Raw genomic sequence first — 230,686 nt, 5'->3', positions numbered from 1 at the left:
TGCTACATTGTGCTGTTGATCTGACATTATTCTTCACTCCTTCTCGTTTTCAATCAAAACTTTATTCCGTGCTTACTTCTATTATCGGAAGGAAATGTGAAATGTGGAATGAAAAAAGAGGAGCAGATCCACAGCACTTGCTTTTTTCTCTTGAATCATCTATGATCAATTACAGATATAAAAGGTCTATAATAGATAGAAAGGAGTTTCCTCATGAAATATTCTAAAGCGACCAACTATGCGCTGCATACGATGGTGTTTTTAACTCTTGCGCCAAAGGGTAAAGCGATTGGCGTTGAGCCTCTTGCTAAGATGCAAGACCTTTCACCAACCTATTTATCCAAAATTTTAACAAAGCTTGTGAAGGCGGGATTGATTGAATCAACACCTGGTGCAAAGGGAGGATACACCGTTATCAAACGAAAGGAAGATATTTCATTTTTAGATGTCATTCAGGCTGTAGAAGGACAAACGAATTTATTTCGCTGCTCTTTAGAGCATGACTCCTTCATGCCTCATGATGGCTGTTTGATTGAGCAAGTCATGCAGGATGTGGAAACAAAAATGCAGGAGACGTTAAGTCAAAAACGGTTAATTGATATTGCGAACCAAATTGAACAGCCAGAAAAAAATCCATTTTTCAAGATGTGATTTTTTTGAACTAATTATAGATATTAAGAGTCTTTAAAGTCTTGAATAAAAAGGAGAGATTGATATGTTATTAGATTGTGCGATTATCGGAGGCGGGCCAGCCGGATTAAATGCAGCACTTGTTGTGGGCCGGGGCAGAAAGCAGGTCATTGTATTTGATGACGAGCTGCCAAGAAATCGAGTGACTCAGGAATCACATGGATTTATTACAAACGATGGAATGACACCGTTTGAGATTAGACAAGCCGGAGAGGCAGATCTTCAAAAATACCCTAATATCCAAATCAAACGAAGTAGAATTAATGATATACAAAAGAGAGAGGAATTCTTTACGTTACTGACACACAAAGGGGATACATTCGAAGCGAAAAAAATCATCTTGGCAACTGGACTTCAGGATATATTGCCAGAGATCGAAGGAATTCATGATGTGTACGGAAAAACGTTGTTTAGCTGCCCTTTCTGTGATGGATGGGAATTAAAGGACAAAGCACTTGCCCTCATTGCAGAGAATCAGCGAGCCTTGCATATGGCTAAGCTTCTATCCAATTGGACAAAGGATTTGATCGTGTTTACGAATAGGCACGTGTTGGCTGAAGAGGACAAGTCACTTCTGACGGCGCATTCTATTCAAGTCATTGATGTGCCTATTGTATCGATTGATCATGACAATGGTCAGCTGCGCTCTCTCCAGCTTGCAAATGGGGAGACGGTGAAAAGGGAAGGCGGTTTTGTCGCAAGCGAATTCAAGCAGTCAGCACCATTTGCCGAAAAGCTTGGCTGTCAAATGACGAAGAATGCGGGGATTGAAACAGATATTCTTGGACGTACAACCGTCAGTGGTGTCTTTGCATGTGGTGATAATTTAGGCGGTCCTGCCCAGTTAGTTCTTGCAGCAGCAGCTGGAAGCCAGGCAGGAATGGGCGTCATTCATGAACTTGTGCAAGAAAAGTTTCAAGAAAAAACATCTCTATGAAAAGAGATGTTCAGCGGAGAGCGGTTTTCTGTTTTGCTAAGACGTGAGCTGTCCATTCAAAAAGTGCATAGATCACAAAGAAGATCAGGATCCAGCTGCTGGCATCGACCCATACATTGGTGATATGAATGATGTTCGACTGATCCAGTCCAGTCTGTATCCACATCGTGATCAATGCGGTGAGGAACACCTGTAAAAACCATTTTTTCAATTGGTCACACCTCCATCTCTTTCTATCATATAAGAAATGACAGTTAATTTCCAATTGTTTTCCTGTATGTTTCAACGGTAAAATAAGAAATAAAATCAATGGAAGGAATTGAGATGAGCGATCAAACGAATAGATTTTTAAAAAGTCATTTTCCTGACCTTCTCCTCACCCCGCCTCTTTTTTATGGGTGGCCTTTTGGTCTTCGCTTTGAAGTGGCAGATTGGTCATTAGGAAAAGAATCGGTTGTATTAGAAAAAGCGGGAGATCGTGCTTTTGAGATTGTAAAATATGCTTTTGATCCAGAAGACGAAATGCTGCTTGTAACGGATGTGTATACAGAACATGAACATGAATTAACGAAGCGTAAGCTCCTGGTTTATCAAAAATATGTGCATCGGCAAGTAAGGAATCGATTGCGACACGAGCTTTTGACTTATGTACGTCCAGAAATAGAAGATTCACTGACATTAGAGAGATTTACACTCAAATGCCAGCTGCAAGACATTCGATTGCGTCCGCTTCTCCATGCGATGTGCCAGGAGGACTTCTATGCACCGAATCAAATCTTGAAGGGAAAACTGGGTTATGAAATTTACCTAATGAATCTCTCAAAAAAAATGATTTTTCACTTATATGATGATCGAGGCTGTGATCTCATTGCGGCAGATGCTGAGCGTCTACGTCCAGTCTATGAAGGCTTGCAGCACTGGCTATTAGACTATGATCGTCCTAAGATGGACCGGCTGTTTGCAGCCAAATAAAAAAACCGCACTTTCGACAAGTGCGGCTTCTTTTTATGCTTCTACTTTATTGAAAAACTGTGGCAAATATTCTTTGTGTGCTTCTAGCATTTCATCTAGGATGCTTTTTGCAACAGCATCTGATGGGACAAGCGGGTTGATGGTCATTGCGACAAGGGCTGTGTTGTAATCGCCTGTCACGGCTGCTTCAGCAGCTACACGCTCAAAGGATTTAATTTGAGAAATGAGTCCTTTGACAGCGACCGGCATTTCACCAACAGCGATTGGTTTAGGACCGTCTTTTGTGATAACGCAGTTGAGTTCAACGGCAGAATCATTTGGAATGTCACTGATGGCGCCATTGTTAATTGTGTTCACAGGCTGAATGTCATGCTTGTCGTTATAAATGGATGCAATTAAGTTACAAGCTGCATCACTGTAGTAGGCACCGCCTCGTTTTTCAAGCTGTGGCGGCTTGATGTCTAGATCAGGGTCTTTGTAAAGCTCGAACAGATCATTTTCTAATGCGCGAACGACTTCTGCACGAGTTCCTTCGTTTGCTGCTGCTTTCTTTTCCTCAGCCAGCATATCACTTGTTTTGTAGTAGTAACGGTGATACGGACAAGGAATGACGCCAAGCCCTTTTAAGAAATCAGCATCCCACGGAATCGCTTGAATGTTGTTCATTGACATGCTGGAGTTTGGATCGGCCATGTCTTCGATGACTTGGTCCATGATGCTTTTGCCGTCTAAGAATACATTGAGTCCAAAGACCATATGGTTTAATCCAGCAAAGCTGACTTCTACTCTGCTTGCGTCTACATCAAGTCCTTTGGCGATTCCCATGCGAATGCCGATTGGGACGTTGCATAAGCCAACGACTTTTCGATGGTTTGAATAACGAAGAACGGCTTCAGTGACCATACCAGCTGGATTTGTGAAATTCACCAGCCATGCATCCGGGCAAAGCTCTTCAATATCTTTGACAATATCAAGAATGACAGGAATGGTGCGAAGTCCTTTGAATAGACCTCCTGGACCATTTGTTTCTTGACCAATGACATCATATTTTAAAGGAATGCGTTCATCCTTCATACGTGCTTCAAGAAGTCCGACACGGAATTGTGTTGTGACAAAATCAGCATCTACAAGCGCTTTTCTGCGATCTAATGTTAAATGAACCTCGATTGGAAGTCCTGCTTTTTTGACCATGCGTTTTGCAAGATTTCCGACGATCTCAAGCTTTTCTTTTCCCGCTTCAATATCAACGAGCCAAAGCTCGCTAATCGGAAATTCATCGTACCGTTTAATAAATCCTTCTACAAGCTCTGGTGTATAGCTTGATCCTCCGCCAATTGTGACAACCTTTAATCCTTTTGCCATGCTCTGCACCTCCGAATAATGTAACGCGCAATGTTATAATAGAGAAAAGTCTTTTTTGTTTTGTTCATCTATAGCTTATCGTGAGAGCATCTCATGCGTAAATGACTTCAGCGTCTTTAGGCAAGGGTGCCCTATTTAGAGATTTGTTACATAAAAGAAACACATTGTGACATGTTGTTGGAGAAAGGGGAAGTCAGATGTTTTCAAGTGAGGTCATTTCCAGCTTTAATGAACTAGAAAGCGCTTTATATCGATATATCATGGAAAACAGTGAAAAGGTCGTGTACATGAGAATTCGAGATCTGGCAGATGCTGCTCATATTTCCACCTCTTCTGTCCTTCGCTTTTGCCGAAAAGTAAATTGTGAAGGCTTTTCAGAGTTTAAAGTGAAGCTCAAAATGTATTTAGAATCAGAGCAGACACCTTCTTTAAAAAGCACACAGCACTTTCTATATGAATTTATTGAAAGAACATTAAAGGGAGACTTTGAGGGGAAAATTAAGGAGGCAGCGAAGCTCATTGCTGAGGCAAAAAATGTGCTGTTTATCGGGACTGGCAGTTCTGGTATTTTGGCGCAGTATGGGGCAAGGTACTTTTCAAGTCTTGAGAAATTTTCATTTTACATCAATGATCCGTTTTTCCCGATGAATATGCAGTATTTAGACAATAGTGTCACCATTGTGCTGTCTGTATCAGGGGAAAACAGTATTACGATTGATCATATTTCAAAGTTAAAAAGGGAAGGCAGCACAATCATTAGTATTACGAATAACCAGCACTGCACGATTTCGCGCATTTCAGATTTAAATATTGCCTACTACGTCACAGATGAGCGGGTACACAGAGCCAATATCACCACACAGACGCCAGTTGTGTATATTTTAGAAGCAATGGCCCGTGACATGTTCGCGATGTTAAAAGAAAAGTAAAAGAGCTGCTGCATCAATCAGCTGCTCTCTTTTTTCTGCTTCATAAAAGAAAGGATGGCAATGCCGGAACAGACGAGCACAAACAGACCGCCTAGCAAATACACAGACCTCGCCCCATATGCATCCGCAATCAATCCAACAAAGAATATAGATAAACCGACAGATACAGAAGAAAGGACGTAATGAGCCGAGTACACCTTTGATAAATCTTGGACAGGTGTTTCCGTTTGAAGAATGGTTTGCTGCGAAACATCACGAATTTGATAAGCAGGCCCCATCAAAATACAAAGCAGCAAAGCAAGCCACGGCAGGCTGTTCAGTGAATAGACAATAGTCAGCACTGCATAAATGAATGACCCAGCTGCCATAAAGAGAAGAAGCTGCTTTTGAATAAATTGACTCATCCATGCAGCTAAGAGCCCGCCTAGAATGGTGCCGATATAATAAGCGGCATTGATAAAGCCCCACCATTCCTCACCTTGCTTTAAATCATGTGTGACAAAGGCAAGCGTAATCGCGCCGATCCACACAGCACCCGCAATATTTTCACAAACATCCATAAACGTCAGGGTACGTACCGTTTGATTTGTCCAAATGATCGTCCAGCCATCTTTAAAGCTGTTCATCTTATTTGCTTTTCGAACCGTCTCTTCTTGTTTTAGAAGAGGAAATACAGGGATGAAAAATAGATAAGACAACACAATCATGACACAAGTAACCCACATTAAAGAAAATGGCCCGATCCATAGGACGAGCATTCCAGTGAACGAATAGCCGGCAACTTGAACTGTTTGATGAAATATGGACGCTGTACTGTTTGCTTTCACAAGCTGATTTGCTGGCACCAGCATTGGCATGATCGCCTGCAATAAAGGACTGATCAACCCGCTTGTGATGGAAATCAATATGAGTGCACTAAACAGCCAGACCATATGCTGCTGTAGGAATTGAAATTGAACTGTAAACACGATGAGCATCCCAAGACGTAAAAGCGGTACCCATTTCAACAGCCGACCAGCTTGAAAGTGATCGGTTAAAACAGGAGAGAAGAGCCCAGCCAATAGCTGGCATATCGTTCTGATCAGCGGAAAGCCAGCCGCATAGGCAACAGATTGTGTATCTTGATAAATGACAAACGTGATCGTCATCACAAATAAAATATCACTCAGCATGAGAAGGCTTTTACTGCTTGTATAATACCAAAATTTGTTTCCCATATTAAACCGGCTCCTTTTCAAAAACAAGTTTAGTATAGCATGGTGATGAAGGGTTCATAGGCTTTCCATTGAAAAATACATCTTAAGGATGAGAAGATTGTGATAAGCTAAATGAAGGACATTGTAAGGAAAGGGGTTCAATCACTTGAGAAAATTACCAGCACATGACTTTCTGGACAAACATGGCATCCCATATGAGATCAAAACATTTTCTGCCGAAACAGAAAAAGGAGCAGCAAATGTAGCGGCAGCCCTTGGTTTTCGCGAGAGACAAATGATCAAAACATTGATCTTTGAAACAGGAGAAGGGGAGCAGCTGCTTGTGATGGTTGGCGCTGACCAGCATATTAAGTCAGGGAAACTAAAGAAAGCGGCCGGCTCTCGTAATATTAAAATGGCTTCACCGGAGAAGGTTCTTGAAGTGACGGGCTATCGAATTGGTTCGATTCCGCCGTTTTGCTGGCAGCCAGAAGGATTCCGAACGATCATTGAAGCTTCGTTGTTAGAGGAAGAGATATTAGGGGTTGGAGCAGGAGAATGGGGAAATGAAATCCTCATCACACCAGAACAATTAGTGAAGGCTTCAAAAGCTGTACCGTTTGACATCGTGCAGCCAGCCGAATAAAAAAAAGTGCCTGTTTCAGAAGCAGGCACTTTTTTAATTGGCAGCAGGCGTGGTAAATGGACCGATACCTTTCATTTGCAGGAAGGCATCAACGGTTCTATTTTCTTCAAGATCATTCGCCCGCTTACACACAACAACTGGTCTGACGATCTCAATGCCTTCAATGTACACGCGCCCAATTTCTTTCCGCTTGAGACTGCCTTGAACCGCATCACGGGGAACAAGCGTGATACCATATCCAGCTTTGATCATTTGTATCGCTTCATGAACACCGCTGAACTGCAAGTCCACGGTCGGTTTTTTGATTCCTTTTGAGGTAAAAAGAGAGAAGAGCTTATCTCTTGTGGAACTGCCTTCTTCACGCATCAAAAAAGGCTCCTGGCTCAGCCGCTCTAGCGGGACGGTTTTTCCGTTCAATGGATGGTCTGCCGGCACAATAAAATCATAGCTTAAATTCGTTAAATGAGAGGTGAGAATCTCCTCATGGTGCAAATCCTCGATCACAGCGATGGCCACATCTGATTCATATTGAAGCAGGCTCTCTAAAACCTGAGCGGAGTTTCCACTTTTTAATTCAATTTCCGTTTCTGATGAAGATGTCTTAAAAGCAGCGAGCCAATCTGGCAGTAAAAAGTTGAGTGGTACATAGGTAGAAGCGATGCGGAGCCGCCCCTTTTTTCCGTTTTGTAAAAGTGTAATCTGATATTCTACTTCCTTTTCAGCCTCGAACACTTGCCGGGCATAAGGGTATAGAATTTTCCCCATTTCCGTAAGTGTAATACCTCTGCCATTTCGTTTAAAAAGACGGAACCCGATCTCACTTTCAATGCTTCTAAGCTGAGCCGTCACAGCTGGCTGTGTCAAAGATAGCACGTCTGCTGTTTGTGTAACACTTTTTGTCTCTGCGACCTTTGCAAAAATTCGAAGGGCATGTAAATTCAACTTTGCACCACCTATCAATTAATTTGATGGTTCAATCAAAAACATTCATTAGATTTATTATAAGGCATCCCTTATTGTAAAGATAGCGAAGGGGGAAGGGAAAATGGATCATCGTCAAAAGCAAGTGGTGTCAATATCGCTTATCACAGCATTTGCACTGATTGGGGATTCAATGCTTTATATTGTTCTTCCGATCTATTGGAAAGAGATTGGTTTATCATCTATTTGGGAGGTTGGGCTGCTGCTGTCCATCAACCGATTCATCCGCATCCCGCTAACACCTGTCGTTTGGTGGCTCTATCGGTTTGTCCCAATGAAAACCGGTGTATTGATCGCTATATTGATTGCATCAGTAACCACGATGCTATATGGTGTGAGCGGTTTTTGGCTGCTGCTGATTTGCCGCTGCGCTTGGGGGCTGGCATGGACGTTATTGCGTATGAGTGGAATGAGGTTAATTGCTGAGATGGACGAAGGCTCACAGGGGCATTATACGGGGATTTATAATGGGCTTTACCGGCTTGGTAGTTTATTTGGCATGTTATTTGGCGGAATATTTGCCAGCCTGATCGGCTTCCAGTCCATGACACTTGTTTTTGGTTTACTCACATTACTAGGGGTCATTTTTTATGTCTCTTTGGATGAGATTGAAAAGGGAGAAGAGGGGCAGGTGTATCAAGTCATCAAACAGAGGTGGCTTGCACGAGATGTTGTAAAAGTATTAATGACAGGTATGCTGATCGCACTTGTGATACAAGGGTTATTCGCATCAACACTCAGTCATGTCATTGAAGCAAGGATTGGTGTTGGTGAATTTGCTCTGTTCGGATTTGTCATCGGAGCTTCGGCTTTAAGTGGCATCATTCAAGCGCTCAGATGGGGGTGGGAACCATTTGTAGCACCGAAAACGGGCAGATGGTTTGATGGCCTTGTGATGAAGGAACGAACGCTTTGCTGGATGTTTCTTTCATTTGGAGGTCTCAGTCTTCTGGCGGTCATGCTGAAGGTCAGCGGCTGGTTTCTTGTGATGCTGCTTTTAATCCAGCTGCTGTCAACAGTCTTAACGACATTAACGGATACGCTTGCCTTTCAAAAAGCCTCTGCTCAAACCGATAAAAACCGCTTCCTCGCAAGCTATTCCTTTGTTCAAGATATGGGAGCAGCTTTAGGACCCTTGTTCGGATATACGATGATTCAGTTTTTTGGATCAAGCAGCGTCTTTTGGCTGATGCTCATCATAAGCTTATTGCTTGTCAGCATGTGGGCAAGAGGCAGGGAGCTGCATGTTTCTTCTGATCCAGCATAATAAATTCAGGTCTTATACAAAAAAACTGCCTCTTGCGCTGAATGCAAGAGGCAGTCATGGTTTCTTATTCTACATCTGAATCATAGGCTTTTTGCGTCAGCTGGCTGACCACCTCTTTTAACCCATTTGGTTTATGAAACTCAACAGGTGTGCTTCCTTTTTCGAAGACGATTTGATCTGCTTCAACGAGCACGACATACCGATTGTTGAGCTTTGCAATATGGATCGAGTGGCCAAAGTCTGCTAGAAGACCTTTGATTTCCGTCTCGCCTAGACGCATTTTCATTGTGATATCAGGAGTTTGTTCAACAATATGAGAGGCTGCTTGTGTAACCTGCTCTGTATCGAGTGTTTCTCTAATTTCTCGTTTTTCACTCGCTTCCCATATTTCAAGATCCTCTTCAAACTGCTTTAATTCTTCACTTTCATCCTGTAATGTTTCAAAAACCTGTTCCTGTACCATATTCATGACCTGTGATTTCATGATTTCAGGCATAGATTCACCGTATTCGACGAACTTCAAAAAGTCCTCAAAATAACGAGCGTGTGAGGATTGGTGAATTTTCACTTCCGCTTCCTCAGTCATGCCCTCTTCTGGCATAAACGGGTATTGAATTGATTTCATGTTTTTTGTCGTAATGGCCATTTCGACTTTTCTGATCAAGGTAGATGTATCAGCAATTGAAGCCACTTTCTGTTCGAAATCGCATTTCATAATAAAGACAAAGGATTCGTCGAAATACTTTTTAGGAACGGCAGAAGCCACTAAAAAAACGCCGCCTCTGACAGCACTTGTATCTAAATATGTGCGAACAAACTGTTCACTGCATTCATTAAACAATTCTTTTGTATCTGCAAATCTCGTTTGATGAAATAGGTTGTAGTTTGGGTTTGAATCGAGCTCATGACCGGGTTCTACAATAAATCGGCCAATTTTGGTCGGTACTTGTTCAGATTTAGGGTGTCTGTCCACTTTTCGTTTGACGATTTTTTTCAGTTCACCGTCTAAAAAGTCCTTCAGCTCACTCTGTTCAAATTCCTCTTGATCTAGTGTTTGATAATGTTTAAACCGTTTATTTGCTTGTTCATCTTTGCCTTCGATTTCCACGACAAAGAATGATAGAAAACGTATCGTAAAATCCATTGATTGGTCACCACTTTTTCTTCTTCGGATATGTTGAGTATAGAAAAAGGAGTGAAAATCGTCAACGAATGGAGAAATATCGTGTCATTATTTCCCGAGAAATGTTTATTGAAAAACCCTTGATAATAATTATCATTCTTGATAGAATGATAAAAGAAAAGAAGGAACCTGCCAGTTCCTTCATCTCAGAGAAAAATAGATTATTTTGTTTCAAATGTTTCGCAATCAGTTTCAGTATTGCGAGTCACTTCAGTCATCGTGTTTTTACCAATTTTAATGGTAGAAGCGGTACAGCTGTTTTCAGCCCAAAAACGGCAAGAGTTCACTTCACAAAGAACGTTTTGTGCCATGGGAATTCACCTCCGTGATTCATATTGAGAATGAAACAAGCTGCCACTTGAATTCATTCAATCTAGTAGTCTCTTTGTAGAAAGAGGCTGTTTGTGCTGGTTATGCACATGTTTATCATACCATCTACCCTGAAAATATACAATTTAAACTTTGTAAGAGCGAGAATATGAATCTCGCTCTTTTTTATTTGTAAAAATAGTTAAATGCTAGGTGGCACACTCTCTTATTTCGACATATGAATAGAGTAGATTCAAAACCTGATGTCGGACAAAGTATGAGGGTACATGTACTGATTTTCCGCATAAAGATAGGGTTTTTAATCAAAAATCTTCATAGAGAGATGAGGGGAGAAGATGAAAGCAGTCATTCTCTGCGGAGGAAAGGGAACGAGAATGAGTGAGGTCACACAAGCGCTTCCTAAACCACTTGCTATGATCGGAGATCGGCCTATTCTATGGCATATTATGAAAATCTATCAGTATTACGGTGTAGACGAATTTATCCTATTGCTTGGTTATAAAGGAGAGAAGATCAAAGAGTACTTTCTGAACTACGACTGGCAGCACCACAGCATGCAGCTCGATATGGCAACAGGAGAAATGAAGCTTTTAGGGAAATCGGAGAACTGGAAAATCACCTTTTTAGATACAGGTGAAGATACGATGACAGGCGGACGTTTAAAGCAGGCACAGGATTACATCGGTGATGAGACCTTTATGATGACGTATGGTGATGGACTGGCCAATATCAATATGTTTCATTTGCTGAAACGTCATCAGGATCTTGGTGCAGCTGCGACTGTCACAGGCATTGAAAAGAAGTCCCAGTACGGGACACTGAAGGTGTATAACGGGATGGCACAATCCTTCTCTGAGAAGACAGACAGTATCGGGATGATCAATGGAGGATTTTTTGTGTTGTCTCCAAAGGTATTTGATTATTTGACAGACGATGACCAATGCGTGTTTGAAGCGGAGCCTCTTCAAAACCTAGCGGATGATGGAGAGCTTGCCGTTTATGAGCATCACGGATTTTGGACAGCAATTGATACGTATAAAAACCTGAAGGAAATCAACGACATGTGGACAGATGGAAAACAACCATGGAAGGTTTGGTGACAGCATGAGCGGATTTTGGAATGGAAAGAACGTATTTGTAACTGGATGTACAGGGCTGTTAGGGAGCTATCTCGTCAAGGAATTGATTGATCAAGGGGCAAATGTGACTGGACTTGTGCGTGATCAGGTGCCTCGATCGAATTTATATCAAGGCAGTCAATTTGAAAAAATGAATGTGGTGCAAGGCGCATTAGAGGATATGCAGACAATTGAACGTGCGTTAGGAGAATATGAAATTGACACCGTCTTCCATTTGGCTGCCCAAGCCATTGTGGGAGTCGCAAATAGACATCCTGTTTCTACATTTGAAGCGAATATTTTAGGGACATGGAATGTACTGGAGGCGTGCAGAAGACAGCCGCTGATCAAACGAGTGATCGTGGCATCAAGTGACAAAGCATACGGTGATCAGGAGCAGCTTCCTTATGATGAAGACATGCCGCTTAACGGGAAGCATCCGTATGATGTATCAAAAAGCTGTGCAGATTTAATTTCTCATACGTACTACAACACATATGGTCTTCCGGTTTGTATTACACGCTGCGGTAATTTATACGGAGGCGGAGATTTGAATTTTAACAGAATCATTCCGCAAACCATTCAGCTTGTGTTAGAAGGAAAGGCGCCGGAAATTAGAAGTGACGGGACATTTATTCGTGATTACTTCTACATTGAAGATGCAGTGAAGGCTTATTTGCTGCTAGCTGAGAAGATGGAGGAAAAAGGGCTGGCGGGAGAAGCCTTTAACTTTAGTAACGAAATTCAGCTGACAGTGCTTGACCTTGTGGATAAGATTTTAAAGGCAATGGGAAGTGAGCTGAAGCCTCGTATTTTGAACCAAGGAACACATGAGATTAAGCATCAATATTTGTCGGCAGAGAAAGCGAGAAAGCTGCTTGATTGGAAGCCTGACTACTCCATTGATGAAGGTTTAGAGAAGACGATTGAATGGTACCGCGAATTCTTTCAAAAATAGAGGTGTAAAAAGATGAACAGCATATATTGTACGGTTCTTTCAAGTGGAAGACTTTATCAAGCCATTGCGTTTTTCTTATCGTTGAAGCAAGTAGAAGATGATGCTGTCATCAAGACGTTATGTATGGATGATGCTGCATTTGATTTGCTTCATCAAATGAATTTCCCGCATGTGGATCTTGTTCATGTACGGGAGCTCGAGACACCAGAGCTGCTAGAGAAAAAAGAGGAACGGGATGCATCGGAATATTGCTGGACCTTAAAGCCGATTTGGATTGAGTGGTTATTTGAACAGGAGCAGGCAGAGAGCGTCACTTATCTTGATGCGGATTTATTCTTTTATGAGAGCCCTCAGGTTATTTTTCAACATCAGCCGAATGCCTCTGTTTTAATCTCAAGAGGGGATATTGTCATTCCAAGCTTTGATGCTGAGGAAGTGAAGATGCTTCAGAAGCTTTTAGGACGCTATAACTCAGGCTTTCTACATTTTAAAGGAGATGAAGCCGGACGAAAATGCCTCAGCTGGTGGAAAGAAGAATGCTTAAAAGAATGTAAAAATGCACCGGGAGAAGGCAAGTTTGGCGATCAAGGATATCTGGATCATATGCCGAGGCTGTTTGACAATGTAGAAGATATTGAGACAAAAGGCGTGAATATTGGTCATTGGAACTATGGGCAGCATTCTTATCGGGAGGAGAATGGACGTATTCTCCTGGAGGATGGGCATCCGCTCATTTGCTATCATTTCAGCGGCTTTCGGATTGTGAGCAAGGATGAGATGCAGCAAATTCATGAAAAAGGACGAAATGACCTGCCGTTTTTCCAAGAAGCCTATCGGGAAGTGCTTCGCCATGTGATTGAATCTGTGGAGCAGGTCGATCCGCTGTTTAACGGCTATGCCAAACGGGAGGAGGATGACGCATGAACGAAAAGCCAAAGGTAAGCGTCATTATTCCAAGCTATAATGCCAAAGAGCGTTTAGAAGGAAGCCTTTTTTCCTTAACACTTCAGAAAACAGATATTCCGTTTGAGGTCATTGTTGCCGATAATGGCTCAACAGATGGCACGATGGAAATGCTCGAGAACATTGAGGTGAACTTTCCGTTTAAAAAGGTGCGTATTCCTGTCAATCAAGGGATTGCAAAGGGGCGTAATCATGCCATTCGCGAGGCGGAGGGAGATCTGCTCATTTTTCATGACAGTGATATGCTGGCAGAACCGAGATTTATTGAAAAGCATGCAGAGGCCCATGCTGACAGAGAGGATCTCGTTATTTGCGGTGTGTGCTGGAAGCGGATTTATCGCTATTTTTACACAGCATTTGATAAAGATCATATGAAGCGATTGAAAAAGCAAGGGCTGTATAAGCGGAAAATGGAGGACAAAACGCCTCTTTTATCAATGGAAGAAGTCGAAAATGGTGCATTTCTTGAGAAAAGTTTCGATTTGCAGTCTGAGTTTATAGATATCCTGAAAGACATTTTAAATACGTACCACCATGATTTAGGTTCTTATGAGCTGCCATGGCGATTTTTTATTACAAATAACTCCTCTGTCAAACGCAAGCATGTCATGGCACTAGGGATGTTTGATGAAAATATCGTTCGGTACGGATTTGAGGATTATGATTTAGGGATTCGATTGAATCAGCTTGGTCTCTCCTTTGAATTGAGAGAGGATATCATGAGTGTGCATCAAGAGCACCCCAGTAATTTAACGTCGTTTGATGACATCAAATACAACATTTTGTATATGTGTGAGAAGTACAACAATATTGATTCCATTGATGTCCACTTGGCTTTCTCTGGTCCGTTTTCTCACACTGTGACAAATGATATTGTGAAAGAAGTTCGGAAGCTGCGTGAGAATTCAGCATTTGATGACCTGTTATCTTATTTTTTAGAACTGATTCATTTGATCACAGAGCGGAATGTAGGCATCAAACGGGATAAAAAAGATATGCTGACAGCCAAGCATGTTCCTTTGAAAAAGCTGGCAGAAGCGGCGCAGCTTGCGCGGCAGGAGTATGGCTGCACGGTACTTGTAGAAGCCATTCAAGGGCTGACGAAAGAGCTGTTACGCGTTGATTTGTTCCAAGTGGATGTGTTGTAAATGGCGTCTTATCACTTTACAACCATTGTGTCGAATACTCATGTCTTTAAGCTTTTGGCGCTGATTCATTCGCTTGAACAAAACGCTCATGCATTCAAGCTGTCAGTTTTATGTGCAGACCCTTTGGCTTATAAGGTGTTAAGGGAGTTCCCTCATCCGCATGTTCAATATGAACAGCTTGAAGACATTGAAGATGACACGCTTCGAAAGGCAAAAGAAGATCGTACGTTTCATGAGTATTGCTGGACGTTAAAGCCTGCTTTTCTACTCAACATTCTTGAGTCCTCAGATGCGGATTATCTTGCCCATCTGGATACAGATTTGTATTTTTATCATGATCCAGAAGCGGTTTTTGCAGAGAATCCAAGCGCTCATTTATTTTTAACGGATCATATGAATTCCAAGCGGTTCTATCATTTTTACGAGTTGTCTGGCCGCTTTAATACTGGGTTTGTAGGCTGCCGTAACACAGATGTTGCCAAACAGGCAGTCACGCAATGGAAAGAAAACTGTCTTGCACATTGTACAGTAGAAATGGATACAGAAAAAAAGACGTACGGAGATCAGCGGTATGTGGAAAGATGGGTTGATGATTTTGAAGGGGTTCATATCGTTGCATCTAAAGGAGCCAATGCGGCGATTTGGAACATTGAAAACTACAAGCTTTCAGTTGTAAAAGGGGATATGTATCTCGACGAATGTCCACTTTTGTTCTATCATTTTTCTGCTTTTACGATCATTGACGAGAATACCTTTAACCTTAATTGGTATTACTATATGAAAGAACAGAAGCTTGTGGATCATTTGTATATTCCGTATGCCGACTTGGTTCATCAAAAGATTAAACAGGTGCAAAAGGTATTTCCAGAATTTAAGCAAGGGTTTATTGCAAAGAAGCATGTTCCTGACACGCATTTTTATGAGAGATGAAAAAACCGCTCATTATTGAGCGGTTTTCTTTTTATGATTCATTCCATTTGGAGATGGTTTGATCGCTAGGAAGTAAGAAGGCTAGGATGCCTAATATCGGTAGAAAGGCAACACCGACCATGGTAGGCGTTAAGCCGAAGGCATCAATGAATGAGCCAAGGGCAACCGATCCGATTGCACCCATACCAAACGCAAGCCCAACAGTTAAACCAGACATTGTGCCAATTTTCCCGGGAAATAGTTCTTGGGCATAAACCACCGTGACAGAGAAGCTTGATGTCAAAATGAGCCCAATTAGTCCGAGTAAAACATAGGCAAAAACGGGTCCGGCAAATGGCAGCAGCAGGGCAAGCGGGAAGGATGCCAATAAGGAAACTAAAATCACGTTTTTCTTGCCAAAGCGGTCTGCAAGCGGCCCGCCTAAAAAAGTTCCAATTGCACCTAGAATGAGAAATAAGAAAATATAAGTCTGTGATTCTTTAATCGTCAAACCGTATTGTTCAATCGCATAAAACGCATAGAAATTCGAAATGGCATTCCCATACCAAGAGCGGGCAAAGATGAGAAAGACGATAATGCCGAGTGCAATGAGTGCTGATTTACGATGAATATCAGATCTAGCAGCTCTTGCAGGTGTTTTTTTCGCTTGGGCCCGAATGGTTTGAAGTCTTCCGGCGTACCACTTTGAAATATAAAGAAGGAAACCGACTGCTATCATTCCAACAATCGTAAACCAAGCCACGCCTGTCTGACCGAGCGGGACGAGCATTAATGCAGCGATAAGCGGAGCAAAGGCTTGACCTGTATTCCCGCCTACTTGATAAATGGACTGTGCAAGTCCCCGTCTTGGACCAGCTGCCATGTTGGCAACACGGGAGCCCTCTGGATGGAAGATCGCAGAGCCAAGTCCGATAAAGACAACGCAAAGCAGAATGGTGGCAAAAGATGGAGCAAACGCGAGTCCGAATATCCCGACAGCACTTGAAAATAAAGCAATCGGAAGTGCATAAGGCATCGGCCGTTTATCTGTGTACCAACCAATAGCAGGCTGCATCACAGAGGAGACCATATTTAATGTAAAGGCAATCAGCCCTAATTGTGTAAAGGTCAGCCCCATTGAGCGTTCCAAAATAGGGAACATCGCAGGAATAACGGCTTGAAGTGTGTCGTTCAGCATATGACAAATACCAATAATCAATAGGATGGGATAAACCGTTGAGCCGGTAACAGAATGTTGAGGTTTATCCTTTGTACGAGCAGCAATGGCCAATGAGACTTCCTCCTTTCATGTATCTGTTTTCTGATTTTTGCATTCTTCTCATTTTATTCATAAGGTGAACTATAAAACAATAGCAAATTGTCATGATTTAGAAAAAAAGAGACACAAGCGCTTGATTGAGCTTGTGTCTCTAAAGAGTTATTTGTAAAAAGAAGCAATCACCGGCTTCATTTTTTGAACGACGAGTCCACTACCGCCGCGGTTTTTCACACCTTCGATCATGCCGACGAGGACGTAATCTTCTTTTTTAGGATTAAACGCAAGTAAAAATCCATTTTCAGTGCCGTCTGTTGCACCTTGTTTGCTCTTTAATTCTGCCGTTCCCGTTTTAGCGGCAATATCCGCTCCTTCGATTTGTAAGGAGTGGGCTGTTCCGTTTGGACTGGTCACGACCTTAGTCAACGCGTCTTTCACTGTGTTTGCCGAGCCTTCTTTGATGATTTGTTTTGGTGATGCTGTTTTTTCATCTTGAATCACTCGAGGGTAGACAAGCTTGCCTCCAGTGGCAAATGGAGAATAGGCATGTACTTGTTCAATCGGTGACATGAGTAATTCGCCTTGGCCATACGCCGAGTCAGCCAGTAAGATATCCGATGTAATGCCATCGTTTGATACTTGTGCAGGCTTCATCGTAAATGGCATGTGTAAGTCTTCGCCAAATCCAAATGCTTTTACTTTTTTCTCGTAGGTGTCTTTGCCGATTTCGAGTGCTTCCTGTCCAAAATAAATATTGTCTGAGTATACAAGGGCATCGACCATATTTACTTTTTCTTTATCGTGAACCCGTGTGATGCGATAATTTCCCCAAGATTGATCCTTTTGCCATTTTAGTCCATGAATGGTACGCACTTTGTCAGGCTTTGTGACACCTGTTTCCAGCCCAATGGCGGCTGTAATGGTTTTGAATGTGGACCCTGGCGCATACCGGCTCGCATATCGAGCTTGGAATGGAAGGTCTGGGTTTTCACTGTATGCCTGATATTGCTTAGGTGTAATCCCGTTTGTCATGAGATTGACATCATAGGAAGGGGCGCTGACAAGCGCTAATAGATCGCCTGATGATGGATTCATGATCGTGACTGCCCCTTTTTCACCTTTCAGCTGATCATAGGCTTTTTTCTGTAAAGAAGCATCAATCGTCAGCTTCACTGTTTTTCCATCTTTTCGAGCTGATTTTTGCAATGTTTCTTCAATGCCTGTTTCATCATGGACGATGAGAATGCTTCCGCCATCTTGTCCGCGTAAGCTTTTGTCAAATGTAAATTCAAGGCCGGTTTTGCCGATGATTTGATCCGCCTTTAATGCTGGATTTCTTTTGATATCATCCGCATTTGCTTTTCCGACATACCCGGTGAGATGAGCGGCGGCTTTGTTATATGGATAGTAGCGCATTTCCTTTGATTGATAGGTGACGCCATTTACGTCCTTTGGAATCGGCTTTTGTTTTAACATCGATTTGAGCGGGACAAACGTGTCGTCTGTGACCCATGCTTGTTTCAACTGATTGTTGATTAGTTCTTCCTCTATATCAAAAGCTTTGCTGATCTTTTTGATATTGCGTTCTTTTTCTTCTCCTGTTCCGAGTTTTCCTGGGATGACGCCAAGTGCGTTTCCACCAGTTGTTTCTGCCAGTGTACGCCCTTTTCGGTCAACAATGTTTCCGCGGACAGCAGGGTCAGCTTTGACCTTGATGGTATCTCCTTTTTCCATTTGCGGGAAGATGAGATTCGGCTTCCAGTCCACTTTCCACTGGTCGTCCTCTTCGGAAAGAACGCCCTTGTAAGACAGCTTATGCAGCTTGCCAAGAGACGTTTTCATCGTTACATCATAGGAAAATTGATATCCATTTCCTTTGTCCTGTTTTTCAACGTTGAGCTTTGAAATGTTCAGGTCATAAGCACCAATACCGTTGAAAATATTGTCGTATTTTTCGGCTAGTTGTTTTTTTGAAAAGTCATTGGCTTTCAAAGATGCACTTGTCACCTCATCTGCCAGCTTCGTAAAGTCTTTCTTCTTCATATGTTCCGTAAAGTTTTGAGCGACTTTTAAAGCCTCTTTTTCTTTTGAGAAAAGAGTATCTTTTAAGAAAAAGAACGCAGCAGCAACTACGATGATGCTAAGAAGAGGGATGATGACTTTTTTCTGTTTCCAAAATGATTTTTTTTGATCCGTATACAATGAAAACACCTCAATTTTTGATTAGATCCTCTATATTTTACAGTGATTGGTCGTGATTTGTATAGTTTCTCCTATGAAAATAGACCAAGGGATCATGTCATGGTTTGGGAAATGGCAGTAAAACAAGCTGGTCATAATGAAAGATATCTTCATTTTTTCTTATGATTTAAAGGATTTCTTAAGAGATCATCGAATGTGGAAAATTAGAAAAAATATGACAAGCGCTTTTAATAGGGGGAATTGTTATCGTTTATAAAAAAGTGAATTTGATTGGACTTGTTCTTGGACCCACATTCTTTTTGCTCGCTTTTTTTCTCATACCTGAAGATGAATTGACCTATGCTGCGAGGGTAGTCTTGGGCATTACGGCTTGGACGGCCACATGGTGGGTGACTGAAGCACTTCCCATTCCTGCTACATCTTTATTGCCCATCATCCTGCTGCCGACACTTGGCGGGCTTTCTATGGAACAGGCATCAAGGTCTTATGGAGATCCGATCGTCTTTATGTACATGGGAGGATTTATGATCGCAATTGCCATTGAAAAATGGAACTTACATAGAAGAATGGCCTTACACATTTTAAGGGTGATTGGCACAAGAAGTGACCGCATTGTATTAGGTGTCATGATCGCGACTGCTTTTTTATCTATGTGGATTTCGAATGCAGCGACAGCCCTAATGATGCTGCCAGTAGCACTTGCAGTGATTAAAGAGGTCAAGACAAATGAAATCTTATCTGGTCCATCTCTGGATCGATTCAGTAAAAGCATCTTATTGTCGGTTGCGTATTCAGCGTCAATAGGAGGATTGGCGACACTTGTCGGGTCTGTGCCAAATGCGGTGTTTGCTGCGATGTCAAAAAAACTGCTAGATCGGGAAATTATGTTTTTTGAATGGTTTATGTTTGGTTTTCCTGTTGCGCTGATTCTGCTGATTCTCTTATTTTTGTATTTGACGAGGGTACAGTTCAAGGTAGAACACACAGGTGAAATGAGTGCATCGTTCATTCAAAAGGGATTAGAGGATTTAGGAAAAATGAAACAAGAGGAAAAATGGGTATTTGTTGTTTTTCTCATGACGGCGTTTTTGTGGATCTTTAAGCTCTTTTTGTTTGGAGGGATGACCGTATCTGATACGTCTATCGCCATTTTCGGTGCCATGCTGTTATTTCTCATTCCAGCAACGAATGGAGAGAGAATATTAGAATGGCAGGATATGAAACAACTGCCGTGGGGACTTTTGCTTTTGTTTGGAGGAGGGCTTTCGCTCGCTACGGGCTTTGCAGAAACCAATCTAACAGGATGGATCGGAGAAAATTTACAGCATTTAAACGGGCTTTCGTATATCATGCTGTTGATTATTTTAACGGGAGCGATTCTGTTTATGACTGAAATTATGTCAAATACGGCTGTTGCCAATATGATTATTCCGATAACGGTAGGGCTTGGCCTTGCGATTGGAATCGAGCCGTATGGGTTAATGGCCGCTGCTGCTTTGGCTTCCTCTTGCGCGTTTATGCTGCCGATTTCCACACCGCCAAACGCCGCTGTATTTAGTGCGGATGTGCTGAAAATATCTGATATGGTCAGGGCGGGTTTTTGGTTAAATATCATCAGTATTGTGGTGATTGTTCTTGCGGTCTATTTATGGCTGCCGATTGTGCTGAAAAGCTGAGCGCCTTAAGAAGATGAAGGCTTTGACCGAATTGAGACAACCGGTGTTTTTGTTTTTTGGGGCTTCGGTGGTTGTGTGGATTTTTGGATGCATGTGTCTTTTGGCGTGTAATAGGTTGCCCCAATATTGAGCCTGCCTTGGAGCTGGTCAATAGAAAGCTCCCCAAATTCTAAATGGTAATCAATTTTGTCCACGTGCAGGGATTCGATATGGATATGTGTATCCTCTGAGACAGGAGCAGCTGGTGCAGACATTTTTTGCTCAAGAGCGGCGAGTCTTTTTTCTAGTTCAACAACAGATGGGGATGGACTGGATTCAGTTTTTTTAAAGAGTGATTGAATGAGATGTTTCAAGTAGACCACAACCTTTTCTTCCGCCTTGCTCTAGTCTATGGAAAAGCTGACCGGTATATACTTATAGAGATGACAAGAAAGGGGAGAAGCATATGCTGCCTACTCAGATTCACATTGCCCATATGAAAACGAACTCGATTGGAACAGGAGTATCTATGACGTTTGGCTCGACGTTTGTTCGCAATCATTGCAGTACGATCAAAAGAAACAATGGATTTGGGGAACAGAATGCTGATGGCGTGATCACGATCCTGCCAATTGAAACAATTGATGATCGTGATCAAATAGACGCAGTGAGTATCAATATTCGTCATCTATGATGATAGCAGTCGCTTTTCCTTCATCCTTTTGCAGGCGGATGTAAAGTACCCCGTCTTTAAAGGCAGCATTCATTTGACCAAGAATCATTTCTGGAAGGCGGATTTTCTTTTCAAACGGACCATACTTCCCTTGCTTTTGGCGAAAGTCCTGCTCGTTAAAAAAGGAAAAACGCTGTCCTTTCACAACCAAATATTCACCATATGATAACACCTGAACATCTTCCTTTCGGTAGCCAGGCAAGTAAATTAAGTATTGAATTTCTGTAGGGGTTTCCACCATGTCGATTGGTGGAAACGACGCATCTGATCCCCGCTGATCCTGCTGTGTGAATGTAAATGGAGATGGACCGTTTGCCATAAAGGGGGATCTTTGCTCATCGTCGAAGATCATTTTCCAAAAATCATCTCCATGCATTTGCTGGGCAATATCCATCCACTGCTTCATTTTTTCGAAGTCCATGTGAAGACCTCCCGTTAACATACTTGATGGGTGCTTGCATATACCTATAAAAAGGAGGTTTATCTGTGGTTCAACCAACTCCGTATATCAATATTAATATTTTCATGTTAAAAATTAATTCCTTTGAAAATGCGTCGGCGGTGAATGTCGGACAAAATTTGTTAGCAGAGTGGCAAAACTCAGATAAAAAAAATCAGGGTTACGGACAGAATTTTGGAGATGCCAGCGGTTTTGTCGGTACAAAAAGCCATGTAGATGATCGAGATCAAGTGGACTCACCTGCCTCTTTTTCACCAGCAGCTAAACCCATTCAAAGGAAGTGACGTGTGATGTTATTCTCACCTTCAGTCGTCAATGTCGGTGCTTTTAAAATCAATGCAATGGATCGGGGTGCATCACTGACGCTAGGACCTTATCAGCAGATTGATTATTTTCTCTCGATGAAATTGAATCAAGGTTTTGGTGAGGACAATGGAGATTGTTCACCGCTTGTCATTCCGATTTCAAGCGTGTTAGATCCAGATATGGTGGACTCAAATTCAGTCAAAAACAGCGTGGTTTAAGAAAAAAAGAGACCGGGAAATCCCCGAGTCTCTTTTCTAATTTGTTTCATTCAGATGGCTTTTTCGTCTTGCATAGGCGAAATAAACAACAACACCGATGGCGATCCAGATGAGGAAGGCTCTCCATGTCTCCCATTTCAGTGTGGCAGCCAATGTCATACAAATGATCGCACTGATAATCGGAAGCACAGGCACGAACGGTACTTTAAATGCTGCTTTAAGATTCGGATGTTTTTTCCGTAAAATGATGACCGCAATGGAAATCACCGTGAAGGCTGCCAGTGTACCGATGCTGACTAAATTCGCGAGCGTCGATAAATTCACAAAACCTACGATACACGCTGCGACTGCACCTGTCAGCCAAGTGTTGGCAACGGGCGTTTGCGATTTTGGATGAACCTTTGAGAAAATATTTGGCATAAGCCCATCGCGGCTCATCGCAAAAGTTAAGCGAACCTGTGCATATACCAAGGCAATGAGAACCGTTGTAATCCCAATAATAGCACCGGCTGATATGATACCCGCCACACTATTTAGGCCAACCACTTGAAGAGCAAATGCGACAGGATCACTGACATTCAGCTTCGTATAGTGAACCATGCCTGTTAAGACAAAGGAAACCCCGATGTATAAAATGGTACAAACACCGAGCGCTCCGATAATCCCAACCGGCATCGCCTTTTGCGGATTTTTGACCTCTTCAGATGCATTGGCGATCGCATCAAATCCGAGGTAAGCAAAAAAGACGGTTGCCGCGCCTGCAATCACGCCGTTAAAGCCCATTGGCATAAACGGTGTCCAGTTTTCAGGTTTGACGTAAGCAAAGCCTGAAATGATAAAGAGTAGGACGATGGCAATTTTGATCAGCACAATGATGTTATTCAGCTTTGTACTTTCTTTGACGCCTCTTGAGACGATAAAGGTGATGAGCAAAATAATGAGTGCGCCTGGAAGGTTAAAGACGGCCCCATCAGCGGCTCCAGGTGCAGCTGATAAAGCCTTCGGTATGTGAAGACCGAATCCGCTGAGCAGTGATTGAAAATAGGACGACCATCCACTTGCCACAGCAGAGAGCGCAATGACATATTCAAGCATGAGATCCCAGCCCATTAAGAAGGCCAGAAATTCCCCAAGTGTTGCGTAGGAATACGTATAGACGCTTCCTGACACAGGAATGGATGAGGAGAATTCAGCATAGCAAAAAGCAGCAAGGGCGCATGCGATCGCAGCCAAAATAAAAGATATAATAATCGCAGGTCCTGCATCATTTGCCGCAGCAACCCCCGTAATGACAAAGATTCCAGTCCCGACCACACAGCCAATGCCAAGCAAGATTAAATCAAACGTATTCAACGAACGGCTCAGCCGCTTCGTTTGACTTTCAAGCATGAGCTGGTCGAGAGATTTTTTTCGAAATAAAGAACTCATGTTGACCTCCTAATGGATAAATCTTTTCGTAAGACGAATGTTAGTATATGCGCAAATGACAATTTAGTCAATTGGTTGAAAAACGCTTTAAATCACTAAAGTGTTAAACGTCACAAGCGAATAAGCAATAAAAAGAGACATCCGCCGGGAAATCCAAGGCGGATGTGGTGTCAGACAATCTATGTCTGTTCAGCAAATATTTTTTCATTGTACAGCACACTTGGATGAGTTGGATGATGGGCGGAAGAGGCACGGTGATGTATTTTGGCTTGTTCCAGGTTGCCGAGCTGATAATAACAGTAGCAAAGCTGAAGGTGAGGATACCACGTTTTATACTGTGTAAGTGTGAAGGCTGTTTCATTTTCAGGAGCCTTCAGCGCCTGCTCATACCAAAAGATGGCTGCCTGATGTTTATTTTGTATTTTTAAATGATCCCCGATCCGGCAGCAAAATTCTGGCCGGGGCTGATCATATAAGAAGGAACGTAATAATGAGGATAAGGCCGCTTCCTCATAGCCTTCCGCATAATAGCAATCCGCTAAATATTGGCATGTGCGAATTTCATCCTCAATCCAGCACTGTTTTGTGTTTAAAAATTCATGATAAAAACGAATCGCTTTGACATGCTGCCCGTTGTCTCTTAATTCATTGGCAAAATAAAAGAGATCACGGGGCGTCATATCCTCTCCTTTTGCCAGCATGTCTTCATAAATTCGCAAATTGCGTCCAGGCTCACCAGCAGTTGTTTTTTTGCGTTTTTGATGTGTGACGGCGATATCTGCTGGAAGGATGTTTCCATACACTTGAAGAAACTCATGAACGGCCCCGTACCACTGAAAGTTCAAGGAACGCTTCACAAGGCGATTTCTTCTATATTTGAAATTGACTTGACCGTTTTCATCGAATCCCACATGATAAAACATCGAAACGGCATCCACCGAGGGATCAAGTGTCTGCTTGAGCTGAAGCAGTTTTTGGCGGTCTTCTTCAAGCAGAACATCGTCAGCATCGAGCCATAAAATATACTCTTTCGCGGCATGTGAGAAAGCAAAGTTACGTGCTTTTGCAAAATGCTGGACCCATTCAAAATCCAGCACTTTTGCTGAAAAGGTATGAGCGATTTCCTTCGTTTGATCTGTTGATCCCGTATCAACGATGATCATCTCATCGACAATGTCTTGAACAGACGAAAGGCAGTCCGCCAGCACCTCCTCTTCATTTTTCACAATCATACATAAGCTAATGGTTATCATCTTTAGATCACCTCTTCATAGTGTATCGAGCATCAAAAGGAAACATTCTTTTCAGCAGCGGGTTTTTTAAAACTAGTTTTCTGCTACTGGCTGATTTAAAATAAAGGAAGAATCTATGTAAGGGCTGATAAAATGAGTTTATTGAATGTTGAAGGATTATATAAAACCTATGGCGAGAAAACGCTGTTTGATCATATTTCTTTTCATATAGAACCAAAGGAACGCATCGGATTGATTGGACCAAATGGAACAGGGAAGTCAACGCTTTTAAAGGTCATCGCAGGACTTGAATCATTTGAAGAGGGTGACATCACGAAAGCGGGGACACTTGATATTGAATTTCTCGAGCAAGATCCTGAAATGAGCGGGAATGAAACGATTCTTGACTACATTTTTTCTGGAACGGCACCAATAATTCAAACGATGAAGGCGTATGAACAGGCACTCGCCGATTTAGAGCATGATCCGCAAAATGAGGCAAAACAAGAGGCGCTGATGCGCATGCAAAATCGAATGGATCAGGAAGATGCATGGGATGCGAACCTTTCAGCCAAAACGATTTTGACAAAGCTTGGCGTGAAAGATGTAAGCCGCTCTGTCCATGCATTATCAGGCGGACAGAAAAAACGTGTTGCCATTGCTAAAAATTTAATTCAGCCTGCTGGTTTGCTGATTTTAGATGAACCAACCAACCACCTTGATAATGCAACCATTGAATGGCTTGAAGGATACTTAAGCCAATATAGCGGTGCTGTCATCCTCGTGACGCACGATCGTTATTTCTTAAACCGGGTGGCCAATCGGATTTATGAGTTAAATCAAGGACAGCTTTATACGTATAAAGGAAATTATGAAGTCTTTTTAGAAAAAAGAGCAGAGCGGGAAGCAGAAGCTCAGGTGAAAGAAACGAAGCGTCAAAACTTGCTTAGACGAGAGCTTGCATGGCTCAGGCGAGGAGCAAAAGCAAGAACGACAAAGCAGAAAGCACGTATCGGCAGAGTCGAAGAGCTGAAGGATCAAAAAGGACCTGATACGAAGGGCGAGCTTGATTTTGCCATCGGCTCACACCGCTTGGGAAAACAAGTGATAGAGGCAGAAGACTTATCGATTTCATTTGCTGGCCAGACCCTTGTGGATCGGTTTACAGATTTAGTCGTGCCGGGCGATCGTATCGGATTTATCGGGCCGAATGGAGTCGGTAAAACCACTCTGCTGAACTGTCTAGCAGGTAAGATTGAACCGACTTCAGGACAATTGACCATTGGACAAACTGTTCGTATTGGTTACTACACGCAGGATCACAAGGAAATGAATGATGAGCTGACCATCATTGAGTACATCAAGGAAACAGCTGAGATCGTCAAGACGTCTGATGGCGCCATTGTAACAGCAGAGCAGATGCTGGAGCGCTTCCTTTTCCCAAGATCGATGCAGCGGACGTATATTCGAAAGCTGTCAGGGGGAGAACGCCGCAGATTGTATTTATTGAAGGTCTTAATGGAAGAGCCGAATGTTCTCTTTTTAGATGAGCCGACGAACGACCTTGATACAGAAACCCTCAGTATTTTAGAGGATTATTTAGAGCAGTTCCCTGGCGTCGTCATCACAGTGTCCCATGATCGTTATTTCTTAGACCGAGTGGTTCACCGCCTGCTTGTCTTTGAAGGAAATGGGCGAATCTCACACTTCCAAGGTGCTTACAGCGATTATATGGAACAGGAAAAAGAGCAGAAACGGACAGAGACAAAGCCTGCTGAAAAACAAGTAGAAGCTGCGCCTAAAAAGAGAAAAAAACTTTCTTATAAAGACCAGCTTGAATGGGACGGGATTGAAGACCGGATACAAGCATTAGAGGAAAAACATCAGCAGCTCGAAGCCAGCATTGCAGAGGCAGGCAGTGATTTTGGGAAAATTCAAGAGCTGATGGACGAACAAAAAGCCGTTGCGGAAGAACTAGAACAAGCAATGGACCGCTGGACAGAACTATCTCTTATGATTGAGGAAATGAATGAATAAAGGTGTGGAAATAAAAACCTGTAGAGCAATCTACAGGTTTTTTTGATAGAAGCATTTAGCATACGCATCATGCTGATGAATGGATTCTTCATTGCGACACTCGACTTGAAAGCCTTTAATCCATGGCTGTTCATATAATTCGATGGCAATTAATCTTGTGATATCTTCTACAAAGCGCGGATTTTCATAAGCCTCTTCTGTCACTTTTTTTTCATCAGGTCTTTTGAGTACGGGATAAAGCGGTGCGCTCGCATTAGACTCAATGATATGTAAAAGAACGGCCTTGATGTCGTCAGGGAGCGATGCTTGTTCAAACAACTCTACAAGAATGGAAACAGACCCGCGCTGATTATGGGCACCATATTCACTGATTTCCTTGGAACAAGGACATAATGTCGTGACCTGTGCATCACAGCCCACATGACAGGTCCATCCGTCCTTCTCATGAAAATGGACGTCATATTTGACAGTTGCATGCAACAAGCCTGATTGCTCGGTGACTGGACTCTGTTTTTCCATGTACCATGGAAAGGCAACTTGAACGGAAGCAGAGGATTGATCCATTTTCCGGGCGAGCGCAGCCGTCAATTCTTTTAGGGTATTCACATCAAGCGGCTTGTTGCTTTCATAAAAAGAGTGTAGCTGTTCAGTGAGACGGCTCATATGAATACCTTTTTGGTGAGCTGGCAGGGATGTACTCAGTGAAAATTCAGCAGTGGTTGTTTGGCGCTGTGGTGCTGTTTTAGATACGATATGTATGGGATAGAACATGTGGCAGATCCCGACTTGTTCAAGATGAAAATAAAAGTCCTGCTCTGTTTTTTGAATGTCCGTCATGTCCTCTTTTTGCCAAGGCTTTGTGCCAAGACTTGGCGGTACAGATCCGAATAGCTGGTGCCGTTCTTCTTTAGGTGGAAATGAGCGCATATGGTACCTCCTATAAATCGTAATTATTACTATTTATTCTGCGATAAGATGTGGAATAAATCAAGTGTTAAAACTTTGACGTTTACGTTAAGGTTATAAAGGTGTATAATAAAACATGAATTGATGAGCAGGAGGCACTGGCGATGGAATGGATGAAAATTGATCAAGTGGCGAAAAGAAGCGGACTGACAAAACGGACGATTCGTTTCTATGAAGAGATTGGTTTATTATCAGCACCAAAGCGGACAGAGGGCGGAGTCAGACTTTATTCAGAGGACGACATGGAAGAGCTAGAGAAAGTGATGCAGGCAAAAGAGGTACTCGGCTTTTCTTTACAGGAGCTTCAATCGTTTATGGAAATCGGAAAGCAGCTAGAGCTGAATAAAGAAGGCTACTTGCTGTCGCTTGATCCGAAGGAACGATTAGAGAAGTTGTTAGATATTGAGGCGCAGCTGACTGTGCAGCATCAATTGATAACAAAAAAGCTTGATACGATTCAATCTTTTAAAAAGGATCTTGAAGCGATGAAAGAAAGAGCGGCTCATGCAATTGAGCAATTACAAAAATAAACACCTCTGCGTGTTTATTTTATTTTGTCAACATTTGAAGGAAAGGTTCTGATGGAATGAGGGAAGAAGAAGTGTTGAAACAGCGTACAAGTCTGCTTAGGCAGCCAAAAGCCGTTTGGGCTGTTGCCTTTGCGTGTGTGATTTCGTTTATGGGAATAGGACTCGTCGACCCGATCTTGCCAGCCATTGCATCGCAATTACACGCATCTCCAAGCCAGGTCTCTCTTTTATTTACAAGCTACTTACTTGTGACCGGCTTTGTGATGTTCTTTACCGGCTTTATTTCTAGTCGGATTGGTGCGAAATGGACGTTATTAGTTGGACTCATTTTTATTATTGTTTTTTCTGCTTTAGGTGGTACTTCTTCAACGATTAATGAATTAATTGGCTTTAGAGGCGGATGGGGCATTGGGAATGCTTTATTTATTTCAACTGCACTCTCTGTCATTGTTGGTGTATCTGTTGGAGGAAGTGCGAAGGCCATTATTTTATACGAGGCAGCACTAGGTCTTGGGATATCGGTTGGACCGCTGCTTGGCGGTGAGCTTGGCACAATTTCTTGGCGCGGGCCTTTCTTTGGCGTTGCCGTGTTAATGCTTATTGCTCTTTTAGCGATTACCTTTATGCTTCCACCTATGCAAAAGCCGCAGAAAAAAGTGAAATTATTTGAGGCTGTCGGAGCGTTAAAATATAAAGGACTATTAACGATGGCATCTGCCGCTTTCTTATACAATTTTGGTTTCTTTGTGCTTTTAGCGTATTCACCATTTGTGCTCCATCTTGATGAGCATGGACTTGGTTATGTCTTTTTTGGTTGGGGGCTATTTTTGGCTGTGACCTCCGTCTTCTCAGCGCCGGTCATTCATCGCAAACTTGGGACATTGACCTCGCTTGTCGTTCTGTTTGCTTCGTTTGCTGTGATTTTATTCGGTATTGGGGTATGGACGTCTCATGCTGTGGTCGTGATCTGCGGAATTGTCATTGCTGGGGGAATTCTCGGTATGATCAATACAGTGCTCACGACAGCTGTGATGGGGTCAGCACCGGTTGAACGTTCAATTGCTTCATCCTCTTACAGTGCTGTACGGTTTATTGGGGGGGCGATTGCTCCTTGGATTGCCGGAGTTCTCGCTGAATCCTATACAGCAAGTACACCTTATTATGTCGGGGCTGCTGTGGTTCTCTTAGGCATGATCATCCTGCTCCTTGGACGTAAGCATTTGGTGAATATCCAAGCAGGTCATTAATTAGAAAAAGCCTTATATCTCTAGTAGATATAAGGCTTTTTTGTCGTTATAATACTTTGGTCGTCCAAGATTCGCAATTCCAAGTTTCGGTTGCCACATCTTGATAAAATTCAGGTTCGTGAGAAATCAATAAGACGCTGCCTTTATATTCTTTTAAGGCGCGTTTTAGTTCTTCTTTTGCATCGACATCTAAGTGGTTTGTTGGCTCATCGAGAACAAGTAAGTTGGTTTCTTCGTTGATCAGCTTGCAAAGACGGACCTTTGCTTTTTCTCCTCCGCTTAAAACAGACACACGGCTTTCAATATGTTTTGTCGTTAATCCGCATTTTGCAAGAGCGGCTCTTACTTCATATTGCGTGTAAGAAGGGAAGGTGCTCCATACTTCTTCAATACAAGTATTGCTGTTTTGCTCTTTTACTTCTTGCTCAAAGTAGCCAATATGCAAGAATTCTCCACGTTCCACCTCACCAGAAATAGGTGTGATTTCCCCAAGTAGACTTCGGAGCAGCGTCGTTTTTCCGATACCGTTAGCACCGTACAACGCAATTTTTTGCCCGCGTTCCATTTTTAAATTCAATGGGCGGGAGAGTGGTTCATCATAACCGATGACTAAATCTTTCGTTTCAAAAATCAGTTTCCCAGACGTACGTGCCGGTTTAAAGTGAAATTCTGGTTTTGGTTTTTCTGCTGCCAGTTCAATCATATCCATCTTATCCAATTTCTTTTGACGGGACATCGCCATATTTCTTGTGCTGACACGTGCTTTGTTTCTGGCGACAAAATCCTTTAGTTCAGCCACTTCCTGCTGCTGTCTTTTATAGGCTGCTTCGAGCTGCTGCTTTTTGACTTCGTACACTTGTTTAAATTGGTCGTAGTCGCCAACATAACGCGTGAGCTCTTGATTTTCAACATGATAAATCAAGTTGATGACACTGTTTAAAAACGGAATATCATGTGAAATGAGGATAAACGCATTTTCATATTCCTGTAAATAACGCTTAAGCCACTCAATATGCTGCTCATCCAAATAGTTGGTCGGCTCATCGAGAAGGAGAATTTCTGGCTTCTCTAACAGCAATTTCGCTAGCAGCACCTTCGTACGCTGACCGCCGCTGAGCTCCGTCACATCACGGTCCAGTCCGAGATCCGTTAAGCCAAGACCTCTTGCAATCTCCTCGACCTTAGAATCAATGATATAGAAATCATTGTTTGTCAGTGCATCCTGAATGACGCCCACTTCCTCTAACAGCTTTTCAAGCTCATCAGGATCGGCTTCACCCATTTTGCCATAAATATCATTCATCGCGGCTTCCATTGAAAATAAATAATGGAATGCATCCTGAAGGACTTCACGGATCGTCCTTCCCTTTTCTAGCACGGTATGCTGATCAAGATAGCCGACACGGACATTTTTCGCCCATTCGACTTTTCCTGCATCTGGCTCCAGCTTGCCAGTAATAATATTCATAAACGTTGACTTTCCTTCACCGTTGGCGCCGATTAAGCCGACATGCTCGCCTTTTAATAAACGGAAGGACACTTCGTGGAAAATGGCTCTGTCGCCAAAGCCATGACTTAAATCTTTAACAGATAATATCATTTTTTACACCTCAAATAGATTCAAAACGGCTAGTGCCTCTCATGATTATATCGAACTGTCCGGCTCGATAAAAGCATCAAAAGAAAAATTGCGTTTCAAAGCTGATTTTGAGATACTAAAGGATAGATTGAATGAGGATAAAGGAGATCGACATGACGGAAAATTGGGCATTTTTGAAAGAAGCAAAGCCATTTATTCGAGAGAACTTTCAAGCGGCTGGCTTCGAAAAACCAACAGCTATACAAGAAAAAACAGCAGAGTGGATTACGGAGAAGCGTGATGTGATCGCAGAATCGCCAACTGGAACGGGGAAGACACTTGCGTATGTTCTGCCGCTTTTAAATAAAATAGATGTCAATATCAAGCATCCGCAAGTCTTAATCTTGGCACCTTCAAGAGAGCTTGTGATGCAAATCTTTGATGTCGTGCAAGAGTTCAAAGAAGGGTCAGACATCAAAGCGGTCTCCTTGATTGGTGGAGCGAACATCAAGAAGCAGCAAGAAAAACTAAAGAAACATCCGAACATCGTTGTGGCGACACCGGGCCGAGTACAAGAATTAATCAAAATCAAGAAACTGAAAATGCATGAAGTCAAAACGATTGTATTAGACGAAGCAGATCAGCTTCTTGTGCCAGAGCATATGAAAACGATCCAAGGGATCATTAAGTCCACATTAAAAGAAAGACAAATCCTTTGTTTTTCTGCAACGTTGAAAGAAGAAACCGTTCAGCTGATCAAAGAAATGACATCTGAACCAGAAGTATTGAAAATTGCTAGAAGCGAGGAAGAAGCGCAGAAAGTGGGTCACTATTATCTGTTATGTGATCAGCGTGACAAAGTGAAACTGCTGCAAAAGCTATCACGGCTTGAGGACATGCAGGCGCTCGTTTTTGTGCGTGACATTACGAACTTAAGCATTTATGCAGAGAAATTAGCGTACCATCATGTCGACCTTGGTGTCCTTCATAGTGAAGCAAAAAAAGCTGAACGTGCTGTGATCTTGAAATCATTTGAACAGCGTGAATTCCCGCTCCTCCTTGCAACAGATATTGCAGCAAGAGGTATTGATATTGATGATCTGCCATACGTCATTCATGCAGATATGCCAAATGAAGAGGGCTATATCCACCGTTCAGGCAGAACCGGACGCGCTGGAAAAGAAGGCGCAGTCATCAGTCTCGTTACACCTCAAGAGCAATCAATGCTGAAAAAAATGGCGAAAAAGCTGAATCTTTCGCTTGAAGAAATTGTCTATAAGCAAGGCCAGCTGCAGCTTGCGCCCAAGCAGGCATAAGAAAAGGACCCTTCCACATGGAGGGTCCTTTTTTGTTATGAAATTTTGACAAGCTGTTTTCCGACATTTTCCCCTTTGAATAGTCCAAGGAATGCGTCAGGAATGTTGTCAAAGCCTTCTATGATTGTTTCTTTATATGTGAGTTTGTCTTCTTTTACCCATTGTGCGAGATCCTTCGCTGCCTCTCCAAAACGATCTGAATAGTTGGCAACGATGAAGCCTTGCATCAATGCGCTTGTTTTGATGAGTTTTGTTTGAACACGCGGTCCGATGTCCTCGCTTGCACTAATATTATAAGAAGAAATGGCACCGCACACTGGAATGCGTGCAAAACGGTTCAAATGATTCATCACCGCATCTGAAATTTCGCCGCCTACATTGTCAAAGTACACATCAACACCGTTAGGACAGGCTTTTGCAATCGCATCATCTAAATCATTTGTTGTTTTATAATTAATCGTTTCATCAAAGCCCAATTCTTTTAAATAAGCGAGTTTATCATCAGATCCGGCAATACCCACGACGTGAGCGCCTTTGATCTTAGCGATTTGTCCCACAACGGAACCAACGGCACCTGCGGCTCCAGAAATGACAACCGTCTCGCCTTCTTTTGGCTGGCCAATCGCAAGCAAGCCGAAATAAGCGGTCTGCCCTGGCATGCCCAAAATGCCTAAATAATAGGACAATGGCGCAATGGACGGATCAATTTTAGTCAGAGATTCAGCTTTGGCAGTGGAATATTCTTGCCAGCCAAGGAATCCAAGGACAAAATCACCCTTTTCAAATTGAGGCGATTTCGATTCAACGACTTCTCCGACGACACCGCCCTGAATCACTTCATTTAACTTGAACGGAGGTGTATAGGATTTTGTATCCTGCATTCGTCCTCTCATATAAGGATCTACAGAAACATATTTCGTATGAATCAAGACCTCTCCATCTTGCGGTACAGGTATATCTACTGTTTCAAAATGAAAAACATCTTTTGTAGGTAATCCTTTTGGACGTTTAGCTAATTGAATTTGCTTTTGTTGACTCATGTCAAATCCTCCCTTTCACTTGCAGCCTAGATTTACATTAACATGATGCTTCTTTTCGTTCAAAACATACGGTCTTTTCAAAACACACACAAAAAAGCAGCCGCCATCTCATCGAAGGGGACTACTTTTTCTGAAAAGATACAGAGAGGAGCGGCGGGAGACAGCCAAACAGCTGATACACATCCGCATCACGTTCTTTTAACAAATATTCGTTTGCATTTTGCATGGAGGCTTTCATCATATCGCGCGTCACAAAAGGAAAAAGGATATTCAAATATGAGGACAACAGGTCTTGTGGATCTTGATCAATTGACTCGATATCTCCAATGTTAATAATGATGGAAAAGAGATAATCAATGGAGATGCGAAAGTGCTGTTCGGCAAACAATGTAAGCGGCTTTGTATTCGCTTCTTCAGGATTCCACTTTTGAAAAAGCTGTTTCACCAAATCACTGACAACCCAAGCATTAAACTGCTGCTCCGCTGAAAAGTAATACATCAGCTCTCCCTCATTTCTAGCCTCCAGTATAAGAATTGTACAACAAATCAACAGGAATGAACACGATATTTCAGAAAATTTAGTCATTTTCACAGGCTTTTTGTCAAAAATAAGTCGATAGGCATGGTATGTTCATTAAGCAAATTGGATGTGCTCTTGTAAGGTTTAATGTCAAAAGTGACGGGTAAAAGATTCGTAAGACGTTAAAGGAGGAATATAAAATGAAACCTGTTGTAAGAGAGTATTCAAATGATGAAACACTTCAAAGAGATGTAGAGCAATTAAAATCACTCGGTGTTGCAAGAGAGGACATTTATGTTCTGTCCCATGACGATGATCGAACAGAGCGTATTGCAAATAATGCAGATGCCAATACGATAGGCTCAAGAGAAGTTGGACTCAAACATGCGGTTGGGAACATCTTTAGTAAAAAGGGAGATGAGCTCCGCAATAAAATTCATGAAATTGGTTTCACCAAAGAAGAAGCTGAGACATTTGAAGAACATTTAGACGAAGGGAAAGTCCTTCTCTTTGTCACAGATCATGAAAAAGTGAAAAACTGGGCATAAACGCCAACTGAAAAAGCCCCTTACTTTTGTAAGGGGCTTTTTTTCATGCCGTCATGTCTGAAGGAGAGACATATATCTTTTTTACGATAATAAGTAAATACAGAAGTATGGAATAAATAGTAAACGCTCTAATTGAAAATGCCGTTATACCAATGAAAATCATGGAGAATCAGAAAAAAATAGTCGAAATATCACAAAAAACCATTCGGGAAATAATTATTGTATCTTTCTATTTTGATTTAAAATTAAATAAAAAACTTGTGTAATTTAGTAGATAAATTTCTTAGTTCTATTGGTTTAAGTTGTATTTTTGTGTAGAAATAAGTGTTTTAAGGTCAAAAAACCACGAAAATTACCTGTATTTTCAATTAGAAAATTCATTTTAATGTTTAGGAAATAATCTGTTGACAAAATAAACTAAAAACAATATATTTGGCTTATTCCAGTCATTATGGAATTAGTTGTTAAATTTCCGTCGGGTTTATTTGAAGCATAATCTAGTGAAAGGGGGTGGCAGGAACCAAGGTGTAAGCGCCTCTAAGTTACAAAAATGTCTACTAGAACAGAGCAAATCGTCGTTTACTTGAAGAAAAAATGATCGCCATTCTAAACAGTAGATTGATCTTTCTACTAAAAGCACAGTGTAAGAGATTGTCAAAAGACGTTAAGTCCTTATAAAAAAGAGAAAGCGGTTTCAATAAGAAATGTGAGTTGATCGAACGGTGAAGGAGGTGAACTCATATGAAAAAAAGAGAGAACAAGCTGAGGCGATGCGGCCTTCAAACGGCTGCATATGAGGATGAATGCTGAAAAAGAAGAGTGAACATGTGGGATGCTTCTCTCCTTTTTCAGACAAATAGATTTTCCTAAAAAATCCATCTTTCATTTTAACATAAGGTTTTTGGCTTGAAAACCACCTTTGCCCGAAAAGAAGATTGTGAATTGAAGGAGGTTTCATGATGAAAAAGGCTTTGTACCATGAAGACAGTGGATTGTATTTAGAAAAGATGCGCATGGCATTCCAAGAGCATTATGAGCAAAGAACAGATATGTGGTCCACTGATCCATCCTTAACAGACGCAGCAGTGATGTCATTAAAGGCATGGCGTTCAAGGGAAAAGAATGCACTTGCTTCTGTGCTGGATATCGGGTGCGGCAACGGCCGTGCACTTGAGCATTTAAGCGGGCTTTCCGCATATGTCGGTATCGACCTGTATGAGCATGAGGAGTGGGAAGGGTTACAGAAAAGAGAAACAGTTCCTGTTCATTTTGTTCATCAAGATTTTATGTCATGGTCCATGGATCAGGGACGCGGGATGCAGTTTGATTTAATTTTAGATCATGGCTGCTTTCATCATCAACATCCTGATGATCATGAACGTTATTTAAAACAGGTCTCTTCTTTACTTCATGAAGGCGGTGTCTTTTCACTTGTTGTCTGGGGAGAACGGTGGAAAACAGGATTGATCGGAGAAGATGGACGTTTCCATTTTTCATTTTCAGATTCTCAGCTTGGCGAAAAAATTTGTACATCAGGTCTTGAGCTTGTATCCATATCACCGTTACAGGCGAAGGCCGGAATAAGCCAGCATCATGTCATTGCCGTCAAAATCTAGTACAAAGGCGAGTGATTCAAAGCTAGCAGAGGTGTTTATGGGAAGAAAGAGCGTCTGCCAATCAAGGGCGTTTGCTGCTCTGACAGAAAATAAAGCATATGAACCAAGATTTCTGCTCCTTTGTACTGGAAAAGGACAAGGTCTAAAGCGATGAGAGACACTGCACATCCATTTCCTTCTGCGGTAGCACACAGGCTGAGGGAGTGCGTACACATATTCATCACTCCATCACTGCGCTATCGGAGTCGATTTGGGTGCAGTGATGAATAGGGGGGAGACAAATGAACAAGTTTGTAGATGAATTACAATCAATGATTCATCATTTTACCTTTCAAGAAAAACACTATTTGCTCGTGGGTCCTGTGAATTTGCCAATTTCCATTCAACATGAAGAAGTGCCATTTAAGTGGTATGCCTTCGCGCCTGTTGCACGGGATACAAAACCAACGATCGAATCGATTGTACAAATGAGTACCGCGCAGCAAACCTTTTCCTCTTGTCTCTTATTTGGCGACTTTGAAAATGAACGGCCGCCGCTTGTGCGAATCCATAGTGTCTGCCAAACAGGGGATGTGTTTGGGTCACTGAAATGTGACTGTGGTCCACAGCTTGCATTATCGCTGAAGAAAATCACCGATTACGGAAAAGGCATGCTTGTGTATATGGCCAATCAAGAAGGGCGGTCTATTGGGCTGATGGCAAAAGCATTGACGTATAAATTACAGGAAATGCAGCTGGATACTTTTGAAGCCAACCGCCTGATCGGCTGCGGGGATGATGATCGGCATTACGAGGAAGCAGCAGCAGTTTTGCACTATTTAAACAAAGGGAAACCATTGCATTTACTAACGAACAATCCAGATAAAGTCGATTCTATTGCAGCTTACGGTCTTCCTGTTTTGCGGTTTGATCATACGGTCGAAGCCTCTCTCTACAATGAAGCCTATTTAAAGGCAAAAGCAGCCTCAGGGCATATGGTCGATGAGAAGAAATTAATTAATCAATAGACGAGTTTATTGAAAGAAGGCGGGAGAAAAGCGTGAAACCTGATATCAATTGGATTCAAATTCCAAGCGGCTATGCAACGATTGGAAGTAATGAAGAAGATATGAAAAAGGCATCAGAATACTGGAAAGACAAGCTGCTCAATCCAACCTACGGCCGTGAGAAAAAATTTCAAAAATGGCTGTACAAAGAATTTCCATCCTATCAGCCGTATATCAAAGAATTTTTTATCTCAGATACGGTCGTCAATAATGAACTGTATCAAAGCTATTGTGATGAAACAGGCCAGACATACCCGGAGAGTTTAACGAATGAAGAGCTTGGCGGGGGAAAAGATCATCCAGCTTGGGGCATGGACATTGAGGAAGCCTTCTCGTTCTGTCAGTGGCTGAGCGGGAAACTTGGGATGGATGTGTCGATTCCTACGGAAGAAGAATGGGAGTATGCTGCCCGCGGAAACACGAGAAATCAATACCCGTGGGGAGATGAGTTTGATCCTTCTTACTGCAATACGCACGAATCAAATATTGAAAAAACGACGCCTGTCCGTCATTACGAAAAGGGCAGATCCTTATTTGGTCTTTATGATATGGGCGGCAACGTCGAGGAATGGGTCAACACCAAATATCACGTATATGAAGGCGGCATCGAGGTCGTCGATGATTTAACGGAAACACTTGGAAGTGACTATTACATTTTAAAAGGCGGCTCCTTCGCAAGAGGTGGAGATTTATGCAGAGTCGCAAGACGACACGGGAAGCACCCAGATCCCGTTTTTCGATTTACTGGTTTTCGTTTAGTGACTCGTCAAAAACAACATATAAAGGTGGGAGTGTAAAACCATGCATAGAGGACCAATTACATCTGTTTTATCAACTCAGCACGACCAAATCGTTTACACTGGCGGCTATGACCGCTGTATTTATCAGTGGAACCGGGCGACGGGAGAAGGTACGTTTATTGGCAGTCACGAGCATATCATTAACTCAATATCTCTTTCTGAAAACGGAAAGTATTTAGCGAGTGCATCGTCAGACTATACCATTCAGTTGTATGAAACAGGCACAAATACCCGAATCCGCACTTTGTTTGGTCATGCGGATGATGTAGAAGCCGTCGCCTTTGCGAAGCAGGATACCTTGCTTGTATCCGTGTCCAGAGATAGAAGATGCTTAGTCTGGGATATCGAAACGGGCGCTATTTTAAGAGAATTCCATGGCCATAGCAAAGATGTATTAGCTGTATGGATACATGGTGATAAAGCTTACACAACAGGTGATGATGGATACGTCCTTGTATGGCTGTATGAGACCGGAGAAATTGTAGGGGAAATCGGCCCGTTTGATTATGAGCTGGATACGATCAGCGGCAGCAATCAAAAAGAAGTATTCGCACTTGGCAGAGATGATGGCACCGTCATTATTTATGATGCGGCTACTTTACAGGAGAAAAAAATCATCAAAGCCCATCTACAGGGCGTCAAGCGCGTGAATTTTTCTCCAAGCGGCAATTACTTGCTGACAGCAGGCTACGACCATTTAATTAAGCTGTGGAATTATGAAACAGGTGATTTAGTTGATACACTACTGCCTCATAAATATCAGTGGGAGCGCTCGCTTGTCTGGACAGAGGATGAGAAGTCAATACTAGGAGCCAGCTTTGGAAAAACATATTGTGAATGGTCGATCGAAAAGGGCGAAGTCGTATCAGATGAGATTGAAATGGCAACGCCATCTATCAATGATATTGCGCTGACTGATGCGGGTGATATTATTACCGCATCTGATGATGGAAAATTCAGAAAAAACGGGATTGAAATTGCCAAATCGACGGGCGTTTTAACAAATGGAGTAGCTGTTGCACGGGATGGAAGCTATTATGCGTGGGGAGACCATGCAAGTCAGGTGCATATTGTTCATGAGTCATTACAGCAAATGGTTTCGTTTGATCTCAACACAGGTCCGGTCAACAGCGTGTATTTCCACGAGGAGGATCGTCAATTTTATATTGGAACTTACGGCGGTTATGTACATGTCATTTCGACAGAACACTTAAAGGAAATCGGTCGTTCCAAAGCACACGATTGTGCGGTCAAAGCATTAAAGGTAGAAGGAGATCTTATCATCACAGCAGCAGTTGAAGGAACCATCTGTCTTCTAGATAAAAAGAGTTTGTCCTTAAAAGCGGAATACATCGGTGCGACAGAGCTGTTAAATGATGTCTTTATTGATAGTAAACGAGACCGTATCGCCATTGTCAGCCGTGACAAGAATGTGAGATTGTTTGATTTGCATACAGGAAGAATTTTAGACCAGCATAACGAACACCAATATTCGATTAAATCGGTCACAGTTACAGACTCAGGCAATATTGTAAGCGGTGATTATTGGGGCTATATCGTTGTGTGGAATCCAGAGCTGGATGTAAACACCGGCCCAATTAGAATTGCTCAAAATGGGATTAGTGCCATCAGACAATTAGGCAATGATGTATATGCAAGCTCATATGACGGCGGGATTTATCACGTTAGAGAAGATGGGACGCATACCGAAGTACTACGCTTATTTGAACAATTTCCGAAAGAAGTAATCTCTCATTAAGAAAAAGAATGTAAGCGGGGGATTCTCATGATAAGTGTTTGCAAGGAACATATGAAAAAAGGTCTGTCTGTACTCAATTGTCCGCATGTGCTCCTCATTAATAAATATGAATGTCGCAAATGCTGTTTTTGTAAACAACGAGCATCTTATAAACTTTTTTATTCCTTGCCTTACTATGATCGATCTGAAAAGAAACGGATGGAAAAAATATAGCACATGAGAATAGAACTCCTTCATTCCCTGAAGGAGTTCTTTCCCTTGAAAGAGAGGAAAGGAGACTTACATGAAAGACGATGTTTTTTATATGAAGCTAGCGATTGCCAACGCAAAGGCCATGAAAGGACAAACCTCGCCAAATCCGCTTGTCGGGGCAGTGGTAGTCAAAAAAGGTGAAATCGTTGGAATTGGTGCTCACATGAAGGCGGGCGAACCGCATGCTGAAATTCATGCGCTGCAAATGGCAGGAGATAAGGCGAAGGGAGCTCATATGTATGTGACGCTCGAACCTTGTTCGCATCATGGAAAAACAGGGCCTTGCTCAGAAGCCATAATAAAGAGCGGGGTGAAACGTGTGGTCATTGCCACTGGGGACCCAAATCCGCTTGTAGCAGGTAAAGGGGTCACGATGTTGAAACAAGCAGGGATAGAAGTAGAAGAAGGGATATGTAAACGGGAAGCGGACAGCTTAAATCTTCCTTTTTTTCATTCCATACAATCAGATCTTCCTTATGTCATATTAAAAACAGCCATTTCATTAGACGGAAAAATTGCAACAGCTCACCAAGAAAGCAAATGGATTACGGGAACAGAAGCAAGAAAAGAAGTGCAGCAATTACGTCAAGAAGCAGATGCTGTGATAACAGGCGTCGAAACCATTATTCAAGATGATGCAGGTCTTATTGTGAAAGATTCAATCGTGACACAGCCCATTCGTGTCATTTTAGATTCCACATTAAGGATTCCGCTTCATGCGAAATGTTTAAATGATCATATGGCAGAAACCATTATTTGTACTTCAAACAAGTACGATCAAAAAAAATACCATCAACTGGTGCAAAAAGGACATCAAGTATTTGTCACAAGCGGAGAAAGTCGGACAGACCTTCATGCGGTGTTACGTATGTTGAAAAAGCGTTCTGTGATGTCGGTACTTGTGGAGGCGGGAGGAAGTGTGAGTGCATCCTTTTTGGAAGCATCACTTGTGAACGAAGTCATTATTTATATGGCACCATTATTAATTGGAGGGAAAGGTGCACCCACTTTCTTTGAAGGAGAAGGTACGAAAACATTAAAAGAAGCCATCCGGCCGGTAGATATGGATTATAGTATGGTAGGAAAAGATTTAAAAATGACGATGAGACTTTAATGAAAGAAAGACCTTGTACATGAAGTGCAAGGTTTTTTGATTAATAAAAAAATAAATGTGTACATACACCTTTCCAAGCCATGATGAATACGATGGATGGGGGTGATTCCATGAAAAGATGTAGGCAATGTGGTAAGACATATCCAACTCATTCGACAGACCACTACCAAAAAGGAAGCTGGTATGATGCGTATAAGGATGATGGCTGGGAATGTGATAGTTGTAAAAAAGGGAAAACAGAAAAGCCAAGGAAACCAGTGAAAAATCCTTGCTGCGGAAAAGATCCTTGTGTTTGTGTGATTCAAGGTCCGCCAGGCGGGAGAGGAAGAAGAGGCCCAGCAGGTCCAGCGGGTGCAGTGGGTCCAGCGGGTCCAGCGGGTCCGGCAGGTCCGGCAGGTCCAGCAGGTCCAGCAGGTCCAATCGGTCCAACAGGCGTAGGTTTAACAGGCATCCTGGCATTTGATCCAGCAGTAGCATCAGCCTACCCAGTAGGGCAAGTGGTGACATACGATGGCAGTACGTATGTGGTCAATTCAGCACCGCCATTAGGGACGCCTGATACATCACCGGACTATACGCTTTTAGCTGCTGCAGGAGCAACAGGTATAGGACCAACAGGTGTTACGGGAGATCCAGGTCCGACTGGGGCAACAGGCGCTACCGGTGTAGGTCTAACTGGAGTTGTTCCGTTTGATGCGGCAGCGGCACCAGGGTATCCAGTAGGTCAAGTGGTGACATATGAAGGCGAGACGTATCTTGTAAACACAGCATCGCCAACGGGTACACCTGATACTTCCCCAGATTATACGCTTTTAGCTGCTGCGGGAGCGACAGGAGTTACGGGCGCCACCGGCACAGGAGCAACTGGTGCAACAGGTGAAACGGGAGCGACCGGCGTCACAGGAGCAACGGGGGAAATTGGTCCAACCGGCGCCACCGGCACAGGAGCAACCGGTGCAACAGGTGAAACGGGAGCGACCGGTGTCACAGGAGCAACGGGGGAAATTGGTCCAACCGGCGCCACCGGCGTCACAGGACCAACAGGAGCAACTGGGGTAACTGGTGAAACAGGTGCAACAGGAGCAACTGGGGTAACTGGTGAAACAGGGGCAACAGGAGTGACCGGAGCGACTGGAGTCGGTTTATCCGGAGTCGCAGCGTTTGATCCAGCAGTAGCGCCAACTTATCCAGTAGGTCAAGTGGTGACATATGAAGGAGGAACCTACCTTGTTAACACGGCGCCACCAACAGGCACACCAGATACGTCACCAGATTATACGTTATTGGCCGCTGCAGGAGCGACTGGCGTTACAGGAGCAACCGGTACAGGAGTCACGGGTTCCACCGGCGCAACAGGAGTGACAGGACCAACGGGAGAGGTTGGTCCAACCGGAGTCACTGGCGTCACAGGAGCAACAGGAGAAATTGGTCCAACCGGTGCCACTGGTGTTACGGGAGCGACGGGGGAAATTGGTCCAACGGGAGCTACTGGTACGGGAGCCACCGGTGAAACAGGTGCAACAGGGGTCACAGGAGCGACAGGAGAAACTGGTGCAACCGGCGTCACAGGACCAACAGGTGCAACTGGGGTAACTGGTGAAACCGGGGCAACAGGAGTGACTGGAGTCGGTTTATCCGGAGTCGCAGCGTTTGATCCAGCAGTAGCGCCAACCTATCCAGTAGGTCAAGTGGTGACATATGAAGGCGGAACATATCTGGTCAATACAGCACCGCCAACAGGCACACCGGATACTTCTCCAGACTATACGCTATTAGCAGCCGCAGGTGTGACAGGAGCCACCGGAGCCACTGGAGTAACGGGTGAAACCGGAGCAACCGGCGTCACGGGAGTAACTGGAGCAACCGGGGTAACAGGAGATACGGGGGCAACCGGAGTAACAGGAGCTACCGGAGCCACTGGGGTAACAGGAGCTACCGGAGTAACCGGAGCTACCGGAGCCACTGGGGTAACGGGTGATACAGGAGCAACCGGAGTAACTGGAGCTACCGGAGTAACCGGAGCAACCGGAGATACGGGAGCAACAGGAGTAACCGGTGTAGGCTTAACTGGCATTCTGACATTTGACCCGGCAACAGCGCCAACTTATCCAGTAGGTCAAGTGGTGACATTTGAAGGTGGAACCTATGTTGTGAATACAGCACCACCAACAGGTACACCAGATACGTCACCAGATTATACCTTATTGGCATCCGCAGGTGTGACCGGAGTCACTGGAGTAACCGGAGCTACTGGGGTAACAGGTGATACAGGAGCAACGGGAGTAACCGGAGCCACCGGAGTAACCGGAGCCACTGGTGCAACCGGAGTAACCGGAGCCACTGGTGCAACCGGAGCCACCGGAGCCACTGGTGCAACCGGAGTAACCGGAGCCACTGGTGCAACCGGAGTAACCGGAGCCACTGGTGCAACCGGAGCCACCGGAGCCACTGGTGCAACCGGAGTAACCGGAGCCACCGGCGTCACAGGTACAGGAGCCACCGGAGCTACAGGTCCAACAGGTGTGACAGGATCGAGTGCGATCATTCCGTTTGCTTCAGGTACACCAGCTGTCCTGACAACAATTGCAGGCGGACTTGTTGGAACATCCAGTTTGATCGGATTTGGTAACTCAGCGACAGGTGTCAGTATTTTAGGCGGAGTGATTGATTTAACAGGCGCTGCGGGTACATTAATCAACATGGCGTTCTCAGTTCCGAGAGCTGGAACAATCACGTCATTTGCCGGCTATTTTAGTACGACAGCAGCTCTTTCATTGGTCGGCACGAGTATTACGGTCACAGCTAGTCTATTTGCTTCACCGACACCAAATAACAGTTTCACCCAAGTAGCGAGTGTCACTTTAGCTCCAGCTTTAACCGGTGTTTTAACGCTGGGTGCTATAGCAAATGGTATTGCGACTGGTCTAAATGTACCAGTCACACCGGAAACACGATTGCTTGTTGTATTCTCCGCATCAGCTACAGGTCTATCCTTAGTGAATACCGTAGCAGGCTATGCGAGTGCTGGTTTATCGATCACGTAATAGGCACACAGGGATGACTCGATTTTGAGTCGTCCTTTTTTGTTTGAAAGAATTTTCTCTTAACTTAGGAAGAAAAAATGATATCATTTTCTTAGAGTCTATTCGGGTGAATCTACTGAATTAGGGGTTGTGGCGGTGAGGATGGGCAAAAGGAAAGTTACTTTACAAACGAAAATTTTTGGGTTAATTATCGGGCTTTTGCTTGTTGTCATTGCGTTATTAACCATTTGTTTTGGTTTTCTGCAGACATCAGAAAGGCAGGGACAAGCTGAACAGCTGGCGGTGCAGACCGCTAGAACAATATCATATATGCCGCCCATTAAAGCATCGGTGGCCGTATCAGCGTCCCAAAATGAAGAACAGGCAGTGCTTGAGCAAATGAAGGAGCAAGTAAGAGCACATGCCATCTTCATTACCAACCGAAAAGGAAAGGTTCTTATTCATACGAATCATGAGGACGTAGGAAAAACCATCAGTGTATCGGAAGGAAGAAGTACTCTCTTATTTGGAGGAACCTCCATATCCACTGATGACTCTAATGGTGAAACCGTTGTCAGAGGCAGTGCGCCCATTATGAAAGAAACAGAAGGTCATGAAGAAATTATTGGGACAGTCACCGTCGAATTTTTAAAAAAGGAAATCGATCAAGCGACAGCTCATCAGCTATTGAAGCTTAGCTATATTGCCCTTCTTGTGCTCTTGCCTGGAATATTCGGTGCGATTTTTTTAACAAAGAGTATTCGAAAAGATACATTAGGGCTTGAGCCGCATGAAATTGCTTCGCTGTATCGAGAAAGAGAAGCGATGCTGCTCGCTATAAAAGAAGGGATCATTGCGTTTGACCAGAAAGGCGCGATTACGATGATGAATACATCAGCTGAACATATGCTGCGCGTCTCATCAGAACTGCCCCTTCATATTGATCAAGTCTTACCAAATGCCAAACTTCTTCTCTATTTAAATGAAGAGACGATTGAACCTAACATCGAATCCGTCGTCAATGATAAAACCTATGTTTTAAATGTGAAAAAAGTAATGCAGGACAATCGAGTATTCGGAGGGATTGTGAGCTTCAGGGAGAAAACCGAACTGACGAAGCTGCTGGATACATTAACAGAGGTCAGCCGATATTCAGAAGACCTAAGGGCACAGACGCACGAATTCTCAAATAAGCTGTATGCCATCTTAGGCCTGCTTGAGCTGAATCAAGTCGATGAAGCCATCGACTTAATTAAAGAAGAATATCATCTGCAAAACCGACAGCACGATTTACTCATGAAGCAGATACGGTCTCCTAAAATACAAGCCATCTTACTTGGCAAGCTAGGGAAAGCATCTGAGAAGAAAGTCCAATTTCACATTGATGAAAATAGCTCACTTGAGCCGCTCCCAGCTCATTTAAGTCTATCTCACTTTATCACCATCATTGGCAATCTCGTAGATAATGCTTTTGAAGCTGTATTAAATAAGGAGAAGCGCGAGGTAGACCTATTCATCACAGATATTGGGTTTGATATTATCATAGAAGTGTCAGATTCAGGTGATGGAGTGAATGAAGAGGAACTGTCACAGATTTTCACAAGAGGCCATTCGTCAAAGGGAGAAGGACGAGGCTACGGGCTTGCGAATGTGAAAGAAGTATTAGACGAGCTTGGGGGCTGGATTGAAGTTGCGAACCAAAAAGAAGGCGGTGCCATCTTCACTGTATACATACCGAAAGGCACAAAGGGGGAATAGATGGTGATTAAGGTACTCATTGCGGAGGATGATTTTCGAATCGCTGCCATTCATGAATCTTATATACAAAAGATAGAAGGATTTAGGGTCGCCGGAAAGGCAAAGAGTGCAAAGGATATGTGGGAGGCGCTCCAAAGGGAGCAAGTTGATCTCATCTTACTTGATGTCTATATGCCTGATGAGCTCGGCACCAACCTGCTGCCGCTTTTAAGAGAACGCTGTCCTGAAGTAGATGTGATCATTATCACGGCTGCAACGGAAACGACGCTTTTAAGAGATGCACTTCATTACGGAGTGGTTCATTATTTAATCAAACCGGTGACCGCACAAAAGTTTGCACAAGTTTTAACCGAATATAAAGAAAAGAAAGACATCATCAATTCAAAGGATGAAGTCAATCAAACGATGATCGATCTGTTTTTTGGGCAGATGCAGGAAGAGCCAAAACAAAGGGATGACAGAGATCTCCCTACAGGCATCAATTCACTGACCTTGGATAAAGTGAAAACATTGATGGCATCAGAAAATAGCGGAATTACAGCAGAAGAACTCGGGGAAAAGATGGGCGCATCACGTACAACTGCGAGACGGTACGTAGAGTATCTCGTGACAACAGGGGAATGCCGGGCAGAGCTTGCATATGGAATCATTGGCAGACCTGAACGGAAATATTATCCTGCCAAACAAGCGGAGTCATAAAAGATGAAAAAAGCAATATTTTTTGTTATCGTGCTCTGCCTTTGTATGACGCTCACCTTTAATGAAAAAAAGGCTGGAGATTCTTTCCTGAAGCAAAGCTCCTTATATATTGTGGTGTCGGGTGTACCAGAGGGGGGATTTGACCAAACGGCTCAGGTGATGAAATCAGTGCTTGAACAAGAGAAGCTGGTGAAACGGCCTGTGAACATTCTTTATCAAAGAGGCGGAACAGTGGATAAAGGATGGACATACATGATGGAGCGAGAAGCCAACTATATCAGTTTAAATTCAAGCTTATTGTTAAGCCGTAATTTGCTTGGCAGCAGTAACGTGACGATGAATGATGTAACACCGCTGGCAATCCTTGCAGAAGAGTGGCAGGTCGTCGCAGTCCCAGTGGATTCTCCTTTTTCAAATGGGAAGGAGCTGTTACACGCACTCAAGAAAAAAACAGATTCCTTAAAAATTGGGTTTGCGCCTGACTTTGGAAATGATGATCAAATCTCATTCGCCCGGGCAGCAGAAATGGCAGGGATTGATCCATATCGCATTCAATTTCTGAAATTTGACAGTGCAGATGATTTATTTCAGGCGCTTATCGATCATGAGGTAGATGCAGCAACGACTACTATTACAGAGGTTCGTCATGATTATGAAAAAAAGAGGCTGAAGCTTGTAGCGACAACAACCAGCCAACGCTTAGATGGATTTGAAGATGTGCCGACATGGAAAGAGCAAGGCATTCCGCTCATCTTTTCTCATTGGCGCGGTGTGATGGGCCCAAAACAAATGAGTCAGCATGACATTCGTGAATGGGATCAGCTTCTTCAAAAAATGACGAAAACGAAGTCCTGGAAAAAGCGATTAAAGCAAAAGGGATGGACAAGTCGTTATATGAACAGCAAAGAGGCAAAGATCTTTATGGAAGATCAATTAAGGCAATATGAGCAATTGATACAAGGAGAACAAGCGGTCGAATAAGACCGCTTGTTTTCATGTAATCAAAAAAACTATGTTTGAACAAAATGAACAAAAAGCATTTATCGACCTAAAAAGAATTAAAATTCATAATATTTACTTCAATTCCCACCTCAGATATGATGACAAAAAGGGTTGGAAATGGGATACCAACACATTAATGAAAGCGTATACAACATAAGGGGTGAACAATATGTTAGCAATCTTAGGATTTCTTATGATGATTGTATTTATGGTTTTGATTATGACGAAACGTATGTCTGTTTTAACGGCATTGGTGTTAACACCGATTGCATTTGCTCTTATTGCAGGTTTTCATTTTACTGAAATTTCAGACATGATTGTCAAAGGCGTGCAGCAAGTCGCACCGACAGCGGTCATGATCATGTTTGCGATTTTGTACTTTGGCATTATGATTGATGCGGGTTTATTTGACCCAATGGTGGCGAAAATTTTAAAAATCGTTAAAGGCGATCCATTAAAAATCGTGGTCGGAACAGCTGTCCTGACGATGCTTGTTGCACTTGATGGTGACGGAACTACGACATATATGATTACAACAACAGCGATGCTTCCACTATTTACACTGCTTGGCATCCGACCAATTATTTTAGCCGGAATTGCCGGAGTTGGCATGGGAATTATGAATACAATTCCGTGGGGAGGAGCCACACCTAGAGCAGCGAGTGCACTTGGGGTCGACCCTTCACTTTTATTTGGCCCGATGATTCCAGTCATTGGTGCAGGGGTTCTCAGTATGATTATTGTTGCTTATTTTCTTGGAAAAGCCGAAAGAAAACGTCTTGGTGTCATTGAACTTGACCAGCCGATTCATGCAAATGAAATGGCAGCTGCACTGCAAGATGACATCAAACGACCGAAGCTTTGGTGGTTTAACCTGGCGCTAACTTTGTTATTGGTGCTCTTGCTTGTATCAGGTAAAGTCAGTTTAACTGTTCTATTTGTTCTTGCTTTCTGTGTGGCAATTATTGTGAACTATCCGAACTTGGACCAGCAGCGTGAGCGAATTGCGGCTCACTCCACAAACGTTTTAGCCATTGCCTCGATGATTTTTGCGGCAGGTGTTTTTACAGGTATTCTAACTGGAACGAAAATGGTTGATGAAATGGCGATTTCGATTGTATCTGCAATTCCAGAGCAGCTTGGCGGCTTTATTCCAGTCATTGTCGCATTAACAAGCGGGATCTTTACTTTCTTTATGCCGAATGATGCATACTTTTATGGCGTACTGCCGATCCTATCAGAAACAGCGGCAGCTTACGGTGTCGATAAAATTGAGATTGCCAGAGCCTCTATTATTGGTCAGCCGATTCATATGTTAAGTCCACTTGTTCCATCGACTCATTTACTTGTTGGACTTGTTGGCGTATCACTGGATCAGCATCAGAAATTTGGGATGAAATGGGCTGTGCTGGCAGTTGTCGCTATGACTGTCATGGCAGTTCTCATTGGGGCTATTTCCATCTGGTAAATAAAAAGTGTCTGCTGTGAGCAGGCACTTTTTTTAGGTCATATTGCTGGGGAGGCTCCATTCATTTGCCCTAGACAAAGAGATGCCTGTTCCTCCAAAAGATTTATTTTTGAAAAATACTGACACTTTTGCTGTTTTTTTCTTTATAATGCAAATCAACGAAGGGAGAGGATAGCATGTCCAAACGAAAAGGCACGATTCTTTTTGCTGCTGTATGCCTCATGGCAGGCAGTTTGTCGATGGTGAGCCCAGCTTCAGCTCATGCAGAAACCCCTTATTACGGAAAGAATTATGAACAGCCGGCTTCAGTGAAAAAGCTATACCCTGAGCCTGACGAGACGTTTGATACCCCTGCCTTTCAGAAAAAAGAAGAAACATTTACAACACAAGAAGAGCTTCAAACTTTCTTACGAGACATTGTCCACAAAAGTCCTTACGCCACGCAGAAACAGATTGGAACATCCATTGAAGGCAGGTCCATCCCGGCCCTGTACTTTACAAAGGATCGCTCGATTACTCCACTTTCAAAAAAGCCAACAATCTGGCTCCAAGCACAAATACACGGAAATGAACCAGCCTCTGGTGAATCTGCTCTCGTCATTGCAAAACGATTAGCAGGTGAAGAAGGAGAGCGTATACTCAATCATGTCAATATCATCATTGTCCCAAGAATCAATCCTGATGGTTCTTATGCGTTTGACCGCAGACTGGCAAACGGATTAGATGGAAACCGTGATCATATGACATTAGAATCCCCAGAACTGACAGCCCTGCATCAAGAATTTAATCGGCATGCGCCAGAAGTGGTCATTGATGCTCATGAATACGATGTGGGTCAAAAGCAGTTTGAAGATATCGGTTCATCAGGCGCTCTCAAATATCATGATTTGCTTATTCTATCAGGGAAGAATCTAAACATTCCTGAAAGCATCCGGCTGACATCAAATGAGTTATATGTTAACGGAGTTCGTGAAACGCTGACGAATAAAGGGTTTTCTAATGATTTGTATTATACAAACACAAGAGGAAAGGACGGCAAGATTGACATTTATGAAGGTGGAACGGATGCGCGAATTGGCCGTAATGCCCTTGCACTTTCGCCAGCCTTGTCATTTCTTGTAGAAAGCAGAGGGATTGGGATTGGGAGAGAGGATTTTGTCCGCCGCGTCGCTGCGCAAGTAGCCACCCATGAAAAAATCATTGAGACCACGGTGAAACATGCCAAGCAGGTGAAGCAGCAAATGGTGACGGAGCGGTTGAAGCTTGTGAAAAAAGGGCTTCATCCAAAAGATGATGATCAGGTGGTCATTCAAGATGATTTCAAAGCACCTGTTGATGACACGCTGGAAATGGTTGATATTGAGAAAGGACAGACCACCAATGTTCCTGTACGTTTTCATAGTGCGAGCGATGCTGTTCCTGTCTTAACAAGAGAACGGCCGACAGCTTACCTCATTCTTCCGGGGCATGAGGGAGTAGAAAGGAAACTCAGAACATTAGGGTTAAAAAGTGTCACATTGCCGGTTGGCATGAAGGTGCCGGTACAAGCCTACAAGGTGACAAAACGAGAGAAAAAGAGCAAAACAGATATTCAGCTTGAAACAAAACTCGTTGACAAGAAACGTCAGCTGCCAAAAGGAACAAAGGTATTTGTCACGGCACAGCCGCAAACCAATTTGCTGTCACTTGCCCTTGAACCAGAATCAAAGGACAGCTATATGTCATCAGGGTTTATTGCTTCAAAAACAGGTGATGAACTGCCAGTCTATCGTTTCGTGCTTACTCAAAAGACGTTAGGCATTCAATAAAAAGGCGCTAAGATTTTATCAAATGTAAAAGCGGCACTTGGCGTGCCGCTTTTTTATTTTCTTCCAGCTCTTATTTCATCTGTCATGCCTTCATATGGTGCTTCTGCGATAATGGTTTCGTCATTCACACCTGCATGATGGATATACGTAATGTCCGCAAATTCTGGGACAACATATTTCGGATAGGTTTCGTATTTTTCACGCGATTCTTTCATGAGATCGATGTAATCATTTTGATAGCAGACGGTGATGTCTGGACGTTCATGCACCCATTTTGGGAAGAAGATGACGCCATGCATGCGTTTTTCTTCAGGCATAAAGTTCAGAGAGACGTCTGTCCCAGTTGGTTCTGTCCAAGAGACTTTGTATACGCCTTTTGTTAGCTTCACAATATTTACTTCTTGATCACGGACCCAGCGTCCTCCAACCATTCCGCTATGAATGCGGTAATCAATGGTGTGATCGTTTTTAATGTAAATCTCATATTCCCAGCCATTTTCATACGTATAAATCATATGAAGTCCAACGAATTGATCCATGTTTATTCCTTCTTTCATTAGAATGATGTTTTTTCAAACATGTTGTGATTTACATGTTTATTTTAAAGTCTATGGTATACTATTGTCAAAGAATAAGCGTTGGAGGCACATCATGAGAGTACTAAAATATGCCATTCTTGGCTTGCTGGATCAGCGTGAGCTGACGGGATACGATATCACGAAACATTTTAAGGACTCCCTTGGACAGTTTTGGAGTGCGAAGCACAGTCAGATTTACCCTGAGCTGAAGCGGCTCACAGAGGAAGGGTTTATTGAATTTGATATTCACATACAAGGAAAAAAGCTGGAGAAGAAGGTCTATCAAATCACAGCGGCAGGAAAAGAAGAATTGCGTCAGTGGTTAAGAACAAAAGATCCGATTCCGGAAACAACAAAGGATGAATTCATGCTCAAAACATTTTTCATCTCCTCCATGGACAAAAAAGAAGCGGCTGATCTGTTTGCCTATCAACTTTTAGAGCGCACCAAGAAAGTAGATATGCTGGAACAAAAGCTGCACGCTTTGACAGAGGAAGACCCTTCTGCTGAATCACTGCATTCAGCGCAATTTGGTCATTACTTAGTGCTGACAAGGGCAATCGAAAGAGAAAAAGGCTATGTCCGCTGGCTCCAAAAGACCCTTAAACGTATTGATTCATCTATGCTCTAAGGACAATGGTCGGATGATTTGATAAAAAATGGTTTGAAACGAGTGAATTTATCAATAGAAACCGCTACAATGGATATATTCGTATTAAAGTGAGGCGAGTATGTTTGAGTAATCAAGAAGCGTTGTGGAATGAAGCAGAAGCTTTTATTTCTGTATGCTATGAAGAATTAAATAAGTCAAATGAAGAGAAAGCAGCACGTCTGCATGAAATAAAAAAAGAAATTGAGTCTGAAGGTAGTTATACTCATACACTAGAGGAATTAGCTCACGGGGCGAAAATGGCATGGCGCAACAGTAACCGCTGCATTGGCCGTTTGTTTTGGTCGACCCTGCAAGTGCATGACTGCCGGCATGTAAAGACAGAGGATGAGGTGAAAGAGGCGCTCTTTCATCATATTGAGTATGCGACAAATGGCGGGAAAATCAAACCGTCCATCACGATCTTTCCTCCAGAGAGTAACAACCAGAAGGAAGTCGTCATTTATAATCATCAGCTCGTTCGTTATGCAGGCTATGAGACAGAATATGGCATCATCGGCGACGAGGCATCTCTTGAATTAACAAAATTATGTGAAGCCCATGGCTGGAAAGGAGAGGGCACACATTTTGATATTCTGCCTCTCATGTTTCAGCTAAAAGGTCATCCGCCTGTTCTGTATGAGCTTCCGAAAGAAATCGTCCAAGAGGTAGAGATCACCCATCCTGAATATGATGGATTCCGTGATTTGGGACTAAAATGGTATGCGGTTCCGATTATTGCTGATATGAAATTAGAGATTGGCGGTATTCATTACAACGCTGCACCGTTCAACGGCTGGTATATGGGCACAGAAATTGGCGCACGCAACCTAGCGGATGAAAACCGCTATAATATGCTGAAAAAAGTCGCTTCTCTTTTAGGACTGGACACAACCAAGAATTCGTCCCTTTGGAAGGATAAAGCCATTGTCGAATTGAATGTGGCGGTTCTCCATTCTTATCGCGAAGCAGGGGTGACCATTGTTGATCACCATACAGCAGCACATCAATTCAAGCAGTTTGAAAAGCAAGAAGAAAAGGCTGACCGCAAGCTGACAGGGGACTGGACATGGCTGATTCCGCCAGTATCACCAGCTGCTACCCACATATTCCACAAGCATTACGACAATACCATTGTAAAACCAAACTATTTTTATCAGGACAAGCCCTATCACGGACAGAAAAAGCCTAGCGAGAGCTAGGCTTTTTTTATGACCGTATTCGAAAATCTTGATAATGAGCAAGCTCCGTGAGCGGCTCCATGTGCATGTCGGTGACTTTTGAAAAAGGACTTCCTTTCCGAACAGTTTCTAAGAAATCAATCACTTTCTGCTGCTCACCCTCTACCTTTAACTCGACATGACCTTCATCTGTGTTGCGTACCCAGCCTTTCATTCCACGATTGACGGCTTCTCCCTGAACAAAATAACGAAAACCGACTCCTTGCACACGTCCTTTTACAATGGCGTGATAATGAACCATGGTCATCTCTCCTTTTTTCACATCGTACCATAGCCTGCATCTGATCTTCACGCCTCGACTATGATTTGTTTGTCAAACGATGTAAAATAAAAGCCAGTAGACAACCAAAGGAGATGGCCATCGTGGGACAGAAGAGATATGACATAGAAGGAATCCAAGTGGGACAACCTATCATCACCTATGCGAACGGAAAAGAAATCAAAACAGCCATCAACAAAAAGCGCATTCATGAGCCTGTGTATTTAAGTCAGATCAATTTTGAGGGAGATGGCCAAGGTGATTTGGTTCATCATGGGGGATATGATAAAGCTGTCTGCGTCTTTCCGTATGATCATTATGCTTACTTTGAGCAATTTTTAGGGGTTCCTTTACAGGAAGCTGCCTTTGGCGAGAATGTAACAGTACGCAAGCTAGTCGAGACGAATGTGCATATTGGCGATGTGTTTCAACTTGGAGATGCATTTGTTGAGGTGAGCCAGCCAAGACAGCCTTGTGTGAAATTATCTGTTAAGCATGGCAACATGAAAATTGTAAAGGAAGTGCAGAAAACAGGGTATACAGGCTTTTATTTACGTGTACTGAAAGAAGGCATGGTGCCGCCTGATGCATCGCTTGAACTCGTAGAAAAAGCGTCCCATCAAATTACGGTTCATGAGGTCAATGAAGTCAAATATCGTCAAACAAGTCCAGAGAGACTAAAAGCCGTTCTTGAAGTAGAAGCTTTAGCAGATGTGGTAAGGAAGTCTTTAGAAAAACGAATTCAGCACATTTAAAAAAAGCCGTACATCAGCTTAAGATGTACGGCTTTTCAGCGCTTATGAGCTGCGTTTCTTTTGCTCAAGAAGATTTGCAAGGAAATATGTTTTTAAGCTTTGAAGCTTTCTTCCTTCATGCTTAGTCACACCAAGCTTCTTTAATTCTTCGACATACCAGCCTTTGCTACCATAATGCATGATAGAAAACTCCTTTCAATTGAAACTGCCTGCATTGTAACATCTCAAAAAAGGACGTGAAAAGCGTGCAGGTGTCATGAAATGAAAACTGATTCTATCTGCCTATGATCCATGTATATGCTGGAAATATTGATTTATGAATTTGGCGGGTTGAGGGTAACGAGGATCATGCCGACCGTCATAATCATGATGACAACACCAAGATAGGTCATCATGGATTGTTTTTTCTTAATCCCTACAACCGTTAAGATAATACTTTCGATGAAAAAGATAACACCTATGATGATGAACCACATATCAAATAAGACCCCTTTCGCATATCTTTGCCTATTTTACCACAGGCATTTTTGTTTAGTCGTGACAGATTCGTGAAACGGGCATGAAAAAATCCCCTCCAATGAAGGAGGGGATAGCTGGCTTACAGCTTTGTTAAAATAATCGGTTCGTCTTTAGTGATCACAATCGTATGTTCAATCTGTGCGACTAGACTTTTATCTGGTGTTTTAAATGTCCAGCCATCATCAGCCTGATAAATCGATTCAGCATTTGTTGAAATGAAAGGTTCAAAGGCAATGACTGTGCCATTTTTAAACAAAGCATTATCGAATGGATCATAGTAGTTCAAGATATGGTTAGGTGCTTCATGCAGATTCTTCCCAATGCCGTGTCCTGTCAGGTTTTTAATAACGGTAAATCCTTGTTCTTTCGCTGTATTGTAGACTGCACGGCCAATTTGGTTTTGTCTTTTACCGGCTTTTGCATGCTTTAATCCTTCTAGGAACGCATCCTCCGCACACTTACATAATGCTTCAAGACGAGCATCACCTGTACCTAAAACAAATGAAATGCCTGTATCGGAATAATAGCCGTCAAGCTCTGCTGAGATATCAATGTTTACGAGGTCACCCTCTTGTAAAATGGTTTTTTCACTAGGGATACCGTGTGCCACTTCATCGTTCACGCTGATACAAGTGGTACCCGGGAAGTCGTATTCCTTTTCAGGTGCAGAATTGGCCCCGTGCTCTTCTAATATTTTTTTCCCAATCAAATCTAATTCTTTTGTAGACATGCCTGGTTTCGCTTGGCTTTTCATTTCTTCTCTTGCCAAAGCAACAATTCGGCCGACTTTTTTTAAGGCTTCTAACTCATGATCATGTTTGACAATCACTGTTCATTCCCGCTTTCTATATCTTCATTCTATTCAATAGCTTACCACATTTTACGCTAAAAGAGTAAAGAGCGGAATTCAAATGAATGTGGACAAATTGGTATAGATAACTAGACGTGCATATGATATATTTTTTATGAACATCATGAATGATTTGGTCATGATGATGACAAAGGGGGGAAATCAGATGGTGTTTCAGTTTTTTCAAAAGCTAGGAAAATCATTTATGCTTCCAATCGCTGTGCTTCCAGCAGCAGGGATTATTTTGGCCATTGGCCGGGAGGATGTATTCAATATCCCGTTTATTCATGCGGCAGGGAATGCAATTTTTGCGAACTTGGCTTTAATTTTTGCAATGGGTGTAGCGATTGGTATTTCAAAGGATGGGAACGGGGCAGCGGCATTATCAGGTGCAATCTCTTATTTTATTTTGTCAGCCGGTACCACGTCGATCAACTCAACCAACAATATGGGGGTATTGGGCGGTATTTTGTGCGGGCTTTTGGCAGGTTATGTTTACAATAAATTTAAGGATACGAAGCTGCCGGAATACTTAGGTTTCTTTAGCGGAAGGCGGCTTGTGCCTATTATGACCGCACTTTTCACCATTCTATTAGCAGCCGTTTTCGGATATGTATGGCCGCCGATTCAAAGTGTGATCAATGATTTAGGGGAATGGATTTTAAGTCTTGGTGCAACAGGGGCAGGGCTGTTTGGTTTCTTTAACCGATTGCTCATTCCATTAGGACTTCACCATGTTTTGAATAACTTATTTTGGTTTCAATTCGGGGAATTCAGCGGGGCAACAGGGGATTTAGCGCGATTCTTTAAAGGAGATCCAAGCGCGGGTGTCTTTATGACAGGATTCTTCCCAGTGATGATGTTTGGTCTGCCAGCGGCATGTCTAGCCATGGTTGTGACTGCAAAACCTGAGAAGCGAAAAGCAACAGCTGGTCTGATGATTGGAATGGCGCTTACATCATTTATTACAGGGATCACTGAACCAATTGAATTTTCTTTCATGTTTTTATCTCCACTTTTATATGGTGTCCATGCTATTTTAACAGGGCTTTCGCTTTTTATTGTGAACACCCTCGGGATTCATAGCGGCTTTGCCTTTTCAGCAGGTGCGATTGATTACGTCTTAAGCTTTGGCATAGCACAAAAACCGATCATGCTTCTTGTAGTAGGAATCATTTATGGCGTTGTGTACTTTGTCGTTTTCTATTTCCTCATTAAACTATTAAAGCTGAAAACACCAGGCAGGGAAGATGATGACATGGAAGATATCGCAACGGATGGTGCGGTGACGGCAAGAGGAGCAAGTATGCTCGTAGAGGGACTCGGCGGCAAAGACAATATCACCACCATTGATCATTGTGCCACACGTCTTCGCTTAACAGTAGAGGATACTGATTTATTAAATGAAGGTACATTGAAAAAAGCAGGTGCCAAAGGGGTGCTGACTTCTGGAAAAACATCCGTACAAATAATCATTGGAACGAATGTAGAATTTGTCGCAGATGATCTCCGCAAGGAAGTCGATCGAGATTAAAAAAAGCGTTCAGCCAGCTCAAACGGGCTGAACGTTTTTTTGTTTGCGCTGTTCGATCACTAGCACAATACTGATCACAACGAGTAAGAACCATGAACTAATTTTCCCTAGATGAACAATGGACCAAGCATGCTGCTGATTTGGATATTGCCATGCGCCTAAAAAGGTGGTGACATTTTCGGCAATCCAAATGAAAAAGCCAATCAGAAGAAATGAAACAACAAGCGGCATTCGAAAGGAAGACGGGCCAACCTGAAACGAAACCGACGTTTTCCGAAACACAACAACAAGCAGACATGTCAGCCACCATCTGACATCATAGAGCCAGTGATGCGTAAAAAAATTGAGATAAATGCACAAACTGATTCCTATTGAAAGAAATGGATGAGGCCAGTCGGTCACTTTTACATGAAGTCGTGAAAATGCCTGATAAATATAACTAGCCACACTTGCATACATAAAGCCGCTATAAAGTGGAACCCCGAATATTTTTGTATAAGCTTCTTCTGGGTAGGACCAAGAGCCCATATGTACTTTATACACTTCCAAACAGATTCCTATGAGATGAAATAGACAAATGACCTTTAGCTCCGTCCAAGTCTCCAGCCGCAGCGTGAGCATCAGGATCTGAGCTGCGAGGCAAAGCATTAGAATGAAATCATACCGGTGAAGAAAAGGAATAGACACCGTCTTTGATAGGGCAAGCGCCGCAAAGATCATGACGGGAAATAGACATGAGATGGCCTGTAAATAAGCAAAATGAAATAGTGTTTTCATCCAAAATTAAACCCCTTTTTACTGTTTGAAATGACTTAGACGGTTTTCGTAAGGGAAAAGTTTACCTCAAATAGATATTCATGAACAATTTGTGAATATATATGTGAAAAAGATCACAAATAAGATATAGCATAGTATAATAAGATCATAAAGAAAATGTGAAATATTTCACATAATTTAAAAGGAGGCATCATCATGTTTACAAAATTCTTACAAACGAATGTATGGGCAGCCGTTATCCTTTTGGCAGCAAGACTTTATATCGGATGGACTTGGCTGACATCTGGTATTGGAAAACTAACAGGTGGATTTGATGCATCAGGCTATTTGCAATTTGCGATATCTGAACCTGTCGTCAAAGATGGTCATCTTGTGTATCCATTCTATGTATGGTTTTTAGAAAATGTCGCTTTGCCAAATGCCGGGCTATTCAGTGCCATGGTTATGTGGGGAGAAATCTTAGTAGGCCTAGGATTAATCGTTGGATTGTTTACAACAACGGCAGCCTTTTTTGGAAGCGTGATGAATGTCTCTTTCTTATTAGCTGGAACCGTCTCTGTGAATCCGCTTCTTCTTCTGATCGCGGTCTTCATCATGGCAGCGAAAGGAAATGCCGGAAAACTTGGTCTTGATTATGTAGCAGGTCCAGTCCTCAAACGAAAACTGAAAAGAAAGCCGCAATTAGAAGTGGCATCATAATAAAGAAAAGCATCCAGAGCATGTGCTCAGGATGCTTTTTTATTTAAGAATTGGCTTTTATCAAGTTGATATGCAGCACGGTGAGTTCATGCTGGCTGATATCAGGATCATGTCCAACGATAAATTCGAGCTCATAATCACCGGTTCGATACACATATTTTTTCTCTTTTGTTTGCGGGATGGTGCTCACTGAATCCGCTGATCCGAGCTGTTTCTTTAGTAGTGCAGGGGTCATTCCGCCAATATTCGTTTCTTTTTCTACATTCGTTCCGAAATAACGGATTTCATCAATCTTGCCTTTTGCATCATAATGAAAAGCAAATCCGGGATTCCCCATTTCAGCATGATAGAGATCAAAGCTGCTTTGGCCTGTTTCTGGATATGGATTTCCGAGCTTATGATGAACGTCTTTTTTGGTTTGAACGCCTATTTTGAGCCCTTTTGCATAGTAAGGCATCTGCCCTTTATGTGCCAGCTCATAAATGCTGTTAAGCGTGGCTTTTGGACCTTGAGGAACGGATTGCTCTGCTGCCGGTTTGGTCATGGCGTGTGCTGAGACCGCAGGGCTGAAACCGAATAAAGCGGACGAAGCAAGCGAGGCAGTCACGACAAAAGCTGCTGTTTTCTTCATGATAAATCCCTCCTTCTTCTCCTATACCCGGTGCAATCATGATCAAACGTGAAAAGAACCAGCTGATCAAGGATCGGCTGGTTCTTAAAAAGTTATTTTGAGGAAGAGCTGGATTCATCTTTGGCGGAAGAGGAATCCTTTTCATCCTGTACTTTTTTTGTATAGTCATAATCGCTGCGGTCAATCGGTGTAAAGCCTTTAGGCTTGTAGAAACGGAGTAAATCTTCGGTGACAATCTTATCAGATGTCTCCAGCATCTTTTTCACCGTTTCATTTTCTTGTGATGCTTTGTCAGTTGGCTCGATTTTCTCGCCTGTTTTGTTGCTGTAATAGTTATTGCCTACTTTCGTGTAGTCCTTAGACACGAAGTCACCGTTTCTAAATGGCACAAGCTCTTTAAAGTTCTTCGATAAGATATCAGAACCAGACATTAAATAGTTCTTCGTATCATCGCCAAGCAGGTGCAGAAGGGTTGGTGCGACGTCGACTTCACCAGAGTATTTATGAATCTGACCGCCTTTTACGCCAGGTACATGGATAAAGAGCGGCACACGCATGAGCTGTGCATTTTCATAATCTCCAATTTTTTGTCCAGTCACTTTTTCCATCGCTTCATTATGGTTTTCAGAAATGCCGTAATGATCTCCGTACATAATGACGACTGTGTTGTCATAGAGACCTGACTTTTTCAAATCGTTGAAGAACTGTTCAATCGCTTCATCTAAATAATGAGCCGATTGGAAGTAGTTATCGACGACAGAGTCACCGAAGTCACCAGGTTCGAAATCAGTGTCACCTTCGTCCATTCCAAATGGGAAATGGTTCGATAAGGTAATGAATTTCGAATAAAACGGCTGCTTCAGGTTTTTAAGCATTGGCATCGATTCTTTGAAGAACGGTTTGTCTTTCAGTCCGTAGTTCTTCGTATCCTGCTCGTTCATATCGTAGTATTCAGAATCGTAAAATCTGTCATACCCAAAGGATTTAAACATTTCATTACGGTTCCAGAAGGTTTTCGTATTGCCATGGAATTCGGCTGACGTATATTGATCCTTCTTCAAAATACCAGGAAGTGCTTGATACGTGTTTTGCGCTTTGTTAATAAAAACAGAGCCCTGTGATAATGGGAATAATCCAGTATCCATCATAAATTCAGCATCTGACGTTTTTCCCTGTCCTGTTTGATGGAAGAAGTTATCAAAGTAAAACGTTTTGTTGTCGTGTGCCAATGAGTTAAGGAACGGCGTTACTTCTTTTCCATTCACTTTATAATCAATGACAAAGTTTTGCAGAGATTCAAGAGAAATTGTAATGACGTTCATGCCTTTCGCTTTCCCGTAATAAGCCGGGTTAGGATCAGCGCTGTTCGCTTTTAAATAATTCTCTACATCTGTCACGTCATTTGAATTTGCGAGAGCACGCTGGCTGTTTGATTTCACATTTTGAATGGCATCAAACACAGTAAAGTTATAAGCACCTAAATATTTAACTAAATAATTGCGGTCGAACGATCTTGATAAAAGCTCTGGACGATCGATCTCTGCAGCAACTAAGTTCAAAACAAAGATCACAACAGAGGACACAAGGACGAGTCTAAACGATTTTGGCTTTTGAACAGGTACAGTCGTGGCTGTACTTGTTTGCTGCTGCCTTTTCATGCGGACTGCAAGTACGATCAAAATGATTGTATCAATAAAGTAAAACACATCAGTCCAACGCATGAGTGAAAATGCACTATCACCTAATTGTCCGCCATTCGTTCCTGCCTGCATCACTGTAGGCAGCGTGATAAAGTCATTGAAGAATCGATAGTACACGATGTTTGCGTATAGTAAAAAAGACATGAAAAAGTGAATCACAATGATAGCGGCAGGCTGCCATTTTTTCTTGAACAATAAAGCAAAGCCAAGAAAGAACAAGCTGGAGCTAATAGGATTCACGAAAAGCAAAATATGCTGAAGCACATTTGATATACCGAGTTTAAATTCGATTAAATACGCTGAATACGTTTTGAGCCAAAGTAAGATGGCTGCAATCAGAAAGAAGCCGAGACCTCTTTTTTGAATAAATGTTTTCATATAAACACTCCTTTTCTCCGATACACGGAAGAGGCGGAACGAAAGAAAACGAACCATTAGAATATACCATGAAATGCACAAATAGAAAAGTCATAACCGGAGAAGAGCCTTTTCAAGCATGTCCGAGCAATAAAAGGTGAGAAAATGAAAATATTCGCCCGTCGAAAAACTTTTTAAGAAAATCGACCTATTATTGACAGAAAATTCAGTAATTTTCCAGTTGTTATATCAATAAAACAGGTAAAAAGGCGTAAGCCTAAAGGATTAATTTAATCTCTACAATGGTTATTTAGAGAGTATTTCCATTGTTTATTAATGTTTATGCAGGTTAAGCAAAAAAAATGAGCAATGGAATGGAATAATATGATGGATAAAAATTCCTCTTGTAAGATATATCGATATATTTTTGTATTTCGCGAACATAATGGTTTTGATGTGTTTTTTAAGGGTTTCATTTATTTTAATAAGTGAACAAATTATCTAAATATACTTAAGTGAACATATCGAGACTATAAACTTCTGAATTGGGGTCGATATAGACAGTGACAGGAAATCTTCCATTGAAAGGATTGATAGTATATGACTGTACGAGCAGAGAACCTCGTTCAGAACTGGTTTCCGAGTGAGGACGGAAATGCAGGAGAGCGTAAAGAACTCGTCAAATTGATGGAGCAGATCATTTCAGGGGTCGATGACCTGAAGGATCCCAACCGTGCACACCTTAAAGGTGATAAGAATCGTGGGGAGGACTTTTACAAAAAGCTCACTGAAACAAGTCAAATTCCGATGAACGGCCAGCAAGCGGAACTTGTGAATGAAGAATTACTGAAGCTTCTACATAACCATCCATACCACACCAAGTATTTCTTCACGAACATTTTGCCAATGGCAAGTACACCAGGAATTTTAGGCATGCTGACAGCTATGCTGGTAAACGGAAACAACCTATGGGATGTTTATGGACCAGCAGGTGCGGAAGCTGAGGTCAGAGTGGTCTCAATGATGTCTAAGCTCATCGGATATGATCCAAATGTGAGCGGGGGATACACAACATGGGGAGGTCAAGGAGCGATTTTTTCAGGACTTCGTTTAGCGATCGCAAAAGCAGCGCCGGAGTCACTGCGAAAAGGAGTTCCGCAAAATCTTTATGCGTTTTGTTCTGATGCTGCACATTACAGCTTATTTAAGTCAATGGAAGCAACAGGACTTGGCACAAACAACTTAATCAGAATTAAGACAAATAAAGATCATTCAATGGATATGGAAGATTTGCGTTGTCAAATGGAACGTGTTGCACAGGGTGGCGGGATTCCCGTTTATATTGTGGCAACAACCGGAACAACAGATGCCATTGCAATTGATGATGTAAAAGGGGTACGTGAAACAGCAGAAGCGATTGCTGAAAAGTATGATCTGAAGGTGCCGCATATTCATGCAGATTCGGCGCTGGGTGGATTCTTTGCTTTCTTTAATGAGTATGATGTATCAGAAAACCCGCTGCAATTCTCAGACGGTGTTCTTCGTATGCTAAAAGAAATCAAAGCGAAATTCCAGCATCTTTCTCTTGCAGACTCGATGTGCTTTGATTTTCAAAAGCTCGGCCAAACACCTTACACATCCAGTTTATTCTTAGTGAAAAACGCTGCTGACCTAAAGCGTTTGGATCTGGAAGAACAAGAGACTCCATATGTTGGCCATAGAGGATACGGGGAATACCATACGGGTTATACACTAGAGTGCTCAAGAATGGGAAGCTCAATCAGCATGCTGAGTGTGCTGTTAACGTTTGGGATTGAAGGCTACCAGCGTTTGCTCGGTCAATTCTTAGAAGTAAACCTTGCCTTCAGAGAAGCACTTAGTAGGGAAATTCCGCAAGCAGAAGTCGTCAATGATGACAATGTTGGAATGGCTACATTATTTAGAATTTACCTAGGCGGCTCACCGCGTTTTCAAGAAGAGATTTCTGGCGTGGCGACTTCAATGGAAATTGAGCGGAACAATGAATTGAACAAAATGCTGTTTGAAAAACTTGGAGAGAAAAGAGACGAGATGTTCTTTGGCGATACAACGAAGTTTTTACTTGTAAACTCAAAAGAAGGTCAAGATTTCTATCTAAGTGTTAGTAAGTTTTTTGTCATCTCACCTTATACGTTACCAGAGCATATCCCTCATATCGTATCCTATTTAAAAGATGTGATTGTATCTGTTTGTGGACAATTTGAAAATGTACATGCTTAAATTAAATCTGAGAGTGGAGATGTAGGAAAAAATGGCGAAACAAAGGAAATTTGGAGGATACACGATATCCTCTAAAATCATGTCAGTCGTTACCGTAACATTACTCGCAACCGTTGCATTATTCGTTCTAACATTTTATCTAGTCAGCCAGGATTTATCATCCCAGTTATTAAAGCAATTTGATTATCGATTAACAACAGATATTGATACCGCCAAAAAAGAAATCGATAACATCGATGGAAACGTGCTCAGCATTAGCGGGAAGGATGATCCCATTTATGTCGATATCAAGAAGAAATTCACAGAGCTTCAAAAAGATCATACGCTTGAGAACTTATACGTGTTATCTAATAAAGGTGGTAAAGAAAGAATTATCGTATTAACTGGAGAAGACAATGATTTTGACCAGGATTATGCATTTTCAGATGAGATGAAGCAAGCTCTTTCTGAAGATAAAATGGTCAAAAGTGATATTTACCATGATTCATATGGAACACATAAATCAGTCTTTTTGCCAATCAAAGATTCAGGCGGTGAGCTGACAGGGATTTTAGGGATAGATTTAGATGCGTCAATTGTTCCAGCCACAACGAAGAAGCTGACAATCTACATTACGGTTGCATCTGCTATTGTGCTCATCGGTGGATTGCTCTTCTCCTTTATCATGGGAAGAAGAATTGCGAAACCAGCACGTTCATTGATGGAATCAGCGAACCGAATTGCTGACGGTGATTTAACTGGAATGGTAGAAGTTGAGAGTAAAGACGAGATCGGCCAGCTTGCCGCATCCTTCCAAAAGATGCAGGGACGGATCAAAGAGCTCATTTCGAAAATCTCGCACTCATCTAGTGAAGTATCAAAAATGTCTTCACAGCTTCGCACGGTGACGAACGAATCAAGTCAAAGTGCGCAGCAAGTGTCAGAAGCCATGACGAATATGAGTGAAGGAATCAATGATTCTGTCGCAAATATTACGGATTGTACGACATCTGTTGCAGAGATCGATACTCAAATCGAAGGCGTCACAAAAGAAGTCGATGAAATGAAATCTGTTTCATCTGACGTACAGGAGCAGTCAGAATCTGGTCAAAAACTTGTGAACCATGTGCTTGAGCATCTGAATTTGTTACATGACAAGATGACCAACTCAAAGCAGGCAGCAGAAGAATTACAATCCCATTCAACGGAGATTGAAAGTGTGATCTCAATTATTACGGACATTTCAGCACAAACGAATCTTCTTGCACTGAATGCTTCCATTGAAGCGGCACGTGTTGGGGAAGAAGGAAAAGGGTTTGCTGTTGTGGCAGATGAGGTACGTAAATTAGCAGAGCAATCAGCAGATGCAGCTAAAACTGTTTCAGACCTCGTTATCGGTACACAGGAGAACAGCCAGCGTGTTCTTGAAAGCGTAGAGGAAAGTAGTAAAGCAGTGGAAGAGGGACGTGAGCAAATGGAAGGCACGTCACAGAACTTCGCTGTGATTTACGACGGTGTATCTCAGTTTTCAAGAAGAACGAACAATTTGCTTGCTTCTATTAAGCAAGTTGAGCGAGCATATCAAACGATTTCTACATCGATTGAGCAAATTTCTGTTGTATCGGAAGAACATGCAGCCAGCTCACAAGAAGTGGCCGCAGCAACAGAACAGCAAAGTGCTGGTATGCAGCAAATTTCAAGTGCAATTGAACAGCTCTCTGACATGTCAGAGGACTTAGCACAAATGGTCTCAACTTTCAAAATCGACAAGAAATAACGAGAAAGGGCTAAAATATTTTAGCCCTTTTTCTCTTTTCAGTGAAGTAGGGATGAGCACCGAATGCGGTTTGTCTAGACGCTGAAGCTGGCTCTTGTGAGAGAGTCAGCTTTTTTGCTATGCTTAATCCATACTTGCGGCGAAAGGAGATACGCCATGGATTTTGCGCAGAGATTATCAGAAGAACGGATCAAAAAAGCGATGGATAACGGGGCTTTTGAAGGATTATCTGGCTTTGGGAAGCCTCTGCCAAAAGATGACGCTGCTCATGTACCAGAAGAACTTAGAATGGGCTACCGCATCATGAAAAATGCCGGATTTGCTGGAGAAGAAACAGCGCTGAAAAAAGAACTTATGACTGTCAAAGAATTACTTCAATCGAGTATAGATGGAGAGGAAAGAAAGAAACTGTCTCTCATATGTGAAGAAAAACAAAAACGTCTGGATGAACTTACATCTAAGCGTCAAACTTTTGCCCGCCCAGCCTCCTCCTTTTACAAAAACAAGGTCTACGAGAAATTAACAGAGCATAAAAAAAGATGATGACACGCTGCCTCTCCCTGAACACATTGAGGGGGCTTTTTTTATGTAAGCGCTACATTTTATTGTTGACTACATGTATATACAAATATAAAATATGAAGTGAACATGTATATACAAGTTTTTTGGTTCTTTTTTCTTATATAAAAAAACGATCTCGGAGGGGATAGTATGGCTGATTATCAGGCAGCAGCAGATCAGATTGTGAAAGCCATCGGCGGCAAAGAAAATATTGATCAAGCGACACATTGTGTAACAAGGCTGCGCTTTGTGCTGAAAGATGAAGGCAAGGTGGATGAAAAAGCACTTGAACAAATTGATGAAGTGAAGGGATCTTTCTCAGCGAACGGTCAATACCAAGTTGTTATCGGTCAAGGGGTCGTCAATCGAGTATATGCCGAAATGGTCAAAAGGACGGGAATTGGGGAAGCCACAAAAGAGGACGTCAAGCGTGCCTCTGATCAAAAATTGAATCCATTGCAGCGTGCTGTGAAAACGCTTGCGGATATCTTTATACCGATTCTTCCTGCTATCGTCACAGCCGGTTTATTAATGGGGATTAATAATATTTTAACAGCTCCTGATATTTTCTTCGATCAAAAATCGATTGTGGATGTTTACCCGGCATGGGCTGATTTAGCGAATATGATCAACTTAATTGCTGGCACTGCCTTCACGTTCCTGCCAGCATTAATTGGCTGGTCAGCTGTGAAGCGGTTTGGGGGGAATCCGCTTTTAGGGATGGTCCTCGGTCTGATGCTCGTACATCCAGACTTGTTAAACGCATGGGGCTATGGAGCGGCTGAGAAGACAGGTGACATTCCTGTTTGGAACTTGTTTGGCCTTGAAGTGCAGAAGGTTGGCTATCAAGGACAGGTTCTTCCGATACTCGTTGCCTCCTATTTACTTGCAAAGCTCGAATTATTTATCACAAAACGGACACCTGAAAGTATTCAGCTGTTAGTTGTTGCACCGATTACGTTATTAGTCATTGGATTTTTATCATTTATCGTCATTGGACCTGTTACATTTGCAATCGGTAACGTTTTAACATCTGGACTTGTAGCGGTATTCCAGAAATTCGCAGCACTTGGCGGTCTATTATATGGCGGACTATATGCAGCATTAGTCATTACAGGAATGCACCATACGTTCCTTGCTGTTGATATTCAATTGATTAACTCAAAGCTGCACGGCACGTTCCTCTGGCCAATGCTTGCGCTGTCCAATATCGCACAAGGATCAGCTGCACTGGCAATGATGTTTGTCTTAAAAGATGAAAAGCAAAAAGGACTTTCGCTGACATCAAGTATTTCTGCTTATTTAGGAATTACTGAACCGGCCATGTTTGGGGTCAATCTGCGATATCGATTCCCATTTATTTTTGCACTAATCAGCTCAGGATTAGCCGGTATGTTTATCGCATCTCAAGGGGTGCTGGCAAGCTCAGTTGGTGTTGGCGGCATTCCAGGAATCTTCTCCATTATCCCGAAATATTGGGGTGCATTTGCAATCGGAATGGTCATTGTACTCATCCTCCCATTCATCGGCACTCTTTTATATGCAAAACTAAAAAAGAAGAAGGATTTTTCAGACGAACTTAACTAGTGGTGGTGAAGGAAAATGAATCAACAAACAAATGAACCGTGGTGGAAAAAAGCGGTGGTCTATCAAATTTATCCGAAAAGCTTTTTAGATACAACCGGCTCTGGGACAGGTGATATCAATGGCGTGACGAAAAAGCTTGATTATATCAAAGAGCTTGGGGCGGATTGTATTTGGCTCACGCCAATGTATGAGTCCCCGCAGCATGACAACGGCTATGATATTAGTGATTATACAAAAATCCATGACATGTACGGCACAATGACAGATTTTGAACGCATGCTGAAGGAAGCGCATGAGAGGGGAATACGAGTCATTATGGATCTAGCCGTTAACCATACATCCATTTTCCATGAGTGGTTTCAAGCCTCGCGTGAGTCAAAGGATAACCCTTATCGAGATTATTATATTTGGAAGGAGCCAAAAGCGGATGGATCTCCGCCGAATGATTGGCAGTCGAAATTTGGCGGTCCAGCCTGGGAACTGGACGAAGTAACAGGAGATTATTATCTTCATTTATATGATGTCACTCAGGCGGATCTCAATTGGGAGAAGGATGAAGTGCGCAGGAAAGTATATGACATCATGCACTTTTGGTTTGAAAAAGGAATTGATGGGTTCAGGCTGGATGTCATTAACAATATCTCAAAGGATCAGCGTTTCTTAGATGATGCCGGCCAATCTGTGCAAGGGGACGGCCGCATGTACTATACGGATGGTCCGAGAATTCATGAATTTTTGCATGAAATGAACCAGGAGGTTTTTTCGAAATACGATAGCATGACAGTGGGAGAAATGTCTTCAACGAATATCGCGGACTGCATTCGGTATACAAGACCTGATCGGCAGGAGCTGGATATGACGTTTAACTTCCATCATTTAAAGGTGGATTATCCAAACGGTGAAAAGTGGGCGATCGCACCATTTGATTTTCAAGAATTGAAGTCGATTCTGTCTGAATGGCAGACGAAAATGCATGAGGGCGGCGGCTGGAATGCGCTGTTCTGGTGCAATCATGATCAGCCGCGTATTGTCTCAAGGTATGGTGATGATGACACGTATCATCAGCAATCAGCGAAGATGCTGGCGACCACGATTCATCTCATGCAGGGGACTCCTTATATTTATCAAGGTGAGGAAATTGGCATGAAGAATCCTCGCTTTGAGGACATTTCGTCATACCGTGATATCGAATCACTCAATATGTACGAAGTCATGCTTGAAAAGGGGAAATCAAAGGAAGAAGCACTCGCCATTTTACAGGTCAAGTCAAGAGATAATGCGAGGACACCAATGCAGTGGACCTCAGAGAGGAATGCAGGTTTCTCAACAGGAACGCCTTGGATTGAGCCAGCCAATAACGACATTTCGGTCGAGGCTTCATTAAAAGACCAGACGTCCATTTTCTATCATTACCAAGCCCTTTGCAGACTGCGTAAAGAACTTGACGTGATCACATATGGCAGCTTCTCCTTACTCCTAGCAGAAGATCCAAAGATTTTTGCTTATGTTAGAGAAAGCAAGGATGAGAAGCTCCTCGTGATCAACCACTTTTATGCAGGTGAGGCGCACTTTACGCTTCCTGATGAGCTTGTGCAGGCTGCTGATGAGATGGAGTGTCAAGTGCTGTTATCCAATTATGAGGATGTGCCGGTAAATATCAGGGGATTTACGTTGCGCCCATATGAGTCAATCGTTTATCATTTAACCAAACGCTAGAAAATGGGGCGGAGGGAAAATGAAAGAGAATAAGTTTCGAGTGATTTATGATCAGCTCGCAAGACGAATTGAACAAGGTGAATGGCAGGATAAAGGTATCCTTCCATCAGAGCATGAGCTTTCGATCATGTACGACACGTCTCGGGAGACGGTGAGAAAGGCATTAAATATTCTTGTGCAAAATGGCTATATCCAAAAAATCCGCGGGAAAGGCTCTGTATTGCTGAATCGGGAGAAAATGCAGTTCCCTGTATCAGGTCTTGTCAGCTTTAAAGAGCTTTCCAAAACGCTTGGCCGAAAGACAGTTACAACGGTTCATGAATTTGGTTTAATCAAACCGGATCAGTATATTCAGTCTCATCTAAAAATTGACGAACAGACGGACGTCTGGAAAGTCATTCGCTCTCGCAATATTAGCGGGGAAGAAGTGATTTTAGACAAGGACTACTTTTTGCAAAAGCATGTCGAAGTATTGTCTAAAGACATATGCGAAGGATCAATCTACGAGTATATTGAAGGAGAACTCGGTGTATCAATCAGCTATGCTCAAAAGGAATTTGTGGTAGAGCCATGTACAGAAGAGGATGCGAAGTACCTTGATTTGAAGGGATTTGACCATGTCGTCGTGGTAAAGAATTATGTGTTCTTAGAGGATACGAGTCTATTTCAATACACAGAAAGCCGTCACCGATTAGACCGCTTCAGATTCGTCGACTTTGCTAGAAGAGAAAAAATGGACAGAGCATAGGCTCTGTCCTTTTCAGGTTTTGGAGAAACGGGGATATACACAACGACAAAATTTTGATTTATAGGAGGAAAAATGATTAGACTGAATCGACCACTAAAATTACGGGATTTAGAAATTTTTAGCGTGATGAAAGATCATCGAATATTATGTTACGTCATCATTGAAGATACTCGAAAACCGTTTACGGAAGAAGATAGAAAACTAGATCCATTATTATATGGATGAAGACGATATACAGGCGATTTTGAATGTGTTTCATATTTCAATTATTAATGATGAAAAGTTAAGTGAAGAAGATTTAACTCTTGTAGAGGATTATTTTGCTGATTTTGTGAATAATACGAACTTAACGAATTTTATTATAAGAGATTATGTTCAAGAGGATTTATATGCCATCGATGATGAAGATGATATCACGTTCTTTAATAGAATGCTGCGTCATATAGGATCAGATGATGTGAAACAATTTGATAAACGCAATTGGATTTATTTATCTCAAGATTGAGTTGAGAAAAGACAGAGCATAGGCTCTGTCCTTTTCTTTTAGGATGATACATTTTTTCTTGTACGCTTACGTTGGTAGTAATAGAGGATACCGCCTGAGGCAAGCATGAGTACGCCAATCAATACAGCTGTATACATCATTGTTGCTGTATTCGGCAGTGTGCCGCCTGGGAGTCCGGTTCCATCTTGGTTTGGATCTGTACCTGTACCTTCGCCTGGCGCTGAAGTTCCGCCGTCTCCACCAGTTTGATCTGGCGTTGTTCCAGCTGCCCCGCTTTGGTTGAGTACGGTGTATTCGCTGAAGTGCTCAGTTTGACCTGAAACGACCCCATTTTCGAATGATCCATTACTTGTTTTGGCATAACGATTTTTCTTGCGGTCTACATAATATACACCAGGTTTCTTTGCCTTTTGAGGCTCATCTAATGTAAAGGATAGTGTAACTGGATCTTTAAAGGTAGAAACCTTTTTCTGATCTTGTTTGATTTGGAAATCATACGTATCCGTTAATGCATTTTTCACCTTATCCGTCTTTGTCATCGATATTTCTGCGTTTTTCTCGGACAAGTTAGAGAGCGGTAATGCGAGTCCCACTTTGTCATGATAGATAGTGACGTTCGGATCTTGCTCTCTTTTCTTCAGCTCGGCTACCTGTGCTTTTGATAGAGACAATTGAACGTTTTTCGCTTCGCTCGCTTTGTCTAAATAGAGCAATGCTTTGTTTGTATGCTGCACATACGTTTGGAATTTCTCATCATCTTGAATGTCATAGGCGCCTTTTCCTTTCGCACGTGGAAGGAACACTTCTTTCACTCGATGATCGATGACAGGAGAAATATGCCCGCCGTCTGCCTGTTCAATTTGCTCCTTGAAGATTTCATAGTCAACATAGCCTAAGTCTTCGCCGTGAGAGGCTTCTGTAAAGACGCTGTAGCCATCGCCGCCTGTCCCGACAAATGCGTTTGTTGCCACGCGGTATGTTTTCTTATCATCAATGTCTGTTAGTTTGCCGTTTTTGTCTTTCAGTTTGACATCAATGAGTCTGCTGCCAGCTGGTTTACTCAGTGTAAACGTATATTCAATGCCGGCTACATGAGGGAATGCGCCGCCGCCTTCCTCAATGCCTGAAAGCCCTTGTTCGAGCGCTTTCTTAATTTGGCTGCCTTTTAAATCCGCGACATAGAGGGTGTTTCCGAATGGCATGACCGTTAAAATATCACCTAAAGTGATATCTCCTTTTTCAATGCTGCCTCGAATACCGCCGCCGTTTGTGATGGCAAGATCAGCACCAGCAGATTCCTGCGCTTTCTTCAGCATACCGTCAGCGATAAAGTTCCCAAGGTTCGTTTCCTTCGCCCGGACATGCTCTCGTTGTCCATCTAAGAGGACATCGGTAGAACCGACTTTTTCCGTTTTTAAATCTTGAATATCTGCCTTGTACTGATCGAGGATTGCTTTTGCATCGGCATCTTCTTTGACAGAGTCATCGATGGTGATGAGGTCAAAAGAAGAATTCTTTGGCTGTACGACTCCTTTTTGATCAAAGGCCACGTCTACTTTTCCTAAGAATTGTCCGTAGTCTTTTACCTGCGCGACAATCGTTGGTTCTTTCTTATCGACGACCTTTAATTTTTCAACAAGGGTGTGTGTGTGACCGCCAATGATTAAATCAATACCGTCTACTTTTTGAGCCAGCTCAAGATCACGGTTATAGCCAATGTGTGTTAAAGCAATGATTTTGTTGATTTTTTCTTCTGTTTGAATGGTGTTGACTGTTTCTTTTGCTTTCTTGTATGCATCCTTGAATTGAATGTTAGGGCCGCTGCTGGATGTAATGGCCGTGTCTTCAGTGGTTAAGCCGAATACCGCCACCTTTTCACCGTTTACATCAAGCAGGATGTATGGGTAAATCCCAGCTTCTTTTTTCTCACCAGCTTTAAATGTGACTGGCTTTTTCACTAAGCTGCTCAATTGTTTCTCCTTAGAGACATCAACGTTCGATGACACAATCGGGAATGCAGGCTTTTCAAATTGATGACGGTTTTTCGCATCTACATCTGATGCATCACCTGTCAGGAATTGACGAAGTACAGAAGGACCTTTGTCAAATTCATGATTACCAAACGTCATGGCATCATATTTCATTAAGTTCATCAGTTTGAGGTCGGCAAGTCCTTGCCATTTTGTGAAATATAGGTCACCAGAGAAGACATCTCCAGCATCTAATAAAATGTTGTTTTTGCTTTCGGCTCGAACTTCTTTAATTTTTGTTGCACGTCTTGCCGCATCATCAAGGTGGGCATGTGTATCGTTTGTATGCATCACCGTTAAACTCCAGTTGTCCGATGCAGGCGGTTCTGTGGGGCCATCCTCTTTAAAGGCTAGCTTGTACACGCCAAGACCATCTGTGCTGGCGTTACGAACAAAGTCTACGCTGTTTGATTTTTCAGCGAACGGCTTAGCTAAAAGAGAAGATTCGAATGTGACTGTTGCGCCTTTGATTGGTGCAATGGACCAGTTTTGATCCGCACTTGGGTTGATGGTTTTTTGTTCGATAATATAATCCATCAGCACTTGGCGGTTCTCATCAGCTGAGGCAAGCACCACTTTATCTTGCGTCAGATGAGGGAAGCCCCCGCCGCCAGAAGCTCGATAGTTGTTCGTTACGACTAAAAATTCTTGATTGTCAGAGACTGGTTTCCCGTTGTAGGACAGGTTTTTGATGCGGTTTGCATTCGCATTGACCAGAGTGCCTGTTGTGCTGTACTTAGCAGGCTGCGTCACATCGACTTGATAGGTGACACCATCGATCACATCAAAGTTATACGAGCGGTATTCTTCGTTTAAAATAGGCTGTTCATTTGAATCGTTTGGTTTGATTTGATTAAACTGTCCGGCCGACATCTCGAGCCAGTCTTTCACTTCACTGCCTTTCAGTTTGACAATTTGCACGGTGTTATCGTAAAGGTAGAGATCGCCGATATTTTTAATCGCTAAATCACCTTTTGCGATATTCGTATAATAATTTACACCGTTTCGGCCGCCGGCTTTAAACGGGGCGCCTGCAGATAAAATCGGTAAGTTTTTGTATGATGTATCCTTCATTTTTTCTTGTGCATACCATTTTTGTGCATCTGTCACAATTTGAATAGAAGGATCGTCCATCACTTGAGCAAAAAAGCTGTTAATGTCTGCTTCTGTTTTACCAACAGGTTTTCTTACATAATCAAGTGTGTTTTGATGCGTCGTTTGAATGGCATCTTTCACAGTGCTGTTTTGAGAGGTGACTCCTGCAACAGATTCAATCTTTCCTATTCCATCTGTGACTTTCCATTTGCTGCCGTCAGGCTCTAATGTTAAATCAATGACTCCGAGGTAGCTTCCCCAGTTTTTTGACATGACGACAGGAATGCCGTTGATGGTTCCTTTTGAGACATCGAATTTGTCGACGCCGCTATATTCAGTGCTTGGGAATGTGCCGTGCTGGTGGCCGGACACGATTGCATCGATGCCTTTTGTTTTCGTGGCAAGGTCAAAGATCATATTTTCTGATCCTTTAGGTGAAGCGGTTTTTTCAATTCCAGTATGGGCAAGAGCGACGATGATATCTGCGCCTTTTTCCTTCATTTCAGGAATGGTTTCATTCGCAGATTCGACGATATCCTGCACTTGAACTTGTCCATCTAAATGCTTCTTATCCCACGTCATAATTTGCGGTGGAACGAATCCTATGTAACCGACTTTCACTGTTTGTGAAGCTCCGTTTGCGTCTTTAAAGGTTTTATCTTGGATCACATAAGGCGTAAAACGGTGTTCTCCATTTAACTTTTTGACGTTCGCATTGACAATCGGGAAGTTAGCGCCGGCAATGGTACCATCAAGGAATGCTAATCCGTAGTTAAATTCATGATTGCCAAGTGTTCCTGCATCGTACTTTAGTTTGTTGAGTGTATGAATAATGGGGTGAACCTTTGTTTGATTAATGATGCGGTCTTTCTCATTTTTGTAAACGTATTCTCCAAGAGGGGTTCCTTGAATCAGGTCTCCGTTATCAACAAGGAGTGTATTTGGATTTTGTGAACGGTGCTTTTCAATTAGCTCGGCTGTTTTTGCCAAACCAAATTCATTTGTTTCTTTGTCGCTGTAATAATCGTAATTCATCATGTTCGCATGAACATCCGTTGTGGCTAAGATGCTGACTTTTACGGCATTGCCGTTTTCTATTGCTGCATGAGTAGGTACTGCTGGGAGAATGAGACTAATCATCATAATGGAAGTGAGCAGAATAGACAGGTTTTTCCTTCGTTTAGACCTATTTGTTTGCTTCTTCACCTGATCTCCGCCTTTCTAATTTTTTTGACCACAATACCTATTGTAGAAATGTTTCGTTAACTTTTGTAGTTATTTTTTGCAGATTATTGTAAAGATAACATAAATCATACGAATTACCTTGTTGAGGGAATATAAATAAGTCTAAATGCTTATTTTCATCATAAGGGGTTTTCTGATCGGGATAGGATGTTTGATTTCAATGTACCCGGGTATAGTGTGTAGTGTAACGATAATCAAGCAGGAGGGTTTCTACATGGGTAAGAAAATTGCAGTTGTATTAACAGATTACTTTGAGGATGTTGAATTCACCGAGCCTGCAAAAGCCTTTAAAGATGCAGGCCATGAGATCACAGTAATTGAAAACGAAAAAGGAAAAACAGTGAAAGGCAAGCAAGGAGAAGCAGAAGTGAGAGTGGATGCGTCCATTGATAACGTGAAGCCTGAAGACTTCGATGCACTGCTGATTCCTGGCGGGTTCTCACCAGACATTCTGCGTGCAGATGATCGCTATGTCCAATTCACAAGAGCATTTATGGACGAGAAAAAACCAGTATTTGCGATCTGTCACGGACCGCAGTTGCTCATTACAGCGAAGACGCTGGAGGGCAGAGGCGCGACTGGTTATACATCCATTCAAGTAGATATGGAAAACGCAGGCGCAAAATTCAAAGATGAAGAAGTTGTCGTTTGTCAGGATCAGCTTGTGACAAGCCGTACACCTGATGACATTCCAGCATTTAACCGTGAATCATTAAAACTGCTCGCAAAATAAGCAGTTTTGACAGAATAAACAAAGCCAGCACTTTGCGGGGTGCTGGCTTTTTCTGTGCATGGATGGAAGAAAGCGGCGTAAACCGCAATCTGGTTTCCTTTGCACGATTATTTTCTTAAGTTTTTTAGCTCGCTTGCGATGGCTTGCATTTCACTTGGGCTGAATGAAGATTTTTTCATCACCATTTGGTGTAGAAATTCAATATCTTCGTACTTGTCTGGACTGAAGTCCTCGGCTTTGATGACTCCAATGTTCAGCATATTTAACTTTTGCGAAATGTCTTCAATCAGCTGATTGACTTCAGCCGCTTTTTGCTCTGACAAGGGCGGCACGTCCTTTCCTGCATATGTGTTGAATAATATGTCTATTTTAACAGAAATGCAAAAGAATAAAAGGGCTATTAAGACGACACCGAGATGTTTTTCTCCTTTTTCTCCTGTTTAATTTTTTCAATGATTCGTTTTGATTCAAATACGACAACGCCCGATAAACCAATAAGGCCAATTAAGTTTGGAATGGCCATCAGACCATTCAGCATATCTGCTACGCCCCATACGAAGTCATTCTTAAACACGGCACCAAAAAAGACAGCCATTACAAAGACGATACGATAATACATGACGTACGAATCCTTCGCCAAATATGTAAAGCATTTCTCTCCATAATAGGACCAGCCAATGATGGTTGAATAGGCAAACAAAAGCAGTCCGATTGCCACAATGGTTGAGCCAGCTGGACCGAGGAAGTGAGCAAAGGATAACGAAGTCAGCGCATCGCTTTTCACTGTTAAATACATATCTGCCATGACAATGGTAATGCCAGTGATAGAACAAACAATGATGGTATCAATAAACACTTGAGTCATAGAGACGAGAGCCTGGCGGGCAGGCATATCCGTTTTCGCAGCTGCAGCAGCAATTGGTGCTGACCCAAGACCTGCTTCATTGGAAAAAACTCCTCGTGCGACACCCCAGCGAATGACAGTCCCAATTGCACCCCCTGCTACGGCTTGACCAGTAAAGGCATCTGAGAAAATTAGACTGACTGCGCCTGGAACAAGATCAGCATTCATAACAAGAATGATCAGACCGCAAATGACGTAAAATAAAGCCATGACTGGTACGAAAATAGATGTAACCCGGCCAATGCTTTTAATTCCGCCTAAAATCACAAGTGCTGTAAATGCTGTAATGATGATACCTGTTACCCATGTTGGAATTTGAAAGGTAGAATTCATGACGCCTGAGATGGAATTAGACTGTACCAGGTTGCCGATCCCAAAGGCAGCACTGGCGCCGAAAACAGCAAATAGCACCCCTAGCCATTTCTGTTTTAATCCATGCTCTAAATAATACATAGGTCCGCCAGACATTTCTCCTTTTTCGTTTTTGACTCTGTATTTTACAGCAAGAACGGCTTCTGCAAACTTAGTGGCCATCCCGAAAAATGCAGCAAACCACATCCAGAATACTGCACCAGGGCCACCAGCTATAACAGCTGAAGCCACACCTACGATATTCCCTGTACCGACAGTTGCAGCAAGAGCCGTCATTAAGGCTTGGAAATGAGAAATGTCTCCTTCTGACATTTTGTCTTGTTTAGAAAAGGCGAGCTTTAAAGAATAAGGAAGTAATCTAACTTGAATGAAGAGAATGCGAAAGGTGAGGTATATCCCGGTACCAACAATTAAAATCAACAGGGGAGGCCCCCACAAAAAATTGTTCATCGTTGTGACAAACTGCTCAATTATTCCCATCTAATATCCCCCTTTGTTTGTGTAATTCTCCTAAAGTTTCTCCTGTCTTTGTGTAATTTGTCAATGGTGATGAAAGCTTTTCTTGCAAAGTTTCCAAAAGAAAAAGGACTTGATATGATAAAGTCAAGGTTTTCAAAAGGGAGTCTTAGGGAAAAGATAGGAGGAGAATGAAGGATGATTCATGTATTATTCGTATGTCTTGGCAATATTTGCAGATCACCGATGGCAGAGGCCATGTTTAGAAAACGAGTAGAAGATGAAGGATTAAGCGAACACTTTGTCATTGATTCAGCAGGCATTGGCGGCTGGCATCAAGGCAGTCCTCCGCATGAAGGAACACGAAAGCTGCTTGATGAAAAAGGGATTAGCTATGAAGGGATGTCCGCAAGACAAATCATAGATGAGGACATCACAGCATACGACTATATCATTGCGATGGATGCTGAAAATGTAGGGGCACTTCGCAGTATAGCCGGCTATGGGAAACATCACTTTATTGGCCGTCTTCTTGACTTTGTTGAAGACGATGATCGAGATGATGTGCCAGACCCTTATTACACTGGAAACTTTGAGGAAGTACATGATTTAATTGAAACAGGAATTGATCGTTTTTTGACGTATGTAAAGAAAGAGAAACACCTTTAACTGAAAGGAGATCAGACGAGATGGAAGAGAAAAATCAAATCATGCTTCGAGGAGCTGTGATAGGAGCAGCTTGCGGCGCACTGCTGACATTATTTCATCGGCCAACGAGAATTGCGCTTAAAGACAAATGGGATGACTGTCAGGAAAAGCTGGCGGAATACCGTCAGGAGCCAGCCAGAATTTCTGCTTGCGTGAAAGAAAAAATGGAAGAAACGAAGCAGCTGATGCGAACAGTCTCAGATGATTTGTCATTTTTAAATGAACAAGTCAATCAGTTAAAGGAAACAACCCCAAAAGTATTAGAGATTATTGAAGAAACAAAGGATCACTTTCGATCGAAATAGAAAGAATGATCATTGGAGATGAGGCGTATGGGTTTTATTAAAGCGTTAATTGAACGCTTTTTGCTGCATGAAGGACCAGCAAAATCTGCTGAGCTTGCTTACTTCTTTTTGCTTTCATTATTTCCGTTTCTCATCTTCGTGCTGACACTCGTTGGATATTTGCCGCTGACGTCGAAGGATGTCCTGAGCGTCATCTCTGGTTATGCGCCAGAAGGAGCGCTTTCGATGATTGAATCCATCGCCGAAGAGACACTGAACAGCCGCAACGGCGGATTGTTGTCATTCGGGATTATTGCCGCCCTTTGGTCTGCATCTAACGGGATTAATGCCGTCGTCAGAGCATTTAACCATGCTTACGAAGTTGAGGAAAATCGTTCCTTCATTCTCGTACGTTTAACATCAATCATCTTAACTATAGCGATGGTTCTTACGATTATTTTTGCCTTAATGCTGCCTGTCTTTGGAAAAGAACTTGGCTTATTTGTCGCTAAATTAGTCGGGCAGTCAGATGCCTTTCTCACCATTTGGACGGCCATGAGGTGGATCATTAGCCCGCTAATTTTATTGATTGTGTTTACAGCCTTGTACTATTTCGCCCCAAACATCAGACTGAAATTGAAATTTGTTCTGCCAGGCGCCATTTTTGCATCGATTGGATGGATTTTGGTGAGCATGCTGTTCTCATTTTACGTAGGCGAGTTTGCTAATTACAGCGCGATGTACGGAAGTATTGGGGGAATCATTATTTTAATGATCTGGTTCTATTTAACCGGCATCATGATTATCCTTGGCGGCGAGCTCAATGCGCTTTTACATAAGCGTAAAATCGTACCAGGCAAGGTGTGAAGAAATCTGGGCATCCTAAAGAAGAACGAACATGTTCAATCTTGATGGATGGGGGAATCACATATGTCCAAACAATCGAAAAAAGGCGGAAGCAACACGAAACAAAACAAAGGCCATCAGCCAAAACACAAAACAAGCGGCAGTGCGAACGGGCAAAATGGTTATCATTAAATGAAAAAAACTCCTCTGCAGTGCAGGGGAGTTTTTTAATTAGAAATGGATTCATTGGGACTTTCCAGCACTGCCGTCGTTCTCCCAAACCGAACGCAGCAAAACACAAATAATATCACGATACTGACAAGGTAAAGTAAATTCATTCCTTCAAACGTTTGCACAAAGAATCCTCCGAGTACCGGCCCGAGAATACTGCCGGCACTAAACGCCATCCCGCACATCAAATTTCCGGCGGGAAGCAGATGCTTTGGCAATAAGTCGGTCATATAACTGATGCCAAGTGAGAAGGTAGAGCCTACAGCCATTCCGGCGATAAAGAAACAGATGGCGACAGCCAAAACGGATTGAATGAAGATCCCTGCTAAAAGGAAAAAGAATGATCCAGCGAGTGTCACGCATAAAATGATGCGGCGTCTGCCAAACCGGTCACTGAGCATCCCGAGGGGAAGCTGAAAGACAATGCTCCCAATGGCAAACGCAGGTAAAATAAATGCAACCGCATCTACTGTCACCCCGCTTCTTAGTGCATACACAGGGAAGTTACTATTAAGTGTCGTTTCTAAAAAGCCATAGCAAAATGGCATCATAAAGGCGACCCAGCCAAATTGAAAGGCTTTTTTGAAGCGCTTTAAACTGTTTGTCTGCTCTGACGTTTGCACTTCACCTGTATCTGGATATGTATTTTTTAAGACAAACACAAGCAGCCAAATACATAAACTAACGGCACCAGAAACAATAAAAGGCAAAGATGGATTGATCTCAATGAGCGGTGTTAAAAAAGGGCCGGCGGCAAAACCGAGTCCAAACGATAATCCATACAGTGAAATGTTTCTTCCGCGATTTCTTGATGATGAAGCATAGGTCACCCACGTCTGTGTAGAGAAATGCAGCATATGGTCACCAACCCCGATCATAAGCCGGAGGAAGAACCAGACGACATAAGATTCAAAAAACACAAAGCTAAACAAGCTTAAAAAGACAGCAGCGCCTCCAATGACGATTAACGGCTTAAATCCAAACCGGCGAAGCGGTGCTTCCATAAAAGGAGACGCAAGCAGCACACCGAGATATAAGCCTGTGGCATGCAGGCCGTTTAACGTAGGAGAAGTACCGGCATGTTCAAAGATAATGGAAATGACAGGAAGTAATGCACCCTGTGAAAAACCAGATACGGATACAAGTAAAATTAAAATCATAAAGTGAATTCTCGACATAAGAAGCTCCTTACAAGTTCATGCTTTCATCGTACAATGGAACCATAGGGGTTTCAATAGAAAGGTGGAAAAGGAATGAAGCTGACATACGAAAAGGATCGTTGGATTGCACATATTGAGGACAGGCAGCTGACTATTTCAGGAACAGAAGAAATGGGGTACCGTCCAGCTCAATTGTTCACCTCAGCCATTGCAGGCTGCTTTGGAGAAATGCTCATTCATGTATGCCGTAAAAAGCGAATATCCTATGAAGGGCTGACGATCACACCTGAAACGACAAGGGCAGGAGCTGTAAACAAAATTTCCTGCATTCATTTACATATCTTATTTGAAGACATCAATACATCTGATGAACAAATCGATAAAGTGATCACCCTTGCATTGAAGCATTGCTCTATGGTGCAGTCCGTGAAAGGAAGTATTGATATCACCTTCTCACACGCGCAAATCTAAATGTATATGATGCCGGCACTCACGAAAGAATAACAGTCAGACATATGTAAAGGAGAATGGCTGTATGAATCGTTTATTTCTTGTGGTTGTCGCAATCGGTGTTCCGCTATCGGTGATTGGCAGTTTTCTTCATTTCCCGCAGGTTGTCATGTTTGCCGTTTATTGTATCGCCATAATTGGTCTTGCTAGTTTTATGGGGAGAGCCACAGAAAGTCTTGCCATCATTGCGGGGCCCAGAATTGGCGGACTTTTAAACGCTACATTTGGAAATGCAGTGGAGTTAATCATTTCGTTTTTTGCTTTAAAGCAAGGATTGACGGCCATCGTACTTGCATCATTAACAGGATCGGTCATCGGAAATTTACTGCTTGTGGCTGGCTTGTCTTTTTTCGTTGGCGGATTAAAATATAAGCGCCAAGTATTCAATGTCCATGATGCAAGGCACAATTCAGGCTTGCTCATGTTTGCCATTATTGTAGCGTTTGTCATTCCAGAAGTGTTTTCAATGGAGATGGAAGAGAATAAACAGTTTGTTTTAAGCATTGGGATCAGCATTGTGATGATTTTGCTTTATGTCGCGGCGCTCTATTTCAAACTGGTCAGCCACCGCGGGGTGTATGTTGCCAAGCAGGAGAGTATGGAAGGCGAAGCAGAGACGGAAGAAGAAACACCTGAATGGTCTGGGAAGTTTGCCACTGTCATTTTGCTGCTTTCGACAATCGCAGTTGCGTACATTTCAGAGCGCCTTGTTCATACATTTGATACGGTAGGAGAACAGTTTGGCTGGAGTGAGCTGTTTATCGGTGTCATTATTGTGGCCATCGTCGGCAACGCAGCAGAACATGCCTCAGCTGTCATCATGGCATATAAAAACAAAATGGATGTAGCAGTAGAAATTGCCTTTGGCTCCACGCTTCAGGTTGCCATGATGGTCGCGCCAATCCTTGTCATCAGCTCTCTATTTTTTGACAAGCAGATGCCGCTCATTTTCTCCTTGCCAGAGCTCATTGCGATGGCATCCTCTGTGCTGCTCACGGTCATTTTATCAAATGATGGTGATACAAACTGGTTTGAAGGCGCCACATTACTCGCTGCCTATTTTATTATGGCGATTGGATTTTTCCTTTTATAATCTTTTGTGGATAAGGGACGTCTTTCGGGAAAATACTATGGAAAAATGAATGAGAAAGAGTGATGATATGAAGAAGATGCCCCGCATCATGTTTGTTGTTCTCTTATCCTTAAGTTTTCTATACAGCTTTCCAGCGGAGGCGGCAAAGCCATTTAAAGTGCCGTCCTCTGTCGCCAGTATCTCCAAGGAGAATACGTATCCGAACGCGTCACAGGATCAGCCGCTGCTCCAGCCGAGCGAGCTGACGGCTGAATTGTTCAAAACAACAAGTGTCCCGATTGAGAATACTCATCTGATTAAAATGCTGAATGAATCCAGCATTTCAGGGACGCCATTAGCAGTTGGGTACCGAGCGACCATTTTCCTCGGGAGATGGGCGCTGAGCTATGATTCAAACGAAACCGTCGCCAATTGGGAATACAAAAGAGTGAACACAAATCACATTGATAATAGAGGCGGAAACAAAACAGCCATTGGCAAATACGTTCAAAAGCAGCAAGTGAAAGTAAGCGGCGGACTCACAGCAAAAGTGCCAAGCCCAGAAGATGTGAAAACATTGATGATGCAAAAAGCGATTCAAAAAACAAAGCTGCCCCTCGCGTTTGACACCGTGATTGGTGCAGGAACAAAACGAGATCAGTCTTACCATGTCTCTCCGAAAAAAGCAGCATCCCTGCATGCATACGCTCCAGCCATTAACGAAAAAGGAAAGGTTACTTACGGAGAAGTGTACCTTGTGCTCAAGGGAAATAAACGCAAACTCGTCGTGAAAAACGTGACCTCACAAGGAATCGGCGCTTGGATTCCAGTTCAGGATCACCTGACGTTTGGGTTTCAAGGGATGAATTAAAACAGTCATCTCCTCTTACTCAACAGAGGAGATGACTGTTTTTTGCTAATAGGGTTTCTCTTTTTTTCTTTTTAGTTCATTTTTGTAAAAGTCAAAAGCGTTATATAAATACCAAATGATAAAAAGAAAGAAGATAACTTTAGTCAATATCGGTAAGTCGTTGAAAATAAGACATAGGCCAAGATAAGGGATGATCATAAATCCATAATAAGAAAACCACCATGTTTTAAAAATGAAACTCATCTCCTTGAAAATTGTAGACATTAACATCTTATACATATATTACATTTTTTTGAGAAAATAAAAAAGCCATAGTAGAAGTTGAATGAACTCAACGACTACTATGGCTTAAGTTTTTTATTCCCCTAAATCCACATTATGATAAACCTGCTGCACGTCTTCAAGCTCTTCTAAAACATCGATCAGCTTTTCAAATTGTGCCTTAGATTCATCATCTAATGTCACTTCGTTTTGCGGGAGCATTGTGATTTCAGCGACAGTGAATTCTTCAACACCGGCTTGTTTGAACGCTTCTTGGACTTGATGGAATTGATCTGGTTCAGCGTACACAATCACCGTTTCATCTTCTTCCATGATGTCACGTACATCAACATCTGCTTCCATTAAAAGCTCAAGTGTTTCTTCTTCGCTTTTCCCTTCGACACCGATGACAGCTGTTTGGTCAAACATGTAAGCAACAGAGCCGCTTACACCCATGTTTCCGCCGTTTTTCCCAAATGCTGCTCGAACATCTGACGCTGTGCGGTTGACGTTATTGGTGAGGGCATCAACGATCACCATTGATCCGTTTGGACCAAATCCTTCGTAGCGCAGCTCATCGAAGTTCTCTTCCGCACCACCTTTGGCTTTTTCAATGGCACGGTCCACAATATGTTTTGGGACACTATATGTTTTTGCACGTTCTAGGACAAAACGAAGTGCTTGGTTTGATTCTGGGTTTGGCTCACCTTGTTTGGCAGCCACATAGATTTCACGCCCGAATTTTGCGTAAATACGACTTGTACTGGCATCCTTTGATGCTTTCTTTTCTTTAATGTTGTTCCACTTACGACCCATCTTATTCACTCTCTTTCACTTAGAAAATACACAGTATGAGGGTCCCCATGCTGCATGAAATCATTCTGCTATCTATTATACATGAATCAGTCAAGAGGATAGAAGTAAGAGGGCTGAAATGAAGAGAATTGTTAGCTGATGTGCCCCAGCTGTTCAAGCATTTCATGTTTTTCGTGAGCCCGAGTCAGCTCGTCGCACCGAATGATCCTGCCATCTAATAAGGTGAAAAGAGCTGTGACATCTATTAAACCCCCGTCTCCGCTTGCGAGGTCAACATGTACCGTGTAACGAAAACACGCTTGCTGCGTTTCTTCATCAAATAACACATCATGAAAGGCGGGGATCGCAAGCTGTGTTGTCATTTCTTTTAATGTGGATAGATGCTTTTTAAATTCATCAAGCGTGGAAACCTTCCCATCGGTCACTTGCTGATAGTCAGGTGAAAAATATGTCTCCACCTTTTTTACATCGAACTTGGTTAATACCTCTTGATACATCTCCTTGATGAAAGAAATTGCTTCTGTTTTTGTCATTCCATACATCCTCTCTATTATTAACTGGTTAACTAAATAACATTATAATTAACTGGTTAACAAAATACAAATAAAAAAATAACCCCATATAGAATGAGGTTATTTTGCAGGCTGGGGATAAGCGAGATCCTCAAGCAATTTGACATCATGCTGATGAAGTTGCTTGATCATTTCTTTTCGCACAGCGAGAGCGGCTTCGAAGTATTTTTCGTCTTCGACCATTCCCTTAACTGTGATTTCAATCCCGCGATTCAGCTTATTCAAGCCCATAATTCCATGAACCTGAAAGGGTTCAATGGCGTTTTGGAATTCATCTTTTTTAAGAAAATCATGATGCATTTGATTTAAATTGTCACATGCTGATTCAAGTGCTTGGAAGGCGATATCTGGGTTTTGATTCGCGCTAATTAACACAGATTCCGTAATTCGCATATATTGCATGTTATAGTTTTGGATTTGCCTGATATCCCCGTTAGAAATGGTTAACAGCTTGCCGCTCCATTCTCTAATTTGCAGAGAGCGGAGACCAATCTCTTCAATGGTTCCATTAAAGAGGTTATTTACCGTCACATAATCCCCTTTATGAATCTGGCGTTCATAGATGAGAAAAATGCCTGCTAAAATATCACGAATGAGCGTCTGCGCGCCAAAACCGATGACGATCCCAGCGACACCAGCACCCGCAAGAATTTTCCCAAAGTCATGAAAGAAAAGAGAAATGACATAGAGCACAAAGCAAATCGAAGCGGTGTATTTCGTGACCGATTTGACCAAGCTCTCAATTGTTTTCTTCTTTTTGTCCTCTATAAACTCAGTTCGTTTAAAGAAAATTTGCAGGGCTTTGTTGATCATAAAGACAGCAAGCCAAAGAACGAGCCCAACAAGGAGAATTTCAATGTATTTGTTTTTGACTACTGTCAGAAATGTATCGTCCATCTATCGGTTACCCCCTGGCTGTTCGAGAAGTAAAATCAACATCTTGATAATAGCTGTTTTTCACTAGAACATTCGGACCGAGGCACTGCACGCTTGGGCAATGACAATTCAGTTCTTTTGCTAATTTCGTGTCCATCCAGCGTGTATAGGCTGATTGCAATGTATCAGTTTCAATGTTTCCAAGCGGCGGTGTATCGCCAAAGTCTGTCACAATAATATTCCCATCAAAAATATTCACATTCAACCGTGAACGTCCGTCAGGGTCATTTCGTACTGTGACATTTTTCTCCTGGCGCAATCGATTGAGGAGACGCTGGTCTTCTGCATCTGTGCTGCATGAATAAAATGGCAGGGTGCCAAACAGCATCCATGTGTTTTGATCGCGAATATCAAGCAGCTGATGAATCGCATCCCGCATTTGCGGAAGCGTCAATGATTCAAGGGCGCTGGCGAAATCACTTGGGTACATCGGGTGAACTTCGTGGCGCTGGCATTTCATTTCCTCGACGATCTGCCGGTGGATGTGCTCAATATATGGAAGCGTGCGCTTATTCAGCATGGTCTCAGCGGATACGGTTACGCCTGCTTTGACAAGTGCCTGACTATTTTCAATCATGCGGTTAAATAATTTCTCGCGCTGCTCAAAGGTTGGTTTACGATCCATCATGGCAAAACCGACTGTTGCAAACTCTTCGACAGTGCCCCAGTTATGTGAAATGTGAAGGACATCTAAGTATGGAATAATTTCTTCATAGCGCGCCAAATCAAGGGTTAAATTTGAATTGATTTGTGTACGCACGCCACGTTCATGGGCATACTTTAATAAAGGAACGACATATTCCCGTACAGATTTAAGAGAAAGCATAGGCTCTCCGCCTGTAATACTGAGTGAGCGCAGGAGCGGAACTTCATCTAAACGGCGAAGTAACAAATCTATCGGTAGCGCATTCGGGTCTTTAGGCTGTAAGGTATAGCCGACCGCACAATGCTCACATCTCATGTTACAGAGCGTTGTTGTCGTAAATTCAATATTAGTCAGCTTCATTTCTCCGTAATCCTGCACATCGAGATAGGCTTCCCAAGGGTCGTATGCAGGTGTGATCGGACGAAGTGCTGTTTTTTGGTTCATGGTATCTATCTCCTTTTCATTCGGGCAAACGTAGACCCGCCAACAGTTAATTTTAAGCCTCATCACGGTTATACGCAAGAGGGACACAATTGATTTACAAAGGAAAAAAAGATAAGCTATAAACAAATGCTAAAGGGAGTGTATCGATGGGCAAGGCAGCAGACAGCAAAGAGCAGCAGGTTGATTATTTAAAGAACCGATTAGATATGTTTATGAATGTGATTGATTCATTAGATCCTGAATCAACAGACGTTGAAGATATAGACAGACTGATCCAAATGATTGACGATCTGGAAGCAAAATATGAACGGTTTAAAAACGATTGGAAGGAAGAATAGCTCGCGCAGTGCGGGCTTTTTTCTTTAAATTGGCAGGTGAATCGGTGTATGAGTCTCGGTCTTATTCTGCACAATAGAAGAAAAACCGGGAAGTGACGTAATGAAAAAATTCATGCTGATCTGTTTATGTGCGCTTTTTGTTTCCATGCCTCTTTCAGAAGCAGGAGCCGTGTCTAATAAGCCCATCCACTGGGGATTTGCGAAAAGTAAAGAGCACAGGCCGCCGGATGCGGGCAAAGAATTGACGGCACTCTTAAAAAAGTATGATGCCTTCTATTTAGGTAACACGAAAAAGAAAGAGATTTATTTCACCTTCGACAACGGCTATGAAAATGGGTACACACCCAAGATATTAGACGTGCTGAAAAAACATCAAGTACCAGGCACCTTTTTTGTGACAGGTCACTTTGTAAAGGACCAGCCGGAGCTTGTCAAACGTATGGCAGAAGAAGGTCATATCATTGGCAACCATTCCTATCATCATCCAGATTTAACAACAAAGAGCACGAAAGAAATCAAAGAAGAACTGGACCGTGTCAATGAAGCTGTGTACAAAATCACAGGAAAACAAGATAACCTCTATCTTCGTCCGCCGCGCGGTGTGTTCAGTGAAAGGGTACTAAAAGAAACAAAACAGCTCGGCTACCAAACTGTTTTCTGGTCAGTGGCGTTTGTAGACTGGCATATCCATCATCAAAAAGGAAAACAGTATGCTTATGATCAAATGATGAAGCAGGCGCACCCAGGTGCCATTTACTTACTTCATACCGTCTCAAGAGACAATGCCGAAGCGCTGGATGATGCCATCACCGCTCTGAAAAAACAAGGATATTCCTTTAAAAGCCTAGACGATCTCATGCTTGAAAAAGTATGGCAGCTGCCTCAGCTATAGAAAAAAGCCTGCAGAAGACCTGCAGGCTTTCTGATTATCCCTCTCTGATTTTACGCTGAAACAAAAGAGGGTGATGACGTGAAAAAGAGTCAATTAAGCCCTCACCGAAAATTGTGATGCTTTGCTCCCAAGGATGTCCTAGCAGGCCCCAATTCATTTCTTTTGATAAAAAGAAATAGTAATCCCCATTAGGAAGAACAGGAACTTTCCATTCTCCAAATTCATCTTTTTCAAACGAGCCATATGGTGTGATCCAGTAGCATTCGTGCTGCCAATCAAGTGCCAGCATATATTCGTCTGTTCCGGTGATATTCTCCTGAAAAGAGAGCAGTGCCTTTTTTTCAAGATCTTCATCTGCATGTAGAAGAAAAGAGTCCTCAAAATACGCAGAGATGTCATATGTGATGTAAGGAGAGGGTGCTTGAAAAGCTGGAAAGCGAGAGATGCTTGGTTTAAATTTGAACTCTCGAGCAAATGTCTTCCAGGCGAATTTTAATTCTTTGTCTTTCAGTGGAATCCAGTTTTCCAAATTATCTTCCTCCCAAGCACTTCTCTCAAAACATTATTTAAAAATCCTAAACCAACCTTTATGTTTAAACCACAAAAGCATACCCGAGACGAGGAGACCCATGAAAATCAGCACGCCAAAATAGCCGTATTTCCAGTGTAATTCAGGCATGTTGTCAAAGTTCATTCCGTACACACCAACAATAAAGGTTAGTGGAATAAAAATGGTCGACACAATGGTCAATGTCATCATGATCGCATTCATCCGATTGGAATTTAGCGTCTGATAGCTGTCTCGTAAATCAGCTGTCATATCACGGTTTGACTCAACAATTTCGGTTAGTTTTAATAGATGATCATAAATATCATTAAAATACGCTTGGCGGTTTGTATCGCTTTTCATCGTATTTGTGTTCACAATACGATATAAAAGGTCCCTCATCGGGATAATCGTTCTTCGCAGTTTGAGCAAATCGGATCGGATTCCGAATACTTCGTTCATCAACGTCCCATACGTTTTATGACCTTCTTCATCCTCAATTTCATTCAGCCTGTCCTCTATTTGATAAATAATAGGGAAATAATCATCAACAAGCTGATCAATCAGCATGTAGGCAATATGCTCAGGTCCGCTGTTTCTTTCTTTATCAGACCCCTTGAGCTTTCGAATGACACGCTCAATGTATGGCGCTTCCTTTAAATGAAAGGTCACGATATAGTTTTCACCAACAAACAGATCAACTTCCTCAGAACGCAGCGTTTTTTGATTAAGGGCATGCAGCACGAAAAATAAATACCCCTCATAAAAATCAAGCTTCGGCCGCTGCAAATAATGGAAGCAATCCTCAATCGCAAGCGGATGGAACTGAAAATATTCCTTCAAAAGCGCTGCTTCCTTTTCCGTTGGTGCATGAAAATCAATCCAATACCAGGCGATATCGGGGCTTGAAAGCTGCTGCATTGTTGCATGTTCAATCAAGTCGCCGTTTTTTGTCACTGCAAGTTTTCTCAGCATGTGCACCCCTCCAGACTTGCATTATATCATGAAGCAGCGCCGGTGAACTTATACGTTTTCTCCATAAAAAAAGCCGATCTCAGAAAGAGATCGGTTAAATGTGCGTGTATGATTGATGGATAAAACCGAGAATTAAGGACGATGGAACGTAACGAATTTATCTTGACGGTCAAACCAGCCTCTAAACGCCCAGTTATCCCAGCCGCCATCGCCGTTGTTTTTAAATGTACCACTTTCGAATACCCAAATTCCGTAAACAACATTACCAAGATTAGCAGTAGCGAAAGTTTTGACGCCGTTAAAACGGTCTTCGTAGTTCTGGCTTAGGTTAAAGACCATGACATTATATCTGCCGCCAGCAGCGTAGAATGTGCTTTCCATGACGCTTTTCACGAATCCAGAACGGTTTGCATTTGCGTTTACTGCGTTTACAATGGCATTGGCAATCCCAAGAACATCAAAGTTTACGTTAACATTAGGGCTAGCCGTAGTGCCAGCTTTACCTTCAGCAGCAGCTTTGTTTAAGACAGTTTGCTGAAGTGTAGTAGAAACAGGTGCTGAAGTTTTTGGCTCAGCAGCGTCAGCGAATAATGGCAGTGTCGAAGAAACAGCAGTGGCAAGTGCAACAGAAAGAATGGTTTTTTTCATTGGTCGGATCTCCTTTGTTTTTTAATTTTGGGTCTTCTTTTTTGTAAAATGTGAAACTAGGTGAAGCCGGTTATCAATGAGGTAAATATGTTCCTGCAAGATAAAACAAATGATTGCCTAATCCGCTAATTCCTTTGTTCACCTCCTTGATATGTCATAATTATACAAATATATTCAGAGAGGAAGATATCACCCAGAGGTTCTATTTCTAATTTAAGGAAAATGATCCTAAAATGTTGAAGGATGCTGTCGAATTTTAGCTGAATGCGACTAAAAAATTTCGTCTATCCAATAGGAGAATGACCACAAATAAGGAAGATATAACTGATAAATTCTTGTACTCTTTATGTTTAAAAGTATTCAATAAAGAGAATCATTCATGCAAAATGAAACAATCACATCTGCGTATGTTTGCAGAAAGGAAGAGGACATGTATGTGGGAAAAACAGCTGGTGGTAGAGCCGCCGTATCATTTCGATCAAGTGCTTAGACGTTTATCAAGTGATCCATTAAAAGCAGTTGATTTGAGTCAAAGAGAAATAAAAGTACCGATCAGATTAAAGCAAAAACCGTACGTGGTCATCGTTCAAGCTACTGGAACAAAAGATGCGCCTATGTTCCGGGTGCGATCAAACGGCCCGGAGGAACCCCTTCTTTCTGAGGTGAAACGGATATTTGGCATGGAGCATCAATTACACATGATTCAAGACCATTTTTCTCAAACCAATCTAGCACCCATTTTTGAGCAGCATATCGGAACGCCGCTCATGCTGGATTTTCATTTATATCATTGTTTCATGAAATGCATCATTCATCAGCAGCTTAATCTTTCGTTTGCTTACGAGCTCACGAAACGATTTGTCCATACGTACGGTGAGCAAATAGAAGGTGTATGGTTTGATCCTTTACCAGAAACCATTGCCTCTCTTGAAACAGATGATTTGAGAAAGCTTCAATTTAGTCAGCGAAAAGCAGAATATGTCATCGATGTATCGAAACGAATTGTGAGCGGCTCACTTTGTTTAGAGGAATTACACGACTTATCTGACCTGGAGGTAGAAGAGCGATTGCTTCCGATTAGAGGGATTGGACCTTGGACGGTTCAAAATGTGCTCATGAATGGGCTTGGAAGACCAAATCTCTTTCCAATGGCAGATATAGGCATTCAAAATGCAATCAAACGGCACTTCGACCTGCCTGAAAAACCGACAAAAGAAGAGATGGCAGCGCTAAGCAAGGAATGGACTCCATATTTAAGCTACGCTTCTCTATATTTATGGAGAAGCATTGAGACAGATAAATAAATGAAAGGCATTTTCTCTCTTTGTCCAAGACGTGATATACTAAGGAGATGGAATAAAATGAAGACAACCTATCAATGGTTTAAATAGAACGGAGAGAATAAAGTGAAAGAAAAACAGCAAGGTGCCCTTTTGCAAAAGGGACAGCAGTTCCCGCTTACCATTAAACGCCTTGGCATTAATGGTGAAGGGGTCGGTTATTTTAAAAAGCAAGTGGTCTTTGTCCCAGGCGCGCTTCCGGGTGAGGAAGTGGTGGTTGAAGCAACGAATGTCCAAGCAAAATATGCAGAAGGTACAGTGAGGAAAGTGCGAAAGCGCTCCGAGCATCGAGTCAAACCGCCATGCCCAGTATACGAAGAGTGCGGCGGCTGTCAGCTTCAGCATTTGGCGTACGAGCAGCAGCTAAATGAAAAGCGTGATATTGTCATTCAATCAATGGAGCGCCATACAAAGCTATCGGTTGAAAAGCTTGATATTCGGCCAACGATCGGTATGGAAGACCCGTGGCATTACCGAAACAAAAGTCAGTTCCAAGTAGGACGTTCTCACAGCGGAGACATCATTGCAGGACTTTATGGACTGAATTCTCATAAGCTTGTACCGATCAAGGAATGTATCGTGCAGCATCCAAAAACGAACAAAACAACGGGCGTTGTCCGCAAAATTTTAGAGAAATTCGGTGTATCGGTCTACAATGAACGAACAAGAAAAGGCGACGTACGTTCGATTGTCGTGCGTGTCGGCTTTGAAACAGGGGAAGTACAAGTCGTTCTTGTCACATCAAAACCTGAATTTCCAAAGAAAAAAGAAATCGCCGAAGCCATTCAAAAACGTCTGCCTGAAGTGACGTCCATTATGCATAATATCAATGGCGAAAAAACATCAGTCATCTTCGGCCATAAAACATCTCATCTAGCTGGCAATATGGTCATCCAAGAATTTTTAGGAGACGTCTCTTTTGAACTAAGTGCACGTGCTTTTTTCCAATTGAATCCAAAGCAGACGCTAAAGCTTTACGATGAAGCGAAAAAAGCGGCCAAATTGACTGGCAAAGAAAAGGTCGTCGATGCGTATTGCGGCGTTGGAACCATTGGGATGTGGCTCTCAGATGGCGCAAAAGAAGTAAGAGGAATGGATGTCATCAAAGAATCAATTGATGATGCCAAGAAAAATGCCAAAAAACACGGCATGAAAAACGCGACCTATGTGACAGGAACAGCTGAACATTGGCTGCCAAAATGGGTCAAAGAAGGCTTCCGTCCTGACGTCATCGTCGTCGACCCGCCAAGAACAGGCTGCGAGCGCACCTTCTTAGACACCGTCAAACAAGTCAAACCAAAACGCTTTGTCTACGTCTCTTGTAACCCATCCACACTAGCAAAAGACCTTGAATACATGTCAAAAGACTACAAAATCGAATACATGCAGCCAGTTGATATGTTTCCGCATACGGCGCATGTGGAGTGTGTAGTGTCTTTATCTCTTAAATAAAAAGGGAATGACAGCTATGATAGACCAAAATGCATTCAAACGATTCCAACTATATATGGACCCACAGCAGACGAAATTGGTGGACCGAAAACAGCAATAGAAAAGGCAGTAACTAAATGAAAAAACCCTTCCAACAGGAGGGGTTTTACTTTAACTAACAATCTATTTCTTAAGCTCTTTTTTCGTATTCTCTTCTATCATTGTACTTAGACCTCTATAATGAGACATCTATCATGAGCTCTCGATTCTCAAACAAAATCATGTCTTACTCAAATATCAGTTGAATGAATTTTGAAATGAATGTCAAAAATCAAGATTCTTACAGGGAGTTATTGAATATGAGACTAAAAGAACATGAAATATAACAACTTTATATATTCGTAAGAGGCCCACCAATTATTTAATCATTAAAACTGCAAAATGATAATTGGAGGGATTATGATGAATGACAAACAGTTTTCTTCATTTATAAAACAAGCAGATGAACCTTTTGTTGGGTGGGATTTCTCATTCATATCTGAAACTGGAAGAATGAAAAGTGAGTTGCTTTCATGGTCATATGGTAGTATAGCTACTTCTCTTGTTCAAAATGCAAAATCAATGCCGGACATGGGAACAGGTGGTGGAGAGTTTTTATCAAAATTAAGACCTTTTCCAACATCAGTTTATGCTACAGAAGGTTACTTACCTAATGTACCTGTCGCAAAAGAACGATTAACCCCTTTAGGAGTTAAGGTAGTTCAAATTTCTAATGATGAAAATTTGCCGTTTGAGACTGGAAAATTTAATCTTATCATCAATCAACATGAGTCATTTTCATCTCAAGAGGTGAGAAGAATTATCTCGAAAGAAGGTATTTTTCTAACTCAACAAGTCGGTGGACTCGATTGCATAGAGATTAATGAGAATCTAAGGGTACCAATAAATGAAGAATTTATTGATTGGAACTTAAAGCTAGCTTTAAAAGAGATACAGGAGAATCATTTTGAGGTGTTGAAAAGTGCTGAAGAGTTCCCCATTCTAAGATTTTATGATATCGGAGCATTGGTGTATTATCTAAAAGCAATTCCTTGGCAAGTGCCAGGTTTTGAAATAAGTAATTTCAAGGATGAATTATACACCATTCATAAAACCATTGAACAGAAGGGTTATTTTGACGCAAAACAACACCGATTTATGATTTTAGCTAAAGCAATTTAGTTGGAAATGGAGCCTTTGATCTATTTGAAGGCTCCAGCTTAATTCTGAACTAATGTCACTCCTGTATGCACGATACATGGCCTGAAAATGTTTCCTTTTATTATTGTCGGGCTTGAAAGCATTCTAAAAAAATAGAGGAGGATAACGATGAGTCAATTTGAGATGCTCACAAAATACATACCGATGCTTCAGGAGGACCATATCGGAGAATGGGTGATCGATCAGGAAAATGATGGAACAGCTGAACGCCCAATCCAGATGCCTTTTGTAAATTATTCCGAAACGGTCCAAAGCTTGATTGATGATGTCTATACCTTTGCAGAACAGCATCAAGAAATGGAACTTACCCGCTATAGTGAAATCCTCTTAGAAAATGGAATTGAATGGGGAACGAACGATATGGAGCATGTGGACATTTCAAATTTAAATGCGCAGTGTGTACTTGCTCTCATCATGGGGGCTTTGAGAGCTGAGCGATTTAGTGAGGGAGCCATTTTCAATTTCTTTAAAAGTGGGGCGATCTTGAAATGGCTTGAAAGATTAAAAAACCTAGATGTATGAAATCTAGGTTTTTTGTTTTTGATACGAGATCACGAGCATGTGAATTGCTCCGCTTCTTGACGAAATAGATTAAGCAGCAGCTGCTTGGTGTTTTCCAGAGAGAGATGGGGGTCCTTATGAGTTAAGATTCCTATCGGGATAAAAGGGTCCTCCATTTCAATTGGAACTTTCACAAACTCGTCTGACAATGGGGTAGAGGAAAGGACGACTCCGACAGAGGGAAATCCCTTTAGAAATGATGGAATGGCTGAAATCTGGCTGACGGTATAAGTGAAGGGCTCCACATTTATTCTTGAAAGTTCCTTTTGTAACTTCATGTGATATAAACAACTTTCCCCGCCTATGATCAGAGGCTGTTCATAAAGTTCCTTGATCAATGAGATCGTTCCAACTTGATCTGCCTGCTGTTTTGCGATAATAAAAGACATTTCCTCCTTGTACAACTCCTCAAACGGAAGTGTATTCATCACTGGTTCCCCTACAATGGCAAAATCGAGCTCTCCCTTGAGGAGCTGCTTGTGAAGGAAATCTGTATTACCAATGATAAAGTGGCATGTGATATTCGGTTTTTGCTTTCTGAATGTTTGAAGGACGGAAGGAAGAATAGAGACAGCAATTGGTTCTATGACGCCTATATTCAAGGTTCCGATTTCTTCTTTTTGGAGTTTTTGTGATTGCTCTAATACAAAATGCCAATGGAGTATCAACTGATCAATCTCTTTGGCAAACAATTGTCCTGAAGGGGTTAATTCAGCCTCCCATCCTCTTACAAACAATTGAAATCCTAATTCCTTTTCTAATCGTTTAATCTGATTCGTTATGGTCGACTGTGCATAATTCAATTTTTGAGCGGCTTTTGAGAAGGTCCCTTCCTGAATCACGGCTTGAAATGCTTTTAACTCTTTTAGGTCCATTTCTAATATTCTCCATTCGATATATGAATATGATTTTATATATTATTCAATTATATAAAACGAGTATTGGGATGTAAAATGAAGTGAGACAGAAAAAGGGAGATGACATACATGCCATTTGTAAAAGTCAGTTATATGGAAGATGAGTACGATAAAGAAAGCTTAACTTCTATTAGCCAAACGATCATGAAGGCTCTGATAAAAGAATTTCAAGTTCCTAAAAAAGACTACTTTCAGGTATTCAGTTCACATAAGAAAGAAGAATTTTTTTATGATCCCCATTATCTTGTTCGTCATGAAAGAGATCATCGTCTTTTATATATCCAAATTACATGTGGTTCAGGAAGAACCGAGGGACAGAAGCAATCTTTATATAAGGAAATAGCTGACCAGTTGTATAACAAACTCCATATATCAAAAGAAAATGTATTCATTATGCTGATTGAGACAGGCTTGGAAAATTGGTCCTTTGGAGAAGGGCTTGCGCAGATGATCAAGTAACGGAACGATTGAAAGGGGAAATAGCTATGCATCAACCAATCAAGCAAACTGTAAAATTCACTCTCGGAGATTTTGCTCCAGCATTTGTTGAGTACTCAGAAAAAGTTCTCTTTGGAGATTTGTGGAGAAGGGAGGAACTTTCTCTTAGAGATCGCAGTATGATTACAGTCTCAGCTTTAGTAAGTACGGGCAGTCTGAATCAGCTGGAATACCATTTACATCTTGCCAAAGAAAATGGTGTCACGAAGAACGAATTGATTGAAGTCATCACTCATCTTAGTTTTTATATCGGATGGCCTAAAGCAGCTTCAGCACTAGAAGCGGCTAAACATATTTTGGAGGACAAATAAAATTCATCAAACAACGAGCCCTATTTGAGATAGGGCTTTTTTATATGCGAATAAATTGTATTTTAAAATCTTCTATTGACTTTCCCCTTTACTGAAAGGTTTATACTTTGATCAGATCAACAAAACGGAGGAGATCAGGATGTTCAAGATTGGCGATTTTTCTATGTTAAGTAAAGTCCCTGTCAAAACCTTAAGGTATTATGACCAAATCGATTTATTAAAGCCTAAACAGATCGATCAAGATTCTGGATACCGGTATTACTCAGCTGAACAGCTGCTTGAGGTTAATCGAATTTTTCTGTACAAGGAATTAGGCTTTACGTTAAAGCAAATGAGTCAGCTTCTTCGTGAAGATATTTCTGTTGAACAGATTCAGGGCATGTTTCTCTTGAAAGAAAGTGAGATTCAGCAATTGATCGAGAGAGAACAGCAGAAATTAGCGCGTATTAAGGAGCGGATGCACCTCATCAAACGAGAGGGTTGTGTTGAAAAAGAGCAGGAGGTCATCATCAAATCGGTTGAAAGCAAACGCATCATGTCTTTTCAATCCAACGGAACTGTTGACGAAATCCCATTATTCTTTGAAACATTTCATCATTTGTTACATAAACATCCGCAAGAATTGAACTCTGAGCCACAAATCGTGCTGTGGAGGGAATCACTTGCTAAAGAAAGTGAGTTCGAATTTGAGGTTGGGTATTCCGCTAAAGCGTTAAGGGGTTCTCTTCCTCAGGGAATTACGATGCGCACGTTACCAGCTGAAGAAACCATGGCGACGCTCCTATTTCATTCAGATTCTCCATTTGCACAAACTGCTTGTGTTGACCTGGCGACATGGATCGAAAATAACGGATATCGCGTGAAAGAAGATCAGCCGGGCAGAGAGATTTATTACCCATTGTCTGAAAATGAAGAAGGAAGACTCATTGAAATTCAAATTCCTATAAAAAATGAAGTCAAATCGTAAACATTGCCCAAAGGAGAAACGTCACGATGAAAAATAAAGTCGTTGTTTATTTACTTGCTTTAGCAGCCTTCTTAATCGGAACAATCGAATATATCATTACAGGGATTATTCAAATGGTCGCAGAAGATTTACAGGTCACGACATCAGCTGCTGGTTTATTGGTTACATCCTTAGCGCTCTCAGCAGCAATCGGCACACCAATTGTCATTGCACTGACCATCAATATCGACCGCAGAAAAATATTATCATGGATGCTGATCATTTTTACTTTAAGTAATATCATCACAAGTGTCAGCCATTCGTTTGAAATGGTGCTGATGACAAGGGTTTTACAAGGTATTAGTGGAGGGACGGCCATTGTGGTGGCAATGGCTGTGGCCACTCGGCTTGTCGAACGAGAAAAAAGAGGAACAGCCATTGGCATCATCTTAATGGGATTAAGCAGTTCCTTAGTTTTAGGGGTGCCAATCGGGACATTTCTAAGCAGCATGATTGGATGGAAAGCATTATTTGCAGCCATTGGATTGATCACGCTCATTCCGCTGATTGTTGTATACAGGCGCATCCCTTCTATGAAAGAACAAGAACCGGTGACGCTAGGTATGCAGTTATCAATTTTAAAAGATAAGAGAATTTTGCTGGCAGTGGCAGTGACGCTATTCTATGTTGGGGGATATTCCACTTTATTTACCTATTTAACGCCATTCCTGCAAGAATCAGCAAACCTCAGCATCACAGAAATCAGCGGCATTTTATTGCTAGCGGGAATATGCAGCTTTTTGGGCTCCAGTCTTGGAGGGGTAGCAGCAGATAAAAAAGGCCCAATATTCACGATTTTCTCCGGAATTATTCTACAAATCATCATGCTTATGCTGCTAGCATTTGTGACAGGGAATCTCGTGGTCATGGTGGCGGTGATCATGATATGGATGATCGCTACATGGAGCACATCTCCAGCTCAGCAGCTATATCTCGTCACACTTGTCCCTAAATCTCCTGATATCGCATTAAGTGTCAATACATCATTTATTCAATTCGGATTTGCTTTAGGCTCGGGTTTAGGAGGGCTTGTATTGAGCAGGACATCTATATTGAACCTGAGCTGGATCAGCGCTGGAACGGTTCTTCTCGCTTTGCTCATGACCATCCTGATGGTGGCGTTTGATCGATTTTTTCAGCGTAAGGGTTTGAAGGTGATAGGGCAAGGAAGGTAACATAGATTCACTATTATTGAGGAAACTACTTATTTCGGGTAGTTCCTTTTTGATTTGAAGAATGCACCAGTTGAGGAAGTTTGTTTGCTACAATAGGAGTAAATATCCAAAGGTTTTTAAGCGTTAATAACAAATGGCTCCAAAAAATAATGCCAAAAATGTACTACTAGACAGGAGAGAATACATAATGCCAATAAGCGAGGACATCATCAATCGTAAAGGCGCTCGAAAGGGGAGTGACATTCCTCATGACGTCTTGATTCTTTTGAATCAGGGAGAGTTAGAGAGTGTCAATTTAACTGAATGGTTGGCTGTCAATCACGTGACTCTATTACAACATGTTTTGCCGTCCATTGGTTTAGACAAACATTTAATCGATCTTTCAGCTGAAATCGCCAAACAAAAAGCGGAGTCAGGCATGAAAGCGATTCGTCTTATCGGTCATTTGTTAGATGAAATGCTGCGGAAAGAAAATGAGGAAAAAAGAGTGGAAGTCATACAGGCATGCAGTTGTCACATATCTGATAGCGCCCGCTGCTGGGCTGCTTATATGAACAAACAGCATTCATCCTCTTTAGAAGAGAAACTAGCGTACATTCAGCCATTTGCAGCTGATCATCATTTTGGTGTACGCGAAATTGCTTGGATGTCAGTGAGAGAAAGTCTAAGTCAGCAGCTCGATCAAAGTATAGAATATTTAACAGAATGGGCAAAAAGTGAGGATGAAAATATTCGTCGATTCTCTGTAGAGGCAATCCGTCCAAGAGGTGTATGGACAAAGCATATTGAGTTATTAAAAGAGGAGCCAGAAAGAGCACTGCCAATTCTAAATCACCTCAAATCTGATCCATCAACATATGTTCAAGATTCTGTAGGAAACTGGCTGAATGACGCTAGTAAAACACAGCCTGATTGGGTACGAAATCTGTGCGAACAGTGGTCAAAGGATTCTGATACAAAAGCGACTAGCAGAATTGTTAAGAAAGCCAAGAGAACGAGTGTGAAGGGGAATTTGTGAATTAGAGCATGATCTACATTCCTTTTATGAGGAGATTTCTACGATAAATCAATCGGAAAGAAAGTCTCAGAGAGTTGTACGCAAATGGCCCCATTTCGTGGGGCTTTTCGTTTTTCGTAAAAGTCTAGCTTCCACTGTTCTGCCATGATTACTTCTGTAAAGATCTAATCATCTCCTTGTCATACTTTTGAATGAAATTGACTCAATAGAATTGACGAAAGAACCATGAATAGGTGAAGATGAAATAAACTGTAAGATAAAGGGAGACGGATGATGATACATATCATATTTGGGGCGGCAGCTGCCGGTAGTTTAAAACAAGCAATACGTGAAATGAAGCAAAATCAAATAGATGATGTCATCGCTTTTGATGATATTTATTCGATTGGACCACTTCTACATTTACACGAACATGAAGGACAAGCGAACCGTATAGAATGGCTGCGTAACGTGATGTCAAATGAATTTGGCTATTTTGACGACATGGTCAACGATCAGCATAGAATGCTTCAGCAAATAAAAGAAATAAAAGCTGGCAGTCGTATACTCATCTGGACAGGCAGTAATGCACATGAGCAAATTGGCTTACGATATGCCGTCTATTTATTAAAAGAAAAAAGCATTGAATTGTCTGTAATCAATATAACGACAGCATTTGATCAGCTGTTCAATACGAATACAAGAAGAATGATCCTTCGACATTCCGGAGAAATCGCATCTGAAAAATTTAAAATTTTGTATGAGAGTAAAGAGCATATTCACCCAGTGACAAAAGAAGAGAGAGAAAGATTACAAAACGAATGGCTTTCACTTGCTAAAGAAAATCATACGCTGCGGATATGGCAAAAAGGACAAGTGATCAGCGTACCAGAAGATGAATTTGATGCTTATTTAGTGAAAATGGCTAAGCGGCTTCATCAGTCCGCGCCAGAAGAGGAGTATATCGTCACTCCACGCTTAATAGGAGAAGTCATTGGTCATTTAGATCAGTATATCGGTGATGATTTTATTGAATATCGATTGAAGACATTAATTGATCAAGGGATGTTTGACATGAAAGGAAAACGAACTTCCATGCGTTATTACTCGATTAAACTGACAGAGTTCGGTCAGAACTTCAAAAAATGGGTGTGCTGTCGAGAGTTTGAGGATCATCCTTTTGTGAAAATTGAAGGAGATTACGGTGGTGAACCTTTTCATTGCGGGCATTGTCAATGTCATTTAGAAAGAGATGATTTACCAATGAGTGATACCCTTTTCTCAAAGTTATGGAATTGGAATATACAGTATGGCCGCTGGTTTGACGAAGAAACCGATGATTTGCTGCCAAATGGTGTAGACATGGAAAAGAAATTCAATCAAGAAGGAGAGAGAATCACTGAAGAAGTGAAACGGGCCTTATCACCTGCGTTTCAAATTGAATATAGCCCAAGTGAATACACACAATATTACATTTAAAGAATGAATTTCAAAAGCTCTTCACAAAATAACCCTTTACATCATCCATTATCATCATGTAAGATATGGAGAAATTAAAAGCGAAGAAAAGGACATGAGCAATTTTTACTGGTTATCAGAGAGGGAAGTCACGCTGAAATCTTCCTAACACAGAAAAGTTGTCTTACCACCTTTGAGCTGTATTGGGGAAATTACAGTATCCAATATCGTTTACGCCACGTTACGGCACCAGAGCCATAAAGCGAATACGCATTATGGGAATTTGGGTGGAACCACGGATCTCACATTCGTCCCTTTATGAGGGATGGGTGTGTTTTTTTGTACGCTCATATAGGATCATTGCTTTGAAAAGGACATGAGCAGCTTTTATCGGTTACCAGAGAGGGAAGTCACGCTGAAATCTTCCTAACGCAGAAAAGCTGTCTTACCACCTTTGAGCTGTATTGGGGAAAATTGCAGTAACCAATACCGTCAATGTCACGTTACGGCGCCAGAGCCATAAAGCGAATACGCGTTATGGGAATTTGGGTGGAACCACGGATTACACATTCGTCCCTCTATGAGGGATGGGTGTGTTTTTTTATTTCAAAAAATAGGAAAGGTGTGTCAGTTATGAGAGAAAACATGGTGAAGATTCAATTTCCGGATGGAAAGATAAAGGAGTTTCCCGCAGGTACGACTGTTGCAGATGTTGCCTCCCATATTAGTCCGAGCTTAAGAAAAAAAGCAGTGGCGGGAAAGGTCAATGATCAAATGGTTGATTTAAGTGAAAAGTTAAACAGCGATGTTCGGCTGTCTATTGTCACACTTGATTCAAAAGAAGGGCTTGAAGTGCTGCGCCATACATCTGCACACGTATTAGCCCAGGCTGTGAAAAGGTTATATGACAATGTCACACTGGGGATCGGACCGGTCATTGAAAATGGATTTTACTACGATATGAAGCTCGATCAAACATTAAGCGTTGAGGATTTAGCAGGAATTGAAAAAGAGATGAAAAATATCATAAATGAGAATCATCCTATCCAAAGAAAAGAGGTCTCTTACAAAGAAGCTGAAGCGCTGTTTGCACATGATCCATATAAGCTGGATATTTTAAAAGATCTGCCCTCTCAAAAAGCCATCACAGTTTATCAGCAAGGAGAATTTGTAGATTTATGCCGCGGACCGCATGTACCTTCTACAGGGTACTTAAAGTCATTTAAACTAACACGTGTTGCAGGGGCTTATTGGCGGGGAGATAGCAATCAGGATGTCTTGCAGCGAGTGTATGGTGTAGCGTTTCAGCATACAAATCATCTAGCTGATTATCTTCATTTCATGGAAGAAGCAAATAAACGTGATCACCGGAAATTAGGGAAGCAGTTATCCCTCTTTATGTTTTCAGAAGAAGCGCCAGGCATGCCGTTTTATTTACCAAAAGGTCAGATTGTCAGAAATGAATTAATGGCCTTTTCAAGAGAAGTGCGAGGAAAAGCGCAATACGAAGAAGTGAGTACACCGTTTATGATGAACCAAGAGCTTTGGGAAAAGTCAGGGCACTGGGATCATTATCATGAAAATATGTATTTCTCAGAAGTAGACCAAACAAGCTTTGCTTTAAAACCGATGAACTGTCCGGGGCATATGCTCATGTTCAAAAACAGCTTATATTCATACAGAGACCTCCCGATCAGAATGGCTGAGTTTGGCCAGGTGCATCGTCATGAATTTAGCGGAGCGTTAAATGGATTGTTCAGGGTCAGGACATTTTGCCAAGATGATGCTCACATTTTTTTAAGAGAAGATCAAATCGAAGCTGAAATCAAAGGGATTTTCCAATTAGTTGATCATGTGTATCGGACATTTGGGTTTGAGTATTCAGTCGAGCTATCCACTCGTCCAGAAAAAGCCTTAGGGGATGATGCCATTTGGGAAATATCCGAAACGGCACTAAAAAATGTGCTTGATCGTCTAAAGGTCGACTACCAGCTAAATGAAGGAGATGGGGCATTTTATGGCCCGAAGATCGATTTTCATATTAAAGATGCCCTGCAGCGGAGCCATCAGTGCGCCACGATTCAGCTGGATTTTCAAATGCCTGAGAAATTTGATTTAACATATATCAATGAAAAAAATGAAAAGGTACGGCCAGTTGTGATTCACAGCGCCATTTTTGGTTCTCTAGATCGTTTCCTTGGCATTCTCATTGAGCATTTTGCGGGTGTCTTTCCATTATGGCTAGCACCAGTACAAGTACAAATCATCCCAGTCTCAACTGTTCACCTTGATCACTGCTTAGAGGTGCAGCAGCAATTAAGAAGTATCGGAATAAGAGCAACAATCGATGAACGGGATGAAAAACTTGGCTACAAAATGAGAGAAGCACAAATGCAAAAAATCCCTTATATCGCTGTCATTGGCGATATAGAAATGCAAGAAAAATCACTAAATATTAGACAGCACGGAGAAAAGATTTCAAAGCAGCTGTCTGTTGAGGACTTTAAACACTTGGCAGCTCAGCAAATAAAAGACAGATCGGCTGCTCAGATATAATGTTACGAAGGATGAGACGACCATGAAATGATGGGCGTCTTTTCATTTGCAGAAAAACGGAATCTGCAATGGAAAGGGAAAATATTGAAACATTTTTTCGGTAAAATCGTAATAAAGATAGGGCGTTTAACAGAAACCTTTAAAACGGAGAGGAGTATTACATGGAACAAGCTGCACTGAAAAAGATGAGGACAAAACAAGTAGTTATCTCTAATTTACTATTCGGCGTGATGATCTTGATTTTTTTTATTTTGATTCAAAAAGTTGAGATTCAATTTACATATTTCTTTCTTTGTTTAGGAATCTTCATGCTCCTTCAAGGCATTTACGGCTTGATCAAAAAAGGATCAACAAAGTCTTTCATTCCCATTTTTGAGCAGGTAGCCATTTATGAAAAAGAGAAATTGGGGAAAGAGTGGGAGAAGGAACAGAGAATGGAGAACATTTGGAAATTGATATTGAGCGCGCTTATGTTCTTCCAATCATTTAGTTTTCAAACGTTACAAGATCCATTCTTTCATATAGAACCTAAGTTTCTCATTTTCTTATTTGTTATGGCTCTAGCCCTTATCAATATAAGCATGCTTTTTCGCTTTAGAAAAATCGACCGATCGACGGAAGCGCATGGATTAAAAGGCTTTACAAAGGAATCAAATATGCTGGCAATGGCTTTAGGAATATTATCAGCGATCGTCATATTCGGCTTTATCGTCATCTTTCTTCTTCCATAAAACTGAATTTTGAGGTGAAACAAATGAATGCAAACATACAACAACTGATCGATCAGACAAAGGCGAAATTTGGCTTAGATTTTTACTATCTAAAAAGACACAGTTTTCATCGTTACGTCAATATGTTCAATGAAACGGTTTATACATTGAATATGGAATGGTTTCCCTCTCATGAAGCTGAACCCGAGGACGATGATCTAAACCCGGACGGCACAGCTGTGATTGACGTGAATTTGAATACAGGCCAGATTGAAACGGTCATTTTTGTCATGGATAAAACCTTCGCGAAGAATGGTGTCACATTTAAGAGGCCTTATCCAGCTCATGCCATTCAATGGATTGAACAAGAAACAGGGTTGATTGATGGTGAGCATTTTCACTTGCATCAAAAGGAGAAAGGGGAACTTTTTTTCGAAGAAGCAATTGATGGTGTGAAAGTGATGCCTTCAGGTAGAATCGAGGTGAAATGGGATGAACATGGGCAACTCATTCACTTTACACATCGAGGGCCATTTATGGCAAAAAAACGACTAAGAGCTGAAGAATATGTGCTTTCCATTGATAGGATCGAGGATTTAGCTCAGCAGCAAGTGCAGCGGTTTGATTGGCCAGCCTTCGAGCAGAATCGAATCCGCCCTATATATGCGTTAGAAGAAATTTATGTCAAGAACGATGGAACGGGAACGATACCATTTGAAATTGGGCGTGAAGAAACACATTGTATACACATGAATCAGGTCATGGAGTGGAATGAACCGTTAAACAAATCCTTTGAAAAAAAGGAAATCAATATAAACGAGGACATTACTGCTGAACAAGCCTTCTCACTAGAGCCTTCACCAGATACATTCCCGATCTCAAAAGAAGAGCAAGCTGAGTGTATCAAAGCGGTTCGCACCTTTTTGGCGCAAAAATATTCAAAGGATACAGGGAAGTGGGTGCTAAAAACACTCCACCGTGACCATGGCTACATCGAAGCGATATTAAAAACGAATGAGCAAGAAGGCTGTGGATTTATGGATAAGATCAAGGTCTTCATTGATGCCAGCACTTTTGAAGCCATTAATTACATAGATAAAAAAGAGATGTTTCAAGTATGCGGGATACTTAATCCATCTCAAACAGCTAGTGAAATCACCATATCTCAGAAAGAAGCCTTTGAAACATTGAGAGAACGCCTCGAACTTACACCCATCTACGTCTATGACGATGTGCAAAAACAATATATTTTATGCGGCAAGCTTGACTGTCATGATGGCGTTGATGCAGTGAGCGGCGAAGTTTTCTCTTTGACAGACCTTTCATAACTTCTAAAAGAACAGTGAGTAGCTGTTCTTTTTTGTCCCATTTTCCTCTTTTTAGAATAAAAATGGAATTTTGTAGAAGGAAGTTGTCGTTTCATCACGAAAGAAACAGATAAGAATATGATCATAGGTCCATCGGTTGGAATTCGTATTTCATATAATAAACGTCATACATATTGAAAACCCATTGCAGTAAAGTTGATCTACAAATCTTTTAGTAGAAAAAATGAAATCATGTCTCTAGTAGTAAGCGAAACTACGCGGACTGAGATCATAGGATGAGTTGAACATGTTTGTTTTAGGTAAGCTTAAAGTTATAAATAGAAGAAAGTGAGGATATCTAACTTGAGTACATTGGAAGTGTTTCGTCAGTTTTTGGTTGACCATTATCCTGCGTTACAAGATGAGCTTTGGTTGCAAGATGTTGATACCCTTCGAATCTCTCCTATTCTTCATCCTTTTCTGAAAAGCAAGCTGCCAGAAGGAATCGAAAAATTCACTTGTGTCCTATTCACGCAGCAGACAGATCAAACCGCTGCACCGCTCAAAGTCTACCTTCTATTAGATGAATATGAGCAATCGCTTTACGCCATTGATTTGATGAATGAACAAATAGCGTTTCATTAATACAGAAGCAAAAAGCTGCTTGAGAGCTCCTCAGCAGCTTTTTTGATGAATATTAAATGGAAAATCAATTCCATTGCTTTTTCTATTATGCAAACAACTTCAGCCCAACCACACCAATCACAATCAGCAGCAGGCTGAGTATACGAATCAAGTTTTTCGGCTCTTTAAATAAAATCATATTAAACAAGACAGAGCCCGCCGTTCCAAGCCCGATCCAGACCGTATAAGCGACGGATACTTGAACGGAAGAAAACGAGGCGTATAAAAACAAAAAGGATAACGCAAACCCGCCGACAAATAAAATGCCTGTCGTGATTTGTTTTTTCTTACTAAACATATTGAGGCCAATGGTCCCGCCGATTTCGCAGGCAGAGGCTAACAGTACAAAAAACCAGCCCATGTTATACCGCTTCTCCTTTCTGCTCATGTGCATCTCCATCAGACACTTTCAGTCCAATAATTCCGAGAATTAAAATACCCATAAATAAGAGCTTTTCTAATGAAAATGAACCGCCAAACAGCGCATAATCCATCAAAGATGTCCCAATCGTTCCAACACCGGCAAACACGGCGTACACGGTTCCTGTCGGCAGCTTTTCACAGGCCTTCATTAAAAAATAAAAATCAACCGGGATCAGGCAGATAATGATGGCCCACTCCCACAATGCATCTGCTCTATTTAAACCAAACACCCAAAGTAATTCGAATAAACAAGTGAGTGCAACATACATCCAGCTTTTTTTCATTGTATTTCCTCCTAAAACTCAAAACTGACGATTCGTCATTTTAAAGCCAAAAAAGAGCGTACAGCAAGTGCTGTACTAAGTTAAGGTGTCTCTATGCCAAGTGCGTAAAGAAGAAATTGCTTCACCTCTCGCTTTTGAATCAGAACCTCTTCTGTATCTGTTTCCGTAAATAAGTACATTTGTTCAGCAGACGATTCGAGTAAACCAATAATGAATTTCGCCGCGTAATGACAGTTCAAATTCGCACGGACTCGTTTGTCCTGCTTTGCCTTTTCTAGAAAAGCAGCGACCCATTTGTAAATCGGCTCATAAATATCTTCCCATTCCTTTAAATGCTCGGTGGCGGCTAAGCCTGAGTAGGTCAGGGCAAGGACATCACGGTATTGCCTTGTAAAAGCGAAAATGAATTCAACAAGCGCATCTGCTTGATCGAGGACATCTGCATGCTGAGTGAATTCCTTTTCGATCGCAGGCACCATTTGAGCGATCAGATGTTCAGCGATGGCAGGCATGACGGAAAGCTTTGAAGGAAAATATAAATAAAACGTTCCTTGCGCTACTCCTGCTGCTTTCACAATATCCGAAATGGTCGTCTTTTCAATGCCTTTTTCTTTAAACGCATCAATCGCAGCAAGCATAATCTTTTCTCGTTTCGACATATCATCACCGACCTTAAATGACTGAATGTCATTCAGTTTAGCGAGAAAATGACGATTTGTCAATATGGTTTTCTCTTCATTGAATGTGAGAATAAGTGATGAATAGATGCGGGCAAGCCTGAATAAGCTGTAAATATGGTCAAGCATCATCATGTGAGAAAGGGGCAGCTCTCTGTATGACATCCAGTGCTATGTTTTCCATTGCTTATTTTCTCCTGCTCGTCCCGCTCTATTTACATATGAGATACAGACAGGCAAAAAAGCAACAGCGTTTTATCTATTTACGAACAGAATTGATCCTTGCCTGTCTGTTTATTTATACGAATGTTTTATTATATTTGACGGTCTTTCCAAATCGTTTTTCCGCCCCAAGGGATCAGGTGAGTGTGAATCTCATGCCTTTGCAGTCCATTTATCAAAATCTTCACGCTTACCATCACGGCTATCCCAATCTCGTCTTTTTAAATTTAGCAGGGAACATATTGTTATTTGTCCCACTCGGTTTTTTTCTTTATCAAGCCTTTCGAACCATGCGCTGGCAAAAGGCGGTTCTTGGCGGCTTTCTCCTGTCAACAATGATCGAAGTGCTCCAATGGATGTTCTCGCAATCTGGTATCATTACAAGAAGCAGCGATATTGATGATATTCTTTTAAATACACTTGGCACAGCGCTAGGCTGTATCATGTATCAGATCTATCGAAAAAGGAAGGAGAAAACCTGAGTGAAGCGAGTTTGTATCATTCCATGTGGCGCGAAGAAAATTTGGGACGTCGATCCAGAGGCAGGAAGCCAGCCAGCGAACCTTGTTTATTTAAGTCCCCTGCATCAGCGTACGAAAAGCTATGCTCAAACGTTCTTTTCAGACTGGATGATCTTATCAGCGAAGCACGGATTCTTAAAGGCAGATGATATCATACATGAAAATTATGATGTGGCTTTTGGTATACCGCATGCTAAACAGATCACACGAGAAGAACTGAGCCGACAATTTCATCAAAAAAATCTTTTCGCATATGATGAACTGGTGGTACTAGGTGGGAAGAAATATCGAAAAGTGATCGACCCTTTATTACATCCTCATCAAAAAGCGAATTACCCGCTGGCTCCATATAAAGGAATTGGCTATATGCTTCAGGCGTTACATCAAGCAGTAGAATCAAAAATAGAACTTCCGCCGCATATTTAACACATTCACATCTACCGGTAAGCAGGGTTTTGATCATTAAAAAGAGAATAATTGAAATAGCGATGCTGAGTTGTTTCATATCTTTTCAGCAGCCACTAGGATGCCCGTATCGCTCGGGTGAAGTGGCTCAATGAAAAAGGGAGGCGTATGAACATGACAATGACAACCATCTATTTAGCTGGTGATTCGACCGTTTCATCTTATCCAGATCGTCCTGTTCAAGGAGGATGGGGAGAGTTTTTACACCGCTATACAGCGCACGGCGTTCACGTCGAGAATCGTGCCATTGGTGGAAGAAGCTCAAAAACATTCATTGAAGAAGGACGCCTTGATGACATATTGGCTGACATTCAGCCAGGAGACTGGCTTTTCACACAAATGGGGCACAATGATGCTTCAAAGGAGAAGCCTGAGCGCCATACAGATCCTTTCACAACGTATAAAAGCTACCTGTCTCAATATATTCATGGAGCAAGAGCAAAAGGGGCAACACCACTTTTACTCACCCCAGTCGGCCGTTTTCATGAAAAAGACGGAGAATATATCAATGATTTTCCTGATTACTGTGCCGCTATGAAAGAATTAGCCGATGAAGAAGAAGTTCTTCTCGTCGATTTAAATACCGCAAGTCTTCAGTTTTATCAAATTTCCGGCATAGAGAAAACGACCTCTTACTTTATGCTGTCAACAGGAATTGAGGATCGCACGCACTTTACAAAAGAAGGCGCAGATGCGATTGCAAGACTTGTTTCTCTTGAATTAAAAGACCTTGGTTTAACCATCGTGTGATAAATGACAGGACGAGTGAGCGCTCGTCCTGTTCTTTTTTGCAGAAAGCTATTGATTCCCTTCACTAGAGTAGACTACAATAGATACATATGATAATGAGAATCAATATCACTGATAAATAGATCATTCGATGGAAAACTGGAGGGACTCAAATGACAGATCAGCTTGAATTGTTTGACGTCACCATAATTGGCGGCGGGCCAGCAGGCATGTACACCGCCTTTTATAGTGGGATGCGGGACTTAAAGACGAAGGTACTTGAGTACAACGAAAGCCTTGGCGGGAAAATCCTTCTGTATCCTGAAAAGGTCATTTGGGATGTCGGCGGTTTACCGCCAACAAGAGGAGAACAGCTGATACAGCAGCTGGAAACACAGGCGAAAACATTTGAACCAGAGATTGCACTGAATCAAAAAATCACATCATTCGAGCGAGATGAACATAATCATATCCTGCTGACGGCTGAAAATGGTGATCGTCATTTGACAAAGACCCTCATATTAGCGATGGGTCACGGCATTCCAGTTCAGCGGAAACTTGAAATTGAGCATGCAGACCGCTATGAAGTGACAAACCTTTATTACACTGTCCAGGAGCTCAAGACATTTGCAGGGAAGCGGGTTGTGATTTCTGGAGGCGGCGATTCAGCGGTTGACTGGGCCAATGCCCTTGCTCCGATTGCTGAAAGTGTCACCGTTGTGCATCGCCGTGACATGTTTGGCGGACATGAGAAAAACGTCGCCAATATGAAGGCAACTTGCAAACGAATTTTAACCCCGCATGAACTAACAGAGCTGCATGGTCAAGGTGACAAAATTGATGCCGTCACCATTCAAAACATAGAGACAGGTGAAAAAGAACGAATCGAAACAGATGCTGTGATCGTTAATCACGGGATGAAAGGCGATTTAAGCGTGCTATCAGAATGGGGTCTCAAGCAAGGTGAATGGGGACTGATCGAGGTTAATGAAAAAATGGAAACCAATTTACCGGGCGTCTATGCGGTAGGCGACTTGTGTACACATAAAAGCAAGGTCCGCTTAATTGCTGGTACATTTGTTGATGGAGTCAATGCGCTGAATAGCGCAAAGCTTTACATCGAACCAGAAGCCGAAAAAGTGGCATACGTTTCCTCTCATAATGAACGCTTTAAGGAGAAAAACAAAGAATTACAAACAGCTGGAGCTCGCTGATGAATATCCAGTCAAACATTGAAGTGCTAAAATTTTAGCACTTTTTTTATATGGAAGGAGAAAGAGAAAATGACAACCCGTACTCATACCATTCTGCGCATGAAAGAAAGTAAAGAGCGATCTCTTTCTGTCAAACAAACAGTCTCCTGGCATACATCTTTCCCTATGTTCTTGACATGCGACGGATCTGTGAGAATTGAAATGGAAGGATTGCAATATCAGCTAAACGCAAAAGACAGTATGTTGATCCGCTCAGGTATAAACGTAATGCTCCAATCGTTATCCAACGAACAGGTGGCGATTTATATGATCACATTTGATCAGTTTACCCTGGCACCATCATATATGGACACTCCAATTTCTCCAATTTACACCCTATTATGACATGCGGAAACAATGCGTTCTACCTCAATTGAATGGAGAGGGAGACGAGATTTTTGCTAAAATCAGCTGATGAGAGAGTGGTCACACATGGATTCTTGACTTTTGTATCATGAGTGATCCAAACGTTCTGTTATGTCGTAAAGTAAGTACATTCTCATGAGGAGCACACTTCCTTTTTCAGCGCTCTTTTTTTCTCCTTGAAAAAAGAGTAAAGTACAAGGTAGGCTTATTTCAGTAAATCGAGTGATAAGCAATACGTGAAGGATTTCATGATGGATGCGCATGCTCTTTCTCATGAAAAAGGAAGGAGATGACCATGGACACACTGAAAGATTTTGAGCTGTATCACAAGATCAAATATGATCGTCACAAGCCCTCGCTTGAAGTGCTGTACGATCGCTATGAACGTGTATTATATTCGTTTATTTATAAAATGACTGGAAACCGTGAGCTCGCGGAGGAAGTGCTTCAAGAGGTCTTTATCAAGCTCTGGCGCGGCATAGGAGAATATCATACGGATAAAGGGAAATTCTCCTCGTGGTTATTCATGATGTCACGCAACACGGCCATTGATCTCTTAAGAAAGCACCGGAATGAAACGGCTTTGGAAGATGAACATATTGAATATTTAGCCGATCATCAAGAAGATGTATCAAAAGAAGTGGAATGGAACGAGGAAAAACAAATCATACGTGAAGCAGTATCTACATTGTCAAAAGAACAGCAAACCATCATAGAAGATGTCTATTTTAAAGGGATGACACAAAAGAGCATCGCGGAAAAGCTGGGCATCCCTATTGGTACGGTAAAGGGAAGGGTTCGGTTGTCATTGAAGCATTTGCGATCAAAACTGTCTCGCGGAGGAAAGGAGGAAGAGGCATGACTCAGTGTAAACATCAAGTGATTGATTATTTCAACGGGCATTTACAAGGAGAAGAAAAAACGCTATTTGAAGAGCACATCAAGCACTGCCCAGCTTGCAAAGAAGAGCTTGAAGAATTGACAGCGCTCATGTCTGACATTCCACTTCTAGCCGAAGACCAAACACCTCCGGCAGGGATGAAAGACCGTATTTTATCCCAGGTGTTTGAAGAAGAGACAGTTGAAGAAAACAATAGCGATAGAATAGAGCTCAAGGCTTCACCTGAGCCAAACGAAATCAAACCGCTGCAAAAGAAACGAAACCAGTGGCTCTTACCGCTCGTTGCCGCACTGCTTCTTATTTCAGCAGCTGGAAATGTGTATTTATTATCGAATGGAAAACAGCAGGCGGAAGAGCCTGTTAGGGTTGTTGCCACAAAATCACTGGCTTCTGCCGCATCACCAAAAACGACAGGTGCTTTTTCAGTGATAGAGCATAACGGCAAAAAAGAACTTGTTGTGAGTGCAGACGGCTTAAAGGGTCAGCTTGATTCATCTGCTGTTTATCAAGTGTGGCTCATTAAAGGAGATCAGCCGGTGCCAGCTGGTGCTTTTAAAACAGATAACAAAGGGGAAGGAACCGTCACCTATGCGTTATCTGAAAAAGAAGCAAGCGAATCATGGGATACCGTGGCTGTTACCCTGGAACCAAAAAAGGATAACAAGCTTCCGCAAGGTCCAGTCGTACTAAGCGCTGCTTTTTAAGTTTGATTCATCAAGGATGCCTTTTTAGGGGTATCCTTTTTTTATAGTTTGGGAAACTTTTCGGCAAATGAAACGTAGTACATATGGAGGTGAAACAGATGAAAACATCTATAGAAAAAGTCCTATTTCTTTTATCAGTCAGACACGCATTGATTGCCTGTTATTTTTTAGTGCTTCCGTTCGTTGCACAAGTCCTTTATACACCATCACCTTTATTGATCGTCCTCATCGCTCTTTTTATGATTCATAATCTAACAGAAAGTATCATTTTGTTTTACAAATCGAGAAAGATTAGAAAGCACCAGTCTGGTGATTTATCAAAACGCGGGCATGTCTTTAGCCAGCTCGTGCAAAGACTTGAACAGCTCCTCATCGTCGGTTTTGTGATTCTTTTGATCAATGAATGGATACAGGGAAGAGTAGATATAACTACTCTCTCATTCACTCTTTTTCTATTAATCATCGTTTTTCTGCAGCACATTCAGTTTTACTACGTTCAGTTATTTTTTAAATCCAACAGCTGGTTCACTTATGTTCCTTCTTTGCAAAAGGCACGTCCTTCATACATGTCAAGAGAACGAAAGGCCCTGAAAAGGTCATAAATGTGCCATCACTCGTTTGATCCAGCCATAAACATCAGAAAATTATGATAAAATGTGGAAAGAAAGAATGGAGAAAGGGAGTGCGAGCGAGTGAAAGCAGTTGGACTATTGGAGTATTTGCCGATTGAGCATGAGCAAAGCCTGATGGATGAAGAGGTTGAAAAGCCTAAAGCGTCTGGCAGGGATGTACTGGTGAAGATAGAGGCTGTGTCCGTGAATCCAGTTGATACAAAGGTGAGATCACCGAAGGATCAGAAGGAAGAAAAACTGAAAATCCTTGGCTATGATGCAAGCGGTACGGTTGTTGAAGTGGGCGAAGCGTGTACATTATTTCAGCCAGGCGATCACGTATACTATGCTGGAGATATTACGCGTCAAGGCTCGAATAGTGAATACCAGCTTGTGGATGAGCGTATTGTGGCGAAAAAGCCTGCTAATCTATCCTTTGCAGAAGCAGCAGCGATGCCTCTTACAACAATTACGGCTTATGAGGCTTTATTTGACCGGATGCATATGAAGCGGAATGCAGAAGGCTCAACCTTGCTGATCATTGGGGGTGCAGGCGGGGTTGGTTCTATTGCCATTCAACTAGCCAAATTAGCGAAGGCAACTGTGATCGCAACCGCATCAAGACCAGAAACAAAAGAGTGGTGTCTGTCATTAGGTGCCGATCATATCATTGATCATCATCAGCCGCTTCTCGCGCAGCTCGAGGAAAAAGGAATCGGCGAAGTGGATTTTATTTTATGCTTAAATGATACAGATGGACATTTCAAAGGCATGGCAGAAGCCATCAAACCGCAAGGCACGATCTGTACCATTGTCGAGAACAAGCACAACCTAGACATTCAGTTACTCAAAAATAAAAGTGCGGCATTTGTATGGGAATTCATGTTCACACGTCCTATGTATGAAACAGCGGACATGATCAAACAGCATGAGCTTTTGACAGAGGCGAGTGAGTTATTTGAGCAAGGAAAGATAACGCATACCTTAACAAAGGTTCTCAGTCCGATCAATGCTGCTAACTTGAAGCAGGCACATCAAACACTTGAGCAAGGAAAGATGATTGGAAAATTTGTGCTTGAAGGATTTGAGAGAGGAGAGAACGTATGACGTCATTACAATATCCGATTGGCTTATATGAACCAGTAGAAACAAAAACGAAAGCACAGCTGGAAGCATGGATTGATGAGCTGGCTGCAATCCCTGAAGAGTATGAAGCAGTGACTGCACCGTTGACAGATGCTCAGCTTGATACACCTTATCGGCCGGGAGGATGGACTGTTCGTCAGCTCATTCACCACGTAGCAGACAGCCATCTGAATGCATACTTACGATTCAAACTTGCTCTCACAGAAGATACACCGGACATACGTCCATATGATCAGGAGGGATTTGCCTCACTTCCTGATAGCAAGGCGCCCATCAGTTTATCCCTGCCTTTGATCAGCAGTCTGCATCGCAGGTGGGTCACTTTACTGCGGGGAATGTCAGAGGAAGACTTCAACGCTTCTTATTATCACCCTGCCGATCAACAAACAGTGTCCTTATATGATGCAACGGGAATGTACGTCTGGCATTCAAAGCATCACCTTGCCCATATTACGGAATTAATCAAAAGAAATCAGTGGAAGTAAAGGAGTAAACGCATGTCTGGAAGGAGAATTGTCGGCGCCATGTTTATCTGTATGGCGGCATTGTTTTATATAGCGAAATATGTTCTTTTTGAGATTCATTTTTTTAGAACGAGCTTTGATGATGAGGTCAGTAAATTTCAGCTTCTTGAAGAAGTGCTTCCTGGCGGTACGTGGATCAGCATCTTTTTTCTCATCATCGGCTTAGCCTATCTTTTATGGGATGATAGGGAAGTCATTCGTAAAAATCTTGTCACCCCAGATCGACAAGTAGAAGAAACAAAAAAGACGGACCTCAAGTGACCGTCTTTTTCCCTTTTCATGTTTAGCCGCGTTCAGGACGCAGTGCTTTTTCTAAGATAGCAAGGCCTTCATTGACTTTTTCTTTTTCCTCGTCATTGAGCCGCTGCAGGGAATTTTTGATTTTTTCGTGTCCTTTTTGATAAATACTTCTGAAAATATTTTTCGCTTCCTCTGTCAGCTCTACGACAATGATTCTCCGGTCACGCTCAGAGTGCTTTCGCACGACAAAGTTAGACTGTTCTAACCGGTCAAGCAGACCTGTCATATTGGACAAAGAAGCGCCCATTTTTTCAGCGATTTCGGATACTTTGAGAGAGCCATGGTTATTGAGCAGCATCAGCACCTTCATTTGAGGCATACTCATATCAAGCTTCATCCATTCAGAAACATCTCCAAGACCTGCAGCTGTGAGCACTTTCATATAAAGAACCCATGTCTTTTTTTCCTCTGGAGATAGAATCTCTTCTTTTAATACGGTGGTGTCATGAATATTATATTCCACGCTTGTTCACTTCCTTTAAGCGGCTCTTTTTCTTTATATTACTGATTTTTACTTCTAATTGAAAGGTTCGTCAAGCTTTTGAATGTTAAACTGCATGAATCAAGTGGTATTTGTTGTATAATAATGTTCAGTTGAAATAATTGAAGCAACCTAGAAAGTTGGGAAAAACATGTGGAACAAAAAAACGGGTATGACGATCTTAAAAATGCTTTTTCCGATCGTGATTATCCTTGTCTTGATCTTTGTCGCGAAGCAGGAGCTAAGCGGACTTTCCATTAAAAAGACGTTTTATATTATTGACAGCTTGAACCGAATGGACTTGTTTATTCTTGTCTTTCTTGGACTAGTCGCGGTTTTATCGATGTCCTTATATGATTTTATTTTACGAAAAAGCCTGAATATGCCGATCAGCGGCTGGAAAACGATACGCATTTCCTGGATTGCAAACTCCTTTAACAGTGTTCTTGGATTTGGCGGTCTATCAGGAGCAGGGCTTAGAACGCTTCTCTATAAGGAGTACATAACAGATACGAAAAAACTGCTGAAAGGCATTGCCCTTTTGACTTCCTCTGTCCTTTTGGGCTTATCTATTTTCAGTGATCTGATCTTGGTCAGGGTGCTTCCTGTTGAAAGTATTATCAGCCAGGAGCCGTGGCTATGGGCATTTGTCATTATCTTTGCCTGTATTGTACCAATATATATCGTCATGGCATCCATTCGAAAAAGCTCGATTGAGAGCGGTGAAAATGGACTGAAGCATCCAATTTACGCTTATATCGGTGCATCGTTTTTAGAATGGCTGGCAGCTGGACTTGTTATGTACATGGCTGTCGTCTCTATGGGGATGAATGTCGATGTCCGAATTGTATTAGGTGTATTTGCGATTGCATCAATTGGTGGTTTAATCAGTATGGTTCCGGGCGGATTTGGTTCGTTTGACCTCATCTTTTTACTGAGCATGCAGTACATTGGTTTTGATAAAGAGATGGTGCTGACGGCGCTCGTCTTGTACCGCTTCGTGTACTCAATCTTCCCGTTTATCCTAGGGCTTTGTCTAGCTGCTTACGATTTAACGGGCACGACGCTTAGACGTCTTGAAGGCAATCCGAAAATGGCACCTGCCATTGAAACAACGAACGTTTTAATTGTTTTACACCGTGCTTTATTAATCCGTTTATTGTACGGATCATTATCGATTTTAACCTTTGGGAGCGGCTTGCTTATCATGGCGTCTGTTGTGCTTCCGGTCGATCGATTAGGTGTGATTACCAGCATTCCACGCTTTCTGTTATCGGGATTTAATGGTCTTTCTTTAATGTTCGGAATCATTCTGATGATTTTGTCCATTGAAGTGTATAAAAGAACGAAAAGATCGTACGTGCTGACAATGATCTCCTTAGCAGGCGGTTTTGTGTTTACTTTGTTAAAGGGATTTAACCTCAGTCTGATCTTTATTTTGCCAGTCATCATGGCTGTGTTTTTCTCTCTTCGAAATCAATTTGTGAAGCAGCAGGCACCTTATTCTTTGAACCAGTTTGTGGCGGCTGCCGCTGGATATTTACTCGTGCTCTTTAACTATAATGTCATTGGCAACTTTATTTGGACAAAAATCGGGCATTTCTTGAGTAAGGATTACTTGGTGCATAATGAACGGCATATCACGATGACAAGCATGATTGCTCTCATCGGTGTCCCGCTTTTCTTCTTCATTAGTAAATTGATTTTTAATAAGAAAGCATTTCCGATTGGAGAAAAAGCAGATGAGGAAAAATTAAAAACATTTTTAGAAGAAAAGGGCGGAAATGCCCTCAGTCATCTTGGTTTTTTAGGCGACAAAAAACTATTTTTCTCAAGTGATGGAGAAGCGATGCTTCAGTTTGGACGAATTGGCCGCTGCGTCATTGTGCTCGGAGATCCATCTGGACGTGAGGCGTCTTATCCGCTTGTACTTGAAGAGTTTTTACAGGAGACAGAAAAAGCCGGCTACCGCGTCGCTTTTTATCAAGTAGAACGAGAAGGAATGGCTCTTTATCATGACTTAGGCTTTCACTTCTTTAAGCTTGGGGAAGAAGCCATGGTCGATTTAGAAACGTTTACTCTGTCAGGTAAGAAAAAATCAAATTTACGAGCTGTGGCGAATAAATTTGAACGAGAAGGCTACACCTTTGAAATGCTGGAACCTCCTTTTTCAGATGAGTTGATCTCAACCTTAAAACAAATCTCTGACAGCTGGCTCGGAAAGAAGAAAGAAAAAGGGTTTTCGCTCGGTTATTTTCAAGAAGACTATCTTCAAAAAGCGCCGATTGCAATTCTAAAGGATGAACAAGGACAGATCATTTCCTTTGTATCATTGATGCCGATGTATCAAGAAGGGGAGATTTCCATCGATTTAATGCGTCATATGCATGATGCACCGAACGGGATGATGGATGCGCTGTTTATCCACCTGTTTCAATGGGCGAAAGAAAAAGGCTACAAATCGTTTAACATGGGAATGGCACCTTTATCGAATGTGGGGACGTTCCATCAGTCCTTTCTCACGGAGCGTTTGGCGAGTGTTATTTTCAACAATGTCAGATATATGTACAGCTTCAGCGGTTTACGGTCGTTTAAACAGAAATATAAGCCTGAATGGCGTGGGAAATATTTAGCGTATAAAAAAAATACGTCACTGCCTGTCACAATGGTGCTTGTCACCAAGCTGATTGGGACGGACCCAAATCGAAATCGGCGTCGATAAACCAAAAGACCTTTACCTTTCACTAGGTGAAGGTTTTTTTAGACAAAAGAATAGCAAAAGTGGTAAAGTTGAAGGGTAAGGGGGATGTTCATATGACATTAAATGAATGGTTTACAAAGGGATTAGCTGAACGTACATATGTACACAACATGGAGAAAAACCGGGAAAATCTACTCACGGTGTACAACCAGTACGCAATTCATCAAAAAGAAAAAGAGCTGCTTCAAAAGCTGCAAAAGAAAAAGCTCAGAGCGCTTGTTATCACAGCGGATTGGTGCGGGGATGCAATGGTCAATGTTCCGATTTTCATGCGTATTGCAAATGAAGCACTCATAGATGCGCGCTATTTCATTCGGGATGAGAATCTAGACCTGATGGATCAGTATTTAACGAACGGGACCGCAAGATCGATTCCGATTATCGTCATCATTGATCAGGACGGGAATGAAGTGGGGAAATGGGGACCTCGCTCAGCAGAAGCACAGCGCTTTGTGGACGAGAAAAAACCGGACAAAGATGCACCTGATTATGAAGAAGCTTTTCAAGTATTTGCGAAAGAAGCCGCACATCACTATACGACAGACCGTTACTTATGGAAAGATATTGAGAAAGAAATAGTAGAAGTTTTGGCAAAAATATAAACCAAAAGACTACTTCGCCGCAATGGGAAGTAGTCTTTTTTTATCTTGTTTTTGCGTTTTACCTACAAAACACCGCATAAAGATGTAGAAAACCGCAGAATTCTATCAAATACCGCAGAAAACCGCAAAGGACCACGATTTTCCCAACCACTTTTAGTTGAAAAACCTCATATATGCCATGAAATCAATGATTTTGCCCTTATCCAAAGGCTCATATAACGCACGACGGTTGGCTTTTTCCCAATACAAGAGGCCCAGCAACTATAGTAATCTAGTTGTAATCTCCTTTGAACGAACTAAAAAAATGACAGAAAAGGACAGGCGATCAATTTATGAAAAAAATCATTTATCTCGATCAAGAAAAAAAGAAGCTCGCTGAATCGAAAAAAAGAGAACAGCGTTCCATCAAATCACTCAGGCTGCTTGTGTTTTATGATGGACAAAGTCCTTCATGTGCAAAAATGATTGATTTGTTAAAATCACTCGATTGGAAAAATCGGATTCACTTTGAATCCTTTAGACACTCGCAGCTGCTCAGGCTGAATAAAATCAGTGAAGAGAAGGCGGAAAAACGAATTGTGTCTATTTCCCTAGCCAAAAATCAAAAAAATTCAGGGATTTATACTTGGCTGCGTATGGCCTGCCATATCCCTGCTTTATGGGGAACGGTCCCATTTATCGTGCTTAGTATTTGGCTTGGCTTTGGACAGCATGCGTACGATTTCTTTGCAAAAAGACGGTATATTCATTCTGTCAAACGGGTGAACCATCATGACACAGATCAACAAGAGACCATTTAATAAATAGAAAAAGCATGACCTTCGATCGGCAGAAGGTCATGCTTTTTTGTAATAGGGAAGATATCCTGTTAAATGATCGAGCAGTTTCTTTGTGTAGGACTTATATGCCTGCTCATCAAGCACAGCACCTGCATAGGTAAGCAAGGTTCTAAGAGCAAACAAATATTCACTGTGCAGCTCATTGTGTTCAAAGTAAGGAAGGGCTGCTTCGACCAAATAAGTTTTCAAATCAAGAGGATTTTCCTCAATCATCAATTTATAGATTTTGATCATATATAAACAGTTTGGCTGAATACGAGGCTGTTTTAACAGCTCGTGTATGTAGGGAAGTGCTTTTTTACGGTCATATTCAGCATATAGTGTCGCAATTTCATATAGCGTTTCACAGTAACGATCTTCTATCTGTTCTTGATTAAAGTAATTGAGTGAATCTAGTAAATAAGGCACAGCTGAAGAGAAATCGCCTTCACGTTTTAAGAGCACCCCGTAATAAAAATAAGCGGACATTTTAATATAGGCATCAGGATGAAGGGACGTGTGCAAAATCACTTCCTTTATATATTTCTTCGCAGTTTGATAGGCTTTTAGTTCAAGTGAGATCACGCCGTGAATGAGTGTACAGTGAATAATCCGCTTGAAATTGTTCTTTTGTCTATATAAATCCATCGCTTGATGTGTCGCTTCAAGTGCATCACCCAGCTGCCCCATGTTTCCGAGTGCTTTTGCATAGTGATAATACAAATCGCTTTGTTCAACTGAGGCGTAGGAAAAGCAGCTTTCAAGCTTTTTCAGTCCATCTTCAAGCTGACCAATTTTAATTTGATGAATGCCGTCTAGATATTCAAAAATTTCTTTTTCCGTTTCAATAAAGGTTTTTTCGAATTTTTTGAGCACACGGTGTGTTTTTAAGGCAAGCGGCTGTTTATCCGTTAATAAATAAAATTGAAATAAGGACAAATGATACTGAATGCCTAAATCGAGCGAAAAAAACTGCTCCTCGTGCTGAATAATCATTTCTGCATTTTGTTCAGCCTGATCGAGAGCATAGAAGTACATATTCATTTGAAACTCATCCAACAGTGACAGTAGATGACGCGCCTTTTGTGACAGCGTTTCTTGGCTGATGCCTAGCCGTTCAAGCAGTAGATTGATCGTATCTTGATTGGCCTCCTTTGAGCCATTTTCAATTTTACTTAAATGAGAGACAGAACAAATTCCTTCTGCCAATTCAGATTGGGTCATATTTTGTTTATAACGGTAGAGCTTAATGATTTGTCCAATATTGATTTTCATTCCATCCAGAAGCCTCCCTTCCAATCATGGTTGAAAGCCTTTTGACAAAAAAACAGATTAGACAAAATGGGAATACTTGAAAAACATTTCATCATCTTGGCTTTTTTCTCAAAATTTGTTTATAACGTAATATGATTGTAACATTACTTGAAAAAGTCAAACAACTATTTAGCAGAAGGGGGGAGGGATACTTGATTTGCAACTGCATACGATGACGTTTATAATGTGAATGAGAATCAATTTCAATTAAGTTGATTGAAAGGATGACATATATGCCAGAAACGAAACAACAAACAGAAGCATTAACGGTTCGAGACGCTGTCAGATATAGACGATCGATTCGAAAATTCAAAGACACACCGGTGACGATTGAGCAGCTTCAGCCGCTATTAGAAGATGCAGTCTATGCACCTAATCATAAAATCACGGAGCCGTGGCGCTTTTTATATGCGGTGACGGATGAAGCCAAAGCCACATTTGTAGAGCGCTTCATTGCTTTCTTTCAGCGCAACAACCCAGATGCAAAAGAAGAAAAAATCAATCAATACAGAGATTACTTTTCTAAGGTTCCAGCGCTTTTACTTGTCGTGCTAAAAGAAGACGAGAACCCTGTAGTGAGAAATGATGATTTTGCAGCTGTGAGCGCACTCATTCAAAATCTCCAGCTGCTTGCGTGGGATCAAGGAATCGGTATGGTATGGAAGAGCGGACGTATTTTATACGATAAAGGTTTTCAACAAGACATGGGATTAAAGGAAAACGAACGGTTTGCTGCGATCCTTCATATAGGTTATCCAGAAGAGGTGCCAGAGGAAAAATCACGCCAGAAAGCATCAAGTCTTCTTACTGAAATCAAATAAAAGAAAAGCAGACCGCTGAATAAGGTCTGCTTTTTTACTTATTGTTTTTTGGCGCGCTGGTCGGCTGCTTTCATACGTGCCATTGCTTTTAAGTCATTCGGATCTGCAAGTTCTTTGGAAAATTCAACATATTCGCCATCCGTCTCTTGTGCTGCGAGCTCGTGGTTGGATTTTTTGTGTTGGTCTTTTTTCAAAGCCTTTCCCTCCTTTACAAGATCACTTTAGTTATGTGCTTGTTGGAGGGGAATATCCGTCTTATTTGTTTCTTTTTTCTGCTGCTCTTTCCGCTTTTTTGAATTCCTGCTGATACAGGACTTCCTGAGTTTTCTTCAGCTTTGAAGTTGGCTGGTGTTCTTTTTTCTTCATCAAAATCGCCCCCTCATATCATTTCTAATAGGATGGGTGTTTTTGACAACATTTATTCCTCAGAATGCAAAATCGCTTCTTTTAGTTCAGGGTGCAAAAAGTCATAAGAAGAGAGCAGCGCTTTTTTTGGTAGAGCACGCTGGCCTTCTAAAACAAGTAATGACATTTCACCGAGTGCCGTTTTGATCACAAAAGATGGCACATTTAGCCAATGGGGACGGTGAAGGGCAGAAGCAATGGTTTGTCCAAGCTGTTTCATTTGAACAGGATTCGGTGATGTCACATTGATCGGACCTGACAGGTCGTCATTATGAATCGCATAAGCAATGAGATGTGCGACATCCTCAACATGAACCCATGAAACCCATTGCGAGCCAGCGCCAATTGTCCCGCCGGCAAACAGCTTGTAAGGAAGTGTCATCAGCGGCAGTGTGCCTTTTTCTCCTAACACGACGCCAAAGCGTGTGTAGACCGTACGAATGCCGAGGGCTTCAATCTTTTGCCCCTCAGCCTCCCAAAGTTTTGATGTATGGCTTAAGAAATCAGTATCTGCAGGAGGTGACTTCTCCGTAAAATCTCCTGTTTGAGAAGTGCCATAAATCCCGACAGCACTTGCTTGAATCAGTACAGATGGCTTTGATTCCTGCGCTTCTATTATGCGTCTTACCTCTTGTGTTGATTTGAGACGGCTGGAGAGGATGGCTTCTTTTGCCTTGTCTGTCCAGCGTGTGAAAATGGATTTTCCAGCAAGGTTAATCCATACATCGATGGCAGGCAATTCATGCTCAGGCGCAGCACCTTCAGTCAGCCACTGCACATAATGTAAATGATTTTGTTCGGATTCCTTTGGATTTCTTGTTAAAATATATAGATGATGTCCCTCAGCAGCGAGCACTTTTGTAACATGCTGGCCAATAAAACCGGTTCCTCCGGTAATGGCGATATTCAATTGACATCTCTCCTCTCATATACATACCTATATCTTTCACGATTTTGAATCAGAAGAAACATCCTGACTGTTTTGGAAAAGGAGTGATCACAGGATGCCCTATATTACAAAAATTTCTGCTCAGAAAAACAATACCGAGCGGGTCAACATCTTTCTTGATGAAAAGTACGCCTTTAGCGTTGATTTAGATGTGCTCGTCCAGCACGATTTGAAAAAAGGCAAAGAGCTGGACGAAGCAGATATCATTGAGATTCAATTCGGTGATTCGGTGAAAAAAGGATTTCAGCAGGCCGTTGATTATTTATCCTACCGTATGAGATCAGTGAAAGAAGTCACCGATTATTTAACGAAAAAAGAAATCCCGGCACCTGCTATTAGTGAAATTATACACAAATTGAAGCATTATAAGTATGTAAATGATCTTGAATTTGCAGAAGCCTATGTCAGCACCCACCGCAAAACGAACAGCAAAGGACCGTCCGTCCTAAAAAAAGAATTGAAGCTCAAGGGGATAGACGATGACACGATTGAGCAGGCGCTATCGCAATACCCTGATGACTTACAGCTCGAGGAAGCTGTAAAGCAGGTTCTCAAGCTTGTCAAAAAAGAAAAAAATCGTTCTGCAAAAGAGATCGAGCAGCGCATCAAGCTGCAGCTGCAGCGAAAGGGATTTTCGTTTGAGATCATTGATAAAGCCCTTCAAGAAGCCTATGATGGACAAGAAGAGGAAAAGGAAGAAGAAGCTCTCCTTTATATGCTGGAGAAGGCAAAACGCAAGGTAGGATATGACGGATCATTTGAAAAGAAGATGAAAGTGAAGCAATTTTTATTCAGAAAAGGCTTTGATCTCGATACAATTGATCACGTTTTAGACAAAGGGGAATGACAGATGGAAAAACGCTATAGTGAGATGACAGAATACGAATTGAAGCAGGAAATTGCCGCCCTTTCTGAAAAAGCACGAAAGGCTGAGCAGCTTGGCATTGTGAATGAATACGCAGTTTTAGAACGGAAAATCGATATGGCGAAAGCCTATTTATTAGATCCAGCTTCGATTCAAACGAAAACAACTTATCAAATTAAAGACACAGAAGAAGAGTTTTATGTAGAATATCTAAATGGCGTTTTTGCGTGGGGATACAGAGTATCGGCTCCAAATAAGGAAGATGCCCTGCCGATTTCAATGCTGACGCAAAAGGACTGATCCTAAAAGATCAGTCCTTTTCTTTACTTTGAACGCTGTTTACGGACGTTGTTCTGAAGTACGATGTCGTGCTGCGTTTGCTGCGTTTCTCCGTTGACCTGAGAGGCAGAATGCTTTGCATTTGCCCATGGTTGAGGGTAAGCGGTTGTCCTTAATTGAACAAAGTCTGCCATATACGATTTCCCATTTGAACTCATATCTCAAGCACTCCCTTTGGAAAAATTAGCGTTTCCCTGATGCCCTCATACGTTCCTGTGGACGTGTATTCGTTTCACCATTCGGCCGTTTAGACGCATAAGCATCTGTAGCGCCTGGTTCGCCTTCAAACTTGTGATTTACCTGATTTGGAAAGCCTTTTGCTTTATTACGCATATCGATTCCCTCCAAACAATACAAATCATTTGCGTCTTTTGAAGACGTAAGGGTAGTATATGAAAAAAGAAGTTTTTTTAAAAAGGCACTTTCTGCTAGATGAAGGAGGAACAGGCATGGAACAATACTTTGAGCGACTAACAGAACAACTCATGGAAAAAAACAATATGCTGACATATGACGAAGCACGTACATGGGTAGAGTTGCTTTGGAGTGATTTTGAAACGACTTATGCAAAGGCTGGCCGCAAGTATAAAGGACAGGAAACAACAGAACGAATTGTCCAAGAGTGGATCGAGAGCTACGGCGCGCAGCTTCATTTATTTCAAAATAAACAATCAAAGGCAAATGAGCATCTGCAACAAAACAATCGAGGGCTGCTTCACTAAAAGGTTGCCCTTTCACTTCCATTCATCTTTTTCAATAATTAGGAAAATATACAAATGAACAAATAATTTTATGAAACAATACCCAGTCTGTGATCGAAATTACAGGCTTTTTACAATGGTTAAACTTAAAATTACATTAAATTCATCCTGCTGAAAATCACTGGAAATAAAACTCTGATATAATGAAACGATTAAAGAGACATGTAATTTATGGATAATAAAAAAGGGTTTCGTTTTCTGAAAAAAAAGGAATAATGAACATATCAGACTATGTGAAAAAAGTGAAGAGAAGGTGCGATATGGAACGGGAACTGCTCTCTGTTATAATTCCTTCTTACAATGAAGGTGAAAACATCAGACGAATCTTTGAGGCACTCGAGGAAGAGTTTCGCGATTTTCATTATGACTTTGAAATCATCTTTGTGAATGATGGAAGCAAAGACAACACGCTTCAATACATGAGAGAGCTCTCTCGCAAAAGTGCAAAGGTCAAATATATATCCTTTTCACGTAACTTTGGAAAGGAAGCCGCTATTTTGGCAGGTCTTGAACATGCAAAAGGAGCAGCTGCGATTATTATGGACGCCGATCTGCAGCACCCGACGTATTTAATTCAGGACTTTGTCAGAGGGTATGAAGAAGGCTATCATCAAGTCATTGCCAAACGAAATCGTAAAGGTGACAGCAAGCTGCGCTCTTACCTGTCATCTATGTACTATAAGGTGATGAACAAGGTGGTAGAAGTGGACTTGCGTGATGGCGTCGGGGATTTCCGTTTAATTTCACGCCAAGCCATCGATGCACTGCTTCAGCTGAAAGAGGGAAATCGTTTTTCGAAAGGGCTTTTTTGCTGGATTGGGTTTGAAGAAAAGGTCATCTATTATGAAAATGTAGAAAGACAGCATGGTGATACAAAATGGTCACTGAAGAAATTATTTAACTATGGCATAGATGGCGTTATTTCTTTTAACAACCGCCCGCTGCGCATTTGTTTTTATACTGGCATACTGATCTTATTTCTCTCATTGATTTACATCGTGGCCACCTTTATTCAAATCGTCAGAACGGGCATTATGGTGCCGGGTTATTTTACTTTAATTTCGGCTGTGCTGTTCCTCGGAGGTGTCCAGCTTTTGAGTCTAGGTGTGATTGGAGAATATATTGGCCGTATCTATTATGAAACGAAAAAGAGGCCGCATTATTTAATCCAGGAATCAAATGTGATGGAACAAGAGACAAGCTCAAAGAAACAAGACCGAGTGTTAACGCAGTTATTTAAATAACGTGGAGTCAAATAACCGGCAAGCACGAATCGCTTGCTGGGTTGTTTTGTTTCAAAGAACAGTGGATCTTTTGTGGAAAGGATTTAGATGATGAAACGTAGATGGATAATGATAGGAATGTGCCTCATTCTCGCTTTACTAGGACACTCCTTTTTCTTATATGAATATACGCAAGGCCGGTATATGACAGGAGATGGAGACGGGATATCACAAATGCTCCCATTTAAAAAGCTGCTTTACGATGAATACGTCAAAGGGAACTTCTTTTATTCCTATCAATTCGGTCTAGGCGGCGGTACATATACGCAATTAGGTTATTATTTCACAACGTCGACTGTCTTTATGGTCACAGTCGCTGTCGTCTGGCTGATGAATGCGCTTCATCTTATTCAGTCAACGGACATCCATTTCTGGGCAAATGCCGTCATTTGGCTGAGTGTGATGAAGCTGACGCTTATTCTTTTCATCGCTTACCGTGTGCTTCTTTCAATGGTTCAGCATAGGCTGAGCGCATTAACAGGAGCCGCAATCTACGGATTGTCTATTGTGTATTTTCGGCATCAAACATTTTGGGAGTTTTTCACCGACAGTATGATGTGGCTCCCGCTGCTTGTACTTGGGATTGAACGGATTTTCAAAACGGGTAAGCCGGCTTGGTTTATTGCGGCGTGCAGCTTGATGCTTATTAACAATTTTTACTTTGCTTATATTCATTTTATCTTTTTAGCGATCTATCTTGTCTTCAGATATATCATCAAGCTTCGAAGTGAGGAGAACGGGTGGAAGGTGTTCTGGACGCTGGCGGTCTCTACGCTGTTATCCTTTGGTATCAGTGCTGCCTTTTTTGTCCCGTCTGTCTATGGATTTCTTAATAATATAAGACCGCCATATGATCAATCTATACCTTGGTTTGATCTGCATGATCATCTTTTGTTTAATAGCAGGGTGTATTTATTACCTGTGATCTTTCTCATTTGTATGTTCCTTGCTCCGCTTTACCGGAACAGGTGGTTTTTCATGTTTACATCGATCAGCGTTTTGCTCATTGTTTTTCACTACAGTCCAAAGATGGCGAGCGTGTTTAATGGTTTTTCAGCACCGCAGTACAGATTTGAATACATTCTTGCCTTTACAGTTGGAGCGGTCGTAGCCATCACCATCAAGCATTTCTCGCAAATTGAGTGGAAGTGGAAAAAGCGTGCGGTCTTAGGCGCTTGGATCGTGTTTCTTCTCGCAGTCATCTTATCAGAACGAGCAAAGGGAAATATGGATGTTGTTGTATTTACAGGCATAGGACTGCTTGTGATCAGTTTGTTTTTCCTGTTGATTCATGCGGAAAAACGCCAGCACCTTCGTCTCTTTTCAGCTGTGCTCATCGTTGTCAGCTTACTGACAGCAGGCGTGTATCAGCAGGGCTACTTATCTGAAAGAAGCAATATTAAGAGCGTATCAGATACGTATCTGAATAGTGAGGCATATGCTGGACATGAGCAAATGAAGCTCATTCAGCAGATTCAAAGCCGCTCTTCAAAAGATCCGCTTGCCCGGATTGATTGGATGAATGGCGTGCGCAACAATACCCCGTTATTTGAAGGCTTTCAAGGCATGAGCGCGTATTCAAGTATATTGAATCAGCATTTGCTCAATTTCTACTGGAATGACCTGCAAATCGATATGGGGCGTGAAAGTGTCAGCCGTTATGCAACAATGGGGGACAGGGCGAATTTATATAGCCTGACCTACGGAAAGTATTATATGAGAGACAATACGATGCCTTACTCACCGCCAGCTTATTTTAAGCCAATATTGGAAAGCGAGCATTATAAAGTGTATGAAAATACACGGCCGCTGCCATTTGCAAGAACAACAAGCACGATTTATTCAGAAGAATCCTTAAAGGATGCCTCAGCACTTGATAGGGAGCATGCGATGCTGCAGGGTGTGATTTTAGACAAAAAAGGAAACGCTGAAATTGAGCACGCGCCAGATCGAGTCAAGGATACAAAGATTCATACGGAACAAGCCGTATACGAACATGGCGTGCTTGATGTATACGGAGAAACAGGCGGCCTGAATATCACGCTGCCAGATGATATGGCCCGCGCTGGAGATGTGTATGTGAGCTTTTATGTGAAGCGGACAGACCGTAACGAAGGATTTCAGTTATCTGTTGACAACTACGTCACCTCACGAAAAAGCAATACATCCATCTACAAAACAGGCGTCAATGAAGTGACGATTCGAGTCCCTGCAGAAAATATCCTTTCCATTCGAGTACCAAAAGGGACGTATGAACTCGATCAACTAAAGCTGTATCAAGAGCCTTACCGCATCCTAGAAAAGGCATATGAAAAAGAAAAACAGGATAATGGCAGCCAGCAAGTAAAGCTTGAAAACAACCGCTTTACGATTTCATATGATAACAAGCGCGGTGATGATTATATGATCTTGCCAGTACCATATGAAAAAGGCTGGGAGCTCACAGTAAACGGACAGCAGACAGATATTGAACAAGCCAATTACGCCTTTATCGGTTTTCCAATAGAAAAAGGCAAAAACGAGATTGTGCTAACCTACTATCCGCCTTATATCAGAATTCTCGCGTTGATTTCACTCGTCAGTTTGATCGGTGCGATCCTATATGCACGAAGAAAACACAAGAAACACCACTTTTCATCATAAGTGGTGTTTTTTTTATCTTCCAAGGGCTGATTGAACCCTCATATGAAGCAAATCACTAAGCTTCTTTCTCAAACGAAAACGTCGCATAATCAAACAAAAAATGAAACAACCAAAGACTCAGGGCAAAGAGAATTTCCTCAGAAGTAGAAAGTAAAATGCCCCCCACCAATTCATCTGATAAATAGACAGCCCCCCAAATAAACAAGAGATGAATGGAAATGGCATAGAAAACGATGGAGCGTTTTTTGGAACGGCACTTTCTAACAACCCTCATAAGCACATGCTCCACATGTTCAAAGGATATCCCAAGTACCACATAGATGCCCATAAATAAAAGCATCGATAAAATCGATTGATAAAAAGCACCTGTTAAATGAAAGAACAGTACACAAAACAACAAAAATATGTAACAGACAGCTGACGCCGCCATGAGCCATTTCAGCCCTTGCCATAAAGCGTGAACAGATTGCTGCATAGGTGAACAAACACTCCCTTACATGAAGATACCTGCAAAAAGGACAGCCTTTTTGCAGGAAGTCATATGTTAATCCTCTTTTTTAGGCGCAGCGATCACAGGATGTTTTTCAGTATCAAGCAGTTTTAAGAAATCTTCACCTTGATCTAAATGATCAAGAACAAGCTGTTTCGGTGTGACCGCAAGCCACTGATTGAGTGAGATATCTGCATAATGATCGCTCTTAAAGATTTCTAAGAAATAAAGCGGTTCGTCGCCTGTATTTTCTACATAATGCCCCATCGCAAATGGGACATAACCAACGTCTCCCGCCTGATAGTTGAAGGTTCTCGCATGTCCATCAGAAGCAAATACCGTCATTCGTGCTTTTCCAGAAATAAAATATTGCCATTCATCCGTATTTGGATGCCAGTGCAGCTCGCGAATGGCACCTGGATCAACTTTCACAAGAGCGGATGCAATCGTTTTAGACGCTTTGAAATTGGTAGAGTCCGCAATCCACACTTGTCCGCCGCTTGACGTAAACGGCTCCTGTTTTAACAGCTCATATTTAAAGGAATTCGGGACCTCTCCTTGCTCTGTTTTCACCTTGTCACATTCAAGGGAACCAGGAATTCCTTTTTGGAAAATATACTTTTCTTTCTCTGGCAGCTTGTCAAACTGATCCTTTGTCATACCGAAGTTCTTAAGCACGACTTCCTCTGGCGTGTGGGCAAGCCAATCGGTTACTTGGAACGTACTATTTTCTGAGAATGACCCATCATCAAACACAAGCAAGAATTCAGCTCCCGGCTCAAGTGCTTGGATAGAGTGCGGCAGGCCAGAAGGGAAGTACCACAAATCACCCTCAGTCACATCCTCTGTAAAATTGCGCCCCTCTGCATCAACCGATGTAATCCGGGCTTCTCCATAAATCATGTACGCCCATTCCGCTTCCTTATGCCAGTGCAGCTCACGAATCGCACCAGGCTTTAGCCGCATATTGACAGATGCAAGACTTTTAGAGATCGGCAGTTCGCGGACCGTTACCTCGCGGGCGTAGCCGCCTTTTTCTAAACGATTGTGTGTATCAGAAAAAGAATATTTCATGTTGGAGACCGTTCCATGATCGGTTTCTGGCGGCGTGAGCATATCTGGATTTTGTCTGTCCCGCTCGAGATTACGTGGAATTTTGACAGTTGCTCCTTTTTCTCCTCGAATCGGCTGTGGTATTCCATTTGGCTTTTCACTCATGATAAAATCCCCTTTCAACATCTTATTGTGTGAGGTGACTAAAAGGCCTTTCATTTCGCCCTCGTTTTCATAAGGTGAAACGAATCAAGCAGATGTCAATCTGATTCATCATTTTTTTGAGCAGCGACTAATCGTTGGATGAGCTTGCTTAATTCATCAAACTTTCGTTCAAAGCGTGTCAGCAAGTAAACCGTCAAAATGGCAGGGAAGCCAGCCTGACTGAGCTGCTTCAGCCATTCCTCTGAAAAAAAGGTCTCCATTTATCTCACCCCCCAGCGGATACTCGTCTTCTATATAAGTGGTATGAGAGAAGAAAAAGGAAAGCAGAGGGGGATAAAATGAACCATTAGACCCGTTTCACGAAGTTTACTTTTTTTAACTTTTGTCCACTTAATGCTAGTAGAGGGAACAAAGGGGAGGATGCACATGGATTATCGGCTGTTATTGAAAGCAAAATGGAAGGAAATCATTGATCACCCGCTCATTCAGCAGTTTTTAAGCAACCCGAAAAACGAGCAGCTGCTCCGGCAAGTCATGGAAGAGCCAAACGAGGAAAATGCCAAAAAACTAGATTCCGAGTTCAAACAGTTCTATCAGAAAATCCGCATCATCAAGTATATCTCCACAATGATACGCATCTTTTCAGTCGACTTTGACAAACGAGTCAAAAAGAAACAGCAGCGTTTTCCGCTCATACTCGATCATCCTGATACGCAAGAAGTGAAAGACCCTGTTCAAACAGATACGTATGAAGCTGTACTCTTCAACCAGCAAGACCTAGGAGAACACCTGCAAGACCAAACATTGTACAAGGCCTACCAGCAGCTCACAGACAAACAAAAAATGATCTTAACCCAAATCTATGTCGAAGGTCTAACGATGAAAGAAATAGCCGATCAGTTAGGCGAAACAAGACAAAACATCTCAAACATCCACAAAAAAGCACTCAACAAACTAAAAGAAGAAACAGGGGGAGATGTCCGTGCAAGAAGACAAAATGACCAATGGAGAAATGGAAGAACTCATTGAAACCTTCACACCCATGATCAAAAAGAAACTACAAAACACGGCATATCAAGAAAGAGAGGACCTCGAACAAGAACTCTATATCAAACTCATCGAAAAAATAGACCGGCTGATTTACCAAGAAGGACCTGGCTTTTGGGAGTTTATTGTGGAATATATGACGAAGATGTAAGAGAAGCTCTTGGTGCGAATGTGAGGTGAACATAAAATCCCCGGGACATTCGCACCTTTTTATTCGACAAAATTGAGAAAAAATGTGTATTTTATAAAGGGGAAAACAAAATTCTTTATTGAAAGTTGTGGATTTTGCCTATCATTCCCTAAAAAATGTTACAATTAGGGCAGAAATCGCAGTCGCACTCTACATGAGTGCGTGGATTGAAATGCCATCAATAATTCATTCGCATCCTTAAAACCATCCGTGTCGCACTCTACATGAGTGCGTGGATTGAAATTTACGTGCTGTGACATCAATGCTTTTGGCTCTCGGTCGCACTCTACATGAGTGCGTGGATTGAAATTTGTCCATGTACGCTTTTTCTATTTGTTCAGGTGGTCGCACTCTACATGAGTGCGCGATTTTAAATGATTGTCTCTTAAACGGGTATGGCCACCTCAAATCCATCTTCTTACAATATCCTCTTTCAAATAGCCATCAAATATACTGTTCATTTGTATAGTGAAAACATGACTCCTTGCAGTCATGTTTTTTTCTTCTTCTTTTTCCTAAATAAACCTTAAAAAATGTCAAAATAAGTCGAAATGAAAAGTAGTCATTTAGATTCAAATTTTATCCATTCGTAATGAATGGTGAAGGAGGAATTGGTTTGGGTGAAACGGAGCAAACCGGTAAAGTTGAGCAGCTGATCTTAGAGAATTATCAAAGATTAAACAGCATGATATCAGAAGAAGTGGACTTTGCTTCTAACCATGGTGGGCTGACAGGGGATTCTAGAGAAGTGATGTGGATGGAGTTTTTTCGGAAAATCATTCCTAAAAAATATTCATTAGCACAAGGTGTCATCATTATTGACTCAGAAGGAAATCACTCTAACGAAGTCGATATTGCCGTATTTGATGAGCAGTATACGCCGTATGTGTTCCAACACAATTCCTTGAAATTTATACCGATTGAGGCGGTTGCGGTTGCAATTGAATGTAAAAGCTCTAATTTGAAAGAAAAAGGTTTAGAAGAATGGTCTGAAAAAATAAAACAGCTAACACCAAAAACAACAGGAATTGCTAGAATGGCTACAGGTTACTTCACAAGTGAAAGTAACACACAAAAGAGGACGCGTCCTTTACTCATTTTAGCAAGTAACTTTAAAAGAGAAGGGGACCAATCAATTTCAAGTAAAGCAGCTAAATTAGCGGCGTCCTTTGATTTCATGCTCATGAAAAAAAGCAATGAATTTCAATTGAAAGTACCTAATGAACATGAACATCTAAGATGGTGGTCAAACGAATTAAATTGTTTCAAACAAGAAAAACGATCTAAGGAAGAAGAAAAATTTTTAGATGAAAACAAACTCAGCGATTTACGTATTGATGGATACGATCTGTTAACGCTAAACTTCCAATTAAATCAATTGCTGATGCTCATTAACAATCCCATGTTTTTTCCTCACTATGCATATGCCGAGCTATTTCAGAAACAGATAACAAAGTGAAGAAAGGAGAGCGACATGACAAGGGAATCTAGTAAACCCAAAACCAATTGGCATGATGTGAAACATGCGATTGACACGAAAATCCATGAAGACCAAAGACTTTTTTTAGAGCCGCTTACTATTCATTTAGTTACGCCAATGTTTGGGGGAGGGCCCCAATCAAACTCAATTGATGAAGACAGACCGATTCGAGAAAGTGCGATTCGTGGACATCTTCGTTTCTGGTGGCGTGCAACTCGAGGAGCTGTCTGCAAAAATGCGAATCAATTATCTAAAAGAGAAGCAGAGATATTTGGTCATACAGAACAAGCGAGCCAGATTCAAGTGGTAACGCATTATGAAAAGGACGAAGTGAAAAGAAATTCAAAAGTATTTTTTAAAAAGAAAAATCATCCTTTTCCACGGTATGTTCTTTCAAATATGAAAGATAAAACACCATACCTCATGAAGGCGCAATTTTCTTTAAATATCCGGTTATCTAAAAAAACAACCCAATATGAGTTAATCAAAAAAGAAGTTGAAGCAGCATTATGGGCTTGGATCAACTTCGGTGGACTTGGGTCAAGAACGAGACGTGGGTGTGGCAGTTTATATTGCAAACAATTTTCACCATACAACAAGAGGACAAAAAGCCAATTGGAAAAATGGTTTGAGCAAAAGCTTTTAGAATATGACATTCAATTGCCAGCATCAAGTCGAGAATGGCCGACGCTTAGTCGTGAATTCAAAGTACAGGCATTTCCATCATCTATGATCTCAAGCTGGCAATCCGTCATTCAGACATATGAAACATTTCGAAGAAGATCAAACCCGAACAAAAAAAGGGGAAGAAGTTGTTGGCCGGAAGCAGATACTATTCGTCTGTTAACAGGTAAGGCTAAATCAGGTCATCATATCCCTTATCCAAAAGAGAAACCATTTAAATATCAAGCATTTCCTAGAGCTCAATTTGGTTTGCCTATTCAGTTCCGATTTGCTCCTAAAGATAGTGGGAAAGATCCAGATCCTGTAACGCTCCTACCTAAAGGAAAGGATCGTTTGGCGTCACCACTCATCTTAAAACCGTTAGCTATTAATCAAAAGGAATCAGTGGGCATGGTGATGGTGCTGCAGCAACCACAGATCGAAGCTTTATCGCTTTTAGGAAAAGGAAAGCCTTTGCCCAATGTGACAGATGAACAAAGTATCTACCCAACAGCCACCTACTCAAAAAACCCATTACAAGACGAGAGTGGCCAGACGCACTCATCGGCGATTCAAGCCTTTTTACATAGCAAGGAGGTGCAAACATTTTGTCAGAAGAATCAAAAAAACAAACATTAATGCTATTTTCTGTAGGGCCTGTTCAAGAATTCATTGCGCAAGCAAGGCGGACGCGTGATTTATGGTTTGGCTCTTTTCTTCTATCTGAATTAAGTAAAGCAGGTGCGAAGAAATTTCAGGAACTGGGTGGAACGCTTATTTTCCCTGTGTTCAACGAATCCTCTGCAGAATCAAACAACGCACCAAATAAAATACTGGGGGAAATCTCACACGAACAGCCTTCATCCGTTGCAAGACAAGTAAAAAAAGCAATATATGATAAATGGAAGGAATACGCAGACTTTGTAAGAGGGAAAGTTGATCCTTATATTCAAAAAGGCACATGGAATCGACAAGTGGATGATTTATTGGAATTTTATGCTGTGTGGACTGAGATGCAAACTCCAGAGGAAGCGGCAAATGCGTCCGCAAGTTCATATCATATGGCTCTTCAAGAAGTCGAAGGTTTAATGGCGGCAAGGAAGACGTTAAGAGATTTTAAACAAAATGAACCAGGGGCGTTATTCGGTGAACCAAAATCATCACTTGACGGTGGACGAGAGTCTGTTTTCCAAAAGCAAAAAACACCACAGCAAGTGGCGCAACTAGCGAAATGGGGAATTGGTGAACATGAATCATTAGATGCGATTTCAGTGATCAAACGATTGTCCTTACATAAGCATCCGAGTATGACATTTCCATCTGTATGTGATAAAGCTTTTGCTCCCTATCAAAATATGTTGGACCAAAATGAACAGATGAAGCAAACAGCCATACAATATGTGAAAGATGTAGAAACATATCTTGAGAATATGAATCTAAAAGTAGCTCCTATTGATTGGAGTGAGGCATCGCTTTTTTATAAAAGAAGAATAGAAGATTATCTTGAACAACGTGGACTTGTCGGGAACACACGAACAGAAGCGAAAAATGATATCACACAGCTGCTCGAAAAATATTTCAAAGGTGAATACAGCAAGCATCACGGCCAGCTGATCAAACCACCAGCACCTTCACCTTACTATGCCTTTCTCATGGCGGATGGAGATAAGATGGGCAGCCAACTGCGAAATATACAGCATGTAGAAAGCCATATTGCATTATCTAAAACGCTCTCAACTTTTGCTTCAAAGGCTCGTGGGATTATTTCCAAATGTAAAGGTACATTGATCTATGGCGGTGGAGATGATGTCATGGCTTATGTACCGGTGCACCAATGCTTAGAAGCAGCTGGGAAATTACAAAGAGAATTTGTTTCAACGATGAAGGCTCATCAACATAGTGAAATACCTCCTTCGATTTCAATTGGAATTGCCATCGTTCATATGCTTGAGCCTCTTGAAGAAGTAAGAAGCATGGCACGTCAGGCTGAACAATATGCAAAACAAGAGCGAAATTCATTAGCGATTCATTTCCAAAAGCGAGGCGGAGGAGACACAATGAATATCTCAGTCTCATTTCAAATAGATCCAGTGGCCTCTATCCAAGAGATGACGACGTGGTTAAAACAGTCTTATTTCACGAATGGCTTTGCATATGGCTTACGAGAGTTGTATCAAACATACGAACAGTCTTCTTTTAGAAAACAGCCGGAAATCTTAGATGAACTCATTCCACTAGAGATAAGACGTCTTGCATTCAAAAAGAAAACGGAAGCAAAAACAGAGCAAGAAACGAAAGAGTGGATCGATCAATTGATTGCGAAGTATATACCGAAGAAGAATACATTAGAAGAATTACATACAATCGCTGAATGTATGATCATTGCTCTTCAACTAGAGGAGGTAAGTGGACATGCCTGAAAGATGGTTTCACATTCAACCGCTTGATCCGCTGCTTATTCGTGATGCACGCCCATTTCAAAGTGTACCGGGTATACGGGCGCGTTCATTAAACGATGTTCCGCCGAGTGTGGTCGCAGGAACACTTCGTACAGCTCTAGCAAAGAAACGACAATCAATCAAACACACGACGCCACTTTCTTATTATTCAAAATCTCTTGTGCGAGGTCCTTTATATCGCTGGCATGATCATTTATATGTGCCAATGCCTAATGACCTTGAGTTATTCGATGATGAGTATGGGATGAATCAAGTGAGACCAAAGCCAATGATGTCGGAAGGACAGGGCTTTTTTGGTACAGGAAAAACAGGCCGTTTTAGTGAGGCATTATGGCCGCCAATTGGAGCTGGTGCTCGTAAAAAAATGAAATCGCCGCCTGCTTTTGTATCACTAAAGTGGATGGTGAACTGGCTGACAGATGCAGTGGATGAGAGTCAGGTGAAGGAAGCCTTGACTGAATATCAACACATGCAGAAGGAAAATCATTCTTTCAAAAAGGAAACACCACCGGCATTTATTCCAGCATTACAGCGTCAGGAACGAACACAAATTGAGGTGGAAACTGGCAGTAAAAGAGCAAAAGATCAGCATCTATTTTCAACAGAATCGCTCTTATTCCCAGATGACTTTAAACTGGAGGCGGGAATAGAGTTATCTACTGAAGAGTCAGAAGAATTAAAGCCTTTCTCAAGTCTTCACCCAATCGGTGGTGAACGTCGGCTGGCTCATATAGAAGACAGGCCACATGTATACCAACAAGATTGGATATGTCCGGATGCTATTAAAGAATCGCTCAAAAACAAGCCGTATGTTCGCATGATATTGGCGACACCCGCTTATTTCAGTAAAGGATGGCAGCCCGGCTGGCTGGATGAACAGCTTATGTCAAAACCACTATTTGATACAAATGTACGACTGAAATTGGTTTGGGCCTCTGTTCCACATTGGCAGCCAATCTCTGGATGGAGTTTAGCAAATAAAGACAAAGGGCGTGAAAAAGCAATACGACGCTTAGTCCCCGCGGGTAGCGTTTACTTCTTTACAGTAGAAGAAGGAGATCCAGCAGAACTGGCCGAAGAAATGTGGCTTCAATCAGTATCCGATCGTAACCGGCGCAAAGAAGCGTTTGATCGTGAAGATGGCTGCGGGTTAGCACTTTGGGGAACATGGAAACCGAATGAATAAGAGGAGTGAGATGATGGAAGCAAGCCGTTGGTTTTGGATACATTGTTTATCCCCCCTTCATATTGGAGCGGGTGAAGGAGTTGGCGTGATTGATATGCCTATTCAACGAGAAAAAGTCACAGAATGGCCGATTATACCTGGAAGCAGTATCAAAGGTGTGCAGCGTGAGCATTATCGCGCGAAAAGACAAGACACATTCGTACAAAAAGTATTTGGTACACAAGGAGATCAAGATGGAAGCGCTGGGGCAATCGTGATGACAGATGGCAGGTTATTTTCATTCCCGGTGGCGAGTAGATACGGTACATTTGGATATGTGGCAAGCCCACTCATATTGAAAAGATTAGCTCGCGATGCAAAAGCATTAGGCGTATCACTGGATATCCCTGATCTCATAGAAGAATCAAGCACACTAGTCACCATGAATTCTACATTAGTAGAGAATGACGAATTATATCTAGGTGAATTCCAAGGGGCAGCCAAAAAATCTCAACAACTCACCGATTTTGCTGAACAGATGGCCAAACTTTTATTCGACGATAAACAATCACAAACTCTTTGGATAGAACGATTTGTGATTGTAAGTGATGACGTTTTTCAATACATTGTCACCATGAATTCTGAAGTGACACCTCGTATTAGAATTGATCATGAAACCCAAACAGTTAGTAAAGGAGCTCTCTGGTATGAAGAGTATGTACCAGCAGAAGCCATATTTTATGGGCTCATGTGGTGTGATCGTGTCGATGGAAGCAATGATTTATCCGTTAGACATCAACTTTTAAATCAACTAGAAAAACAGATGTATCTTCAATTAGGTGGAAACACAAACGTAGGTAAAGGAAGAGTATCCTGGCGCATGACAGGAGGGGAAGGAGCATGAAACTCATTCAACATCAATATGCTGAGAAAGCGTATCAACATGTGATGAATGCCAAAACGAATGAGGAGAATTTCTCAAATCAATATGGACAACTCTGTCACAGATTCGCCTCAATGATCTTAACAAATGGATTAAGGCTCACCATTACATTTTTTGAGGCAAAATCAAAAAAAGGAAATGCTTATCAACAATTCGTTCAGGATATAAAAGAAACACTAGATATACAAGGGGATTGGTCAGCTTCCAATCGAGATTACTTAATCAAATCAAGACAAGCTTTAAGTGCATCTGTTTGGTTAAAAAGATATGCGGAATCAATTTTAAAGGTGGAACAAGGGGCGGAAAATGTGGAGGACATCCAATGAATCTGTCATTAACCTTAAACAAAAGCAAATGGGAGATTGGTGGTTCTACATTGTCGAACGTCATAAAGGACAGTTCGAAGAAGCAATCCTTTTTTGAAAACGTATTGAGTTTACATCGAAAACAATGGGGGGAAAATCGCTTATTGTATGAAAAATTTGTGGAGCGATATTATGCCGATACGAACCCCACATGCTTAGTCAAATCAATATCGCCATTAGTCATTGGACTCGGAGGAGAGGGTGTGCTTGAAACGGGATTGTTATTACACCCGATATACGGCGTTCCTTATTTACCAGGAACTGCGTTAAAAGGCGTAGCCTCTCACTATGCCCACTCTGTATTAGGTGAAAACTTTCCAGAACTAAAACAAGGTGGTAGTGATTACAACACATTGTTTGGAACAAACGAACGTGCCGGCATCATCGAATTTCATGATGCGCTCATGATGCCTGAGACGGTAGGAGAAGCATTCAAAGTGGATGTGATGACACCACATCATTCAGACTATAACAGCGTCAAGCTAGACAAGATGAACAAAGGGGGAAGTGTTCCAGCCCCTCGAGACGATGACTCACCGACACCGATTCATTTCTTAACGGTGGTCAACGGCCGCTTTCAACTTCTATTGATAACAAAAAAGAATCTACCAGAAGATGCGGAATGGCTCGAGCTCGCCAAAACCATCTTACTAGGAGCTTTAGAACACGAAGGAATCGGCGCTAAAACAAATGCAGGCTATGGAAGACTTAAAATGGACGACGTCATTTCATAAGACTAAGTGCGAATGTGAGGTGAACATAAAATCCCTGGAACATTCGCACCGTTTCATTCGACAAAAATGAGAAAAAATGTATATTTTTGAGTGTGAAAACAAAATTCTATATAGAAACTTGAGGATTTTAACGATCATTTCCTAAAAAATGTTATAATTAAGGCGGAAATCGCAGTCGCACTCTATATGAGTGCGTGGATTGAAATCTGAATACCCCACTTCATCTAGTCGAGTTCGGTGTCGCACTCTATATGAGTGCGTGGATTGAAATTGAGACGACCGGTGCCGAAGATTGGCGTGACTTTAGTCGCACTCTATATGAGTGTGAGGAATAAAATTCTTGTCAGAAGGTAGCTTGAAAGATATATTGACAATTGCGCTTGATATGGGTGTGAAAAACATAACTCTGTTTCACCCATTTTATTAATGAATTCAAAGCTGTCGATGAAACAGCGAAATAAGTATGATTATCATCAATAATAGTTTTTAATTAAATAGGATTAAGAAAGATTCGGTGCGAATGTGAGGTGAACATAAAACTCCTGGGGCATTCGCACCTTTTTATTCGACAAAATTGAGAAAAAATGTATATTATTTAGAGGTGAAAACAAAATTCCATATAGAAAATTGAGGGTTTTGGCTATCATTACCTAAAAAATGTTATAATTAGGGCAGAAATCGCTGTCGCACTCTACATGAGTGCGTGGATTGAAATGCCTTCTTACCGTCCTCAAACGGTAGCGTAACCGTCGCACTCTACATGAGTGCGTGGATTGAAATTTATGCGCTATTTCACGTAATTTCCCCATCGTCGCGTCGCACTCTACATGAGTGCGTGGATTGAAATTTCTTGATCGTTTTTTCGATTGTAGATGCGATGTTGTCGCACTCTACATGAGTGGATGGATAAACATAACTCTGCCTCCTGCCTCAGTAGTCATGTATCTAATTGAATTCAATTGTTGCTGAAATATAAATAAGTATGATTAACAAGTTTCAATAGATTTCATACTAAGAAAAATTCGGTGCGAATGTGAGGTGAACATAAAATCCTTGGAACATTCGCACCTATTCATTCGACAAAAATGAGAAAAAATGTATATTTTTTAGGAGTGAAAACAAAATTCTATATAGAAAATTGAGGGTTTTGACGATCATTACCTAAAAAATGTTATAATTAGGGCGAAAATCGCAGTCGCACTCTATATGAGTGCGTGGATTGAAATCATACTAAGGGATCAATGTATCCAAATTTTTTTGTCGCACTCTATATGAGTGCGTGGATTGAAATATGCCGCTTGCCTTGTTTGAATTAAAGGTCGGAGTCGCACTCTATATGAGTGCGTGGATTGAAATACAGCAGGAAAATTAAAGGTGGACCAATTATCATCGTCGCACTCTATATGAGTGCGTGGATTGAAATGTCTTCGTACTCAGTCCGTTAATCACGATCGGATGTCGCACTCTACATGAGTGCGTGGATTGAAATATAACGTAATGAAGATGCTCTTTTGCTCTCCTGGTCGCACTCTACATGAGTGTGTGGATTGAAATTAATGACTTCGTATGCAGTTGCCTGTTTAACATGTCGCACTCTACATGAGTGTGTAGATTAATAATTGCGAAAAACATAACTCTGCCTCTCAGTAGTCATGTATTTAATTAAATTCAAAGTTGTTGCTGAAATAATAAATATGATTATCAAGATTCAAATAGATTTCAGACTAGAAAAATTCGGTGCGAATGTGAGGTGAACATAAAATCCCTGGAACATTCGCACCGTTTTATTCGACAAAAATGAGAAAAAATGTATATTTTCAGGAGTGAAAACAAAATTCTATATAGAAACTTGTGGGTTTTGATGATCATTACCTGAAAAATGTTATAATTAGGGCGGAAATCGCAGTCGCACTCTACATGAGTGCGTGGATTGAAATTTTAGGAAGCACAACTCTTCCAAGCTGATCTACGTCGCACTCTACATGAGTGCGTGGATTGAAATACGCAGAAACGCAAGCAGTTTAATGAAGCCGCCAGTCGCACTCTACATGAGTGCGTGGATTGAAATTCAAAGTATCTGCGTTTAGCTCCTATATCAAATGCAGGTCGCACTCTACAAGAGTGCGTGGATTGAAATATACCCAAGTGATTCCAGCGTTTTGACGAACGATGTCGCACTCTACATGAGTGCGTGGATTGAAATTGCATAGTAAGGTTACGTGTCGGTGTGTGATCATAGTCGCACTCTACATGAGTGCGTGGATTGAAATGTCTTGGATATCGAGATAGCGCAGTAATTCGTCGTCACACTCAACATAAGTGCATAGTTCACAGTTTCTGCGAATTACATAAATTCAAATATCTATCCCCCTAAATCCAAGCCCTACACAACAAAAAAAGACTCGCTCACACAGAGCCGAGTCTTAATTTTTTTTGCAGTTTTTCTTCACTGAAAATCCAGCCGGTATAGGAATTTTTGATTTGGTGGTCCATGTCGATATGGCAGATTGCGACAAAAGGGTAGTGACCTTTGCTGCGGTAGCGCAAATCAATGAACCGCACCTCATAATGATCCTTGTATTTATCCACTTCCCACCGATAGACAGGGGAGAAGGAGAGAAAGGCTGAAATGTTTTCATCTTGCTTAGCAATTTTCATAATTTCAGTATCAGGGACCGGCACACGGTTAAAGGTGTCTAAAATGACGACCTCTCCATTCATGCTGCGTCCAACATGGAAAGAGGATTTACATTTCACGGCAATGCGCCATTGTCTGAACTTCATTGTAGGCGAAATGATAATCTCTTCAATTTCATCGAATCGTGCACGCAGCTGACGTTTAATTTGAAGCTGCATGATCACCCTGACGATATAGTAACAGAAAATCACGGCGTACAGTGTTATGAACGTATAGCCGGGATGACCGCCAATCGCCCAAACGACAATGGCGACAAGGTGTGTAAAAAAGATAAACGGATCAAACGTATTAATGATCCCAAGAGCGACCCATTTCTTCGAAAATGGACGAATGGCCTGCGTGCCGTATGCGTTGAAAATATCGACAAACACATGAAGCACAACAGCTAATAGTGTCCATAACCAAAGGTGAAGTAAATTCGCCTCTGGCACAAATGGGGAAATCACAGCCGGAATCAGCAATGACCAAAACAGTACTGCCGGAATGGAATGTGTAAATCCTCGGTGATTTCTTATATAAACCGCATTATTTTTTAGTTTTAGCACAGTATCAATGTCTGGTGCTTGGGAGCCGGCGATGGTCGCAATCATCACGGCGTGTGCCATATGTGGATCTGCGCTGACGGCTGGATCTAAAAGTGCAAGTCCCCCAAGAGAAATGCCCATTACTACATGAGTGCCAGTGTCCAATTGATTACCTCCTAGTTGTCATGCTTAGGAACAATCATACAAAGTATACGTCTCCAATCAAGACTATGTGCAAAATCACTTTTGCTTTATCCCGATTTAATGTAACATGTTAACGTATCTACAAACAGTATACAACAAATAAGGTTCTATTCAGAACGTTAGCCCTCGGTCCAATGAGAAGGAGTATAGATATGAAAGACATTCAAGAAAAGCTGGACCGCAAAGATATTGCGGGCTTTCAGCATGATTTAATTGATTGGTATGAAAAAGAACAACGAACATTACCATGGCGTGAAAATCAAGATCCATACCGCGTCTGGGTATCAGAAGTCATGCTTCAGCAAACGAGAGTGGATACGGTCATTCCGTATTTCAACCGGTTTATGGAGCAATTCCCGACGGTGAAGGATCTCGCTTTAGCTGATGAAGAAAAGGTCATGAAAGCATGGGAAGGTCTTGGCTACTACTCAAGAGTGCGTAATTTACAGGCAGCTGTGAAAGAAGTATATGAATCCTACGGTGGCATTGTCCCTGATACGAAAGAGCAATTTTCAAAGCTTAAAGGTGTAGGCCCATATACGAGCGGCGCAGTGCTGAGTATCGCCTATAACAAGCCGTATCCTGCTGTAGACGGCAACGTGATGAGGGTCATTTCTCGTATTTTGTCCATATGGGATGATATTGCAAAACCAAAAACGAGAAATATTTTCGAATTTGCGGTCGATCAGCTCATTTCCCGGGAAAAGCCGTCAGAATTTAATCAAGGGCTGATGGAGCTAGGTGCGCTCATTTGCACCCCAACATCCCCTGCCTGCCTCATTTGCCCTGTGAACATGCATTGCTCGGCATTCGAGGAAGGCGTTCAGCATGAGCTCCCAGTGAAAAGCAAAAAGAAAAAGCCGACTGCGAAATCAATGGCAGCAGCGGTGTTATTTGATGACGCAGGCAACCTATATATTCATAAGCGGCCAAGTACAGGCCTCCTTGCGAATTTATGGGAATTCCCTAACATGGAAACAACAAAGGGAAGAAAAACGGAAAAAGAGCAGCTCATTGATTTCTTAAAAGAGGAGGCGGGTGTACAAGCGGAGCTTGGTGATCTAGAAGGCACCATCCAGCATGTATTTACCCACCTCATATGGAATATTTCTGTTTTCTTTGGACGAGTTACCTCTATATCTGATGACACGATGCTGAAAAAAGTCACAACAGAAGAATTTGAGGCGTATGCTTTGCCAGTCTCACACCAAAAAATTTGGAAGCTGGCACTTGAACAGCCTAGTCGTATTTAACCGTTGTACCGTGGGTATAATCAGCTTCATTCCGGTGCAGACCCCCACGGTCTTCGATTTCTGATATGATTTCTCGATACTTAGATTGCCCTTCTTCATTCAAATAAGGTAAAATTTGTTGGAAAGCATGATGAAAATAAGCAAGCTCAGTATCTTTCCATTGATCCTTGGACATCATGCCAAGCTGGCTTAAATCGCGTCCGACATACATGAATGTAACCTCCTAATAGGAACTTTCCTATTAGTGTGAAGCGAATGAACGAAAACTATTCAAATCAGGAGATGAACTATAATGAGTCAACGTAAATGTGCATTAATTACAGGAAGTAGCAGAGGAGTAGGGAAGGAAGTGGCCCTTCGCCTCGCTGAAAAAGGATATGACATTGTCATTAACTATGCGAGAAGCAAAAAAGCCGCACTTGAAACAGCGGAAGAAATTGAAGCGATGGGCGTTAAAACATTGGTTGTCAAAGCCAATGTTGGCCAGCCTGAGAAAATCAAAGACATGTTTCAGCAAATTGACGAAACCTTTGGCCGTTTAGATGTATTTGTAAACAATGCGGCATCAGGTGTTCAGCGTCCAATCATGGACCTTGAAGAAAATCATTGGGACTGGACGATGAATATCAATGCGAAAGCCTTGTTATTCTGCGGACAAGAAGCGGCGAAACTAATGGAGAAAAACGGCGGCGGACATATCGTCAGCATTAGCTCTCTTGGCTCCATCCGTTACCTTGAAAATTACACAGTAGTCGGCGTATCAAAAGCAGCACTAGAAGCTTTGACACGTTACCTTTCAGTGGAGCTTTCACAAAAAAATATCGTCGTCAACGCTGTATCAGGCGGCGCGATCGATACCGATGCTCTCAAGCACTTCCCGAACCGAGAAGAGCTTTTAGAAGATGCGAAGAAAAATACACCTGCCGGCCGAATGGTGGAAATTAAAGACATGGTCGACAGCGTGGAATTCCTTGTATCAGGCAAAGCAGACATGATTAGAGGCCAGACGATTATTGTCGATGGCGGACGTTCTTTGCTTGTTTAAAAAAATCATGAATAGGATGTACACCTTCTGCACAAATTAATGTGCGTGGAGGTGATAATGATGGATCAACAACAAAACAAAACAAACGCACAACAAGTGAAGAAACAAAACCAAGCTTCTGCACAAGGCGGTCAATACGGCACTGAATTTGCTAGTGAGACTGACGTACAGCAAGTAAAAAAATACAACCAAAAAGCTGAGCAAAACAAACAACAAAACAGCTAATCACTGAAACAAAGGAAAGCACTTCATATACGAATGAAGTGCTTTTCTTTTTGCCTCTCACCACCATCCGACAAAACCTGTAAAACCTCTACATAAACAGTCAAAGGATTTCCTCCTTCTTTCAAGAAATGGTATACAGACAAAAAGTGGATTCGATGAAAAGGGAGGAGTTAGATGTCTGATTTCGATCAGCTTGTAAAAGAACAAATGCAGCTCATGGATCAGCTGCTCGATGTGCAGGGAGAACTCGATCTATGCTTAGAAACAGAAAAACAATTGCTGCAGGATGAAAAAAAAGAAGAGTGGCATAGTCTTTGTGATCAGATCAAACAGAAACGTGAGGAACTGCAAAAAGTGCAAACCTTATTTACAAAACAGACAGAAGAGGTCATCAACTCATATAAACAGATGGAAAAGAGTTCTAGCGTGATGTAAGTCAGTGTGCCGTTCAATTGGGTTGAATGGCTTTTTCATTTCATTTTTTAATGATGTAACGGTATAATATAATAGAGACATGTTTAGTTGGGAAATTAGGTCTTTGGACTGTTAGGTTTGTTTGTTATAGAAAGTAGGGGAGAAAATATGGGCTATCCCAAGGAAGGAGAAACCATCCAAATTCAAAGCTATAAACACAATGGCTTGATCCACAGGATTTGGAATGAAACCACCATTCTGAAAGCAACGGAATTGTGTATCATTGGTGCAAACGACCGTACAATGGTGACTGAATCCGACGGCCGTACTTGGATGACGAGAGAACCGGCTATTTGCTATTTCCATGCAAAACAATGGTTTAATGTAATTGGGATGCTTAGAGATGATGGGGTATATTACTACTGCAACATCAGCTCTCCTTTTGCGACAGATGATGAGGCAATTAAGTATATTGATTATGATTTAGACGTCAAAGTCTTTCCAGACATGACGTACAATATTTTGGATGAGGACGAATATGCAGATCATAAGAGGCAGATGAATTATCCAAAAGAAATCGATAGTATCTTAAGAGAGCATCTGAATACATTACTGCATTGGATTCACCAGCGGAAAGGTCCGTTTGCTCCTGAATTTGTGGATATGTGGTATGAACGTTTTTTACATTATACAAAATAAGCAAGAGCATCAAAAAACCTGTTTGGCTTTTTAGGCTAACAGGTTTTTGACTGCGTACGGATAAGAGGCACTGATAGATTGGGAAGGAGATTTACATGGGGGTCATTAAACGCTACATGGCTTTTGTAACACCGTATAAAAAACAGATTGCATTAACAATGGTCATCGGGATGATTAAATTCTCGATTCCGTTAACATTGCCTCTGCTTTTAAAGTATGTCATTGATGATGTCATTCAAGGCTCGGGGTCGCCTGAAGAAAAGACATCAACTCTACTGATCATAATGGGAATCATGCTCGTATTATTTTTAGTGATGAGGCCGCCTGTTGAATACTATAGACAATACTACGCACAGTGGACAGGCAGTAAGGTATTATTTGATATTCGGGAGAAGCTGTTCTCGCATATTCAAAAGCTAAGTCTTCGTTACTATGCCAACACGAGAACAGGAGAAATTATTTCAAGAGTGATCAACGATGTGGAGCAGACAAAGGAATTTGTCATCACAGGTCTTATGAACATTTGGCTGGATATGATGACCGTACTAATCGTGATTGCTATTATGTGTACACTGGATCTGAAGCTCACCATCGTGTCTGTCATTATTTTTCCGCTATACGCTTTTGCAGTAAAGTATTTTTACGGACGGCTTCGTAAGCTGACAAAAGAGCGGTCACAGGCGCTGGCAGAAGTGCAAGGGCATTTGCACGAGCGTGTTCAAGGAATGCCGGTCATTCGAAGCTTTGCGATTGAAGAATATGAACAAGAGAATTTTCATGATGAAAACAAAAATTTCTTAAACAAAGCAATCAACCATACGAATTGGAATGCCAAAACATTTGCTGTCGTCAATACCATCACCGACATTGCGCCGCTGTTAATCATTGCATTTGCGGGTTACACCGTGATTAACGGGTCGCTTTCAATTGGGACGATGATCGCCTTTGTCGGCTATATTGACAGGATGTACAATCCGATTCGCCGTCTCATTAACTCATCCACGACGCTAACCCAGTCCGTTGCATCAATGGATCGGATCTTTGAGTTTATTGATGAGCCATATGAGGTCACAGACCGGCCGCATGCAAAAGAAGCCAATCATTTAAAAGGAGAGGTCGAGTTTAAACATGTGTCGTTTCGTTATGAACACACGCAGGAAGAGATTTTGCACAATATCTCCTTAAAAGTAGAAAAAGGACAAACGGTTGCGCTTGTAGGAATGAGTGGTGGAGGAAAGTCGACACTCGTCAGCTTAATTCCAAGGTTTTATGATGTCACAAACGGGTCACTTGAAATTGACGGCATTGATATAAAAGAGTACAAAGCAAGAAGTCTTCGAAATCAAGTCGGAATGGTGCTGCAGGATACATTCCTATTCAGTGACACGATTAAAGAAAATATTGCGGTTGGTGACCCTGAAGCACCTTTTGAAAAAATCGTGTCGGCTGCAAAAGCGGCAAATGCACATGATTTTATTATGTCTCTTCCTGAAGGATATGACACGAAAGTAGGAGAACGGGGCGTAAAGCTGTCAGGCGGACAAAAACAGCGGATTTCCATTGCAAGGGTATTTCTAAAAAATCCACCGCTGTTGATTTTAGACGAAGCGACGTCTGCACTTGATTTAGAAAGTGAGCATTACATTCAAGAAGCGATGCAAAAGCTGGCGAAGGACCGCACAACCTTTATTGTCGCACACCGCTTATCAACCATTACACATGCTGACCAAATTGTGGTCATGGAACAAGGCGAAATTGTGGAAAAAGGAACACACGAAGAATTAATGAACCGAGACAGCCACTATCGTCATTTATTTACCATTCAAACATTAAATTAGTAGAAGCCTATCCGATTCTAGCGGATAGGCTTTTTTATGTTGTCAAAAACATGACATATTTCCCAGCTTGTCTCAATACAATTTAAAAAAGTATGACGGGGTGGTGAATATGTGAAAGAACAAGACGTGCTGCTAGATGTCAAACAGCTGTCCATTGCGTTTCAGCAGAAAAAGCAAAAAGTGCCCATCGTCCATCACATATCGTTCTCAATTCAAAAAGGAGAAACGTTAGGGATTGTGGGCGAATCTGGCTGCGGGAAAAGTATCACAAGCATGTCATTAATGGGACTGAATCAGCAAACAGATACAACGGGCGAGATTCATTTCGAAGGGCAAAATCTGCTGTCACTTTCAGAGAAAGAGTGGCGAGAGATAAGAGGAAATGACATTTCGATGATTTTCCAAGAGCCCATGACCTCTCTGAACCCATTAATGACCATCGGCAAACAAATGACGGAAGCCCTTTTCACACATCAAGCAATCGGTCAAAAAGAAGCAAAAGCGAAGGCGGTTGATCTGCTTCAAACTGTCGGATTGAAGCAAGCAGAATCACTGCTGAAAAAATATCCACACGAATTATCAGGCGGCATGCGCCAGCGTGTCATGATTGCGATGGCAATGCTTTGTCACCCAAAGCTCATGATCGCTGATGAACCGACAACTGCACTTGATGTCACCATCCAAGCGCAAATCCTTCGTCTGCTCAAAAAGCTGAACGAAGAGATGGACACAGCTATTTTATTTATTACCCACGATCTAGGCGTCGTGCGGCAAATATGCCAGCGAGTCATGATTATGTATGCCGGTCGAATTGTAGAAGAAGGAACCGTTGACCGTATTTTTCAAAAACCTCTGCATCCCTACACGAAAGGTCTTTTCGCCTCAGTCCCATCGTTTAAAGAGAAAAAAGAAAAACTTATCTCTATTGCAGGTCATGTGCCTAAGCCAGGGGCCATCCGGTCCGGCTGTCAATTTGCACCACGCTGTCCATATCAAATGGCGCAATGTCTTGAAAAAGATCCAGCCTTACAATCCATTGAACACGATCACCGCGTGGCATGTTTTCTAATGGAAGGAGGAGAAGACACTGAGTCACCCACTCTTGCAAGTGAATCAGCTGACAAAACGGTATGACACAGCTGCTTTTTTTTCTAAACATAAACAATCGACTTTGGCTTTAAATCAAGTCTCCTTTCACGTGAAAGAAGGAGAAACGCTTGGCATTGTTGGTGAATCAGGCTGCGGGAAATCAACACTTGGCAAAAGCCTAATGAGATTGACTGAACCGACGTCAGGCTCTATTCAATTAAAAGGGCAGGAGATCACCCTTCTGAAAGAACGAGACATGCGTTCCTTAAGAAAAGATATTCAAATGATCTTTCAAGATCCTTATGCTTCTTTAAATCCGAGAATGAAAATCAAAGATATTTTAGAGGAACCGCTGATTGTTCATCATCATGGGACGAAAGCAGAAAGACGGAAACGGGTTAAAGAGATGCTGCACATTGTTGGATTTGATCCTTCCTACGGGGAACGCTATGCGCACCAATTCAGCGGCGGACAAAGGCAGCGTATTGGCATTGCTAGAGCGCTCATTACGCACCCAAGTCTTGTCATTGCCGATGAACCAGTTTCGGCTCTAGATGTATCCGTTCAAGCGCAAATTTTGAATTTGATGCTTGAATTACAAAAGACGCTTTCTCTGACGTATCTATTTATTTCTCACGACCTTGGGGTTGTCAGATATATGAGCGACCGGATCGCCGTCATGTATGCTGGGCGCATTGTCGAGATGGGGCCTGCCGAAGAGGTGTTTCACAGCCCGCTTCATCCCTATACGTCGCTGCTTCTGAAATCCATTCCACATATGGATCACGTACTAGAGTCGCAAGATGTGGCAGCAGAAGAGACCACAATGGCGGAACGCGGCGGCTGTCCTTTCTACAAAAGGTGTCCAAAAAGATGGGAGAAATGCCTGAAAGCAGTTCCTGCTTTGTATGAGAAGGAATCGGGACATGCGGCTGCATGTTATTTATATCAAAAGGAGGAACACAATGAAGAAGACATGGTTATTCAGTAGTTTCATTTTTGTGCTGGCACTGGCGCTCTTTTTAGGGGGATGCTCATCATCACCGACATCGGAAGAAAAAGCAACAAAAGACACCCTCGTATTTGGCAGAGGGGGAGATTCCACTTCACTAGATCCAATCACAACGACAGAAGGCGAAACCTTCAAGGTCACAGAGAATATATTTGAAAAGCTTTTGAATTACGGTGAGAAAGACACGACCATCCATCCTGGCCTCGCAACAGATTGGGATGTTGCAAAGGACGGAAAATCATACACGTTCTACTTAAGAGAAGGTGTGAAATTTCATGATGGCACAGATTTTAACGCAGAAGCAGTGAAATTCAACTTTGACCGCTGGATGAATGGAGACGCAGAAAAGTTCCCTTACTATGGCATGTTTGGCGGCTATAAAAAAGATAAAGGGCATGTCATTAAAGACATCATCGTCAAGGGCGAGCATGAAATTGAATTTCAGCTAAAGCGTCCGCAGGCAACATTCCTCAAAAACATTGCCATGTCACCATTTGGCATTGCCAGTCCAGCGGCCGTTGAAAAAAGCGGTGATTCATTTAGAGAAAATCCGGTGGGGACAGGACCATTCAAGTTTAAAGAGTGGAAGCAAAACGACCGTATCGTGTTAGAAAAGAATGACGATTATTGGGAGAAGGATAAACCAAAGCTGAATCAAATCATCTTCCGCTCCATTCCAGAAAACTCTGCTCGTTTAAATGCCCTTAAAACAGGCGAGATCGACTTAATGGATGGCGTGAATCCGTCAGATTTAGATGGCATTAAAACCGACAAAGCACTCCAGCTCATTGAAAGACCATCGATGAACGTAGGCTATATCGGTCTGACCGTCACAAGAAAGCCGCTTGATAACAAGCTGGTTCGTCAGGCACTCAATTATGCGGTCGATAAAGAATCGATTATTGAGTCATTTTATGGCGGACTTGCTGAGCCCGCAAAAAATCCATTGCCGCCAGCTTTAGAAGGCTACAATGATGACATTGAGCCATATCCGTATGATCCAGAAAAAGCGAAAGAACTATTAAAAGAAGCGGGCTTCCCTGATGGCTTTCGCATCAAACTTTGGGCGATGCCTGTACCACGTCCATACATGCCAGATGGGATGAAGGTAGCAGAAGTCATTCAGTCAAATTTTGAAAAAGTCGGTGTCAAAGCAGAAATTGTCACATATGACTGGGCGACCTATTTAGATAAAGCAAGTAAAGGGGAAGCAGATGTGTTCTTATTAGGCTGGACAGGCGACAATGGCGATCCTGATAATTTCATTTACACACTGCTGGACAAAGACAGCATTGGCGGAAACAACTATACATTCTTCGAAAACGATAAAATGCATGACATCCTCATTGAAGCGCAAACAGACACAGATCAAAAGAAACGAAATGAGCTGTATAAAAAAGCGCAGGAAATCATTCATGACGAAGCGCCTTGGATTCCATTGGTGCATTCAATTCCAATGCTTACCGCATCTAATGATTTAAAAGGCTACCAGCCGCATCCAACTGGCTCAGAGGCTTTAACTGACGTGTATTTCGAATAAGCAAATAAGGGAGATCTTGTATCTCCCTTATTCAAACAAAGATGAAGGCGGTGAAAGCTGTTTGTTTGCTTATTGTATGAAGCGGGCAGGAATGCTCATCCCAGTACTGATCGGAATGACATTGGTCGTGTTTTCAATTATTCGTTTTATACCTGGAAATCCAGCGCAGGTCATCTTAGGACAGCGGGCAACGAAAGAGGCAGTAGAACAATTAACGATCCAGCTCGGTTTAGATCAGCCATGGTATGTTCAATACGGTCATTATATGCTTGGCCTTTTAAAAGGGGATTTAGGGACTTCTATTCGAACAGGAGCGGCTATTGCCCAGGAAATGAAGCCTTACTTATTTGCGACGTTAGAATTGACCTTTTTTGCCATGGTGCTGGCGATTGTTGTGGGAGTGAATGCCGGAATCATTAGTGCTTGGTTTAAGCATTCTTTCTTTGATTATGCCGCGATGTTTATTGCACTTATCGGAGTGTCCATGCCGATTTTCTGGTTAGGCTTAATGGGGCAGTGGCTGTTCTCGATCGAATTAGGTATTTTGCCGACAACGGGCCGAGAAGACGTAAGGAATCCAGTGGAGTCGATCACGTATATTCATACACTGGACACGCTTTTGCAAGGCCGGTTTGATCAATTCGCTGACAGTATCAAGCATTTGATCTTACCAAGTACAGCACTCGCCACAATCCCTGCTGCGATTATTGCGAGAATTACAAGGGCAAGTATGCTGGAAGTGCTTCATTCAGACTTTATTCGAACAGCAAAAGCAAAAGGGGTACGTTCATTGTTCATCATTTATCAGCATGGTCTGAAAAATGCGCTCATTCCGATCTTGACGATTATTGGTCTTCAGACAGGCCTCTTGCTTGGTGGAGCGATTTTAACAGAAACCATTTTTGCTTGGCCGGGGATTGGCCGGTATATATATGACGCCATCAGTTATCGTGATTACCCAGTCATTCAAACAGGCATTCTCGTCGTTGCGTTTATATTTGTCCTGATCAATTTCATTGTGGACATCTTGTATGCGGTCATTGATCCAAGGATTAAATATTAAGGAGGGAGAGTGACAATATGGAAGCACAAAAAGAGCTTGACCCACCTCAGCCAAAAGATGAACGCCCTCAATCATTGATTCTTGAATCGATGAAACAGTTCTTTCAGCACAAGCTGGCGGTTATCGGCAGTGTAATAGTCTTTTTATTTCTCATCCTAGCAATCTTTGCCCCGCTCATTGCTCCTTATGGAATCAATGAACAATCACTCGGTGAGCGATTTAGTGCTCCTTCAGCTGCACACTGGTTTGGTACGGATGATTTTGGCAGAGATATCTTTTCAAGAGTTGTGCATGGTGCACGGATTTCCTTATGGGTCGGCTTCTTCTCGGTCCTCGGGTCTGTCATTTTAGGCACACTGCTTGGATTGATAGCTGGCTATGGAGGAAGAGTGCTAGATGCTGTGATCTCCAGATTGTTTGATATTTTACTTGCTTTTCCTAGCATTCTCTTAGCGATTGCTATTGTCTCCATTCTAGGCCCCTCCTTACAAAATGCCCTTATTGCCATTGCGATTATCAATGTCCCAACCTTTGGACGGCTCGTTCGTTCAAAAGTGCTGAGTATTAAACAAGAAGAATACGTGCTGGCAGCAAAGGCGGTGGGAATGTCACACCGCCGCATCGTACTGCGTCACATTCTGCCAAATAGTATGGTCCCAGTCATTGTACAGGCAACGCTAGCAATCGGAACGGCAATTATTGAGGCAGCCGCTTTAGGCTTTTTAGGGTTAGGTGCACAGGCGCCAAGTCCAGAATGGGGGAAAATGCTCGCCGATGCGAGACCTTATCTCGTTCAAGCCCCTTGGACATTATTCTTCCCAGGGATAGCAATCATGCTGACGGTTCTAGGCTTTAACCTGATGGGGGATGGATTAAGAGACACACTGGATCCTAAAATGAAGAAAATAAAATAAGACCGATTCTCAGAATCGGTCTCAGCGCGCGGGCAAACCCTCGCATTCAGTGTCAGTCCTGCGTGCCGGTGCTCACGAATACTCAATTCGCTCCGCTCCGGTACTCGTTCTTCCTAGACTGCAAAGGTTTTCAGGTCACGCTGAAAAGAAGACAAAGAGCTAAATCAAGATCATTTTAGCTCTTTGTCAACAATTTAAGACCGATTCTAGGAATCGGTCTTTTCTATTTATGCTTCTTTTTCTTCTGTCTCAATCTCACTATCTTTTGGGTGATACGTCTGGAAGCTTGTAATCAATGTATCTAAATGTTCTAATTCATCACGGTATTCGATGATGCTGGACATGACATTCAGCATGTTGTAATCGAGTAAGTCGTTTTCTTGGTTTTGCTGATGCTGAATAAATGATTTCGTTAACGTCTCAAGGCGAAGAGAGCATTCATTTTGAAATTCATCGTCCTGCGGCTTCATTTTTCCGACGAATTTCATCAAGGTGCGCTCATGCCAATACAGTAAATAATCAATTTCATCCGTTAAGCTTTCCCTGAAATGCTCTGGCATCAAATGAATTTCATTTTCTAATTTATGAAGCTTTTTCAGCAAATACAGCGCGCGATTTGATGTCATAATGGCCTGCCTGAACAAAACAAGCTTTCTTGATTTGACATAGGTGGTTTTCTTTAAATAGCTTCTTTCCTCTTTGTATAACAAGTAAATGTGATCTAATTTGATCATGCGTTCTTTTATTTGATCGATGTCATCCTTTAAAGTGGAATGATCAGTAGACTGTCTGGAGGTCAAACGGATCCATTTTAAAATCTCCTCCGTATTTTCCATAATGTGATGAACAAGCTTTGTTTCATACTTTGGCGGCAAGAAGATTAAATTCACTAAAAATGAAGAAAGAACTCCTAACACCACAGTAGCTGTTCGGATTAAGGCAAAGGAAAGGAAATGATCCCCTGCACTTTCTAAAATCGCGATGACGGTTACAAGTGCAATCGGAATGGTGTGTTCAATCTTCAGCTTTAAATTAATGGCGATGACCATGACGGCGGTTAAACCGATAATGACTGGTCCTGTGCCAAAAAGCAGACCGAACGTAATGGCAAGCGCTGCTCCAATAATATTGGCTTGCACTTGATCAACAATGGTTAAAAAAGATCGATAAATAGATGGCTGGATAGCAAATACAGCTGCAATTCCCGCGAAGACGGGCGTTGGCAACCCAAGCCATGTTGCCAGGTAAAGCGCGAGTACAATGGCAATACCAGTTTTTAAAATACGGGCTCCAAGTTTCATTGGTTTTGTCCCTGCATTCCTTTCTTTTCGATAATAGATGATCACTCGTCATTTATCATTCATATTTTGATGAAACAACTAAGTAATATACAGCGGTCTTCCGAAATATTCAAGTGATTTTTGAAAGTTCATGAAAACATCTAAAGAAGGTATTGAGAAGAAATGTAACAGATTCGCACGCTTTTGACAAACAAGAGTTGGTCAATAAAAAAACAGGCGCATGTTTTTACGCCTGTTTTGGACATCATTATGATTGTTTCAGCTGTGCAAATGCATGATCTACTGCTTGCAGCGTCTCAGAAATATCTTTTTCAGTATGTGCGATCGTTAAGAACCAAGCTTCATATTTAGAAGGAGCGAGGTTAATGCCTTGCGCGAGCATTAATTTGAAGAAGCGGGCAAACATTTCGCCATTCGTATTTTCGGCCTGCTCGTAGTTCACAATCGTTTCTGTTGTGAAATAAATTGTGAGAGCACCTTTTAAGCGATTCACAGTAATATCTACTTGATGCTTTTTGGCATGGGCTAAAATGCCTTCTTCTAACATAGCGCCAAGCTGATCAAGACGCTCGTAAACACCGTCTTCTTTTAACACTTCCAAGCAGGCAATACCTGAAAGAATGGATGCAGGATTTCCTGCCATTGTGCCAGCTTGATAGGCTGGTCCAAGCGGAGCAACTTGCTCCATAATTTCTTTTTTACCGCCGTACGCGCCGATAGGAAGTCCGCCGCCAATAATTTTTCCTAATGCAGTAAGGTCCGGTTTTACTTGAAGCAAGTCTTGCGCACCGCCATACATAAAGCGGAAAGCGGTAATGACTTCATCATAAATGACCAGTGCGCCTTTTTCATGTGTGAGGTCATTGACCTGCTGCAGGAAACCGTCCTTAGGTTCCACGATGCCGAAGTTCCCGACAATTGGTTCGACAAGGACAGCTGCTACTTCATCTCCCCAACGGTCTAATGCTTCTTTATAGCTGTCAATATCATTAAATGGAACCGTAATGACTTCATTGGCGATACTTTTTGGTACGCCCGCGGAATCAGGTGTTCCTAAAGTGGAAGGACCAGAGCCTGCTGCCACTAGCACAAGATCAGAGTGGCCGTGATAGCATCCGGCAAACTTAATAATTTTTGTTCTGCCTGTATATGCGCGAGCCACTCGAATCGTTGTCATCACCGCTTCTGTACCTGAGTTGACAAAACGAACTTTGTCCAAAGCAGGCATGGCTTCCTTCAGCATTTTAGCAAAAGTGACTTCATGCTTCGTTGGTGTTCCGTAAAGGACACCTGTTTCAGCCGCTTTCGTGATGGCTTTTGTAATATGCGGGTGGGCGTGTCCTGTAATAATTGGACCGTATGCTGCTAGATAGTCGATATAGCGGTTTCCGTCAACATCCCAAAAATAAGCGCCTTCTCCTCTTTCCATCGCAACGGGTGAACCGCCGCCTACTGCCTTATATGAACGAGACGGGCTGTTGACACCTCCAACAATGTGCTCTAGCGCCTCTTGATGTAATTTTTCTGATTCTGTGAATTTCATAAATAGCCTCCTATCTCAACGTATCACGTCGTCTATCATTATTTTAACATGCCGATGCAAGCGTCCTTAGTTGAATATCCTTTCAAAATTGGATAGGCTAATTAAAAAATAGGTTGGAGGGATTGTGTCATGACAATCGAAGTAGGGCAGCAAGTACCTGACATTGAATTAACCGGTGACAATGGGGAGAAAGTAAAGCTTTCTGATTTTAAAGGAAAACATATTGTCCTTTATTTCTATCCAAAAGATATGACACCAGGCTGTACAACAGAAGCATGTGATTTCCGCGACCGCCATCAAAGCTTTGCAGAGCTAGATGCTGTCATTATCGGCGTAAGCCCAGACAGTCAGGACAAGCACCAAAAGTTTAAAGAAAAACATGATTTGCCGTTCCTGCTCCTTGTAGATGATGAACAGAAATTGTCTGAAGCCTTTGGCGTATGGAAGCTGAAAAAGAACTTTGGCAAAGAATATATGGGAATCGAGCGTTCAACGTTTCTTATTAATAAAGAGGGCACGCTTGTGAAAGAATGGCGAAAAGTAAAGGTAAAAGACCACGTAGAGGAAGCGCTTGAGGAATTGAAAGCTCACGCTTAATATCCTAACAGGATGAGATCGGCAGTCATGCCGGTCTTTTTTGTAAGGAAGAATAGGTAAAAAAGAGGATTGTAATTGACAAAGTTTCGGCTCTGGGGGTACACTATTTATAAAGATTACAATATAAGAATATTTTTGAAGAGAGGTGCATGATGAAATGGCTGCTCACGAACTAAAAGACGCTTTAGATGCTCTAAAAGAAACCGGTGTTCGAATTACTCCGCAGCGCCATGCCATCTTGGAGTTTCTCGTAAATTCTATGACTCACCCAACCGCAGACGATATATATAAAGCACTTGAAGGAAAATTTCCAAATATGAGTGTCGCAACGGTTTACAACAATTTACGAGTCTTCCGGGAATCTGGATTAGTAAAGGAATTAACGTATGGTGATTCCTCAAGCCGATTTGATTTTGCGACATCTGACCATTACCATGCGATTTGTGAAAACTGCGGAAAAATCGTGGACTTTCACTATCCTGGCCTTGATGAAGTTGAACAGCTTGCATCCCATGTGACGGGCTTTAAAGTTAGTCATCATCGCTTGGAGATCTATGGAACTTGTCAAGAATGTGCGAAAAAAGAAAATCATTAATGAAAAAAGCTGACCGGTTAAATGGTCAGCTTATTTTTATGACTTTTTTCGATTGTAGGATTCATCAAACTCTTTACCTTCTAATGTTGGATCAAGTGTAAGCGGCTCCCTGCAATGCATGCACATGTCCACACGCCCAAGCACTTTTGTTTCTTTCTCACAGCCTGGACAAACGACACGTACTGCCTTCGTAGAAAGCATACCAATCCAAAAGTAAACGGCTGTACTTAATCCAATCGATAAGACGCCAAGCAGCATAAAGAAAGTCGACAGCCAGATCGATTCTTTGAAGAACACACCGATATACATGATCAGAAAGCCAACAAAAACCAAACTAAGTGCAAATGTTCTGATTTTATTAATCTTACTGGAGTATTTCGCCATCCCTAGTCCCCCTTATCTCCAATATAGCACATTTTACCTTTCCGTTTGAATTAGTTATAGAGTTTTGTGAATAAATTGCTTATAATGATTCAATGATCTTTTTTCATGTATTGAAGGAATTTTGATTCTATGAGGAGAAATACATAGCATTAGAGAAGAACTTTACACCCGAGTATTGGAGGAATCACTATGGAAAATCTTCTCCGTCCTATTTATCAAGAGAGAGCAAGCCATCCAGATACATTAGCTGTGATTATAGTAGAAAGAAGACATAAAGTATCTTCTGAGACGGATAACTTTGATGCAGCACTTTTAGTCATCGTAAAAGAAGCGGAAGAGCCGGTATTTATCAAGCACTATGAATCCGATCACCAAACAGCTTCTTTAAACGTTGTCACAGATGATCAACTGAAGGAATGGATTACCCTCGGTACTAACCGACGAATCATCGATTGGATTTTAAATGGAAAAGTTCTGTTTGATCGAAATGAATATATCTTCAACTTAATTGATGAATTAAGTACATTCCCGTTTTCAAACCGCAAGCTCAAAATCGGTTTAGAATATGGCAAGCTCATTCGCAGATATATAGAAGGAAAAGCATTTTTTGAGTCAAATCAATTCCTTGATGCATATAATTCCATTGTGCATGCCCTGCATCACTTAGCACGTATTGAAGTAATTGATAAAGGCTTCCACCCAGAGGTGACCGTTTGGAACCAAGTGCGTCATATGGAGCCGGAAGTATACAAACTTTATTCAGAACTGATTGAAAGCCATGAAAGTCTGCATAAGCGTTTGGAACTTTTATTTTTAGCAAATGATTTTTTGATCCACTCAAAAGCAGAAATTGGCGCCGCTCATTTGCGTCATGTCATGGAACAGAAGGATATATGGCTTTTTGGTGAGCTTCTTGCACACCCTGATCTAAAGTATTTCACGCCTGACCTTAGCGTGATGATTGATTTCTTTGTGGAAAAAGGAATTGTTCAAGTGGAGCCGATTGAGACAAAGGGACAAAAAATCTACCATCGAGGATATTTTGTGAAAAAAGATATTGACGCATGAATATTATGATGGTATATTATTAAACGTCGCTAACGAGCAACTGAGTTGCTTTGAAAGAAAAGCTGACAAAAAGAAATTCTAAAAAACACTTGACGCATACGGTGCTCAAATGTTATATTAAGAAAGTCGCCTCTGAGCGATAATGAACATGATCTTTGAAAACTAAACAAGACAAAACGTACCTGTTAATTCGAGTTTTTATAAAAAAATCCTATGATACATCATAGGTAGTCAGTCAAACTGGCGAGGCAGGAAATGATCACATGCTAAGTTCGCTACATCGTGTAGCAACGCATGTGTGATATGCATCCTGCATACCTCGGAGAGTTTGATCCTGGCTCAGGACGAACGCTGGCGGCGTGCCTAATACATGCAAGTCGAGCGGACAGAAGGGAGCTTGCTCCCGGATGTTAGCGGCGGACGGGTGAGTAACACGTGGGTAACCTGCCTGTAAGACTGGGATAACTCCGGGAAACCGGAGCTAATACCGGATAGTTCCTTGAACCGCATGGTTCAAGGATGAAAGACGGTTTCGGCTGTCACTTACAGATGGACCCGCGGCGCATTAGCTAGTTGGTGGGGTAATGGCTCACCAAGGCGACGATGCGTAGCCGACCTGAGAGGGTGATCGGCCACACTGGGACTGAGACACGGCCCAGACTCCTACGGGAGGCAGCAGTAGGGAATCTTCCGCAATGGACGAAAGTCTGACGGAGCAACGCCGCGTGAGTGATGAAGGTTTTCGGATCGTAAAGCTCTGTTGTTAGGGAAGAACAAGTGCGAGAGTAACTGCTCGCACCTTGACGGTACCTAACCAGAAAGCCACGGCTAACTACGTGCCAGCAGCCGCGGTAATACGTAGGTGGCAAGCGTTGTCCGGAATTATTGGGCGTAAAGGGCTCGCAGGCGGTTTCTTAAGTCTGATGTGAAAGCCCCCGGCTCAACCGGGGAGGGTCATTGGAAACTGGGAAACTTGAGTGCAGAAGAGGAGAGTGGAATTCCACGTGTAGCGGTGAAATGCGTAGAGATGTGGAGGAACACCAGTGGCGAAGGCGACTCTCTGGTCTGTAACTGACGCTGAGGAGCGAAAGCGTGGGGAGCGAACAGGATTAGATACCCTGGTAGTCCACGCCGTAAACGATGAGTGCTAAGTGTTAGGGGGTTTCCGCCCCTTAGTGCTGCAGCTAACGCATTAAGCACTCCGCCTGGGGAGTACGGTCGCAAGACTGAAACTCAAAGGAATTGACGGGGGCCCGCACAAGCGGTGGAGCATGTGGTTTAATTCGAAGCAACGCGAAGAACCTTACCAGGTCTTGACATCCTCTGACAACCCTAGAGATAGGGCTTTCCCTTCGGGGACAGAGTGACAGGTGGTGCATGGTTGTCGTCAGCTCGTGTCGTGAGATGTTGGGTTAAGTCCCGCAACGAGCGCAACCCTTGATCTTAGTTGCCAGCATTCAGTTGGGCACTCTAAGGTGACTGCCGGTGACAAACCGGAGGAAGGTGGGGATGACGTCAAATCATCATGCCCCTTATGACCTGGGCTACACACGTGCTACAATGGACAGAACAAAGGGCTGCAAGACCGCAAGGTTTAGCCAATCCCATAAATCTGTTCTCAGTTCGGATCGCAGTCTGCAACTCGACTGCGTGAAGCTGGAATCGCTAGTAATCGCGGATCAGCATGCCGCGGTGAATACGTTCCCGGGCCTTGTACACACCGCCCGTCACACCACGAGAGTTTGCAACACCCGAAGTCGGTGAGGTAACCTTTATGGAGCCAGCCGCCGAAGGTGGGGCAGATGATTGGGGTGAAGTCGTAACAAGGTAGCCGTATCGGAAGGTGCGGCTGGATCACCTCCTTTCTAAGGATATATGGAGCAGCGTGCGTTTTCGTCTTGTTTAGTTTTGAAGGATCATTCCTTCAAAACATGTCTCTAGCGAGACAGGATTGTTCTTTGAAAACTAGATAACAATAAGTAATACATTCACATTGAATGCAATGCAAAGTTCATCACACATAGTGATTCTTTCTAAAGTAAGAAATGGTTAAGTTAGAAAGGGCGCACGGTGGATGCCTTGGCACTAGGAGCCGATGAAGGACGGGACGAACACCGATATGCTTCGGGGAGCTGTAAGCAAGCTTTGATCCGGAGATTTCCGAATGGGGAAACCCACTGCTCGTAATGGAGTAGTATCCATACTTGAATACATAGAGTATGAGAAGGCATACCCGGGGAACTGAAACATCTAAGTACCCGGAGGAAGAGAAAGCAAATGCGATTCCCTGAGTAGCGGCGAGCGAAACGGGAACAGCCCAAACCAAGAGGCTTGCCTCTTGGGGTTGTAGGACACTCTATACGGAGTTACAAAGGAATGATATAAGCGAAGAGGTCTGGAAAGGCCCGCCAAAGAAGGTAACAGCCCTGTAACTGAAATGTCATTCCCTCCAGAGTGGATCCTGAGTACGGCGGAACACGTGAAATTCCGTCGGAATCCGGGAGGACCATCTCCCAAGGCTAAATACTCCCTAGTGACCGATAGTGAACCAGTACCGTGAGGGAAAGGTGAAAAGCACCCCGGAAGGGGAGTGAAATAGATCCTGAAACCGTGTGCCTACAAGTAGTCAGAGCCCGTTAACGGGTGATGGCGTGCCTTTTGTAGAATGAACCGGCGAGTTACGATCCCGTGCAAGGTTAAGCAGAAGATGCGGAGCCGCAGCGAAAGCGAGTCTGAATAGGGCGCATGAGTACGTGGTCGTAGACCCGAAACCAGGTGATCTACCCATGTCCAGGGTGAAGTTCAGGTAACACTGAATGGAGGCCCGAACCCACGCACGTTGAAAAGTGCGGGGATGAGGTGTGGGTAGGGGTGAAATGCCAATCGAACCTGGAGATAGCTGGTTCTCTCCGAAATAGCTTTAGGGCTAGCCTCAAGGTAAGAGTCTCGGAGGTAGAGCACTGATTGGACTAGGGGCCCCTACCGGGTTACCGAATTCAGTCAAACTCCGAATGCCGATGACTTATCCTTGGGAGTCAGACTGCGAGTGATAAGATCCGTAGTCGAAAGGGAAACAGCCCAGACCGCCAGCTAAGGTCCCAAAGTATACGTTAAGTGGAAAAGGATGTGGAGTTGCTTAGACAACCAGGATGTTGGCTTAGAAGCAGCCACCATTTAAAGAGTGCGTAATAGCTCACTGGTCGAGTGACTCTGCGCCGAAAATGTACCGGGGCTAAACGTATCACCGAAGCTGCGGACTGTTCTTACGAACAGTGGTAGGAGAGCGTTCTAAGGGCTGTGAAGCCAGACCGGAAGGACTGGTGGAGCGCTTAGAAGTGAGAATGCCGGTATGAGTAGCGAAAGACGGGTGAGAATCCCGTCCACCGAATGCCTAAGGTTTCCTGAGGAAGGCTCGTCCGCTCAGGGTTAGTCGGGACCTAAGCCGAGGCCGAAAGGCGTAGGCGATGGACAACAGGTTGATATTCCTGTACCACCTCCTCACCATTTGAGCAATGGGGGGACGCAGGAGGATAGGGTAAGCGCGGTATTGGATATCCGCGTCCAAGCAGTTAGGCTGGGAAATAGGCAAATCCGTTTCCCGTAAAGGCTGAGCTGTGATGGCGAGCGAAATTTAGTAGCGAAGTTCCTGATTCCACACTGCCAAGAAAAGCCTCTAGCGAGGTGAGAGGTGCCCGTACCGCAAACCGACACAGGTAGGCGAGGAGAGAATCCTAAGGTGATCGAGAGAACTCTCGTTAAGGAACTCGGCAAAATGACCCCGTAACTTCGGGAGAAGGGGTGCTTCTTAGGGTGTTAAAGCCCCGAGAAGCCGCAGTGAATAGGCCCAGGCGACTGTTTAGCAAAAACACAGGTCTCTGCGAAGCCGTAAGGCGAAGTATAGGGGCTGACGCCTGCCCGGTGCTGGAAGGTTAAGAGGAGCGCTTAGCGTAAGCGAAGGTGCGAATTGAAGCCCCAGTAAACGGCGGCCGTAACTATAACGGTCCTAAGGTAGCGAAATTCCTTGTCGGGTAAGTTCCGACCCGCACGAAAGGCGCAACGATCTGGGCACTGTCTCAACGAGAGACTCGGTGAAATTATAGTACCTGTGAAGATGCAGGTTACCCGCGACAGGACGGAAAGACCCCGTGGAGCTTTACTGCAGCCTGATATTGAATGTTGGTACAGCTTGTACAGGATAGGTAGGAGCCTTGGAAACCGGAGCGCTAGCTTCGGTGGAGGCATCGGTGGGATACTACCCTGGCTGTATTGACCTTCTAACCCGCTGCCCTTATCGGGCAGGGAGACAGTGTCAGGTGGGCAGTTTGACTGGGGCGGTCGCCTCCTAAAATGTAACGGAGGCGCCCAAAGGTTCCCTCAGAATGGTTGGAAATCATTCGCAGAGTGTAAAGGCACAAGGGAGCTTGACTGCGAGACCTACAAGTCGAGCAGGGACGAAAGTCGGGCTTAGTGATCCGGTGGTTCCGCATGGAAGGGCCATCGCTCAACGGATAAAAGCTACCCCGGGGATAACAGGCTTATCTCCCCCAAGAGTCCACATCGACGGGGAGGTTTGGCACCTCGATGTCGGCTCATCGCATCCTGGGGCTGTAGTCGGTCCCAAGGGTTGGGCTGTTCGCCCATTAAAGCGGTACGCGAGCTGGGTTCAGAACGTCGTGAGACAGTTCGGTCCCTATCCGTCGCGGGCGCAGGAAATTTGAGAGGAGCTGTCCTTAGTACGAGAGGACCGGGATGGACGCACCGCTGGTGTACCAGTTGTTCTGCCAAGGGCATCGCTGGGTAGCTATGTGCGGACGGGATAAGTGCTGAAAGCATCTAAGCATGAAGCCCCCCTCAAGATGAGATTTCCCATTCCGCAAGGAAGTAAGATCCCTGAAAGATGATCAGGTTGATAGGTCTGAGGTGGAAGCGTGGTGACACGTGGAGCTGACAGATACTAATAGATCGAGGACTTAACCTATATTCGATTGTGAAGCATGAACATTGTTATCTAGTTTTGAGAGAACATTTTTAAAATATCTCTTGATTTATTTTCAATACATAGTATAATATCTTTTGTCACTAAATTGTCTGGTGATGATGGCGAAGAGGTCACACCCGTTCCCATACCGAACACGGAAGTTAAGCTCTTCAGCGCCGATGGTAGTTGGGGGTTTCCCCCTGTGAGAGTAGGACATCGCCAGGCTTTCTTCATTCCGCAGTAGCTCAGTGGTAGAGCTATCGGCTGTTAACCGATCGGTCGTAGGTTCGAATCCTACCTGCGGAGCCAATTTGGAGAGCTGTCCGAGTGGCCGAAGGAGCACGATTGGAAATCGTGTAGGCGGTAACCCCGTCTCAAGGGTTCGAATCCCTTGCTCTCCGCCACAATTTACATAATAAAGGGCCCGTTGGTCAAGCGGTTAAGACACCGCCCTTTCACGGCGGTAACACGGGTTCGAATCCCGTACGGGTCACCATTTTTATACAATATATACCAGCATTTTTTATTCGGAGGATTAGCTCAGCTGGGAGAGCATCTGCCTTACAAGCAGAGGGTCGGCGGTTCGAGCCCGTCATCCTCCACCATATCTTTTATATCGTCGCGGGGTGGAGCAGTTCGGTAGCTCGTCGGGCTCATAACCCGAAGGTCGCAGGTTCAAATCCTGCCCCCGCAACCAAAATGGTCCGGTAGTTCAGTTGGTTAGAATGCCTGCCTGTCACGCAGGAGGTCGCGGGTTCGAGTCCCGTCCGGACCGCCATTTTTCAAAAGAATACTTGGCTCGGTAGCTCAGTTGGTAGAGCAACGGACTGAAAATCCGTGTGTCGGCGGTTCGATTCCGTCCCGAGCCACCACTATTTGCCGGTGTAGCTCAATTGGTAGAGCAACTGACTTGTAATCAGTAGGTTGGGGGTTCAAGTCCTCTTGCCGGCACTGTTTTCCAAATGTGGAGGGGTAGCGAAGTGGCTAAACGCGGCGGACTGTAAATCCGCTCCCTCCGGGTTCGGCGGTTCGAATCCGCCCCCCTCCACCATTTTTTATTTTCATAGGGGCATAGTTTAACGGTAGAACAGAGGTCTCCAAAACCTCCGGTGTGGGTTCGATTCCTACTGCCCCTGCCAATTATACTTTATAATTCATTACATCTATGGCGGTTGTGGCGAAGTGGTTAACGCACCAGATTGTGGCTCTGGCACTCGTGGGTTCGATTCCCATCAATCGCCCCATTTTATTATTGGGCTATAGCCAAGCGGTAAGGCAACGGACTTTGACTCCGTCATGCGTTGGTTCGAATCCAGCTAGCCCAGTTGATGTGCGGAAGTAGTTCAGTGGTAGAACACCACCTTGCCAAGGTGGGGGTCGCGGGTTCGAATCCCGTCTTCCGCTCCAATAATGGCGGCATAGCCAAGTGGTAAGGCAGAGGTCTGCAAAACCTTTATCCCCGGTTCAAATCCGGGTGTCGCCTTTTTTGAAAAGACTGCCGGGGTGGTGGAATTGGCAGACACACAGGACTTAAAATCCTGCGGTAGGTGACTACCGTGCCGGTTCAAGTCCGGCCCTCGGCACCATTGTGTTTTTTTAATATAAGTTGCGCTCTTTAATGATCATGCCGGTGTGGCGGAATTGGCAGACGCGCACGACTCAAAATCGTGTTCCTCACGGAGTGCCGGTTCGACCCCGGCCACCGGTATCTAGTTTTAGATATTCTTTATTATCGTCAAATACAGAAGAATTAAGGAATATCAACGTTTAAAACGTCTTTCTACAAATTGTAGAAAGACGTTTTTTATTTGTTTTTTAACTGGTTTTTCACACAACAAAATTACTCAAATCGTGTTCACTGATGAAAGGGGAATAAGCTAAATGGCAAGACGTAAAAATATTTGAGATCACCTTCTATTCAGTATTACAAGAATAAAGATTTCTTAATTCTCTAACAGCACAAGGAATTATATTTCTGAATTAAAGCCTTACAATATGACAGAGGAGGAGATTATCTTTTACTTTATTGATGGTTACCTTATTATTAAACTAAAGGGGCAGGATAATTGAAGAAGGATGAGATAAATTGTACATAGGAGAGGTGTTGTCATGATTACGGTTAAAAATGCTGAAAGTTATCTTAAAGATAGCATTGGTGAAGATACCGATGATATAAAAAAGGTTTGGGAAACATTTAAGGCTTTTTCAAAGGAGACAGTTGAAGGCGAAGAAGATAAAGAAATTTTATTTCAGTGTGGTGTCTATGATTTTACAGGAGAGGAACTATTTCATTTTGACCTTGTACGTCAGTTTACAGTTTATGAAGAAGATGATTATTCTCACATGGAACAACTGCACTGTGAATTTTTATTTAAACCAACAAGCGAGTTAAAAAAGTTAAAGGTGATAGAAGAATGGTCAATGGATTATGACGATATCGATCATTTTTTTAATCATATTGAAAGTATTCATGAGTTTAAAATACCTTTGAGTTTAAAGCCGATAAAATCAGAAATATATCAAGAAGAACTTTGATTCTTATTTCATAAACGGGTGCTTACTTTAAGAGGGTATACCTTGCCTTTTAGGAATAATTTATCATGGATTGCCGGTTCAGCCCCGGCCATCGGTATCTATTAAAAGTTTCATGATTGGTTTTTACCGTGAATCTAACGTTTCACCCTTGTGGTAAACGTTTTTTTGTGGTTATTAAAAATAGAAAACTATTAGAAAATAATGAGCATGTACTTCTTTTAGCAGAATAATCTTTAGATGATTTGCAACATTTGATAGGATATATTTAACCATGTAAGGAAACAACATGGGGTAGCACATTCACAGAAAATAGTGTACTACCTTTGTGTAACTAAATGAATATTTGGGGATACATACACATCTATAGCTGACATCATCATTGTGACCCAATTTTAGGGGAGAATTTATGAAAAAACAAAATGACCATGAAGAGTTATTGACAGGTGGCAATGTCTCGAGCGTATATCGTTCGGGAGATACGGTTCGTCGAGAAGTAAGGTCAGACAACATCAATATACGAAATCTGCTAAAGCATTTAGAAAAAAAGAATTTCTCCTATGCTCCAAGGTATTTAGGGGTTGATGAACAAGGTAGAGAGGTATTGTCCTTTATTGATGGCGTAGCCGGTCATGATCCCTTAAAAGAATACATGTGCTCTCACCAAGCCTTAAAAGAAATAGCGAGAATGCTTAGACTGTATCATGATGCTGTTCAGGATTTCCCCATTTCAGACGATTGGGAACGAATGGACAATACGCCTAACAACATAGAGGTTGTATGCCATAATGATTTTGCTATGTACAATATCATTTTCAATAACGAAAAACCAGTAGGAATCATTGATTTTGATGTAGCTGCTCCTGGTCCGAGACTTTGGGATATCGCTTATACCCTTTATACATGTGTGCCTCTCAGTAGATTTTTTCGCACTGAAACAGGGGAGGTCGTGAATTATCTTTCATTAGACCATGCGGACCAGATAAAGCATAGAGTGAAACTGTTTTTTGAATCTTATGGGGAGGACATAGCAGAAGATTATTTGGATATGGTGCTGCTGCGTTTAAAAGGGTTATGTCAGTACATGAAACGAAAAGCGAGTGAAGGGGATATAGCTTTTCAAAAAATGATTCATGAGGGGCACCTTGAGCGTTATCAAAAAGACATTCAATTCATTCATGAACACAGAAAAGAATGGATGTAAAGAGGCGGCGATGTTATTGCAAACGAAGACGATATTACAGACCATCATTGAAGACGAGGGATTACATGATTATCTGCTTTTTAGACAGTACTGTGTGAGAAAAGAACAGGGCCTGCGTAAAGATGCGCTAAAAGTTCTTCAGGCCTTTATTGAAGAGATGAAAGAGAACGATTTTGAAGTACAGCGTTCATTTGTTGCTTGGCTGTTTGAGAAGATTGAACGGTTTGAGGATGGTCATCATTTGCTTATGTATCCATTGGTAATTGGGTTGATACAGCCTGTTCTACAAGAATGGGGGAAGGTTGGTCCAATGGATGTGAGACCATATCGCTGGCAGGGCTTGTTTGTACATCAGGGAGAAGGACTGCCCTATTTATTGAAAGCGCTAGAGCTTGGAGGCAGCAATGAGCAGCGTGTCATTGTTCAAATTTGCGAAACCTATTTATCGGCTTTATGGTATTCGTTTCATCATATACATGAAGATCTTTATTTAAGCACCTATGAGAAAGACCAAGAGCGAATTCAAGGTATTGAAGATGTCATGATGCTGATTGAAGATAAGAGGATTCGCACTAATGTTGAAAAACAAGCAGCCTATTATGATCAGCTTTTATCGGACTGGAAGAAATTTCAGCAAACGGAGACAAGAGGCTTTATGAAATGGTGTGCGGAGCGTAAGAAGCCGTATGAGTGGGTAGAGGCTTTTTATTATCAACAATAGATGAGGAAACGGCAGAATTCATTCTGCCGTTTATTTATGCCATATTCGTTCTATTTCTACATGATCTGGTTTGAAATATTTCAGGATATAGACATCTGGATTGCTTAGTTTCTCCCACTCTTCGAATCCAATCGTTGGATCGGCGTGTTTAAGAAGCAGGCTCATGATATTGCCATGTGTGACGAATAGGGTATGATCTTTTTCTAATTTTATTTGTTCGTGGAATGCTTCTACAATACGATTCATGGCTTCTTGGCTCGATTCTCCGCCTTCACAGGTCATATGTAAATCCGTAAAACTGAGCTTTAGTTTCTCATACCAATCGTCTATTGGTTTGCTGCTTAATACACGTTCAGAGAGGCGCTGATCGATTTTTATCTCGAGCTGTTTTGCATGAGCAAGTGGCTCAGTAGTTTGGATCGCTCGTTTATAAGGACTTGAGATAATTTGATTGAGATGAATGCTGGAAAAAAACTGTGCCAGTTCATGAGATTGAGTGATGCCTTGTGGCGTTAAAGCTGCATCTTTAGATTGTCCATCTGCTTGGCAGTGTCTGACGATATAATATGTTTTCATTGGATACACCTTTCATTGAGTATAAAAAAATCATCCAGTATTGGATGAGGGTTTACGAAGATCTAGGTAAGCTTGTTCGTATCTGTTTCTTTATAGGGATCTGTGAGCTTGGAGGTCAGGTCTAGGTTGAACAAAAAATCATCGACGGTGTCTGTGCCAAAGGGAAGTGTGGAGAAGTTGATTGGGATGCTGTCCTCTTGCTTTTCTGAAGCGATCTGCTGTACAGGCTGCTTTTTTCTCCAGTTCTTAAACAAGCGCATGTGAGGCCCCCTTTTCTTTGAAAAAGATGGATTTATACATAATATACGGGGAGAGTTGTCCAGGCGTCAAATGTTTTCTTCAAAAGGAACGATTCAATTGATAAAAAAAGAGCCACAGGAAAGTGCGGCTCTTGTTGTCAGTTTACATTGCGCGTTGTAATGCTTGTAGTAATTTACGTTCGCATCTTAAGTTGTATCGCTTCTTATGGAGTTTCTCCGTTTTAAACCTGCCTATGAGACGCCGGACACCGGGATCATAAATGATGAGCTCCCTGCATGTTTGATCATGTAATAGTGCTTGAAACCAGCTATATTTTTTGAGATGTACCGCGTTCCTTGAGATATCCTCTTCGTCCACTTGTAGAAAAGGGATATACACAGCAAGTGAAAACATGTCTAAAATGAATCCCATTTTGCTTCCTCCTTTCATATTATTCATTACGCTTAGGAGAAAGGCAAAGTTTCATTCAATAAACGTTAAAAACAATCCCAGTGCATAAACCATTCTTTTGATTCTTTGTCATAATAGAAATACATTGTGCCGTTATCACCAATCATGAAACGAGGTTTTTCTTCTGAGGCGATTTGCAGCATGAATTCGCCTTGTTGTTGATGGGGTGGGGATTGAATATACGCCCCATATCCACCGATTTTTGTGAACGAATAATTTGTGTATTGATTAAAAAAGTGGTCCGTCGCTTCTTCACTTTCGTTTACTTCTGTTAGATCCACATATGACCATGCTTCTTCCCAGCAAGGGAAGTCCCTTTGCTCACTTTCGTTCCAGTGGATTTGAAAGGGTTTGAGTCCTCTCACTTCTTCAGGAGTCTCAGCTACTTCTAAACCACCGATTGATGAATATTCAATGAGCTTCCAGCCTTCGCCGTTTTTGGTGATATCAATCGGAAGCGTTTTCTGATTGAGAAAAATTTGAATCAACTTACAATCATTGAAGCCATTCAATCCTCCTGGCACTTCTGGTAAATAAATTTGTAAAATCGGAATCATGGCGCCATCTTGATCTGTCGGCCAGCCTTGATGAGGATCGATGAAAAAATGGCCAGCAAACCAGCTGTGTACAGCTGGATCAGGACGGAAGCCGCCAATTTTGGCGATGGCTGGCGCTTTCCCAATTAAATTTAATTCTTGAAAAGCTTTGATCTCCATTTATTGTCCCTCCAGCTGTTAACCTGCAATGTGTGCATCTAGAAATGTTCCATTTATATTTCCTGTGACAATAATGACATGTCCCCAAAATAAATCACCGTCATGATAGTAGACTTCAAACTCTCCCTCAGGGTAAACATGCAGGCTTTCAAGTGAAATGCGGCTCATAAATTGATTCAGTGTGAGTTCTTCTTGCTTTTCAGCTGATTCGTCTTGTTCCTGCCAATCCTTTGCTAGATCTATCAGCTGATTCGCGGCAAATGATTTAATAGAAGAATCCCATTTGGCTTGTTCTTGTATGAGTTGTTTTGCTGTAGAAAGAGAGTCATTTATTTTTTCATCTTCTTCAAGGTTGAAGTAGAGAAGGCACTCTTCATTGCTCCATTGGATTGTCTTTTCAAATAAGTCTAGCCCTTTTACTAACTCAAAGGTGCCAAGTATGTCATCATGATAAAACACAGGCTTTTGGGCTGCTTCTAAAATTTCTTGAAGTGCTTGATCCTGTGTACCTGTATTGATCAAAGATACAAGCATGAATTCACCTTCACCTTTTCGAATCTGAAGTGTAACGATTGATTCTTTATGTAATTGTGCCTGCTTTTCCCTTAATCCATCGTCATCTGTTAGCCAGCAAAGTCTTACATCTTCGGTTGTGATATGTCCGTTTTCCTTCCAAGCAATCAGTGGAATAGAAGCGGTCCAAAGAGGTACCTGTCCTGCTTTCCCTGCCCCTACGCCAGAAGGTCCTGTAACAGCAATGATAGTGACTATATCTTCTGAAAATCTTTCTTCAAAAGTGTTGATTTGTTTGTTAATCTTCATGTGATGTCCTCCAGCTCGATATTTTTGTTATGAACATAAGGATGATATGATCAAAATCTACCTCTTAATCACACCGCACATCAGTAGGGGAAATCAAGCTTTTTTTGTTTAAAACTGCTTTTTTAGGGTGGTACATGGATAAATGGAGGTTGAGTCACAATAAAAGAAGCATGGATCGAATTTTGTATAAATTTGGGTAAATGAGTCGAAAAGCCTAGGTTATTCTTCCTTTTCTTTATAATTACTTTGACACGAATAGATGAAAAAAGTAAAGTAGTACTGAGTGATTTACAAAACCTTCTTCGTCCACTAAAACATGAAGTGTGCGTAAATTTTATGTAAATGGATATTTTTCCTTTTATTTACTCGTATTTTTTTTGAAACTTATGATGCTCCTCATTCGTTATATTAAAGGAGCGCATGTATCCGGCGGAGACAGAGAATCGGAATGCTCGGCGAAGAAGATTTACATTTGCAAAATGAATGTAAATTTTTTATGATTTCATTTATATCAGAACGATGATAAGAAAGAAGAGGTTTTATGAAAAAAATATTTGCGAACAAATATAGCTTTTTTGTATTGGCTGTCCTTTTATTTTGGGCAAAATCGTACACAGCTTACAAAATGGACTTTAATTTAGGAGTGAAAGGTTCTTTTCAAGAGGGTCTTCTCTTATTAAATCCATTTAGTTCAGCCATTGTGTTTTTGGGACTGGCTCTCTTTTTGAAGGGTCGTAAATCTGCCATTGTTTTAATTGTCATTGACTTTATTATGACCGCACTTTTATATGCGAATGTAGCGTACTACCGTTTCTTTGATGACTTTTTGACTTTCTCCACAATGAAGCAGGCAGGTAATCTTGGAGGAGGCATGACTGGCGGTGTGTTATCAAGTATTAAGCCGCATGACCTTTTATACTTCCTTGATATCATCATCTTAATTGCGATTGTCATTTGGAGACCAGAAGTGAAGAAGTTCCAAATGAAAAAAACATTTGCACTACTGATTGTGGCTGCAGGTGTAGGACTATTCTTTGTAAACCTTCATTTAGCTGAAAAGGACCGCCCTGAATTATTAACAAGAACGTTTGATCACAAGTATGTTGTGAAATACTTAGGCGTTTATAATTATACGATTTATGACGGGGTGCAGTCAGCACAAAACGCAACACAGGTAGCGAATGCGAGCAGTGAAGATTTAACGGATGTTGTGAACTATACGTCTTCTCACTATGCGAAGCCAAACCCAGAGTATTTCGGTAAAGCAAAAGGGAAAAACATTATTAAAATCCATTTGGAAAGCTTCCAGACTTTTTTAATTGACTACAAACTCAATGGAGAAGAAGTAACGCCGTTTTTAAACAAACTGGCTCATGGTAAAGATGACTTTACGTATTTCGATAACTTCTTCCATCAGACAGGTCAAGGAAAGACAGCTGACGCTGAGCTCATGATGGATAATAGTATGTTCGGCTTGCCAGAGGGAGCAGCGTTTGTGACAAAAGGTGAAAATACCTACCAATCACTCCCTGCCATTCTAGATCAAAAAGCAGGCTATACGAGCGCAGTGCTTCATGGGGACTATAAATCTTTCTGGAACCGTGACACGATTTATAAACATATGGGATATGATCAATTCTTTGATGCTTCCTATTACAACATGGATGAAGAAAACCTTGTGAATATGGGTCTGAAGGATAAACCGTTCTTCAAAGAATCAATTCCAATGCTAGAATCAATGAAAAAGCCATTTTATGCACATTTAATGACACTAACAAATCACTATCCATTTAATTTAGATGAAAAAGATGCGACAATCGCTAAGGCAACAACTGGCGATAAAACAGTGGATAACTATTTCCAAACAGCAAGATATTTAGATGAGTCATTAGAGCAATTCTTCAAAGACTTGAAAAAATCAGGTATGTATAAAGACTCAGTCATTTTATTATATGGTGACCATAACGGTATTTCTGAGAACCATAACCGTGCTATGAGTGAAATTCAAGGGAAAGAAATTACTCCTTATCAAAATGCACAAAACCAGCGTGTTCCGCTTATGATTCGTATTCCTGGTAAAGAGGGCGGCGTGAACCATACGTTTGGCGGAGAAGTCGACGTCATGCCAACGCTTCTTCACTTACAAGGTATTGATTCAAATGAGTACGTGAATTTTGGAACAGATTTATTCTCTAAGAAGCATGATCAAACTGTTGCATTCCGTAACGGAAACTATGTGACGCCGAAATATACACTTGTAGATAACACTGTCTATGATACGAAGACAGGCAAAGTGGTGAAACAAAATAAAAAGACAGAGGCGATTAAAGCCCGTGTCGATAATCAGTTAAGCCTATCAGATAAAGTGCTTTACCGGGATCTTCTTCGATTCCATAAGCTGTCTGATTTTAAACCAGTGAATCCATCTGATTATTTCTATGGTAAATCAAAAGAAAAAGAAGCGGATTCTTCTGCTAACTAACTGAGTTTTGGGCAAGCACAGAAAGGTGCTTGCCTTTTTCTCTCTCTTTGCTTGATTTGTTGGCAAAATATGTTTATATTTAGGGAGAAACAAGCGTGACGCCGGCTGGTTGCTGGTGAAACACATTTCGTCCTTGGGGAATTCAGGAGGAGCTTATGACAACAAATACAACAACACAAAAAAAGAAATCAGAATTATGGGGCTGGATCAAAGCCATCTTAATCGCATTTATTGCTGTTTTTATCATTCGGAACTTTTTATTCGCACCGTACATTGTGAAAGGGACTTCTATGAAACCAACACTGCAAGACACAGAGCGGGTTTTTGTGAATAAAACGGTTGATTATTTCGGTGATTATAAACGGGGACAGATCATTGTTCTTGATGGGGAAGATCGCAGCACTCATTATGTCAAACGATTGATTGGTTTACCTGGTGATAAAATTGAAATGAAAGATGATCAGCTATATGTCAATGGTCAAAAAGTGGCAGAGCCTTACTTAGCGTCAAACAAAAAGAAAGCAGCTGCGGCTGGTACTTTGCTGACACCTGATTTTGGCCCTCTGACTGTTCCAAAAGGAAAGTACTTTGTCATGGGGGACAATCGCCAAAATTCAATGGACAGCCGCAACGGCTTAGGTCTTTTTACAAAGCGTGATATTCAAGGAACTACCTCATTTGTATTTTATCCTTTCCAAGACATTCGATTACTCAATCATTAATAAACAAGAAAAAAGCACACAGCCGTGTGCTTTTTTCTATGTCATTCAGACTGACTTTTGGTAATCGCCTGTTCAAGATCTGCAAGAATATCTTCAATCGCTTCTGTTCCAACAGATAAACGAATGAGCTCTGGTGTGACACCTGTCGCTTTTTGTTCTGCCTCGCTTAATTGTTGATGCGTTGTGCTGGCAGGATGAATGATGAGAGATTTAGAATCGCCCACGTTTGCGAGATGGGAGAAAAGCTTCACAGAATCAATGAGCTTTTTACCCGCTTCGCGTCCACCTTTAATACCGAATGTAAGGATCGCGCCTTGTCCTTTTGGTAAATAGGTTTGAGCAAGTTCATAGGATTCGTGACTTTCAAGGCCCGGATAGCTTACCCAATCGACAAGAGAATGATCCTGTAAGAACTGTGCTGTTTTCAACGCATTTTCACTATGCCGCTCAAGACGAAGGTGTAATGTTTCTAAGCCTTGCAGAAGTAAAAATGAGTTGAATGGAGACAGAGCTGCCCCTAAATCACGTAAGAGCTGTACTCGTGCTTTTGTGATATAAGCCGCTTCTCCAATCGCTTCTGTATATGTCAGACCGTGATAACTTGGATCTGGTTCAGTCAGCCCTTTGAACTTATCGCTGTCAGCCCAAGGGAATCGGCCGCTATCAACGATGACGCCGCCAATTGATGTACCATGACCGCCAATAAATTTCGTCGCTGAATGGACGACAATGTCTGCACCGAACTCAATAGGTCTTAATAAATAAGGACTGGCGAGTGTGTTGTCCACAATAAGCGGGATATGATGCTTGTGTGCAATGGCTGAGATGGCTTCAATATGTAAAATGTCGCCTTTTGGATTCCCAATGCTCTCTGCATACACTGCCTTTGTTTTGTCTGTGATCGCTGCTTCAAGTTCTTCAAGGTTGGATGAGTCGACGAATTTTACTGTAATTCCGAGTTTTTTGAGTGTATGGGCAAATAAATTGTAGGTGCCTCCATAAAGACTGCTTGAGGAAACGATTTCATCCCCGGCTCCTGCAATGTTTAAAATAGAATAAGTCGTCGCTGCTTGCCCAGAAGAAACAGCAAGTGCACCAATCCCACCTTCAAGCTCTGCGATACGCTTTTCAAATACGTCATTTGTCGGGTTCATAATACGTGAATAAATATTTCCCGGTTCCTGAAGACCGAATAAATTCGCTGCATGATCACTATCTCTAAAACCAAAGGAGCTTGTTTGGTAAATAGGTACGGCTCTTGAATAGGTTGCTGAATCAAGCTCCTGACCTGCGTGAATGGCTTTTGTTTCTAAACGAAATGGACGTTCTTCTGACATGTGTGTATCCTCCTTTTGTTAGATAAAACCAACTGTTTTGATAAGAAATATTTAATAAGACTATAAATCTTGTTCCCTGCTCGGTCAATCATTTTTTAGATAAATCTGAAAAAACAATAAATATAGTTGACAGGTAGGAATAATATGTATTAACATGAGCATACTGAAAACGCGAACAAGAATGGCTGATCGGTTAACCGAAGGCTCTATCACTCAAGCATGAGTGAAGAGCCTTTTTTTATTTGAATGAGAAAGGATGATGAAGATGGAAAAAAAGAAAAAACGAAAAAAATACAGAAAACATATGGATATCACACTAGACATCTTAATTGAGCGGAACAAATATGAGATTTACAGCAGCAAGGAACGAATAGAAGCGATTTACGATCGGATTGATGAAAAGCATACAAGGACAAAATAACTATTTTATAAAATTGAGTTGATTTATGGGATTAATATGATTTAGGATGGTGCTAACAAATCAATATGATTAGCTGATCGGACAACACGAAGGCTCTTATCTCTTTTTTGGGGATAAGGGCCTTTCTGTGTATGTATCTGATGGCAAGAGGAGTGGAGGGTTTCAATGACGATTTCAATTGATATTGCGGATAAATCCTTTTGGAAAGACAAACAGACCATTCGGGTACTTGAAGACTTAAGATTGAACATCATTCCCGGGGAATTTGTAACAGTGATAGGTCCAAGTGGATGCGGAAAAAGTACGTTGCTAAAAATCATAGGCGGGCTCGACACAGCGTATGATGGGCAAATTTTGATAGGGGACAGACGGGTCACAGAACCAGGAATGAAACAGGGCTTTATCTTTCAGGAACACCGCCTGTTTCCATGGCTGTCAGTCGAAGAAAACATAGCGGCCAATTTCAATTTAAAACAACAGGATGTACGCCGTAAAGTGGATGAATTGATAGAAATTGTTCGATTAAAAGGATTTGAGCATGCCTATCCACATGAGCTTTCAGGAGGAATGTCGCAACGGGTTGCTATTGCGAGAGCACTCCTTCGTGATCCGGAGATATTATTGCTTGATGAACCATTTGGTGCGCTGGATGCATTCACACGAAAACACTTGCAGGATGTGCTGCTGGACATTTGGCAGGAGAAAAAAACAACGATGATGCTCGTTACTCATGATATTGATGAATCGATTTATTTAGGAAATGAAATTGTGCTCTTACAAGCGAGACCTGGCCGAATCCATAAAATTCTTCCTGTAAACCTGCCTTTTCCGCGTGATAGAACATCAACCTCTTTTCAACATTTAAGACAAAAGGTGCTTTCAGAATTTGAGAAAACAGATGAATTGTTACTAACTGATGGATCAGGGATTTAGGGAGGGGAAATCGCATGAAAAAGATACAAATGATCGTGATTTTTTTGAGTCTTCTCCTTGTTTTAGCAGGGTGTGGTCAAGCAGCAGACGGCTCAGAAAACAAGGTGAAAGAAATTCGGATTGGGATTCAGCAAAGTTTGAGCCCGCTGCTTTTAGCAAAGGAAAAAGGGTGGTTTGAACAATCATTTGAAAAAGAAGGAGTGAAGGTAAAGTGGGTGGAGTTTCAAAGTGGTCCTCCCCAATTTGAAGGACTTGCTGCAAATCAATTAGATTTCTCGCAAGTTGGAAACTCACCTGTCATAGCAGGTCAGGCAGCGGAACATCTGATTCTTCATTTAGATCAGAAAACAATTGATGAGGCGCAAAAAGTTTTACAGGGGATGGACTCAGTAGGTCAAAGACGGATGGTGGAATTGCATCAAGGGAGGAAAGACAAACTTGAAATCAGCCCAAATCTTTGGGCAGGTATTGGTTTAGTACGCGGCGGTGCAGGAACAGCACTCGTCGGAGATCCGCAAACAGTAGCAGATCGGATCATAGGATACCAGTCTCTAGGTATTGATACATTTATATTTTCTGGCTACCCGCACCTAGAAGAAGCTTATTATTTAGCAGAGCTTGTTTTCCCGCTCCTTCCATTCAAAAGATCGGGGGATACAGGACTCTCTGTGCCAGCTGGTGAAATCATTGGGAACAATCATTTTCCAGATGCAGCCTCTGCTGCTAGTTCCTCATAAATATGAAAAAGCAAAGCAGTCTGCGATGGCTGCTTTGCTTTTTTTCATAGAATAGGAGCGAGTCATATGTTGTGTACCGCTGAACAAAGTAAGGGCTTTTTTCCCAATCGATTTTCTTGTATATACATATTTTCAGAGACAAGAGAAGAAGGAAAATATACTCACTCTTTTATCGGAATGATCAGTAAATATTTCATAATTGGTGTTATTGCGACATATAATCAGGACTTTTATATCTGATATATCGGAGGAATTCTTTCTATCTTACAAAAAAGAAAGAATGAAAATGATAGATGATAAATATGAACTATTTGAAAAAGAGAAGATAAAAGATGGTTCAAATTACATTATATGGGTTTTGTAGTTCTTAAGAGGTGTTAAAATCTAGTAAATAAGAGAGGGTTTAAACAGATGAAAGTGAATAATTGAATAAAAAGTCACATTTTAATCAAATGTATGTTCGGTCAAAAATGGGATGTTCTGTAGATGTTTGGCGTGTGACGCCTATGATACGATCATCATAAGCTGGGAGGTGAAAAGTATGACTTATGCAGCGCCGCAAGTTGACTATTCCACTATGGAACCTGCTATTATGGACCAAGCTTGGTTCTTAGTATTTGTTGCTGTCCTTCTTGGATTGGGAGCAACAGTCGTTCTAGGAGCAGCAGTTTGGTGTATCGCAAACGGCAAGGGTAGCTTTACAGGTGCCGTTCAGTGGGAAAGTGGCTTAAAAGTCCAAATTGAATGTAAGTAGCTATACTTAGGATTCATCTTTTTACTTCTTAGATAAGACACCAGGGCTAAACCGTCTGTGGCGGGCGGTTTAGCCTGATCTGTTTTTAAAGAATATGCAGACACTTGGAGGTTATATGTTTACGATCGAGAATTTAACCAAAACGTATAAAAATAACGTGACTGCTGTCAATGATTTTCATTTAAAGATCGACCCTCATCAAATCGTTGCTGTTGCTGGACCGAATGGTTCGGGTAAAACAACGATGATTAACTGTATACTTGGCATCATTAAGCATACAGAAGGAAAAATTCATTTGCAGGGCGTCACTAATGATGAACCATCCTTTAAAAAACAAGTAGCCTATGTTCCAGATGACTTGCTGCTCCCTGAAGCATTGACTGGTGCTGAATATTTAGAGTTTGTTTCTTCTATGTATGAATGTAAAACAATTCACAGAAGAAATCAACTAATTGAACTGTTTGATATGGACTCGGCTTTATCAAGACCGATCGAAACCTATTCACATGGTATGAAAAAAAAGACACAGCTGATTGCTGCCTTTATGCTTAATAGTCAATTGGTGATCATGGATGAGCCCTTTAGAGGACTTGATATTGAAGCGGTTATAAACACAAAGAAACTGATGAAGCGGTATGCCGAGCACCATGGTGCGATCTTGCTTTCAACGCATGATATGCTTTCAGCGGAAGAGCTGTGCCAGAAAATCGCCATTATTTCTAAGGGAAATAAAATGGATGAAGGGACAGTCTCAGCCTTAAAGGAGAAGTATCAATCAAGCACATTGGAACAGGTGTTTCTGAAAGCTTCAATGTTAAGTGATAGGGGTGCACATTTTGATGAAATCATTAATCATTTCTAAAATGATGCTTAAAATGTGGCAGCAGGAGATGTATAAGCTCTTTGATACTCAAACGAAGCGGATCATTGTGGTCTTATTCTTTTTGTTTGCCGTCACAATGGGGGCCATTATCGGATACAGCTTTACAGGTGTCTTTATGAAGGCTTTTTTAAATGGAGATGAACGGTCACTTGGATTACTCGTTGTCTCAATGGCGATCAATGTCTCTATTTTTACAAGCTTGTTATTCGTTTTGATCAAGGTCAGAACACCTGAACAAGACCGGTTTTCTATGCAGCTCAGCTGGTTTCCGCTCTCTACCTTTCAGAAAAGTTTTGGATACTTCATTCCGATGGTGACAGTGGTGGCAGGACTTGTTTTATTTTTTATCGGTATTCTGCTTTTACCTAATTTTATTGCCCAGGGAATAGGTATTTTCTTTATCTTTACTTTCTTTTTGATGGTGCTTTTGCAGTCGCTTTTTGTCTTAATGCTCCTGCAGTTTATTTACAATATCACTTATTTACTCGTTTTGAAATTAAAATTACCGTTGCAAAAATTTGCAGCGATATTTGTTTTATTGGCACTCGTTGTGGCGTATGGATTGACGCATTTTGATATTAGCCAAATTCAGCAATCATATCTACAGTTTGATTATCATTTGATGTATTTTACAGCACCGTTTTTCTTAGCGGCACAAGGAATGTCACCTGAAGGGGTGAATTATGCCATCTTGATTCTGTTCATCCTCTTATCAGCAGGCGGCGCATTTCTTTCTCTTGCGATGATGCCGATTATGGCAGAGAAAAAAGCGTTAACCTTTTTACACAAGCTGCCATTCTCTTCTTCAAAAAAGTGGTCACTTATTGTGAAGGAAATGAAGTCACAGGTACGGAATGAAGAAAACATTTTAAACTTTCTTATTCTTCTCATAGTGATCTTATTCGTTCGTTATCAATTTGGATTCCGCTTTGAAGAAGAAGCGTTTTTTGTTCTATGTGCTCTTGCTGGATTAACAGCCTTCAATTCGTTTGGCAATGATAAACGAATGCTGGGGATGTATAAAACATTTGGCCTGAGATCCTGGGAAGTGGCTTTGTATAAGTTTATCGGTCTTCTGCTTGTTGGTGTACTGCAAATTGTTTTATTCATGCTGACAACGCTGACGCTTCCTGATCAAATTTGGCACGTGTTGATTGGTGCCGCTGTCTTATGCAATGCCACTGCGCTCTTTTATGTAGTAGGTATTTTACTTCCTCTTGATCGAAACAATCCCTACACAGGCATATTTTCATTTGGAGCGCTTATTCTACTCATGATTCCGATTGTTTTTATTGGGAACTATGTCATAGGGGCATCGAGTCAAACGCTTCAATGGCTGCTTGTGGCTGCATTTGAGGGTCTGCTCATCTTTGCCATATACAAAGGTTTTTCATGGAGGTATTCACATGATTCAACTTCTTAACAATAAGCTAAAGATTGAGCGGGTACCGGAACTAGCGCCGTATGTGACCTTACAAAAGAGGCATCTTACGGATACGCAGTATGGAAGCACACTCCCGATCAATGAAAGTGCTTATCATATGTTAACAAAAGTGGACGGTAAAAGAACAGAAGCGAGTATTACCGCAGAGCTCGCCGATTTGTTTCAGGTCGATGAGTCGGTGATTGCTCGTGACTTTTATCAGCTGATGACGGGATTGAATCAGCATCACTTGCTGTCTATTCATTATCATTCACCATATCGGATTGTGACAGCCTGCTGTCAATTTTTCAAGCAATATCAAGTCAAAATGAAGGAACGATTTGATTGTACTGGTCACTCGTTCCTTCACATTTTTGGAACGGCTTTGCTCATGGTGACGCGTAAAATCATTTTTTTCTGGATGCTTTTTATGATCATGGCAGGGCTCACCTTTTTATTCATTCCTGATCCATCGATTGCAGCCATTGCCATTTATTTTACGATTATTTATTTCGGGTTAATTACCGGAACTGCCTTACATGAGGCGGCACATGGCTATGCGCATCGAAAATTTGCAGGGCGAGATGGTCCTCAAGGCTTTTTTGCGAGTGACATGATGTCAGTGAAGTTTGTAAGACCCGTGTTAGATCCGTTTAAGAAGAAGCAGGTGTGGATCACACTGCTTGGACCGCTCGTTCCCGGTGTGATTGGCGCAGCAGGCATCATAGTGACCATTTTATTTCTAAAAGAAAATCCGGTTTCGACAGGTTTTTTCATTTTTTCAATCTCGTATTTTATTCAATTACTCTATCTTCTTCCGTTTATGGGGGATGGTAAATCCATTATGAAGCAGCTATTGCTTGGGGGAATGGGAGGACAACGATCATGAACGTACAGGCGATGAAACAAGGCGCAATAGTTGGTGGTTTTTTAGGGTTCTTAGGCTTTCCGATGCTGACAATCGGCGTACTGTTCTATCATTTATTTCAATCAAAAACGAATGATGCTTTATTATTTAACAGTCTCGCTTTTGAAATGGAAGGCTCGTCCGCATTTACTTTTCAGATCAAGCCAAACTTTTTTATTTATATGATTGTGATTTTTGCTGCGAGTTTTCTCATTGTGGCATGCCTATCAGCAATAAAGCAGAAAAGAGCGAAAGGTTAGGAGAATTCTCCTAATCTTTTTTTGTATAACAAACCAAATTTTAGTATAATAAGAAATAAAAAACATCAAAGGGGATCACAATGTTTAAAAAATGGAGCATTCTTTTATTCACAGTTTTTCTATTAGCAGGATGTGGCGAGAAGGCCGAAGAAACAACGACAACCGAAAAGACGGTTTCGACAATTAAAACAGAGTCTGCCACTAAAAAACAAGTAACCATCGAACAAATGAAACTCTCAAAAAAAGAAAAAAACTTACTAGAAGCAGCAACGACTAATGAAAAGGTGGCTCTGACACTGAAAGGATTAACGAAGAAGAACAAGAGTATTACGTTTATCGGAAGCCATTACAAAAATGGCCGATTAGTGAATAAGGAAGCATCATCTGCTACCTTTACTTTACACCAGAATGGCACCGACCAAACGGTGAATGTACTTCTTCAATTACTTCATGAGAAAGATACATATGAATCACAATTTAGTATTTGGTCAGATAAAAAGAATGATGGGATGACGAAAGCGACATCAAGCTTTCCGTTCAAAGTCAGTGACTATGTATTTTCTGCACAATCTGAAACTGTTAAAGTTGCTTCTGGAGAAAAGGCTCTGATTGCGTATACAGCAGCGATGGGGAAAGACGGGGGTTCAACTATATTTGATGAGATTGAGAAGAATCCAAAGCAAGCGCTGAAAAATATGTCACATGCATACTTATTTTATATCCAGCTAGATAAATAACTATCGTAATATATACGGAGAATATGAATTTTTTTGACGAAAAATCTTCATATTCTCTTGACGAATTGTTAAGAAAGTTGTAACATAATAAAAGTCAACGCGATGACGTTGCTTTTAAAAGATTGATGCGGGTGTAGTTTAGTGGTAAAACCTCAGCCTTCCAAGCTGATGTCGTGAGTTCGATTCTCATCACCCGCTCCAATACATAATTTTGTTTATAACGCAGTATTTCGTTTCATAGATAAACGAAGTGTTGCGTTTTTTATTATGTCAGTATAATGTGAAAAAGCACTGTCAGGCTACAGTGCTTTTTCAATGAGTTCATATTTGCTTTCTCCGCCATGTATTTGTACAAACATCTTCGTCAAGGATTGAATAAGAGCTTCACTCTTTTCCCGGGAAATAGATGGAGGGAAAAGGATGATTTGAAGAATGTTCTTTGTGTCTGAAGAAATGTGTGCGGTACTTGCTTGAGAAAATAATCCATTCAGTCCTGCGCCGTCCTGCCATTCGATGTGACCAGCCTCATGTTTTGTCAGTGAAAGCGGTCCTTTGATGCGATCGGCATCTAGTGTCAGGATGGGTAAGAAATATTTTAGTGAGAAAAATATCGACAAATCCTGTACGGAATTGGTCGAGTCAATAAATTGTTCCTTTTGGATATCAGAAAGAAGTGGAAGGAAAGGAACATCTTTTAAAAGATCCGTCCATTCTTTGATGGCTGGTACTTCTTCTAATACTTTATCTTCATATTCAAAAAATAAAGATTCTTGAAACAGGCGTAATCGGCCTTTTAACATTTGAGGTGATGTGCCAACTTCAATATGCGAATATTCAATCTGTCCAACATGGACAGACGGGTTTTGAGGATGAGAAATTTCCATATGTATCTTCACAGTGACTCACTCCAATCGGTCATGATACACTCGTATTATACTGAAAACAACAGAAGAAACAAAGAAAGGAGGTTTGCAAGGTGATTCATGTTGGAGAATTAAAAGAAGAATTGATTCAATATGCGAAAGAAATTGGTGTCGATAAAATTCGATTTGCAAGCGCCGATACATTTGATTCATTAAAGGATCGCCTCATCTTACATGAATCGTTAGGGTATTTGTCAGGCTTTGAAGAGCCTGATATTGAAAAACGGACAAACCCTTCTTTGCTGCTTCCGAAGGCCAAATCAATTGTTGCGATAGCGCTCGCGTATCCTTCCAAAATGAAAGATGCTCCTCGAAGTACAAAGGATGCGAGACGGGGGATCTTTTGCCGGGCTTCATGGGGAACAGATTATCATGTCGTGCTGAAAAAAAAGCTTGATATGCTCGAGGAATTTTTGCGAAGCAAGCATGTCGATATACGGACAAAATCAATGGTGGATACAGGAGAATTGTCTGATCGTGCTGTAGCAGAACGTGCTGGCATTGGTTTTAGTGCAAAGAACTGTATGATTATCACGCCAGAGTTTGGATCCTATGTGTATTTGGCTGAAATGATCACAAATGTCCCGTTTGAACCGGATGAGAAAATTGAAGACCAGTGCGGAACATGTAATAAATGTGTGGATTCCTGTCCAACAGGTGCGCTTGTGAATCCAGGACAGCTGAATTCTCAGCGGTGTATTTCATTTTTAACGCAGACAAAAGGGTTTTTACCTGACGAATTTCGTTCGAAAATAGGAAATCGATTGTACGGGTGTGATACGTGCCAAACTGTCTGCCCGATCAATAAAGGAAAAGACTTTCATCTGCATCCTGAAATGGAGCCGGATCCTGAAATTGCGAAGCCGCTGTTAAAGCCGCTTCTGACGATCAGCAATCGTGAGTTTAAGGAAAAATACGGTCATGTTTCAGGTTCATGGAGGGGGAAAAAGCCCATTCAGCGGAATGCAATTTTGGCACTCGCTCATTTTAAAGATACATCTGCCTTACCAGTGTTAATTGAGTTGATGCACAAGGACCCAAGACCGGTCATTCGGGGAACGGCTGCTTGGGCGATTGGCAAAATTGGCGATGATCAGCAGCTCCCAGAGCTGGAAAAGGCCCTTGAGCGAGAAAGTGATGAAGAAGCGAAAGAGGAGATTGTGAAAGGGATTGAGCTCCTGCAGACACCTTTAAATACTAAATAACATCCCTGTGAACATAGAATGAACCAAACAGAGATTTTAAAAAATGTTTGGTGGTGTCTGTGTGAAACAATTATTAGAGAAAACTTTAGAAGACAGGCTGGCGTATTTAATCAATGACCGTGCAATCAAGCAGCCGCAGCTTATGTCTGATGTGGAAGCAGTAGAACGGAAAAAAGAGCTTTTTGCTAGAAGACAGGTTGAGATTGTGAAGGCGAAAGCAAAAACTAAACTTCTCGATTCAGCCATTCAAGATGATGGGGCTCAGCATGTGCAGTACCTTGCTCATCTCACATATGTCTGCAAGGATGTAGACGATTCTTTTTATTTAGAGGAACAGGTGGAAAAAAGAGAAGCGTTCCTTTATAACAACATGCTTGTCAAAGATCGGATGATGCTAGAAGAGCGGCAAAGAGAAGAGCAGATGGATGAGCGCCTTCAGACCGAAGAACAATTCGGCAGAGCCTTTCATTATGACCGGCGGGCAGCCGTACAGTATGCGGAGACATACTGGAATAAACGGAATCCAGCCTATAAAAACTTTGAAGATAACTGTACAAATTTTATTTCACAATGTTTGAAAGCAGGGAATGCGCCAACGAGAGGATATCCGAACCGCGGGACTGGCTGGTGGGTGCGTCCGCATACGTGGAGCTATAGCTGGACGGTGGCTCATGCGATGAAAAATTATTTAGCGAATTCAAAAGCGGGTTTGAGAGCAAAGAAACTCAAAGAAGCGCACGAGCTTCAAATTGGAGATGTCATTTGCTACGATTTTGAAGGTGATGGAAGATATAATCATACAACCATTGTCGTTGATCATGACAAAGGCGGAATGCCTCTTGTGAATGCACAGACGTATGACTGCCGCATGCGTTATTGGTCATACGAGGATTCGACGGCCTATACACCTGCTATTCGATATATGTTTTTTCACATTTTGGACGATGCCGCGAAGGATAGTTAGTGGTATAATGTTGAGCGGAAAAGAAAATTAGAGGTGAATTTTTTTGGGACTTCATGTCGTTTTATATCAACCAGAGATTCCAGCTAATACTGGAAATATTGCGCGTACATGTGCAGCAACAAATACAACCCTTCATCTGATTCGTCCGCTTGGTTTTTCGACAGATGACAAAATGCTGAAGCGTGCAGGACTCGATTATTGGAAATATGCCAATGTGGTCTATCATGATTCACTTGATGAATTGTTTGAGGCTCATCCGAAGGGGCAATTTTTCTATATTACAAAATTTGGCCAAAAGCCGCATACGACATTTGATTACTCTCAGCTGGATGAAGACTATTTCTTCGTGTTTGGCAGAGAGACAAGTGGATTGCCAAAAGATTTGATTGAACAGAATATGGACCGTTGTCTTCGTTTACCGATGACAGAGCATGTTCGTTCTCTGAATCTGTCGAATACGGCAGCCATTCTTGTATATGAGGCACTTCGCCAGCAGCAATATCGCGATCTCATATAAAATCATGATAAAAGCCGAGATACTGATCTCGGTTTTTTTATGTAAGATAAGAAATACAAGGTTAATCATACCTTTTTTGACATGTTAAAAATGAAAAGGATGTTCCGCAAAAGGAACATCCTTTTTTTCATTTACCAGGCTTGCCTTCGTAGCCAGCAGTGAAAATGGATACTAAAAACGTAATGATGACGCCCATCATAATGACCGTTCTCATATAAGCTCCCCCTTATCCCTTTGTTCCGTTCGCTGCCTGTTTCATATGATGTGAAGTTCACCTTGAAAAGCAGGAGAAGAAAATCATTTTTCTCCTATTTTTCCTTTATTATGAAGGGTCTTGCGGATGGTTGTCAATTCAGTTTGCCAATTCGTCATTTTGAAGAACGAAAGCATGTAATAGGACGCCTCCGCATAGATTGTAAAACAGTATCTGATTTCTAGCTTCAATCTTGAAAGAGGAGGTTCATATGGATATTTTAAAGAAAATCGAACAGCACAGAGAAGAAGAGCAGCGTCTCAAATGGGAAGGCACATTCAGCGATTATTTAGACATTATTAAGGAAAATCCACTTGTCGCTCAATCTGCTCATTCTCGCGTTTATCATATGATTAAAGACAGCGGGATTGAAGAGGAGAATGGGGTCAGAACCTACAAATTTTTTGATCAGGAGCTGTTTGGATTAGAGGAATCACTCGAAAGATTAGTGGAGGAATATTTTCACCCTGCTGCAAAGCGGCTAGATGTCAGGAAGCGTATTTTATTACTGATGGGACCAGTAAGCGGGGGGAAATCGACACTTGTCACTAGATTGAAAAGAGGTCTTGAAGAATATTCACTGACAGATCATGGCGCAGTTTATGCGATCAAAGGCTGCCCTATGCATGAAGATCCGCTACATCTCATTCCGCAAAATCTGCGTGAGGATTTCTATAGAGAATATGGGATTCGTGTGCAGGGAAATTTGTCGCCTCTGAACATGATGAGACTGGAAGAGGAATATGGCGGCAGAATTGAGGATGTTAGGGTCGAGCGGATCTTTTTTTCAGAGGATAAACGGACCGGCATTGGTACCTTTAGTCCGTCTGATCCGAAATCTCAGGACATTGCCGATTTAACAGGCAGCATCGATTTTTCAACCATTGCCGAATTTGGATCAGAGTCAGATCCTCGTGCGTACCGCTTTGATGGAGAACTCAATAAAGCAAACAGAGGGATGATGGAGTTTCAGGAGATGTTAAAGTGTGATGAGAAATTTCTCTGGCACCTCTTGTCATTAACGCAGGAAGGGAATTTTAAGGCAGGAAGATTCGCCTTGATTAGTGCAGATGAATTGATCGTCGCCCATACGAATGAAACCGAGTACAGGTCGTTTATTTCAAATAAAAAGAACGAAGCTTTGCATTCAAGAATTATTGTGATGCCAATTCCTTATAATTTAAAGGTCACAGAAGAAGAACGCATTTATCATAAAATGATTTCAGAAAGTGATGTTTCAGATGTGCATATTGCCCCGCATACGTTGAAGGTAGCGGCAATGTTCTCCATTTTAACGAGACTTAAAGAACCGAAACGTTCTGATATTGATTTGGTGAAAAAAATGCGTCTGTATGACGGAGAAAGTGTTGAAGGCTTCCAATCAGTCGATATTGATGAGATGAAAAAGGAATTTCATGATGAAGGGATGAGCGGAATTGATCCGCGGTATGTAATCAACCGAATTTCATCCACCATCATTCGAAAGAATATGGAATCGATCAATGCACTGGATGTTCTTCGCTCCTTAAAAGAAGGGCTCGATCAGCATCCATCTATCTCCAGCGAGGACCGGGAGCGTTATTTGAATTTCATTTCAGTCGCGCGAAAAGAGTATGATGATATTGCGAAGAAGGAAGTGCAAAAGGCATTTGTGTATTCCTATGAGGAGTCTGCGAAAACGCTGATGGATAATTACTTAGATAATGTCGAGGCTTACTGCAATAAAAACAAGCTGCGTGATCCGTTAACGGGTGAAGAAATGAATCCTGATGAAAAGCTCATGCGTTCAATTGAGGAGCAGATCGGCATTTCTGAAAACGCCAAAAAGGCATTTAGAGAAGAAATTCTGATTCGTATTTCGGCTTATGCGAGAAAGGGAAAACGCTTTGATTATAATTCGCATGAGAGATTGAGAGAGGCCATTCAGAAGAAGCTGTTTGCCGATCTAAAAGATGTGGTGAAAATTACGACATCGACGAAGACACCTGATGAACAGCAGCTGAAGAAGGTCAATGAAGTAGTGGCTAGATTGATTGATGAGCATGGCTATAATTCAACAAGTGCAAATGAACTTTTAAAATATGTAGGCAGTCTTCTGAATCGTTAATAAAAGAAGGAGGCATTATTGTCGCATCAGCACCGGTAATGTCTTTTTTAGAAATGATCGTCAACTTGGATGACGAGCAGCATAGGATAAAGGAATCGATGGTTAGAAGAATTGTGCAAAAAGGTGAGGAGGGGGATGGATGTCCCGGCAAGAAAAAAGTCAGTTTATTGTGTCTCAGGAAGACTGGTCCCTCCATCGAAAAGGCTATGACGACCAGCAGCGTCATCAGGAAAAAGTCAAAGAGGCGATTAAAAATAATTTGCCGGATCTTGTTACAGAAGAAAGCATCATCATGTCGAATGGAAAAGATGTTGTGAAAATTCCGATTCGTTCATTAGATGAATATAAAATTCGGTATAACTACGATAAAAATAAGCATGTGGGTCAAGGGGATGGAGACAGTGAGGTTGGCGATGTTGTTGCGCGCGACGGCTCAGACAGTAAGCAGGGCCAAGGAAAGGGGCAGGGCGCTGGAGATCAAGCTGGTGAGGATTATTACGAAGCAGAAGTCTCATTAATGGATCTCGAGGAAGCGCTGTTTCGTGAACTGGAGCTTCCAAACCTCAAGCAAAAGGAGCTTGACGACATCATTGTCGAACAAATTGAGTTTAACGATATTCGCAAAACCGGGTTAACTGGAAATATCCACAAAAAACGAACGATGCTGTCGGCATTTAAACGAAATGCGATGACAGGCAGTCCTTCTTTTTATCCCATCTACCCGGAGGATATCAAGTATAAAACGTGGAATGAAGTGACCAAACCAGAGTCGAAAGCCGTCGTTTTGGCGATGATGGATACGAGCGGAAGCATGGGTCTCTGGGAAAAATATATGGCGAGAAGTTTTTTCTTTTGGATGACACGTTTCTTACGGACAAAGTATGAGACAGTCGAAATTGAATTTATTGCTCACCATACAGAGGCGAAGGTGGTAGACGAAGAACATTTCTTCTCACGGGGTGAGAGCGGGGGGACCATTTGCTCGTCTGTCTATCGAAAGGCACTAGAGCTCATAGACGAACGATACCCGCCGTCGCGATATAATATTTATCCTTTTCATTTTTCTGATGGTGACAATTTGACCTCAGACAATGCCCGGTGTGTGAAACTTGTTTCTGAGATCATGAAAAAAGCCAATTTATTTTGCTATGGTGAAGTGAATCAATACAATCGGCATTCTACGTTAATGTCAGCATACAAGCATATTCAGGATGAGAAATTTAAGCATTATATTTTGAAGCAAAAATCTGACGTTTTTCTCGCACTAAAAAAATTTTTTCAGCAGGAAGAAGTTCATTCATAATGAGCACATTTAAAAAAACCTTTCAGCATAAGGGCTGAAAGGTTTTTTGTGTGGAGAAGGAAAGGATCACCAAAAAAAAAGTAAAACTTTCTCTTTGACATTTCAATTTTCATTTATTAATATTTAATCTTGTTAAATATAAGTTTTTCAAAAAAGATGCCGATCGTCTTTTCTTCTTTTTCTGCTTTTTGCTCATAAGTGAACAATAAGTATAAATGGGCTGCACACCATGATAGGGGCGGGAGTAGATGAAGGGAAAAGGACAGAGTGTTGAGCTTGTTTCATATTCTGTCAGATGATGGGCATTCTAAGTTTGCTAAAGCAGATGACACTATATTTTTATACATGAAAGGAGAAACAAAACATGAACAGAGGGCGTTTATTGCTAACGAACATTATTGGCCTTATTGTGATTCTTGCCATTATTGCCGGAGGTGCTTATTACTACTACGAAAGCACAAACTTTGTTAAAACAGACGAGGCAAAAGTGACAGGTGACATGTATCAAATTACAGCACCAGCAGCTGGACAAATCAAAGGCTGGGATATCAACGAAGGTGACGAAGTGGAAAAAGACAGCACAGTTGCAAAAGTTGAAGGACAAACAAAAACAAACATTAAAGCAGTGGCTGATGGCACATTAGTCAAAAAAGAAGTACAAAACAATCAACAAGTGCAGCCTGGTACAGTTCTTGGTGAAACAATTGATTTAAGCAAGCTTTACATCACAGCAAATATTAAAGAAACAGATATTAAAAACATTGAAAAAGGCGACAAAGTCGACATCGTTGTAGATGGAGATCCTGATACAACATTTGAAGGAACTGTTGAACAAATTGGTTATGCGACAAACTCAACATTCAATATGCTGCCAGCAACGAATTCAAGTGGTAACTATACAAAAGTAACGCAAAAAGTAGCAGTGAAAATTTCAATTAAAAATCCATCAGACAAAGTACTTCCAGGTATGAATGCTTCTGTCAAAATTTCATCTTAATGATGATTGATATCAAAAAATGAAAGGAGGTTGTCTGAGATGGCAAATCAACCTGCAGCGACAAAACAGGGAACAGGCTCCTTGTCTTTACTGATCATTTTAATGGCCGGTTTGTTCGTAGCGATTTTAAACCAAACGCTTTTGAACGTAGCTATGCCCCATTTAATGACAGAATTTAATGTGAGTGCAACGACGATTCAGTGGCTGACAACAGGCTACATGCTTGTCAACGGTGTGCTGATTCCGTTGTCTGCGTTTTTAATCACACGTTTTGGACAGCGCAGCTTATTCCTAGTGGCTATGATCTCGTTTACACTAGGTACATTTATTTGCGGTATTGCGCCAAACTTTTCAACGATGCTCATCGGCCGTTTGATTCAGGCTGTCGGCGGCGGTATCTTACAGCCGCTCGTCATGACAACAATCCTTTTTATTTTCCCTCCGGAAAACAGAGGGAAAGGAATGGGGATTTTTGGTCTTGCGATGATGTTTGCTCCTGCAGTAGGACCAACATTATCGGGTTATATTATTGAACATTATTCTTGGCGTATTATGTTTTATGGACTTGTACCAATCGGTGCGATTGTCATTATCGCGGCTTTCTTTATGTTTAAAAATATTGTAGAGCCTAAAAAAATCAAGCTGGACAGTCTTGGTGCGATTCTTTCAATCGTCGGTTTTGCTTCCCTTCTATACGGAGTGAGTGAGGCAGGTAGTGATGGTTGGACAGATCCGATCGTCTTATCTACGATTATTATTGGTGCGATTGCGATCATTCTCTTTATTTTCCAACAGTTGAAAGCTGATAATCCGATGCTTGATTTCCGCGTATTTAAATACAGCATTTTCTCATTATCAAGTGTCATTAACATTATTATTACGGTTGCCTTATATACGGGGATGTTCTTACTTCCGATTTATCTACAAAACCTCGTTGGGTTTACGGCATTGCAATCTGGGTTATTAATGCTTCCAGGGGCACTTGCGATGCTCATTATGTCCCCGATTTCAGGAATCTTGTTTGATAAATTTGGACCTCGTCCGCTTGCGATTGTGGGGATGCTCATTACCGTTGTCACGACATATGAGTTTACAAGGCTGACCATTGATACTTCCTATAGTCACATTGTGCTTATGTATGCAGTACGTGCATTTGGTATGTCACTCCTTATGATGCCAGTTATGACAGCGGGGATGAACCAATTACCGCAGCACTTAAACAGCCATGGTACAGCGATGTCTAATACATTAAGACAGATTAGTGGTTCCATCGGTACGAGTTTGATCACAACGATTTATACGAATCGGACGACATTCCATTATTCCAATATGGCGGATCAAACAAATACAGCGGACCCGTTCTTTATGAATTCATTCCAGGCGGCTGTATCGAATGTGATGCATCATATGGGCATGACAGCAGAAGCTGCTCAAAAATATGTATCCACCCAGCTCTTTACGAAAGCACAGGTTGATTCAAACGTGATGGGTATCAATGATGCTTACATGTGGGTGACATTATTCTGTGCGGCTGGTGTCATTCTCAGCTTGTTCCTGCGAGACGTTCGTAAGGATAAAAAGCGAAAAGATCAGCAGCATAAGAAACAAGAAATATCATTGCTTCCAGCACCTAAAGAAGCAAACCAAGATGCAAGATAAGTGTGGAGGGACCGTACATGAAAATTTATGTTGTATACGATAGTGAAGGTGACCATACAAAAGCACTTGCAGAAGCGATTGCAGCAGGCGCAGGTGAAACAGAGCAAGCTGAAGTATTCATTGATCACGTGAAAGATGCGGATATTCGCAAGCTCGATCAAATGGATGCGATCATTTGGGGCTGCCCTGGTCATTTTGGTACCATTAGTTCTGGGTTAAAGACATGGATTGACCGTCTCGGCTACTTATGGGCAGAAGGAAAACTAATCGATAAAGTCGGTGCTGTTTTCTGTACAACTGCTACAACACACGGCGGTTTAGAAATGACAATGCATAATTTGATTACCCCAATGTTCCACCAAGGAATGCTTGTTGTCGGCCTTCCTGGTAATGTTCCTGAGAATGCTTTATACGGCTCTTACTATGGAGCTGGTGTGACATGTCCGATCGATTCTGATGAATTGATTTCGACTGAAGGCATTGAACTCGGAAAAGCACTAGGAAGACGTGTAGCATCAGTCACTGCATCATTTAAGCGATAAGGAGAGGGTTCTTTTGGCGACGATTATTGTAGCGTTAGTAGCTGCTGTTCTAGTCATTATTGGATTAGTAGCGTTCAATGTCAGACACGCATCGGCCGATAAGGAAGAGATCAAAGAAGATGTCTCCAATCAGCCTGACGTGCCGCATAGCGAGCCAGAAGCTGTGGCGAGACATGTAGAGCCTGAAGTTGAAAAAAAACCGTCAGAGCCTTCTCAAACAGATGATGCTGCGTCTGGCGACGATTTCTATAGACAGGCGCTTCAAAAGTTTAAACAGCCAGAACCACCTGTCAAAGAAGAAGAACCAGAGACAAAAATGAATGATGATATGTATCGTTCTGCTTTGCAGAAGCTAAAGCAGAAGGAAAAATAAAAAAGAGAACCTTTCATCAGGTTCTCTTTTTTTATGGCACAAAAAAACCGCCGGCAGAAGCCAAGCGGTTTTCCTTCACTCTATAAAGTGCTAAAAGAGCAGATGCTCTTAAATTACGCTTTGTTAACGTTAGCAGCTTGTGGTCCACGGTTACCTTCAACGATTTCGAAAGAAACTGATTGACCTTCTTCTAAAGTTTTGAAGCCTTCGCCTTGGATAGCAGAGAAGTGAACGAATACATCGTCTTGACCTTCTACTTCGATGAATCCGAAACCTTTTTCAGAGTTGAACCATTTTACTTTACCTTCTAACATGAAATTTCCTCCTAAAGCGATCTTAACGCTTAAATTCACTATTCTTGCTCTTACACAAACTTCAAAGACGAAAACTCTTTCAAAACTTTCTTCTTAAAGATGATACGAACAAAAATAATTACCTTTACTTTACCAGTGTTTGCGGGAAAAAACAACTGTTATACGAAAACTTTTTTAAAAATAATTAGCGCTAACAAATTGAGGAAAATGCCTATGTCAAATGGGCTTTTTTTCTCTCTGAAAAGCTCACTTGATTTCTGCCGGACTCCTTCGCTTTATAGAGCTCCTGATCAGCTATAATCGGTAATTGTTTGATGTCTGCACCAGTTCCATGAGAATAAGCACACCCAATTGATACTGTAGTGTAAATCGACATGCCATTTTTTAAATAAATCGGCTGATCTGCTATTTTTTTTCGTAAGCGTTCTGCAATCTGCCATGTTTTTTCAATTGTACAATTTGGTAGAAGGACAGCGAATTCTTCACCGCCAATTCTACCAATATAATCAGAGCTTCTTGTGTTTTTAATCAGCCTTGTACCGATTTCTTTTAAAACGATATCTCCCTCATGATGCCCATATTGATCATTGATGGTTTTGAAGTAATCGATGTCTAGGTAAATAAGGGACATTTGATGGATAGGTTGCTTCAACTTATTAGTAAAAGCATCACTTAATACCTCATCGAACTTCCGTTTATTTAAAACACCTGTTAAAAAGTCATAATGAGCTTGGAATTTATACAAATTTAACAGCTGATATGCTTTTGTTTGATGCTCAATGACATAAAAATTAAACAACCCAGCAATATATGAGAAAATCCAATAAGCAAAATGCAGTTTAAATGATGTCTGATGCACGATCAAGATAAAAAGGCTTGTGGCCATCACATTACCAATCGTAATGGATAACAGCATTTTCACAACATGATTCATATGACGCTCAGCAATCAAAAACGAAGAGGTTGCGATAAACATCATGGAAAAAATATTGATGGAAGAAGCGATGTTGGCATCAATTAATAATCGGCCAATGATGACAACAAAGGCTGCAATCATTGTTTGGACGATGCCTCCATAAAAGGCCGTTAAAATAAGGGGAATATGTCTTAAATCGACGATCGCTGGTCCTATTTTAATAGAGAAGAACATTAAAAGGACACCTAGTAACCCAGAAAGCATGCCTTTGCATAGCTGTCTGAGCAAGGTATCTTCTTTCTTCAGAAAATTCTCTTTAAACACAAGCATAAATAAATAATGGAAAGTGACAAGAATTGTTAAATTAATAAAGAGGTCTCTTAGCAAAATAGAATCACCTTTTTAAAATTACTAAAATTTGTTGCAAAAGAAAAGGGGAAAAAGGATAATTAATAAAAATTTTAATGATGAGGAATTGAAGAAAATGAGAGGAAAACGCTTTCCAGATCAAACGGACTGGCTTTCTTTTTTTGAAAAAATGCCAGATGCCGGATTTGAAAAAGAAATGCCGATTGAATATCAAGATTTGACGTTTCGGTTCGAGAATCAGGAGGAGCGATTTGTTGTGAACATGTCGCTTGCTATGAAGGAATTTACCTTAAAGGTCGTTCGAAAAAAGACCGAATCCGTTTTAGGCATATATGATTTTAAAACTGTGCAGCATGTAGAGATAAAAAAAGATATGAAGGAAGAAAAGGAGCTTTTGCTGATATTAGAGCATCATGACGACTTCCTCACAACCATCGAAATCATATTTCTACCTTCCTTTTGTCTCATGGTCAAAGAACATTTTTCTGGAGAATAAAACAGGAGCCTCTTTTTATGAAGGCTCCTGTTTTATTATTTGTGTTCAATGTCATTGATGACTTGCTGTATTGATTCATCATCCATCACATTCATCACATTTTCATCAATGTGAAGAGATTGCGCATAAGACTCTCTTGGCTGATGGGTTCTTGATGGTGATTGGTGTTGGTTCGTTTGATTTGGCTGGACAGCGGTGAATGCCTGCTTGATCATTTGTCCAACTTCACCTGTACTTTTTGATGCTTTTTGTGAGTGTGACTCATGGCGAGATGAGTCTTGGTGTTGATGGCTTGTACCTTTCATCATTGAAGACATATTCATTTGTGTCATGCTTTTCAGCCTTCTTCGTAAAACCGGGGAGAATAATGCAATGATGGCTGTGGATACTGCGATCATTGCACCAGTGCTCATACCTTTTCTTTTTTTAAACAAACGAATCCCTCCATTTGATCGTGATGATCCTTCATCATGTTTAGGATGACCAAACCCAGCTGAATTATGAATTCATTTTGCAAAAAAGAGGATGTGTGCATAAAAAGCCGGCTGGATGAAAAACCTATGATCAAAAGGAGGGAATAATTGATGAAGAAGAAATGGATGCTATCTTTACTGCTTGTGCCAACATTAATCACCGCTGGGTGTGGAATGAACAATCAGGGCGATGAGCGAAGAGGAACAATGAAAAGGCAGTATGAAAATGTCACATATAAGAATGACAACATGAGACAGGATCAGCCAGATGTTCAAACACCTCAGAAGGTCAAAGAGGCAGATAAGGCGTCAGAACTTGTAGCCAATATGTCTGAAGTGAAAACAGCGAACGTGCTTGTCACAGGAAAAAATGCATTTGTTGCTGTTGTGCTTGAAGGCAATAAAAGTGGCGATGTGACGGACGATCTGAAAAAGAAAATTTCAGACAAAGTCAAATCAACTGATCAACAAATTGACAACGTGTATGTATCTGCTAATCCAGACTTTGTTGATCGTATGCAAGGGTACGGAAAACGTATTAGAAGCGGAGAGCCAATTTCAGGATTTTTCGATGAATTTACTGAAACGATTAGACGTGTCTTCCCTGAATCAAAATAGCTACGACAAAAGCCGTATGTCATATGCGGCTTTTTTGTTTGAAATCGCACCTCGCGCACCTGACTGCATAAAGTAAAAAATATATCACCTCTTGTTGATCTTTGTTTCTTCATAGAAAGAGAAAGAGGGTGCAGGATGAATTCAGGTGGGGAGCAAATGAAAGCCAAGCCGTCATTGATTCATAAAAAACTTGTAGGTGGAATGATTGCAGCAGGTCTGATTTTTTATGCTTTCTCCGCGTACTTGATTTATGTTGCGTTTCAGCTGACAGGACAATATTTAGAGCAGCAGTCTTCTCCTAAAACGATTATAACGGAGGGACTCAATAAGCAAGTCTATGAACATATTCGAATCTACTATGCAGAGGAAGAGGACGCTTTTGTTGATCTGACAATAGAGGCCATGAAACAGGCAGAGAAGAGGACAGCGTCAGTGTTTCAGTTTGAAGCTGACAGACCTTTAGACGTTATCTATTTTGATGATAAAGAGACGATCGAACAAATGGCTGGAATCAAGCATATTACGGGATTTTACTCTGATCATGATCAAATGATTGGGTTATATCCAGATAAGCGGGAAGCATTATTGAAGAAAGAGACACTGCCTTTATACTTTTTCAATACGTTGTTTATTCATGAGTATGCTCATTTTGTTTTCTATGAAAAGGTCCATTCATATGAAGTGTCTCCAGGCATTTTTCCGCTTTGGTTCCACGAAGGAACAGCAGAATGGACGGCCTATGACGTGTTAAATGCTACTTCTGAAAGGTTCGACGTGATTCCTTTTCAATCTCTTCATTCTGATCAAGACTGGCAGGACTCCCGGGTGACGTATGAGACTGATGTCTATTTACAAAGCTATTATATGATCTATGAGCTGGTGCAGCTTTACGGACGAGATGTCATACATGAGATCATGGAGGAAACTGCGAAAACGGGCCAATTTGCTACCGGCTTTGAACAGGCGACGGGGGAGAGGCTCACAGATTTTGAAGAACAGTTTAAAGTGATGTATCAAAGAAAAAACGGCTGACCAGCAAAGGGGGTCAGCCGTTTTTTTAATGCAGAGGCTTTTGTTGATCGGCCTTGCTAGGAGGCATTTGAACTTGGCCCTGAAGCGGTGCAAAAGCTGAAGTCATGGCTGTCATGTCTTGTTTGGAAAGCTGAGGAACTTGATAGTAGCCATGCTTGTTTTGATACAAGAAAATTTCATAGGCCATTTCGATAAAGTTCGGAATTTGCGCAGCAAGCACACGTCGGACAACAGGGTTTGTTACTTCTAATGCTGACATCGAAAGTAACCCAGCGTGTGATTTGACTAGGCTGAGCATATGTCCTGTGATGCCTAAGTCTTTTACATCCTGTAATGACTGGTTCGGCTTCTTAGGCTGAGAAGGCTTGATTCCGTATGTCACTTGTGTGTGTTCTTTCATCATATAAGTAGCGGTTTCTTCACTAGGCTTTTGTCCGGTAGAAAAACAATCTACAGTGACATTGTACTGGGATAAAACGAATTGATATTGTCGATCCAGGATGTCGGATAATGCAGGATCTTGAATAAACTGCCGCAGGATCATATATTGATCCAAAATATTAATTGTGCCGGCTAAAATTTCATGTAAATCGAATAACTCATGCCCGCCGTGGTTGAGCTCAGGCTGCTGAGCACTTCCTTGAAACATTGGCTGCTGATCGTTTTGCATTGAGATTCCTCCTTCTGTTTATACAATCTGTTTTAATGTGAGGATGTTTTCATGTTTTCATGCAAAAAACATTATTTACAATTAGAGGGTTTTCTTTCTTTTTGTCGAAAAAAAGTATCAGACGAATGAACATGGGGGTACCAGATGCAGGACAAAATCATTAATCGTTTGATAGAAGACGAACATGTGCAGGCACCAGTGATCGGCATCGGTGTTTCGCCGTATGAACAGCATCATCTTGAGGCTTTTTTTCAATCGTTACCACATGAATTAAATGCCTCTTTTATTGTTGTGCAAAATCATGTGACAGGCGATTGTATAACAGATTTGGAAGCACTTGTTTTACCGATTGGCTACCGGGCAAAAACGATTAAACATGGTGAGAAAGTCACGAAGAAGACCATCTATTTTTGTCCGCAGCATGCAGCTGTGACGTTAACAGAAGATCATCGGCTTCATGTATCTGAGCAGCTGCCAACAAACAAGGCATGCTCTGTCGACTCGCTTTTTAAGTCACTAGCCAGAGTTCAAAAGGAAGAGGCGTTTGCGATCTTTTTTCAAAAAGGTCATTGTGTAGGGAGTGGATTGCTTCAGTTGGTTGAGCAAGGCGGCACAGCCTTATCGTGCAGTGAGGTAGAGAGTGGTTTTGACAGCATGTATCATCACACATTTAAAAACCCATCCATCCTTGCAGCTTATATGGCCGAAATTATCAATATCCCGCATGCTGATGAGACGGATCCAGCTTTACTAAGAATCATTGAACGTCTTGAAATGTATAAAGGGATTGCCTTTTCAACCTATGAAAAGAAAAGGCTGCTTTCTGTTATTCAAAAACGTATGCGCATTGCAAATCAACCGATGTCATTATTATCAGAGTACGATCGTTTATTAGAAAGAGAACCAGATGAGCTTGATCGCCTGCACGCCCAACTTTTAAGCGGCACAACTACTTTCTTTAGAGATATGGAGGCTTTTCGAGTTTGTGAACAAAAGATCATACCGTCAATCATTAACCATTCGATGAACAACGGGAAATCTCGATGCCGAATTTGGATTGCGGGATGTTCGACAGGGGAAGAAGCTTATTCTTTTACGATTTTATTTTTAGAAGAAATGAAGCGAAGAGATGTGTCCATTGAACTTCAAGTCTTTGCGACAGATATCAACCGAAAAGCCATTCAAATAGCTAGTAAAGGTCTTTACTCGAGAGAGTCTATGGCAAGCATACCGGAAAAATGGCGGGCGCGATATTTCGAAAAAAAAGGTGACGCTTTTATTGTGAAGCAGTCGCTTAGAAAATATATTGTTTTTGCTCCTCACAATTTATTGATAGATTCACCTTTTATCCACCTCGATTTTATCAGTTGCCGAAATGTTCTGATGTACTTTGAGCCAGAAGTACAAAAACGAGTATTATCCCGATTCCAATATGCTTTAAAAGATCAAGGGGTGTTAATCTTAGGGCCAAATGAAACTGTCCACAATATTCCTCGATTGTTTCAATTGTTTAATGAGAAGTGGAACATTTACACCTATTCAAATGTTCCTGCATCTAGTGTCCCTTGGGTACATGATGCTCGTGATGCCGAGTTAAAAAAGCGAGCTGCACAATATATGCAAGAAGTGAGCGAAGAATATGACGCATGCATGGTGATCAATGATTGTGACAAAATTCTTGCGATGTCAAATGGGGCCTATTCTTTCTTAGACCGTACAGAAGTGTCAGATCAATCATGTGAATATGTGACACCTGATTATTTGAAAGAGATGTTGAGTCAAACCTTTCAAAAGGTGTGGACTGACGAGACAGAGGTTGTGTTTCAGCATGTTCTCATTTCGGAAAAAGGAAAAAAGCAGTATGCGGATTTTATTGTAAAGAGTTTTGATCGCCGTTTTAAAGGGGTATACGTCATTCTCATTCGAATGAATGAGAGAGAAAAAAATCAAAAGAACAGCAGGGAAAAAGGGATGCCAGATCAGAATTCAGTCTATCAACAGCGTATTGTCGATTTAGAAAATGAACTCAATGAAGTCAAACAAAAAGAGCAGGAGGCAAGGGCTCAATTAAAAGCGAAAAACACGCAAATAGCGGAGCTTGAGAAAAAACACGAACATTTTATTAATATCATAAACAACTTAAGGGTAACAAGGGAAGAACTGTATAAACCTTCTGTCAAGCCGGAGCTTGCGACGTTGTTTGTGGACCGGGACATGAATATTCGCTATTACACTCCTACAGCTGCCTCTTTATTTACTTCAGCTCAAATAAGGCACCAGCAATCCTTTCAGTCGATGGCTAAGAAGCTTACGAAGGAAACGCTCTATCATGACATACAATCTGTTATCTCGGACAAGCGCGTCATCGAACGAGAAATTGAAACGAATGAAGGAGAACAATTCACTGTTCACATCACACCTATCCTTGACCAAAATCATGAGGGAGCGGTGATGACGTGGATTAAAATGACGGAAATGACAAAAATTAAACAGTCACTCCATCTAGCGGTAACAGCACTGGATAACAGCCATATCCATATTGTTGTTGCAACTGAGGAAGGGGTCATCCAATGCGTGAATCAGCGTTTTTGCCAGTTTGTACAGCAGCATGAATATGATCTGATCGGAAAAGATATCTTTTCTGTCTACCATTCGCTGTGTCAATGTGATGATTTAGAAAAGCAATGGGACGTTTGTTTAAAAGAAGGCAGCTGGACAGGTGAGCTGTACTTTCAGGATTTATCAGGCCGTGAACGATGGGAGAGGGTCTCTTTACATCGAATTGATGATCCTGACAAAATGCAGTCTACCGTGATGCGGATTTCAGAGGACATTACGAATCAAAAGCAGTCAGAGAAGATGCTGATGAAGTCAGAGATGCTGTCCGCGGTTGGTCAGCTTGCAGCCGGCATCGCCCATGAGATAAGGAACCCGCTGACGTCATTAAAGGGATTTTTACAGCTGATGATTCAAAGTAAGAAATATCAGAAGGATTATGCAGATGTGATGATGTCTGAATTTAATCGGCTTGAAGCCATTATTAATGAATTCCTTGTGCTCTCTAGAAGCAAATCGGTGAAATTTGAGCCGGTACAAGTCAATCTTCTGCTCGAAGAAGTGATCATGGTCGTTGAATCACAGGCGGTTTTAAAAGGCGTGTCTATTCAAAAGAATTTGTCTCCGTCGCTGCCAAACATTCAAGGTATACCGAATGAGCTGAAACAAGTTTTCTTAAACATTCTTAAAAACGGTATTGAAGCGATGGATGGTGTGACAGGTGTCATTCAGGTCACATCCGTATTGGAACATAATCAGATGATGCTGATCTTTGAAGACCAAGGAAAGGGCATACCAGAAGACGAAATAGGGAAACTGGGTGAACCTTTTTATACAACGAAAGAAAAAGGGACTGGCCTTGGTTTAATGATGACGATTAAAATCATTGAAAGCCATGGCGGCAGCATTCGTTTTGAAAGCAAAAGCTTTGAGGGGACACGGGTGATTATTACGTTTTCAATGAGCTAGCAGACATAAGATTTACAAGAAATCCATCTACCATCAATATTTACTTAGTACACTATGAGAGATGAAGCTCAGAAGGGGAGATGTTTAATGAAACGTGTTCGATCCATTCGAATGATCTGCTGTTTGATTTTGGTGATCTTTAGTCTGCAATCTTTACTGCCTGGCATGATCACAGCAGAACAAGCCAGTGCGTCTGAAAAGAAGGAAACGGTATGGAACCAAAAGAAGCCAATGAAAATCAAGAAAGCCCGTCAGCTAATCGGAGAGACAGTGACGGTAAGCGGAATTGTGACAGCAGATCAATCTGCTATAGGCAATGGGAAACTGTCAACGTACATTCAAGACAAATCAGCTGGAATCAATATATATTCAGCACAGCCTGACAACTACCCAGAACTAAAAGCGGGCATGAAGGTGACAGTATCGGGGAAGATCACGTCTTATAAAGGACTGATTGAAGTTGTGCCGGATAGAGACCGCCTGAAGATCGATGGTGTGAATCAAACCTTGCCAAAACCGAAGCGAGTCTCCGTGAAACAACTAGAAACGGATCAGGCACGTAAACATGAAGGAAAACTTGTGAAGGTCAAAGGCTATGTTGAATCAAAACCAGAGCAGCCGGCTGGCGGTGGATACAATGTGGTGATCATTGATAAAAAATATCACAGTACCATCCTTAGAGTGATGGTGGATACAAGTGCCATTGATGAAGTGAAGACAGGGAAATGGTATGAGTTTACAGGAGTGTTAAGCAGGTATGATACGCTGCAGGTGCTTCCACGACACAAGGGTGATGTCAGCCTGCTGAAACGCCAGCCAAAGCCGCCAAAAATCAAGAAAGAATACGAGGCAACGGTTGACCGGGTGGTGGATGGAGATACGATTCATTTAAAGAAGCCCGTGCTTGGTACAACAAAGGTGCGCTTTGTGAATATGGACACGCCGGAAACGTACCATAAGCCCAAAAATGAATTAGATCAAAATCAGCTGCGTTTTGGACAGAAGGCGGCGGACTATTTAAACACACTTCTTTCAAGCGGAGAAAAAGTCACATTAAAGATTGGTCCAGAAGCGAAGGACGGCTATGGACGTCTTTTAGCTCAAGTGAAAACCAAAAAAGGGGTTAATACGAATTTAGAGCTTGTGAAAAAAGGATATGCCCCTACGTATTTCATCTGGCCGGTTGGAGATGAAAAGGACTATCAGACGTTCCAAAAAGCTGTAAAAGAGGCGAAAGAAAAAGGGCTGGGCATTTGGAATGAAGCGGATCCGTTGCTGGAACAGCCGTTTGAATTTAGAGCACGTGAACAGAAAAAAGGACTGACACGCTACGTCGGTGATTCATCAGCGAAAACGTACGTATCGCCTGACAGCTGGAAAGAAATCGCTGTAGATAAACGCATCTTTTTTGCTTCAAAAGAAGAAGCAGAACAGGCTGGCTATCAGCCGGCAGAGGAAGCTGGGGAAGTCCCATTAACCATTTTAAGCATGAATGATTTACACGGAAAAATTGATCAACAATACGAATTGGATCTGAAAGGTGATGGCAATAAAGGAACGTACGGTCGGATGGATTATGTGGCGGCTTATATGAAACAAAAACAAGCAGCAAACAAAAATACGATCACAGTCCATGCTGGAGATATGATTGGCGGCAGCTCTCCAATTTCTTCTCTTCTGCAAGATGAACCAACAGTTGAACTCATGGAGAACATTGGCTTTGATGTTGGCACGGTCGGCAACCATGAATTTGATGAAGGGATGGACGAGCTATTACGTATCATAAATGGCGGAGATCATCCTAAAGGCACAAAGGGATATGACGGGCAGAATTTTCCGCTCGTTTGTGCAAACTGTGAATACAAGGATACAGGTAAACCACTTTTACCTGCATATGAAATCATGGATGTCGAAGGAATCCCTGTAGCATTTATCGGTGTTGTGACAAAATCAGCCGCAGGAATGGTCATGCCAGAAGGAATTAAAGACATTCAGTTTACAGATGAAGTTAAAGCCGTAAATGAAGCCGCGAAGGAATTAAAACAAAAAGGGATCAAGGCCATTGCGGTTTTAGCTCATATGACAGCCTCGCAAAATGGAGATACCATCACTGGAGAGAGTGCGAAGCTTGCCAAAGAAGGCGATGATGAAATTGATGTCATCTTTGCAGGGCATAATCACGAAGTCGTAAACGGAGAGGTCAATGGGAAATTAATTGTTCAAGCCTTTGAATATGGGAAGGCCATTGGCGAAGTCAATGTAACACTTGACCGCAAAACAAAGAATATTGTCAAAAAGAGTGCAAATATCCAGTATGTAGACCAGTCTGGTATTGAAAAGGACAAGGAAGCAGCCGGCATCTTGGCTCATTATGGGAAAGAAGTTGAGCCGATTATTAGTGAGGTAGTTGGAGAAGCGGGTGTCAAAATGGAAGGCGGCTATTCAAATGATGGAGACACGCCGCTCGGTAATTTGATTGCCGATGGTATGAGATATTCTATGAAAAGTGATTTTGCCATGATGAATGGCGGCGGGATCAGGCAAAACCTTGAAAAAGGGCCGATTACGTGGGGAGATCTGTTTAATATTCAGCCCTTTGGCAACGTTTTAGTTAAACTTGAGATTAAGGGGAAAGACTTGGCTGAGATCATTGAAGCGCAAATTTCTCCTCAATTTGGACCAGATTATAGCATTTCGGGCTTTTCATATTCCTATGATCCGGTAACATATAAAGTAGTCGATTTAAAGCTTCCAGATGGTTCAGCCGTTGCGCTCGATCAAACGTATACACTCACGGTGAATAATTTTATGGCAACTGCAACTGGCAGTAAATATGCACCGATAGGACGGCTGGGGAAAAATCCTGAAACAGGTCTAGAGGATTTAGAAGCCACTGTCGCTTTTGTGAAGAGCTTTGAAGGAGCTTCCATTGTGTATCAAAAAGAGGGACGCATTCAAAAAGCAAAACAAGAAGAAAAAGCAGCAAGCTAATGACCATATCATCTAGAGAAATGTAACAGGCAAAGGAGTTTAAGCATGAAAAAGTGGCTTGCACTTACTGTGATGACAGCAGGAATTGTCTTGCTCGGCTGGGGAATTTGGCAAATCACCTCTACGCACCTTCAAACAGCACAATCATTAGAAGATGCAAAGAAAGCGGTAGCGGACGATCAAGGGATGTCAAAGAAGCAGTTTTCTCCTGGTGTGGGGAAAGCCTCTGGCATCCTGACGATTCCGAAATTAAAAGCAGACCTTCCCATTGTCGAAGGGACAGATGCGGATGATCTTGCCAAAGGAGTCGGGCATTACAAAGGCAGTTATTACCCAGATCAGAAGGGACAAATCGTCCTATCTGGCCATCGTGACACGGTGTTTCGCCGAACAGGTGAACTGAATATTGGGGATCAGCTGAAAATCACTGTGCCGTATGGTGAGTTTGTTTATGAAATCACACATACGAAAATCGTGGATCAGCATGATACTTCCATTATTACTTTGCAGAATAAAAAGGAAGAGCTGGTGTTAACGACATGCTATCCATTTCATTTCGTCGGCAATGCACCAGAGCGGTACATTATTTATGCAAAAAGAGCATCTGTCTAAAGAAAAAGAGCCTGCATTTGATCAGCAGGCTCTTTTTTTAATGGATGATCTCGTCCATAAACTGGGACATATCTAGAGGAAGCGGTGCTACTATGCTCAGGTGCTCACCTGTAAAAGGATGTGTCATGTCTACTTGTTTGGCGTGGAGAGCGCATCTGTTGATATGATGACGAGCTCCGCCATAAAGTGTATCTCCGGCTAAAGGGTGCCCAAGACTGCTAAGGTGGACTCGAATTTGATGTGTTCTTCCGGTCTCAAGTTGCAGCTTGACGGCTGTCATTTGCAGCCGTTTATTGCTGTCCATGACCTGAAAGTGAGTGACAGCATTTTGACCAGTAGGAGAGATTCTTCGTCTGACGGCATGATGCTTGTCACGGCCAATCGCTGCATCAATAGTGCCTTTCTTTTTCTTGAAAAGTCCTTCTGCGATGGCGATGTAGGTTCGGCTGATCGCTTTTTTAGAAAGCATTTGATCAAGCACAGCATGGGCTAATCTGTGTTTAGCAAAAATGACCGTGCCGCTTGTGTCTTGATCAAGTCTGTGAATATGTCTCACTCGCTTTTCCTCACCATTTGCTTGAAAATGAAAGGCCACAAGGTTAGCCAGTGTGCCCGTTTGTTCCTTTTCATTCGGGTGCGTCGGTCGTCCAGCGGGTTTTTGCACAATCAATAAGTGCTCGTCCTCAAATAGCACCTCTAATTCACCATATTCTGGCGTCACATCACTTTCTTCCGTTTCAAATAAATCGATTAGTATGTGATCACCTGTACTGACTTTTGCCGCGTGATGGGCAGGCTTTTGATTTAAACGTACTTTTTGATGCTCCATCCAAAAATGGATAATCGGTTTTGAAGCCGACACGGCTGTTTTTAAAAACTGACTCAGTGAAGAATCTTGATGCTGCTCACCTACTTTTAGCGAGAGCGTGTGTCCTTGAATGTTCATGATATCCGTTCCTCTCTTTGGGTATATATAGGAAACACTTACCTTGGCGAACGCCTTTTTTTCTGTGCTATTCTGAATGGAGAAATAACGACAGAGAGGTAGATGTCACGTGAGAATAATGAAAGCTGCTACAGACCTGCAAGAGCAGGCAATTGAAGAAATATCAAAGGATGTTGAAGATCTTCTATCCCATGCTGTCGGTGAAGACCCAGCTGCGCGTCAAAAAGAACGCCCGCTAACCTTTGTTGAAGGGGTTTATAACGGAACGATGGACGATGCTTTTCGTATTTTATCGGGACTTCAACTATTACATACCATTATTGTAAAACCTAAACGCCATATTACAAAGAGTGATCGTGAGCTATTCGAGCGAAACCGTGAGCAGGTCAATGCATGCGGCTTTTCTTTTCCGTTTGATTTAGACGATTTTGCCAGCCGACGCCTTCAAAATGCGTAAAAGTTGGTGTGAACTTCCTTGTTAACTTACAAGGCTGCCGCACATACTATTTTTAAGGAACGGAGAAACCTTTAGATCTGTAATACCAAACCCGCTCTTTTTCAACATTGCCTATTTCTCCACGAATCGGAGCGCTTGGACCTCTTGCAGAATGAACCGAACACGGGTAGGAGCCTGACAAAATGGTACAGGCTCCTTTTATACATAATTATTTTAGCAGACATTCATCTTTGAAAGTCAATTTTATTCACGATATGATAGCAGTGAGTATCATATTAAAGACTTTCGTAAAAAAAGGAGTGGCCTCGTTGGTAAAGGCGATTATATTTGATTTTGACGGATTAATTTTAGATACAGAAACACATGAATATGAAGTTTTACAAGAAATGTTTGCGGAGCATGAGTCAGAGCTGCCTCTTTCCGTATGGGGCAACGTCATCGGGACGCAGGCAGGCTTTAAGCCGTTTGAATACTTGGAAAAGCAGCTAGGAAAGACGCTCGATCATGAGGCACTCACAGCGGACCGGCGTTCTCGTTTTCAAAAGAGAATGAAGGATGAATCAGCACGACCTGGCGTAGAAGCTTATTTACAGGCAGCAAAAGAGCTTGGAATCAAGATTGGACTTGCTTCCAGCTCAGACTATAAATGGGTGTCTGATCACCTGAAGCAAATTGGTCTTTTTGATTACTTTGAATGTATCCGCACGTCAGATGATGTGGAAGAAGTCAAACCTCATCCAGAGCTTTATTTGCAAACCGCAAGCTGCTTAGGTGTAGAGCCAAAGGATTGTGTGGCTTTTGAGGATTCAGTGAATGGATCAGTGGCTGCCAAACGGGCAGGCATGAAATGCGTCATCGTCCCAAACAAAGTGACGAGCACGCTGCAATTTGAAGAATACGATGTGAGATTAGAATCCATGGCTGAAATCGAATTGCTCCAGCTATTCCATCAGCTTGAAAAAGAGGATCAGTAAGGGGGCAACAACATCATGGCAGAAAAACTCGATTTAACGCGGTTTGAAAAAAGAATGGTGATCCGTAATATCCGGGAAGAAGATATTGACCGAATCATTGCCTTACAGGAGGTATGCTTTCCGGGAATGGACCCATGGAAACGAGAGCACCTTGAAAGTCATCTTGAGCATTTCCCAGAGGGTCAGTTTTGTGCTGAATTTGAGGGAGAAATCATTGGCTCATGTTCAAGTTTATTAATTAACTTTGATGAATACGATGACCGTCATACTTGGCAGGACATCACAGATGATGGGTACATCACAAATCATAATCCAGATGGGATGAATATGTACGGAATTGAGGTTATGGTTAGTCCTGAGTACCGCCGCATGAAAATTGGCCATCGTTTATATGAAGCAAGAAAAGACTTAGCGAGAAGATTAAATTTGAAAAGTATCATTATTGGAGGACGCATCCCGAATTATCATAAATACCAAGAGGAAATGACGCCTCGTCAATATGTGGAGCAGGTCATGCTTCACCAAATTTATGATCCTGTTTTATCTTTTCAGCTGTTAAATGAATTCAGTCTCATGCGGATTAATCCGAATTATTTGCCGGATGATAAGGCATCCAGCACATATGCGACGTTAATGGAATGGAATAACGTCGATTATCGTCCGCAATCGAAAAGATATTATAAATCGGCGTTCCCAGTTCGTATTTGCGTCATTCAATATGCGATGAAACAAATTCATTCCTTTGAGGAATTCATGAATCAGGTGGAGTATTATGTTGATGTCGCATCAGATGCGTCAGCTGACTTTGCCGTATTCCCAGAAATTTTTACAACGCAGCTCATGTCTTATTTAGAGGAGCGCTCCCCAAGTCTTGCAGTGCAGCGTATCACGGAATATACCGAGGACTACATTAATTTGTTCACAGACCTTTCTGTGAAGTACAACATTAATATCATTGGAGGATCCCATTTCGTTGAAGAGGAAGGGAAAATCTACAATATCGCTTATTTATTTAGACGTGATGGAACGATTGAAAAGCAATATAAGCTCCATATCACACCGAATGAAAGAAAATGGTGGGGGATTTCAGCAGGTGATCAGGTTCGGGTATTTGATACGGACTGTGGTAAAATTGCGATCCAAATTTGCTACGATATTGAATTTCCTGAGCTGGCTCGGATTGCAGCTGATAAAGGAGCAAAAATTATTTTTACTCCGTTCTGTACAGAAGACCGTCAAGGCTATTTAAGAGTACGTTATTGTGCACAGGCTAGAGCGGTTGAAAATCAGATTTATACCGTCATCTCAGGAACTGTCGGAAACCTACCGCAAACCGAAAATATGGATGTCCAATATGCACAATCAGCGATTTTTGCTCCATCTGACTTTGAATTTGCAAGAGATGGGATTGTAGGAGAGTGTAATCCGAATATAGAAATGGTTGTCGTGGGCGATGTCGATTTAGAAATTTTAAGAAGACAGCGGCAAGATGGAACGGTACGTCAACTCAAAGACCGAAGAAGAGATGTGTACCATATTGAATATAAGAAATAATGAAAGGAAGCGCCTATCACAAGGCGCTTCTTTTTGATTACATTTTTTTAAGAGACATAGTAGCTGGACGAGCTAAGGCTTTCGCTGCTACCTGTTCAAGATTCATCATAATGTATTGTAAAAATAAGCTAAAGAAGGAGGAGAGCTTATTTTTTCTTGTGATAAAGGGATGCCGGAGCAAAATCCGAATATACTGAAAGGAGATCATGTGTTCAAAAAGGAGAGGAACATGGGACGACAAGCTAAACATTTGTATATCAATTTGCCGGTAAAGCATGTCAAGGAATCAAAGGCTTTTTTTGAGCAGCTGGGTTTTGACTTTCAAGAGCAGCTGACGAATGATCAGGCAGCTTGTTTGGTCATTGGTGACACCATCACGGTCATGCTGTTAACCCATAAGCATTTTCAAACCATTTCAGAGAAACAATTGGTGGATGCAAGGCAGGGATCAGAGGTCATTGTCTCTATGCGAGTTGATTCACGAAAAGAGGTTGATGAGCTGGTGGAGCAGGCGATGGCAGCAGGCGGCTCACCGTTTAAGGAAAAGCAGGATCATGGGTTCATGTATGGCTGGAGCTTTCAGGATCTTGATGGTCATTTGTGGGAAGTGTTCTATTTGGATGAGGAGAGAAGCGGCCTTTCATAAGGGTGCTTCTTTTTTATTGTTTAACAGTGGTATGATAATGAGAAAGCAAAAAATAGAAATTCTTCTAGAGAAAAGTAGGTGCAGCATGGAGTTTTTACTTGTCTTACTGCCAGTGTTCGGTATCTTTCTTATCGGGTATATTGGGCAGAAGGCCATTGGTTTTGACATACATACACTCTCATCAATGTCTTTATATTTAATGTCACCATTTCTTGCGTTTGAAACCTTCTATCAAAACAAAGTGTCGATGGACTATGTGTACCTATCTATTTTTGTCGTCGGACTTTGTCTTTCACTTGTTTTATGTGTCTTTATTTTATCTCGTATCTATGGTTATTCGAAGGAAATGTATTGTGCCATGATACTGTCGTCAGCATTTATGAACAATGGGAATTACGGCACGCCTGTTGTCCTGCTTGTCTTCGGAGCAGCTGGTTTAGATATTGCCATCGTTTTAATGGTGCTGCAGCAGCTTGTCATGAGTACGATCGGTATGTATTATGCAGCAAAGGGCGGAGAGGATGCAGGGGACGGAAAGGTCGTGCTGAAAAAAGTGCTGCGTTTGCCGGTTGCATATGGGGCACTCCTCGGTCTATTATTTCAGCTGATTGATCTTTCATTACCTAAAGAGGTGATGACGGGTGTCCAGCTTGTGGGAGATGCCGCCATACCGACGATTATGCTTATTTTAGGTATGCAGCTTGCTGTCATTTCTTTTAAGCAGGTGGATTATCGCAATATATCTTATGCTGTATTGCTGAAGCTGTTTATCTCACCACTCATCGCATTTGGCTTTACACTCATTTTACCGGTAGATGATCTAGTGAAACAAATTATGATCTTAGTTGCAGCTATGCCGACAGCAGCAAATACTACGCTGATGGCAGTACAATTTCGAACGAAGCCTGAGTTTGTCTCAAGCGCGACATTTCTCAGTACCGTTTTAAGTATCGTGACTTTACCTGTTTTATTATGGATTTTATCTATGCACCCTCTGGGATAGGGGATGGGCGGCAAATAAAGGGGGACATATCAATGAATGTAGATGTTCATTTTCAAGTGAGTGATGTGTTGAAAACAAAGTATTTTGCCCATGCGAAAGTGTTAGCAGGAGAAAAGGGATTGTTTCGGCAGGTCAGATGGGTTCATGTGTTAGAAGTGCCTGCTGTAGAAGATTTGTTAAATGGGGGAGAGCTCATACTAACAACAGCCGCAGGCTTCCATGATCAATTGGATGTGTTTCAAGCATTTTTAAAACAGCTGATCGATTCTGGTGCGGCAGGCTTGTGTATTGAATTTGTTCCGCTCAGATTCGATGTGCCGGAAGAACTGATTGTGTATGCAGAAGAAAGAGATTTTCCGCTGATTTTGTTTACAAAAGAAGTGAAATTCGTCAACATCACACAGCATCTCCATACGATGATGATTGAACGCCAGTATCAAATGATGGCTGATCTAGAAGCACTATCATCAAAGCTGAATGAGCTTTTACTGACTCCCCATCCGCAGATGGATATTTTGGATCAAGTGTATCAGCACGTAAGGGGCATTCTTTTACTCATTCCTGTTCAGGGGGAGCCAATTATTTTATGTGATTCCTCCAAACAAACCGAAGAGCTGGTCATGAATTATTTACAGTTTGCTTCCTTGCCAAAAGGATACGAAGTGACCCAAAAACAAGTGCTTGCACTCAAGCAGACATTTGCAGACCTTGTGCTCATTCATCAAACGAACGCGCTCTCAGAATTCGAACTGCTCGTAATGGATAAAGGGGCAAATGCTCTTGCCCAGCAAACGCTAAGAGAACTTTATACAGAAGAATTGAAGAAGACAAAAGAGAACGAATGGCTGCAAAAATGGTTCCAAGAAGAGCATACAGAAAGAGATATATTAGAGCATCTTGAAGAAACAGAAGGATTGAAAAAGCCAACCGGCTGTGTCGTGATGCTCTTTCAAAAGCATCATCAAATCGAAGAAATCGCAGGAAATCTTTATTTTCTCGTATCGTGCCGCTCCATCTTTCAGCGTGCGGGTTTCCATTTGATTCCGTATGAGCATCAAGGACAAACCTTGTTTATTTTATTGAACACGAGAAAAAAGGAGGACTGGAAAGAGCGTGCAGAGAAGGCTGCAAGCGACATTAAACAATTGTATGATCGGGAGCAGCCACGCGGAACCGTGATCAATTTTGGCATCGGTCCATATTGTGAGCAATTTCAGCATATGAGAAAAAGCTTTCAAGCAGCCAAAGAGATGCTGCATTTAAAGAAAGTGATGCCCCAGCGGGTGGAAAGCCCATTTTATCAAGATTTGCATATGCTCCGTCTCATGCCTGTCATGCAGGAAAGCGGACTGCTTGAATGTATGGTGAAAGAGTATTTGGAGCCTGTGCTTTTATATGATAAGCAAAATAGCGGAAGACTCTATCAAACGCTGAATATCTTTTTACAGACAAACGGTTCTAAAAAGGAAACTGCAAGCCAGCTCTTTATTGTCAGGCAGACCCTTTATCATAGACTAGATAAACTGCATGCATTGCTTGGCGAGGATATGATGCAGGCGCCGAAACGACAGGCGCTTGAATTTGCGATTCTTGCATATGAATTCCTGCAAGGAAATCGCCGTTAACGAGATTTGTTAGATTTGCTAAGGCACCCGAGTAGAATGTCTTATCGTTCTTTTCAATCAGTTGACGATCTGTCTAATGTAATCAGCCCGGCCCCTTTTTTATAATGAAAGTAACGGTTGGTTCTCTCTTACAGGCGGCCTAGTCTCAGTTTCATATGCCTCACTTTTCATCCATATAGTGAATGGAGAGGCAATGTGCTGCTGAACCGGTCTAAGCTTCTTTAGTGATGAAAACGGATACATGGAGGCGGGAAGATGAAAATACATGAACAGGCTCAAAATCTTCAGGCGAAAGATGATCAGTTGATCTGGCATCATATGAAAGGGACAAACAAGGAAAATGAAAGCATGGTTATTCACGAGGCAGAAGGCGCATGGGTGACAGATATTCATGGGAATCGCTATTTAGACGGTATGTCAGGTCTTTGGTGTGTAAATGCCGGTTATGGCAGAAAAGAGCTTGCAGAAGCGGCATATAAGCAGCTAAATACAATGCCTTACTATCCGCTGACGCAAAGCCATGTGCCAGCGATTCAATTGGCTGAAAAGCTAAATGAATGGCTTGGAGGGGACTATGTCATCTTCTTTTCTAACAGCGGTTCTGAAGCCAATGAAGCCGCATTTAAGATTGCCAAACAATATCATGCGCAAAAAGGAGAGAACGCAAGAACAAAGTTCATCTCCAGGTATCGGTCGTATCACGGCAATACAGCAGCTGCCCTTGCCGCAACGGGGCAGGCGCAGCGTAAATATAAATATGAACCATTAGGTCAAGGTTTTATCCATGTCGCACCGCCTGATATGTATCGTCATCCTGAGGATCAAGAAAATTTGGCAAGTGCAGCGGCAATCGATCAAGCCATGACGTGGGAACTAAGTGAGACCATTGCTGGAGTTATTATGGAGCCGATCATTACAGGCGGCGGTATCTTGATGCCTCCAAAAGGGTATTTGAAGAAGGTCAAAGACATCTGTGAGGCTCATGGAGCGCTTCTCATTGTGGATGAAGTCATCTGCGGCTTTGGCCGTACAGGGAAGCGGTTTGGTTTTATGCATGAAGATGTAAAGCCGGACATCATCACAATGGCAAAAGGGATCACAAGCGGCTATTTACCTCTTTCTGCAACGTGCGTGAAACGAGAAATCTATGAAGCCTATGCAGGGGAAGATACGTATGACAGGCTGCGCCATGTGAATACATTTGGCGGTCACCCTGCTTCCTGTGCGGTTGCCCTTGCGAACCTAGAGATCATGGAAAACGAGAAATTAGTAGAACGGTCTGACACGCTTGGGCAAGACATGCTTGAACGTTTGCAAGAGTTAAAAGAGCATCCATTTGTCGGTGATGTCAGAGGAAAAGGCCTGCTGTTTGGAATTGAGCTTGTCCAGGATCAACAGTCCAAAAAACCAGCTGATCCACAGGTTGTCGGTCAATTGATTGCAGAATGTAAAAAACGCGGACTGATCATCGGGAAAAATGGTGATACGGTTGCCGGCTATAATAACGTGGCCCAGCTTGCACCGCCGCTAAATATAACAGACGAAGACGCCTCATTTATTATAAACACGCTTAAAGAAAGTATGGCACAGTTATAGCAGAGAGATTTCTCTGCTTTTTTCTATGGAAAAAGCACATACATAGATCCATTCAGATGCTGCTAAGTAAAATCGACATTGGATACACTAGGTGTATTGAAAAATAGAAGAGATTCTATTACTGTTAGGAGAACCAATACACTTTAGAAGGAGACGGCATATGAGTTTTCATGATCAACCCATTCTACCTGCTGTTCGCAATATGAAGCAATTTGAGGAATTTTTAAAAAGTCCATTTACATATGGGGTCTTACTTGATGTCCATTTAGGCCGGCTAAAGGGCATCATGAATGAGGCAAATGCCCATCATAAAAAAATGTTTGTCCATGTCGATCTCATTCACGGGATCAAACATGATGAGTATGGAACGGAATTTATTTGTCAGGAAATGAAGCCGGCAGGAATTATTTCTACTAGGTCTTCTGTCATAGTAAAAGCCAAACAAAAGAAGGTATATGCCATTCAGCGAATGTTTTTACTTGATACAAGTGCTATGGAAAAAAGCATGGAGTTCGTAGGAAAGCATCGCCCAGATTTTATTGAAGTATTGCCAGGGGTGGTACCGGATTTAATTACAGAAGTGCGCGAGCGAGCTGGGATTCCAATATTTGCAGGCGGATTTATCCGTACAAAAGAAGATGTAGAAAGAGCGCTTGAAGCAGGTGCTACAGCTGTGACAACATCGAATACAGCCCTTTGGAAAGCGTTCCAAAAGTGAAAAAGATAAAATGTGAAAATTGATTGACAACGTTTTCATTCTCTGATACTATAGCACTAAGTTAATATCATGTGATGGAGAAACGGAGATCCACAACAGCGCTTTACTAGGTGACAAATGACCCTGATGTAAAGTATGTTTGTTGTGGATCTTTTTTCTTTATCTTTTTTTAAACATTCATAGGGGATGGCAACTGAACCAGAGGAGGAATTTTCATGACACCATTTTGGGGTGAAGTCGTAGGGACAATGCTGCTTATTATTTTTGGAGGCGGTGTTTGTGCGGCAGTCAATTTAAAGAAATCGCTTGCATATCAGTCCGGCTGGATTGTAATCGCTTTCGGATGGGGATTTGCAGTAGCTATAGCAGCTTATGCAACAGGTGGAATCAGCGGAGCACATTTGAATCCAGCACTAACAATCGGGCTTGCGCTAGAAGGAAGTTTTCCTTGGGCTGATGTACCAATGTATATTGCCGGTCAAATGCTTGGCGCATTATTAGGAGCTATTATTGTCTTTTTACATTACTTACCGCACTGGAAAGCAACAGACGATCCAGGTGCAAAGCTGGGTGTATTCTCAACTGGTCCTGCGATTCCGCATACTTTTGCAAACGTACTTAGTGAAGTCATCGGTACATTTGTATTGGTTCTAGGAATCTTAGCGATTGGTGCAAATAAATTCGCAGACGGAATCAATCCGCTGATTGTTGGTTTCTTAATTGTCGCAATTGGTCTTTCATTAGGCGGAACAACTGGTTATGCAATCAACCCTGCACGTGATTTAGGTCCGAGAATTGCACATGCGATTCTGCCGATTCCAGGTAAAGGTCCATCCAATTGGAAGTATGCGTGGGTGCCAGTCGTTGGTCCAATTTTAGGCGGCGCATTTGGCGGTGTTTTCTACAATGCAGCCTTTAAAGCGAACATCACTCCAGCCTTTTGGATTGTAAGCGTTATTTTAGTTGTGGTATTGTTAGGACTCTATGTCTCTACGAAAAATCAAACAAATGCTGTAAATGAAAGTATGTAAGGGGAGGAAAACACCATGGCAAAAGAAAAATATATTCTCGCTTTAGATCAAGGGACAACAAGTTCAAGAGCAATCTTATTTGATCAAGAAGGCAAAATTGCACATACAGCTCAGAAGGAATTTAATCAATATTTTCCGAACCCAGGCTGGGTAGAACATAATGCAAATGAAATTTGGAGCTCTGTTCTATCCGTCATTTCAACTGCTTTAATTGAATCAGGCATTGAAGCAGATCAAATCGCCGGTATCGGAATTACGAACCAGCGTGAGACAGCTGTTGTTTGGGATAAACATACAGGCGCACCCGTGTATAATGCAATAGTTTGGCAGTCTAGACAAACGTCAGGCATTTGTGAAGAGTTAAAAGCGCAAGGACACAATGAAACGTTTAGAAATAAAACAGGACTTCTCATTGATGCTTATTTCTCAGGGACAAAAGTTAAATGGATTCTAGACAATGTAGAAGGTGCTCGTGAGAAAGCAGAAAATGGCGACTTGCTGTTTGGCACAATTGATACATGGCTTATTTGGAAGATGACAGGCGGTCAATCACACGTCACAGATTACTCCAACGCGTCAAGAACGTTAATGTTCAACATTTACGATCTGAAATGGGATGAAGAATTACTTGATATTCTTGGTGTACCTGCTTCTATGCTTCCAGAGGTGAAACCATCTTCACACATCTATGGTGAAACAACAGACTATCACTTCTTCGGCAGAAATATCCCGATTGCAGGAGCGGCGGGAGACCAGCAGTCTGCACTATTCGGTCAGGCTTGCTTTGAAGAAGGAATGGCGAAGAACACGTATGGTACAGGATGTTTCATGTTGATGAATACAGGGGAAAAAGCAATTAAGTCGGATCATGGTTTATTAACGACGATTGCATGGGGCATTGACGGTAAAGTTGAATATGCTTTAGAAGGAAGTATTTTCGTAGCTGGTTCAGCGATTCAGTGGCTGCGCGACGGACTGAGAATGTTTAAAGACTCAAAAGACAGCGAAGCCTATGCGGAGCGCGTTGAGTCAACAGACGGCGTATATGTCGTTCCAGCATTCGTTGGTCTAGGCACACCATACTGGGACAGTGATGTCAGAGGCGCTGTATTTGGATTAACACGCGGTACTTCTAAAGAGCACTTTGTCCGTGCAACGTTAGAATCACTTGCTTATCAAACAAAGGATGTTTTAGATGCGATGGAAAAGGATTCAAACATCTCATTAAAAACTTTGCGTGTAGATGGCGGAGCTGTGAAGAATGATTTCTTAATGGGCTTCCAAAGTGATTTGTTGGATGTACCTGTAGAGCGTCCAGAAATTAATGAAACGACGGCACTCGGTGCGGCCTATCTTGCGGGAATAGCAGTTGGCTTCTGGAACGACCGTTCAGACATTGCAAAACAATGGAACCTTGACAAGCGCTTTGACCCTAAAATGGAAGAGGACAGCCGTGACTCGTTATACAGCGGGTGGAAAAAGGCTGTAAAAGCAGCTCAAGCTTTCAAATAAACCAAAAGTATGGTATACTTCAAGTAAGTTAATAGAACGGTTGGAGAACTGGAGAGACCGCAGGCACCGAAGTGTAGAAATACGCTTTGGGTGTTTGCGGTCTCTTTTTCTTTACCGTACAACATGGGAGGAACAAGAGATGACTTTTTCTAGCTTAGAAAGAGAACAAATGCTACAGGAAATGACAAAAAAACCATATGATGTGTTTATCATTGGTGGGGGTATAACAGGCGCTGGAACAGCACTTGACGCGGCTTCACGCGGAATGCGTGTCGGTCTTGCAGAAATGCAGGATTTCGCAGCAGGTACGTCTAGCCGATCAACGAAACTAGTGCACGGAGGACTTCGTTATTTAAAACAATTTGAAGTGAAAATGGTCGCAGAGGTCGGTAAAGAGCGTGCCATCGTATACGAAAATGGTCCTCATGTCACAACGCCAGAATGGATGCTTCTTCCGATGCATAAAGGCGGGACATTCGGGAAGTTTTCAACCTCTATTGGACTGAGAGTGTATGACTTTTTAGCTGGCGTAAAGCATAGCGAACGCAGAAGCATGCTAAGTGCGAAAGAAACACTTGAAAAAGAACCGCTTGTCAAAAAGGACGGCTTAAAAGGCGGCGGCTACTATGTTGAATACCGTACAGATGATGCACGCCTCACAATCGAAGTGATGAAAGAGGCTGTGAAATTCGGAGCAGAAGCGGTCAACTATGCGAAAGTAAAAGAATTTATTTATGATAAAGGCAAAGTGGTTGGTGTTGTCATTGAAGATGTCATGACGCAGAAAACATATGATGTGTATGCGAAGAAGATCGTCAATGCGACAGGTCCATGGGTAGATCAGCTTAGAGACAAAGATCACTCAAAAGAAGGGAAACACTTACAGCATACAAAAGGAATTCACTTAGTATTCGACCAATCGGTTTTCCCATTAAAACAAGCGATCTACTTTGATACACCTGATAAACGTATGGTCTTTGCCATTCCAAGAGAAGGCAAAACGTACGTTGGAACAACAGATACAGTGTACAAAAAACAGCTGGAGCATCCGCGTATGACAAAAGCCGATCGTGACTATGTTATCCAAGCGATTCAGTACATGTTCCCTGATCTCAATATTACAGAAAAAGATGTGGAGTCCAACTGGGCCGGTCTTCGTCCGCTCATTCATGAAGAGGGCAAAGATCCTTCAGAAATTTCTCGTAAGGATGAAGTGTGGACATCATCTTCAGGCTTAATCACTATTGCTGGTGGTAAATTAACAGGCTACCGCAAAATGGCTGAGCATATTGTTGATCTAGTACGTGATGGATTGAAGCAAGAGACTGGCAAAGATTACGGACCATGTAAAACAAAGCATATGCCAATCTCAGGCGGTCATGTAGGCGGATCTAAAAACATGGCAGCTTTTGTTCAAGCGAAAACAGCAGAAGGAGCATCTGTTGGTTTAACAGAACCGATTGCACAAAAGCTAGCTGAAAAATATGGTTCAAACGTCAGCAGTGTCTACAAACGAGTAGAGCAGCTTCAAGTGGAAGCAGACAAACGAAACATTCCAGCATATGTGCTGGCAGAGCTTGTCTATGCGATCGAAGAAGAATTAGCTGTAACACCTGTCGATTTCTTCTTAAGAAGAACAGGAAGCCTATTATTTAACATCAATTGGGCAAAAAAATACGCACAGCCTGTTGTTGATTATATGGCAGAGCGTTTTGGCTGGGATGAAGCAGCAAAACAGAAACATCAAACAGAATTAGATCAATTATTCCATGAAGCAGTCGTACCGCTTGATGCTGAATAAAAGGAAAAGCCGATCATGTATCGGCTTTTTTTATTTATTCAGTATTTTTTCCAACTGCCAATGATATAGCATGACATAAAGGGTGATTCCATATAAAATAACAGTAGATGTTATTTTATTGATGATAAGAGCTGGGGAGGACGACCATGAGTTGGAAGACGAGTTATGAGCGATGGATCAATGAGAAGCACCTGGATACTGAACTAAGGGAATGGCTGGAGACGCATCAAGATGATCATCAAGCACTTGAAGACTGTTTCTACAAAAACCTTGAGTTCGGCACTGGAGGAATGCGCGGTGAGATTGGTGCAGGCACGAACCGAATGAATGTGTATACTGTTCGTAAAGCATCAGCAGGTCTTGCTGCGTATATTGCGAAACATGGAGAGGATGCAAAAAAAAGAGGCGTCGCCATTGCATATGATTCACGTCATAAATCGCCTGAATTTGCGATGGAAGCAGCCAAAACACTTGCTTCACAAGGCATTCAAACGTACGTATTCGATGAATTGCGTCCGACACCAGAGCTCTCCTTTGCGGTTCGTGAGCTGCATGCATTTGCTGGAATCGTTGTGACAGCAAGTCATAATCCACCAGAATATAATGGCTATAAAGTCTATGGTGAAGATGGCGGGCAGCTGCCTCCATTTGAAGCAGATCAAGTCATTCAAGAAGTAGATGCAATTGAAAATGAACTGTCGATTTCAGTTGATTCTGAAGAAACGCTGAAACAGCAAGGACTGATCAAAATGATCGGAGAAGAAATCGACCATGCTTATATTGAAAAATTAAAAACCATAAGTGTGCACCCTGAGCTGGCACATGAGGTCGATGTCAAAGTCGTGTTTACTCCGCTTCATGGGACGGCCAATCACCCTGTCAGAAACGGGCTTCAGGCTCTAGGTTATCAGCATGTCACGGTTGTGCCTGAGCAGGAAAAACCAGATCCACAGTTCTCAACAGTGACCTCGCCTAACCCAGAGGAGCATGCAGCATTTGAGTACGCCATCAAGCTTGGCGAAAAACAAAATGCCGATATCCTCATTGCAACAGACCCAGATGCTGACAGGTTAGGCATTGCAGTCAGAGATCACGAAGGAGAATTTACCGTTTTAACAGGCAACCAAACAGGCGCCCTGCTGCTCCATTATTTATTGTCTGAAAAACAAAAGCTGGGTCAGCTGCCGCCTCGTCCCGTTGTGATGAAAACCATTGTCACAAGTGAGCTTGGGCGTGCTGTAGCATCAGCTTTTGGTGCCGACACGATAGATACACTTACAGGCTTTAAATTTATTGGAGAAAAAATTAAGCAGTTTGAAAAGAGCGGAGAATACACGTTTCAATTCGGTTATGAAGAGAGCTATGGCTATTTGATCGGTGACTTTGCCCGAGATAAAGATGCGGTGCAAGCGGCATTATTAGCCGTTGAAGTCGCTGCCTTCTATAAAAAACAGGGCAAGTCCTTGTACGACGCGCTTGTCGATATTTTCAAGCAGTTTGGATTTTACCGTGAAGGATTAAAGTCATTAACCTTAAAAGGAAAAGAGGGAGCAGAGCAGATTTCAGCGATCCTTCATACCTTTAGAACAAATCCGCCAGCTGTCATCGCAGGGCAGCGCATCACAGTGATCGAGGATTACCAATCAAGTCAAAGACATCTTGTGGCTGAAAAGAAAGAGGAAACCATTCATCTGCCAGCATCAAACGTGCTGAAATATTTCCTTGAGGATGGTTCGTGGTTCTGCTTAAGACCTTCCGGCACTGAGCCTAAAGTGAAATTTTATATTGCAGTCAAAGGCACATCTTTAACAGATAGTGAAGAAAAGCTAAAGCATCTGTCAGAAGAAGTGATGAAAGTCGTTTATGATATTGTGGAAGAAACAGCGAAATAACGAAAGACAAGGCCATCGTGTATGAATACATGATGGCTTTTTTCTCAGTCAAAAGGATGAGAAAAAGTCATTCTTTTGGAGAAAGAGCCACTAGGGGGCTCATGGTATAATGAGCGTAATGATAAGTGAAGGCTGTAAATGCCGGGGGTAAACAGTATGGGAGAATACCAAGAGAAGGTTGAAACATTAAAAACGTTAAAAGAAATTGCTGAAAAGCTAAATGAAGGCATGGAAATGAAAGAAACGCTCCATGAAGTGCTCCATATGCTGATGGATGTCACAGGCTTTCATTCAGCATGGATTTATTTTATAGAAAAAGACGGGTCATATGAACTGATGGCAGAGGTTTCTTTACCTGAAGCACTCGCAAAGCATCAAAAACAGCTCATGTGTCAAAATGATTGTTATTGCATCAATCGATACACAAAAGGCTCACTGCAATCAGCCACGAATATTATGAACTGCAAACGGATTGAAACGGCGATTGAACAAAAGCTTGGCGATACAGAAGGGATTACACATCATGCGACGGTGCCGCTACAAGCATGTAAGCGAACGTTCGGCTTATTAAATGTTGCGGCAAAGGGAAAAGTCACATTTACACAAGAAGAGCTGAATTTGCTTGAAAGCATTGCGCTTCAAATTGGCACAGCGATTCAGCGGATGAAGCTTGTGCAAAATGAACAGCAGCACGCCCTTTTACAAGAAAGAAACCGGCTGGCACAAGATTTACATGATTCTGTCAACCAAATGCTATTCTCTGTGAGTCTGACTGCTAAGGCTGCACGACAAATGACAAGCGATCAGAATCTAGGGGAAATGATTGATTTTATTCAGCATTTGTCACAAGACGCTCTGATTGAAATGCGGTCACTCATTTGGCAGCTGAGACCAAGAGGCCTTGAAAAAGGGTTTACGACAGCAATTGAAGAGTATGCACAGCTTTTAGGATTACGATGCACGTTATCCTTATCAGGCTGTATAGAAATGGATCATTCACACAATGAAACTTTGTTTCGGGTATGTCAAGAAGCGCTGAATAACTGTCAAAAACATGCGGAAGTAGAAGAAGTCGAGGTCAAACTTGAGCAAACAAAAGACATGTTCGAGATGAAAATCATTGACCTTGGAAAAGGTTTTCAATATGACGAACAGATGAGCCTTCCTTCACTTGGGCTGAAAGGGATGTCTGACCGCATCCGAAGAGCAGGTGGTACATTTTGTATCCATTCAGAGTTAGGGAAAGGAACAACGCTTCATGTAAAAGTGCCATTTTCACAAGAAAGGAAGGGATCGTCATGAGAGTTGTCATTGCAGATGATCATCATATTGTGAGAAAAGGTCTGGTGTTTTTCTTACAGACACAGCCTGATGTGGACATCGTTGGTGAGGCGTCCAACGGGCAAGAGGCATTAGAGGTTGTTAGAAAAACTCAGCCTGACATTGTCTTAATGGATTTGTCTATGCCTGTCATGAATGGCATTGAGGCAACGAAACAAATGACGCTGGAAATGCCGGACACCCGCATTGTGATCCTAACAAGCTATGCGGACAAAGATTATGTGATTCCCGCCATTCAAGCAGGGGCGAAAGCCTATCAATTAAAGGATGTAGCACCAGAAAAGCTGCTTTCGACCATGATTGAAGTACAAAATGGCACCTATCAGTTAGATGGTCATATCACGACCTTTCTTGTGCAGCATCTGACAGAGCCAAAAGAAAAGAAATGGGCATTGATGAAAGAGCTTACCAATAGGGAGCGAGATGTTTTATTTGAGATTGCAAAAGGCAAAAGCAACAAAGAAATTGCCTCATCGCTGTTTATTTCTGAAAAGACTGTCAAAACGCACGTATCTCACGTATTATCAAAGTTAGAGCTGGCAGATCGAACCCAGGCGGCTCTGTATGCAGTGGATTATCAAAAAAATCAGCCAAAAGAGCTGCTATGACAGAAGGGGATTTAGTCGTTATGCTAAAACTTTTAAGTGCACATTCAATTCAATGAATTGAATAAAAAAGAGCACAGATGTTGGCTATTCGTTGTGCCCTTTTGCGTAAAAAGAGAAGCATGGACAGTCTAATTTCTAATAGAAAAACGTAAAAGACTTGACGAGTGGATGCTCATCAAGTCTTTTTTTATTTTATAGGAGGTGATGAACTGGTCAATCACAGGTGAATTTAAAATGGGAGGGAATCAAAGTGGGAAAATATGAATTAGTAAGTGATTATCGCCATGATGTCAAATTAAAAGAGAGCTTTAATAAGCTTGCGATCGATACATTTGATTTGGAGTTGAGTGACTGGTATGAAAGAGGCTATTGGGATGAAAAATATATACCTTATTCCTTTGTACATAACGGGAAGGTAATCTCTAACGCTTCTGTGCTGATGAATGAAGAAAATGAAACGATGCATGTGTTCGATATCATCTCGCTTCAAACGCCAAATGTAGAAGAAGTTGTAGAAAGCATTGTGAAGGAAACAACCAAAAAGTGATCTTCTATTTCACGCCTGATACGACAATTGAAGGTTTACACGCGATTACAAAGCCAAATGACGAGGATGCACTATTTATTTACACAAAGGAACATTGGCAAAAGACCACTTTATGTTTCCCATCACAGCGCACTGCTAAATATGTAAAAAGGGAGGGCTAAAATAAACTTCATTTTAGCCCTTTTTCTTTATGTGTACATCGGTTGTGAATAAACTTCAGAAGCAGCAGCCTCTGAAGCGTGGTCAATGTACTGCAGGAGCCCATATAAACATTTTTCAACATCTGCATCGTTCCGGTTAAATTGATACGCATGTAAGAAATGCTCAATACGTTTCGAGAGCAAATCATCTTGCGTACGTACCATAAGAATAAGTAAATTATCCCATTGCGAGCGATGCGTATAATAAAGTGCTTTATCATAATCCGCCACATTCATTAAACCTTCTCCTTTCCCTTGAGAAGTCCTCATTAGTTTGCTCGGATCATATCGACTTTTTCAGGGGAAAAGTTGGTGCCCGCATCAATCGTGTACCGGGAATTATAGGCTGAATAATTGCTTCATGTATGAAAAAGGACCGGCCAGCTAAACCTAAACAAAACATATATGAAAGTGAGATCAATAATATCATGCAGCCGAAATGGTGGATGCTTATTGCAGCAGGAATTGTTTTGCTTGGTAGTTTGATGATTCATCCTGTATCAAAAGCAGTGGTGCAGCCGTTTGAAAATTGGGAAAGACTTGCGTACACAGCGTTGCAAGATGAATATAAAGGTGCCGCTTTAAACGATTATCAATACATTGGCCGTACAGAAGTGAATGATGAGCAGACAAAAGATGTGTTCCGCGTCACTGTAAAGGAAGGCTCAACTCACTTTGCCGCACATGCTGAAATTTATTTTCATCCGGTGACCGGTCATTTGATTAGTATTAACGTGTTTCGACTATAAAGAAGTACCTTTTTTTGTAAAAGGTGCTCGAGGCGTTCTGACAAAACCTCAATAACTGCCCATACTAGCACGCTCAAAAAAAGACAAAGGGCCAAAATTAAGATCATTTTAGCCCTTTGTCCAACAATTTATTTCGAGATGGATTTACTTCATGCTTCCTTGAAGATAAGCGCGAATATCCACATCAAGTGAATCCGCTAATCGCTGGCCGTAATCTTCATCGGCACGATAGAAGTTGCAGATTGCAAGTAATTTTGTTTTGTCATTTACATCTTTCAAATCAGCTGTTAGGTTTTTAATCAATGCTTGTTTCTCTTCCTCAGAGTAGCTTCGATATCTTTCCCCAGCTTGTTTGAAATCGTTCGGTTTTTCAATTTTTTGTCTCACCATACGGTCACCGTGGAGAACTGGCTCACTTTCTTTGTAGTGAGGGTTTTCTTTTGGCTGATCGTCATAACGGTTTGGTTCATAGTTAATATGACCGCTTGGGCGGGTCGTTGTCATAAAGCCATCCTGCTGGTTATTGTGTACAGGTGCATAAGGGCAGTTAACCGGAATACGCATGTAATTCGCACCAAGACGGTGACGCTGCGTATCAGGATATGAGAACAGACGACCTTGAAGCAGTTTATCTTCAGATGCCTCAATTCCTGGAACAAAAGCACTTGGCGTGAAAGCAGACTGTTCTGTTTCAGCAAAGAAGTTTTCAGGATTACGGTTGAGTGTCATGCGTCCTACTTTTTGAAGCGGATAATCTTCCTCGCTCCACGTTTTTGTTGGGTCACATGGGTCATAATCAAGTTCATCATAATCGCTAAGCGGCATAAGCTGAACATATAAGTCCCATGCTGGGAAGTTGCCTTTTTCAATGCGGTCATATAAATCTCTTGTCGCATGCTGGAAATCGTTCGCTTGAATTTCTGCTGCTTCTTCCATAGATAAGTTGCGAATACCTTCAGAAGGTCTCCAATGATATTTCACATATTTTGCTTCACCGTATTTGTTCACCCATCTAAATGTATGCACACCAGAACCGCGCATTTCAGCGTAGCTTGCAGGAATTCCTTCGTCAGAGAAGAGCCATGTGAGCATATGAGTGGATTCAGGTGTTAAGGTCATAAAATCCCAATAACGGTCAGGATCTTGAATATTGGTTACAGGATCTGGCTTGAGAGAGTGAACCATATCAGGGAATTTCAATGCATCACGAATAAAGAAGATCGGCAAGTTGTTACCAACGAGATCATAGTTGCCTTCTTCTGTATAAAATTTGACAGCAAAGCCGCGCGGGTCACGTAAGGTTTCAGGTGAACCTTTCGGATGAATAACAGTGGAGAAGCGAACGAAAACGTCTGTTTGTTTTCCTTCTTCACTTAAGAAGGCTGCTTTTGTATGTTTCTCCATGCTGTTTTCTACTTCAAACACACCGTAAGCGCCGGCGCCTCTAGCATGAACGACACGTTCTGGAATACGTTCACGATCAAAGTGTGCGAGTTTTTCAATCAAATGGTAATCATCAAGAAAGGTAGGTCCGCGGTGACCAGCTGTTCTTGAGTTTTGGTTATCGCCAACAGGTACGCCTTGGTTCGTTGTCAAATTTTTATGTTTTGAATTTGTCATTCTTTTCTCCTCCTGTAAACAAAAAAGTGTTTTCTAGCAATCTATATACCCTAATTATATTGAATCAAACATGATAGTCAATATTTATTTATAATAATTTTAAATAAATTATTATTACAAGAAGGTAAAGAAAAAGACGAAAGAATAAAATTCTTTCGTCTTAAAGCAGGAGCTCCCTGAGAGCATCTTTGTTTTGTGTTAAATCTTTTAGTGTGTATCGGTCAAGAACGCTTAAATAAGCAGTGAGTGCTTCATGAAGTACATGCTTTAATGAACAAATCGGGGAGATGATGCAGCCATTTTTCTTTGGATCAAAGCATTCAACCATGACTAAATCATCCTCTGTATAACGGACAACCTCTCCAATGTTAATGCTTTCTGGGCTTTTTCCAAGCCTGATCCCGCCATTTCTTCCGCGAATCGTGTCTACATACCCGCGTTTTCCAAGATGATAAATCACCTTCGTCAGATGATTTTTAGAAATGCCATAAACATCGGCAATCTGCTGAATATTTGACAGTTCATTGTTTTCTCTTGATGCTAAATAAATGAGTACTCTTAGTGAGAAATCTGTGTAATTCGTAAGTTTCATTTTGACGACCTCTAAACCTAATAGAGTTTTGTATCATCGTAACACATTTTAGACAAAAACTGTTCGAGAAAGTGTGAAATGTGACAACATTTAAAACATGTATTATAAATATTGCTTTTAGAGACTGTCTTCCATTATGATAAAGATGTATTTAAAATACTTCTTTTGAAAGAAGGAATGACGATGTTATCTACAGATCAATTGAATGCAATAAAGCAATCAGCTCCTCTACTAAAAGCCGAGGGAACCAAACTTGTCACCGTTTTTTATCAAAATATGATTCGCCAGCACCCGGAGCTGCTCAATCAATTTAATAAAACAAATCTTATGAACGGAAGTCAGCCAGAGGCACTTGCTGCGACACTATATCAAGCTGCACTGCACATTGATCGATTAGAGGAATTACTTCCTGCGGTCAAACAAATTGCCCATAAGCATGTCAGTGTCATGGTCAAAAAAGAGCAGTACCCAATTGTCGGATATCATTTGATTGAAGCGATGAAAGATGTGTTTGGTTTAAGAGAAGAAGATGACACTCTATTAGCGTGGAAAGCTGCATATGACATCATTGCGAATATTTTCATTACCATTGAAGCAGAAATGATGGATGAAAATGTGAAGCAGACAGGCGGATGGGCAGATGTGAAGCCGTTTGTGATAAAGAAAAAGAAGCAAGAATCTCCATCGCTTATCTCCTTTTATTTAGTACCAGAAGATGAATCAGAGCTGCCAATGTATAAAGCAGGGCAATACATTACGGTTCAGACAGATATGCCAGGAGAAGCCTATATGTGCAGCAGACAATACAGCTTATCAGACGAGCATCATCCATCTTATTACCGTATTACAGTGAAGCGTGATGGTCATGTGTCCACATTTTTGCATGATGAAATGGAAGAAGGGGACGTTCTTCAAGTGAGTATGCCGCAGGGAATGTTCTGCTTGCAAGATGACATAAAAGAGCCTGTTTATTTCATCAGTACAGGGTCTGGTGTCACACCAATGATTGGTTTAGTGAAAACTGCAGCACAAAACAACCAGACATTTACGATGATTCATGCTGATCGATTAGAGGATGTCATCGCTTTTGAAAATGAGTTTGAACGCGTTTTAGCTTCAGCTGCCTATGGGCGCATCATTCTATGTAATGAACAATTTACGCAGTCTGGAAAGGGAGAGCTTGTTGAGAAAGCGGCTTCCCGCATTGATCGTCCATTTCTCCAATCGGTGATCGGAGAAGGGAAAGGCCAATTTTTTCTATGCGGTTCCCCGGTGTTTACACAGGAGATCATTCATATTCTAAAAGAGCTGGGAATCCCAGCACACCATATTCATTTCGAAGCATTCGGCGGGCAATCCACGAAAGAAATGGAAGTCGTCTAAACGGTTGGGGGAACATCATGTTTTTTTACATACGCTCATATAGTAGGGATAAGTCCGATGAGGAGGGATGGTTTCCTTGAGCGTATCTGAAAAACGTCTTTTACAAAGAGCGATTGATGAAATTACAGAAATTGCAGAAGGATTTGGTCTAGATTTTTATCCGATGAGGTATGAAATCTGTCCCGCGGAAATTATTTATACGTTCGGTGCATATGGAATGCCAACACGATTTAGCCACTGGAGCTTTGGGAAGCAATTTCATAAAATGAAGCTTCATTATGATTTAGGGTTAAGTAAAATTTATGAGCTGGTGATCAATTCAAATCCTTGTTACGCCTTTCTACTTGATAACAATACGCTTGTTCAAAATAAATTAATTGTGGCTCATGTATTGGCACACTGTGATTTCTTCAAAAATAATTGCCGTTTCCAAAATACAAAACGAGATATGGTCGAAAGCATGTCAGCAGCGGCAGAGCGGATCAAAGAATATGAGCATATCCACGGAACGAAAGAAGTCGAATCCTTTTTAGACGC

The 230,686-nt window shown here is 41.9% G+C and carries 223 protein-coding genes, 17 tRNA genes, 3 rRNA genes, 3 pseudogenes, 3 CRISPR repeat arrays and 1 other annotated feature (2 of these 250 cut by a window edge); of the genes and pseudogenes, 176 read left to right on the top strand and 70 right to left on the bottom strand.

The window, feature by feature from the left end:
* Positions 1–27, bottom strand: partial view of a hypothetical protein gene (locus tag V6Z54_RS03950; RefSeq protein WP_041087131.1) — the start only. The gene continues 345 nt to the left of window position 1, outside the view; only the first 27 of its 372 coding nucleotides appear in the window; the start codon lies at positions 25–27; its stop codon lies beyond the left edge, outside the window.
* Between the two features lie 186 nt (positions 28–213).
* Between V6Z54_RS03950 and V6Z54_RS03945 the strand changes: the two genes are divergently transcribed.
* Complete coding sequence (locus V6Z54_RS03945; RefSeq protein ID WP_338527724.1) at positions 214–651, top strand: Rrf2 family transcriptional regulator; 438 nt, start codon at positions 214–216, stop codon at positions 649–651.
* 64 nt (positions 652–715) lie between these two features.
* A complete protein-coding gene (locus V6Z54_RS03940; RefSeq protein WP_338527723.1) occupies positions 716–1,627 on the top strand; it encodes an NAD(P)/FAD-dependent oxidoreductase in 912 nt (303 codons plus the stop codon).
* Between the two features lie 10 nt (positions 1,628–1,637).
* Here the strand turns inward: V6Z54_RS03940 and V6Z54_RS03935 are convergent, their stop codons facing one another.
* Positions 1,638–1,838 carry a hypothetical protein gene (locus V6Z54_RS03935; RefSeq protein ID WP_338527722.1) on the bottom strand — a complete coding sequence of 67 codons (201 nt, stop codon included), beginning with the start codon at positions 1,836–1,838 and terminating at the stop codon, positions 1,638–1,640.
* 113 nt (positions 1,839–1,951) lie between these two features.
* Between V6Z54_RS03935 and V6Z54_RS03930 the strand changes: the two genes are divergently transcribed.
* Positions 1,952–2,599 carry a DUF3885 domain-containing protein gene (locus V6Z54_RS03930; RefSeq protein WP_338527721.1) on the top strand — a complete coding sequence of 216 codons (648 nt, stop codon included), beginning with the start codon at positions 1,952–1,954 and terminating at the stop codon, positions 2,597–2,599.
* A gap of 33 nt (positions 2,600–2,632) precedes the next feature.
* Here the strand turns inward: V6Z54_RS03930 and V6Z54_RS03925 are convergent, their stop codons facing one another.
* Positions 2,633–3,961: a 6-phospho-beta-glucosidase gene (locus V6Z54_RS03925; protein ID WP_041087139.1), complete on the bottom strand. Its 1,329-nt coding sequence runs from the start codon at positions 3,959–3,961 to the stop codon at positions 2,633–2,635.
* Positions 3,962–4,158: 197 nt separating this feature from the next.
* Between V6Z54_RS03925 and V6Z54_RS03920 the strand changes: the two genes are divergently transcribed.
* Positions 4,159–4,890: a MurR/RpiR family transcriptional regulator gene (locus V6Z54_RS03920; RefSeq protein WP_039177027.1), complete on the top strand. Its 732-nt coding sequence runs from the start codon at positions 4,159–4,161 to the stop codon at positions 4,888–4,890.
* A gap of 17 nt (positions 4,891–4,907) precedes the next feature.
* On the opposite strand, the gene V6Z54_RS03915 is transcribed toward V6Z54_RS03920, so the two are convergent.
* Complete coding sequence (locus V6Z54_RS03915) at positions 4,908–6,107, bottom strand: MFS transporter (protein WP_338527720.1); 1,200 nt, start codon at positions 6,105–6,107, stop codon at positions 4,908–4,910.
* A 145-nt stretch (positions 6,108–6,252) separates the two neighbouring features.
* On the opposite strand from V6Z54_RS03915, the gene V6Z54_RS03910 reads away from it, so the two are divergent.
* Positions 6,253–6,732 (top strand): YbaK/EbsC family protein, encoded by a 480-nt coding sequence (locus V6Z54_RS03910; RefSeq protein WP_039177033.1) that lies wholly within the window; start codon positions 6,253–6,255, stop codon positions 6,730–6,732.
* 33 nt (positions 6,733–6,765) lie between these two features.
* Here V6Z54_RS03910 and V6Z54_RS03905 read toward each other — a convergent pair whose 3' ends face one another.
* Positions 6,766–7,674 carry a LysR family transcriptional regulator gene (locus V6Z54_RS03905; protein WP_075611008.1) on the bottom strand — a complete coding sequence of 303 codons (909 nt, stop codon included), beginning with the start codon at positions 7,672–7,674 and terminating at the stop codon, positions 6,766–6,768.
* Positions 7,675–7,777: 103 nt separating this feature from the next.
* Here V6Z54_RS03905 and V6Z54_RS03900 point away from each other — a divergent pair, with 103 nt between their 5' ends.
* Positions 7,778–8,980 carry an MFS transporter gene (locus V6Z54_RS03900; RefSeq protein WP_338527719.1) on the top strand — a complete coding sequence of 401 codons (1,203 nt, stop codon included), beginning with the start codon at positions 7,778–7,780 and terminating at the stop codon, positions 8,978–8,980.
* Positions 8,981–9,044: 64 nt separating this feature from the next.
* On the opposite strand, the gene V6Z54_RS03895 is transcribed toward V6Z54_RS03900, so the two are convergent.
* Together V6Z54_RS03895 and V6Z54_RS03890 are read right to left on the bottom strand one after the other, a co-directional pair.
* Positions 9,045–10,124, bottom strand: a complete 1,080-nt coding sequence (locus tag V6Z54_RS03895) for a DUF3900 domain-containing protein (RefSeq protein WP_151284122.1) — start codon at positions 10,122–10,124, stop codon at positions 9,045–9,047.
* Between the two features lie 200 nt (positions 10,125–10,324).
* Positions 10,325–10,474 carry a DUF1540 domain-containing protein gene (locus V6Z54_RS03890; protein ID WP_072367870.1) on the bottom strand — a complete coding sequence of 50 codons (150 nt, stop codon included), beginning with the start codon at positions 10,472–10,474 and terminating at the stop codon, positions 10,325–10,327.
* A gap of 354 nt (positions 10,475–10,828) precedes the next feature.
* Between V6Z54_RS03890 and rfbF the strand changes: the two genes are divergently transcribed.
* Genes rfbF through V6Z54_RS03865 form a run of 5 tightly spaced genes read left to right on the top strand, consistent with a single transcriptional unit; the run spans position 10,829 to position 15,610 of the window.
* Positions 10,829–11,593, top strand: a complete 765-nt coding sequence (rfbF, locus tag V6Z54_RS03885; protein ID WP_039177042.1) for a glucose-1-phosphate cytidylyltransferase — start codon at positions 10,829–10,831, stop codon at positions 11,591–11,593.
* Positions 11,594–11,597: 4 nt separating this feature from the next.
* A complete protein-coding gene (locus V6Z54_RS03880; RefSeq protein ID WP_039177044.1) occupies positions 11,598–12,569 on the top strand; it encodes a GDP-mannose 4,6-dehydratase in 972 nt (323 codons plus the stop codon).
* A 12-nt stretch (positions 12,570–12,581) separates the two neighbouring features.
* Positions 12,582–13,493, top strand: coding sequence for a putative nucleotide-diphospho-sugar transferase (locus tag V6Z54_RS03875; RefSeq protein WP_041087151.1), 912 nt, complete (start codon positions 12,582–12,584; stop codon positions 13,491–13,493).
* Positions 13,490–14,680 carry a glycosyltransferase family 2 protein gene (locus V6Z54_RS03870; RefSeq protein WP_269104122.1) on the top strand — a complete coding sequence of 397 codons (1,191 nt, stop codon included), beginning with the start codon at positions 13,490–13,492 and terminating at the stop codon, positions 14,678–14,680. Before V6Z54_RS03875 ends, V6Z54_RS03870 begins: the two co-directional genes overlap by 4 nt.
* The gene (locus V6Z54_RS03865) at positions 14,681–15,610 is read left to right on the top strand and encodes a putative nucleotide-diphospho-sugar transferase (RefSeq protein ID WP_041087155.1); all 930 of its coding nucleotides are present in this window, start codon (positions 14,681–14,683) and stop codon (positions 15,608–15,610) included. It abuts the gene before it with no gap.
* A gap of 31 nt (positions 15,611–15,641) precedes the next feature.
* On the opposite strand, the gene V6Z54_RS03860 is transcribed toward V6Z54_RS03865, so the two are convergent.
* Together V6Z54_RS03860 and V6Z54_RS03855 are read right to left on the bottom strand one after the other, a co-directional pair.
* Positions 15,642–16,880, bottom strand: a complete 1,239-nt coding sequence (locus V6Z54_RS03860) for an MFS transporter (protein ID WP_041087157.1) — start codon at positions 16,878–16,880, stop codon at positions 15,642–15,644.
* 147 nt (positions 16,881–17,027) lie between these two features.
* On the bottom strand, positions 17,028–19,067 hold the full coding sequence (locus V6Z54_RS03855) for a penicillin-binding transpeptidase domain-containing protein (RefSeq protein ID WP_269104121.1): 2,040 nt from the start codon (positions 19,065–19,067) through the stop codon (positions 17,028–17,030).
* A gap of 260 nt (positions 19,068–19,327) precedes the next feature.
* Between V6Z54_RS03855 and V6Z54_RS03850 the strand changes: the two genes are divergently transcribed.
* On the top strand, positions 19,328–20,743 hold the full coding sequence (locus V6Z54_RS03850) for a DASS family sodium-coupled anion symporter (protein ID WP_269104119.1): 1,416 nt from the start codon (positions 19,328–19,330) through the stop codon (positions 20,741–20,743).
* 5 nt (positions 20,744–20,748) lie between these two features.
* Here V6Z54_RS03850 and V6Z54_RS03845 read toward each other — a convergent pair whose 3' ends face one another.
* Positions 20,749–21,096 (bottom strand): hypothetical protein, encoded by a 348-nt coding sequence (locus V6Z54_RS03845; protein WP_052468248.1) that lies wholly within the window; start codon positions 21,094–21,096, stop codon positions 20,749–20,751.
* 92 nt (positions 21,097–21,188) lie between these two features.
* On the opposite strand from V6Z54_RS03845, the gene V6Z54_RS03840 reads away from it, so the two are divergent.
* A complete protein-coding gene (locus V6Z54_RS03840; protein ID WP_041087165.1) occupies positions 21,189–21,416 on the top strand; it encodes a hypothetical protein in 228 nt (75 codons plus the stop codon).
* Here the strand turns inward: V6Z54_RS03840 and V6Z54_RS03835 are convergent.
* Positions 21,397–21,876 carry an Hsp20/alpha crystallin family protein gene (locus tag V6Z54_RS03835; RefSeq protein ID WP_039177065.1) on the bottom strand — a complete coding sequence of 160 codons (480 nt, stop codon included), beginning with the start codon at positions 21,874–21,876 and terminating at the stop codon, positions 21,397–21,399. The genes V6Z54_RS03840 and V6Z54_RS03835 overlap by 20 nt on opposite strands.
* 65 nt (positions 21,877–21,941) lie before the next feature.
* Here V6Z54_RS03835 and V6Z54_RS03830 point away from each other — a divergent pair, with 65 nt between their 5' ends.
* Together V6Z54_RS03830 and V6Z54_RS03825 are read left to right on the top strand one after the other, a co-directional pair.
* Positions 21,942–22,199, top strand: coding sequence for a hypothetical protein (locus V6Z54_RS03830; RefSeq protein ID WP_003213975.1), 258 nt, complete (start codon positions 21,942–21,944; stop codon positions 22,197–22,199).
* 6 nt (positions 22,200–22,205) lie between these two features.
* Positions 22,206–22,439, top strand: coding sequence for a hypothetical protein (locus V6Z54_RS03825; protein WP_024424583.1), 234 nt, complete (start codon positions 22,206–22,208; stop codon positions 22,437–22,439).
* A 36-nt stretch (positions 22,440–22,475) separates the two neighbouring features.
* Here V6Z54_RS03825 and V6Z54_RS03820 read toward each other — a convergent pair whose 3' ends face one another.
* Both V6Z54_RS03820 and V6Z54_RS03815 read right to left on the bottom strand, forming a co-directional pair.
* Positions 22,476–23,867, bottom strand: coding sequence for an amino acid permease (locus tag V6Z54_RS03820; protein WP_338527718.1), 1,392 nt, complete (start codon positions 23,865–23,867; stop codon positions 22,476–22,478).
* A gap of 179 nt (positions 23,868–24,046) precedes the next feature.
* Entirely contained in the window at positions 24,047–25,120 is a 1,074-nt protein-coding gene (locus tag V6Z54_RS03815) for a glycosyltransferase family 2 protein (protein WP_041087170.1), read from the bottom strand.
* Between the two features lie 132 nt (positions 25,121–25,252).
* Between V6Z54_RS03815 and V6Z54_RS03810 the strand changes: the two genes are divergently transcribed.
* Complete coding sequence (locus tag V6Z54_RS03810) at positions 25,253–27,136, top strand: ABC-F family ATP-binding cassette domain-containing protein (protein ID WP_338527717.1); 1,884 nt, start codon at positions 25,253–25,255, stop codon at positions 27,134–27,136.
* A gap of 30 nt (positions 27,137–27,166) precedes the next feature.
* Here the strand turns inward: V6Z54_RS03810 and folE2 are convergent, their stop codons facing one another.
* Positions 27,167–28,063 carry a GTP cyclohydrolase FolE2 gene (gene folE2 / locus V6Z54_RS03805; protein ID WP_338527716.1) on the bottom strand — a complete coding sequence of 299 codons (897 nt, stop codon included), beginning with the start codon at positions 28,061–28,063 and terminating at the stop codon, positions 27,167–27,169.
* Between the two features lie 143 nt (positions 28,064–28,206).
* On the opposite strand from folE2, the gene V6Z54_RS03800 reads away from it, so the two are divergent.
* Both V6Z54_RS03800 and V6Z54_RS03795 read left to right on the top strand, forming a co-directional pair.
* Positions 28,207–28,632, top strand: a complete 426-nt coding sequence (locus V6Z54_RS03800) for a MerR family transcriptional regulator (RefSeq protein WP_073979883.1) — start codon at positions 28,207–28,209, stop codon at positions 28,630–28,632.
* A 56-nt stretch (positions 28,633–28,688) separates the two neighbouring features.
* Positions 28,689–29,879, top strand: a complete 1,191-nt coding sequence (locus tag V6Z54_RS03795) for an MFS transporter (RefSeq protein WP_073979882.1) — start codon at positions 28,689–28,691, stop codon at positions 29,877–29,879.
* A gap of 46 nt (positions 29,880–29,925) precedes the next feature.
* Here the strand turns inward: V6Z54_RS03795 and V6Z54_RS03790 are convergent, their stop codons facing one another.
* Entirely contained in the window at positions 29,926–31,479 is a 1,554-nt protein-coding gene (locus V6Z54_RS03790) for an ABC-F family ATP-binding cassette domain-containing protein (RefSeq protein ID WP_024426645.1), read from the bottom strand.
* 152 nt (positions 31,480–31,631) lie between these two features.
* Between V6Z54_RS03790 and V6Z54_RS03785 the strand changes: the two genes are divergently transcribed.
* On the top strand, positions 31,632–32,774 hold the full coding sequence (locus V6Z54_RS03785) for a DEAD/DEAH box helicase (RefSeq protein WP_073979881.1): 1,143 nt from the start codon (positions 31,632–31,634) through the stop codon (positions 32,772–32,774).
* A 35-nt stretch (positions 32,775–32,809) separates the two neighbouring features.
* Here V6Z54_RS03785 and V6Z54_RS03780 read toward each other — a convergent pair whose 3' ends face one another.
* Both V6Z54_RS03780 and V6Z54_RS03775 read right to left on the bottom strand, forming a co-directional pair.
* Positions 32,810–33,814: an NADP-dependent oxidoreductase gene (locus tag V6Z54_RS03780; protein ID WP_075611014.1), complete on the bottom strand. Its 1,005-nt coding sequence runs from the start codon at positions 33,812–33,814 to the stop codon at positions 32,810–32,812.
* 121 nt (positions 33,815–33,935) lie between these two features.
* A complete protein-coding gene (locus V6Z54_RS03775) occupies positions 33,936–34,313 on the bottom strand; it encodes a YfmB family protein (protein WP_041087183.1) in 378 nt (125 codons plus the stop codon).
* Positions 34,314–34,534: 221 nt separating this feature from the next.
* Here V6Z54_RS03775 and V6Z54_RS03770 point away from each other — a divergent pair, with 221 nt between their 5' ends.
* From V6Z54_RS03770 to V6Z54_RS03715, 12 genes are all read left to right on the top strand, one after another.
* Positions 34,535–34,882 (top strand): general stress protein, encoded by a 348-nt coding sequence (locus tag V6Z54_RS03770; protein WP_041087185.1) that lies wholly within the window; start codon positions 34,535–34,537, stop codon positions 34,880–34,882.
* Positions 34,883–35,841: 959 nt separating this feature from the next.
* Complete coding sequence (locus tag V6Z54_RS03765) at positions 35,842–36,498, top strand: methyltransferase domain-containing protein (RefSeq protein ID WP_041087189.1); 657 nt, start codon at positions 35,842–35,844, stop codon at positions 36,496–36,498.
* Positions 36,499–36,779: 281 nt separating this feature from the next.
* Entirely contained in the window at positions 36,780–37,505 is a 726-nt protein-coding gene (locus V6Z54_RS03760; RefSeq protein ID WP_041087193.1) for a GTP cyclohydrolase II, read from the top strand.
* 32 nt (positions 37,506–37,537) lie between these two features.
* Positions 37,538–38,341 (top strand): SUMF1/EgtB/PvdO family nonheme iron enzyme, encoded by an 804-nt coding sequence (locus tag V6Z54_RS03755; RefSeq protein ID WP_041087196.1) that lies wholly within the window; start codon positions 37,538–37,540, stop codon positions 38,339–38,341.
* Positions 38,342–38,345: 4 nt separating this feature from the next.
* Complete coding sequence (locus tag V6Z54_RS03750) at positions 38,346–40,103, top strand: WD40 repeat domain-containing protein (protein WP_041087198.1); 1,758 nt, start codon at positions 38,346–38,348, stop codon at positions 40,101–40,103.
* Positions 40,104–40,386: 283 nt separating this feature from the next.
* Positions 40,387–41,469, top strand: coding sequence for a bifunctional diaminohydroxyphosphoribosylaminopyrimidine deaminase/5-amino-6-(5-phosphoribosylamino)uracil reductase RibD (gene ribD / locus V6Z54_RS03745; RefSeq protein ID WP_041087200.1), 1,083 nt, complete (start codon positions 40,387–40,389; stop codon positions 41,467–41,469).
* Between the two features lie 110 nt (positions 41,470–41,579).
* The gene (locus V6Z54_RS03740) at positions 41,580–44,513 is read left to right on the top strand and encodes an exosporium glycoprotein BclB-related protein (RefSeq protein WP_338527715.1); all 2,934 of its coding nucleotides are present in this window, start codon (positions 41,580–41,582) and stop codon (positions 44,511–44,513) included.
* 141 nt (positions 44,514–44,654) lie between these two features.
* Positions 44,655–46,250, top strand: a complete 1,596-nt coding sequence (locus V6Z54_RS03735) for a sensor histidine kinase (protein WP_338527714.1) — start codon at positions 44,655–44,657, stop codon at positions 46,248–46,250.
* A gap of 3 nt (positions 46,251–46,253) precedes the next feature.
* Positions 46,254–46,949: a response regulator gene (locus tag V6Z54_RS03730; protein WP_041087387.1), complete on the top strand. Its 696-nt coding sequence runs from the start codon at positions 46,254–46,256 to the stop codon at positions 46,947–46,949.
* Between the two features lie 3 nt (positions 46,950–46,952).
* The gene (locus V6Z54_RS03725) at positions 46,953–47,930 is read left to right on the top strand and encodes a tripartite tricarboxylate transporter substrate-binding protein (RefSeq protein WP_305960707.1); all 978 of its coding nucleotides are present in this window, start codon (positions 46,953–46,955) and stop codon (positions 47,928–47,930) included.
* A 190-nt stretch (positions 47,931–48,120) separates the two neighbouring features.
* The gene (locus tag V6Z54_RS03720) at positions 48,121–49,419 is read left to right on the top strand and encodes a citrate:proton symporter (RefSeq protein ID WP_034283666.1); all 1,299 of its coding nucleotides are present in this window, start codon (positions 48,121–48,123) and stop codon (positions 49,417–49,419) included.
* Positions 49,420–49,595: 176 nt separating this feature from the next.
* Complete coding sequence (locus V6Z54_RS03715; protein ID WP_338527713.1) at positions 49,596–51,227, top strand: M14 family metallocarboxypeptidase; 1,632 nt, start codon at positions 49,596–49,598, stop codon at positions 51,225–51,227.
* A 53-nt stretch (positions 51,228–51,280) separates the two neighbouring features.
* On the opposite strand, the gene V6Z54_RS03710 is transcribed toward V6Z54_RS03715, so the two are convergent.
* Positions 51,281–51,766: a phenolic acid decarboxylase gene (locus V6Z54_RS03710; protein WP_008341777.1), complete on the bottom strand. Its 486-nt coding sequence runs from the start codon at positions 51,764–51,766 to the stop codon at positions 51,281–51,283.
* 112 nt (positions 51,767–51,878) lie between these two features.
* Between V6Z54_RS03710 and V6Z54_RS03705 the strand changes: the two genes are divergently transcribed.
* Both V6Z54_RS03705 and V6Z54_RS03700 read left to right on the top strand, forming a co-directional pair.
* Complete coding sequence (locus V6Z54_RS03705; RefSeq protein ID WP_073978600.1) at positions 51,879–52,436, top strand: PadR family transcriptional regulator; 558 nt, start codon at positions 51,879–51,881, stop codon at positions 52,434–52,436.
* A gap of 104 nt (positions 52,437–52,540) precedes the next feature.
* Positions 52,541–53,656 (top strand): nitric oxide synthase oxygenase, encoded by a 1,116-nt coding sequence (locus tag V6Z54_RS03700; RefSeq protein ID WP_338527712.1) that lies wholly within the window; start codon positions 52,541–52,543, stop codon positions 53,654–53,656.
* Positions 53,657–53,663: 7 nt separating this feature from the next.
* On the opposite strand, the gene V6Z54_RS03695 is transcribed toward V6Z54_RS03700, so the two are convergent.
* On the bottom strand, positions 53,664–53,936 hold the full coding sequence (locus V6Z54_RS03695; RefSeq protein ID WP_041087217.1) for an acylphosphatase: 273 nt from the start codon (positions 53,934–53,936) through the stop codon (positions 53,664–53,666).
* A gap of 122 nt (positions 53,937–54,058) precedes the next feature.
* On the opposite strand from V6Z54_RS03695, the gene V6Z54_RS03690 reads away from it, so the two are divergent.
* Entirely contained in the window at positions 54,059–54,709 is a 651-nt protein-coding gene (locus V6Z54_RS03690) for an MOSC domain-containing protein (RefSeq protein WP_305960709.1), read from the top strand.
* A gap of 42 nt (positions 54,710–54,751) precedes the next feature.
* Here V6Z54_RS03690 and V6Z54_RS03685 read toward each other — a convergent pair whose 3' ends face one another.
* The 3 genes from V6Z54_RS03685 to map form a co-directional block, all read right to left on the bottom strand.
* Complete coding sequence (locus V6Z54_RS03685) at positions 54,752–54,889, bottom strand: YflJ family protein (protein ID WP_064497716.1); 138 nt, start codon at positions 54,887–54,889, stop codon at positions 54,752–54,754.
* A gap of 134 nt (positions 54,890–55,023) precedes the next feature.
* Positions 55,024–55,185, bottom strand: a complete 162-nt coding sequence (locus V6Z54_RS03680) for a hypothetical protein (protein ID WP_087978305.1) — start codon at positions 55,183–55,185, stop codon at positions 55,024–55,026.
* Positions 55,186–55,307: 122 nt separating this feature from the next.
* Positions 55,308–56,057 (bottom strand): type I methionyl aminopeptidase, encoded by a 750-nt coding sequence (gene map / locus V6Z54_RS03675; RefSeq protein ID WP_024424611.1) that lies wholly within the window; start codon positions 56,055–56,057, stop codon positions 55,308–55,310.
* Between the two features lie 187 nt (positions 56,058–56,244).
* Here map and nagE point away from each other — a divergent pair, with 187 nt between their 5' ends.
* Positions 56,245–57,612, top strand: coding sequence for an N-acetylglucosamine-specific PTS transporter subunit IIBC (gene nagE, locus V6Z54_RS03670; protein ID WP_075611025.1), 1,368 nt, complete (start codon positions 56,245–56,247; stop codon positions 57,610–57,612).
* Positions 57,613–57,630: 18 nt separating this feature from the next.
* Here the strand turns inward: nagE and V6Z54_RS03665 are convergent, their stop codons facing one another.
* Positions 57,631–58,389 carry a DUF817 domain-containing protein gene (locus V6Z54_RS03665; protein ID WP_041087224.1) on the bottom strand — a complete coding sequence of 253 codons (759 nt, stop codon included), beginning with the start codon at positions 58,387–58,389 and terminating at the stop codon, positions 57,631–57,633.
* Between the two features lie 195 nt (positions 58,390–58,584).
* On the opposite strand from V6Z54_RS03665, the gene V6Z54_RS03660 reads away from it, so the two are divergent.
* Positions 58,585–59,088: a DoxX family protein gene (locus V6Z54_RS03660; protein WP_024426621.1), complete on the top strand. Its 504-nt coding sequence runs from the start codon at positions 58,585–58,587 to the stop codon at positions 59,086–59,088.
* Positions 59,089–59,131: 43 nt separating this feature from the next.
* Here V6Z54_RS03660 and V6Z54_RS03655 read toward each other — a convergent pair whose 3' ends face one another.
* The gene (locus V6Z54_RS03655) at positions 59,132–59,719 is read right to left on the bottom strand and encodes a YjgB family protein (protein WP_073978597.1); all 588 of its coding nucleotides are present in this window, start codon (positions 59,717–59,719) and stop codon (positions 59,132–59,134) included.
* Positions 59,720–59,811: 92 nt separating this feature from the next.
* Complete coding sequence (locus V6Z54_RS03650) at positions 59,812–61,797, bottom strand: LTA synthase family protein (protein WP_041087229.1); 1,986 nt, start codon at positions 61,795–61,797, stop codon at positions 59,812–59,814.
* A 579-nt stretch (positions 61,798–62,376) separates the two neighbouring features.
* Between V6Z54_RS03650 and V6Z54_RS03645 the strand changes: the two genes are divergently transcribed.
* From V6Z54_RS03645 to V6Z54_RS03615, 7 genes and pseudogenes are all read left to right on the top strand, one after another.
* Positions 62,377–64,035: a pyridoxal-dependent decarboxylase gene (locus V6Z54_RS03645; RefSeq protein ID WP_338527711.1), complete on the top strand. Its 1,659-nt coding sequence runs from the start codon at positions 62,377–62,379 to the stop codon at positions 64,033–64,035.
* A gap of 31 nt (positions 64,036–64,066) precedes the next feature.
* Entirely contained in the window at positions 64,067–65,791 is a 1,725-nt protein-coding gene (locus tag V6Z54_RS03640) for a methyl-accepting chemotaxis protein (protein ID WP_041087233.1), read from the top strand.
* Positions 65,792–65,947: 156 nt separating this feature from the next.
* Complete coding sequence (locus tag V6Z54_RS03635; protein WP_024425857.1) at positions 65,948–66,334, top strand: DUF1992 domain-containing protein; 387 nt, start codon at positions 65,948–65,950, stop codon at positions 66,332–66,334.
* Between the two features lie 168 nt (positions 66,335–66,502).
* A complete protein-coding gene (gene treP / locus V6Z54_RS03630; RefSeq protein WP_338527710.1) occupies positions 66,503–67,939 on the top strand; it encodes a PTS system trehalose-specific EIIBC component in 1,437 nt (478 codons plus the stop codon).
* 15 nt (positions 67,940–67,954) lie between these two features.
* On the top strand, positions 67,955–69,655 hold the full coding sequence (treC, locus tag V6Z54_RS03625) for an alpha,alpha-phosphotrehalase (protein WP_338527709.1): 1,701 nt from the start codon (positions 67,955–67,957) through the stop codon (positions 69,653–69,655).
* A 19-nt stretch (positions 69,656–69,674) separates the two neighbouring features.
* The gene (treR, locus tag V6Z54_RS03620) at positions 69,675–70,403 is read left to right on the top strand and encodes a trehalose operon repressor (protein WP_338527708.1); all 729 of its coding nucleotides are present in this window, start codon (positions 69,675–69,677) and stop codon (positions 70,401–70,403) included.
* A 72-nt stretch (positions 70,404–70,475) separates the two neighbouring features.
* Positions 70,476–70,908, top strand: a pseudogene (locus tag V6Z54_RS03615) (terpene synthase).
* A gap of 38 nt (positions 70,909–70,946) precedes the next feature.
* Here the strand turns inward: V6Z54_RS03615 and V6Z54_RS03610 are convergent.
* Positions 70,947–75,239, bottom strand: a complete 4,293-nt coding sequence (locus V6Z54_RS03610; protein ID WP_338527707.1) for a multifunctional 2',3'-cyclic-nucleotide 2'-phosphodiesterase/3'-nucleotidase/5'-nucleotidase — start codon at positions 75,237–75,239, stop codon at positions 70,947–70,949.
* A 253-nt stretch (positions 75,240–75,492) separates the two neighbouring features.
* Here V6Z54_RS03610 and V6Z54_RS03605 point away from each other — a divergent pair, with 253 nt between their 5' ends.
* The gene (locus tag V6Z54_RS03605) at positions 75,493–76,011 is read left to right on the top strand and encodes a type 1 glutamine amidotransferase domain-containing protein (protein ID WP_024425275.1); all 519 of its coding nucleotides are present in this window, start codon (positions 75,493–75,495) and stop codon (positions 76,009–76,011) included.
* 107 nt (positions 76,012–76,118) lie between these two features.
* Here V6Z54_RS03605 and V6Z54_RS03600 read toward each other — a convergent pair whose 3' ends face one another.
* The gene (locus V6Z54_RS03600; protein WP_003214000.1) at positions 76,119–76,334 is read right to left on the bottom strand and encodes a DUF1128 domain-containing protein; all 216 of its coding nucleotides are present in this window, start codon (positions 76,332–76,334) and stop codon (positions 76,119–76,121) included.
* Between the two features lie 77 nt (positions 76,335–76,411).
* A complete protein-coding gene (locus V6Z54_RS03595; RefSeq protein ID WP_073978585.1) occupies positions 76,412–77,767 on the bottom strand; it encodes a sodium:alanine symporter family protein in 1,356 nt (451 codons plus the stop codon).
* A gap of 174 nt (positions 77,768–77,941) precedes the next feature.
* On the opposite strand from V6Z54_RS03595, the gene V6Z54_RS03590 reads away from it, so the two are divergent.
* Genes V6Z54_RS03590 through V6Z54_RS03580 form a run of 3 tightly spaced genes read left to right on the top strand, consistent with a single transcriptional unit; the run spans position 77,942 to position 79,602 of the window.
* Positions 77,942–78,412 (top strand): low molecular weight protein-tyrosine-phosphatase, encoded by a 471-nt coding sequence (locus V6Z54_RS03590; protein ID WP_024425850.1) that lies wholly within the window; start codon positions 77,942–77,944, stop codon positions 78,410–78,412.
* 20 nt (positions 78,413–78,432) lie between these two features.
* A complete protein-coding gene (locus tag V6Z54_RS03585) occupies positions 78,433–78,756 on the top strand; it encodes a YtxH domain-containing protein (RefSeq protein ID WP_039177147.1) in 324 nt (107 codons plus the stop codon).
* A gap of 27 nt (positions 78,757–78,783) precedes the next feature.
* Positions 78,784–79,602 (top strand): YhjD/YihY/BrkB family envelope integrity protein, encoded by an 819-nt coding sequence (locus tag V6Z54_RS03580; RefSeq protein ID WP_039177150.1) that lies wholly within the window; start codon positions 78,784–78,786, stop codon positions 79,600–79,602.
* A 206-nt stretch (positions 79,603–79,808) separates the two neighbouring features.
* Here the strand turns inward: V6Z54_RS03580 and V6Z54_RS03575 are convergent, their stop codons facing one another.
* A complete protein-coding gene (locus V6Z54_RS03575; RefSeq protein WP_338527706.1) occupies positions 79,809–80,990 on the bottom strand; it encodes an MFS transporter in 1,182 nt (393 codons plus the stop codon).
* A 75-nt stretch (positions 80,991–81,065) separates the two neighbouring features.
* Here V6Z54_RS03575 and V6Z54_RS03570 point away from each other — a divergent pair, with 75 nt between their 5' ends.
* The 3 genes from V6Z54_RS03570 to V6Z54_RS03560 all read left to right on the top strand — a co-directional run bounded on the left by V6Z54_RS03570 (position 81,066) and on the right by V6Z54_RS03560 (position 83,425).
* The gene (locus V6Z54_RS03570) at positions 81,066–81,443 is read left to right on the top strand and encodes an OsmC family protein (protein WP_269104087.1); all 378 of its coding nucleotides are present in this window, start codon (positions 81,066–81,068) and stop codon (positions 81,441–81,443) included.
* Between the two features lie 64 nt (positions 81,444–81,507).
* Entirely contained in the window at positions 81,508–82,575 is a 1,068-nt protein-coding gene (cax, locus tag V6Z54_RS03565; RefSeq protein ID WP_338527705.1) for a calcium/proton exchanger, read from the top strand.
* 88 nt (positions 82,576–82,663) lie between these two features.
* Positions 82,664–83,425, top strand: a complete 762-nt coding sequence (locus tag V6Z54_RS03560) for a YfkD famly protein (RefSeq protein WP_231120230.1) — start codon at positions 82,664–82,666, stop codon at positions 83,423–83,425.
* 357 nt (positions 83,426–83,782) lie between these two features.
* On the opposite strand, the gene V6Z54_RS03555 is transcribed toward V6Z54_RS03560, so the two are convergent.
* The 4 genes from V6Z54_RS03555 to yfkAB form a co-directional block, all read right to left on the bottom strand.
* Positions 83,783–84,502, bottom strand: a complete 720-nt coding sequence (locus V6Z54_RS03555) for a YebC/PmpR family DNA-binding transcriptional regulator (RefSeq protein ID WP_003218036.1) — start codon at positions 84,500–84,502, stop codon at positions 83,783–83,785.
* Between the two features lie 131 nt (positions 84,503–84,633).
* Positions 84,634–85,035 carry a nuclear transport factor 2 family protein gene (locus V6Z54_RS03550; RefSeq protein ID WP_073978568.1) on the bottom strand — a complete coding sequence of 134 codons (402 nt, stop codon included), beginning with the start codon at positions 85,033–85,035 and terminating at the stop codon, positions 84,634–84,636.
* 99 nt (positions 85,036–85,134) lie between these two features.
* Positions 85,135–85,971, bottom strand: a complete 837-nt coding sequence (locus V6Z54_RS03545) for a mechanosensitive ion channel domain-containing protein (RefSeq protein WP_039177163.1) — start codon at positions 85,969–85,971, stop codon at positions 85,135–85,137.
* Between the two features lie 7 nt (positions 85,972–85,978).
* Positions 85,979–87,100, bottom strand: a complete 1,122-nt coding sequence (gene yfkAB, locus V6Z54_RS03540; protein WP_073978566.1) for a radical SAM/CxCxxxxC motif protein YfkAB — start codon at positions 87,098–87,100, stop codon at positions 85,979–85,981.
* Positions 87,101–87,246: 146 nt separating this feature from the next.
* On the opposite strand from yfkAB, the gene V6Z54_RS03535 reads away from it, so the two are divergent.
* Complete coding sequence (locus V6Z54_RS03535) at positions 87,247–87,438, top strand: SE1561 family protein (RefSeq protein WP_012009274.1); 192 nt, start codon at positions 87,247–87,249, stop codon at positions 87,436–87,438.
* A 100-nt stretch (positions 87,439–87,538) separates the two neighbouring features.
* Positions 87,539–88,330 (top strand): delta-lactam-biosynthetic de-N-acetylase, encoded by a 792-nt coding sequence (gene pdaA, locus V6Z54_RS03530; RefSeq protein ID WP_073978563.1) that lies wholly within the window; start codon positions 87,539–87,541, stop codon positions 88,328–88,330.
* Between the two features lie 34 nt (positions 88,331–88,364).
* Here the strand turns inward: pdaA and V6Z54_RS03525 are convergent, their stop codons facing one another.
* The 3 genes from V6Z54_RS03525 to V6Z54_RS03515 form a co-directional block, all read right to left on the bottom strand.
* Positions 88,365–88,859 carry a DUF2716 domain-containing protein gene (locus V6Z54_RS03525; RefSeq protein ID WP_338527704.1) on the bottom strand — a complete coding sequence of 165 codons (495 nt, stop codon included), beginning with the start codon at positions 88,857–88,859 and terminating at the stop codon, positions 88,365–88,367.
* 33 nt (positions 88,860–88,892) lie between these two features.
* On the bottom strand, positions 88,893–89,852 hold the full coding sequence (gene corA, locus V6Z54_RS03520) for a magnesium/cobalt transporter CorA (RefSeq protein ID WP_041087269.1): 960 nt from the start codon (positions 89,850–89,852) through the stop codon (positions 88,893–88,895).
* A gap of 132 nt (positions 89,853–89,984) precedes the next feature.
* Positions 89,985–90,500, bottom strand: coding sequence for a hypothetical protein (locus V6Z54_RS03515; protein ID WP_039177173.1), 516 nt, complete (start codon positions 90,498–90,500; stop codon positions 89,985–89,987).
* Positions 90,501–90,934: 434 nt separating this feature from the next.
* Here V6Z54_RS03515 and V6Z54_RS03510 point away from each other — a divergent pair, with 434 nt between their 5' ends.
* From V6Z54_RS03510 to V6Z54_RS03495, 4 genes are all read left to right on the top strand, one after another.
* On the top strand, positions 90,935–91,804 hold the full coding sequence (locus tag V6Z54_RS03510) for a DNA-3-methyladenine glycosylase (RefSeq protein ID WP_041087273.1): 870 nt from the start codon (positions 90,935–90,937) through the stop codon (positions 91,802–91,804).
* A 102-nt stretch (positions 91,805–91,906) separates the two neighbouring features.
* Positions 91,907–93,292 carry a 23S rRNA (uracil(1939)-C(5))-methyltransferase RlmD gene (gene rlmD, locus V6Z54_RS03505; RefSeq protein ID WP_107164082.1) on the top strand — a complete coding sequence of 462 codons (1,386 nt, stop codon included), beginning with the start codon at positions 91,907–91,909 and terminating at the stop codon, positions 93,290–93,292.
* A 441-nt stretch (positions 93,293–93,733) separates the two neighbouring features.
* Positions 93,734–94,492: a methyltransferase domain-containing protein gene (locus tag V6Z54_RS03500; RefSeq protein WP_338527703.1), complete on the top strand. Its 759-nt coding sequence runs from the start codon at positions 93,734–93,736 to the stop codon at positions 94,490–94,492.
* 147 nt (positions 94,493–94,639) lie between these two features.
* Positions 94,640–95,053 (top strand): DUF6508 domain-containing protein, encoded by a 414-nt coding sequence (locus V6Z54_RS03495; RefSeq protein WP_338527702.1) that lies wholly within the window; start codon positions 94,640–94,642, stop codon positions 95,051–95,053.
* 29 nt (positions 95,054–95,082) lie between these two features.
* Here the strand turns inward: V6Z54_RS03495 and V6Z54_RS03490 are convergent, their stop codons facing one another.
* A complete protein-coding gene (locus V6Z54_RS03490) occupies positions 95,083–95,967 on the bottom strand; it encodes a LysR family transcriptional regulator (protein ID WP_338527701.1) in 885 nt (294 codons plus the stop codon).
* Between the two features lie 111 nt (positions 95,968–96,078).
* Here V6Z54_RS03490 and V6Z54_RS03485 point away from each other — a divergent pair, with 111 nt between their 5' ends.
* From V6Z54_RS03485 to V6Z54_RS03440, 10 genes are all read left to right on the top strand, one after another.
* Positions 96,079–96,468, top strand: coding sequence for a tautomerase family protein (locus V6Z54_RS03485; RefSeq protein ID WP_047203605.1), 390 nt, complete (start codon positions 96,079–96,081; stop codon positions 96,466–96,468).
* 26 nt (positions 96,469–96,494) lie between these two features.
* The gene (locus V6Z54_RS03480; protein WP_046526907.1) at positions 96,495–96,818 is read left to right on the top strand and encodes a carboxymuconolactone decarboxylase family protein; all 324 of its coding nucleotides are present in this window, start codon (positions 96,495–96,497) and stop codon (positions 96,816–96,818) included.
* Positions 96,819–96,957: 139 nt separating this feature from the next.
* Complete coding sequence (locus V6Z54_RS03475) at positions 96,958–97,785, top strand: MerR family transcriptional regulator (protein ID WP_338527700.1); 828 nt, start codon at positions 96,958–96,960, stop codon at positions 97,783–97,785.
* A 26-nt stretch (positions 97,786–97,811) separates the two neighbouring features.
* Positions 97,812–98,999: an MFS transporter gene (locus V6Z54_RS03470; RefSeq protein WP_338527699.1), complete on the top strand. Its 1,188-nt coding sequence runs from the start codon at positions 97,812–97,814 to the stop codon at positions 98,997–98,999.
* A 187-nt stretch (positions 99,000–99,186) separates the two neighbouring features.
* Positions 99,187–100,017 carry a DNA alkylation repair protein gene (locus tag V6Z54_RS03465; RefSeq protein ID WP_338527698.1) on the top strand — a complete coding sequence of 277 codons (831 nt, stop codon included), beginning with the start codon at positions 99,187–99,189 and terminating at the stop codon, positions 100,015–100,017.
* 273 nt (positions 100,018–100,290) lie between these two features.
* Positions 100,291–101,475, top strand: coding sequence for a DUF1835 domain-containing protein (locus V6Z54_RS03460; protein WP_041087291.1), 1,185 nt, complete (start codon positions 100,291–100,293; stop codon positions 101,473–101,475).
* A 74-nt stretch (positions 101,476–101,549) separates the two neighbouring features.
* Positions 101,550–101,773 (top strand) — a binding site (T-box leader).
* A gap of 314 nt (positions 101,774–102,087) precedes the next feature.
* Positions 102,088–104,010, top strand: coding sequence for a threonine--tRNA ligase (gene thrS, locus V6Z54_RS03455; RefSeq protein WP_269104068.1), 1,923 nt, complete (start codon positions 102,088–102,090; stop codon positions 104,008–104,010).
* A gap of 161 nt (positions 104,011–104,171) precedes the next feature.
* Positions 104,172–104,741 carry a hypothetical protein gene (locus V6Z54_RS03450; protein WP_269104067.1) on the top strand — a complete coding sequence of 190 codons (570 nt, stop codon included), beginning with the start codon at positions 104,172–104,174 and terminating at the stop codon, positions 104,739–104,741.
* A gap of 23 nt (positions 104,742–104,764) precedes the next feature.
* Positions 104,765–106,048, top strand: coding sequence for a hypothetical protein (locus V6Z54_RS03445; protein WP_269104066.1), 1,284 nt, complete (start codon positions 104,765–104,767; stop codon positions 106,046–106,048).
* 342 nt (positions 106,049–106,390) lie between these two features.
* Positions 106,391–106,672: a hypothetical protein gene (locus V6Z54_RS03440; protein ID WP_041087297.1), complete on the top strand. Its 282-nt coding sequence runs from the start codon at positions 106,391–106,393 to the stop codon at positions 106,670–106,672.
* 85 nt (positions 106,673–106,757) lie between these two features.
* Here V6Z54_RS03440 and V6Z54_RS03435 read toward each other — a convergent pair whose 3' ends face one another.
* The 3 genes from V6Z54_RS03435 to V6Z54_RS03425 all read right to left on the bottom strand — a co-directional run bounded on the left by V6Z54_RS03435 (position 106,758) and on the right by V6Z54_RS03425 (position 108,077).
* Entirely contained in the window at positions 106,758–107,072 is a 315-nt protein-coding gene (locus V6Z54_RS03435; RefSeq protein ID WP_073978546.1) for an SMR family transporter, read from the bottom strand.
* 1 nt (position 107,073) lies between these two features.
* Positions 107,074–107,418 carry an SMR family transporter gene (locus V6Z54_RS03430; RefSeq protein WP_024425239.1) on the bottom strand — a complete coding sequence of 115 codons (345 nt, stop codon included), beginning with the start codon at positions 107,416–107,418 and terminating at the stop codon, positions 107,074–107,076.
* An 80-nt stretch (positions 107,419–107,498) separates the two neighbouring features.
* On the bottom strand, positions 107,499–108,077 hold the full coding sequence (locus V6Z54_RS03425) for a TetR family transcriptional regulator (RefSeq protein ID WP_039183028.1): 579 nt from the start codon (positions 108,075–108,077) through the stop codon (positions 107,499–107,501).
* 176 nt (positions 108,078–108,253) lie between these two features.
* Here V6Z54_RS03425 and V6Z54_RS03420 point away from each other — a divergent pair, with 176 nt between their 5' ends.
* The 11 genes from V6Z54_RS03420 to V6Z54_RS03370 all read left to right on the top strand — a co-directional run bounded on the left by V6Z54_RS03420 (position 108,254) and on the right by V6Z54_RS03370 (position 115,798).
* The gene (locus V6Z54_RS03420; protein WP_073978543.1) at positions 108,254–108,799 is read left to right on the top strand and encodes a VanZ family protein; all 546 of its coding nucleotides are present in this window, start codon (positions 108,254–108,256) and stop codon (positions 108,797–108,799) included.
* Positions 108,800–109,264 (top strand): DUF6884 domain-containing protein, encoded by a 465-nt coding sequence (locus V6Z54_RS03415; protein ID WP_039177212.1) that lies wholly within the window; start codon positions 108,800–108,802, stop codon positions 109,262–109,264. It abuts the gene before it with no gap.
* 159 nt (positions 109,265–109,423) lie between these two features.
* Complete coding sequence (locus tag V6Z54_RS03410; protein ID WP_041087393.1) at positions 109,424–110,053, top strand: rhamnogalacturonan acetylesterase; 630 nt, start codon at positions 109,424–109,426, stop codon at positions 110,051–110,053.
* Positions 110,054–110,205: 152 nt separating this feature from the next.
* Positions 110,206–111,246 carry an NAD(P)/FAD-dependent oxidoreductase gene (locus tag V6Z54_RS03405; RefSeq protein WP_024425818.1) on the top strand — a complete coding sequence of 347 codons (1,041 nt, stop codon included), beginning with the start codon at positions 110,206–110,208 and terminating at the stop codon, positions 111,244–111,246.
* Between the two features lie 69 nt (positions 111,247–111,315).
* Positions 111,316–111,630 carry a hypothetical protein gene (locus tag V6Z54_RS03400; protein ID WP_269104064.1) on the top strand — a complete coding sequence of 105 codons (315 nt, stop codon included), beginning with the start codon at positions 111,316–111,318 and terminating at the stop codon, positions 111,628–111,630.
* 316 nt (positions 111,631–111,946) lie between these two features.
* Positions 111,947–112,513 (top strand): sigma-70 family RNA polymerase sigma factor, encoded by a 567-nt coding sequence (locus tag V6Z54_RS03395; protein ID WP_041087311.1) that lies wholly within the window; start codon positions 111,947–111,949, stop codon positions 112,511–112,513.
* The gene (locus tag V6Z54_RS03390) at positions 112,510–113,256 is read left to right on the top strand and encodes an anti-sigma factor (RefSeq protein ID WP_075611045.1); all 747 of its coding nucleotides are present in this window, start codon (positions 112,510–112,512) and stop codon (positions 113,254–113,256) included. Before V6Z54_RS03395 ends, V6Z54_RS03390 begins: the two co-directional genes overlap by 4 nt.
* 98 nt (positions 113,257–113,354) lie before the next feature.
* A complete protein-coding gene (locus V6Z54_RS03385) occupies positions 113,355–113,858 on the top strand; it encodes a hypothetical protein (RefSeq protein ID WP_338527697.1) in 504 nt (167 codons plus the stop codon).
* A 90-nt stretch (positions 113,859–113,948) separates the two neighbouring features.
* A complete protein-coding gene (locus tag V6Z54_RS03380) occupies positions 113,949–114,974 on the top strand; it encodes a zinc-binding alcohol dehydrogenase family protein (RefSeq protein ID WP_073978532.1) in 1,026 nt (341 codons plus the stop codon).
* A complete protein-coding gene (locus V6Z54_RS03375) occupies positions 114,971–115,498 on the top strand; it encodes a YfiT family bacillithiol transferase (RefSeq protein WP_041087317.1) in 528 nt (175 codons plus the stop codon). The genes V6Z54_RS03380 and V6Z54_RS03375 overlap by 4 nt, the downstream gene beginning before the upstream one ends.
* Positions 115,499–115,510: 12 nt before the next feature.
* Entirely contained in the window at positions 115,511–115,798 is a 288-nt protein-coding gene (locus V6Z54_RS03370; RefSeq protein ID WP_041087319.1) for a hypothetical protein, read from the top strand.
* A 22-nt stretch (positions 115,799–115,820) separates the two neighbouring features.
* Here V6Z54_RS03370 and V6Z54_RS03365 read toward each other — a convergent pair whose 3' ends face one another.
* Positions 115,821–116,300, bottom strand: coding sequence for a MarR family transcriptional regulator (locus tag V6Z54_RS03365; RefSeq protein WP_024425228.1), 480 nt, complete (start codon positions 116,298–116,300; stop codon positions 115,821–115,823).
* Positions 116,301–116,469: 169 nt separating this feature from the next.
* Here V6Z54_RS03365 and mprF point away from each other — a divergent pair, with 169 nt between their 5' ends.
* The 3 genes from mprF to V6Z54_RS03350 all read left to right on the top strand — a co-directional run bounded on the left by mprF (position 116,470) and on the right by V6Z54_RS03350 (position 120,481).
* Complete coding sequence (mprF, locus tag V6Z54_RS03360) at positions 116,470–119,040, top strand: bifunctional lysylphosphatidylglycerol flippase/synthetase MprF (RefSeq protein WP_041087321.1); 2,571 nt, start codon at positions 116,470–116,472, stop codon at positions 119,038–119,040.
* A 92-nt stretch (positions 119,041–119,132) separates the two neighbouring features.
* Positions 119,133–119,681 carry a thioredoxin family protein gene (locus tag V6Z54_RS03355; protein WP_039177253.1) on the top strand — a complete coding sequence of 183 codons (549 nt, stop codon included), beginning with the start codon at positions 119,133–119,135 and terminating at the stop codon, positions 119,679–119,681.
* A gap of 332 nt (positions 119,682–120,013) precedes the next feature.
* On the top strand, positions 120,014–120,481 hold the full coding sequence (locus V6Z54_RS03350) for a DUF393 domain-containing protein (protein WP_041087324.1): 468 nt from the start codon (positions 120,014–120,016) through the stop codon (positions 120,479–120,481).
* A 36-nt stretch (positions 120,482–120,517) separates the two neighbouring features.
* Here the strand turns inward: V6Z54_RS03350 and V6Z54_RS03345 are convergent, their stop codons facing one another.
* Complete coding sequence (locus tag V6Z54_RS03345; protein WP_041087326.1) at positions 120,518–121,774, bottom strand: transcriptional regulator; 1,257 nt, start codon at positions 121,772–121,774, stop codon at positions 120,518–120,520.
* 272 nt (positions 121,775–122,046) lie between these two features.
* Between V6Z54_RS03345 and V6Z54_RS03340 the strand changes: the two genes are divergently transcribed.
* On the top strand, positions 122,047–122,634 hold the full coding sequence (locus V6Z54_RS03340) for a nitroreductase (RefSeq protein WP_041087328.1): 588 nt from the start codon (positions 122,047–122,049) through the stop codon (positions 122,632–122,634).
* A 38-nt stretch (positions 122,635–122,672) separates the two neighbouring features.
* Here V6Z54_RS03340 and V6Z54_RS03335 read toward each other — a convergent pair whose 3' ends face one another.
* The 3 genes from V6Z54_RS03335 to V6Z54_RS03325 all read right to left on the bottom strand — a co-directional run bounded on the left by V6Z54_RS03335 (position 122,673) and on the right by V6Z54_RS03325 (position 123,949).
* Positions 122,673–122,828 (bottom strand): YfhD family protein, encoded by a 156-nt coding sequence (locus V6Z54_RS03335; protein ID WP_041087330.1) that lies wholly within the window; start codon positions 122,826–122,828, stop codon positions 122,673–122,675.
* Between the two features lie 61 nt (positions 122,829–122,889).
* Positions 122,890–123,000, bottom strand: coding sequence for a YfhE family protein (locus V6Z54_RS03330; RefSeq protein ID WP_017358836.1), 111 nt, complete (start codon positions 122,998–123,000; stop codon positions 122,890–122,892).
* A 52-nt stretch (positions 123,001–123,052) separates the two neighbouring features.
* Positions 123,053–123,949 (bottom strand): TIGR01777 family oxidoreductase, encoded by an 897-nt coding sequence (locus V6Z54_RS03325; RefSeq protein ID WP_338527696.1) that lies wholly within the window; start codon positions 123,947–123,949, stop codon positions 123,053–123,055.
* 94 nt (positions 123,950–124,043) lie between these two features.
* On the opposite strand from V6Z54_RS03325, the gene recX reads away from it, so the two are divergent.
* Both recX and V6Z54_RS03315 read left to right on the top strand, forming a co-directional pair.
* Positions 124,044–124,835 carry a recombination regulator RecX gene (recX, locus tag V6Z54_RS03320; RefSeq protein WP_024425808.1) on the top strand — a complete coding sequence of 264 codons (792 nt, stop codon included), beginning with the start codon at positions 124,044–124,046 and terminating at the stop codon, positions 124,833–124,835.
* Positions 124,836–124,838: 3 nt separating this feature from the next.
* Positions 124,839–125,153 carry a YfhH family protein gene (locus V6Z54_RS03315; protein ID WP_041087336.1) on the top strand — a complete coding sequence of 105 codons (315 nt, stop codon included), beginning with the start codon at positions 124,839–124,841 and terminating at the stop codon, positions 125,151–125,153.
* A gap of 23 nt (positions 125,154–125,176) precedes the next feature.
* On the opposite strand, the gene V6Z54_RS03310 is transcribed toward V6Z54_RS03315, so the two are convergent.
* Complete coding sequence (locus tag V6Z54_RS03310; protein ID WP_008360604.1) at positions 125,177–125,350, bottom strand: YpzG family protein; 174 nt, start codon at positions 125,348–125,350, stop codon at positions 125,177–125,179.
* Between the two features lie 25 nt (positions 125,351–125,375).
* Positions 125,376–125,525, bottom strand: a complete 150-nt coding sequence (locus tag V6Z54_RS03305) for a small, acid-soluble spore protein K (RefSeq protein WP_003217849.1) — start codon at positions 125,523–125,525, stop codon at positions 125,376–125,378.
* A gap of 116 nt (positions 125,526–125,641) precedes the next feature.
* Here V6Z54_RS03305 and V6Z54_RS03300 point away from each other — a divergent pair, with 116 nt between their 5' ends.
* From V6Z54_RS03300 to V6Z54_RS03290, 3 genes are all read left to right on the top strand, one after another.
* A complete protein-coding gene (locus V6Z54_RS03300) occupies positions 125,642–125,914 on the top strand; it encodes a YfhJ family protein (protein ID WP_024425219.1) in 273 nt (90 codons plus the stop codon).
* A 299-nt stretch (positions 125,915–126,213) separates the two neighbouring features.
* On the top strand, positions 126,214–127,197 hold the full coding sequence (locus tag V6Z54_RS03295; protein WP_041087338.1) for a glycosyltransferase family 2 protein: 984 nt from the start codon (positions 126,214–126,216) through the stop codon (positions 127,195–127,197).
* A gap of 87 nt (positions 127,198–127,284) precedes the next feature.
* Entirely contained in the window at positions 127,285–129,879 is a 2,595-nt protein-coding gene (locus V6Z54_RS03290) for a YfhO family protein (protein WP_338527695.1), read from the top strand.
* A 55-nt stretch (positions 129,880–129,934) separates the two neighbouring features.
* On the opposite strand, the gene V6Z54_RS03285 is transcribed toward V6Z54_RS03290, so the two are convergent.
* The 3 genes from V6Z54_RS03285 to V6Z54_RS03275 form a co-directional block, all read right to left on the bottom strand.
* Positions 129,935–130,354 carry a regulatory YrvL family protein gene (locus V6Z54_RS03285; protein ID WP_024425804.1) on the bottom strand — a complete coding sequence of 140 codons (420 nt, stop codon included), beginning with the start codon at positions 130,352–130,354 and terminating at the stop codon, positions 129,935–129,937.
* Positions 130,355–130,423: 69 nt separating this feature from the next.
* On the bottom strand, positions 130,424–131,587 hold the full coding sequence (locus tag V6Z54_RS03280; protein ID WP_338527694.1) for an oxalate decarboxylase family bicupin: 1,164 nt from the start codon (positions 131,585–131,587) through the stop codon (positions 130,424–130,426).
* 95 nt (positions 131,588–131,682) lie between these two features.
* Entirely contained in the window at positions 131,683–131,847 is a 165-nt protein-coding gene (locus V6Z54_RS03275) for a YvrJ family protein (protein ID WP_338527693.1), read from the bottom strand.
* A 166-nt stretch (positions 131,848–132,013) separates the two neighbouring features.
* On the opposite strand from V6Z54_RS03275, the gene V6Z54_RS03270 reads away from it, so the two are divergent.
* The 9 genes from V6Z54_RS03270 to cmr6 all read left to right on the top strand — a co-directional run bounded on the left by V6Z54_RS03270 (position 132,014) and on the right by cmr6 (position 140,633).
* Entirely contained in the window at positions 132,014–132,616 is a 603-nt protein-coding gene (locus V6Z54_RS03270; RefSeq protein WP_305960731.1) for a sigma-70 family RNA polymerase sigma factor, read from the top strand.
* A complete protein-coding gene (rsoA, locus tag V6Z54_RS03265; RefSeq protein ID WP_061418431.1) occupies positions 132,564–132,785 on the top strand; it encodes a sigma-O factor regulator RsoA in 222 nt (73 codons plus the stop codon). Before V6Z54_RS03270 ends, rsoA begins: the two co-directional genes overlap by 53 nt.
* Positions 132,786–132,966: 181 nt before the next feature.
* Positions 132,967–133,200: a CRISPR direct-repeat array (repeat unit 32 nt; unit sequence GTCGCACTCTACATGAGTGCGTGGATTGAAAT).
* Positions 133,201–133,440: 240 nt separating this feature from the next.
* Complete coding sequence (locus V6Z54_RS03260; protein ID WP_338527692.1) at positions 133,441–134,283, top strand: DUF6602 domain-containing protein; 843 nt, start codon at positions 133,441–133,443, stop codon at positions 134,281–134,283.
* Between the two features lie 15 nt (positions 134,284–134,298).
* Positions 134,299–135,606: a type III-B CRISPR module RAMP protein Cmr1 gene (cmr1, locus tag V6Z54_RS03255; RefSeq protein ID WP_338527691.1), complete on the top strand. Its 1,308-nt coding sequence runs from the start codon at positions 134,299–134,301 to the stop codon at positions 135,604–135,606.
* Complete coding sequence (gene cas10 / locus V6Z54_RS03250; protein WP_338527690.1) at positions 135,576–137,387, top strand: type III-B CRISPR-associated protein Cas10/Cmr2; 1,812 nt, start codon at positions 135,576–135,578, stop codon at positions 137,385–137,387. Before cmr1 ends, cas10 begins: the two co-directional genes overlap by 31 nt.
* Positions 137,380–138,612, top strand: coding sequence for a type III-B CRISPR module-associated protein Cmr3 (cmr3, locus tag V6Z54_RS03245; RefSeq protein WP_338527689.1), 1,233 nt, complete (start codon positions 137,380–137,382; stop codon positions 138,610–138,612). Before cas10 ends, cmr3 begins: the two co-directional genes overlap by 8 nt.
* A 13-nt stretch (positions 138,613–138,625) precedes the next feature.
* Positions 138,626–139,495, top strand: coding sequence for a type III-B CRISPR module RAMP protein Cmr4 (cmr4, locus tag V6Z54_RS03240; RefSeq protein WP_338527688.1), 870 nt, complete (start codon positions 138,626–138,628; stop codon positions 139,493–139,495).
* Entirely contained in the window at positions 139,492–139,860 is a 369-nt protein-coding gene (cmr5, locus tag V6Z54_RS03235) for a type III-B CRISPR module-associated protein Cmr5 (protein ID WP_203129470.1), read from the top strand. Before cmr4 ends, cmr5 begins: the two co-directional genes overlap by 4 nt.
* Complete coding sequence (gene cmr6, locus V6Z54_RS03230; RefSeq protein WP_338527687.1) at positions 139,857–140,633, top strand: type III-B CRISPR module RAMP protein Cmr6; 777 nt, start codon at positions 139,857–139,859, stop codon at positions 140,631–140,633. The genes cmr5 and cmr6 overlap by 4 nt, the downstream gene beginning before the upstream one ends.
* Before the next feature lie 1,194 nt (positions 140,634–141,827).
* Positions 141,828–142,239: a CRISPR direct-repeat array (repeat unit 19 nt; unit sequence GTCGCACTCTATATGAGTG).
* A 299-nt stretch (positions 142,240–142,538) separates the two neighbouring features.
* A CRISPR array of direct repeats spans positions 142,539–142,968; the repeat unit is 32 nt; unit sequence GTCGCACTCTACATGAGTGCGTGGATTGAAAT.
* A 71-nt stretch (positions 142,969–143,039) separates the two neighbouring features.
* Here cmr6 and V6Z54_RS03225 read toward each other — a convergent pair.
* Positions 143,040–144,020, bottom strand: a complete 981-nt coding sequence (locus V6Z54_RS03225) for a metal-dependent hydrolase (protein WP_338527686.1) — start codon at positions 144,018–144,020, stop codon at positions 143,040–143,042.
* Positions 144,021–144,211: 191 nt separating this feature from the next.
* Here V6Z54_RS03225 and mutY point away from each other — a divergent pair, with 191 nt between their 5' ends.
* Positions 144,212–145,312 (top strand): A/G-specific adenine glycosylase, encoded by a 1,101-nt coding sequence (mutY, locus tag V6Z54_RS03220; protein WP_338527685.1) that lies wholly within the window; start codon positions 144,212–144,214, stop codon positions 145,310–145,312.
* Here mutY and V6Z54_RS03215 read toward each other — a convergent pair.
* The gene (locus tag V6Z54_RS03215; protein WP_003217808.1) at positions 145,299–145,523 is read right to left on the bottom strand and encodes a hypothetical protein; all 225 of its coding nucleotides are present in this window, start codon (positions 145,521–145,523) and stop codon (positions 145,299–145,301) included. The genes mutY and V6Z54_RS03215 overlap by 14 nt on opposite strands.
* An 81-nt stretch (positions 145,524–145,604) precedes the next feature.
* Here V6Z54_RS03215 and fabL point away from each other — a divergent pair, with 81 nt between their 5' ends.
* The 10 genes and pseudogenes from fabL to V6Z54_RS03165 all read left to right on the top strand — a co-directional run bounded on the left by fabL (position 145,605) and on the right by V6Z54_RS03165 (position 155,151).
* Positions 145,605–146,357, top strand: coding sequence for an enoyl-[acyl-carrier-protein] reductase FabL (fabL, locus tag V6Z54_RS03210; RefSeq protein ID WP_024425211.1), 753 nt, complete (start codon positions 145,605–145,607; stop codon positions 146,355–146,357).
* Between the two features lie 75 nt (positions 146,358–146,432).
* Positions 146,433–146,582: pseudogene (locus V6Z54_RS03205) on the top strand (gamma-type small acid-soluble spore protein); the annotation flags it as partial.
* A gap of 174 nt (positions 146,583–146,756) precedes the next feature.
* Positions 146,757–147,017, top strand: a complete 261-nt coding sequence (locus tag V6Z54_RS03200) for a YgaB family protein (RefSeq protein WP_075611059.1) — start codon at positions 146,757–146,759, stop codon at positions 147,015–147,017.
* 147 nt (positions 147,018–147,164) lie between these two features.
* Complete coding sequence (locus tag V6Z54_RS03195; protein WP_024425209.1) at positions 147,165–147,695, top strand: DUF402 domain-containing protein; 531 nt, start codon at positions 147,165–147,167, stop codon at positions 147,693–147,695.
* Between the two features lie 95 nt (positions 147,696–147,790).
* The gene (locus V6Z54_RS03190) at positions 147,791–149,533 is read left to right on the top strand and encodes an ABC transporter ATP-binding protein (protein ID WP_338527684.1); all 1,743 of its coding nucleotides are present in this window, start codon (positions 147,791–147,793) and stop codon (positions 149,531–149,533) included.
* A gap of 111 nt (positions 149,534–149,644) precedes the next feature.
* Positions 149,645–150,667 (top strand): ABC transporter ATP-binding protein, encoded by a 1,023-nt coding sequence (locus V6Z54_RS03185; RefSeq protein ID WP_338527683.1) that lies wholly within the window; start codon positions 149,645–149,647, stop codon positions 150,665–150,667.
* A complete protein-coding gene (locus V6Z54_RS03180) occupies positions 150,636–151,613 on the top strand; it encodes an ABC transporter ATP-binding protein (RefSeq protein ID WP_080772273.1) in 978 nt (325 codons plus the stop codon). The genes V6Z54_RS03185 and V6Z54_RS03180 overlap by 32 nt, the downstream gene beginning before the upstream one ends.
* Positions 151,588–153,174 (top strand): ABC transporter substrate-binding protein, encoded by a 1,587-nt coding sequence (locus tag V6Z54_RS03175; protein WP_073978510.1) that lies wholly within the window; start codon positions 151,588–151,590, stop codon positions 153,172–153,174. The genes V6Z54_RS03180 and V6Z54_RS03175 overlap by 26 nt, the downstream gene beginning before the upstream one ends.
* Before the next feature lie 61 nt (positions 153,175–153,235).
* Positions 153,236–154,237: an ABC transporter permease gene (locus V6Z54_RS03170; RefSeq protein ID WP_073978608.1), complete on the top strand. Its 1,002-nt coding sequence runs from the start codon at positions 153,236–153,238 to the stop codon at positions 154,235–154,237.
* Positions 154,238–154,254: 17 nt separating this feature from the next.
* Positions 154,255–155,151 carry an ABC transporter permease gene (locus tag V6Z54_RS03165; protein WP_048240058.1) on the top strand — a complete coding sequence of 299 codons (897 nt, stop codon included), beginning with the start codon at positions 154,255–154,257 and terminating at the stop codon, positions 155,149–155,151.
* A gap of 227 nt (positions 155,152–155,378) precedes the next feature.
* Here V6Z54_RS03165 and V6Z54_RS03160 read toward each other — a convergent pair whose 3' ends face one another.
* A complete protein-coding gene (locus tag V6Z54_RS03160; RefSeq protein ID WP_024425203.1) occupies positions 155,379–156,452 on the bottom strand; it encodes an aromatic acid exporter family protein in 1,074 nt (357 codons plus the stop codon).
* A gap of 247 nt (positions 156,453–156,699) precedes the next feature.
* Positions 156,700–157,995: a glutamate-1-semialdehyde 2,1-aminomutase gene (locus V6Z54_RS03155; RefSeq protein ID WP_305960736.1), complete on the bottom strand. Its 1,296-nt coding sequence runs from the start codon at positions 157,993–157,995 to the stop codon at positions 156,700–156,702.
* A 129-nt stretch (positions 157,996–158,124) separates the two neighbouring features.
* Here V6Z54_RS03155 and bcp point away from each other — a divergent pair, with 129 nt between their 5' ends.
* Entirely contained in the window at positions 158,125–158,592 is a 468-nt protein-coding gene (gene bcp, locus V6Z54_RS03150) for a thioredoxin-dependent thiol peroxidase (RefSeq protein WP_024425791.1), read from the top strand.
* A gap of 157 nt (positions 158,593–158,749) precedes the next feature.
* Positions 158,750–159,187 carry a peroxide-responsive transcriptional repressor PerR gene (perR, locus tag V6Z54_RS03145; protein ID WP_012009347.1) on the top strand — a complete coding sequence of 146 codons (438 nt, stop codon included), beginning with the start codon at positions 158,750–158,752 and terminating at the stop codon, positions 159,185–159,187.
* 36 nt (positions 159,188–159,223) lie between these two features.
* Here perR and V6Z54_RS03140 read toward each other — a convergent pair whose 3' ends face one another.
* Positions 159,224–159,571 carry a YgzB family protein gene (locus V6Z54_RS03140; protein WP_047203845.1) on the bottom strand — a complete coding sequence of 116 codons (348 nt, stop codon included), beginning with the start codon at positions 159,569–159,571 and terminating at the stop codon, positions 159,224–159,226.
* Between the two features lie 189 nt (positions 159,572–159,760).
* On the opposite strand from V6Z54_RS03140, the gene V6Z54_RS03135 reads away from it, so the two are divergent.
* The 23 genes from V6Z54_RS03135 to V6Z54_RS03025 all read left to right on the top strand — a co-directional run bounded on the left by V6Z54_RS03135 (position 159,761) and on the right by V6Z54_RS03025 (position 170,074).
* Positions 159,761–160,639, top strand: a complete 879-nt coding sequence (locus V6Z54_RS03135) for a nucleotidyltransferase-like protein (RefSeq protein ID WP_073978503.1) — start codon at positions 159,761–159,763, stop codon at positions 160,637–160,639.
* 316 nt (positions 160,640–160,955) lie between these two features.
* Positions 160,956–162,504 (top strand): 16S ribosomal RNA (locus V6Z54_RS03130).
* Between the two features lie 182 nt (positions 162,505–162,686).
* A 23S ribosomal RNA gene (locus V6Z54_RS03125) occupies positions 162,687–165,617 on the top strand.
* Between the two features lie 109 nt (positions 165,618–165,726).
* A 5S ribosomal RNA gene (gene rrf, locus V6Z54_RS03120) occupies positions 165,727–165,842 on the top strand.
* Together the 16S, 23S and 5S rRNA genes with 16 tRNA genes alongside form the textbook arrangement of a ribosomal RNA operon.
* 9 nt (positions 165,843–165,851) lie before the next feature.
* Positions 165,852–165,926: transfer RNA gene (locus V6Z54_RS03115), tRNA-Asn, on the top strand.
* A 4-nt stretch (positions 165,927–165,930) separates the two neighbouring features.
* A tRNA-Ser gene (locus V6Z54_RS03110) sits at positions 165,931–166,021 on the top strand.
* A gap of 17 nt (positions 166,022–166,038) precedes the next feature.
* Positions 166,039–166,113, top strand: a tRNA-Glu gene (locus V6Z54_RS03105).
* A gap of 33 nt (positions 166,114–166,146) precedes the next feature.
* Positions 166,147–166,222: transfer RNA gene (locus V6Z54_RS03100), tRNA-Val, on the top strand.
* Between the two features lie 15 nt (positions 166,223–166,237).
* Positions 166,238–166,314 (top strand) — tRNA-Met (locus V6Z54_RS03095).
* Between the two features lie 4 nt (positions 166,315–166,318).
* A tRNA-Asp gene (locus V6Z54_RS03090) sits at positions 166,319–166,395 on the top strand.
* 18 nt (positions 166,396–166,413) lie between these two features.
* Positions 166,414–166,489: transfer RNA gene (locus V6Z54_RS03085), tRNA-Phe, on the top strand.
* Positions 166,490–166,495: 6 nt separating this feature from the next.
* A tRNA-Thr gene (locus V6Z54_RS03080) sits at positions 166,496–166,568 on the top strand.
* Between the two features lie 15 nt (positions 166,569–166,583).
* Positions 166,584–166,668, top strand: a tRNA-Tyr gene (locus V6Z54_RS03075).
* Positions 166,669–166,682: 14 nt separating this feature from the next.
* Positions 166,683–166,756: transfer RNA gene (locus V6Z54_RS03070), tRNA-Trp, on the top strand.
* A 29-nt stretch (positions 166,757–166,785) separates the two neighbouring features.
* Positions 166,786–166,861, top strand: a tRNA-His gene (locus V6Z54_RS03065).
* A 9-nt stretch (positions 166,862–166,870) separates the two neighbouring features.
* A tRNA-Gln gene (locus V6Z54_RS03060) sits at positions 166,871–166,942 on the top strand.
* Between the two features lie 7 nt (positions 166,943–166,949).
* A tRNA-Gly gene (locus tag V6Z54_RS03055) sits at positions 166,950–167,024 on the top strand.
* Positions 167,025–167,029: 5 nt separating this feature from the next.
* Positions 167,030–167,100, top strand: a tRNA-Cys gene (locus V6Z54_RS03050).
* Between the two features lie 14 nt (positions 167,101–167,114).
* Positions 167,115–167,203, top strand: a tRNA-Leu gene (locus V6Z54_RS03045).
* Positions 167,204–167,243: 40 nt separating this feature from the next.
* Positions 167,244–167,325, top strand: a tRNA-Leu gene (locus V6Z54_RS03040).
* Positions 167,326–167,726: 401 nt separating this feature from the next.
* Positions 167,727–168,152: a hypothetical protein gene (locus V6Z54_RS03035; RefSeq protein ID WP_305960903.1), complete on the top strand. Its 426-nt coding sequence runs from the start codon at positions 167,727–167,729 to the stop codon at positions 168,150–168,152.
* A gap of 406 nt (positions 168,153–168,558) precedes the next feature.
* Positions 168,559–169,353 carry a phosphotransferase gene (locus V6Z54_RS03030; protein ID WP_338527682.1) on the top strand — a complete coding sequence of 265 codons (795 nt, stop codon included), beginning with the start codon at positions 168,559–168,561 and terminating at the stop codon, positions 169,351–169,353.
* A gap of 16 nt (positions 169,354–169,369) precedes the next feature.
* Positions 169,370–170,074, top strand: coding sequence for a hypothetical protein (locus V6Z54_RS03025; RefSeq protein ID WP_338527958.1), 705 nt, complete (start codon positions 169,370–169,372; stop codon positions 170,072–170,074).
* Between the two features lie 30 nt (positions 170,075–170,104).
* Here the strand turns inward: V6Z54_RS03025 and V6Z54_RS03020 are convergent, their stop codons facing one another.
* From V6Z54_RS03020 to V6Z54_RS03000, 5 genes are all read right to left on the bottom strand, one after another.
* The gene (locus tag V6Z54_RS03020; protein ID WP_041089514.1) at positions 170,105–170,650 is read right to left on the bottom strand and encodes a histidine phosphatase family protein; all 546 of its coding nucleotides are present in this window, start codon (positions 170,648–170,650) and stop codon (positions 170,105–170,107) included.
* 62 nt (positions 170,651–170,712) lie between these two features.
* Positions 170,713–170,910 carry a hypothetical protein gene (locus V6Z54_RS03015; protein ID WP_041089516.1) on the bottom strand — a complete coding sequence of 66 codons (198 nt, stop codon included), beginning with the start codon at positions 170,908–170,910 and terminating at the stop codon, positions 170,713–170,715.
* Between the two features lie 142 nt (positions 170,911–171,052).
* A complete protein-coding gene (locus V6Z54_RS03010) occupies positions 171,053–171,322 on the bottom strand; it encodes a hypothetical protein (protein ID WP_073979596.1) in 270 nt (89 codons plus the stop codon).
* A 65-nt stretch (positions 171,323–171,387) separates the two neighbouring features.
* Entirely contained in the window at positions 171,388–172,077 is a 690-nt protein-coding gene (locus V6Z54_RS03005) for a DUF1963 domain-containing protein (protein WP_073979595.1), read from the bottom strand.
* Between the two features lie 18 nt (positions 172,078–172,095).
* Positions 172,096–172,899 carry a DUF2262 domain-containing protein gene (locus V6Z54_RS03000; protein WP_041089522.1) on the bottom strand — a complete coding sequence of 268 codons (804 nt, stop codon included), beginning with the start codon at positions 172,897–172,899 and terminating at the stop codon, positions 172,096–172,098.
* Positions 172,900–173,440: 541 nt separating this feature from the next.
* Between V6Z54_RS03000 and V6Z54_RS02995 the strand changes: the two genes are divergently transcribed.
* The gene (locus V6Z54_RS02995; protein WP_041089524.1) at positions 173,441–175,381 is read left to right on the top strand and encodes an LTA synthase family protein; all 1,941 of its coding nucleotides are present in this window, start codon (positions 173,441–173,443) and stop codon (positions 175,379–175,381) included.
* Between the two features lie 155 nt (positions 175,382–175,536).
* Positions 175,537–176,103 (top strand): signal peptidase I, encoded by a 567-nt coding sequence (gene lepB, locus V6Z54_RS02990; RefSeq protein ID WP_073979592.1) that lies wholly within the window; start codon positions 175,537–175,539, stop codon positions 176,101–176,103.
* 41 nt (positions 176,104–176,144) lie between these two features.
* Here the strand turns inward: lepB and V6Z54_RS02985 are convergent, their stop codons facing one another.
* Positions 176,145–177,440, bottom strand: coding sequence for a homocysteine synthase (locus V6Z54_RS02985; protein ID WP_041089528.1), 1,296 nt, complete (start codon positions 177,438–177,440; stop codon positions 176,145–176,147).
* A 265-nt stretch (positions 177,441–177,705) separates the two neighbouring features.
* Between V6Z54_RS02985 and V6Z54_RS02980 the strand changes: the two genes are divergently transcribed.
* The 10 genes and pseudogenes from V6Z54_RS02980 (at position 177,706) to V6Z54_RS02935 (ending at position 184,696) form a co-directional block, all read left to right on the top strand.
* Positions 177,706–177,861 carry an FbpB family small basic protein gene (locus tag V6Z54_RS02980; protein WP_039177358.1) on the top strand — a complete coding sequence of 52 codons (156 nt, stop codon included), beginning with the start codon at positions 177,706–177,708 and terminating at the stop codon, positions 177,859–177,861.
* Positions 177,862–178,026: 165 nt separating this feature from the next.
* Positions 178,027–178,794 carry an ABC transporter ATP-binding protein gene (locus V6Z54_RS02975; protein ID WP_073979591.1) on the top strand — a complete coding sequence of 256 codons (768 nt, stop codon included), beginning with the start codon at positions 178,027–178,029 and terminating at the stop codon, positions 178,792–178,794.
* Positions 178,795–179,096: 302 nt separating this feature from the next.
* A pseudogene (locus tag V6Z54_RS02970) lies at positions 179,097–179,531 on the top strand (LLM class flavin-dependent oxidoreductase); the annotation flags it as partial.
* 541 nt (positions 179,532–180,072) lie between these two features.
* On the top strand, positions 180,073–180,285 hold the full coding sequence (locus V6Z54_RS02965) for a hypothetical protein (protein ID WP_012009371.1): 213 nt from the start codon (positions 180,073–180,075) through the stop codon (positions 180,283–180,285).
* Positions 180,286–180,400: 115 nt separating this feature from the next.
* Positions 180,401–181,147, top strand: a complete 747-nt coding sequence (locus V6Z54_RS02960; protein ID WP_039177374.1) for an ABC transporter ATP-binding protein — start codon at positions 180,401–180,403, stop codon at positions 181,145–181,147.
* On the top strand, positions 181,125–182,591 hold the full coding sequence (locus V6Z54_RS02955) for a hypothetical protein (protein ID WP_305960907.1): 1,467 nt from the start codon (positions 181,125–181,127) through the stop codon (positions 182,589–182,591). The genes V6Z54_RS02960 and V6Z54_RS02955 overlap by 23 nt, the downstream gene beginning before the upstream one ends.
* On the top strand, positions 182,575–183,480 hold the full coding sequence (locus V6Z54_RS02950) for a PqqD family protein (protein ID WP_338527681.1): 906 nt from the start codon (positions 182,575–182,577) through the stop codon (positions 183,478–183,480). Before V6Z54_RS02955 ends, V6Z54_RS02950 begins: the two co-directional genes overlap by 17 nt.
* Positions 183,477–183,758, top strand: a complete 282-nt coding sequence (locus tag V6Z54_RS02945) for a hypothetical protein (protein ID WP_041089539.1) — start codon at positions 183,477–183,479, stop codon at positions 183,756–183,758. The genes V6Z54_RS02950 and V6Z54_RS02945 overlap by 4 nt, the downstream gene beginning before the upstream one ends.
* Before the next feature lie 80 nt (positions 183,759–183,838).
* Entirely contained in the window at positions 183,839–184,495 is a 657-nt protein-coding gene (locus V6Z54_RS02940; protein ID WP_338527680.1) for a hypothetical protein, read from the top strand.
* Between the two features lie 127 nt (positions 184,496–184,622).
* Positions 184,623–184,696: transfer RNA gene (locus V6Z54_RS02935), tRNA-Gly, on the top strand.
* A 98-nt stretch (positions 184,697–184,794) separates the two neighbouring features.
* Here V6Z54_RS02935 and V6Z54_RS02930 read toward each other — a convergent pair.
* A complete protein-coding gene (locus V6Z54_RS02930) occupies positions 184,795–185,391 on the bottom strand; it encodes a hypothetical protein (RefSeq protein WP_241768954.1) in 597 nt (198 codons plus the stop codon).
* A gap of 83 nt (positions 185,392–185,474) precedes the next feature.
* Between V6Z54_RS02930 and queG the strand changes: the two genes are divergently transcribed.
* The 9 genes from queG to V6Z54_RS02885 all read left to right on the top strand — a co-directional run bounded on the left by queG (position 185,475) and on the right by V6Z54_RS02885 (position 195,338).
* The gene (gene queG / locus V6Z54_RS02925) at positions 185,475–186,623 is read left to right on the top strand and encodes a tRNA epoxyqueuosine(34) reductase QueG (RefSeq protein WP_024427417.1); all 1,149 of its coding nucleotides are present in this window, start codon (positions 185,475–185,477) and stop codon (positions 186,621–186,623) included.
* Positions 186,624–186,684: 61 nt separating this feature from the next.
* On the top strand, positions 186,685–187,587 hold the full coding sequence (locus V6Z54_RS02920; RefSeq protein WP_041089917.1) for an amidase domain-containing protein: 903 nt from the start codon (positions 186,685–186,687) through the stop codon (positions 187,585–187,587).
* A 43-nt stretch (positions 187,588–187,630) separates the two neighbouring features.
* Complete coding sequence (gene trmL, locus V6Z54_RS02915; RefSeq protein ID WP_034282301.1) at positions 187,631–188,104, top strand: tRNA (uridine(34)/cytosine(34)/5-carboxymethylaminomethyluridine(34)-2'-O)-methyltransferase TrmL; 474 nt, start codon at positions 187,631–187,633, stop codon at positions 188,102–188,104.
* A gap of 464 nt (positions 188,105–188,568) precedes the next feature.
* Positions 188,569–190,464, top strand: a complete 1,896-nt coding sequence (locus V6Z54_RS02910) for a PrkA family serine protein kinase (protein WP_024425326.1) — start codon at positions 188,569–188,571, stop codon at positions 190,462–190,464.
* A 139-nt stretch (positions 190,465–190,603) separates the two neighbouring features.
* Positions 190,604–191,767, top strand: a complete 1,164-nt coding sequence (gene yhbH / locus V6Z54_RS02905) for a sporulation protein YhbH (protein WP_041089543.1) — start codon at positions 190,604–190,606, stop codon at positions 191,765–191,767.
* A 364-nt stretch (positions 191,768–192,131) separates the two neighbouring features.
* Positions 192,132–192,764 carry an HlyD family efflux transporter periplasmic adaptor subunit gene (locus tag V6Z54_RS02900; protein ID WP_024425324.1) on the top strand — a complete coding sequence of 211 codons (633 nt, stop codon included), beginning with the start codon at positions 192,132–192,134 and terminating at the stop codon, positions 192,762–192,764.
* A 39-nt stretch (positions 192,765–192,803) separates the two neighbouring features.
* On the top strand, positions 192,804–194,423 hold the full coding sequence (locus tag V6Z54_RS02895; RefSeq protein ID WP_041089545.1) for a DHA2 family efflux MFS transporter permease subunit: 1,620 nt from the start codon (positions 192,804–192,806) through the stop codon (positions 194,421–194,423).
* A 17-nt stretch (positions 194,424–194,440) separates the two neighbouring features.
* Complete coding sequence (locus V6Z54_RS02890) at positions 194,441–194,965, top strand: flavodoxin family protein (RefSeq protein WP_024425322.1); 525 nt, start codon at positions 194,441–194,443, stop codon at positions 194,963–194,965.
* 13 nt (positions 194,966–194,978) lie between these two features.
* Entirely contained in the window at positions 194,979–195,338 is a 360-nt protein-coding gene (locus tag V6Z54_RS02885; protein ID WP_041089547.1) for a hypothetical protein, read from the top strand.
* 113 nt (positions 195,339–195,451) lie between these two features.
* On the opposite strand, the gene cspB is transcribed toward V6Z54_RS02885, so the two are convergent.
* Complete coding sequence (cspB, locus tag V6Z54_RS02880; protein ID WP_008349061.1) at positions 195,452–195,652, bottom strand: cold shock-like protein CspB; 201 nt, start codon at positions 195,650–195,652, stop codon at positions 195,452–195,454.
* 211 nt (positions 195,653–195,863) lie between these two features.
* The gene (locus V6Z54_RS02875; protein ID WP_041089551.1) at positions 195,864–196,955 is read right to left on the bottom strand and encodes a diguanylate cyclase; all 1,092 of its coding nucleotides are present in this window, start codon (positions 196,953–196,955) and stop codon (positions 195,864–195,866) included.
* Between the two features lie 97 nt (positions 196,956–197,052).
* On the opposite strand from V6Z54_RS02875, the gene V6Z54_RS02870 reads away from it, so the two are divergent.
* The gene (locus V6Z54_RS02870; RefSeq protein WP_041089553.1) at positions 197,053–197,433 is read left to right on the top strand and encodes a hypothetical protein; all 381 of its coding nucleotides are present in this window, start codon (positions 197,053–197,055) and stop codon (positions 197,431–197,433) included.
* A 35-nt stretch (positions 197,434–197,468) separates the two neighbouring features.
* Here the strand turns inward: V6Z54_RS02870 and V6Z54_RS02865 are convergent, their stop codons facing one another.
* Positions 197,469–197,867, bottom strand: a complete 399-nt coding sequence (locus V6Z54_RS02865; RefSeq protein ID WP_041089555.1) for a hypothetical protein — start codon at positions 197,865–197,867, stop codon at positions 197,469–197,471.
* A gap of 150 nt (positions 197,868–198,017) precedes the next feature.
* Between V6Z54_RS02865 and V6Z54_RS02860 the strand changes: the two genes are divergently transcribed.
* Positions 198,018–198,524 carry a YhcN/YlaJ family sporulation lipoprotein gene (locus tag V6Z54_RS02860; protein ID WP_041089557.1) on the top strand — a complete coding sequence of 169 codons (507 nt, stop codon included), beginning with the start codon at positions 198,018–198,020 and terminating at the stop codon, positions 198,522–198,524.
* A 156-nt stretch (positions 198,525–198,680) separates the two neighbouring features.
* Positions 198,681–199,556, top strand: coding sequence for a hypothetical protein (locus tag V6Z54_RS02855; RefSeq protein WP_041089919.1), 876 nt, complete (start codon positions 198,681–198,683; stop codon positions 199,554–199,556).
* A gap of 25 nt (positions 199,557–199,581) precedes the next feature.
* Here the strand turns inward: V6Z54_RS02855 and V6Z54_RS02850 are convergent, their stop codons facing one another.
* Entirely contained in the window at positions 199,582–200,226 is a 645-nt protein-coding gene (locus tag V6Z54_RS02850) for a spore coat protein (RefSeq protein WP_041089559.1), read from the bottom strand.
* A 144-nt stretch (positions 200,227–200,370) separates the two neighbouring features.
* On the opposite strand from V6Z54_RS02850, the gene V6Z54_RS02845 reads away from it, so the two are divergent.
* The 3 genes from V6Z54_RS02845 to V6Z54_RS02835 all read left to right on the top strand — a co-directional run bounded on the left by V6Z54_RS02845 (position 200,371) and on the right by V6Z54_RS02835 (position 207,354).
* Positions 200,371–203,751, top strand: coding sequence for a CheR family methyltransferase (locus tag V6Z54_RS02845; protein WP_338527679.1), 3,381 nt, complete (start codon positions 200,371–200,373; stop codon positions 203,749–203,751).
* Positions 203,752–203,838: 87 nt separating this feature from the next.
* Positions 203,839–206,742 (top strand): 5'-nucleotidase C-terminal domain-containing protein, encoded by a 2,904-nt coding sequence (locus tag V6Z54_RS02840; RefSeq protein ID WP_338527678.1) that lies wholly within the window; start codon positions 203,839–203,841, stop codon positions 206,740–206,742.
* A 45-nt stretch (positions 206,743–206,787) separates the two neighbouring features.
* The gene (locus V6Z54_RS02835) at positions 206,788–207,354 is read left to right on the top strand and encodes a class D sortase (RefSeq protein ID WP_338527677.1); all 567 of its coding nucleotides are present in this window, start codon (positions 206,788–206,790) and stop codon (positions 207,352–207,354) included.
* Positions 207,355–207,391: 37 nt separating this feature from the next.
* Here the strand turns inward: V6Z54_RS02835 and V6Z54_RS02830 are convergent, their stop codons facing one another.
* On the bottom strand, positions 207,392–208,300 hold the full coding sequence (locus V6Z54_RS02830; protein ID WP_338527676.1) for an RluA family pseudouridine synthase: 909 nt from the start codon (positions 208,298–208,300) through the stop codon (positions 207,392–207,394).
* Positions 208,301–208,409: 109 nt separating this feature from the next.
* On the opposite strand from V6Z54_RS02830, the gene V6Z54_RS02825 reads away from it, so the two are divergent.
* The 15 genes from V6Z54_RS02825 to V6Z54_RS02755 all read left to right on the top strand — a co-directional run bounded on the left by V6Z54_RS02825 (position 208,410) and on the right by V6Z54_RS02755 (position 225,605).
* Entirely contained in the window at positions 208,410–208,757 is a 348-nt protein-coding gene (locus V6Z54_RS02825) for a DUF5365 family protein (RefSeq protein WP_338527675.1), read from the top strand.
* Between the two features lie 308 nt (positions 208,758–209,065).
* Positions 209,066–209,731, top strand: a complete 666-nt coding sequence (locus V6Z54_RS02820) for an HAD family hydrolase (protein WP_041089572.1) — start codon at positions 209,066–209,068, stop codon at positions 209,729–209,731.
* Between the two features lie 15 nt (positions 209,732–209,746).
* Positions 209,747–211,285, top strand: a complete 1,539-nt coding sequence (locus tag V6Z54_RS02815; protein WP_012009394.1) for a bifunctional GNAT family N-acetyltransferase/carbon-nitrogen hydrolase family protein — start codon at positions 209,747–209,749, stop codon at positions 211,283–211,285.
* A gap of 229 nt (positions 211,286–211,514) precedes the next feature.
* Entirely contained in the window at positions 211,515–211,931 is a 417-nt protein-coding gene (locus tag V6Z54_RS02810) for a VOC family protein (protein ID WP_024425308.1), read from the top strand.
* Between the two features lie 85 nt (positions 211,932–212,016).
* Positions 212,017–212,934, top strand: a complete 918-nt coding sequence (locus V6Z54_RS02805; RefSeq protein ID WP_338527674.1) for an AEC family transporter — start codon at positions 212,017–212,019, stop codon at positions 212,932–212,934.
* 32 nt (positions 212,935–212,966) lie between these two features.
* The gene (locus V6Z54_RS02800; RefSeq protein WP_073979254.1) at positions 212,967–214,559 is read left to right on the top strand and encodes a PucR family transcriptional regulator ligand-binding domain-containing protein; all 1,593 of its coding nucleotides are present in this window, start codon (positions 212,967–212,969) and stop codon (positions 214,557–214,559) included.
* A 255-nt stretch (positions 214,560–214,814) separates the two neighbouring features.
* The gene (locus V6Z54_RS02795) at positions 214,815–216,155 is read left to right on the top strand and encodes an aspartate aminotransferase family protein (RefSeq protein ID WP_041089578.1); all 1,341 of its coding nucleotides are present in this window, start codon (positions 214,815–214,817) and stop codon (positions 216,153–216,155) included.
* Positions 216,156–216,315: 160 nt separating this feature from the next.
* Positions 216,316–216,873 carry a glycerol-3-phosphate responsive antiterminator gene (locus V6Z54_RS02790; protein ID WP_024425304.1) on the top strand — a complete coding sequence of 186 codons (558 nt, stop codon included), beginning with the start codon at positions 216,316–216,318 and terminating at the stop codon, positions 216,871–216,873.
* Positions 216,874–217,088: 215 nt separating this feature from the next.
* Complete coding sequence (locus V6Z54_RS02785; protein ID WP_039177442.1) at positions 217,089–217,904, top strand: MIP/aquaporin family protein; 816 nt, start codon at positions 217,089–217,091, stop codon at positions 217,902–217,904.
* 15 nt (positions 217,905–217,919) lie between these two features.
* Positions 217,920–219,416: a glycerol kinase GlpK gene (glpK, locus tag V6Z54_RS02780; protein ID WP_041089582.1), complete on the top strand. Its 1,497-nt coding sequence runs from the start codon at positions 217,920–217,922 to the stop codon at positions 219,414–219,416.
* Positions 219,417–219,555: 139 nt separating this feature from the next.
* On the top strand, positions 219,556–221,217 hold the full coding sequence (glpD, locus tag V6Z54_RS02775) for a glycerol-3-phosphate dehydrogenase (RefSeq protein WP_338527673.1): 1,662 nt from the start codon (positions 219,556–219,558) through the stop codon (positions 221,215–221,217).
* Positions 221,218–221,363: 146 nt separating this feature from the next.
* On the top strand, positions 221,364–223,109 hold the full coding sequence (locus V6Z54_RS02770; RefSeq protein ID WP_041089586.1) for a phospho-sugar mutase: 1,746 nt from the start codon (positions 221,364–221,366) through the stop codon (positions 223,107–223,109).
* 156 nt (positions 223,110–223,265) lie between these two features.
* Positions 223,266–224,411, top strand: coding sequence for a GAF domain-containing sensor histidine kinase (locus V6Z54_RS02765; protein ID WP_041089588.1), 1,146 nt, complete (start codon positions 223,266–223,268; stop codon positions 224,409–224,411).
* On the top strand, positions 224,408–225,058 hold the full coding sequence (locus tag V6Z54_RS02760) for a response regulator transcription factor (RefSeq protein WP_041089590.1): 651 nt from the start codon (positions 224,408–224,410) through the stop codon (positions 225,056–225,058). Before V6Z54_RS02765 ends, V6Z54_RS02760 begins: the two co-directional genes overlap by 4 nt.
* Before the next feature lie 250 nt (positions 225,059–225,308).
* Entirely contained in the window at positions 225,309–225,605 is a 297-nt protein-coding gene (locus V6Z54_RS02755) for a hypothetical protein (RefSeq protein WP_052468303.1), read from the top strand.
* Positions 225,606–225,793: 188 nt separating this feature from the next.
* Here V6Z54_RS02755 and V6Z54_RS02750 read toward each other — a convergent pair whose 3' ends face one another.
* Positions 225,794–226,042, bottom strand: coding sequence for a YhdB family protein (locus V6Z54_RS02750; protein ID WP_024426598.1), 249 nt, complete (start codon positions 226,040–226,042; stop codon positions 225,794–225,796).
* Between the two features lie 248 nt (positions 226,043–226,290).
* Here V6Z54_RS02750 and V6Z54_RS02745 point away from each other — a divergent pair, with 248 nt between their 5' ends.
* Positions 226,291–226,554, top strand: coding sequence for a YqzG/YhdC family protein (locus V6Z54_RS02745; RefSeq protein ID WP_241768957.1), 264 nt, complete (start codon positions 226,291–226,293; stop codon positions 226,552–226,554).
* A 144-nt stretch (positions 226,555–226,698) separates the two neighbouring features.
* On the opposite strand, the gene V6Z54_RS02740 is transcribed toward V6Z54_RS02745, so the two are convergent.
* Positions 226,699–228,174, bottom strand: a complete 1,476-nt coding sequence (locus V6Z54_RS02740; protein ID WP_041089594.1) for a catalase — start codon at positions 228,172–228,174, stop codon at positions 226,699–226,701.
* A gap of 160 nt (positions 228,175–228,334) precedes the next feature.
* A complete protein-coding gene (locus tag V6Z54_RS02735) occupies positions 228,335–228,766 on the bottom strand; it encodes an Rrf2 family transcriptional regulator (protein ID WP_039177468.1) in 432 nt (143 codons plus the stop codon).
* A gap of 183 nt (positions 228,767–228,949) precedes the next feature.
* Here V6Z54_RS02735 and V6Z54_RS02730 point away from each other — a divergent pair, with 183 nt between their 5' ends.
* Both V6Z54_RS02730 and V6Z54_RS02725 read left to right on the top strand, forming a co-directional pair.
* Entirely contained in the window at positions 228,950–230,149 is a 1,200-nt protein-coding gene (locus V6Z54_RS02730) for a globin domain-containing protein (RefSeq protein WP_338527672.1), read from the top strand.
* 76 nt (positions 230,150–230,225) lie between these two features.
* A protein-coding gene (locus tag V6Z54_RS02725; RefSeq protein ID WP_041089598.1) for a SpoVR family protein crosses the window boundary here: on the top strand, positions 230,226–230,686 show its 5' portion. It continues 952 nt past the right edge of the window; 461 of the gene's 1,413 nt are visible here — the first part of the coding sequence; it begins with the start codon at positions 230,226–230,228; its stop codon lies beyond the right edge, outside the window.

This window comes from Bacillus sp. MAG717A (assembly GCF_036884855.1).
In the GTDB taxonomy this organism is placed as follows: Bacteria; Bacillota; Bacilli; order Bacillales; family Bacillaceae; genus Bacillus; species Bacillus safensis.
The sequence above is the reverse complement of the archived record's forward strand: the minus strand, read 5'-3'. Positions and strand labels throughout refer to the sequence as shown.

Excerpts from the sequence above, each read along its gene's own strand:
- V6Z54_RS03945 (WP_338527724.1), top strand. The coding sequence starts at position 214 with ATGAAATATTCTAAAGCGACCAACTATGCGCTGCATACGATGGTGTTT.
- V6Z54_RS03940 (WP_338527723.1), top strand. The coding sequence starts at position 716 with ATGTTATTAGATTGTGCGATTATCGGAGGCGGGCCAGCCGGATTAAAT.
- V6Z54_RS03930 (WP_338527721.1), top strand. The coding sequence starts at position 1,952 with ATGAGCGATCAAACGAATAGATTTTTAAAAAGTCATTTTCCTGACCTT.
- V6Z54_RS03925 (WP_041087139.1), bottom strand. The coding sequence starts at position 3,961 with ATGGCAAAAGGATTAAAGGTTGTCACAATTGGCGGAGGATCAAGCTAT.
- V6Z54_RS03920 (WP_039177027.1), top strand. The coding sequence starts at position 4,159 with ATGTTTTCAAGTGAGGTCATTTCCAGCTTTAATGAACTAGAAAGCGCT.
- V6Z54_RS03915 (WP_338527720.1), bottom strand. The coding sequence starts at position 6,107 with ATGGGAAACAAATTTTGGTATTATACAAGCAGTAAAAGCCTTCTCATG.
- V6Z54_RS03900 (WP_338527719.1), top strand. The coding sequence starts at position 7,778 with ATGGATCATCGTCAAAAGCAAGTGGTGTCAATATCGCTTATCACAGCA.
- V6Z54_RS03895 (WP_151284122.1), bottom strand. The coding sequence starts at position 10,124 with ATGGATTTTACGATACGTTTTCTATCATTCTTTGTCGTGGAAATCGAA.
- V6Z54_RS03890 (WP_072367870.1), bottom strand. The coding sequence starts at position 10,474 with ATGGCACAAAACGTTCTTTGTGAAGTGAACTCTTGCCGTTTTTGGGCT.
- rfbF (WP_039177042.1), top strand. The coding sequence starts at position 10,829 with ATGAAAGCAGTCATTCTCTGCGGAGGAAAGGGAACGAGAATGAGTGAG.
- V6Z54_RS03880 (WP_039177044.1), top strand. The coding sequence starts at position 11,598 with ATGAGCGGATTTTGGAATGGAAAGAACGTATTTGTAACTGGATGTACA.
- V6Z54_RS03875 (WP_041087151.1), top strand. The coding sequence starts at position 12,582 with ATGAACAGCATATATTGTACGGTTCTTTCAAGTGGAAGACTTTATCAA.
- V6Z54_RS03870 (WP_269104122.1), top strand. The coding sequence starts at position 13,490 with ATGAACGAAAAGCCAAAGGTAAGCGTCATTATTCCAAGCTATAATGCC.
- V6Z54_RS03865 (WP_041087155.1), top strand. The coding sequence starts at position 14,681 with ATGGCGTCTTATCACTTTACAACCATTGTGTCGAATACTCATGTCTTT.
- V6Z54_RS03840 (WP_041087165.1), top strand. The coding sequence starts at position 21,189 with ATGCTGCCTACTCAGATTCACATTGCCCATATGAAAACGAACTCGATT.
- V6Z54_RS03835 (WP_039177065.1), bottom strand. The coding sequence starts at position 21,876 with ATGGACTTCGAAAAAATGAAGCAGTGGATGGATATTGCCCAGCAAATG.
- V6Z54_RS03825 (WP_024424583.1), top strand. The coding sequence starts at position 22,206 with ATGTTATTCTCACCTTCAGTCGTCAATGTCGGTGCTTTTAAAATCAAT.
- V6Z54_RS03820 (WP_338527718.1), bottom strand. The coding sequence starts at position 23,867 with ATGAGTTCTTTATTTCGAAAAAAATCTCTCGACCAGCTCATGCTTGAA.
- V6Z54_RS03815 (WP_041087170.1), bottom strand. The coding sequence starts at position 25,120 with ATGATAACCATTAGCTTATGTATGATTGTGAAAAATGAAGAGGAGGTG.
- V6Z54_RS03810 (WP_338527717.1), top strand. The coding sequence starts at position 25,253 with ATGAGTTTATTGAATGTTGAAGGATTATATAAAACCTATGGCGAGAAA.
- folE2 (WP_338527716.1), bottom strand. The coding sequence starts at position 28,063 with ATGCGCTCATTTCCACCTAAAGAAGAACGGCACCAGCTATTCGGATCT.
- V6Z54_RS03800 (WP_073979883.1), top strand. The coding sequence starts at position 28,207 with ATGGAATGGATGAAAATTGATCAAGTGGCGAAAAGAAGCGGACTGACA.
- V6Z54_RS03795 (WP_073979882.1), top strand. The coding sequence starts at position 28,689 with ATGAGGGAAGAAGAAGTGTTGAAACAGCGTACAAGTCTGCTTAGGCAG.
- V6Z54_RS03790 (WP_024426645.1), bottom strand. The coding sequence starts at position 31,479 with ATGATATTATCTGTTAAAGATTTAAGTCATGGCTTTGGCGACAGAGCC.
- V6Z54_RS03785 (WP_073979881.1), top strand. The coding sequence starts at position 31,632 with ATGACGGAAAATTGGGCATTTTTGAAAGAAGCAAAGCCATTTATTCGA.
- V6Z54_RS03780 (WP_075611014.1), bottom strand. The coding sequence starts at position 33,814 with ATGAGTCAACAAAAGCAAATTCAATTAGCTAAACGTCCAAAAGGATTA.
- V6Z54_RS03775 (WP_041087183.1), bottom strand. The coding sequence starts at position 34,313 with ATGTATTACTTTTCAGCGGAGCAGCAGTTTAATGCTTGGGTTGTCAGT.
- V6Z54_RS03770 (WP_041087185.1), top strand. The coding sequence starts at position 34,535 with ATGAAACCTGTTGTAAGAGAGTATTCAAATGATGAAACACTTCAAAGA.
- V6Z54_RS03765 (WP_041087189.1), top strand. The coding sequence starts at position 35,842 with ATGAAAAAGGCTTTGTACCATGAAGACAGTGGATTGTATTTAGAAAAG.
- V6Z54_RS03760 (WP_041087193.1), top strand. The coding sequence starts at position 36,780 with ATGAACAAGTTTGTAGATGAATTACAATCAATGATTCATCATTTTACC.
- V6Z54_RS03750 (WP_041087198.1), top strand. The coding sequence starts at position 38,346 with ATGCATAGAGGACCAATTACATCTGTTTTATCAACTCAGCACGACCAA.
- ribD (WP_041087200.1), top strand. The coding sequence starts at position 40,387 with ATGAAAGACGATGTTTTTTATATGAAGCTAGCGATTGCCAACGCAAAG.
- V6Z54_RS03740 (WP_338527715.1), top strand. The coding sequence starts at position 41,580 with ATGAAAAGATGTAGGCAATGTGGTAAGACATATCCAACTCATTCGACA.
- V6Z54_RS03735 (WP_338527714.1), top strand. The coding sequence starts at position 44,655 with ATGGGCAAAAGGAAAGTTACTTTACAAACGAAAATTTTTGGGTTAATT.
- V6Z54_RS03725 (WP_305960707.1), top strand. The coding sequence starts at position 46,953 with ATGAAAAAAGCAATATTTTTTGTTATCGTGCTCTGCCTTTGTATGACG.
- V6Z54_RS03720 (WP_034283666.1), top strand. The coding sequence starts at position 48,121 with ATGTTAGCAATCTTAGGATTTCTTATGATGATTGTATTTATGGTTTTG.
- V6Z54_RS03715 (WP_338527713.1), top strand. The coding sequence starts at position 49,596 with ATGTCCAAACGAAAAGGCACGATTCTTTTTGCTGCTGTATGCCTCATG.
- V6Z54_RS03710 (WP_008341777.1), bottom strand. The coding sequence starts at position 51,766 with ATGGATCAATTCGTTGGACTTCATATGATTTATACGTATGAAAATGGC.
- V6Z54_RS03705 (WP_073978600.1), top strand. The coding sequence starts at position 51,879 with ATGAGAGTACTAAAATATGCCATTCTTGGCTTGCTGGATCAGCGTGAG.
- V6Z54_RS03695 (WP_041087217.1), bottom strand. The coding sequence starts at position 53,936 with ATGGTTCATTATCACGCCATTGTAAAAGGACGTGTGCAAGGAGTCGGT.
- V6Z54_RS03685 (WP_064497716.1), bottom strand. The coding sequence starts at position 54,889 with ATGCATTATGGTAGCAAAGGCTGGTATGTCGAAGAATTAAAGAAGCTT.
- V6Z54_RS03680 (WP_087978305.1), bottom strand. The coding sequence starts at position 55,185 with ATGTGGTTCATCATCATAGGTGTTATCTTTTTCATCGAAAGTATTATC.
- nagE (WP_075611025.1), top strand. The coding sequence starts at position 56,245 with ATGGTGTTTCAGTTTTTTCAAAAGCTAGGAAAATCATTTATGCTTCCA.
- V6Z54_RS03665 (WP_041087224.1), bottom strand. The coding sequence starts at position 58,389 with ATGAAAACACTATTTCATTTTGCTTATTTACAGGCCATCTCATGTCTA.
- V6Z54_RS03660 (WP_024426621.1), top strand. The coding sequence starts at position 58,585 with ATGTTTACAAAATTCTTACAAACGAATGTATGGGCAGCCGTTATCCTT.
- V6Z54_RS03655 (WP_073978597.1), bottom strand. The coding sequence starts at position 59,719 with ATGAAGAAAACAGCAGCTTTTGTCGTGACTGCCTCGCTTGCTTCGTCC.
- V6Z54_RS03650 (WP_041087229.1), bottom strand. The coding sequence starts at position 61,797 with ATGAAAACATTTATTCAAAAAAGAGGTCTCGGCTTCTTTCTGATTGCA.
- V6Z54_RS03645 (WP_338527711.1), top strand. The coding sequence starts at position 62,377 with ATGACTGTACGAGCAGAGAACCTCGTTCAGAACTGGTTTCCGAGTGAG.
- V6Z54_RS03640 (WP_041087233.1), top strand. The coding sequence starts at position 64,067 with ATGGCGAAACAAAGGAAATTTGGAGGATACACGATATCCTCTAAAATC.
- V6Z54_RS03635 (WP_024425857.1), top strand. The coding sequence starts at position 65,948 with ATGGATTTTGCGCAGAGATTATCAGAAGAACGGATCAAAAAAGCGATG.
- treP (WP_338527710.1), top strand. The coding sequence starts at position 66,503 with ATGGCTGATTATCAGGCAGCAGCAGATCAGATTGTGAAAGCCATCGGC.
- treC (WP_338527709.1), top strand. The coding sequence starts at position 67,955 with ATGAATCAACAAACAAATGAACCGTGGTGGAAAAAAGCGGTGGTCTAT.
- treR (WP_338527708.1), top strand. The coding sequence starts at position 69,675 with ATGAAAGAGAATAAGTTTCGAGTGATTTATGATCAGCTCGCAAGACGA.
- V6Z54_RS03605 (WP_024425275.1), top strand. The coding sequence starts at position 75,493 with ATGGGTAAGAAAATTGCAGTTGTATTAACAGATTACTTTGAGGATGTT.
- V6Z54_RS03595 (WP_073978585.1), bottom strand. The coding sequence starts at position 77,767 with ATGGGAATAATTGAGCAGTTTGTCACAACGATGAACAATTTTTTGTGG.
- V6Z54_RS03590 (WP_024425850.1), top strand. The coding sequence starts at position 77,942 with ATGATTCATGTATTATTCGTATGTCTTGGCAATATTTGCAGATCACCG.
- V6Z54_RS03585 (WP_039177147.1), top strand. The coding sequence starts at position 78,433 with ATGGAAGAGAAAAATCAAATCATGCTTCGAGGAGCTGTGATAGGAGCA.
- V6Z54_RS03580 (WP_039177150.1), top strand. The coding sequence starts at position 78,784 with ATGGGTTTTATTAAAGCGTTAATTGAACGCTTTTTGCTGCATGAAGGA.
- V6Z54_RS03575 (WP_338527706.1), bottom strand. The coding sequence starts at position 80,990 with ATGTCGAGAATTCACTTTATGATTTTAATTTTACTTGTATCCGTATCT.
- V6Z54_RS03570 (WP_269104087.1), top strand. The coding sequence starts at position 81,066 with ATGAAGCTGACATACGAAAAGGATCGTTGGATTGCACATATTGAGGAC.
- cax (WP_338527705.1), top strand. The coding sequence starts at position 81,508 with ATGAATCGTTTATTTCTTGTGGTTGTCGCAATCGGTGTTCCGCTATCG.
- V6Z54_RS03560 (WP_231120230.1), top strand. The coding sequence starts at position 82,664 with ATGTTTGTTGTTCTCTTATCCTTAAGTTTTCTATACAGCTTTCCAGCG.
- V6Z54_RS03555 (WP_003218036.1), bottom strand. The coding sequence starts at position 84,502 with ATGGGTCGTAAGTGGAACAACATTAAAGAAAAGAAAGCATCAAAGGAT.
- V6Z54_RS03550 (WP_073978568.1), bottom strand. The coding sequence starts at position 85,035 with ATGACAAAAACAGAAGCAATTTCTTTCATCAAGGAGATGTATCAAGAG.
- V6Z54_RS03545 (WP_039177163.1), bottom strand. The coding sequence starts at position 85,971 with ATGGACGATACATTTCTGACAGTAGTCAAAAACAAATACATTGAAATT.
- yfkAB (WP_073978566.1), bottom strand. The coding sequence starts at position 87,100 with ATGAACCAAAAAACAGCACTTCGTCCGATCACACCTGCATACGACCCT.
- V6Z54_RS03535 (WP_012009274.1), top strand. The coding sequence starts at position 87,247 with ATGGGCAAGGCAGCAGACAGCAAAGAGCAGCAGGTTGATTATTTAAAG.
- pdaA (WP_073978563.1), top strand. The coding sequence starts at position 87,539 with ATGAAAAAATTCATGCTGATCTGTTTATGTGCGCTTTTTGTTTCCATG.
- corA (WP_041087269.1), bottom strand. The coding sequence starts at position 89,852 with ATGCTGAGAAAACTTGCAGTGACAAAAAACGGCGACTTGATTGAACAT.
- V6Z54_RS03515 (WP_039177173.1), bottom strand. The coding sequence starts at position 90,500 with ATGAAAAAAACCATTCTTTCTGTTGCACTTGCCACTGCTGTTTCTTCG.
- V6Z54_RS03510 (WP_041087273.1), top strand. The coding sequence starts at position 90,935 with ATGTGGGAAAAACAGCTGGTGGTAGAGCCGCCGTATCATTTCGATCAA.
- V6Z54_RS03500 (WP_338527703.1), top strand. The coding sequence starts at position 93,734 with ATGAATGACAAACAGTTTTCTTCATTTATAAAACAAGCAGATGAACCT.
- V6Z54_RS03495 (WP_338527702.1), top strand. The coding sequence starts at position 94,640 with ATGAGTCAATTTGAGATGCTCACAAAATACATACCGATGCTTCAGGAG.
- V6Z54_RS03490 (WP_338527701.1), bottom strand. The coding sequence starts at position 95,967 with ATGGACCTAAAAGAGTTAAAAGCATTTCAAGCCGTGATTCAGGAAGGG.
- V6Z54_RS03485 (WP_047203605.1), top strand. The coding sequence starts at position 96,079 with ATGCCATTTGTAAAAGTCAGTTATATGGAAGATGAGTACGATAAAGAA.
- V6Z54_RS03480 (WP_046526907.1), top strand. The coding sequence starts at position 96,495 with ATGCATCAACCAATCAAGCAAACTGTAAAATTCACTCTCGGAGATTTT.
- V6Z54_RS03475 (WP_338527700.1), top strand. The coding sequence starts at position 96,958 with ATGTTCAAGATTGGCGATTTTTCTATGTTAAGTAAAGTCCCTGTCAAA.
- V6Z54_RS03470 (WP_338527699.1), top strand. The coding sequence starts at position 97,812 with ATGAAAAATAAAGTCGTTGTTTATTTACTTGCTTTAGCAGCCTTCTTA.
- V6Z54_RS03465 (WP_338527698.1), top strand. The coding sequence starts at position 99,187 with ATGCCAATAAGCGAGGACATCATCAATCGTAAAGGCGCTCGAAAGGGG.
- V6Z54_RS03460 (WP_041087291.1), top strand. The coding sequence starts at position 100,291 with ATGATACATATCATATTTGGGGCGGCAGCTGCCGGTAGTTTAAAACAA.
- thrS (WP_269104068.1), top strand. The coding sequence starts at position 102,088 with ATGAGAGAAAACATGGTGAAGATTCAATTTCCGGATGGAAAGATAAAG.
- V6Z54_RS03450 (WP_269104067.1), top strand. The coding sequence starts at position 104,172 with ATGGAACAAGCTGCACTGAAAAAGATGAGGACAAAACAAGTAGTTATC.
- V6Z54_RS03445 (WP_269104066.1), top strand. The coding sequence starts at position 104,765 with ATGAATGCAAACATACAACAACTGATCGATCAGACAAAGGCGAAATTT.
- V6Z54_RS03435 (WP_073978546.1), bottom strand. The coding sequence starts at position 107,072 with ATGGGCTGGTTTTTTGTACTGTTAGCCTCTGCCTGCGAAATCGGCGGG.
- V6Z54_RS03430 (WP_024425239.1), bottom strand. The coding sequence starts at position 107,418 with ATGAAAAAAAGCTGGATGTATGTTGCACTCACTTGTTTATTCGAATTA.
- V6Z54_RS03425 (WP_039183028.1), bottom strand. The coding sequence starts at position 108,077 with ATGTCGAAACGAGAAAAGATTATGCTTGCTGCGATTGATGCGTTTAAA.
- V6Z54_RS03420 (WP_073978543.1), top strand. The coding sequence starts at position 108,254 with ATGACATCCAGTGCTATGTTTTCCATTGCTTATTTTCTCCTGCTCGTC.
- V6Z54_RS03410 (WP_041087393.1), top strand. The coding sequence starts at position 109,424 with ATGACAACCATCTATTTAGCTGGTGATTCGACCGTTTCATCTTATCCA.
- V6Z54_RS03405 (WP_024425818.1), top strand. The coding sequence starts at position 110,206 with ATGACAGATCAGCTTGAATTGTTTGACGTCACCATAATTGGCGGCGGG.
- V6Z54_RS03400 (WP_269104064.1), top strand. The coding sequence starts at position 111,316 with ATGACAACCCGTACTCATACCATTCTGCGCATGAAAGAAAGTAAAGAG.
- V6Z54_RS03395 (WP_041087311.1), top strand. The coding sequence starts at position 111,947 with ATGGACACACTGAAAGATTTTGAGCTGTATCACAAGATCAAATATGAT.
- V6Z54_RS03390 (WP_075611045.1), top strand. The coding sequence starts at position 112,510 with ATGACTCAGTGTAAACATCAAGTGATTGATTATTTCAACGGGCATTTA.
- V6Z54_RS03385 (WP_338527697.1), top strand. The coding sequence starts at position 113,355 with ATGAAAACATCTATAGAAAAAGTCCTATTTCTTTTATCAGTCAGACAC.
- V6Z54_RS03375 (WP_041087317.1), top strand. The coding sequence starts at position 114,971 with ATGACGTCATTACAATATCCGATTGGCTTATATGAACCAGTAGAAACA.
- V6Z54_RS03370 (WP_041087319.1), top strand. The coding sequence starts at position 115,511 with ATGTCTGGAAGGAGAATTGTCGGCGCCATGTTTATCTGTATGGCGGCA.
- mprF (WP_041087321.1), top strand. The coding sequence starts at position 116,470 with ATGTGGAACAAAAAAACGGGTATGACGATCTTAAAAATGCTTTTTCCG.
- V6Z54_RS03355 (WP_039177253.1), top strand. The coding sequence starts at position 119,133 with ATGACATTAAATGAATGGTTTACAAAGGGATTAGCTGAACGTACATAT.
- V6Z54_RS03350 (WP_041087324.1), top strand. The coding sequence starts at position 120,014 with ATGAAAAAAATCATTTATCTCGATCAAGAAAAAAAGAAGCTCGCTGAA.
- V6Z54_RS03345 (WP_041087326.1), bottom strand. The coding sequence starts at position 121,774 with ATGAAAATCAATATTGGACAAATCATTAAGCTCTACCGTTATAAACAA.
- V6Z54_RS03340 (WP_041087328.1), top strand. The coding sequence starts at position 122,047 with ATGCCAGAAACGAAACAACAAACAGAAGCATTAACGGTTCGAGACGCT.
- V6Z54_RS03330 (WP_017358836.1), bottom strand. The coding sequence starts at position 123,000 with ATGAAGAAAAAAGAACACCAGCCAACTTCAAAGCTGAAGAAAACTCAG.
- recX (WP_024425808.1), top strand. The coding sequence starts at position 124,044 with ATGCCCTATATTACAAAAATTTCTGCTCAGAAAAACAATACCGAGCGG.
- V6Z54_RS03315 (WP_041087336.1), top strand. The coding sequence starts at position 124,839 with ATGGAAAAACGCTATAGTGAGATGACAGAATACGAATTGAAGCAGGAA.
- V6Z54_RS03310 (WP_008360604.1), bottom strand. The coding sequence starts at position 125,350 with ATGAGTTCAAATGGGAAATCGTATATGGCAGACTTTGTTCAATTAAGG.
- V6Z54_RS03305 (WP_003217849.1), bottom strand. The coding sequence starts at position 125,525 with ATGCGTAATAAAGCAAAAGGCTTTCCAAATCAGGTAAATCACAAGTTT.
- V6Z54_RS03300 (WP_024425219.1), top strand. The coding sequence starts at position 125,642 with ATGGAACAATACTTTGAGCGACTAACAGAACAACTCATGGAAAAAAAC.
- V6Z54_RS03295 (WP_041087338.1), top strand. The coding sequence starts at position 126,214 with ATGGAACGGGAACTGCTCTCTGTTATAATTCCTTCTTACAATGAAGGT.
- V6Z54_RS03290 (WP_338527695.1), top strand. The coding sequence starts at position 127,285 with ATGATGAAACGTAGATGGATAATGATAGGAATGTGCCTCATTCTCGCT.
- V6Z54_RS03285 (WP_024425804.1), bottom strand. The coding sequence starts at position 130,354 with ATGCAGCAATCTGTTCACGCTTTATGGCAAGGGCTGAAATGGCTCATG.
- V6Z54_RS03280 (WP_338527694.1), bottom strand. The coding sequence starts at position 131,587 with ATGAGTGAAAAGCCAAATGGAATACCACAGCCGATTCGAGGAGAAAAA.
- V6Z54_RS03275 (WP_338527693.1), bottom strand. The coding sequence starts at position 131,847 with ATGGAGACCTTTTTTTCAGAGGAATGGCTGAAGCAGCTCAGTCAGGCT.
- V6Z54_RS03270 (WP_305960731.1), top strand. The coding sequence starts at position 132,014 with ATGGATTATCGGCTGTTATTGAAAGCAAAATGGAAGGAAATCATTGAT.
- rsoA (WP_061418431.1), top strand. The coding sequence starts at position 132,564 with ATGTCCGTGCAAGAAGACAAAATGACCAATGGAGAAATGGAAGAACTC.
- cmr1 (WP_338527691.1), top strand. The coding sequence starts at position 134,299 with ATGACAAGGGAATCTAGTAAACCCAAAACCAATTGGCATGATGTGAAA.
- cmr3 (WP_338527689.1), top strand. The coding sequence starts at position 137,380 with ATGCCTGAAAGATGGTTTCACATTCAACCGCTTGATCCGCTGCTTATT.
- cmr4 (WP_338527688.1), top strand. The coding sequence starts at position 138,626 with ATGGAAGCAAGCCGTTGGTTTTGGATACATTGTTTATCCCCCCTTCAT.
- cmr5 (WP_203129470.1), top strand. The coding sequence starts at position 139,492 with ATGAAACTCATTCAACATCAATATGCTGAGAAAGCGTATCAACATGTG.
- cmr6 (WP_338527687.1), top strand. The coding sequence starts at position 139,857 with ATGAATCTGTCATTAACCTTAAACAAAAGCAAATGGGAGATTGGTGGT.
- mutY (WP_338527685.1), top strand. The coding sequence starts at position 144,212 with ATGAAAGACATTCAAGAAAAGCTGGACCGCAAAGATATTGCGGGCTTT.
- V6Z54_RS03215 (WP_003217808.1), bottom strand. The coding sequence starts at position 145,523 with ATGTATGTCGGACGCGATTTAAGCCAGCTTGGCATGATGTCCAAGGAT.
- fabL (WP_024425211.1), top strand. The coding sequence starts at position 145,605 with ATGAGTCAACGTAAATGTGCATTAATTACAGGAAGTAGCAGAGGAGTA.
- V6Z54_RS03200 (WP_075611059.1), top strand. The coding sequence starts at position 146,757 with ATGTCTGATTTCGATCAGCTTGTAAAAGAACAAATGCAGCTCATGGAT.
- V6Z54_RS03195 (WP_024425209.1), top strand. The coding sequence starts at position 147,165 with ATGGGCTATCCCAAGGAAGGAGAAACCATCCAAATTCAAAGCTATAAA.
- V6Z54_RS03190 (WP_338527684.1), top strand. The coding sequence starts at position 147,791 with ATGGGGGTCATTAAACGCTACATGGCTTTTGTAACACCGTATAAAAAA.
- V6Z54_RS03175 (WP_073978510.1), top strand. The coding sequence starts at position 151,588 with ATGAAGAAGACATGGTTATTCAGTAGTTTCATTTTTGTGCTGGCACTG.
- V6Z54_RS03165 (WP_048240058.1), top strand. The coding sequence starts at position 154,255 with ATGGAAGCACAAAAAGAGCTTGACCCACCTCAGCCAAAAGATGAACGC.
- V6Z54_RS03160 (WP_024425203.1), bottom strand. The coding sequence starts at position 156,452 with ATGAAACTTGGAGCCCGTATTTTAAAAACTGGTATTGCCATTGTACTC.
- V6Z54_RS03155 (WP_305960736.1), bottom strand. The coding sequence starts at position 157,995 with ATGAAATTCACAGAATCAGAAAAATTACATCAAGAGGCGCTAGAGCAC.
- bcp (WP_024425791.1), top strand. The coding sequence starts at position 158,125 with ATGACAATCGAAGTAGGGCAGCAAGTACCTGACATTGAATTAACCGGT.
- perR (WP_012009347.1), top strand. The coding sequence starts at position 158,750 with ATGGCTGCTCACGAACTAAAAGACGCTTTAGATGCTCTAAAAGAAACC.
- V6Z54_RS03140 (WP_047203845.1), bottom strand. The coding sequence starts at position 159,571 with ATGGCGAAATACTCCAGTAAGATTAATAAAATCAGAACATTTGCACTT.
- V6Z54_RS03135 (WP_073978503.1), top strand. The coding sequence starts at position 159,761 with ATGGAAAATCTTCTCCGTCCTATTTATCAAGAGAGAGCAAGCCATCCA.
- V6Z54_RS03035 (WP_305960903.1), top strand. The coding sequence starts at position 167,727 with ATGATTACGGTTAAAAATGCTGAAAGTTATCTTAAAGATAGCATTGGT.
- V6Z54_RS03030 (WP_338527682.1), top strand. The coding sequence starts at position 168,559 with ATGAAAAAACAAAATGACCATGAAGAGTTATTGACAGGTGGCAATGTC.
- V6Z54_RS03020 (WP_041089514.1), bottom strand. The coding sequence starts at position 170,650 with ATGAAAACATATTATATCGTCAGACACTGCCAAGCAGATGGACAATCT.
- V6Z54_RS03015 (WP_041089516.1), bottom strand. The coding sequence starts at position 170,910 with ATGCGCTTGTTTAAGAACTGGAGAAAAAAGCAGCCTGTACAGCAGATC.
- V6Z54_RS03010 (WP_073979596.1), bottom strand. The coding sequence starts at position 171,322 with ATGGGATTCATTTTAGACATGTTTTCACTTGCTGTGTATATCCCTTTT.
- V6Z54_RS03005 (WP_073979595.1), bottom strand. The coding sequence starts at position 172,077 with ATGGAGATCAAAGCTTTTCAAGAATTAAATTTAATTGGGAAAGCGCCA.
- V6Z54_RS03000 (WP_041089522.1), bottom strand. The coding sequence starts at position 172,899 with ATGAAGATTAACAAACAAATCAACACTTTTGAAGAAAGATTTTCAGAA.
- V6Z54_RS02995 (WP_041089524.1), top strand. The coding sequence starts at position 173,441 with ATGAAAAAAATATTTGCGAACAAATATAGCTTTTTTGTATTGGCTGTC.
- lepB (WP_073979592.1), top strand. The coding sequence starts at position 175,537 with ATGACAACAAATACAACAACACAAAAAAAGAAATCAGAATTATGGGGC.
- V6Z54_RS02985 (WP_041089528.1), bottom strand. The coding sequence starts at position 177,440 with ATGTCAGAAGAACGTCCATTTCGTTTAGAAACAAAAGCCATTCACGCA.
- V6Z54_RS02980 (WP_039177358.1), top strand. The coding sequence starts at position 177,706 with ATGGAAAAAAAGAAAAAACGAAAAAAATACAGAAAACATATGGATATC.
- V6Z54_RS02975 (WP_073979591.1), top strand. The coding sequence starts at position 178,027 with ATGACGATTTCAATTGATATTGCGGATAAATCCTTTTGGAAAGACAAA.
- V6Z54_RS02965 (WP_012009371.1), top strand. The coding sequence starts at position 180,073 with ATGACTTATGCAGCGCCGCAAGTTGACTATTCCACTATGGAACCTGCT.
- V6Z54_RS02960 (WP_039177374.1), top strand. The coding sequence starts at position 180,401 with ATGTTTACGATCGAGAATTTAACCAAAACGTATAAAAATAACGTGACT.
- V6Z54_RS02955 (WP_305960907.1), top strand. The coding sequence starts at position 181,125 with ATGAAATCATTAATCATTTCTAAAATGATGCTTAAAATGTGGCAGCAG.
- V6Z54_RS02950 (WP_338527681.1), top strand. The coding sequence starts at position 182,575 with ATGATTCAACTTCTTAACAATAAGCTAAAGATTGAGCGGGTACCGGAA.
- V6Z54_RS02945 (WP_041089539.1), top strand. The coding sequence starts at position 183,477 with ATGAACGTACAGGCGATGAAACAAGGCGCAATAGTTGGTGGTTTTTTA.
- V6Z54_RS02940 (WP_338527680.1), top strand. The coding sequence starts at position 183,839 with ATGTTTAAAAAATGGAGCATTCTTTTATTCACAGTTTTTCTATTAGCA.
- V6Z54_RS02910 (WP_024425326.1), top strand. The coding sequence starts at position 188,569 with ATGGATATTTTAAAGAAAATCGAACAGCACAGAGAAGAAGAGCAGCGT.
- yhbH (WP_041089543.1), top strand. The coding sequence starts at position 190,604 with ATGTCCCGGCAAGAAAAAAGTCAGTTTATTGTGTCTCAGGAAGACTGG.
- V6Z54_RS02900 (WP_024425324.1), top strand. The coding sequence starts at position 192,132 with ATGAACAGAGGGCGTTTATTGCTAACGAACATTATTGGCCTTATTGTG.
- V6Z54_RS02895 (WP_041089545.1), top strand. The coding sequence starts at position 192,804 with ATGGCAAATCAACCTGCAGCGACAAAACAGGGAACAGGCTCCTTGTCT.
- V6Z54_RS02890 (WP_024425322.1), top strand. The coding sequence starts at position 194,441 with ATGAAAATTTATGTTGTATACGATAGTGAAGGTGACCATACAAAAGCA.
- cspB (WP_008349061.1), bottom strand. The coding sequence starts at position 195,652 with ATGTTAGAAGGTAAAGTAAAATGGTTCAACTCTGAAAAAGGTTTCGGA.
- V6Z54_RS02870 (WP_041089553.1), top strand. The coding sequence starts at position 197,053 with ATGAGAGGAAAACGCTTTCCAGATCAAACGGACTGGCTTTCTTTTTTT.
- V6Z54_RS02860 (WP_041089557.1), top strand. The coding sequence starts at position 198,018 with ATGAAGAAGAAATGGATGCTATCTTTACTGCTTGTGCCAACATTAATC.
- V6Z54_RS02855 (WP_041089919.1), top strand. The coding sequence starts at position 198,681 with ATGAAAGCCAAGCCGTCATTGATTCATAAAAAACTTGTAGGTGGAATG.
- V6Z54_RS02850 (WP_041089559.1), bottom strand. The coding sequence starts at position 200,226 with ATGCAAAACGATCAGCAGCCAATGTTTCAAGGAAGTGCTCAGCAGCCT.
- V6Z54_RS02845 (WP_338527679.1), top strand. The coding sequence starts at position 200,371 with ATGCAGGACAAAATCATTAATCGTTTGATAGAAGACGAACATGTGCAG.
- V6Z54_RS02840 (WP_338527678.1), top strand. The coding sequence starts at position 203,839 with ATGAAACGTGTTCGATCCATTCGAATGATCTGCTGTTTGATTTTGGTG.
- V6Z54_RS02835 (WP_338527677.1), top strand. The coding sequence starts at position 206,788 with ATGAAAAAGTGGCTTGCACTTACTGTGATGACAGCAGGAATTGTCTTG.
- V6Z54_RS02830 (WP_338527676.1), bottom strand. The coding sequence starts at position 208,300 with ATGAACATTCAAGGACACACGCTCTCGCTAAAAGTAGGTGAGCAGCAT.
- V6Z54_RS02815 (WP_012009394.1), top strand. The coding sequence starts at position 209,747 with ATGGCAGAAAAACTCGATTTAACGCGGTTTGAAAAAAGAATGGTGATC.
- V6Z54_RS02810 (WP_024425308.1), top strand. The coding sequence starts at position 211,515 with ATGGGACGACAAGCTAAACATTTGTATATCAATTTGCCGGTAAAGCAT.
- V6Z54_RS02805 (WP_338527674.1), top strand. The coding sequence starts at position 212,017 with ATGGAGTTTTTACTTGTCTTACTGCCAGTGTTCGGTATCTTTCTTATC.
- V6Z54_RS02800 (WP_073979254.1), top strand. The coding sequence starts at position 212,967 with ATGAATGTAGATGTTCATTTTCAAGTGAGTGATGTGTTGAAAACAAAG.
- V6Z54_RS02795 (WP_041089578.1), top strand. The coding sequence starts at position 214,815 with ATGAAAATACATGAACAGGCTCAAAATCTTCAGGCGAAAGATGATCAG.
- V6Z54_RS02790 (WP_024425304.1), top strand. The coding sequence starts at position 216,316 with ATGAGTTTTCATGATCAACCCATTCTACCTGCTGTTCGCAATATGAAG.
- V6Z54_RS02785 (WP_039177442.1), top strand. The coding sequence starts at position 217,089 with ATGACACCATTTTGGGGTGAAGTCGTAGGGACAATGCTGCTTATTATT.
- glpK (WP_041089582.1), top strand. The coding sequence starts at position 217,920 with ATGGCAAAAGAAAAATATATTCTCGCTTTAGATCAAGGGACAACAAGT.
- glpD (WP_338527673.1), top strand. The coding sequence starts at position 219,556 with ATGACTTTTTCTAGCTTAGAAAGAGAACAAATGCTACAGGAAATGACA.
- V6Z54_RS02770 (WP_041089586.1), top strand. The coding sequence starts at position 221,364 with ATGAGTTGGAAGACGAGTTATGAGCGATGGATCAATGAGAAGCACCTG.
- V6Z54_RS02765 (WP_041089588.1), top strand. The coding sequence starts at position 223,266 with ATGGGAGAATACCAAGAGAAGGTTGAAACATTAAAAACGTTAAAAGAA.
- V6Z54_RS02760 (WP_041089590.1), top strand. The coding sequence starts at position 224,408 with ATGAGAGTTGTCATTGCAGATGATCATCATATTGTGAGAAAAGGTCTG.
- V6Z54_RS02750 (WP_024426598.1), bottom strand. The coding sequence starts at position 226,042 with ATGAATGTGGCGGATTATGATAAAGCACTTTATTATACGCATCGCTCG.
- V6Z54_RS02745 (WP_241768957.1), top strand. The coding sequence starts at position 226,291 with ATGATTCATCCTGTATCAAAAGCAGTGGTGCAGCCGTTTGAAAATTGG.
- V6Z54_RS02740 (WP_041089594.1), bottom strand. The coding sequence starts at position 228,174 with ATGACAAATTCAAAACATAAAAATTTGACAACGAACCAAGGCGTACCT.
- V6Z54_RS02735 (WP_039177468.1), bottom strand. The coding sequence starts at position 228,766 with ATGAAACTTACGAATTACACAGATTTCTCACTAAGAGTACTCATTTAT.
- V6Z54_RS02730 (WP_338527672.1), top strand. The coding sequence starts at position 228,950 with ATGTTATCTACAGATCAATTGAATGCAATAAAGCAATCAGCTCCTCTA.